The following is a 230,686-nucleotide window of genomic DNA, read 5'->3' as shown; positions in this document are numbered from 1 at the left end:
TATACTTGTCCTAAGCTATAAGTCGCCAAGCCATAAGGGCTCGGTGCCTATGAAGTAGGACGTATAAAGAGACTCCCTATGCTTACCAATCGGATCGCCGCTTACTTTTCCGGCTTATTGGTCATTGGCCTTCTTTCCACAAGTGCTCTGGCAGAACCAGAGCGACTGGCTCCCGAGGAGGGTCAGGGCAGTACCGCACAGGAAATAGTCAGCAAGTTGGAAATGCTGCACTACAACAAAATTAAGATCGGCGATGAAATGTCCGAGGACTTGTGGAGCGAGTATATCGATGCACTCGACCCCACCAAAAGTTACTTCCTCGCCTCTGACATCAACGAATTCCGCGAGTGGCAGGCGACGATGGATGATCAGCTTCGCGCTGGTGACGTCACCGCAGGATTCAGTATCTATAACCGCTTCCGCCTGCGGATGGGGGATCGCCTCGACAGTATTCTGTCCCATCTGGAAAAAGGCCTTCCCGCTTTTGACTTCTCTCGGGATGAAACCCTAGAGCTGGACCGGGAAGAGAGTCAGTGGCCCACCTCTATCAGTGCTGCCGATGAGTTGTGGCGCAAGCGCCTAAAAAGCAGCATCCTCAATCTTCGCCTTACCGGTAAATCTGATGAGGAGATCCAAGACCTACTTGTACGCCGCTACAAAGGCCAGAAGAAGCGCCTTGAACAGCAAAAGAGTGACGATGTGTTCGAACTCTATATGAACTCATTGACTCGCCTCTACGATCCACACAGTAACTACCTGTCACCGCGCTCATTGGAAAACTTTAATATGAGCATGTCCCTCTCGCTGGAGGGGATCGGTGCAGTGCTGCAAGCGGATGAGGAGTACACCAAAGTTGCACGCTTGGTCCATGGCGGCCCTGCCGATCGCACTGGCAAGATCAAACCCAACGACAAAATTGTGGGTGTTGGCCAGGATAAGGAAGGCGAAATGGTCGACGTTGTAGGCTGGCGCCTGGATGACGTCGTAGACCTGATTCGCGGCAAGGCGGGCACCTATGTGCGCCTCGAAACCATTCCCACAGGCGGTGACGGCACCCACAAGACCATCCTGATCAAACGCAGCAAAGTGAAGCTGGAAGATCAGGCGGCGAAGAAAGCGGTATTTGAATTCTCCGACGGTAGCAAGAGCTACAAGATCGGGGTAATTAACTTGCCGACCTTCTATATCGATTTCGATGCCTACCGCCGTCGCGACCCCAACTACAAAAGCACCACCCGGGACGTAGCCCGCCTGCTGAGTGAGCTAAAAGAGGAAAATGTCGATGGCATTATCCTGGATCTGCGCAACAATGGCGGCGGTTCGCTGCAAGAAGCCACGATGCTTACCGATCTGTTTATCGATCAGGGTCCGGTAGTACAGATTCGCCACGCTAACGAGCAAATTTCTCGCCACAATCGCTCGCGCTCCCGCGCCATGTACCGTGGGCCGCTGATGGTGCTGATCAACCGCCTATCGGCCTCTGCGTCTGAGATCTTTGCCGGCGCAATCCAGGATTACAATCGTGGCCTGGTGGTAGGCAACCAGTCTTTCGGTAAGGGTACCGTGCAAACGATGGCACCACTGAAGGAAGGTCAGCTGAAAATCACCCAATCCAAGTTCTACCGGGTTTCCGGTGACAGCACCCAGCACGCAGGGGTGAAGCCGGATATCGATATGCCACAGCTGATCGATGCCGAGAACGTAGGTGAGAGCGCCTACGATACCGCCCTACCCTGGGATCGTATCCACGCAGTACCTCACGCGAAGTACTTCAACCTGAAAATGCTGATTCCAAGCTTGATCAACAAGCATGCCAAGCGCACAGAAGTAGACCCGGATTTCGTCTTCCTGCGCGACCAGTTCAAGTTTGATTCTGAGCGAGCAGACAAAAAGTTTGTTTCCCTAAATGAATCAACTCGCGAGCAAGAGCGTAAATCTGTTAATCAGCGTCTGCTGGATATGGAGAATCGTCGCCGTAAGGCTAAAGGTCTGGAAGTTTACGAAAACTTTGAGGCATACGAGGAGAGCGAATCTGAGGAAGTCGCCAGCGTTGGTGGCCCTGTAGAGATCAAGTTGGAAAAAGATCCTATTTTGAATGAAGCGGGCTATATAATGGCGGACTTTATCGGCCTGGCCACTAAGGCCAGCAAGGCCCCGCCCCAAGTTGCCAATTTCTAAATATTGATAGGTACTGGGTGCGCGGCATGCACCCAGTCCGCGAACTAATTTTTAGGCCGGGCTAGCCCGGCCTTTTTTATTTGGGGGAAGAAATGAAAGTAGTTTCCTTTAACGTCAACAGTATCCGCACCCGTCTGCACCAGATGCAGGCCTTGGTGGACAGCCACCAACCCGACATTATCGGCTTACAGGAAACCAAGGTTACCGACGAGGATTTCCCAGTAGATGCGATTAAAGATCTGGGCTATGAGCTGATTTATTTTGGCCAAAAAACACACTACGGTGTTGCCCTGCTCTCACGCCTGCCATTTATTGACCGTGAATACGGCTTTCCCGGTGAGACCAGCGATGCCCAGCGCCGCATGGTTGCTGGCAAGTTTGATATCGGCGGCCCCGAACCCCTCACGGTTATCAACGGCTATTTCCCCCAGGGTGAAAGTCGTGAGCACCCGGTGAAGTTCCCCGCCAAGCAGAAATACTACGCCGATCTGGATAGCTATCTGCAAACCACCTGCAAACCGGAAGCCCCGGTACTGGTGATCGGCGATATGAATATCTCCCCCAGCGACCAGGATATCGGTATTGGCGAACCCAATCGCAAGCGCTGGTTGCGCGACGGCAAATGCAGCTTTCTCCCAGAAGAGCGCGAATGGCTGCAAAAAATTGAAAGCTGGGGGCTCACCGACACCTTCCGCGCACAAAACCCGGAAGCAGATGACGTATTCAGCTGGTTTGACTACCGCAGCCGTGGATTTGATCGCGAGCCCAGACGCGGCCTGCGCATCGACCTGATCCTCGCCACCAACCCGCTATTGGAAAAGTGCGTGGCCACCGGTGTGGATTATGATATCCGCGCTATGGAGCGACCCTCTGACCACGCCCCGGTTTGGGCCGAATTCAAGCTCTAAACAGGCGTTAAAGCCCACTACTCCAGTGGGCTTTTTTAGGGATGTGAATATATGTTTTTCCATATATAATTGCGGAGAAAGTGGATACTCCGCCTAACTCGGGCAGGGAGTTGTCCACGGTGGATAGACGTAGAAGAGCGGTATGAACCCAGTACAGTTTTACAAATGCCTAGCCGATGATACGCGCCTGCGCACCTTGCTGCTTATCGCTCATGAGGAGGAGCTCTGCGTGTGTGAATTAACGACAGCCCTCGAGTTAAGCCAACCCAAGATTTCCCGGCACCTTGCGCTGCTAAGGAGTTCTGATCTACTTCAGGATCGCCGCCAGGGGCAGTGGGTATTTTACCGAATTAACCCAGACCTGAGTGCCTGGGCAAAATCTGTACTGTTCGACACCTTGCAGGCCAACCAGCATTTTATTACCGAAGATCTTAACAACCTAATTCAAATGGGAGACCGGCCTGAGCGCACAAGTCTGTGCTGCTGAGATTTACCGCCGATCACAGATTCAATTTAACTCAATATATATGATTTTTCATATATACCGAAAGGGAAACGGAGTACAGTAACAATGACGATCAAAATTGGGATTAACGGCTTTGGCCGTATCGGCCGCCTGGTATTGCGAGCGGCCTGGGACTGGCCGGAAGTGGAGTTTATCCAGATCAATGACCCCGCCGGCGATGCCGCCACACTCGCCCACCTACTCAACTTCGACTCTGTCCACGGGCGCTGGCATAGAGAGGCCAAAGCCGTTGACGATACAATCCAAATTGATGGCAAAACGATGGCCTATAGCCGTAATACTGCCATTGCAGATACGGATTGGCGCAACTGTGACCTGGTGGTAGAAGCTTCGGGGAAAATGAAAACTACCGAACTGCTCCAGCCCTATCTCGATCAAGGCGTAAAGAAAGTACTGGTCTCTGCACCGGTTAAGGAAGCCGGTGTACCCAATATTGTCCTTGGGGTAAACCAGCATATTTACCAGCCGGATCAGCACCGGATTATTACCGCCGCTTCCTGTACCACCAACTGCCTTGCCCCAGTAGTTAAGGTGATTCACGAAAACCTGGGTATTCGCCATGGCTCAATCACTACAATTCACGATATCACCAACACCCAGACTATCCTTGATGCACCCCACGCAGACCTGCGCAGAGCCCGTGCCTGCGGAGCCAGTCTGATCCCAACAACAACGGGGTCGGCTACGGCGATTGCCACTATCTTTCCCGAGCTTTCCGGTCGCCTCAACGGCCACGCGGTTCGTGTCCCGCTCGCCAATGCGTCACTGACAGACTGCGTCTTTGAAGTGGAAACAGCCACCTCCGCTGAGGCCGTAAATCAGCTATTCAAAGAAGCGGCAGAGGGCGAACTAAAAAATATCCTCGGCTACGAAGAGAGGCCCCTCGTTTCTGTAGATTACAAAACCGACCCCAGGTCCAGTGTTATTGATGCCCTCTCCACGATGGTCGTCAACGGCACCCAGGTCAAAGTTTATGCCTGGTATGACAATGAGTGGGGCTACGCCAACCGCACGGCAGAATTAGCCCGAATGATTGGCGCCATGGGCTAAGCAGCCCAAGTGAGTAGCAGTATACAGAACACGATCATGCAGTTTCTTCACAACTTATCGTCGCCGGTGCGCCAATACCTATTGGTAACGGGTAATTACTGGGCGTTTACCCTGACTGACGGCGCCCTGCGCATGCTGGTGCTGCTGCACTTTCACGAGCTCGGCTACAGTCCTTTACAAATTGCCCTACTCTTCCTTTTCTACGAATTCTTTGGTGTCGTCACCAATCTTATCGGCGGTTGGCTCGGGGCCCGATTTGGACTCAATCGGACCATGAATCTGGGATTGGCCTTACAGGTCGCGGCCCTTTCCATGCTGCTGGTACCCAGTCAGTATCTTAGCGTCCCACTGGTCATGGCCGCCCAAGCCCTATCCGGTATCGCCAAAGATTTAAATAAAATGAGTGCAAAAAGCTCAATCAAGTTGCTGGTGCCCGACGGGGCCAGTGGTAGCTTGTATCGATGGGTCGCACTACTTACCGGCTCGAAAAACGCCTTAAAGGGTTTGGGCTTTTTCCTTGGTGGAGCCCTACTCGCTTTACTGGATTTTCATGGCGCAATTGCCACAATGGCCGCCGCTCTTGGGGGTGTTTGGCTATTGAGCCTCAAATACCTCAAGCAGGACTTGGGCAAGGCTAAAGCAAAGAGCCGCTTTAGGGATATTTTTTCCAAGAGCCCTGCGGTCAATATCCTATCGGCCGCACGCCTACTCCTGTTTGCTTCCCGGGATGTCTGGTTTGTTATCGCCCTGCCCATTTTCCTGGCCAGCCAATTCGGCTGGAGTCACTGGCAAGTAGGTGCCTTCTTGGCATTATGGGTGATCGGTTACGGTATTGTGCAAACTCAGGCCCCCAAAATCACCTCAATAGGCTCAGCCCTACCACCAGACGGCCGAGCTGCATTCCTCTGGGCAGCTGTACTTGCTATTGCGCCCGCCGCGATAGCAGTCGCGCTACACAAAGGGATGGACGCGCAGATTGCGGTCTTGGGGGGGCTTTTGCTCTTTGCCGTACTCTTCGCTGTAAACTCCTCCCTGCATAGCTATTTGATTGTCGCTTATGCACGGGAAGACGGTGTCTCTATGGATGTCGGCTTCTACTATATGGCAAATGCGGCTGGACGCTTGCTGGGGACACTGCTTTCAGGATGGGTATTTCAAACAATGGGATTGGTGGCTTGCCTGCTGATTTCCAGCGGATTTCTCCTGCTAACTGCCCTTATTTCTCTGGCCCTACCCAGGCATAAGACCAGGGATCGGAAGGCCATCCGCTTAAGTCGCAGCTAGGGAGCCTCTGAATAATTCTGTAGCAATTTGCAGCTCGTCTGCCAGCAACTGCTGGCAGACGAGCTGCAATGTCATCTCAACTTGTGCGATTCGATAAAATTTGGAGTCGGGTATACACCCCATTAGAAATAGCGGCAAAGCAAGGGCCAAATACCTCATATAACTCTCACCTCTAACTCTCACCTCAAGTCCAACTGCTGCTGGTAGCCTGCAAAACTGGAGAGTAAAAGGTCTGGATTTGGCACTCAATGACTATTTGCCAACAATTTCTGCCAAAATTTATTCTCTATTTTTTGACTTTGAAGTCACTGTCATCTTAAGTAAAGTTCGATCTTTTTTCACGTAGTGATGGTAGAGGGCGGCCATGGCATGCCCCAAAACCAAGATCCACACCACCCACTCTCCCAGAACCTTTTTATGAATAAAGTCGACTGGCTTCTCAAACTCTTCAAACGTTAGCCCCATCTGCTCCTGCACTATTGCAACAAAAGCTTGGGTACTCTCAAACTTGGGAATCTCGAACAGAAAAAAATAGTCCGTATCCGCACCGGTGCCGATATAGCCGGTCAGTGGGGCAATGATCATAATGAGGTAGAGAAGGAAATGACCAGCGTGAGCCGCAAAGTGTTCCAGAGGCGTCCCGGGCTCTGGTCGTGGTATTGGGTTGGTCAGGCGCCAAACAATCCTAAGAATGACAAGCACTCCGATAGTGATGCCGATGGAAAGATGTAGCTGCAAGGCAGTCCAGTTCGCCGGTGTCTCTTCCTGAGTAAACCAATGCCGATAGTATACTGAAACATAGGCGCCTAAGAATAACAGGGCCGTTAACCAATGCAGCCATTTGGCTATAGAACCATAACTATCCGGCTGGTTCCTAAGACTCATTCCAATACCCCCTGTCAGGCAAATTATTCTATGATCTGCATTTTAGTTCGCCGCCCATCTGCCAGCAATACCAGGCTAAAGAACAAAATTGGCACAGTGTCCGCTCTCTAAAAATAAAAGCAGGCTCTCACTAAGCGCTTCCTCAGCATCCAGAAAAGGCAGGTGATGACTATCTTCAAGTATTGAGAGGCACTTATGTCCGCTATACCGCTCAAAATCTGCCTTTACTTGAGAAGAGGTAGTGATTGTGTCTTTATTGCCGACAACAAATAGCGCGGGAACTTGAATACTATCAATTCCCCCATTAACACTGAAAGCCTGAAGCTCCTCCTCCATCTTTCCCGCTAGAACTCCCCGCCGCTCTTCCCACCCTGGAAACTCATTATTAATATTCTGGTCCACAATAAATCTGTGGATATCAACCCCATTAGCTATACTGCCATTTGCCCGGCTTGCCCATTTAGAAAGGAAAAAATAGTTATCTTCAGGATTATCTTGGTATTGCTTTAATTCATCTATTGCCAGCTCATTGCCCTCCCCTTTAAACCATTGCAGAGTTGCATCAAAACTGGTTTTAGCTTGCGCTTGTGCATCCTGAAAAGAAGAGATGAATACAATGTTGTCCAGTTCTTCAGGGTGTTTGCTCGCATAGAGGGCAGCCAAAGCTCCACCCCATGAATGCCCAATCAAAGTAATCTTATCTTTTTTATAAAAGTTCTTGAGGAAATTAACAATACTGCGTACATCCCCAAGGTGATTATCAATTGTTAGGGTCGCATCTTTAACCTCAGGAGACTTCCCGGCTCCCCTTTGATGCAAGTACGCGACCAAATATTTTTCTTCCAACTTCCGCCCAGTTGTTGCTTGAAAGGGAACTAAGCCAAGTTCCACATCGCCAGGCCCGCCATGTAAAAAGAGTATCAGTGGATTTTCTTTATCAACGCCTGCGATCTCCACAAATAAGCTGGCATCCTTACTCCCAACATATTGCGTGTCTTGCACCGACTCAGCAAAGGTCATATTCGACAATAGGAGAACAACTGGAAAAATAAAGCGGGTATACCCGGCTATCGACGTAATCATCATACCTACTATACCCTTAGCTAAATGGAAAAACCTATCATGAAATCGCATCTACTTTTTACAAAGGGTCCCATACTTTTGGAGTTTAGATACAAAGAAATAGTTGAGTTGACTTAATCTAGAGGCAGATAGTGCCTTTAAGTCGATTCTTGATCCAATACTCCGTATTGAACGAAGGATTATGACGACTTTACTCAAAACACAACTACAGGATAAGGAGTTCAGAATTGCAGTTAGCTGCATAAAGGCCAGGGGCATTCGCCCGTATAAAGACAAATATCCCCGGAGAGGCCTGCTCCCCGGGGATACTTATTTGCGCTGTTCAGCTATTGCCAGCTCCCAGCGTATAGAACACCCTGACTACTGCCCCATCTCTCGAACCAGATAGCCAGCACCATCAACATTCTCCATTACCCAGAGAATATAAGCGATGTCCACATGGATAGCCCGAGTATTATCGGTGAAGTCCCAATCAGCATTGATACTATCGTAGGTACCATCAAATACAACACCCACCAATTCACCGCGACCATTCATTGTCGGAGAACCGGAGTTGCCGCCGGTGATGTCTACAGTACTCAAGAAATTAACCGGCACTGAGTCCAGCTGCTTATCGTAGTAGCGGCCAGAATTTTTCTTGTCGATAGCCTCCATCAATCCTTTAGGGGCATCAAATGGAGCCTCACCGGTATACTTCGCCTTAATACCACGCAAAGTTGTAAAAGGTACAAATCTGTTCTTACCGTCATTGCCATCGGCAGCCTCTTTAATCGTACCAGCTGGTGGCTGGTAGCCTTTAACCAGCCCATAGGTCACACGAAGAGAACTATTCGCATCGGGATAGACCGGCTTGCCCAGTGAATGGTAATAGTCGATCAGCAACTCCATATACTGTGGGCGGAGCTGAGCAAAGCGTCCTTTCATGGACTCCTCGTGCTCTTCTCGCGCAAGCATGTCGTCGTACATAGCCACTGCCAACTGGATAAACGGATCTTTGCTCTCTTTGAAATCTTCGGGCTTTTTACCGATCCACGCTTCACGCACCTCGACATCGGAAAGCTCTGTTTCCTTATACATCTTGTCGAGCATTGCCGCTAAATCAGTATTGCCTTTATCGAGATTTAAGAAACGGTCAAAGCTGGCTACACGCTGTGCCTTCGGAAGTGCCTGGTAGCGCTCCAGGAAGTAGAGCCAAATCTGCTTATCTACCGATGGGTCGTAACTGCGTTCAATACGACGCATACCCTCGGAAAACCGAGTCATATCGCGCTCCTGATAACCCGGCTTGCGCTCGGTATCAGGTTTTTCGTTCTCTTTTGCTAGGCGATACAACTTGCGTGCAGCGCCCAACATGGCAGAACGATCCATGTAATTGATAGCTAGGTCCTGTTCACGAGTTGACTCTTGCTCAACAACCAGCGCTTCAAGGTCATCGATCGTCGATTGGTATTTTTTCTGGCGGGTCTTGTCTGAATTCACCCACACCTGCAAATCTTTTTCCAGCTTTTGCTTACGCTGCAACAGGTCGCTGCGGCGGTATCCTTCCATCATGCCGGTAAAGTTTTTAGAGTAATTATTCAAGCCTGCCACAAGACTGGCATACTTCAACTCTGCATCTTTATTATCTGCGGTAGCGCTACCAATCGTTTCGGACCATTCTCGCAATACCCGCTGCATATTTGGGTAGTACCAATTGAAATTGCTTTCCACTTCTTGTGCCGTGCGATAACGGTTTGTGCGGCCCGGATAACCGGCAACCATCACAAAATCACCGTCCTCTGGGCCTTTTGCCGCTACGGGCAGATAGTATTTAGGCTCGTAGGGAACATTATCTTTGGAGTAATCAGCCGGTTTGCCATCTTTGCCAACATAGGCTCGATAGAAAGCATAGTCGCCGGTATGGCGAGGCCACATCCAGTTATCAATATCACCACCGAACTTTCCGATCGAGGACGCCGGCGCATGGACTAAACGTACATCGCGAATTTCCAGCTGCTTAACCAGGTAGTAGTTCAAGCCGCCGTAGTAGCTATAGACTTCACAGCGGTGCCCTGGATCTTTCTCACACTCGGAAACCAGTGCCTTCTCCGCGTCTTCGATAGCGGCAAAACGTGCAGCACCATCCATATCATCAGTCAAACGGCCGTTGATCTTATCCGTTACTTCATTCATTGCCACGGTGACATAGACACGGGAGCCCGGTGCAGCGGGCAACTCTTCAGATAAGTCCCCGGCCAGGAAACCTTCAGCCAGTAAATCCTTGGATTCTGTCGAGTTATAAGAAATTGAGCCATAGGCGCAGTGGTGATTGGTAATCACCAGCCCTTTGGGAGAGACAAAGGAGGCCGAACAGCCCCCCAAACTGATCACTGCATTCATTGGGAATTCAGTGAGCTTGGTCATACTGGCTGGATCTAGCTCAAGACCATATCCGCGAAGCTCCTGGGCTAGCTCAGGCAACTGGTGCGGCTGCCACATTCCCTCGGTCGAAATACTCTCTTTCCCAGTAGCAAGGCTGGAGTAACTGACTCCTGCAAGTAATGCAGTGGTTGCGAACCTGTAAACAATAGATTTTTTTATTTTCATATTTACTCAACAGTATTTTCCTAACAACGGCTCAGTATTGGATGCATCTCGGCACTGAGCCTGTCTTTTTACAGCATATTCACCGAAAATTTATCTGTAAACACGGCAAACCAACAGGGTAACACACCAATCCTGGCTTTAAACTGACACGAATCTACGGCCCCACTTCAAGTCCGCTAATCATTGGCAATATTTCCCTGTCTCTTCCACCTAAATGGGGTAAGCCATCAAAACCCAATTGTTATACTGTATCATTTTTAGTCGAACAAATTTGAGCAAAGATAAATTATGTCGACGGCAAGAAAGAAATCTGCGATAAGCTGTTTTGCATCCCATCAAAGTAGTACCGACTAACTTAGTGTCGGTGGGCACTGGCCCTCCACCCCCATTTTGCTATCCAAATTACCCTGGCGATTCTGCTTTCAAGCTCACTCTTACCCTTCAGTGCCAGGAGATTGCCTAGTTTCAGCAGGCTAAATATGATATGTTGCATCATATCTCAAAAGGAAAGAGAACCGGCCAATGAGGGGTAGCGCTACCGCTCTACCCGGAAAATTGAAAGCAATACAGGTAAAACCCCCAAGAAGAAGGCTGAACTAGCCGAAATTACCTAAAAGGAGAGTGTTTTGAGTTTTAATTACTCTACCGAAAGAAGCTATAAGCCACTTGCTGCACAAGTAAACAATGCTGAGCTGATTCGCACAGACAAAGGCGTATCCGCGCTAAACCAACCAAATACCCGCCGGGCCATATCAGCGGATAGCGGAGAAGTTTTCGCCGATATTTTCCAGGCCGATATCAATATGGCTATCTGGCAAAGAGAGCTATCCGCTGATATAGCTAATGACTGTCAGTCTCTCTTGAGCAGTCGTATACCCCCCAATCGCCGAATTCTATTACCCACTACCAGGATAAATCATCTCGCTGAAGCCTTACCAGAGCTTGAGCCCTATCCATATCTACGTGCTGATATTCAGTTACTGGCAGATATGTTCAGTTTCCTGTTTGAGTTAAGTGGAATCGGTATTCGGTTAACAACCCTAAGCGGTGCAATGTGCCCCAAATTTCATGTAGACCGAGTGCCCTGCCGTCTGATTACTACTTATTTGGGTGCTGGGACCGAGTGGTTGGCACCAGGCTCTATTGACCCTGACAACCTCGATTTAAAGACCCAGCAGGAATTCCCCGCAACTTCCATCAATCGCCTGGCGTACGGCTCAGTTGCTCTACTCAAGGGCGAACTTTGGGAAGGCAATGAAGGGGGTGGCTTAATCCATCGTTCGCCCAGTGTCGAGTCCGGCCAACTGCGACTATTGCTCACGTTTGATTTTGGATCAGCCGAAGGCTAACCGGCTCCCCGGATTTGACATTCTCCCCGCCCTAAAGGACGGGGGGTTACGCGCTTTCGATAAATTTCCAATTTATAAACTGAACTCGACCCTACTCTCTCCTGGCTTTAAGGTATAGCTTTGGGTTTCCCTGCCATTATTGACATTGACAGTGTTCACTTGGTCCCGCTCAACCTCCATCAACATTGACTGCTTAACCGTCAAATTCTTACTGACAATAGCAGCCAAAGGCACTTCCTGATATATCCAGATATCGTGAACATCAGCCTCCATGCCCACCCAATTGGGCTTCAGCACACTATCGCCTTCCTGACTGAGCTGGAACCTTGAATTGACATAGTGTTCCATCTGCTTTTGAGCCTCACTCAATTCTTTACTGGCACTTAGTGACAGAGCCTTCTCAATATCGGCAACAAAAAAACGATGGGAAATTTCCAATCTTTGGGTGCGTTCGTTTACGGAAAGGTCTGTCAAACCAAAATGATAGCGATGTGCATTTGCCTGTAAGGCAAATACCAGGGTCGTTACTGTCAGTAACAAAGAAAATAAAACTTTCATCAACTACTACCAATACACTATGAGTGTTTCAGGTGAATATTTGGGAGGGGCAAAAGCACAAAGTGCAGCCCCCCACGCTAATTGTCAGCGAGCTGCACTCTTCTTCAAGACTTAATCTGCCTCTTTAAGCTCTACATCCCAGTCCTTCATCAAGTTGCGCTGCTTCTCGTTCTTAAACAGCTCCAGGCGCGATTTGATAATACGACGTGGGTAGAAGTTATTCTCCACATTGACATCCGCTGTCTCCCAGTGGGGGTCGAGTACTACGGATTTGAGCACTTTACTCTTATCCCTTACCAGCATCTTGGAAGTCTTTTTGGCATTGCGAGTCCAGATTTCAGCGGGGATGCGCAGATCCTCAACACTGCCATCTTCATACTCAAGTCGCAAAAACAGGGGCATTACCAGACCGCCAATATTGCTAAAATCTAGCACGTAGACATTACTCTCAACTTTAAGTAAGTCTTTTTCCCAATCATCCAGTGCCGCCAGCTTAACCTGGTAGCTATTGCGATCCTCATTGGAGACATCGAACATATCGTGCTGGTTATAGAAATCTTCCAGCTCAGGTTTACCATCGACGATGCGGGTTAACTTTTTCGCGCGATTTTCAATAACAGTAATAGTCTCGGGTTCCTGCTCATGCTGGGCACGCTTCCAGGGTCCTTCCACATCAGGGTTTTGTGTACCGACTGTATAGTGGTGTACGGCATCAAGGCTGATATCAACGTTATCCGTGGTGTAGAACCAGCCGCGCCAGAACCAATCCAGATCCATACCCGACGCGTCTTCCATAGTGCGGAAAAAATCTGCTGGCATAGGGCGCTTGAACTTCCAGCGCTGAGCGTATTCCCGGAAAGCGAAATCAAACAGTTCACGTCCCATAATAGACTCGCGCAGGATATTCAGCGCAGCTGCCGGTTTGCCGTAGGCATTGTTACCAAGTTGAAGCACTGATTCCGAGTTCGTCATAATCGGAACTTGGTTCTCACTCTTCATGTATTCGACAATTTTTCGTGCATCACCACGGCGAGATGGATACTTTTCCTCCCACTCCTGTTCGGCCAGGAACTGTACAAAGGTGTTTAGGCCTTCATCCATCCAGGTCCACTGACGTTCATCAGAATTGATAATCATCGGATAGTAGTTGTGCCCCACCTCATGGATGATAACCGAGATAAGTCCATACTTGGTGCGACGGGAGTAAGTGCGCTTGCTGCGGTCCGCCTCATCGATTTCCGGTCGCGGGCCATTAAAGGTGATCATGGGGTATTCCATCCCCCCTACAGGGCCGTTGACTGAAATGGATACCGGGTAGGGGTAGTCAAAACTGTAACGGTTGTAGACATCAATTGTATGGATAATGGACTCTGTCGAGTACTTATCCCATAGCGGAGTGCCCTCTTCCGGGTAAAAGGACATCGCCATGGTGTCAGTTCCGCCCTTCTTGTAACCCTGCGCATCCCACAAGAACTTACGCGAAGATGCCCAGGAGAAGTCACGGACATTTTCCGCTTCAAAAACCCAGGTTTTGCGTTTAGAGGAACGGCTTTTTTCGTTTTCCAGGGCCTCATCCTTAGTAACAATCATCACTGGCCTACTCGCAGTGCGGGCCTTTTTCAAACGCTCACGCTGCTTGGAGGACAACACATCCTTCGGATTCTGAAGCACCCCGGTAGCGGCAACGATATGGTCCGCCGGCACCTCGATAGCAACGCGGTAGTTTCCGAATTCCAACGCAAATTCGCCGCGCCCCAGAAACTGCTTGTTTTGCCAGCCGCTAACATCGTTATAGACAGCCATACGGGGGAACCATTGAGCGATCTCGTATAAATAGTTATCGTCGCGCTCAAAATACTCATAGCCTGAACGACCGCCCAGTGCTTTCTGTTCAATCACCTTGTAAGCCCAGTCAATCCGAAAGCTCACACTGGAGCCTGAGGCCAGTGGCTGGGGCAAGTCAATTCGCATACCGGTATCGACAATAGTATGGCGAAGCTCCCTTCCCTGAGAGTCGGCGACTTTGGTGATCTGGTATCCACCGGGAAATTCACTGGAGGCGACAGCACGGCGAAAGCTCTTAAATGGAATCGTGTCTGGAGCAATAGCCTCCAGATCAACCGGTATCGCCAGATTGCCTGAGGAGTCCGGCTTGAAGCGGTTTTGATCCAGCTGCACCCACAAATAACGCAGAGTATCCGGCGAGTTATTGGTATAAGTAATGGTCTCTGAAGCAGTTATCCGTTGCTTGCTATCATCCAGTGAAACCTTGATATCGTAATCCGCCTGCTGCTGCCAGTAGGCATGACCCGGAGCACCCGAAGCCGTACGATAACTATTAGGCGTCGGCAACAACTCCTCCAGCTGGCGGAACTTATCTCCGGTAACATTGAGGGGGTCTGCGGCAAAGGTATCCGAAATGCCGGATACAGCAAGAAACGCCACTGCTAAGCGGCCAAGTAGTTTCATAGTCATTGGGTTACTTCAGGGTTACAACTTTAAGGCTTTTTTGTCTGAGAGTTCCTAAAGGAGCTCGGTCGCAAGAAGAGCGATCAGGGTCTCTACCAGTGTTTGTGATAAGTTTTAGGCCTAACCGCTATTTAGGGTTCATAAAAAGCTTTCGTTTCGGCATCTGGATTATCTGCCAGGGCATGGAGCCAGGACCTTTCCATCTCCTCCCAGTGTAAAGGTGCCGGGTTAATCACCTCCACACGGCTTTCCAGTGTGTCATCCAGCTCCAGTACGGTGAGCACTTGATCGGCCTTGTTAAATCCGAAAACACCTTGCTCGGTAATAAATACCCCCTTGATTCGCTCAGCTTCAACGCCGCTGAACAGTGAAAAGAGCGCATCATAGTCAAATACAAATTCAGGGCTAAAACGCCAACCACAGCTGTAGTAACCCTCTCCGCTATTCTCCGAACGGAGATAACCACACTCCGGCAACAGCTCAACTTCATCCACCGCCTTAGTAGCTGAGTGGTGGTGCTCACTTCCTGAAGAAACTTGGAAGCTACAGGGGAGCTGGAGCCAATCCAACTCTATACGCCCCTGCTCCACCACTTGCAGCGGTTTTTCTGTATCTTCACCTAAGAATGCGAGAAAACGCTGAAGGTTTTGCAAGTCCTCAGGGCCATAGAGGTCAGACTTATTAGCCACCACCAAGTCAGCAACCTCTAATTGCTGCCGAAAAGTCTCACTGCGCAAGTAGCGGTCGTCCTCAATGCAGCGGGCATCGACCAAAGTAAGCGTACCGCGAAGGTCCAAAACACCACTGCGCACAGCATCAGACAGCGCTGCCAATACCTCTCTGGGGTGCCCCAGGCCTGTGGGCTCGATCAATAATCGATGGGGCCTGGCTTTAACCAGTAACTGGTTTAAAGCAACCTGCATTGGTAAGCCGGCCGCACAACACATACAACCGCCGGGTACCTCTCGGATATATACGCTACCCTCCTGATCCGGTTCAAAAAGTGCGCCGTCAACGCCCACTTCTCCAAACTCATTTACCAGTACTGCCCAGCGCTCATTCTCAGGCTTAGCCTCCAGAAGGTGGCGGATCGCTGTCGTCTTGCCAACGCCCAGAAAACCGGTAATAACGTTGGCGGCCACCCCGCGTATCAACTGATGCTCTGCCACTAAGCTGCATCCCGGCTGCATTCATCACAGACACAATCCAACTCCAACTGAGATGTCTGGAGATGGTATCCGGCACTCTCAACCGTATCGCGCAGCGCGGTGATAACTTCCGGCTTGATACCGATTTCCCGCACTTTGCTACAGCGGTTGCAAATTAAAAACTGCGGTGTTTGGTGACTGTGGTCACAGGCAATATGCGCACAGGCCAGGTACTTGTTTTCTGAATTGAGTTTGTGAACCAAGTTCTCTGCGGCCAGAAAGTCCAACATTCGGTAGACTGACATGGCGGGAATTGAGTCACCAAAAGCACTATTGTAGTGCTCCGCTATTTCGTAGGCAGAGAGCGGGGTGTTTGAGCGCAGCAAAACGGTAAGAACATTCTTGCGCTTTTCCGTGAGGCGAGCCCCTGAGCTGCGACAGGTTTGTTCTGCCACACTCAGTGTCTGTTTGATTTGGGATGCTTTCATAGCCTATTTCATTTGCAATTCGTTATCTTTAACAGTAGGCAACTCAACTCCAATCGCCGGAGCTGATCCACTGCATTGCCGCCCCATAAATACCGGGAAGCCTCTCAAACAGGGTAACAATGACGCTGTTGAAGCGTGCCAGATTATCACATTTGAAGTCATAACCAGGGAGTCTCTGGGTAATTAGGCAGCCTCTCTGCGGACCTTGAGAGCTACAGGTATTAGGCCTGGCCAACTGTGCATGGCCTCACCGCAAGCATGACTCACCATACCTCTAGTGACTAGACCGCCAAACGCAACCAGTAGGGTTCCGCTGAACGGCATTACCCCACCTAGTCGATAAGAGCGATCCGACATATCAAACGCTGGTTTACCCAGTGGGCAACAATTAATAGACCAGCACCAAGAATGCTAGCAATCAGCTCCCAAATTCCCTCCACGTAAAGCGCGCCAACCAATAGCAATGCCCCAGAGAATCCCACAATCATTACCGCATAGCGCTGGTGGCGTAGGCAGGAGGCCGGGAAGCTGGTCAAGGCCAAGATCACCACTGGTATAAGCAGAAGTAGATGCAGAAACTGGTCCTCCTGCAACGCGCCCAATATCCCCACGCCACCCAAAACCGGCAGCAAAGGCGTTAGAAGACAGTGCAGCAGGCAAAGTCCAGAAGCCAAAATTCCTAAAGTATCTCTCACAATAACCCTTTTAACCTTCGAGTATTCAAGGTGGCCAAGCAGGCTCCAATCAATTTTAAGATATGTTATATCATAAACAGAGGAATTCAAGTCAGTTTAATTGAAATGACTAAAGGTTCACGAAATGCTGCGGAACAATAAGCAGGAGCTGCGGGGAGTGCCCACCGCAGGCTAAGTGGGTAGTTACGGTTATTACGAGATCAGCGGTGACCCTATCGGTCTGCGGCACCCGCGACTAGGACCCACCGCAGAACTCTCCTTTGATCCGAAGGGCCGCCGGGAAATACTAGAGTGCAATTGCAGCAAGCGAAGACAAGGGCCCCTCTTCCAACCCTCCTCACTTCACTTAGCCGGCCAACTAAGCATTGTACCAAGGTGGGACCAGTCTCTGCCCAAAGGGCCAATCGCGGGGTACAAGAGCGCTATACCCCTGCCCAAGGCGATCGGGCTTGTTATGGGTGGGGGGCATTGCCCAGCCCTCAGCCAAAGTGACTTTGACGCCATGTATGGTACACATTGCGATAAGTTCTCTAAAAGCCTGCAAATTTTGGATGATTATTTCACTGCGTGCCGGAGTAAATGCAATAAGAGGCAGGTCCACATCATTCACAAAGGGACGCGCGGCTTCATCGCTGTGCCACAGTACGTTTCTTCTGGGGAATGGCCCCCACTGGCCCGCCCCGCCCCCTGGACTGCGCACATTGCCAATAATGGCGTTGAGTGTCTGGCTTACTTCATAAATACGGTTAGTGATATTGCCTAACTTGGTACCTTGCCTCCGAGTGGTAAAATTTCTCTCCAGTTGGGTTTCGATACGCTGTCGCTGTGACCAAGCTTGTGCAGTACCAAGAACACGGCGATCATCACCATATCTATCAAATTTGTTTGCCCCCTGCTTAAATGCCCAAATAGCAAATAAGTCATAGTCTCCAGTAATCGCATTAAGCGGATGCTCATTGCGAAAATGGCGATGCTCCACAGGATTGGTCATCGCCAGTAGAGGTTCGTACATATCCTTGTATTTGGTGTCATACTGCACAACGATATTGCCGCGCTCCTGGACAAAACCCGCCTGCCGACTCTTTTCCTTATCGATATAAACACCCCACATATCTCCTAAACATGTATTCACTCTGATAAGCGAATAATGAAAAGTAATACCGCTAAGATGGCTGGCTACACCTTCGTAGCGATCTGGAGTTTTTCTTGTAACATTGATCGTTCCACTCTGAATAAGCCAGTCAACCCTTTCTTGATGCAAGCAAAGAGGTGTTGTCGATGCAGTCCAGCCTGCGCCAGAGTTTACATCGCTAAAAGCCTCACTGTGCTGCCCTCGGTTATAGGCGGCTTTTCTCATCCCGTGCTTATTTAAACGAGGGTCCCGCAAAACAAAGCCCGCCATCGGTCCCCAGTCGCAGGATTTCCCGTGAATTCTAAAGCCTTTTGTATCATATCCCTGCTCAAGCAATTGAGTACAGGTTGGTCCTGTGGCACGAACAATAATAACGCAACGGTGAGATGCAGCAGTCTCTTTGAAGGCGTCAGCATGGCTGGCAGGGCAACCTATAAGGTTTTGGCGTAATACGGCATTGTTAAATACCAGCTCCATATATCAACTTCCTGTTTTGACGTTCTTTATATGTAGATGAAAACGTAAGTAATCAGAAAAATTTATCTTTAGTTAAACTATTAAACCAAGAGGTTACGGCGACTATAAATAAGCGATTTAAAATCGCAGGATCGACAACTCTCTGATTTCACACGCAACAAAAAATCATATAAGTAGACTGCGCCAGCTAAAATACCGCGCAGACCCCAAACTCGCCCACCCTCTAAAGCTGTAACTTATATGGAATTTAAATCTCAATCTTTAGTTTCTGGTCGAACCTTTTTAGATTTTGGTCATTTGAGGGGCCTTTGAATAATTACATAATGCCCTGATTTTCAGAGCGGCTCTCAATCAAGGCGCAGCTTCGCAGGAATATCCAGGTCTCCCAAAAATTCACAATGCGGTTCTACAAGTTCCATAGGGCGGACCTTGAAGGCTACAATGCCGTATTGCAGCTCTTACAAAGGGCTAAAGACCATGCGCTCCACCTACGCGCCTTCCAGGTCCGCAGAAGTATTACGGAATTACTCAGGGCCTCCCAATCCGGAATATTTAATTGATTGAGGCAACTACTAGAGATCGAAGACCTCTATAACACACGCTCTGCATTGCCCCCATCGTGAATCACAAACACCTAGCTACTACACCTTCTCCTGTATAAAAACGCCATAAGTAACATTAAAAGTTGCATGACCGCACACACTCATGTAACTTCTAATGTTGCCAGATATTGAGTTTTCAACAGTAGTCTTTGACGCTTTATGTCAATAAAGGTGATGGAAATGACAGACAATTTAGAAATATATAACTTTTCCTGGGCGCTCTATCCACGCAGGATACATATCTACCTTGCAGAGAAAGGGTTGAATATCAAGTCCAGAGAGTATGATCCCAAAGTCGAGAAGAAGTGGCCGCCGCCAGAGGTATTAGAACTCAACCCTTATGGCAAACTTCCAATTCTTAAAATCGATGAAGAAAACGCAATTACTGAATCTCTCGCGATCATTCACTACCTGGAGAAAGTATTCCCAAACCCAAGCACTAAGTTTTATACACAAGTGAACCAGTGAAAATTACTACTCTGATAAGCTCTACAAGAGTATTGAGAGCTTCAACTCTATCTACTACAGGCAAGATCAGATACCTAAGTAGAGAGGGATACTGGTGATTGTTTAATCAATATGCGCTCTACTCCAGGGAAAGCGCTAGATTTAGCGTAAAACTCAAGCGCTTTTGGTCTTATAGACGGTTAAATTTCATTCATTCCAGTCGGGAAATTAGGCTATTTCTCTGTATGAGACTTTGAATAGGATTCAAATATGTGTATAAAACACAGCCCAAGCATGATAGGGGAAACTGCTATCGACTATGCCAAAGTTATTAGATTAACCACAATGGCAGATGAAGCAAATACGATTCTGGCAATATGGAACCATAATATTAGCCCGATTTTTCAAGAGAGAGAGCTACAGTTTAAAGACGCCGGATACAGTGGAGCCTACTATTTCATCAAACGGCTAGATGTTTTAGAGACCGCAATCAATGGCAGTCACGAATTTATTTACGGAAACTCTCCCACTATTGCCGACTGTGTCACATTTCCATTGATCATGTTTCTGGATGAATTTTATGATGTCAGGCTACCCCGTCGCTTCAAGAAGCTAAACGCCTGGTATGAAAGATTTAAGCAAAGAGATAGCATTACCCAGCAAAACTATATTGCGCAATATCCGGATTCATTATTGAAGCTTTCACGAGGACTTGAGCAACAAGGTGGATTTCACCTGGAAGAAATATGCGAAAGAATAGAGGAGAATTTATTAAACTAAATCCCAACCAAGGAATAATTCAGGTTATTGCAAAAGAAAAGCACCCTTTAGTTTGCAGATATTTTTCCGCCCATTATTCCATTTTAGCAATTTTCCCCATAAAGGTCGTAAAAACTGCGAAAATACTGTCTGGGTGCTTACTAAAAAATTCTAACTCATTGAGTTTCAGGGGCAAAGGCCTTTATGAATCCGCTGTATGTTCGCATTTTCCAGCTTAAAGGAAACCAGAAGCTGATCGTACAAGCGGGTTATTTAGTGCAAAAGATTACATAAGATTAATTTGATATACCATAGCCACTGTGGCCACGGCGAGGCCAGACTCCAACATAAGAGGAATGGAATTATGATTATGTACTTGATCCCTGCCAGCCCTAAATTCTATTCAAGAAGTATTTTACTTCTTTTTCTATTGGTAATTTCGACAATTCCTGAGCTATCAACAGCTGCCGAAAATATTGCGCTTGAAAAGCAAACCTATGCGAGCAGCCAAATAAGTTCCGCAGCTTTTGCCGTTGATGGCGTTCACGCAACACGCTGGGAATCTGCACACAACATAGAGCCCAGCTGGATAGTGGTTGACTTAGGGGCAGTGAGTACTATTGAACAGCTACTCATTGACTGGGAGTCGGCCAACCCCGCGATCTATGAGGTTCACGGGTCGAATGATAACCTTCAGTGGGACCTTCTCTCCCAGCACTCTGCGGGTGTTTTTGGTGAACGCCGCGACACAATTAATATCGCGGTAAGTTATCGCTACTTAAAAGTAATGGCGATAAAGCGAAGCGAGGGTAATCACTGGGGGTTCTCCATTCGAGAGATTCAAGTACTCGGAGAGATCGGAACACCAAATCCGGGACTGCCCGGTGAACAAAACCTCGCGATAGGAAAATACACTTTCGCCAGCAGCGAATTGCACAGCGCTAGCGGTGCCACTGATGGAGAAATGGGCACTCGGTGGGAATCTCAGCATCAGATATCTCCCAGCTGGATCACGGTAGATTTAGAATCCCAAAGTACACTAAAAAAAATGGTAATTCACTGGGAAGCTGCTAACGCAAAGAATTATACCGTCCAGGGGTCGAATGATAACCAGAATTGGACAAGCCTCACACAGTATACCGATGGCGTTTTTGGCAGCAGAACGGACATGCTGGATATCAGCGGGGATTATCGTTATGTACGTATTTTAGGCACAGAGTTAAGCGACAATAATGGTTACGGCTACTCAATTTTTGAAATTGAAATTTGGGGTTCGAGCTCTGAGCCTGATCCCGAGCCAGAAACACCTACAGATCCGCAGGACCCTGTGACGGATAAGCCTATTGATCCCGACTACCCTATTCCCGATTACACACCGCTGTTTGCCATCGATACAGAGGTGATCGAACAGACCCAATATACGGAGCCCGATGGAACCCTCGTAACACTGATGGGGGCCAGGCCTACCGAGCGCCACGCCCGAGAAAGAGGCGAAGCTTGGGATGAGCCTGATAGCGGACCCGGCCGCTATCTAACCTTCCCTCCTTTTTACTTCCAGAACCGTACCTTTGGACTGGAGATACGGGATAACATTCCCGCTGGTGGGGACAAAGTAGAGTTTTGGCTGCACGTAAATCAGGGGAGTTTCTACGGGACAACCTTTAGCCTTTTCCGAAATATCCTCGATCCGAATGTCAGAGACTTTGGCTGGTCACTGAACTATGGCTTTAACAATGCATTTGAGGGAGACCAACCGCTTTGTCATTCTGTGAGGCGCGAGTGCATGATGAATATTACTGCGAACTGGAGAACAGCCCCCCACAGTCCCCTAAAGATCGGCGACAAAATTGAACTGGCACCGGCACCGCGTTTATTGGCTCCGGTTACCGATGGCGGTGGAGAGCGTTACTACTCTTTCGAACAACTATATGTAGTTGGTGAAGGACTGAGCCCTTGGTATGGTATAGAGCCAAACCTTGACTCCGAACCCTTACCGGAACACACGCTACTCGGTGGTGACACTAGTATTTCTTACAATTACTCGGAAGAGCCCCACCGAATGTTCCAGCAAATGGCTAACAATATCGGTATTGAAAACACCCAGAGGTTTGTTGAAGGGCGCCGCCTTTTCCACACATCCTTTATTTCAGGTATTCACTCAGAGTTTCCCGACCAAAATCCAGTTTTTGCAGCCCACACAGGCCAGATTGATGGGCGTTATAACGAGGAGCGCTGCATTGGCTGCCACATCCAGAATGGACGTAGTAAGACAGCAGTGATTGGAGAACCTCTTAACACTTATGCGATTTTGACCCGCCAAGCTGACGGCAATCCCGATCCGGTTTATGGCTTGAATATTCAACAACTATCCACAGACGCTGTTGAGTCACAAACTGTCGTTGTTTCCGGCTATCAAACCCGTATTCACCAATTTCCTGATGGAGAGCAAGTCCAATTGCACACTCCGGTTTATCAATTCAGCGGGAATACTCCAGCGGCTTACTCAGTTCGCCAAGCACCCCAGGTAATTGGTATGGGATTATTGGAAGCGGTTCCAGAATCCACCATTCTTGCCCGGCAAGACCCTAACGATGTCAACGGAGATGGCATTCGCGGTGTAGCCCACTGGATCAACGACCCGGAAACAGGAGAAACCAGACTGGGACGCTTTGGCTGGAAAGCCAGCAAGAGTAGTATGAGGCACCAAGTAAGTGAAGCTTTGCTGCTGGATATGGGAATCACCTCTCCTGTCTTCCAATCTATCGACTGTCAAAAATCACCCGCTCCCTGTAATACGACCAGCTCTGAAATAGATGTATCGGAAACTGAACTGGAAAGACTTACGCAATATCTATCGCTACTGGGTGTACCGGCCCAACGGAGCCTAACCAGCGGCTACCCAGAAGGTATTCGTGTATCCCCGGAGCACAGCGTAGATACCAGTTTAATTGAGCAAGGCAGAGCAATTTTTGAACAAATGGAATGCTCAGCATGCCACCTACCAACGCTGCAAACCGGTGAAAACCACCCTTTGGCCGAGCTGAGAAGTCAAACAATTCACCCCTATACCGACCTCCTACTCCACGATATGGGCCCCGGACTTGCTGACAGCATTGAGGAGGGAGCAATCACCTCCTCAATGTGGCGAACCCCTCCCCTATGGGGCCTAGGAAGCTTAACTTATGTACAGGGTGAAGATGGAAACCCCGGAAAGGTTAGCTATCTTCACGATGGCAGAGCGAAAAGCCTGGACGAAGCTATCCTATGGCACGGCGGGGAGGCCAATAGTAGTAAAAATCACTATGAATCTCTGACTCCTGAAGAAAGAAGCACAGTCAAAGCATTCCTCAACTCTTTATAAAATTGAAAACAGCCGGGGCTGGCACCTCGGCTGTTTATCGGGCCATCAGACAAATTCAGTTCTCCAACAGCAATACCAATAATCAGGTAAGCTCTGGGCATTTCATCGGGAAGACATTTGTAAAAAGAGAGTCGATTTCTCTTGGTATCCCTGTACCTCAACCGACCTACCGCTCCCAAACCGGAGGACTTCCAATTTTTTCAATCAGATAGTCAATAAACACTCGTACTTTTGCAGTCAATACATTGGACTTGGGGTATACGAGCCAAATGGCCGATTGATCCTCTATATGGTATTCAGGTAACACCCTGACTAATGAACCCTGTACAATTTCTGGCTGAATATTCCAAATAGAACTCATACAGATACCGACTCCCGCCTTTGCAGCTATCCGCATACTGGCACCATCATCACAAATCACTCGGGACTGACTATTTGGAGGGGGAAATGCGTAAACACTCTGATCACTTGCAGAGATCAGTTTTCTGGGTTTTGAGTTGATAAAAGCCAAAAGCTGATGCCCAGCAAGATCCTCGGGCTTTTCTGGAACACCATATTTATCTAAGTAAGCGGGAGCCGCACACAGAACTCTCTTGTCATCCGCTAGCTTTCTCCCGATTAAACTGCTGTCTTCAACGGCATAATTACGCAGCGCCAAATCAAAGCCCCCCTCAATTAGGCCGACTTGTACGTCCGACAACTTCAACTCTACATTGACGTCTGGATACCTTTCTAGAAATTCAGGCAGGATTGGCGCTATAAAGCGTTGGACGAAAGAGCTTGAGGCCGCAAACCTTAATGTTCCGCTCACAGCGGAATTCCCACGGCCCAGAGCAGCCAGGGCGGCATCCTCTTGGGCGATGATCTCTCTGGCAAAAGGGAGAAACTCCTCACCCTCAATGGATAATGCAACCTTCCGGGTAGATCGATGGAAAAGGTCTGCCCCAAGCTGGACTTCGAGTTTGGACAAGCGGGCGCTGGCTACAGAGGGGGCTAGTCCAAGCCTTCGCCCCGCAGCGCTTATATTGAGCATTTCAGCGGCTAGTACGAATAGCCTGACTCCATCTGTATCCATCCATTATCTCCAAAATCCGAATTCCTTTTATACGTCATTTATATGCAATTTCCAATGCATTAGGCTTCAGTCGCATAAAGAGCCAGGGTCAGTCAGTGACTAACCTAGACTTTGCCGGAGATTAAAGATGAGTGTAAGACTATTGCTAAACGGCGGTGCAAACAGATATCCGTCACAGTGCCTTAACAGCGATTTTGACAACCCATTACCCTCTACCAGTGCTGTATAGGGGGTATCGCCTTGCACTCCAGCTACAGAGATCGATACAGCGGCTTCCCTCGTCTCAATAACGGTTACAACGCCATATTCAAAGCGGACCAACTTTCCATTGGTCTTGTGGCTCCCATTGAAAACTACAGCATGAACACGGCCCCAACATTGCTCAATCATATTGAGCGGGTTCAACTCGCAGAGAGGCTGGGGTTTGGCGCGATTTGGCTAAGGGACGTTCCATTCAATGTGCCTTCATTTGGCGATGCCGGCCAAATCTTTGATCCATTCGTTTATCTCGGGCTCCTTGCAGGTAAGACAACAAAAATCGCCCTCGGCGTAGCCAGTATTATTCTGCCCTTGCGCCACCCAGCCCACACAGCAAAAGCGGCAGCTTCTGTTGACCAACTCTGTGGCGGGCGTCTAATTCTTGGGATCGCCAGCGGGGATCGTCCAGAAGAGTACCCCGCAATGAATATTTCATACTCCGAGAGAGGACAACGATTTCGAGAGAGTTATCAATACATTCGCCATTTAGCAGAGAGCCACCCTCAGTTTCAAAACGCCTTTGGAGCAGTTTGCGGCGACCTGGATATGTTGCCCAAGCCGACAGAGGCACATCTACCACTACTGATAACCGGTTCCTCTCAGCAGTCACCTGATTGGTTAGCCAATAACGGAGATGGTTGGATTACCTTCCCCCAGCCAGCTGCCATACAAGAGCACTTTATTAGCCACTTGAGGAATAACGCTAGTGAGAGTAAGCCGGTTATGGAGCCTCTCTATATTGATATAACCCATGATCCAGATGCCCTACCGCAACCCATACACCTGGGATATCGACTCGGTATTAATCAATTATACGAATATCTAAAGTCGCGAGAAGAGATTGGGGTTAACCATATTGCTCTGAATCTCCGATTTAATAAGGAAAATATCGAGGAAACCCTGAGAAAAATTTCAGACATAATTCTCCCACATTTTCATGGAAAGGACTAACAAATGCCAAAAACCATTTTATTGACCGGCGGTACTGACGGTATCGGCCTAGAAACCGCAAAGCTACTTGCCGCAAAAGGTCATAGTTTACTCTTGCATGGCCGCAGCGATACGAAACTTGAGAATGCAAGAGAGGTCATAAAGAAAAACTTTGCCGAAGCACATATAGAGATATTTCGAGCAGATTTATCCGATTTATCTGAAGTAATAGCGCTCGCCTCCCAAATAAGCGAGCGCCATTCCAATATTGATATCCTTATTAATAATGCCGGTGTATTTAAACTGCAAAATTCAACAACCGATAGCGGTTACGACGTCCGATTTATCGTAAACGTCATTGCTCCCTATTTGTTAACGAAACAGTTGTTGCCACTATTTAATAGCGAAGGCCGCATCATCAACCTATCCTCTGCGGCGCAAGCAGCTGTAAATCTTGAGGCATTCAAAGGTCACCAATCATTATCTGACAGCGACGCCTATGCGCAAAGTAAGCTGGCTCTCACTATGTGGACTTTTCAACTCGCACAGATACTTGGGGACAAAGCTCCGTCATTTATTGCAATCAACCCGGCATCATTTCTGGGTAGCAAGATGGTGAAAGATGCTTACGGCACACAGGGAAAAGACCTCAGTATCGGTGCCAATATATTGGTTCGAGCGGCACTCGATGATGAATTTTCAAACGCTAGCAGCAAATATTTTGACAACGATTTAGGCAACTGGTCTCAACCACACCCAGATGCACTAGACGAGAAAAAGAGAAAAGCACTCACCGTTGAGATTGAAAACATTCTCAACAAATTCGGTATTGAGAATAACGCTTAAAACCAGTCTTAGCCTACCAATAGGCTAGCGCGGTTAACTTCACTCAACTAAAAGGAAGTCACCATGAAATACGAAGGTTTTACCACCTTTACGACTAAACAGGGCAATGGAATCCTAACTGTAACCTTTGACTTTGGTCCGGTGAACGTTCAAGGGCAGGAAATGTTAGCCGACTTAAACAGCCTGGCGATGCGGCTGGAGCGAGATCGGGAAACCAAAGTGGTGGTATTTCAGTCAGCCAATCCAGAAATCTGGGTGTGCCATTACGATACTGAGCTATTAAAAGATATGTCCGATGAAGCTGTATCTCGCGAAGAAGCACAGCTTCTGGATTTGCAGGCTATCTGTGAGCGTATGAGCAAGGTGCCCCAGGCAACCATCGCCAAATTAGAGGGCTTCGCCCGGGGCGGTGGCCATGAACTGGCTCTCGCGCTCGATATGCGCTTCGCCGCCCGTGGCAAATTTAAATTTATGCAAATGGAAGTGGGGATGGGCATCCTACCCTGTGGTGGTGGAGCGTCAAGGATGGCTCGCCAGACAGGACTGGGCAAAGCACTGGAAATTATTCTCAGCGCCCGTGACTTCGATGCGGACGAAGCAGAACGGCTCGGCACCATCAACAAGGCTCTCGACCCAGATGAAATTGGCGAGTATGTCGATAATCTGGCAAAGAGAATTGCCCAGTTCCCGGCAGAATCCATCAATGCCTGCAAGCAAGCGGTCTATGAATCTATCGATAAACCTATTGATGAAGCGCTAAAAGCAGAAGCCTATTGGTTGTATCAGGCAACCAGTAAAACACCTGCCCTGAAGCGCTTTTCTATCGCAGATGAACAGGGCTTGGAGCACGATATTAAAAACCAGCGGAACTGGAGTGAACTGGTGATGGATGTACAAAAAATAAACTAAACGTCCCGGCGGGTATCGCTCAATTTATAGACGGCGACGTCCGGCCTACCTTCAACAGTTCGGCCAAGCCGAGTAAGAAATATACTTTTGCGAGAATCACAATGAGAGCAATGATCGTAAATACCTTTGGTGATCCAGACGTATTCGAAGCCGTTGAGTTACCCAAGCCGACCATTAAAACCGGGCATCTGCTGGTAAAAATTTCTGCAACCAGCGTCAATATCGTAGATACCATGATTCGGCAAATGGGAGCTAAGCTCCCCCTTTCACCCCAAGCACCGGCATTATTGGGTATGGATTTCGCCGGCGTTGTCGAAGAGGTTGGTGAAGATGTGACCGGTTATCAAGTCGGCGATGAAGTCTACGGCTGCGCAGGCGGGCTGGCTGATTTACCGGGAACACTGACCGAGTATATTGTTGCAGATGCCAACCTGGTTGCCCTGAAACCCAAGAATCTGACTATGCGTGAAGCGGCAGCTTTGCCATTAGTAGGTATTACAGCCTACGAAGGTCTCCAGCGTGCAGGGGTTAAGCCTGGACAAAATGTTCTTGTCCATGGTGGCTCAGGCGGTGTCGGCCATGTGGCGATACAACTGGCACGCCACTTTGGTGCGAAGGTCTATTCAACGGGTTCTGGCGATCCGCAAATGGCTTTAATTGAACGGCTGGGGGCAACGCCTATTAACTACCGGACTGAATCCGTCGAATCCTATGTGCAAAAACACACCAACGGAGCGGGCTTCGATATAGTATTCGACTCAGTCGGTGGTGCAAATATGGCAAACTCTTTTGAGGCTGCACGGCTCAATGGCCAAGTCGCTACGACGGTCTCTATGATAGAGCTTGACCTAACACCCGCTCACTTCAAAGGCTTATCTCTACATGTCATATTTATGCTAATCCCAATGCTGCACAACTATCACCGAGAGGAACATGGGCGTATTTTGACCGCACTAAAAACCATTGCTGAAGCTGGGGATCTCAAGCCTGTACTTGACGAAACCTTATATGATTTGGCTGATATCGGCAAAGCGCATGAACGGCTGGCAAGCGGGAAAGCCATGGGAAAAATAGTTGTGAGTGTTTAACTGTAGTAACTCAAGTTTGAATTAACAGCTACCAGTTTTCAGGAATATTTATGTAAGACTAAGTTTCGTTTACACTGAATTATTTATGCCCTTTCTGATATTTTACCCTCTTTAAGGGTTGCCATTGGTGCTCGGCCACAATATTTCTTGCCTTGGTGGGTACGATCTATTGTGGTCAAATCCAAAGAAGAATTACCGTAGCCATTCAAGCTTAAACTTAAAAACCTAATGAAGGGGATAGTGTATTTCCTTGGCAACCACCCACATTTTATAGTTCGGCGGCATTTCAGATAAGTAATTGAGTGTTCGATAAATAAGGTGCTTCTCCATTTCATCGGCCCCGGAGGACTTACTCCAGCCCTCTGCTGCCAGGCGATACATAAATGCCACCAAAAGAAATTTCTGTTTGCTCGACAGGCCATGTCCATGTCCATTAATCATCATATGCATAGACACCAGATCATAATCCAAATCAAAAATTGACTCGTCAACTTGAATTGATACCTGAGCCGAGCGACCCGATACAGAACTACCCCTAGCAACCACATGCATTTCATCAAGAAAAAAGGAAACATGGGCACTGTTGGCTACGGAGTCGTTTTGATAGCGACCTTGTAGTGCCAAATCTCTTATCTGTAGCTTGGAGATATCACCTTTCAGCCAGAGTTCTGTCATCTGGGTAAAGGGGTCATAGTCCTCGCTCTGAATAATGTATTCATCCGCCACAAGGGATAAAGAATAGAAGAGCGCGACAAGCCAACAACAAATCCTTGTTACAGTCATTGCACCCACCATTTAAAGTGAAGACCATGCCACGCGGTCGATTATGACGATAAATACCTTAATATAAGTATAATAAAGAATTATTGTAGGCACATTGATCGGAAGGATAGCTACATTTATTTACAGCTGAATCAACCCGGGAGTTAAGGAGCCGTCCTATTGCTGTTTCCGCAAAGGCTCCCCCACCCATGCTTTAATTGCCCGTCTCAGATTGTAACTATCGCACCCTATCGCTGTAGAAGCTTTGAATAAACCATATCTCAGTAAAGCTTCCTAATCATCACTAACGAATAGACTGAAAAGACCTATCGTCCAATCAGTTTCCACTATATGGGTAAGCATATCTGTACTATTTCTAAACCGGGTATAGATAATGGAGACATCTTAACTACTCTGCAAAATCCTACTTACTCAGTCACTTTCTTCTTTTTGTAGAAAATCCAGCTTTGGGCCTTAGCCACCCCCATACCAGGTTCATAAAACCCAACCCACAACTTTACCAATAGGCGACAGAATGGGTACCTAAGCAGATTAAGTGACGCCCTTCTCTCAGGGTGATTCCCCAGATGAATTTCACACCAAGAGGACTTTTGTTACTCAAGCTTGACGTGAACAGATGCCGTAATTGCGACCAAAGAAAGCCCCAGCTCGATGGCTCATATAGCAAAAGCAATCTTTGTCGGACAAGCGGCCTCTGGTGTATGATTTAATCGTGATGAAAAGCTACTCCTCTACATTTCGCGCCAAGCTGATAGCCATGGCGGCCCTGCTCCTGCTGATATTGCAGGTGCAGACCGTGCTCGCCTGCGAAATGATGGAGGCCCCTGAGCCAGCAGCGGAGTGTTGCTGCGATGATATGGCTAAGGGGACGGACCCTGAAGATGAAAACTGCTGTAGCTATGATGCCCAGGTCTCCCTGAAGACCTCCCTTGATGACCATCAAGTTGCCCTCACCGCAGCACACCTGAACCTGGAACTTCTTCAGTTGGCGCCGCCACCCACTTACCAGTGGCCACAAATTCTGGCTCCACCTGCCAATACCCGCGAACTTCCCCTCACTACAACGGATTTCCACCCCGGCAACCGAACCTGGCTGGCCACCCTGCGCCTGCGTATTTGATCACTCCCCATCTCTCTGATTAGCGAAATATGCCCCCTGCCCAACGTTGCTGGCGGGCTTCAGAAAGATTGTTCTAGGAGTGAACCTTTTGACTACCCAACAAGTTACAGCTGCTATTGGTAGCCAGCTCGTAAATCATGCGTATTGCGTGCAAGCGCCCCTTACCTTCTATCGGGAGCCCGCGCTATGACCCAGCCAAAAACATTGATCCTCATCGCTATTACCCTGTTGTTGACGACTGCCGGGGCGGCCTTTTACTGGAAAAAAACCACCGCGCAAGCAGAGGTCGATTTTGTGCAGACGGGCCCCTTCCAAATCGCCGTCTCCGTCGACCCTCAGCAACCACAAGTCGGCGTAAACCAGATTCGGATTGAGGTTCGCAATACTGAGAATAAGCCGGTAACTGGAGCTGAAGTTCGCGCAGTCGCCGAGATGCCCGCCATGGGAGCCATGCCAGCTATGCGTGCTGTAGCGGATATCAGCGAATCCAGCCCCGGTATTTTTATCGGTGAAATAGAGCTTTCAATGGTGGGCTCCTGGCCCATGGTGGTAGACGTAGCGACAGGCCACGATAAACATGTTGATTTGGCCTTTGATATGAGCACCAATCGCAAAGGCCTGCGCCTGAAGTCCGCCCCCGAGGCTTCTGAAACCGCCTACTACACCTGCTCGATGCACCCCTCGGTCAGAGCTGCCGAGGCCGGTAGTTGCCCTATTTGCGGTATGAATCTGCAACCGGTGAGCCACGATGAGCTGCAAAGTGGCAGCATCGTCGTGGATAGCAGCCGGCGCCAGGCCATTGGTATCAAAACCGGTATCGTCGAGCGGCAACCTTTCGCTCTACCCATTCACCTACACGGCCAGGTCACCTACGACGAAACCCGCTTGCGGGATATCAGCCTGCGCTTCGACGGCTGGATTGGTGAGCTGGATGCAGACTTTGAAGGCAAGCAAGTTGAACGCGGCGAAGTCCTGTTCTCCGTATACAGCCCTGAACTGCTCGCAGTTCAAGATGAGTATCTAAAAGCGCGCCGCCGTGGCGATACCCTGGAGAAGGCGGCACGAAGACGCCTGCTCTTGTGGGGCCTATCTGAAGAGCAAATCGATTGGCTGGTTGAACAGCAAAAAGCGCAGGACTATATCCCGATTTTTGCCCCCGCCAGCGGTGTGATTATTGAGAAAAATATCGTTGCGGGCTCAGCATTCGAAAAGGGCGACAACCTCCTGCGTATTGCCGACCTCAGCCAGGTGTGGATTGAAGCCCACGCCTACGAAGATCAGCTGCCGCTAATAGAGAAAGGTATGCCGGCCAAGGTGCGCTTAACCAACGTCTATCACGAGGAAATCCCGGCCACCCTCAGCCAGATTGACCCCTTTCTTAACCACAGCAACCGCAGTGCACGGCTGCGGGTGACTCTCCCCAATACCGATGGTGAACTGCGCCCGGGGCTGTTTGCGGACATTATGTTAAGAGCCAAACTCGGGAACCTTTTGGTAGTGCCAAGGGATTCAGTACTGATTTCCGGCAAGAAGCGTATCGTCTTCCGCGACCTGGGCCAGGGCCGTCTGGAGCCAGTACAGGTACGCACCGGCTACGGTGACAGCGAGCGAATTGTTATTCGTTCTGGCCTCCAGGCCGGCGATAAGATTGTCATCTCTGGAGTATTCCTGATCGCGGCAGAGAGCCGCCTAAAATCGGGGGTGCAGCAGTGGTAAATTCCGAACCCAAAGGGCTGATTGCCCGAATTATTGCGGCCTGTGCCGGTAAGCCGGGGATCACTTTGATCCTTGTGGCGATCGCCGCCCTGGCGGGATACCGGGCGCTAACCAGTGTCCCCCTGGATGCTATTCCGGACCTGTCTGACGCCCAGGTGATTGTGATGACAGACTGGCCGGGGCGAAGCCCTGACCTGGTCGAAGATCAAATCACCTACCCGCTTTCCACCGCAATGTTAGGGCTGCCCAAAGTCAAATATGTGCGGGGCCAGAGCTTTTTTGGTCTCAGCTTTGTCTACGCCATCTTTGAAGACGGCACGGATATTTACTGGGCCCGCTCACGGGTTCTGGAGTACCTCAACCAGGTAGCCGACCAGCTCCCGGAAGGCGTTCAACCAAAGCTTGGCCCAGATGCCACCGGAGTCGGCTGGGTATTCCAGTACGCACTTATTGATCGAAGCGGTAACAACGACCTGCAAGAACTGCGCGCGTTACAGGATTTCAAGTTGCGCTATTGGCTCACTTCTGTCGAGGGCGTTGCCGAAGTCGCCTCCATTGGCGGCTACGAAAAGGAGTACCAGGTCCAAATCGACCCCCATCGCTTGCAGATGTTTAAGGTTCCGCTGGGCAAAGTGGTCGAGGCTATCCGGCGCAGTAACAACGACACCGGAGGGCGGGTACTGGAAATCGCAGGCCACGAACATATGGTGCGGGGTCGCGGCTATATCCGCAGCATTGACGATCTCGAAGAGGTGGTGATCGGGGTCAATGCGGCAAAGATCCCGGTAACTTTGGATCAGGTTGCCGATATTACCCTGGGGCCCGCGATGCAGCGCGGCATTGCCGAACTGGACGGTGAGGGCCAGACCGTAGGTGGCATTGTGGTGATGCGCTACGGTGAAAATGCCCTCAAAGTGATTGAGAGAGTCAAGGAGCGTATCGAGCAAATCCGCGCGGGCTTACCGGAAGGCGTCGAACTGGTAGTAACCTACGATCGCTCACAATTAATTAATAGCGCGATCGACAATCTCAAAAATACCCTGATTGAAGAGATGCTAGTGGTCGCCGCTGTGATCGCTATTTTTCTGCTCCACGCCCGCTCTGCACTGGTGGCAGTAATCACGCTACCGGTCGCCGTCTTATTGGCCTTTATTCCACTGTCCCTACAAGGCCTCACTGCCAATATTATGTCTCTGGGCGGTATTGCCGTAGCCATTGGCGCTATGGTGGATGCGGCTGTGGTGATGGTGGATAACATCCACAAAAAGCTGGCAGCCAGTGGCGATAAAGCGCTGCCTCCAAGCGAGAGAAGAACACTAATCGTTCGGGCGATGCAGGAAGTGGGGCCGAGTATTTTCTTCTCCCTGATTATTATTACGGTTTCCTTCCTGCCGGTATTCGCATTGGAAGCTACCGAGGGCCGCCTATTTAAACCCCTCGCCTACACCAAAACCTACAGCATGGCCTTTGCCGCCCTGCTGGCAATCACCCTGATACCCGCACTCGCTGTGCTATTGATGCGCAGCAAAATTCGCAGCGGGGAAAACCCGATATCCCGCACCTTAATCTATACGTTGCAACCGGTGATTCATTTCTGCGTGCGTCAACGTAAAGTTGTAGCCGCGCTCGCGATAATGGCCCTGGTGTCCGCAGCCTACCCCATCAGCAAATTGGGCGGTGAATTTATGCCGCCGCTCAACGAGGGCAGTATCCTGTATATGCCCACCGCCCTACCCGGCATGTCAGTTACCGAAGCGGGTAAGGTTCTGCAACAAATGGATACGGAGCTAAAGAGCTTTCCCGAAGTGGAACGGGTATTTGGCAAGATTGGCCGCTCCAATAGCGCCACCGATCCGGCACCGCTCTCAATGGTAGAAACAGTCATCACTCTAAAGCCGAAAAGTGAGTGGCGCCCCGGTATGACTTGGGATGAGCTACTGGCGGAAATGGATGAACAACTGCGCTATCCCGGTATGCCCAATATTTGGTGGATGCCCATCCAAACCCGCACCGAGATGCTCGCTACCGGCATTCGCAGCCAACTCGGCATTAAAGTGTTTGGAGATAACCTGGCAGAAATCGAACAGACGGCTTTGGCTATCGAAGAAGCACTGCGCAGTGACCAACGCACCGCAGGGCACACCCGAAGCGTCTTTGCCGAACGCCTAACCGGAGGCTACTTCCTGGACTTTGATATCGATCGCGCGCGGGCCTCCCGCCACGGCTTAAATGTACAGGATATCGAGGATGTGATTGCCGCAGCAGCCGGAGGCCTGGCGGCCACCCAAACCATCGAAGGGCGCGAACGTTACGACGTACTGGTACGCTATGCCCGCGACTACCGGGACACCCCCGAACAGCTGGAGCAAATCCTGGTCCCCGCCTCTGATGGCTCCCAGGTGCCCCTAAACCAGCTGGCCGATTTGGATTTTCGCACCGGCCCCCCGATGATTCGCAATGAAGATGGGCAGTTAGTGGGCTTGGTATTTGTCGACTTGAAGGGCGACGTCGGCGTTGCCGATTATGTTAGCCGCGCAAAACAGGTTGTCGCCGACCAGGTTAATCTGGTTCCAGGCCAGCGAATCGCCTGGGCCGGCCAATACCAATATCTGGAGCGCGCCAAGTCCCGCCTGCAATGGTTAGTACCTCTAACCTTGCTGGCTGTGTGCTTCCTGCTGTATCTGCATCGAGGTAGGCTATCCGACACCCTGTTTGTACTCACCGCCATGCCAATGGCACTGATCGGCGCCTTCTGGCTGTTGTACCTGCTCGACTACAAACTGAGCGTCGCTGTCTGGGTCGGCATGATTGCCATGGCTGGCCTCGCCGCAGAGATGGGCCTACTGATGCTGCACTACTTATCCGCCGCCGGAGGTAAATCGGAGCACCGCAATACTGTAACCGTTGCCCAAGCGGCAGCTGGCCGTATTCGCCCAATGCTAATGACCAGCCTGACACTATTAATTTCATTGATACCCGTGATGGTTTCCGACGGCAGCGGCGCAGACGTGATGAAACGGATTGCAGCCCCGATGGTGGGCGGCACCATAACCACACTATTATTTGTGTTGTTCGTAATGCCCGGAGTGTTTTATCAGTGGAAGGCTCGCGAAGGTAACCAGAGCTGAGATCAGAAAGTGAGGGCACTGGGTATATTTTGCCCGGTGCCTCTTATTAAACAGCACTCCAGGTAAGAGCACCTAGGGCTGGGAAAGCGGATTCATAGGCTTCTCAAGGGTTAACTGTTAAAATTCCAGCCGAAATTTGTATTACCCAGATTGCAAAATTGCAGTGATAACAACGGCTACGAAGGTGAAATCCATTTTGCTAGTCAGTTGTGTGATACGTGTATTTGACATTTAACGACTCCAGGATTCACCTTGACCACACCTTTTACCGATCTGCCCCTAAACCCCGCCCTGCTGAAAAACCTGGCGTCACTCAACTACAAATCCATGACCGAGGTCCAGGCCAAGACGCTCCCGATTATCCTTGAAGGTAAGGACGTTATCGCCCAGGCCAAGACCGGCTCCGGCAAAACCGCAGCCTTCGGTTTGGGGGTGCTGCACCGGCTCAATGTCAGCCGATTTCGAATTCAATCGCTAATTTTGTGTCCGACCCGGGAACTGGCCGATCAGGTTGCCCAGGAGCTGCGCCGACTGGCACGAGCAATTCACAACATAAAGATTTTGACTCTCTGCGGCGGTATGCCCTTTGGCCCACAGATCGGTTCCCTCGCACATGGGGCCCATATCATCGTTGGCACCCCCGGGCGCATAGAGGAACACTTGCGCAAAGGAACCCTGTCCCTTGAGCATGTCGATACGCTGGTCTTTGACGAAGCCGACCGGATGCTCGATATGGGGTTTCAGGACGTTATCGACACCATTCTGGCGCAGGTGCCAGCCGGGCGACAGTCGCTACTATTTAGCGCCACCTATCCCGATGAAATCGAGCAGCTCAGTGCCCGAGTGATGCAAAAACCGGTGATGGTTAAAGTGGATTCCGCCCACAGCGACGAGGTGATCGAACAGCGCTTCTACCGAACCGAGAGTTTCGATGATCGCCTGGAGATGACACGGCGTATTCTTCTAAATGATAAGCCCGTCAACACCCTGATTTTCTGTAACACCAAACGCGAAACCGACGAGGTCGCCGATGACCTGAAGCAGGCAGGTTTCAATGTTCTTGCCCTGCATGGGGATATGGAGCAGCGCCAGCGCAACGAAACGCTGATTCGCTTCGCCAATGGCAGCGCCTCTATTCTGGTGGCCACTGATGTAGCGGCACGCGGGCTGGATATCGACAAGCTGGATGCGGTTATCAACTTTCATATCGCCAAAGACCCCGAGGTTCACACCCACCGTATCGGACGCACTGGCCGTGCCGGTGAGCGCGGTTGTGCTTACTCCTTCTTTGCCGAAAAGGAAGGCCACAAACTGCTGCGTATGGACCTGACTCAGGACCCCCTGTCCGATCCAGACACACCCCCACCGGCCAGCATATTGAGCGAACCCCCGTTCCAGGCACCGATGGCCACCCTTCAGATCGACGGCGGCAAGAAACAGAAAGTCCGCCCCGGCGATATCCTCGGCGCGCTGACCGGCGGCGAGCGCCCGATTAACGGGAAAGATGTTGGCAAGATCAACGTACTGGATATGACCGCCTATGTCGCGATTAAGCGTAATATGGCATCACAAGCACTGAAGAAAATTGAGAACGGGAAGTTGAAAGGACGCAAATTCCGGGTGCGGCGTATTCGAGGATAAGCTGAGTGAGTATCCCCTGGCAACGCCAGGGGATCATCCTTTTTGCGCTATCTTCAGGTTTTATGTTCACCCTGACCGTTATTTTGAGAGCCGACCAGAAATATAAAAAATCGGTTGCGAGTCAGAGGGTTACAGGGTGATATAAGAAATGGGATAGTAGTCAAAGTGATCTTTTCTGCGGTTTGCACGGTCGAAACAAATAAGTTAAACCCAGTAATTTTAAAATAATATTTTGATTTTTTTGGAAAAGTTGATTCTGAGATAGCAATCAGGATAATTGCGGTTAGAATCATTACTGTATAAATGTTATGAATACTCGGCGCCACATGAAACACACTGAATACAATGACAAGTTAAAGGATATAGTTGAGTTCTCAGCTGCTCTTTATAATGATATTCACCTAGAGTTAAAAGATGCTCCTTATGCAACGTTAAATGAGTGCGGCTAGGATTTAAATATGAAGCTAGAGCCATATCAATTTTATGAACATACATTAGCGGGAGTGGAAACCAAGCTAGCCTCTGACAGTAAAGATGGGTCAGTAATCATAGTGAGATTCGAAGATAGATATACCGGGAAGCGCAAGGAAGTAAAATTTTCGGAATGTTCTAATATAATCTTTGAAATGGACTTTGATATATTGCTGGACAATGCTCCAAGTAATACAGCTGGTTCTGGATCAACTGACAATCCAGAGGACCTTATAGCCTTTGTGAAAGAAAATGAAAATAACTGGAGTGTGGTGGATCTTGATGATCCTCATTCTTCAATAAACATGAAAATAGAAAAAGTTAAAAATAAAACTCTCCATCAGATCAGTTTTTTTGGTGGTCGTTTGAGGGTTGTGTGTAGTTTTTATGAGATTAGTGAGTCAAGCATATAAATCGGGTAGCCGGTAGCTTCTAACTACCGGCCCCACACCACCTGTAGTGGTCAAGTATTTTTGGCCACCCTCTTTTGAGTATCGGGTCAGCTTCTTATCAGAACCAGTCGTTTTCGGTGCAAGGTGTGCAGGCTGAATGGGATAAATGTAATAGTTTTTTACTCAAAGAGTGGGGTGAAGAGCCTGGTAGCCATTCACTCCGTAGAATGATCGAGGAAAACCATGCTTAACAAATACAAGCAGGTTACTACGGGCCTTTGGTCCCTTGCGGGACGGCTCATCTTGTACACTTTTTACAAAAAGTGCGCACAAGGTAAGCTGGCACTGTTATGAATCCGTTGAAATTACGAGTACTTAAACGAACTTGCTCAGAGTGTAAGAGAAGGGCTCTGGAAATTCCATTGTTCTCGACAACTTTTATCTGCCGGAACTGTGTATCTATCTTTAAGGTTCGTGGCTAGTTCAAATTTGTGCATATTATTGGAGCGGGCTTCCTATATTTTTTGATACTTCAAGCGGCTCTGACGCTTCTAGAAGATGCAAGATTTAATCTAATTGGCTTTGTAGTGGTGACATTTTTAGTCACTTCAGTTATATTAAAAACCTCGAAAATGTATCTCGCACCCTTGGAGCTAACTGGAGTAAAAAGCAAGGTGCGCGGTAATTCATAACAAGTCAATTCACTTCGCGCCTTCGGCGTCCGACAGCTTACACCGGAGAGCATCATGCAAGGAATTCTTTCAGAAAAGTTGATTCTTACTGAAGCGGCCATACTCGAAAGAGTCAGGCGTAACAAAGATATAAGCCTTTGCTGTCATGTCGATCATGCTAAATTAATCTATAGCAAAACTGGTGCTGAAAGCCTTAAACGAATCTACAGTGAATACATAAACCTTGCAATTGATGCAAAACTCCCTCTTTTGCTTGCAACTCCCACATGGAGGGCCAGCTCAGAGAGAGTTTCTCTAGCCAAGGCGCCTACGTCTATCAATGAAGACGCTGTTAATTTTCTTTCGAATATCTTGCCAAAAGAGGGAAATGTATATGTAGGAGGCCTAGTCGGCTGTAAAAATGACTGCTACAAACCAGAACAAGGCCTAACTTACAAAGAATCTATTTCTTATCATCGTTGGCAAATTGATAAGCTCGGAGCCTCTAATGCTGACTACCTCATGGGAGTAACCCTACCAGCTGTACCAGAGGCACTTGGCATTGCATCTCTAATGTCAAAGCACTCTAAGCCATATTTTATTAGCTTTGTCATTGGCTCAGATGGTCGCCTTTTAGATGGCCATACCATTCAAGAAGCAATTTCACATATTGATCATCAGATTTCGCCTAAACCTTCTGGGTACTTTATTAATTGTTCTCATCCTTCTTTTCTAAACGCTTCAAGTCAATTACCTGGCAGACTAATCGGCATACAAGCCAATGCTTCATCACTAACGCACAATGAACTAGAAAACAGCAAAACAACGCACTCCGACAGCATATCGGAATGGGGTAATCTTATGCTTCACTTAAATCAGAATAGCGGGTTCAATATATTGGGCGGCTGCTGCGGCACTGATGCAAGGCACCTAGAATACATCATAAATAATCACAACTAACAAATTTAGCCTGCGTCTTTCCGCCTACGACTACCCTGGGCAGCCACTCTCTTGGATTGGCTATCATTGCAAACGGCATTAGCTGGGCTGCTGGAATTATGAATAGGGGAAAGGGAGCAACACTGAGACTCACAATTGCCTGATCGCCTCAATTCTAGTGGCCACCGATGTGACAGTTCGCGGTCTGGATATCGCCAAAGGTCCGGAAGTACATACCAACCGGACCGGCCGTGCTATTAAGTGCGGTTGCGCTGCTGAGCAAGCGGCTTCGTGTGAATCTGCCCCACTATCCGCTCCAGATACAACGCCACCGACCAGCAAATTAAGCATCCCCTTTCCAGACACCGATTGCCACCCTACAAATCGATGGTGATAAGAAGCAAAAGGTCCACCCTGAGGATATCGTGGGTGCCCTAAAGGTGGCGATCGTCCGTTAAACGGCACTACTTGGGATCTGATAGCCCTCCCTGGCGGAAAGGAAGGTGCCGAGCGCATGCATAACTCAGCCTCTCTAATAAAGCTCATCCGAGAGCAACTTGAATCGGGCCGCTGGTTAGGAGCGATCTGTACCGCTCCAGTGATAGTTCTTGGCCGGAAAGGGTTAATAACCAATTTTACAGCTACTTACTATAAGACATTTCGTGGCGAACTTGGTCAATATGTAAAGGAAATCAGTGATCAGGGAGTGGTGACCGACCGGAACTTAGTTGCCAGCCAATCACCAGGTACCGCTATAGAGTTTGCTTCTGAACTCGTCACATGCTTATTTGGGAAAGAAAGTTCGCAGACAATTGCGGATACGGTTAATGCTTGCCTTCCCCCCAAATAGTCTCGTTCAATACCTATTTGAATCCTATTCATGAACAGCGGACACACTGCTAAGCGGTGATGTGCTTGTAGCTGGATTTAGCCTGACTTACGCTGAACCTTCAGTCTTCTTTAAAGTCACTAGCATTACACTTACCAAGATTACTGTAGCCCCCCCCCACTGCAACAACGTCAACTCTTCTCCCAACCAAACAACTGCAAACAAAGCGCCAAATAATGGCTCACTTCCCATTAACAGAGAGACCTTAGATGGAGCTAATCTTCTAACTGCATAGTTCTGCACAAAAAAAGCAAATAGCGTACAAAACATTACCAGATAACAAATGATCAACCAAAAATTGACTGAAGCTGGTAGCAAGCTTGTCAAGTTCATTTTATACCTAGCCAACACAACAAATAATGCGCCAAGCCCGACCACTAATGACTGTAATGCAGTTAAACTCAGGGTTGTTATTTTCTTTCCCTCTGTGAAATACTTGGTTGCTGTTACCATTAAAGCCCGCAATAGAGCTGCTGCCAGAATGAGTAGATCACCAAAATTTGAAAACACTGAAAAGGACCCTTCAAGTGTTAATAGCGCAACACCCACAACACTTACTAAAGCAAACCCCAAATAAACAGCACTGACCCTCTTCTTATTAACCCAAGCTTCCACAAAAACAGTGAAGATCGCGGACAAGCTGATAAGCACAGCAGCGTTAGTTGCAGTTGTTTGTGAAACACCAAACACCTCACAACAGAAAATCAATAACAGTATAGTGCCTGTTGGAAGCGCAGCTTTCCAATCACGATTTCGTCCGCTCTTGAAATCTTGTAAAGTTGGCATCAACAGAACCAAAAAAGTCAGCAGAAACCGGATTGCCAAGAACATAAATACACTGGTGAACACGAGTGCACTCTTTGTAAGGCCATAGCTTGTCCCCCAAAACACAGCCACCAACAATAGTGACAGCTCTGTCCAAGGAAAACCTACACGGGCAATCCAAGTTAATCGTGTTGTATTCATAGTTGACTGTCCAGCAAAGTAAATGCGATGACTAATACGTCCCGGTAACCTGAGCCAGAGGTACTAGCCGGCATAACTGAACTTACGTCATGCAATGTTTCAGCATCATTTGCAAGAACAATATCGAAACGGTTTTTAAGCTCAATTGATGCCAACCTCTTGCGTTTATTGTCAGTTAATGTAGTCACTCCCCCTATAGCATTGATACGCTGCAGCATCATTGACGCTATGAATGTAACGCCATCTCTATGCAACCCTTCGGGAGCAGGCAGTCCAAGTTGATTTGGGGTAGTTCGAACGCGGTAAGGATGCAAACGTATATTCCAGTCATTTTTACAGCCTAAGGTTTTATCATAAAGATCGGCCAATAGTAGTAGCGTTCGCTCTAATACTGGTGATTGGACAAAGAATTCTGTAAGTGGATCAAATATTCTTTCTATACCGCCATTTAAGTAATTAATCTCCTTACTCTGCACATATGGCTCATGGGGTAACAACTGTAGGAAACTTGATTTCGCAGCCTTCACAAATTGTCCATATCGACGAAATCGATATTTCCCACCATCTCCCATATACTTATCTACAGTAAGCTCATCCCATTGTTCCGCGAATTTATGCTCCTCTTCTATAGAGCAACCCAACATTGAGCGCATGTAGCCTCCCTCAATCATTGTAAAATGATTATGTTTCAGGGACCTTATATCCTCTTCAAAAATAGAAGCTAACTTTCTTTTTGTAGATTCACTCATTCTTTTATCCTTACGCACTAACGGCGACGTCTACTCTTTGCTCATCAAGCACTAAAGAACGCTGGCTGCGCTCATGCGCAATTTGAGTCTCCCATGCGTCACGATCTTTAAGGTATCGAGGATTATCTGCATAAATCCCGCTCATTAACATTTGACCTTTCGACAAAGAGAAAACTACTGTTCCAGTTATCGCTTCTGCTGTATGGCAAATAAATGCCCGGGCTGCCTGTTGAAGCATACTACCCCACCTACCCTCTACAGCCTCGTTGGTCCAAGCGAGACTCTGGGCCGATTTAGCTCTTAAAACTTCTGTTTCTAAAATAGCAACTTCAAGGTGGCGATAAGCTGCCATTAAAGCGTGTGCAGCTGGAGCCTCGCGAACTTCCAACACTTTTTCGTCATATTCAAGGTGATCAAAGCCTATGTAGCGTCCAATCTGGTAGCTTCCAACATGCTGATTTAAGAACATTATCATTTTCAGTAGGCTCATAGTTTCACCATTTACTTTTATCGGCACTCCTCGACGAAAAGTTATTGATAACCGATGATTTTGATCAGTCAGCTGTTGCTCCGGGTTCCACAGTGACCAATGGAATAGTGATTCACACAAATTAAAATCTTCAGGGTTATCTAAAATACCGGATTCAAATTCGCGACACCACAAATTCGAATCGCCACTTACATTTCTACCTTTAAATTCAAACAGCCCGGAAATGGATAATCCGGCAATTTTTTTATCGCGGGAAATGGCCGAATATTCATATGGAGACCCGTAGTAACCATTAAACCCACTTCGCTCTAACGCCCCATTAAGTCGCCGTAAACTATTCTGTGATTGGTTTGCTGTATGCACGATAGCGTCACACTGAAGGCGCTCGGCTACCAAAACAGCATGCTTCACTATAACTGGACGTGATAATGAAGAGCTTACAGGGTAATCACCCATATAGAGGGCTTGCGCTTGTACTGCTGTAAAAATGGAATGGTCAATAAATGACTGACGTCCATCTTCAATAATCAAATCAATACCGTAATGATCAGCAATATGGTTTAGAAATGAGACATCAATGCCATCCCCCATATCAATTGCCAACGCAGTGACCTTAACATCCATATCTTTGAGAATTTCTAAAATGTACGTGCTATCCAGACCACCACTAAACAGTGTTAAGATGTGGCCTACTTCTCCCGATAGCTGCTTGACATCCTCAATACTTCTAATTTTCTTCACGTGTAAATTCCCTGTACACAAATGATTACTGACAACAAATTGACATGGCGCATCATAGCTTGTATTTTCCCCGGCACAATCCACTCCAAACGCAAAGGATTGTTGCGTTATGAACAATAATGATCTAATACCACTATTGCCGGAAATGGCTGTATTCGTCACGGTGGCAGATGAAGAGAGCTTCTCTCAAGCCGGAATAAAGCTAGGAATGGCTGCATCATCGGTTAGTCGATCCATAAATCGACTAGAAAGGAGGCTGCAAACAAAGCTGCTTGAACGAACCACCAGGAAGGTAAAACTAAGTACCGTTGGGGCAGATGTGTACGTGCAGTGCAAGGAAATGCTTGATTCTGCACGGACAGCCGTACATGCTGCTCAAAGCATGTTAAATACTGCAACAGGTGTGATTCGGATTGCCGCACCTAAAGCATTTTCAAAGCAAGTGCTCTCCCCAATTATCCTGGAGTTTTTAGACTCCTATCCAGGAATATCCGTAAAGCTCCGAATTGCAGACCATTTTATCGACCCAATCGGAGAAGAAATTGATGTGATATTTAGGTTGACCGATCAACCACTGGAGGGACTAATATCAAAAACGCTAACGCGCGCTAATTTGATCATATGTGCAAGCCAGAAATATCTGGAAGACCACGGCCATCCAACTCATCCAAAAGAATTAATCTCCCATCAATGCATATCACTCGGAGAGCAAGTTGATGACGCTAAATGGCGATTCACAAAATCCAACCAGAAAATCTTAGTAAATACTCAAAGCCGTTTTGCAGTAAATCATACAGAAATTCGAAAAGCTGCGGTTTTACGAGACATGGGCATCAGCACTTTCCCAGATTTTACCGTTCAATCTGAAATAGAGTCAGGCGAGTTAATCCAGATACTGCCAGATTGGCATATTTCTGGAAATTATCAGGGGAACGTGATTCTACAGTACGCTCAGACAAGCTTTATGCCAGTTCCAATTCGAAAGTTTATTGACTTTGTGCAATTACATTTTCAGCAGCGCGAGAATTCCAGTACCACGGCTTAACTTCTATTTCGACCCAAAAAAGGCGAGCAGAACCATCAAGATAGTGTATAACTTGATACAGTCGGCGCAATACTCTGAATACAACCCAGATAATTTGATAGAGCCACGAGACTTTTAGTTGGCTAAAATTTGAAATCTCTCCTACATCAAATAGAACCTTGTGAAAGTTTATCTCACCAAACGTGATGAAGTTTTAGAAAGATTTTCCACCATTTAGCAGCAGATTAACTAAAATAAATTCCCCCAAAAGCTCCGCACCCTAAAAACCTTTACATTAATAACTTGTGGCATTTCTGCCTAAACTGGCTCGGACTCATACCAACATGAAATTTAAATACTCGCCGGAAAACCGCATCATCCGTATAGCCTAATATTTGGGCAACGCCGGAAATTTTTTGCCCCGACTGTAATAACAGGCTCTTTGCATACTCCATTCGTACACTATCGATAAACTGTTTAGGAGCATAACCCGTCAACTGCTTTAGGCGCCGGTGTAATGTTCGCTCTGAAACCGACAGCTCTGCCGCCAATTGTTGACTATTTAACTGTTGGCCAAAATACTGCCGAACCACATTTTCAGCATCGACTAAAAACTGTTCTTTGGATACCTGATAGCCTTTTGGTACATGTAAAGTTTGCGAGCGCGGGTGGGAGTCCACAACGGCGAGATCAGCAACTTTGGTTGCAACTTCATCACCGGCTAGCATCTTGATCACTTGCAGAGTCACATCTACCCAAGATAAAGGGCCTCCCGCTGTTACAATTTTATGATCCACCAGTAATCCACTGGCCCATAGCGGGCAGGCATTGCTAAAGCGAGATTTCAGCTCATTGTGCAACCACCATGTCGTCGTGCATTGCCGTCCATTTAACAAACCCGCCTCACCTAGTGCCAAGACACCACTACAAGAACCTGCGATGATCGCTCCCTGCCTATACTGTGTTCGCAACCATTCGTGTGTCGATTTATCCAGCAACTGTTCAGGGGGTACACCAAATTGATTGGGCATAAACCCGGGGATTATCACTGCTTCACAACTGGGTAACTGAGATAGCCCATGGTTTACCACAAAGCGCCTGCCCTGCCCATCTGTGATGTCAGAGCCATCAGCGCTGGCAACTACGATTTCAGGGGACCAGGGTTGCTTATAGGCGGGGGCCAGGGAGTGTTGGCTTTCAGATAAGCGAAGGCTGCCCAGGGCAAACATATCCTGAACGCCAGCCAAAGCCGATGGCAAAACCCCAGGCATAGACAAGATAACGATTTGAGCCATAAATCCTCAAAGTGGCGAATTCTGTCTGATCATTGTCTTTTTGGACACTGATGGTCAAGCCTATGCTTCCCCCAGGATACCCTTCATCAAACAACGTGAGAGAAAACAATGACTGAAGCTAAGCTGGCCATCGTGGCTCTGATTGATGCCAAAGCGGACAAAGCCGATGAGGTAAAAGCACTACTTACCTCAGCCCTTCCATTAGCTGTAGAGGAGCAAGGAACCCTCAGCTGGTATGCCGTACAAATCAACGCTACGCGCTTCGCGATTTTTGACACGTTTGGCGATGAAGACGGCCTGACTGCGCATTTAAACGGCAAGATCGCGGCAGCACTGCTTGGCAAAGCCGATGAGCTGCTCGCCTCAGAACCCCAGATTATGACTGCGGACATCCTCGCATCCAAGGTCTAACGAAGCCTTAAAAACCAGGAGCCGGCTTTGAATACCCCTATCGTCTTTATTCAGGGGACCAACGCCAGCCCCTAGGCAATGGAAAAACTTCACCGGCACCTAAAAGAGTGATTGCCGTTGCCACAGCCCTAGCCATCTTCACCGCAAACCTATTTGAACCGACTACCCCTTAGATAGTGTTATTGCGCAGAAACGGGCAGCCGTACAACTCCCGCCTCTTACCCTGGAGTTCGCACCACCATCAGCCGCTCCTCGGTCATATCTGCAATCGCCCAGCGCACCCCCTCCCGACCAAGGCCGGAGTCCTTAACACCGCCATAGGGCATATTATCCACCCGCCAGCTGGGAACATCGCCAATAACCACGCCGCCGACCTCCAAGGTATCCCAAGCTTGCTGGGCTCTGTAAAGATCGCGGGTAAATATGCCTGCCTGGAGACCAAAAGCGCTATCATTCACCTTTTCCAAAACATCATCAAAACTGTCGAAAGACTCTAAGATAGCAACAGGACCAAAGGCTTCCTGTTGCACAATGGCGCAATCGTGAGGCACATTTTCCAATAGCGTTGGATCGAGCATGGCGCCATCCCGCGAGCCTCCACACAGCAGGGTTCCTCCAGCCTGAATCCCCTCCTCCACCCAATTGTGCAAACGGGTGGCCTCTCCCTCGGAAATCATCGGACCGATAAAAGTATCTTCCAGGCGGGGATCACCCTTCTTCAACTTTTTGGTCCGCGCCACTAAGCGGCACTTTAAATCCTCATATAGGCTACAGTGGCCATAGATTCTCTGCACACCGATACAGCTCTGACCAGACTGGTAGAAGGCGCCAAAAATCAGGCGCTCTACGGCATCATCGAGATCGGTATCTCGGTCAATAATACAGGCCGCATTCCCGCCCAATTCCAAAATGACTTTTTTACGCCCTGCCCTAGCTTTTAGATCCCAACCGACAGAGGGAGAACCGGTAAAACTGAGTAGCTTGAATCGATCGTCCAGTGTAAACAGATCTGCCCCCACACGATGACATGGCAACACCGAAAATGCCCCTTTGGGCAACCGCGTTTCCGCCAGTACTTCGGCAATGATCAATGCTCCTATCGGTGTCCGGCTTGCCGGCTTAAGCACAAAGGGGCATCCAGCGGCGATAGCCGGTGCCACCTTGTGAGCGGCGAGGTTCAAAGGAAAGTTAAACGGCGATATAAATGAGCAGGCTCCAACCGGTACCCGCCGGATATAGCCGCGATAGCCCCGGGAGCGCTTGGAGATTTCAAGGTTGATAATTTCACCATTGATACGCACGGCCTCTTCAGCGGCCACTTGGAATGTGTCGATTAAGCGCAGCACTTCACCCCGTGAGTCGTGAATGGGTTTGCCCGCTTCAATACACAGCGCCTCAGCCAACTCTTCAAACCTTTCACGAAAGCGTACTACGCAGTGCTGTAACACTTCCTGACGAACATAAGCTGGCAAATTTGCCATAGGTTTCTCAGCCAGTAGCGCCCAATCAATCGCGCTATCGATAACTGTTGCATCAGCCATTGCGACCCGGGCAGCCACCCTGCCCGAGTACTTGTCGGTGACTTCCAAATCAGTATTGGCATGTACAGCTTCATTAGCCAGGTAGTAAGGGTAAGTTTCTTGCAGCACAGAAATATCCTTTTATTTGATGGCTGGGACTAGCGAGAATGCCCTGACGCCAGATACTGCTTTGCATCTATCATCGGGTATAGATAACTCGCAGACATATATCAACTGTGCATTCACTGGCGTATTAGGAACGCCTGTGAGTAATACCGAAAGATCTCTACAAGCCTTGAAGGCTACAGGTGTCGCGACTGGCCTTAGCCCTATCGACAGAGGATGACTCCCCTGGCCGCAGTAGTCAGGGAAAACGAAGAAGGGGGAGGTTTAGGGAGCTTTGTGAAGCCGGGGGCTAGAGCCCCGCGACTTCTTATACCGAGCGAAACTGATTACTTCTCAGTCAACCACATGCCGACGGGCTCATAGTTAAACGTCTTATAAACGGTCTTTTCAGTATCTGGGTTATCACTTTTCTTATCGATGTTGTATACGGTCCAGTTCAATTCATCGACATTGAACTCAATCACAGCATACCCATAGATATTGCTAACAAAATCTTTGATATGCGGGTTGTTGACCTGAACCCCACCGTTTAGCAATGACGTAAAGACACTGCCAACATCAATACCTTTCTCAATCGTATCGTTCATATTGGGAGAAGATATAGATGGTGTCATCAGCTCAACACCAACCAGGTTATCGTAGTTCCAGTTGCTAATTTTGCTGAAATCCACCTTCAGGTACGAGGCGATACTGGAGTGCAGGTCCCCTGTCAGCACCACAAAGTTATCGACATTGCTGTCTTTAACCGATGATAGGATTTTTTCCCGCTCCCACTGATAGCCATCCCAGGCATCGTAGTTGGCGTACACAAGTGAGCGCCCCAAAATAGTCCCAGCCAGTTGCGCCAGCAGAGTTTGGTTGCCCCACACTTTCCAGCGGGCATTAGAGTTTACAATCCCATCGATCAACCAATCGCGCTGGGTCGTGCCCAACATCGTCTGGCTACTTTTTTCGTAATCGGTGCACCAGTAATTTTCCCAGCTAGTTCCGTCTGTACACGGCTCCTGGGTTCTATAGGTACGGCTGTCAGTCATATAGAGATCGACCAAGTCCCCGAACTGGAATGACCGGTATATCTGCAAGTAGTCAAAAGCGTGGCTTGCAGATTCATCAACTTTTACCCGCGCAGGCACGTATTCAATCCAGGCTTGCTGAGCATCGCGACGCAACTGGCGCAACTGGTCAGGGTCATTATCGCCAGTCTGATAGGGGTGTGACGGCACACCCAGGGTATCCCGGTCATAATCCCAATAGGCATTGTCAGCAGTTTCATGATCATCCCAGGTGATGATAAATGAGTGCATCTCCATTGCCCGTTGCAGGTTCTTATCCTTGCGATACTCCTTATAGATATGGCGATAATCTTCAAGATCCATCGCAACCGAGCCACCAGAAGGCAAGGATAATGGATGTACTACAGAGCTTTCAAAACCTTCATACTCGGCATATTCATAAATGAAATCCCCCAAGTGCAGTACACAATGTACATCTTCATCCGCTATATGGTTGTAGGCGTTGTAGTAACCTGTGGTGTAATCCTGACAGGTAACCACCGCCATCTTGATATTCTCCAAGCTACCGCTGGGAAGTGTATGGCAGCGGCCAGTACGACTGCTCAAACTACCGTATTTGAATCGATAGTAGTAACGCTGATCAGAAGATAGATAACCCTCTAGATCAATATTAACGGTGTAATCCCGGTCTGCCGTGATATCACTGGCATTGACCTCCGCACTGAGGATTGTCTGAGTGAATTCCTCATCCAACGCAACATCCACATACAGGGTCTGCCCGGCTACATAGGAATCGGGGTTGATATGCGTCCACAGAACCACGCCTGTTTGGCTGGGATCACCCGAGGCCACAGACAAATCAAAAACAGTACCATCATTATCGATTTGGTCGGCAGATATGCTACTCCCCAAGACAAACCGAGCATAGGTTTCACTATCCGTATTAGCGAGTGAGCGGACGGTAAAGGGGGTTAGAAGTGCAACACCCATAGCCTGGACAAACGTGCGGCGGGAGATGGTCATAAATCAACTTCCTATTATTGTACGTATGAAGAATCGGAAAGGAAGCGGATTCTATAGAAAAACGTACCAATAAAGAAGTTTGACTTTTATATTTGCAGCGATTTAGATGCTAAATAGCTTGAAAGGCATTAACAGATAAAATTAACCTAAAAATAAATTTATCACTTCGAGCCAGAGCTTGACTAATGGAAAGTTAGCTGAAATCTATAATCATTTCTGCATCCAGGCAAGTAAAACATGCTGAAAAAACCGTTTTCCGGGAGACCCTTTAATTATCAGTATCACTTCACAATGCGTTCAATCAAAATTTCATTTCTTACCTTCCCTTAAAGCGACACATCCAGAATAACCCTCGACTTGAAAACGGACAACTGATAACTGATAACTGATAACTGATCCTACCCAGCAGAAGCAGGCCTTCCATTTTTAATGCAGGCACAATAGTGCTAATTAATCAAGAGGGTGTCGAAACACCCTCAATGAATAGTAAGCTGCAAGATATGCCCTGAAATTATATGCAGACCTATCAACTACTACTCACCAAGCCTGGGTTACGTGACCCTCATACGAAAATAGTGTAAAATTCCATCCGCACGATTACTTAAGGAAGAGTAAAATTGAAGTATTCTCTTCACCCCAAACTAGTTGTTTCACTTTTAGCTATCACACTATTCATTTTAATCCTTAGATTATATTTAGCCCTAGAGCTTTGGAGCGAAGGAAACAGCTCTGGTTTAGAATCATATCCTTTCATGGTTATATTCCCCTCGACACTAATCCTTGCTTTAGCATTAATGAGCAAAGCCAAAACCAAAGAAGGTTTGCTCATGCGTCTTGGCTGTATGATTCAACTGCTACTTATTATCTCTATCCCTCCCCTATCTCTACACTTACTTCTCGGATTTCCAGTTGTTTTCCTGGTTGTAGAGCTATTCAAAACTAAAGTACCCACCAATATTTCCGCCTCCATCGAAAAAGCGCTCATAAAATGATCGATATAGAAGTTCACGGTGATTTACTCATTTTACTTAGGGCGAACCTATTTTTGCTACCGCTACTATGTACATTCTACTTTTTCTGGAGGCGTAAAAGTGAAAACCGCATACTCGTAGGCAGTTTATTTTCATTTCTATACAGCCTTGCCTTACTGCTACCCGCGCACACGCTAGCGATTAGATTGGGGATGTGGAGTTACGGAAGCGAAACTCTAAAACTACTGGGAATGCCTGCCGACCTATGGTTTGCCGGATCTTTTCTATTTGGACCAGCAACCTTTTTAGCATTCCCCAAAGTAAACCCCTGGTTTTTTACCGCTATTTTTATATCGCTGCAAGTACTGCTACTCAAATCCCTCAATCCTTTAGTTATTGCCGGCGACTATTGGATACTAGGCGTAATATTGGTTTTCCTCTTCGTACACACCCCGGCAATGTACCTGGCAAGGTGGACCAGTTCCGATATCAACCTAGCACAAAGAGCTATATTGTTGGCTTTTGCATACGGTTCCTTAGCCTTTTTTATAGTACCGACACTAATTATGCATGCAATGGGTGGAAGCTGGGGGCTGGATTACTGGCCAACAGCAAAAATAATAGCTATGGCTTCCTTGCTTCTTCCATGTATCATTTTGGGATTAAGTGCCGTGCATATGTTTGTTGTTTATGGTGAGGGAACACCAATTCCACTGGATAGAACAAAGCACCTTGTCACTAGCGGCCTGTACTCATATATTACAAACCCGATGCAACTCTGCACGGCGGCATCCTGGGTAGTTATTGGAATTTTTCTACAGAATGTTTTTATAGCATTAGCGGCAGGCATGGCTGTAGTTTTTGTAATGGGTTTAGTACGATGGCACCACAGGAATGACCTACTAGTTCGCTTCCCTGATGGGTGGCCAGAATACAAGAGCAATGTTCCAGAGTGGCTACCGAGGTGGAAACCCTGGTTTAAGGGTAAGTCAAAACTATACTGGGATACTGAATGCCCTTGGCACTCTACATATATAGGGTGGCTCAAAAAGAGAAAGCCTATAGGGATCAGCCTTATTGAACATAGACATGCAGGCGCCCTATACCAGGATTCAAGAAGTGGATTAAGTTTCAACTCAGCAGAAGCATTTATATATCCATTATTCCATATAAATTTTATATATGCGCTACTAGCCTCGGGCTTGTTACTTCTTTTACTGCCACTCAACGCCCTATATCAATCCCCAAGCAATACTGAGAGTTATGCAGAAAATGACCCCTCTTGATATACGAAACACGCACCCCAGCTCTCTTTTTCTTGGCATTGACACCCTTTACCATATCAAAAACAATGCTCTTACCTATTATCAGAACCTGCAACTCAGCTACGGTGATGCCGTAAGGATTCGGCTAGGCCCATATCGCTGCTGGTTTATATTTCATCCCAGCCACATAGAGAGTGTATTAGCCACAAAAGCAAACTCATTTATTCGTTTTGAAAAAATCATGAATATCCTAAAACAATGGAATGGCAATAGTCTATTGATTGCCGAAGGGAAATCATGGAAGAACCGAAGGCGAAAAGTACTACCCTCATTTGCCCAGCAAAGAATCCCTAACTATGCCGAAGTTGTTTGTAATCTTGCTCAGGAATTCACCCAAAGCCTAATCTCTAAAGTCGATACAGAAGGAAGCCATAAGTGCCTTATTGATAATGAAATGGCCAATTTTTCCTTGGCTATTGCTTGCAAGACACTTTTTGGTAAAAGTTTAGGCGCAACCTCCCAGCCCATCAGTGAAGCCGTAAACTGCTTATCCGAAATCGCCTACAGAGAGACAACCTCTCCCTTCACAATACCCAATTTCATTCCCACTCCGGCAAATCGCCGAAAGAAAAAAGTGATTGAAATTATGGCGAACTTTATTCAAAAAATTGTTTCAGACCGGATAGAGCAAAGGTCCAGTGAAGAACCAGACTTACTATCAACCCTGATAAGACATCACGACAACAACTCAACGGCTATTGAGGAAGATGTTATTTCTTTATTAATTGCAGGACATGAAACAAGCGGAGCGACACTCTCATGGCTTTTCATACTGCTAGCCAAGCATCCAGAAATACAGCATAAAGTTCACAATGAACTGGACCGTGCAGTGGGAAGCTCTCAAGTCAGCTATCAGGATCTGAAAAACCTGCCCTATTTAAATGCTGCAATTAAAGAGACTCTACGCCTCCACCCTGCGGCCTATGCCTTGTTTTGCAGACAGGCGACAGAAGATGTCGATATTGGTGAAGCTTTGATCAAAAAGGGGGACTTAGTACAAATCTTACCCTATGTAACCCAAAGAGATAGCCGCTGATTTAAAGATGCCAACCAATTTTGTCCAGAGAGATTCCTTGGCGGCGAATCATGGCCAAAGTATGCCTATTTCCCTTTTGGGGCCGGGCCGCGCATATGTATTGGGCAATCATTTGGCATGATGGAAGTTGCACTGACAGCTGCAATGGTATTACAAAAACTATCCCTATCGACAACAGCGGGGTCATTTGAGGAAACTGCTCGATTTTCACTAAGGCCCCACCAAGATATTAGCCTTCTATTCTCTAATCGTATTTAAACAAAGCCCGCAGGGAAGCAGACTTCTCTGACAGGGGTTCTCCAAAGGTGGGGGCTGAGAGCCGCTTATATTTATTGCGAGCGCTCCCTTTCCTTCAATGATCCGTCCAGCGTTATAGAGTACTCCGTATACTTCTCTGTAACCCGGTCAAAAATTTGCAACCAGGAGAAAAACTCAGATTCTCTCGATTTCTTAGCAATATCTATCGCTAACTCTATCGCCTCTTCCTGGGTTTCAGCACTACCTCTATAACTCTCTACACCACCATTCATTAAGTGGACTCGATTAGCAAAAATCGCAAAACGATTCACTGCCTGGACTTTAATAGCTGACTCCATAGTATTTCTCCTAATTGGTTTTAGTCTGGCGCATTCCCCGATAAAGTTCTGTTTTCCCCTATTAGTTCACCTCTATAGTTGTTCTTGCTAGTGATGACTTCACGCTTTCGAAGTGAAGCCCCACTCCGCTGCATTTTCAGACATTATCATCGATATTCAGGCACAAGAACTCCAGGACCACAGAGTACGGAGCCTACGGCAATATGGAAAACAGGGTGAGGTGTATACGGCTCTTGCCCAGTTCATCCTGTCTAGCGGGACACTTTCAAAAAAGTAGAGGGGCGTTTCCGCATGGAAGTGCTGAGATGTCATACGATGACTTTAGTTAGACCGATCAATATGAATCGCGCTAGCACTCTCAATATCTTAGCTACCAAAAGTAGGGAAATTAGGGACACATCTCAGCAAAACTGTAGCTATATACGCCATGCGTATTGACACAACTAAGAGTCTGCAGCTAAATACTGTATAAAAATACACACAGCAACAGATTAATGCCCCTACCTCGTAGCACCCAGATTTCCCTAGATGCCACACCCTACTACCATTGTGTGTCCCGCTGTGTACGCAGAGCTTTTCTCTGTGGTAGAGATAGAGAGTCTGGCATTGACTATGAATATCGCCGCGAGTGGATTGAATCACGGATGCATAAGCTGAGTGAAATCTTTGCCCTTGATATCGCTGCTTATGCTGTAATGAGCAATCACTACCATGTCGTACTCTATATCGACAGAGAGACCGCTCTCAGCTGGCCTAACACTGAAGTCATTCTCCGCTGGCAAAAGCTCTTCAAAGTTTCCACTCTCGCGCTACGCTACTTGCGAGGTGATACACTCGATTACAGTGAGACGAACAAGCTCAATGAAGTCGTCACATTATGGCGGGAGCGCCTTATGGATATCAGCTGGTTTATGCGCTGCCTGAATGAGGCTGTCGCTCGCCAGGCCAATGCCGAAGACCATTGCACCGGCCGCTTCTGGGAGGGGCGCTTCAAATCCCAAGCTTTACTAGATGAAAGAGCCCTCGCCGCCTGCATGGTCTACATCGACCTCAACCCCATCCCTGCCAATATTGCCAAGACTCTTGAAGATTCTGACGGTATTTTTCAAGATAGTTGTCGCCTTTCATTGTTATGCAGCAGTCTTAGTTTCCGGCTCCGCTCCCTGTGGATTTAGCGCTACAGATCCTATCGGTCTCCAGTTCCTTGTATCTCCTGACCAACGCAGTGGATTTCTCTCACGCGCTAACTGATAGACCTTATTGCGATTCGACAACAGAACTGTATCCTTACCAGCATGCCTGTCTGCCGGAGTGACATAGCGGATGCCACTGTGCAGATGCTCATGGTTGTACCAGCGCATAAATTCCTCCACCCATTCTCTCGCTGCATTTAAGGAGTTAAATCCTTGTGATGGCCAGCTAGGACAGTATTTTACTGTACGGAACAGTGACTCTGAGTAGGGATTATCATTGCTAACCCGTGGGCGACTATGTGAAGTTTGAACCCCCAGGTCGTACAGCTTGGTTCGTAACGTTTGCGACTTCATCGGGGCACCATTGTCAGAGTGCAGCACTGGGGGGCTAGTAAAGCATTGCTCTCGGAGTATGGCCCTTTGCATCAGCGTGGCTGCATGCTCACCAGATTCACACTCATGCACCTCCCAGACCACGCCCTTACGACTATAAATATCCTCCACCAGATACAAGTAGTAATACTGCCCTTTAACTCTCGATGGTAGATAGGTTATATCCCACGACCAGACTTGATTGGGTGCTTCTGCCACATGAGTGGTAGGCGGCTTATACTTTTTCCTCGGCCGTGATCGCCCACGATGTTGTAGTTGTCCCGCAGCCTTCAATATCCGATAAAAGCTTGATTCTGAGGCTATATACTCACCGCAATCTGCTAGTGCAGGCACTATTTGCCCCGGCGGCTTACTGGCAAACTCTGGGCTATTGCACACGGCTAAAACAGTTTTTCGCTCTTCTTCCGTTAGCCTGTTTTTCGGTATTGGGCGTTGTGCATTGGGACGAAGATCCTCCTTTGCCCCCTCTTCACCTCTCCAGCGCTGCAAGGTGCGCAGACTGATGCCGGCCTCATCACAAGCCGGGGCTTTACGGGCACCGGCTGCCACGGCTTCTTCTATCCAGCCAATGAGTTGATGCCGCTCTGGGGCCGGAGTCAATCGTCCCCGCTGTCTACCTCTCCCCTGAGGGCATTCAACTTTTTTCTAAGCACCAGCAGCGCCGCTGTCTCAGCTAGCGCTTTCTCCTTGCGTCTGAGATCCCTCTCCAGCTCCTTGATACGCCGCTTAGCTTGCCGAGCCTCTTCACGCTCCCGTTTGCGTCGCTCAGCATCCGACAGCGTCCCTTCGATAAAGGCTGTCTTCCAGGCCTGCACCTGCTCGGGGTACAGCCCCTTACTACGGCAGTATTCACTGAGTTCAGCCTCGCTGAGCCTTGCTGTTTCAACGACGACAGCAAACTTAGCTTCTGCTGACCAATTTTCACTCTGCTTACCACTACCCGGCACAGGGACCCCCTTTTCTTTGGCTTCTTGGCGCCAATTGTACAAGGTAGCTTCACTAATGCCTTCCTCCACAGCAACCTCTGGGATAGGCCGATTATCCGGTGGCAGCAGCTTCTTAAGTACTGAGGCTTTGCGTTCTATTGAGTAACGGGGCATTTGCTCCTCTTACCGTCCCCTGTCTTACTTTTTCATTTTAAAGAGGCGACAACTATCCTGACACAGGGGGCTGATTACACATCAATCCAACAGCGTATTCGTGCGGCAATCTCCGGTGAACAACCCAAAAGCTTGCTGCCCCTGGTAGGTGGTGAGCGTCTAAACATGCCTAAAGGCCTACCTTTTCAGCTAGATCACTATTTGGAACTGGTAGACTGGAGCGGTCGACATTTGGACCCCAGAAAACGGGGCCTGATTGCCAAAGAAACGCCACCCATTCTGAAACGATTAGGTATCGCTCCCAAACACTGGCTTTGCCTCAACCGAAACTTTGAAAGTCGCTTTAAGGGCTTGGTAGGTTCAGTAGAGACTGTTCGACTGGCCTGTATCCGGCTCAACAAGCGCTGGGTACACGGTATAGGTGACTGTCAACACTTCCTCTCTTCAGCTTCCTGCTAATTCCTATCCAATCTCTCGATACCGCTACTCCCACTTTCTATCTACAAGCACCACTTTCGAGCTTCAACCTCAACTCTTCAAGGTTTCATCGCCCCCACTCCCTCAAGCAGAAAGAACAAGCCGTCAGAGATGGGCGCTAGCTCTATCACCAGCAGCCCTCTCTAATCTGTGGGTGTCCTAGATTGTTAGGTATGCAGGAAGCGCTACCCGACTGCAACCATACCCACAAGCACAAAGATAAATAGCACTATAATTAAAGGCCACCACATAAGAGCATACCCACGTGACATACACTCCTCCGCCAATTGGTTTAGCTTCTTATTTTTTTTAGCCCCATCTTTTAACCTTCTCTGACTCCCCTCCCTGAATAAATATATCTCAAAAAACCAAATACAAAACCAAACACCAAGAGGAAAGTAATGCTTATCCATGCCGAGCGAATCAAAATCTATACCAACAATAAAAAATAAAAGAAAATGTAAAAAAAGATAAACTATTGAAAAATAGACAAGTGCAACAGGAACGAGAGCTTTAAAGAGCATCCCACCTTGATGCTCGGCCATCCTAAACATAGGACCATGAGTAACCCACAGCAATCTCAATAGAAAAAACTTCACTTTTTAGCTAACCTTAAAAATATTTTTGAAATAAAAAAACAATCCTTTAAGCCCCTACCTCAAGGGGCCTAAAAGATCACATAAATATCATTTATGGGCCATTACTTAAATCCCATAAAATCATATTTGGCCTCAACTTCCTCACGTAATCGTAAATCTTCTTTAGAGAACTTATTTTTGGGTTCCATATCTATGACTTCATTAATAAGCCGCTGGCTGGCATCATCTAACCCATCATTTGAGAAAGAGTCATATGCTCGATATGTAAAATAGGCCGCTCCTCCTATCCAGCCTATAGGGCCCAATGCTAACATTGCCGTTCCAACCGCGGCATCAGCACCTGCCCAAAGGGCGGTATTTATTGCTCTTGCCTGATATTTTGTATTTCCAGTTTCGTAATATGCATGACTATCGGACATAATTGATGCAGTAGCAAGACTGAAAGATATAGGTTGAATTACTCTTTTACCAACTGTCTCCAGGGTACTCGTAACTTTTTTTGCCCCCGTCACAATTCCAGAAACTTCAGTAAAATCAAATGTCACTCTAGGAACGTTCTTTAAGGTAGCGTCATAGCTTGAGCTTATTGTTGGCATCTCAAATAAAGTAGGAATACTTGGCATTCGATATACATTCCCCTTCAAACTTAGGGTCGTTCTATCAGGGATACCTCCGATGATTCTAGCAACGAATTCTGTAGATTTCACAGAACTATCTAGCGCTGTCTGAACTGAAGCTGCGCTATAAATTGCATCAGCTACCCCTTCAGAATGCGCAGGGGGAGCAGTGATATAACCATCCCGCCACGGACCATATAAACTAGTTCCATCTAAGCGCTTCCCTTCACGTGCGAGCGCGACTGAGCGATAAAATATCGCATTATCATGCTCAGACTGCATCTCCGAAATCATATTCAGAGCCATCTGCCCATATTTACCTGGCTTGTATTCTCCTGCGATCAATCCATTAGCCAAGTTCTGCTGTTGAGCAGCTTTTGCAGCGGCAACCTTGCTTTTGCTAATCTGTGGGTGTCCTAGATAGCTAATCAATCAGATAGCCCTCTGCTAATCTGTGGGTGTCCTAGATTGCGAATCTATGGATGTCCTAGTTTGTGCCCTCTTACCGGGTAGAGGGCTTTCACCTCCAATCTTTTGCCGATTTATCTCGGCGCACTGGATGTCCTAGATTGCACTGGGTGTCCTAGGTGATTGCTAGATTCTGTTGCTTGGATAATATCAAGCTTGATCAAACATGCATCAAAACCTTGCAAGTCTTTAAAGGGGCCCCCTCTCTTTCGTTCAACATACCAAGCTTTATAAATAATTTTATCGCTCAACAAGACAGAGGGTTGCCTTCTAGGTTGAAGCCTATTATTTATACAAGGAGACGACCACCTGTATACAGAAAAAAACACTCCATCAAGGCTAGCAACAACCATCTGAGGCCCGTCAGGAGACTTTCTAGAAAATGGAATTGTACTGTAATGCGGAATACCCTCTGTGTATCGAACTTCACTTGCTCTCAGTTTGAGTAACTCCCTGTAATGACTTACCGAAGAGTAATCAACGATCAGCATCACAAAAAACAGCACAGTTAAAGCCCCAAGAACACCTATTAAAAACTTTACTGCCCCAAGCTCCCAGAGTCTATCCGACTTAACCTTAATAAAAAACAGGTACAGAAAAAAAGATAGAGTAATAGCTGCAGCTGCAGCCATTACTACCACCCATATACTATAACTAACCAAGTAACTTTCGTAACCACCTACTTCCACACCCATTCTCCACCATCAATTCCCATCATATTTTTAGGCGTTTGTACAGCCAATGCGTAGACTGCCTTACCAATCAATGTATTATCAGTATTTTCTGACCATGGTACATACTGCTTAGTTATATCAATATCTGAAACTAGATCGCCGAATCTATTTTTTAACTCATCATTACTTTTTGAATCATCTTCAAAAGTGAATCCTCCGGATACTCCAACCGTTATTGCATCAGCACGCCTCATAGCTTTCAGAGGGCCGCCCTCATAATCCCTCCCCTGCAGAATACTATTCTCATACCCCACCACCGCATCTAATCTTTTTCCTTTAAGCAGCTCCCCAATTTTCCCCTAAGATTTTTTTGACCAACCCATCTTTAACACCCAATTCGGCACTAGTGATCAATGCCTCTCCACCTTCTGCTGCATAACCTTCGAATTCCAAATCAGCTAGGGCGATATTAGTCTCTGCACCAGCGGCAAAACCAATAGTATTTAATGCCACACCAAATTCAAAGCCCGAAGAAACAAAGAATTTTCCATTTGAGTCCAATCCAAACATTCCTCCAGCATTCGAAGCAATTTTCAAAAATTGAAAATCAGCTGATCCACCGATTTCCCTAGATGCCACACCCTGCTACCATTGTGTGTCCCGCTGTGTACGCAGAGCTTTTCTCTGTGGTAGAGATAGAGAGTCTGGCATTGACTATGAATATCGCCGCGAGTGGATTGAATCACGGATGCATAAGCTGAGTGAAATCTTTGCCCTTGATATCGCTGCTTATGCTGTAATGAGCAATCACTACCATGTCGTACTCTATATCGACAGAGAGACCGCTCTCAGCTGGCCTAACACTGAAGTCATTCTCCGCTGGCAAAAGCTCTTCAAAGTTTCCACTCTCGCGCTACGCTACTTGCGAGGTGATACACTCGATCACAGTGAGACGAACAAGCTCAATGAAGTCGTCACATTATGGCGGGAGCGCCTTATGAATATCAGCTGGTTTATGCGCTGCCTGAATGAGGCTATCGCTCGCCAGACCAATGCCGAAGACCATTGCACCGGCCGCTTCTGGGAGGGGCGCTTCAAATCCCAAACTTTACTAGATGAAAGAGCCCTCGCCGCCCGGAGCCTACGGCAATATGGAAACAGGGTGAGGTGTATACGGCTCTTGCCCAGTTCATCCTGTCTAGCGGGACACTTTCAAAAAAGTAGAAGGGCGTTTCCGCATGGGAGTGCTGAGATGTCATACGATGACTTTAGTTAGACCGATCAATATGAATCGCGCTAGCACTCTCAATATCTTAGCTGCCAAAAGGCTTACTTTATCAAAGGTCTAAGGTGGCCCAGAGCTGCCGATAACTGACCTGTATGGCTATAAGCCGCAGGGTTACTGGGCTAAAACTGTCCGAAGTGTTGTTATTAGTTAGCACTTTGTTCACCGGGTTCTTCACTACTATGGATCTATCTGACTTCCTGAAGGCATAAATGTCCGGCCTTTGCCTAACTGGCCTCGCCGGACCCAACCCGTGCGGGACACGCACGAATCGCCTACAGGACCTCCCGAGTTCCACACAAAAGACATCAGTACATGCACCAGGTCTACTGACTCCGGAGATCGGGAAAGATACTCGCAAAAGCGTATCTTTCACCTATTGCCTTCCTCATCACCCAACAAAGTCGGCGATCTCCAGTTATGTTTTCGGAGCTCAATACTGAGCCTGTACCTTCCCCTGTCAACGCTTAACGCTGGCCGTTACCGAACAACGCTCATGACTCGGGGCCCCAGCGGTTTGCTAAACCTTACCGGGTAGAGGGCTTTCACCCCCAATCTTTTGCCGATTTATCTCGGCGCACTGGATGTCCAGAGTTATCTAAAGCCATGACTCTATAAATCCAAGTAAGGTCTCCCAGAGCTTTGCTGCGTTTGGGGGTCCGAGAAATCACTCTATCTACAATCATACTAAATCTTGACTACAACTATGAGCACACAAACAAATAGCACTATAATTGAAGACCACCACAAAAAAGCATACAAGCTCGACATACACTCCTCGGCCAGCCTGGCCATTTGCTTGTTTGTTTTAGTCTCTTCTTTTATTTTTTTTATATTTTCCTCTCTAAATATATACACTTCAAGAAACCAAAAACAACACCAAGAACCAACAAGCAAATAAAATCGCCCCATACCTGACAGCCTATATTCCACACCAAAAATAAAAAATGTTAGCACATGAAAAAAAATATGGATTATCGCAAAATAAACTAATGCAACTGGAAACAGAATCCTCAAGAGCATCGCCCCTTGATTTTCAGCCATTCTGAATATTGGACCATGAGAGATCCACAGCAATCTCAGCAAGAATAATTTCAATTATATATCCACCCTCAAAGAAATTATGTCATTATAACAAATCAATACTTCGGACAGTTTTAGAAAGCTGGCACTTTTAACTTATGAGGTTACAGCTTACCGAGACCTACCTTATTAAGCTGGCCCAAAGCTGCCGATAACTGACCTGTATGGCTGTAAGCCGCAGGGTTACCGAACTAAAACCACCCAAAGTGTTGACAAATAATAAAACCTCCCCTCCCCCGACTTAAGGGCTCGCAAAATCACCTGGATATTATTGACCACCCATCACTTAAACTCCATAAAACCTGCATTCAACTCTGAAACGCATCGCACTGGCGCTCTCAATATCTTAGCTGCCAAAAGTGGGGAATTTAGGAACACATCTCAGCAAAACGGGCGCTACATCAAGGTAACAGACCGCGATTGCACTTAGGGACTGAGTTAAAGGTCTATCAATCTGACAGGCGTAAAAATAGGACACCTGCCTCCGCCCCTGCAAGCGCTCTCATCTAATCTAATGTAAACACATCCCCTACCCGACCCTGTGAGCTACACCCATGAGAGATGTCGCCATTATTGCCTATTGTAGAACCGCCATCGCCAAAGCCCGACGGGGCGCCTTAAATGAAACCCACGGCATATCTATGGCTGCCCACGTGTTGAGAGAGGTGGTCTATAAAGCGGGTTTAACGCCACCAGAAGTGGAGGATATTGTATTGGGGTGCGGTTTACCCGAGGGGGCTACCGGGCACAATATCGCCCGCAATGCGGCACTATTTGCCGGATTTGGCTCTCAAATACCGGGCTTTACCATTAATCGGTATTGCGGGTCTGGGCTTAATGCCGCTTCCATTGTGGCCAATCGTATCGCCGCCGGTGAAATGCAAATCGGGATCGCAGGGGGAGTGGAGAGTATCAGCCTGGTACAGTTCAATTTGAACCTGAACCACTTTGTGTATGAGCCGCTACAAAAGAAAATACCGGCAGTTTGGTGGACCATGATTCAAACGGCAGACTATGTCGCCGATCAATACAATATCAGCCGGGAGGATCAAGACCGCTATGTTGTTGAATCGCAAAAACGTGTGGCGGAAGCTCGCAAGGCCGGTAAGTTTGCCGAGGAGATCACACCGTTTGATACCGTGATGGCGGTGAAAGATAGAGAGCGCGGCGAAATCAATCGTCTGAAAGTCACCCTGGCAGAGGATGAAGGTCCCCGCCCCAGTACCACAATGGAAGCTCTATCTGCCCTAGAGCCAGTAAACACAGGAGGAACGGTGACCGCCGGCAATGCATCACAGCTATCCGATGGCGCCGCCGCTGTAGTAATGATGGATGCAGAATTGGCCGCACAGAGAAACCTGCCTATTCTGGGGCTATTTCGCGGTATGCAACTTGCGGCTATAGCGCCGAAAGAGATGAGTATTGCGATAGCGCCAGCGGTCAATCGGCTGATGAAACACCACCAGCTGAGCCATGACATGATCGACCTTTGGGAGCTACATGAGGCATTTGCCGTAACCACCCTCTACAACCAAGCAGAACTAAATACCCCCTGGGAGATTACCAATGTCAACGGTGGCGCCATAGCACTGGGACACCCCTACGGCATGTCGGGTATCCGCTATTTAGGCTCAACCCTACTGGAATTGGGCCGGCGCGACGCCCACAGGGCGATCATTGGGGTCTGCACTGCCGGTGGCATGGCGACAGCCGCCTACCTAGAGCGTTGACTGACAACAAGACGACAACTTTTAGCAAAGCCGAGGTAGTGACAATCCTTTTCAGCCTAAAGGCTTTAGCGGCACTAGCAGCTAGGGAACGCCTTTGGAGACCGTCAGTATCGTCACTTCTGGTGGCACCAGAAAGCGCACCGGTAAAATACTGGTTCCCACCCCAGGGCTAACATAGAGGTGCTTTCCCTCCTCCACTTTATGCCCGATGGCAAAACGCTCTCCGTAGTGAGAGGGAACAATTGGGCGCCCAATCAGTGGCAAGTAAACCTGTCCACCATGGGTATGCCCCGCAACGGTTAGAGCAACACGGGCGGGAATCAGGGGGAATATGTCCGGGTTGTGGGTAAAAGCCAACACAGACTCCCCCTCCTGTACATCGCTCATTGCCTTAGCAATATCGTGGGGCCCTTCCCAGAAATCACTGATACCTACAAGGCGGAGCTTGCAATTACCCTCTGCGATCAGCCTGGAGCGATCCTCCAGTACGGGAATACCGCGCTGTGAAAATGCTGAGGCCACACGCGCGGCATCCAGCCACCAGTCGTGATTGCCTAATACCGCATACACCCCCATCGGCGCCCTGAGTGTTTTGAGGATTTGTGCTGCATCTTCCGGTGTCACAAAGGAGCCCCCAACAACTCCCTGAATAACAAAGTCTCCAGGTAGTAAAATAAGGTTGGGCTTACTTTTGTTAACGGCGATAACTAATTCACGCAAACTCTTGCGGCCTTTATAAGGCGCCCCTACATGCAGATCAGCAAGCACGGCTATCCTGAGCCCGTTACATGCCTCGGGCCAAGTCTCCACCAAAACTCTATCTTCTTTAATTCTTAAGCTTGCCGGCTCGATAAAAAATGCCCAAGCGGCCAGCAACAGGCCGATACAACATAAGACGATAAAAGTTATACGTAGTTTTGTTAACGCTACCACAGCCACCTCTGCTAGGAAGGCCCCGAATAATTACAGAATTACTCAGGGCGTTTCTAGTAATTTTCATCTGTTTGCGCGGCAATTATGACAGTAGAAAACCATAAGTGCTCACGAAATATCGCAGGCTTTGTCGCAATGACTTGAGAGGTTCCAACTACGTATCTATCCGCTTGATCTACTTATCAAGTCTTCAACTGATATCTGTGTGGTTTTCGAGGAGCTCCTTTGATTACAGCAGGCAAGAATATCACGGGCAAATAGCATGGAACTGCTCTAGAGGTGTACCGGAATAAAATCGAAAATTGTTCTTAGGGCAGATAGGCTTGAGAGGGAGCCCCACCTATTCTTATAGGCGAGCATCCCGGCAATTTCATCAGTTTTGCAAGCCATACTCTCCTTGCCGCGCAGAGTGTGAACCCCGCTCCAAAGTGAGCCTCAATAAAGACACAGCTCTCACATTGAGGCTACTTGACTCTATAGTTACTATAGGTAGGGACTGTAATACTGGCTCACCGACTGATCTATCCGAGAATGAATCATGGTCAAGCGCGATTCCAGTTGCGGCTGCGGCGGAGCTACCCAAACCGCAGCCACAACACCGGTTCACAATATCAATAATAACAGCGACAAAGGGGATCTATCCCTGTTCTCCATCAGCAAGATGGACTGCCCCACCGAAGAGGGCTTGATACGCGCCAAGCTCTCCGGCATGCAGGGCATTTACCAGCTGGACTTTAATCTGGTCCAGAGAATCTTACAGGTACGCCACGCCCCCGGTCTGGAAAGCAAAATCCTAAACACCCTTGGTCCCCTAGATCTAGATGCGCGCCTGGCCACCGAGAAAGATATAGATTCTGCCCCTCCCAGCACCCAGGCGAACTGGTGGCTACTGGGCGGCGCTGGCTTGGCAGCGATTGCTTCAGAGATCACATCCTGGCTGTTGGGGAGCCACAACTGGCTAGTGATGGTTCTGGCCTTGGCCGCTATCGCAGGCGGCGGACTCACGACTTATAAAAAAGGCTGGATTGCACTCAGCAATCGCAACCTAAATATGAATGCGCTGATGTCCATCGCGGTTACCGGCGCCCTCCTCATCGGCCACTGGCCCGAAGCGGCAATGGTGATGGTGCTATTCACTTTGGCGGAGTTAATTGAAGCCAAATCCCTGGATCGCGCCCGCAATGCCATTCGTGAACTGATGAACCTGGCCCCTGAGACTGCCACAGTGCAGGGGCCAGATGGCGAGTGGGTTTCCATGTCCGCCAAGTCCGTTCCCCTCGGTGCAATGATCCGAGTGCGCCCCGGGGAGCGAATCGCCTTGGATGGGAGGGTCACTCGCGGGAATTCAGCCGTCAATCAAGCTCCAATTACCGGGGAGAGCCTCCCCGTCGACAAAGGCCCCGGGGATGAACTCTTCGCTGGCAGTATCAACGAGTCCGGAGCACTTGAGTACCAATCTACCGCCGCAGCCAACGATGCCCTACTCGCCCGAATTATTCACGCTGTAGAGGCCGCACAGGGCAGCCGCGCACCCACCCAGCGCTTTGTCGATCAGTTCGCCCGCTGGTATACGCCTCTGGTATTTGCTGTTGCCCTGGCAACGGCGCTAATACCACCACTGTTTTTCGCCGGCAGTTGGATGGAGTGGGTCTATCGCGCGCTCGTACTACTGGTTATCGCCTGCCCCTGCGCACTGGTGATCGCAACACCTGTCACCATTGTCAGCGGCTTGGCCTCCGCAACCCGCCACGGTATCTTGATAAAAGGCGGAGCCTATCTCGAGCAGGGACGCCACCTTCGCTGGCTGGCACTAGATAAAACCGGCACCCTCACTCAGGGCCGGCCTACCGTTACAGACTTCAAAATGATAGCGCCGATGCCTGCGGAGGAGGTGCAAATATTAGCCGCCAGCCTCGCCGAGCGCTCAGATCACCCGGTATCCAAGGCCGTGCTGGAGTTCGCCCAGATCCCCCACGACCGCTTAGCGGAGATAGAGGCTTTTGAAGCCCTGGCCGGGCGCGGCGTTAGGGGTCGGATTCACGGGGAGCCCTGCTACCTGGGCAATCACCGCCTTGTTGAAGAGCTGGGCGCCTGCTCCGCTGATCTGGAACAGCAGCTGCGAGCCCTCGAAGCAGAGGGAAAAACGGTCGTAATGCTGATCCAAGGGCACACCGTACTGGCAATGTTTGCCGTTGCAGATACCGTAAAGGACTCGAGCCGGCAGGCCATCGATAGCCTACACAGACTGGGCGTAAAAACACTGATGCTCACCGGAGACAACCAGCACACCGCAGACGCTATTGCCGGGCAAGTCGGCATCGACCGTGCCCAAGGCAACCTACTACCGGAGGATAAACTGCGTGAAATCGAAGCTCTGGCAGGGAGGGGCCGGGTTGGAATGGTGGGTGATGGTATTAACGATGCCCCCGCCCTAGCCCGCGCCGATATCGGTTTTGCCATGGGCGCGACAGGAACCGATACGGCAATAGAAACCGCCGATGTCGCCTTGATGGATGACAATCTGGGCAAGATTGCCACCTTTATTCAGCTATCCCGCTCCACCGCTCATATCCTATGGCAAAACATTATCCTGGCACTGGGGATTAAAGCCGCCTTTCTCGCACTTGCCTTTGCCGGGGAGGCAACTATGTGGATGGCTGTTTTTGCCGATATGGGCACCAGTTTATTAGTCGTCTTTAATGGGCTCCGGGTGATGAGAAAATAATTAACCCCAACGTATTAATTAGTGCTGCTGAGCGGTGTCGCCAAGCTATCCTCAGCATCATTCACAGCACCAATAAATTCTGCCGGTTGATTATCTCCGATATAAATCGTTCTTACCTGCCCACCTTGCCCGTTTAGCTCGATAAGAACATTTGGGTTATAAAATGGATGTGGCCCAGGGGCACAACCCTCTAATTAGAATGTAAACTGCATTCCTTGCTTCAAATAGACCGCTTATCCCGAACAACTTCTTTCTTAATGTAAATTCCCAACCTTTTGGCGAGACGCACCAGGTTCCCCCGGTCCGCTGACAATAATTTTGCCGCTCTACTCCAGTTGCCATCGGTCTCAGCCAGGGCTTGCCCAATAAGCTCACGCTGATAGTTGTCAGTTTCCGCCCTGAGATCAATAGCCTCAGACAGCAGTGCTACCGGTTTTTTCGCCGCCACTTGAACAACTTGATCATCCGGAATTTCAATTTGCGTTGCGGTAATTGCAACGATAGCTTCTGGGGAACTCCCTTTTCGGGCCCGAAGAGCTGCGCGGCTGATAATATGCTCCAGCTCGCGAACATTACCCGGCCAAGCGTACCGCTTTAGCTTGTTGGTGGCCTCTGTACTGAGGCGCAACTGGCGAAAGCCCAGTTTTCTGCGCGAGCGCTCCAAAAAGTAATCGGCCAGCAGCAGAACATCATTGTCCCTGCGACACAGGGGCGGAACCTCTAAAGGATATACGGAGAGCCGGTGGTAAAGATCAGCGCGGAAAGTCCCCCCTTCAATCCCCTTGCGCAGGTCCCGATTGGTCGCTGCTACAATACGTACATCCACATGTTGCACCGTATCCTTACCCACCGGCTGAATTTCACCACTTTGCAATACCCGCAACAATTTACTCTGTACGACAAGCGGCAGCTCACCAACCTCATCCAGGAAAATAGTGCCCCCATTCGCCAGTAAAAATTTACCGGGCCTTTCGCGATCGGCACCGGTGAAGGCGCCTTTTGAATGGCCAAAGAGCTCCGCCTCCGCCAGGGTTTCAGTGAGGGAGGCGCAATTTAAATAGACTAACGGCTTCTCCTTACGAGCCGATAAACGGTGAACCGTGCGGGCCACCAACTCCTTTCCCACCCCCGTCTCGCCGAGAATCAGCACGTTATAATCCGACCCCGCGACCAGTTCTATTTCACTGCGCAGCGCCTGCATTTCCGTGCTCTCCCCAATCAACTCACCCCCATCGCGCTCCAGCGCCTGCTGGGTTAGGTCTCTCACCAATTGTTCAGCATGCTCAGCGGAGTGCGACAGCGCTTTGAGTTCGAGGGCAGTACGCAAAGTGGCCGCAGACAATGCAGCTATTAACTCCAGGGTTCGATCACTGATTCGGGCATAGGCATCTGCTGACATACTGTCCACTGTTACCAGTCCAATCAGGTGATTGTCCGAATAGAGCGGCAGCCCCATGCAGGAGTGCACAGGAAGATCGCCCTCCCGATCTAAAAGCAGGCCGTCAAAGGGGTCTGGCAGCTGGCAGTCTGAAGGGAAGCGTACCGGGTGTTCCGAGGCACAAATCTGCGCAAGTCGCGGGTGCTCCTCAATCACAAACCGCCGCCCCAGTGTTCGCCGGGCAAGCCCCTGTACCGCAAGGGGGCTAAGTGTATCGCCGTTGAGGCCGAGCAGGGCAACCGCATCACATTTGATCGCCTTGCGGATAGTAGATAGCAAACGCTCAAAGCGATCGCTGTTGTTAAGGCTGTTGGCCAAATCCAGGGCCACTTCAAGTAAAAGAGTTGCGTTAGTATCGACCATAGCTATGTAAGTCAAAAGGACCTTTACGTGTCATTATGACACGAATAAAAAATAGGTCAATTTGACACACAAGTCTTACAAACAGCTTATAACTCTTTGTTTTTATTGACTTTTTATGGTTGGCATAACAGTTGCTCTAGTTAGTTTGACGCCGTTTGCTACTAGAGACCGATATGCTGAATACAGAAAATCCCCTCCTGCATAAGCGCTTCAAATTATTGCTAAAAGCCGGAAACTTTACCCTGCTGCTGTCAGTCCCGCTGTTGATTCTAACGATCGTAATTTGCTACCCACTATCACATCTGTTTTCCATTCCCATACAGGTCGCAGGTCATATCTTTATGGTAATTAGTGCGACATTTTTAAAGCTGGGCTATATAGGCCGTGTGGTCGCGCAATACAATCTCAATTTAGAGGTTCGCTGACCAACCGCCTCTCCTTCTGGCTAACCGTGTGAATTGTGGGCCTTGCAGTCTCAATTCACACCTTTAAAGCTTGCTCGACAACTCGCGGATTTCATGATTCAGAATACGGTCGTTTTGACTGTAATCCATAGGGATATCGACCAGGTGGACACCCCCCGTCCGGCAACACATTTCAATCACCGGTTTTAATTCGTCGGTGGCCGCGATCCTATGGCCATGGGCACCATAGGATTTTGCATAATCGACAAAATCGGGATTACCAAAATCCAGGCCAAAATCATTAAACTCCATCATCGCCTGCTTCCATTTGATCATTCCATAGGCATCATCGCGCAAAATAAGTACGATAAGATCGAGCTGTAGACGAACCGCCGTCTCAATCTCCTGGGAATTCATCATAAAGCCCCCATCCCCGCAAATAGCGACAACGCGCCGATCTGGATACACCAGCTTAGCGGCCATCGCCGAGGGCAAACCCGCCCCCATAGTTGCCAGAGCATTGTCGAGCAGTACGGTATTCGGTGCCAACGCGGGATAATTGCGGGCAAACCATATTTTGAACATGCCATTATCCAAGGCAATAATCCCCTTCTCCGGCATTACCTCGCGCAAGTCCTTCACCAGTCGCTGCGGGCAAATCGGGAAAGTGGCGTCCTTTGAACTCTCCTGGATATGGTTTTGAAGTGCCGTGCGGATGCGACGTGCGTCGGTAAAGCTCCAATGTTCCTGGGGCTCCAGATGCTGGTCGAGCTGCCATAAGCTGTTGGCGATATCCCCCACGACCTCAATCTGTGGAAAATAGACCGGGTCTACCTGCGCGGAATTAAAGTTGATATGTACAACCTCCGGACCACCAGGGCGCATAAAGAAAGGGGGCTTTTCAACAACATCGTGGCCCACATTAATAATCAGATCGGCCTGTTCAATCGCCCGATGTACAAAGTCCCCATCGGAAAGTGCGGTATTGCCGATAAAGTGCGAGCCTGATTCATCAATCACCCCCTTCCCCATCTGAGTTGTCACTACTGGAATAGCGAGCTTATCGACAAACTTGCGCAACATCGTAGCGGTCAGTTTACGATTTGCACCGGCTCCCACCAACAGCAGCGGCTTGCGCGCAGCGGCGATGGCCCCTGCGGCTTTGCGCACCGCCTTTTCCTCTGCGACCGGTCGGCGTATATAGCTGGGCTCCAATACCGGCATACTGGATTGTTCGCGGGCAATATCCTCGGGGAACTCCAAGTGGGTAGCTCCCGGCCGCTCCTCTTCCGATTGTCGGAAGGCCTCGCGAACCTGAGCTGGCACATAATCACCGCCCACGATCGTCTTGGTAAATTTGGTCAGCGGTCGCATCATATCGACGATATCAATAATCTGAAACTGCCCCTGCTTGGAACTCTTAATCGGTTTTTGACCGGTAATCATCACCATCGGCATGCCGCCGAGCTGGGCATAGGCCGCAGCGGTCACCAGGTTCGTGGCACCGGGACCCAGTGTCGACATACATACACCCGGCTTGCCGGTAAGACGGCCATAGGTTGCAGCCATAAAGCCTGCACCCTGTTCATGGCGCGTGACTATCAACTGAATTTTTGAACCACGTAAAGACTCCAACAGATCCAGGTTTTCCTCCCCCGGAATTGCGAAGATATACTCCACTCCCTCTCTCTCAAGGGCGCGAATAAAAAGGTCTGATGCTTTCATGGGGAAAGGCTCCTGTAGTTCCGCGCCTCTGGCGTGCAGATTAGCGCTAAAAGCGCAGCTCTAGTAACGACTTTGCGCTATAAGCTCAATTACCCGGACACCTCTATCGCACAACCCAGCTTATAGGCCTGCCAGTTTGCACCCTGGAGCGCCGCTCACAGGGTGGCTTGGCTATGGATTGCTAAGATCAGCCTCAGGGAAATTCAATCGCTTGCGCACCGCTACCCCCTATTCACTTCGTGACAGCGAGCGCCCTTATAAGCCGTGAATCACTGCCTCTGTTGTATGACACCGGATGATAAGAGTTGCAAATGAAATCTCGCTCAGAAGGCGCTGAAAAACACTGGGTTCTTTCACTTGCGGCTCTCGGAGTTGTTTTTGGTGATATCGGCACCAGTCCACTCTATGCCTTCAAGCTGATCTTCCACCCCAGATATGGAATCCCCCATAACAGCGAGACCATTATCGGTGGAGTATCTGCGGTGTTCTGGGCACTTACCCTTATCGTCACTATTAAGTACGTGATATTGGTAATGCGACTGGACAACCGGGGGGAAGGCGGAATCATGGCGCTGATGACGCTAGCCCTCGAAGCAACAGAGGGGCGGAAATCACTGAGAAAGCTCATTATCGGTAGCGGAATCTGTGGTGCCGCACTTTTTTTTGGCGATGCGGTTATTACCCCGGCCATCTCCGTTCTCTCCGCAATTGAAGGCCTGGAAATCGTCAACGGGACACTTAAACCGTTCATCCTTCCTATCTCTATCGGCGTACTCTTTGGATTGTTTTTTGTACAGCACTTTGGCACCGAAACCGTGGGAAAACTATTTGGCCCCATCACCGCCATTTGGTTTTTAATTTTACTGATCACAGGGCTTTTTTGGGTGATACAGAATCCCATTATCCTCCTCTCGATCAATCCCCTACATGCCGTGAGGTTCCTCAGTGACCACGGCATGGCCTCATTCTGGATTCTGGGTGCCGTATTGCTCGTATTTACCGGGGGCGAGGCCCTGTATACCGACATGGGCCACTTCGGCCGCACACCTATACGCATAGTCTGGATAGGGCTAGTATTCCCCGCCCTGGTACTGAACTACATGGGACAGGGCGCACTGCTGATAAGCGATACTTCAGCGGTAGATAACCCCTTCTATCGGATGTACCCAGAGTGGGCCCTCTACCCGATGATTGTTCTCGCAACCGCAGCCACCTGCATCGCCTCCCAGGCGTGCATCTCGGGGACTTTCTCTCTGGTAAAACAGGGCACTCAGCTTGGCATGATGCCCCGCTTCGCAGTTCGCCACACCTCATCATCGCTAGCGGGGCAAGTTTATATGCCTGGCGTCAACTACCTGTTAATGTCAGCGGTCATTCTCGTAGCGGTTCTCTTCGGCAGCTCCACACACTTGGCCGGTGCCTATGGCGTCTCAGTCAGTGGTACCATGCTCATCACCTCCTGCATGGCAGCGGTTGTGTATCGCCATCACCTCAAATACAACCTGGCCATTTGCCTTGTCGCGGGATCTTGCTTCGCCCTTATTGACTTTGCTTTTGTACTCTCTAATTTGGCCAAGATAGGCCATGGCGGTTGGTTTTCTATTAGCCTTGCCGGGTTTATTACCTTGCTGATCGTAACCTGGCGCGACGGCAAAAAAGCCATTGGCCGCTATATGGAAAGCAAAAACTACAAATTAGAACCCTACCTACACTCACTACTTGAAAACCCTCCCCTGCGAGTACCGGGAACAGCGATTTTTGTCAGTTCCAATCAGCTATATGTTCCCCACGCCTTGATTTATAACTTAAGGCACAACAGTGTTCTACATGAAAACAACCTTTTTCTTACCGTTACAGCAGCCAACACACCAAAAGTCATGCTAAAAAATCGTGTGATTATTAGTGACCTGGGAGGCGGGTGCCTCAGGTTGATATTGCGATATGGCTATATGGAAAACCCAAATATTGAAAAAACGCTAAACAAACTTAAAAAGATGCACTTGTTAGATATAGACCCCAATAAAGCCTCCTTTTTCACTTGCCGCTACAATATATTCCCCGTTAAACGTGGCTATAGTGAGATGGCAAATTGGCGAGAGCGCATTTTTGCCGCTATGGTGCGAAATGCAAGCAGTACAATTAATTATTATCGCATCCCAGCTCATCGGACGGTCGAGGTGCAGGAGAACATAGAAATTTAACGCCACGCGCCACCTTGGTTTTTGAAAATCCTCTGAAAAAATTTGCACCCCATCCCTTTACATCTCCACCACTTTCACCCCTGCGCGCCCTATAAGCTACACCCTCGCTAAACCGGGGGAGATTTTTCATGATGATTATACTCAGGAGTTTTTGCTTTCATTGCCTGCGATCACTGAAGGGAAGGCTGTTTTTACTTTCACGATCCGCTCAAAATCATATTGATTTCACGAGTTTTATAAACCTCAGGTAGTCTAATAACTTTGCATATATCAACGGAGAACCGGTAGAAAATGTCAATAGCAGACTTAAAAGAAAAGCTGCAAACCAATTGCTTGGTGGCACTGGCAGACACCCATACTCAAGCTAATGCTCGCGAAGATGCCCGGGAACTCATTAATAGTGGGCTAGTGAAAATATTCTTTATTGAATACCAGTTCAGCGCCGACTCAAATAATGGAGCCATTGCCAATGAGTACGGAGCAAAGCTAAATGCAGCAATCTCTGAAATGCTCGACCTTAAAGTTTCCTATGAAAAAGCATTAGAGATTTTAAACACAGGTGGCTACTTTAGACTATTAAACTCGACAGATTCAGAACCTTCCCTAAAGGAATTGACCGCTAGAGCAATAGGAATGGGGGTACAAGTCTTGGCCTGCGACAAAGACTACCAGGACACTCAGGAGGAGTTAAACAAAAAGAATTGTGGCGCCTTATCCCTTGCCTCACCTACCGCTATAGAAATAAGAGATGAATTTGCATCTGACACCATATCCAATTACTTGAAAGTTGGCACCAACGTTGAGACAGGCCGCTTGATGCTATGGGGAGCCGGACACTTCACAGAGAATGCCCCAACTGAGAAGTTCCCGGATGCTCGCCTACAGACTCTTTTGGCGAACAAGGGTGTAGATCCTATACATATAGAAGAATAAAAAAACGGATAGGTCGCCGTAATCGCGACCTATCCAACGATATAATTCCCTGCCCTTCCAGCTGAAAGCATCCCTCTTTATAAGGGCGGCATAAAAGGAGCTTCATCTCCTACCTTTTGTCAATTTACCCCGACACACTGAGTGCCTTAAATTACCTTTTACCAAAGACGAGTACGCCCCCCGCACCCCTCCACTCCACAGGAGCGAGTTTCATCTAACGTACTCGTTTTACCTGCAAGAGCGGCTCCATGCTGAGGGCAATAGATAGCTCCGCATCGAGTACACTGATGCCACTTATTGATGACACTTGGTGTCCACCCGTGGATATCTCCACAAGTACGGCAAGGCGCTTTAGGCACTTGATTCAGAACATCAACATGCGCCTGTAGAAGCCCGGTAACCCCGACAGTAACATCTGGCAAGTCTTCATCCCACACTACATTACAGTTATGGGCCACTGGCACATTGGGAACAGTCTGAATATATATGCGGCGATTATTCGGCGGTACATTAACACCAATAGCCCAGTGATCCGTGTTCCACCAATCTGAACTTTTCATGACCACGATATAAGGTCCATCGTCCACTGCCGACGGGGTGATACCGTTAGTACGCAGCATTACTCGGACCAAAGCACTGGCGAACGTACTCTGAGCGGGAGTGAATGGCACATTGGGCCCGCCGCGTACAGTTTGTGCAGCCCCAAGTCCATCCCTCATAATGGTTAAATCAGGATCAGAGCCCGGATAATTACCGGCAGGTGCACCATTAACACCACGAGCATAAATGCCCTGATTATTCTGCCAATCAAAGACAATCAAATCATCAACGATAGATGGAGCACTCTTCGGGTCATTGACCGCCAGCACTCCTCCACTCAAGGTCCAATTCCAGCAGGCATATTCGTAAATTGTTCCTGTATTTGTCGCAGCTATATCATACCCATCGCGTGTAGGGGTATATCCCGCTAATGTCAGGAGAACATCATCACTAAGAATAGGCATACTCAATTCCTCCAGCGTTATGATAAAAACATATTGGCAACTACCAGCAAGGGCAGCTATAACGCTTAGCCTGTAACACACCTCTTAAAAATAAGAAGCTCTACCCAGCCGACTTTTCCAAACCCTATCTGATGAACCCCCTCCTCCATTTGCACAACTTATTCACAACCCTTATACATCAATTATTCTGACCACGATCACCCTGATCACTTTCACCCTGATTATCATTTGTGTCATCCCCATTTCCTCTACCTTACCCCTAGAGCGGACCCTGAAGGCCACAATTGCTGTATTGCAGCCCTAGATGCAAGCGCAGGCTTATACGTATGTTTCTGTTTCTACTTTACGTTACACTGTGATCAAATAACGATTTCTAGCGGAAAAACTTATGAGCTTAAATCGCAAGCTTCCTCTAGCACTACAAACTGCAATCGAGAATGCATACGACACTTTTGCGCGATATTCTCAGTTGGCACATATTGAGGGATGCCCCTGTTGCGTCTCAGAGGCAGACAATAAAATTCTTACTAGCGTGCCTCTACATGAGATTTCCAGTGAAAAACTAGAAAAGTATTCCAGAAAAGCGATGACCACCTGGGGAGGAGTCGAAGACTTCAAGCACTTTCTCCCCAGAATGCTTGAACTAATTGCCACCAATGCTAAAGCTATGGATTGTGAAACTATCGCGGGCAAGCTTGTTTATGCCGATTGGCAGTTATGGCCAGAACCTGAACGCAATGCTGTCAATTTATTCTTGAACCAGTGGTGGCAATCCGAGCGTCGGAAAGATGCTCATAGTGCTATGAGCTGCCTTTCCTCTCTTTTTTGTGCCGAGCTCGATGTCTCCAGGTATCTTGACGAATGGTGGAATGATGATACCCCGCTCTCTCGACGATGCATCGTAGACTTCCTAGCAAGCTATTCATATGAGCTAACACAAGGGGGATCGTCACTCGCATTCTGGCCCAATGGTTTTGAAACTATAGGGATATGGCTTCGCAAAGAGGTAGAGATTTCATCTCTTCTTTCACTCGCCCTAAAGCAGCCTATTGGAACTGATGTATATGGACTATATGAAATTGCCTCTATGCTTCTTGGGAGGGATGCCGCAGATTCCTGGTTCCAGAAATACCAAGAGCGCCATCAAGAACAATCTTAACGTAATAGCCGGGGCTGCTGTCTAATACAAAGAAAAACTTACATAAGCTAATTAGGCAAGCAGTTCTTACACCCCATTAAGAGCGTTTGGCCCTCACAGCTCACATAACCGGTACCGCCGGCCCTTATCCCCCATTCACACACCGCCCCCATCCACTCGCCGCTACCGTATACATAGCAGGGAAGCACATCGTATTCATCATGAATTTCTCTTACAGATACAATTTGTGCCCGAGAAAAATACTGCTGCGCCTGACTCTTGGTAAGCTTGAAATCGGAACAGAATTGTATCGCTTCGCCCCCACTTGCAGTACCACTCATCTCAGTTATTCTCACATAATCACTTCTCGCCATACTGCACGAAACCAGAACAAATAAAACAACAGTAAAAGTGACCCTTTTTATCATCTTACAGCCATCAATACCTTCTATCCAAACCCCCTAAACATCGACAAACATCCACCTCAACGATACAGAAAACAGAAAACAGAAAACAGAAAACAGAAAATCGCCGAGCTTATTATGGCAAAGTCAATCACTCAACCTTGTACCTGCCATTTGAATTGATATAGAGAATCATCTCCGTATCAACCGCAAGATTATGCTCACCCTTTACTTCAGAACTAAAAAAGCTACCCGGAGACAATACAGTTTTAGCTTTATCATCCTCCCACTGATAAGTTGCTTTACCCTTAACCACCACAGCCTTCAATTCATTGCCACTTTCAATCGCCCCCTTAAAACCGGGCAACAACTTAACAAAACTACCATGAGCAAGACTTGGATTGCCCCATAGGTACGCTATTTGTGCTTTGCTGTGGCCTAACCAACTCGCATCTTTGGCATCGAGCCAAACCAGATTGCTCTCATCCACGTTGATTGGACGCTCTCCACTATCGAAAGACTTTTTGGCGGGAAGAACAAGGTAGGGACCACTATCAATCTCCAAGTAAATGAGACTTTCCTTGCCTTTTGCTGCGGTGATATGAATCTCACCGGCTGGTTGAGTCCAAAACGAGCCGACTGGCAACCACATATTTTTCGCTGTAGGATCATCATTATGTATTAACCCTTTGATCACTACACCCCGGTAAGCAATATTGTGAATATGTGGTGGTGAAGAGAATCCTTTATGAAATTTCACCAACATGCCAGCAGCCATATCTTTTGTGCGATCGCCCCATAGATCTGCCGCTCTAGGACTGGCATCTCCTCTGAGAGGGTTAAGCAACCCCCACTGAATTTTATCCGTACTTATCACTGAGTGCTCCACCGCCAGCAATGGCAGTGGCAAAATACCAACCACCAAAGCAAACGCCACCAACTTAGTGATCGAAATATATCTGACCGTTTTACTAGGCATGATAATTCATTGTAAATCCACACTCCTCAAGTGTTTGCTTTATATGCTCTTCAGAAGTCTCTGAAATCTGAACAAAAGCCACTCTTGCCCTCTTTAAGGCATTGCGCTTAGTCAAGTCCCTTTTCTGATAATTTCCCTGAAAGTGCCCGGCACCCTGATATTCAATTACCGCTAACGGTTGGAATTGTTTATTCGTTATAACAAAATCACTGCGCTTGCTATTGATCGCCCTATAACCAAATTTATTCTCACAAGTAAGTATTTCGCCTAGTGATGCTTGTGGGTTTATACAGTAATTCTTACTCAAAAACTTAACTAAAACCCAGTAAATATTTTTTTCTGAGTTATTCAACAGGTTTTGCTTGCTATACAGACATCTTTGTGATGCCTCTAAGAATTGATCATCCAGTGGCTTCGGTTTAGGCTTTTCATATGTTTGTGCCGGCTGAGGTTGCTGCACTGGTTTTTTCGGTACAGGTTTTTTCGGTTTCTTTGCACCCGCTACAACAATACCCGCTATAAAAGCAATTATCGCAGTTATCAGAATATCCATCTTTTATATTACCGAGTAGTTTTGCTGTTTTTACACTCAATCTTTAAGTTTATTCAAGCCACACCACTAAAAGTGAGGCCGATAAAACACATAAAACATACAAATTATACCACTCAAAAGCCACTATCTATAATGCCCGATTACAATCAGGCGCTCAGCCGCTACTCTTACCCTAGGGAACCTCTGGCATGCAGAGCAGTTCACAATCAAGGCGCGACTTCACAGGAACGTCTAGACCTTTCAAGAAGTCGCAACACGGAATGTAATTCGCTCTGCAAGCCCCGAAGGGCGGGCCTTGAGGTCACAGCTGCTGTGTTGCAGTTCTTGCAAAAGCTATGGCCATTCACGGCGAGCTGCACCTAACTCTACAGCCTTCAAAACCCATAGAGGCATTACGGAGTTATTCAGAGGCTCCCTAGCTATTGATAGAACCAAAGCGCAGCCATTAAGTTTAGTAGCATCATGATAAAGTCAGTAACAAAGATAAAACGCATTACGCCCTTCACCCGCCACGGCCCTTCACCACTGCGATTCTTCAAGGCCACAGGGAGATTATAGATAAACTGTGTTCCGTGAGTAACGGCAAAAGCTAATAGCAGTGTAGCTCGCTGTAAATTTGTAGCAAAAACCGAGGGACTGATCAGTATTAAAACATTAAGGAAGGCCAGTGAGAGATTAAAACCGCCCAGAAATTTTCCCGATTCTGCCAAAATCGCAAACACCGGGGTATCTCTCTGCTCTCTCGGCACCAGCAATTTAGCAAAAATATGATTTCGCAAAGAGAAGACATTAAACCCCATCAGAAACCAAATTGTGTTTAACACCAAAACTATTTCAAAAATCATCGATATCTCCTAGCGTTATTATTCGCCGGCCACAAAGGCTGACATATTATTTAGTCGATGCTGCAACTGCCCCAGGGCACCGAGTTATCACGTGTTAGCCAATACCGGCCATAGGTCCACAATCTCCCCCTTGCTATAAACAGCGATATCACCAAATTGCAGGAACACCGACTCGCTCTGTGTGGGCCTGAGGAAGACCCAGTCATCTTCATTCAAAGTCACCTTGCTGGAGCCGTTCAGCATTTCCTGGTTGCTGGAGCGGCCATAAATGGGGTTAATCGACAGTCCCGCTGGTGATTCAGGTTCCGCTTTCCAGTAACCACCGGAGATAAAGAAGCTTTGTTCACGATTTGGGTTTAACCAACTAAAGGGAGCGGTGAGCCCTTCGATGCCCGGTATCTGTGTTTGCGATAGCTTCTTCAGTACCGGGCTCGCGATGTAGGCAGCTGGTCTATGATCGGATAAGGTGGGGATATCAAAGCCTGCTGGCTTAACCAGGCAGGAGCCCGCTGCAATTTCACTACAGGGTGCACTCCCAGCGTGGGGCTTATACAGCTGGTAGGTAGGACTTCCCGCTGCGTTCATCGTCACGACTTTAGGGTATGCCTCTCCCAACTGAGCTTTGGCTTGTTCCACCCTGCTCCGATAAATATCCAGCCCCCGGGTGATCGCCTTTTCAGGTCCGCCGAGAATACCCGGCATCTTTGCGGCGTGGGCGTCGTAGCCCATAAAGCCGGCAAACTCTAGCTGGGGCTGCCGCTGGATAAGATTGAGTATTGCCGCAAGGTCTTCCGCATTCGCAACCCCACCCCGGTGCAGGCCCACATCTATCTCAATATTGATACGCAGAGTTTGTGTCAGAGACTGCGCCAAGCTGGCATATTGGGTGAGGCGGCGGGGGCTGTCGACCAACCACTGCAACTGCTGCGAGGGGTCGAAGTGCCCCATCCGTGGAGCGGCATAGAAAGCTTTAGCCGCAGCAATAGGCAGGGGTTTGCCCAGTAAAATATCGCTAGCGGGATAAGAATTGACCAGTTGCTGGAGAAATGGTAACTGGAACACCATGATGCGGTTAGTGTTTGTACGCTTAGATATAACGTCCAGTAAATTGAGTGAGGGCAATGATTTAGCCACTACCCGGTAGTCGTAGTGGCCGCTGAGATGGCCAGTTAAGATATCGGCGTTTTTTTGCAGATTTTCCCGGTCGATGACTAGGGTCGGACCGGAAAAGCCAGCACTATCCAGGGCTTTTGCAACACTGGCAAAGTAATCACTGTGCCCGCCCTGCCCCTGCGCTTTGGGACGCAGTGCAGTGACACCGGCCACTGCTCCCAGCGCTAGCCCGCCCAGTATTAACTTGCGGCGCTTGATATCCATTGTGCCTTCCTCTCTGAGGGTCCACCGTGGAGCAATACCAACCTGCTCAAGTAAAAAGCGTTTTTAGATAGGGGTTTAAAAACTTCCCATTGGGGTCCAACTCCCGGCGAACAGCCAGGAACTCCTGCCATTGTGGGTATAGTTCAGCAAAGTCTTGCCCTTGCAGCCTGTTTAATTTACCCCAATGCGGGCGACCACCATGCTTTCTCATAATGGGTTCAATGGCCTGAAACAGCGGCTGGTGGTCTTCTTCAAAGTAGCGGTGTATAGCGATGGATACTGAGTCCTGCTGGAAGAAAGGGCTCAGCCAGATATTGTCCCCCTTGACGAAGCGCACTTCGATGGGGAAGAACACATCCAGATTATTGTCCTCTATCGTGCGGCGTATTTCCGCAAAAGCTTTTAAGCCGGCCTCACGGGGCAAGTGGTATTCCATTTCATTGAAGCGCACATTTCGCTCACTGGCGTAGTTCCGCCAGGAAGATTCAACCACGACTTCCCGCTCGATATCTTCCATCGCGCTTTGCAGGGCAAATTGGCGGAGCTTTGGCGACCAGCCCAGCCAATCCCGCACAGATTTCAGGGTCATCACCGCTTCATTGGTATCTTCCCGCGCTGTAGAGAAGATTGCCTCAGTGGTTGGCTGGTGGGAATCCGCCATGCACATCCCGGAAAATGGAATGTAGTAGAACTCAAAATTGCGGTTGGCCTCTGCCAGGGCCGGCGCCTGATCCAGTACCTCTTCGAGAGGCGCCACCCAGGACTCACGGCGCAGGCGATAGCTGGGCTGATTCTGCATGCGCACTTTAGTCACCAGTCCCAGACTGCCAAGGGATACCTGCGCTGCGGCAAACACTTCAGGGTTTTGCTCACTATCACACCAGAGTGTATCGCCACTTGCGGTCACCAACTCCATGCCCGTTGCATAGCTGGACATACACCCCAATCCGGCACCCGTACCGTGGGTCGCGGTTGCCAGACAGCCACCTAAAGTCTGCTCATCGATATCCGGTTGGTTTATCAGCGCCTGGCCGATATCCTCAAGCGGCTGGCCGATATCTGCGACCCGGGTGCCGGCGTAGATTGTTGCCTGTACCTTATCGGTATCGTAGTCGGCGACGCCGGCAATACGTCCCAGAGAGATTATCGTGTCATCAGTGGGGACCAGCGCGGTAAAGGAATGGCCTGCACCTACGGCTCTGACAGAGCCTTGCGCTTCTGCAATCGCCGCCTGCAAGGCGGGAATATCCTTGGGGGCCAAACGGTGGTCAGGTGAGCACTCCTGCGAACCAGACCAATTGCGCCAGCGCAGCCCCTTCTTCTTGGCTGGCGGTGCTGCCGTCTGCAACAACGTGCGGGCCACTGATGAGATAGGCGCAGCGGCCAGCGATGCGGAGCCTGCTGCGATGGCATTAATAAACTGGCGGCGATTGCATCCCATAGCCCCTACTCCGCAGTAGCCATAAAGACGATTAACTGCTCGAACTGCTCGGGAGAGCATTCAAAGCAAAGGCCCAGGGGCGGCATTCCCTGGAAACCATTGATCGCATTCTCCACCAGCACCTCCACCCCCTTATTCATACGGGGTTTCCAACTGGCCAAATCCCCGGTGAGAGGCGCGGTGGTGGCACCAGTACTGTGGCAACTGCGGCAACTGCGAGTATATATTTCAGCGATTTCCGGGTCAGCGGGTGATAGGGTAAGCGCCCTTTCGATCAACAGTGCCCGCTTCTTTTCCATCTCCTGCGGAGACTCGGAGCACCCTTGAATGACATTTAATACCAAAAACAGAGACAAGAGCTTAATGCTCCGGCGCAAGGCAAGCAGTTCCATATGCGTACACCTACTACATTATTGTTGTTTATATCTTTTTGGCTTTTGCCAATATTCAGCTTGTGTACATATCGCTGGCACTATTGTTAATCATGCTGGCCTCTAAAACAACTATCGGAACTGTTTTGCCTGAATAAAATTTTTAGCGCAATTTATTTGCGTACCATTTCCACAGCGGCAGCCCAACAATTTCCCGCTGCAACCACCAGCCTTTACTTCAGCGGGAATAGAGTCGATATAAAAACGGGTTTGGCTTTTTCAGCTTTAATGTAAACCGGTTACACCTTGCAAGCTGCAACCCAAGCTATAAAACGCCACGTGCTTTCGCTAAAAACTTTAAAATATATTAAAAGAATCAGGGCTATATCCCTGCCAGGGAGCCGCCAAATAAAGACAATCGCTGACACCTGAAAACAATTTACCCTACAGCGGGCTTTAAACATTGAGAATCAATAAGAACAGGCATACCCTAGCACTTTTCGATCAGGTAGGTCGTTAATGGTTGAGAGAGTATTAGTATCCCCCGGTGGGCCGGAGTTGTCAGAGTTAATTCAAGGCTATTGGCGTGTGAGCGAGTGGGATTTAACCCCTCAGCAGCGCCTGACACTGCTAAAACAACATTTAGAAAGGGGGATTAGCACTGTTGATCATGCGGATATCTACGGCGACTACAGCTGCGAACAGCTGTTCGGTGAGGCATTAAAGCTGGATAAATCTATCCGCAACCGCATTGAAGTTGTCACCAAATGCAATATCAAATTACTTTCTGAAAAGTATCCAAACAGAAGCGTCAAGCACTATGATTCCAGTGCGCAGCATATTCGGCATTCTGTCGATAACTCTCTAGCCCGTCTGGGTATTGAGCATATAGAGGTCTTGCTTCTCCACCGGCCTGATGCCTTAATGGATGCGGATGAAGTCGCCAGTGTATTCCTAGAACTACAAAAAGCCGGCAAGGTAAAACACCTTGGCGTCTCCAATTTTACTCCCCGGCAATTTGAACTTCTACAATCCCGCTTAAGCTCCTCACTGGTGACAAATCAGGTAGAAATCAATCCTATAAATTTTAATGTGGCCGAAGACGGGACCCTGGACCAATTGCAACAATATAGAATCCGCCCTATGGCTTGGTCTTGCTTGGCTGGCGGAAAAATTTTCAGTGGTTCAGACGCTCAAATCCTGCGCCTGCGCACTACTTTGGAAATGGTCAAAGAGGAAATTGGCGCAAACAGTATTGATCAAGTTATCTATGCATGGGTAAGGCGTTTTCCCTCCAAGCCACTGGCAATTGTGGGCTCGGGAAATATTAAACGGATTGAATCGGCCATTGAAAGCCTGAAGTTTAATTTGAACAACGAACAGTGGTATAAAATTTGGACGGCCTCTAGAGGCCGTGAGGTGCCATAGGCTCAGCTGAACCCTATCAGCGCAGCTGTTTGTAGCGGGGTTTCAGCTGGCGTAATACCATCAAACCCCGCACCGCTCACCTATTGAATCAGTCCCTAATTCTGCTGTTCCATTTGGCTCAACCAACGCATCAAACGCCCCTGGGACAGATTTCTATTTTTTTCATCCCCCGCATTGATAAAGGATGCCATTTCAGTGACCAAATTTTTCTGATCCCATTCATAGAGGAAACTCGCAAATACATGAAATGCAGCATCGGCACAATTCGATATAATCTTTAAGTCTCCACCTTTGGCCTTACCTTCCAGAGAACTTTCGCTCGCCATCCACTTTCCAGGGGCAAATGCATAGCGAAAAGAGACTCCGCTATTAGCGAGATGACTACCGAAACCCTGGGTCCCGCGAAGCTCTTCGCGCAGGAACCTTCTGAAACGGGTGTATTCAGCCTGATCGATTTGTAGGCCATAATATTGCGTAGTAGGATCGGCATTCATTCCTGTATCATCACGCCAGCAGCCAGTGATAGGTGCCATTTGATAGTGGCGCCCAAAGGCGGAACCTTTAAACGCATCCCAGGAACTATTGGGGTCCCAGCCGACGATGGTATCGACAACACCATTCTTGCCGGCCATTAGTGCAGTGTGCCCATTCCAGGTTCTGCCCATTGAGCTCTCCACGCCACCGTTACTCTGCCACTGCGAGTAAAACCGGGAAAAAAATGAACCATAGGATCGCAAACTGGATACAAAACAAATGCCCGCAAAGTGCCCCTGGCACGCCCTGGGGTTAAAACCTTTTCCGCTCATCGCCACATCCTCTATAACAACTACGAGTAAACTACGTCAGTGTTTATGTTTATTTTTGACAATTTAAGAACCTCCCCAATTCGCCTCAGCCCCTGCATCATTATTTTTTTCACAGGCTCAGGGATAAATGGGTAGACTCTCTGTACAACTCGAAAATATTTGATATCAAATTGAAACTATCGTGTCAACGAGAAAGGCGACTTAAGTCGAATAGGCTTAGGCAAAAGCCCCAAAGAAGTACTGACGAGTAACGCAGAGGTTCACATCAATCTAGCGAGAGTTATTCAGCTGTTAATAACAGCCATGGCCTCCGGGCTAAGGCCACCCCTAAAAAGACAATAATTGCAAATTTTACCGGTTTTTTTCCTAAAAAGCTTAAGATAGCCACCATTCAAGACAATTAGGCAGACCACAACCAAGTTACTGGCAATCACAGTAAAGATATAAAAATAGGAGCTGTGCCTGGAGCTACTCATTTATAAAGCTCACCACAGCAAGAATATTGCCTAACAAAGCCCCCAAAAGTTACTTGTTTGCGATATCAATCGCTGGACTCGCCAGAGCGCGATTCAATACGGCAGCCAAGCGAACCCCACCCTGCCGCAAACGCATTTCAACCGATTCCTGGCAGCGCAGAAAATATTCTTCCCCCAATTGGGTTTCTGTGGTGTAAGCCAGAGTGTGAGCCAGCTTATGAGATTCCTGAGCCCAAACTACAGCCGATGTGGATTGCCAGAGCTGCCTTTCAGCCACGCTGATTTTTTCAGCTTGTTTCCGGGCATAGTCTTGCCAATCTAAAACCAGCCGGGAGACCAGATGAATATCCCAAAGTGCGTGCAGGTTCGTTTCAACCCCATAAAACTGCACCTGTACATCGTTGCCACCCCTATCCGAAAAAAGTCCAGTATGTAGCGGCTGGTGAAGATCACCAACAAAGTGGGCAATAAACATCAGTGCTTCTGCACGCTCCATTTTACTACGAGTGCGATCCGCCAATACTTCCCGATAAGTTTGAATCGCCTTTAATATACACCCGGCCTCTGGACAATCCCGGGGTTCAATATAGGTGCGCCAATCGCGGGATAGATTTATATAGTGTAACGGTGCCGCCCAACTATAAGTTTCATCTGCTCTTATCCGATCAGCCCAAGTTGTAGATTCCGCGAGATGCCGCTCGCCAGCCTCTTCGAGTAACAGCTCAATTTCGTCCGCCGCTTCAGGGCTCAGATAATGCCAGGCAATCTCCCCCACTACCCGGTGGCCATCGTCACCCCAAGCGTGCGCTTGTGCCATAGCTGTGAATCCTAATAGTGCAACGGCTATACGGGTAAGGATCAATCGTACACTCATCAGGTCAGTCCCTCAGGATAAATTTTCCGCCTACTTTAACGCCACTATGTGACAAGTTCGCGGTTGTAATAATTCATTTACACACGCACGACATAATCGCCTCCGCTCTTATCCAGCACCCCCATAAAAATAAAAAACCACATTAATGGGAACCGGGGAGCCCCTGAATAGCCCTGTGATGCCTTCGGCTTGCAGAGCAACCCTCAATCGGGGCGCGGCTTCCTTGGAACCTAATTTGCAAGAACAGAACTCGATAAGAGCAGAACTCGGCAATGATTTGGGCCATGTGAGTTGACAATTTTTTTGACCAGGAAAAAGCTATGAAACCTTCTCTGTTCCCGCGCGCATTACTGTCTGCGGCGATTATTTCTGTTGCCAGTATGGTACCGATATCCCAGGCTCAGGAAACGGCAGCTGGCATTCGCGGTTCTATTTCGGGCAGCAATGGCCAGGCCATTGACAGTGCGACTGTAACAGTGGTTCACACCCCCTCCAATAGCCGTCGCACCGTAGACGTTAGCAATGCTGGCCAATTTAATCTGAGTGGCCTGCGAGTGGGTGGCCCCTACACTATTACAATAGAGTCCGACGAAGGTCAGCGTGTAATTGAGGATATCTACCTCTCCGTGGGTGATACTCTCCCCTTAAACCTAACCCTCGGCGCCAGCAATCTGGAAGAAGTGACCGTTCTCGGGCAGGCACTCAGCACATCCCGACTGGCGCTAGGTCCATCTTCCCACTTTAACAGCGACGACCTCAGCAGCGCGCCCTCCGTAAACCGGGATATCAAAGACGTACTGCGTCTCGACCCGCGCGTGTATGTCGATGAAGCCAATGTTGATGCTATCCAGTGTGCCGGTGCCAACCCGCGCTTCAACAGCCTCACAGTTGACGGCGTGCGTATGAATGACAACTTCGGCCTCAACAGTAATGGCTACCCCACTGAGAGAATGCCATTCTCATACGATGCCATCGATCACGTCGCCGTAGAGCTGGCCCCCTTCGATGTTCAGTATGGGGGTTTCAGTGCCTGCAATATCAATGCCGTTACCAAGTCCGGCACCAATGAGTGGCACGGTTCATTTTTCTACGATTATACCGATGATGGTTTCCGTGGCGATTCCCTGGAGGGCGATGATATCGATGTAGCCAGCTTTGAAGAGAAGCGTTACAACGCCACTTTGGGCGGAGCTATTATTGAAGACAAGCTGTTCTTCTTTGCCGCCTATGAAAAACTGGAGGGTGTTGCCACTTTCGATCGAGGCCCCGCAGGGAGCAGCTCTGCCACCCAGGTCCAGGGGGTTTCCCAGGAGCAACTCGCGGAGATCATCCGCATCTCCAACGAGGTCTATGACTACAATCCGGGCGGTCTACCCAGCAGCCTGCCAGAAGAAGACGAAAAGTTGCTGGTAAAACTCGATTGGAATATCTCCGACAATCACCGCGCCGCCTTCACTTACAACTATAACGATGGTTTCTCTATCGCCGAGGCCGATGGCGATCCCGATGAACTGGAACTCTCCAATCACTACTACGAGCGCGGTGCCGAGTTAAACGCTTACGTCGCACAGCTTTTCTCCGACTGGAGTGACATATTCTCTACAGAGATAAAAATTGGCTACTCCGAGCTGGACAACCGCCAGAATTCTCTGGGTGGAACCGATTTTGGTGAAGTGCAAATCACCACATATCACGATCACGACGGCGATGGCAGCGATTCCCGTGCAACCGTCTACCTGGGCGCAGACGACTCCCGCCACGCCAATAAACTGAGCTACGACAACCTGACGCTAAAGCTCGCCGGTAAATTATTGCTGGGTGAACACAATATCACTGCGGGCTATGAACACGAGAATTTTGAAGTCTACAACCTGTTTATTCAGGAAGCTGCCGGCGAATACCGCTTTGATAGCATTGAGGATTTTGAAGCGGGCATTAGCAACCGAATCACTTACGAAAATGCGGCGGGCAGCAACAATATTTTGGATGCTGCCACGGAATTCAGCTACAGCATCGACACGCTCTACGCCCAGGACGAATATACCTTCGCCAACCTGGACCTGACTGTGGTTGCCGGACTGCGCTACGACCGCTACAACAGTGATGACAAGCCGGTAGCCAATGCAGACTTTTTGTCTACCTACGGTTTCTCTAACCAGCACAATATGGACGGCCTGGACCTCTTGCAGCCGCGCCTGGGACTCAGCTGGAATCTTAGCGATAACCTGGAGCTACACGGTGGTATTGGCCTCTACTCCGGTGGCAATCCCAATGTGTGGATATCCAACAACTACTCCAATAATGGCGTCTTACAAATCGAAGCCCAGGATAGAAGCGGTACCTCTCTCTTCGATATGAGTTGGACCGATAGCGGCAATCCCATCTATGCAGTCCCCCAGGACCTCTACGATAGGGTTGCCAATAGTGATGGCTCTGTGGGTGGGGTCAATCTGATGGACCCAGACTTTGAGCTGCCATCTATCTGGAAGTATGCCCTCGGTGGCAGCTATGAGTTTGAATCCGGCTACTTGGCCTCCATAGACTATCTATACAGCGACTATCGGGATGCGGCAATTATTCAGGATATCGCCCTTGAGCAAATGGGCACCACTGCCGATGGCCGTTCAATTTACGGCAGTAGCAATGGTCGCAGTGAAGACTTTATGTTGACCAATGTAAATGGCGATTCCGGTTACTCCAGTGTGCTCTCTCTCGGCCTCAGTAAATCTTTTGATTTTGGCCTGAGTGTTGCCGTTGGTTACGCCTTTACTGAAGCTGAAGATGTCAATCCCATGACCAGCTCAGTGGCCTACTCCAATTACACCACCATCGCTACCGCTGATGCACAGGACCCGGGCACTGCGCCATCAAACTATGTGGTTCCCCACCGCTTCACATTGAAATTAGATTACGCCCAGGAATTCTTTGCCGGTTACGAGACCCGCTTCACGCTGTTTGGCGCAGCCAACGAGGGTGTCCCCTACAGCTACACATTTGCCAACCAGATCTTCGGCGATGCCGGTTGGGGGCGCGGCCTACTCTATGTCCCCACAGGCAGCGACGATACCAAGGTTGTCTTTGCCGATGATTTTGACACCGATGCCTTCTTTGCCTGGGTCAACTCTGAGGACCTGGACAGTGGCACTATGGAGCGCAATTCCCTCAACAGTGATTGGTGGGCCAAGTTCGATTTGCGTATTGACCAGCAGCTGCCCGGCTGGCGGACAGAAGACCGGGTTAATGCCTATTTTGTGATCGAAAACCTGGGCAACCTGCTCAATGACGAGTGGGGGGTTATGTACGAAGGTGGATTCCCTCGCTACCAGTCTGCGGTAACCGCCAGTATCGATGACCAGGGGCGCTATGTGTTCGAGGAGTTCCTCGATCCGGCGGGACAAACCCGGGTTGCCGATGCCTCCCTGTGGAGTGCCCGCATGGGGATTCGCTACGAGTTCTAAAATTCCCCTGATCAAGAAACAAAAAAGCCGCAATTTCTTGCGGCTTTTTTCGGCTCAATTTTTAAGTGCTTCCCAACCAGCGCGCGAGTGTTTCTCGCAACAGGTCTTTACTCAGCGGCTTTGTCAGATAGTCATCCATGCCCGCCGCCAGACAGCGTCCCTCAAACTGCTCTTCTGTGGTACTCGTTACAGCAACAATGGGCAGGCGATCATCCGGTCGGTGCTCGGCCTCCCAGCGGCGCAGCATCTCGATAATCTGTGCGCTGTGATCCGTATTTTGCTGGCAGTCCACCAGTACCAGATCGTAGTGACCTTCAGACAAGCGAACCTGCGCATCATCTGCATCCACTGCAATATCCACCTGATAGCCAAGCGCCTGAAGCATCTCCTCAGTCACCCACTGGTGGGGCCTCGACTCCTCCACTAACAGCAGTGAGTAGTGACGCGGCTGATCCGCGCTACCGGTAATCACCCTGCGGCAGCTTCTTTTCACGCAGCCAAACAGCAAACCCACCAGTGAGTCATGCAGCTCTTTATGCGTTACCGGGCGGCCCAAATATTGGGCCGATGGCAGAAGCTGCTGTAAGCGGTCGAACTCACTTTTTTGTCCAAAACCACCGAGACAGACCAGGCGACTCTCTTTATCGCTCACTCCTTGGAACGCTTCAAAGAAAGAGGTCATGGAGTCGAAAAGCGTTGAGTCCCCCATGGCCGGCGCCATCATTACCAGCTGCTTGCGCTCTATCGCTTGGCCCAGCAACTGCTGGACTTCGCTCTCACAGCCCTCGCACCAGCGGATCGATTTAACTTCCATCCCAAAAGAGCGCAGTACCTGTACCAACCCGGAAATAAACAGACCTTTTTGGTGGATCAGCAGAACTTCTGAATCCTGTAGTCTGCGGTCCGGGGTGAGGTAGGTTCTCTGATTTGGCTCGGTAGAACACTTGATCACTACCTGGTAGCGATTGCCATCCGGTGTGGAGTGCAGCTGTAAATAGCCGCCCATCGCTTCGGCCAAGCCCTTGGCAATCGACAGGCCCAGGCCTGTAGTGACCTGGTTGGTGTCCATACGGGAGAAAGCGCCGAACAGCTCGCTTTCATCCGGCAATATTTCACCGCAACCATCATCCATCAGGGTAATGGACAGTTGCCCCTCTACCGTCGTGATCGGGTTGTATGACACCTCACCCCAGAGTTCGCCGCGCTGGGCAATACCGGTAGCGGAGTCCACCAGATTGCGGATTAACTGGGCCGTCTTGCGGTTATCTCCCGTTACCATCACCGGGAGGTTGTCATCAATCTGGAAGTTGAACTCCAGCTCCTGGCCGTGCGCCGCTCGCGCTGCGAACTTAAAGGATTTTTCCACCGTTTTAACCAGGTTGAAGGGCCCCTGGCGCAAACGGATATCCTTGCGTGCCACACGGGTAAACAGGCCGACATTATCAACCAGCTTGAGCTGTTGGCTGCTGGCAACCTTGGCCAGTTCCACCCACTCGCGCTGGCGATCACTCAGGGGCTCCGCTTCCAGCAGTGCCAGGGCACCGAGGGAGTCGGACAGTTGGCTGCGGAACTCCTGGCCGATATTGGCAATAAAATCATTGGTCAACTCGACAGCCGCTTCCGAATGTTTGCGCGCGGCTGCCAGACTGCTAGCCCGCTGTTGCAACTCCTGCATCGCCGACAGGCGCTCCCAATAATTTTCCGACTCGCGGCGCCCCTGGTGTGCCGTCAACCAGATAAAGGCGAGGGTTAAGGTCCCGTAGATGGTCCCCAAAATCACGCCGGAAAACAGTGCCATTAGCGCTGCGGGCAGTAGCGAGGTGGCGGTGAACCAGGTCAGAAAGCGGTGGTAGGGAGAGAATACGGTGGTAACACTGGAGCAAAAGATAACGGAGTAGATCCACAGGAAGTGGGTCTCAGGCGCAAACCCCATTAAGTAGACAAAATAAAATAAAGTGCCCCCCCACCAGACTGAACCGATAATCGAGAACAGAAAGTAGCGGTTGCGCCAGCGGTTCGGCCCGGAGCTATACAAGTGGTCGAAGCGAAAAACGTAGTAACCCCGAATCAGGGTCAACACCACCAAACCGATGCCCATTGTCAATAATAGGCGCGGGGCTTCGAGGCGCATGTCCCCGATGGAGGCGGCGATCAAAAACGCAAAAAGGGAGAGCATCATGCCGCGCCGGGTATACTTGGCGATGCGCATATCCGTTGTGCGGCAAATACGTCTGTCTTTTTGTACCTTAAGCTCAGGGCGATCAAATATGGACATTGTGACCTTCCCTGGGAGACTGGGTATCCGGTGCCATTGAAGCCCCCTAGCCTATCCCTAGTACTTCAACCATAACGGTCTTTATAAGAAACCCCAGTAGCCCGAGACCCAGGGCAAGGAACAAGATAAAGGTTCCAAATCGTCCGGCCTCGGAGTCCTTTGCCAGATTCCAAACAATAAACACCATAAATAGAATTAGTGCACCGATTCCCAACCACAGGGAATATTCTTCAAACTGCTGAAATGTCATGCGTGCATTCGCTCAAAAAACTGGCGCGCATTGTACAGTGCTTGTGGACAGCTGGTAAGTCATTGGCAGAATCTAGTCGGCCACCGTACTATTTGGTGTGACTATAGATTCAGGCTCCCTGATAGTAATCGCCATCTTCTGCGGCGTGAGTACCGCAGCGGAGCCTGCGGACCTCTTTCTCCCGGTAGCGGCTATCATGCCAGCACCTGGGTAGCTGTTCACCCGATAAAAAGCATAAGTCCGTTTTATCGAAGACCTCGGGGTCCTGTATCTCCTCTCCCCAAAGGTATCGACCGACCACGGTAAGCTCATAAGGATTGGAAAGTGTGACGATATCAGCCACTTCGACCAAATGCTTGGTGGATATATCTTTGAAAAGCATAGTGGCACCTTTTTCCTCGCTGCTAATCCAGTATAGGGCTAAAGATGACACTTACGCCTAAAACCTTCCCTTTTCTCCGGGGCGGTACACAGGGGGCGGTGAGTATATTCGGATTGATGGGACTGCGGTGATGGAGCGGTGATGGAATGGCGGGCTGACCCAAAATCTGTATTCGGGCCAGCCAGGGAGAGAACTTACTAGCCCTCAATCGTCAAACGGGCGGAGACCATGCCCTCTTCAGCCAGGGCATCCAGGTTGATCGTGCGCACCGCCAATTTATCTCCCATTAAGCGGTTCAGCCAGGGCTGTAAGTCTTGATAGCGGACTTCCTCAATCCACAGGCGAATGCGATTGTCACCTTCGGGCTCAAAACGCTTAATCACAATCTGATTTTGTTTGGCAACACTGGTGACGCGTTGCAACAAAGTACCTGAGGCAGCACTAGAACCGCCACTGGCGGGTTTAATTCGCTCCAGAGTTGGACGCTGGCTCTCCATCCAGTTCACCAGCTCACGGTTTTCTTCCGCGCGCAGGCGGGCCTCATCAAAAAAGCCTTTTGCCGGGGCGTACAAACCATAAATAATAAAAATCACCGCCCCGAAGATGCCCAGCAAGCCCAGGGCTCTCTGATCACTGGGCGGAAGTGCCTGCCACTTTTGGCGCCATTGCTCGATCTGTTCTTTCATTATGTTGCTACCACCAATCTCTTCTCACGCTTGGCTGCTTTATGTAAACCGCTGGCTTTAACGTAAGCGGATACGGCCTGAAACGCCCTTTTTCAATTCATTCGCACCCAATAGGTCCGCTTTAATTCCACCGCCGGACAGCTTGCTGACAAATGCATCGAGATCAGACAGGTTTTCCGCCTGAAGCTGCAATACCATCTCCCCACGCTGGCCATCAAAACGCAGGGACTGCAATTTTAGTGCGCCCCCTTTGTGAGCTATCCAAATCTTACTCAACTGCTGCATCTGGGTAGAAAAAGCACCGCCCTGACTTCCCGCACCTTTCAGAAAACCCTCAAGCTGCCGGCGCATCTGCGCAGATGGCCGCGTATTGGGGAACAGCTCAGAAAACATCGCCCGAGCCTGCTCTTCCGCCTGATTGCCCTGCCACTGGTAAAAGGCTCCAGCCCCTACGAAAAACAGTAATTGGGCAACAAAACACGCGGCGGCCACCTTGGCCGGGCGCATCCACCACACCGCCGCACTCTTGCTACCGGATAACTGGTAATTTCCGCTTAACAGATTTGTCAGGGCCCCGGACTTAAACCGCTCGATAAATACGCTCTCGGCCCGCTGCGGGTTCAGCTGTAAACCTTCGCCAAACTGGGACTCCAGTTCAGCGACAATCAGCCCATCCCGCTCATCGGCTCCCAGTAACACTACCTGCTTACTATCGGTCGATTCGTCACTTTCGGTATCTTCTTCCGTGTCATTATCACCGCTGTCCACCAGCAGTGAGCCCAATAACGGCTGTAGGAAGTCGCGGTTCACGGTCAGGCCCTGCCCCACACCTTTCCAGATATGGGCCTGGGCACCATCCAGCCACAGACGGATATCACCCTCAACCAAGTCGAGCAGTTCGTATTCCGGCACCACAGCGGCCAGGGGCCACTGGAGGCGTTCAAGCTGGGAGTGAAGCGCCTCTATTTTTTCTAGATCAATGGCGTAAACGCTACAGAGATCGCCGGAGCGGGGCCGACATACAAAGTGCAGATCCTCGACGTCCTGAGCCAGGTGCTCCTCAACCATATAGCCAATGGCACTGGCCTGGCGGCGAGCGGCCTTGGGTATGGTTTCGAGGCCGCTCCACACCCAATTACCCGGGACGATCAGCAGCGCCCTGGCGCCGTCAGGGAGATGGGGTTGCGGGTATTCCGGCTCCTCTTCGGGAGCGACAAATTCCGGATTAAATGCCCGAGCAAACTCTACATCCAGGGCCACCTGTTGCCAGTTACCCTCTTGCCACTGATGCAGGTGCAGAGTCAGGTCGGAGGTTTCGCTCAACCGCAACAACTGCAAAGACGACTGTGGCGGTGCAGCAGGGGCTTCAATCTCGTTAATGCTTTTCTTTTTAAACATACAATTTCTAACTATTCGCTCTATTCAGTGCTTTCGTAGTCGAGTAGCTCCTGCATCATTTGACCAGAAAATGCCCGGCGCTGGCGCTGGCGCACCCGAACCTGGCCATCTGTGCTATCCCGAACCAGGGCGGACTCCCAGTACTGTCGGTATTCACCGCCATCTCCGAGTTGGACCGCAATACGCGCCAGAAAGTGCTGGCTTTGGAAAGTAAAAGGTCCCGTATTGACGATGTCGTAATCCGCGTATTCACTCGAGTCACTGATATAGCCGCCGGACTCACGAAACTGTACCAGCTTGGAAACGCTCGCCGCCGGCTCGATCGCTTCGATCAGCTCCTCCGGAGCCGTATTGATATTTACCAGGGTGCCCGTCTCCGGCAGAGCGCAGAGAAAAGGCACCAGTTTCTGCCAGTCCTCAGTCTCCATATCTATCACCGATGCCAATTCAGAGATATCGGTGATCATAATATCCGGCGTTCTGTGGGCGAGCTCCCTACCCAGGTAGCCGTCGTCCTCGGTACCCGATGTTCGCGGGGTATCGCCGTCATCCACCCAATCTGCGACTGAATTTGCCAGGTCAGACTTGCCGGTAACATTACTTACCAGGCGCTGAAAGATTGTAAATTGATCGGTAGCGCTGCTATCAGACAGATTATTGACGTTAAAGCATGAATGTAAGTCTTTGATATTCATGCGAATCTTGCCGTTATCAGGGTTGAATTGCAGCACCGGGAAGGCCCAGTTCTCCAGGGCGTGATCCGCAGCTTCTTCCTCTTCCTGGTCTTCCTCAAAATCCTCTAATAGAGATACCCGCGTCCAGGCCTCCGCAGCTTCGACAAACTCGGCGAGCTGTGTATTGGCCAGCAGTGCACCGCTGCGGGAAATCGCAATTTGATCGCGCAATATAGCGTGGGATACCGCCGCAATGGCGATCACCATCACCAGCAGTACAACAATTAAAGCCACCCCTCTTTGACGCCCCGGCAACGCTGGCATATTTCTACTCTTCATTGCTTAGGTATCGTCATCGTCGTCGCCGTTATCGTCAGAAGAGCTGCCTTCCTCTACCGGTAACTGGAAGACGCGGCGAATCTCCCCGTACTGCCGGGTGACAAGCACAAGTTCTATGGCTTCAGGGAGACGGGTGTCAGCACTGGTTGTGGAAGTGGTGGAGCTGACTGGCGGCCACTGGGCAACCCAGGCATCGCTGTCCGGGTCCAGGTATTGAAAACTCAGGCTTTCGACCCCCGTAAGTAGGGGCTCAGCGATAGATTCTGAATCTGGAGAGCGGTCCAGGATCTGCCAGCGACTGCGCAACAGCAAGCCGCCGATATCCTCATCCTCTCCAGTATTGCTGACAAGGGAGTCACTCTCCAGATCCTCGGTATAACCGATCGCGTAACTCAGGCGCAATAATTCCCCCCTGGGTTCACCGGTCAGGTTTGCCGCGCCGAGGCGGGTGAATTCCAGTTCATCCTCATCACCGCGCAGTGCCGGTTCATAGCCGCTGTAAGCATTTTTGATGGCGCGGGCCGTAACTTGGCGAAAATCGTTATCGATGCGGTACATCGCCATGGAAAAGCGGCGCAGTTGCTCCGCACGCTGATCGACCATCTCTTCGGTGTCAAAAAAGAGCCCCAGCAGAGAAAAGGAGCCGACACTGATAATGGCGACCAGAACTAAAACAATAAGAACTTCAACGAGGGTAAAACCCGACTGAGTGGGAAGGCGCGTCGACATATTCATCACTCCTCCGCAGCCCAGGCATCCAGGGTGAGGGTTGGAAACTCTGCATCCAAGTGACTGACCTCAATAATGATATGGCGCAGCCGCTCATTAGTGGTGGCCTCCACACGCGCGCTGACTTCCCACTCCCGCTGCCCCAGTGATACTTGGTCTTTTTGTTCGCCCACAGGGGGCCAAGGGTTTTGTACCCGCACTTGGGAAAGCACTTGTTGAGCCACCCAGTTTGCGGCGAGGCGATCTTCCATCACCCGCTGCTGGCGCACACTGCGCTGCATTGCCTGTAGGACACTGGCGGCAATAACCCCAAAAATAACCAGAGCGATCAGCACCTCAACCAAGGTAAAACCGCGCTGAGTCCCCTTAAAATTCATCGGTCTGCCACTCTAGCTGCAATCCATTTAGGCTGGTATAGGAAATAGTCGCACCTCGAACGTCATCGCCATTCTCAACGAGGTACATGGCAACTTCCACTGGCAGCACCTCGCCACTGGAGAGAGCGACAAATTGCGGAACCAGCCGATCTTCATCGTTCTCTTCGCCAAACTCGGTGGACTCAGCGGCGGGCAACTCCGCCTCTGTAATAACCTCAAGGCGGATAATTTCCGGTAACTCATGGTTGGCAAAGCGCGCAGCGCGCCTGCCGGACATCACGGTATCCAGCGGCAGCCAACTCATGGTTTCCTGTTCAAAATGCACCACGCTATAGGCGCCCTGCTTAAAAACAACGCCGTAGTGCATCTTGTCGATCAGGGCTCGGTCCGCCACCAACTGCATCAGGGCCGACAGGCGCTGGGCCTCTTTTTGCCACATGCGCCCAGCGGAATTCCCCATCGACAGCGTCGCCATCCCCGCCAGCGAGGCGATGATGACGATCACTACCAAGAGCTCAATCAGTGTAAAACCACGGCTTCGACCGATGCTGTACATTGAATACAAGGTTCAGGTGTTACAGGTCAGTAACGTAGATATCAGCGGCTTCGCCTTCACCACCTGCTTTGCCGTCGGCACCTAAGCTGAACAGGTCGTAGTCACCGGCACTGCCCGGGCTGATGTATTGATACTCGTAGCCCCAGGGATCTTTCGGCGCTTTCTTCAGGTAGGGTTCGGTCCAGTTTTTAGCTTCGGGGAAGCCGGAGGGACGGGAGACCAGCGCCATCAGACCCTGATCGGAGCTGGGAAAAACAAAGTTATCCATGCGGTAGAGATCCAGTGCGGTCTCAATGGCTTTCAGGTCAACCCTGGCCGCTTTCATCCGCGCTTCACCAGTCCTACCCATTACACTGGGCACAACCAGCGCACCGAGAACCCCAAGAATTACGATTACCACCATAATTTCAATCAGGGTAAAGCCGCCACTTTTACGCAGGGTTTTCATTTTTCTCTCCTAATTCACTCTAACTCTGGGAACCCCAAGGGTCGCGATACCCTTCGTGACCCCAATTATTTAAAAGTCACCAAAACACTAAATTACACGATTCCCCAGCCTAAAGCAGTAATATGCCCAGCAAAATTACAGCCCCCAGCCCAACGAGAATCTTTAACACCTCAAGCAGTGTAAAGCCGGCACTGTTGTATAAAGGTTTCATATCGACCACCTAAAACAGCGACACAATCGCTCTTCGACTGACACCTCTTTGAGCGTTAAACAACCAATTCGTTCATGCTGAGAATCGGCATCATAATAGCCATTACGATGAAGAGTACGATAGCCGCCATAATCAGTAGCATCAGGGGCTCAAAGATACTGACAAAGGCCGTGACCGCACCCTGTAGATCCTGCTCTTGCGAATCCGCCGCGCGCTGTAGCATTTCATCGAGCGTGCCCGAGGACTCGCCACTGGCGATCATATAGAGCATCATCGGCGGGAAATAACCCACATCTTCCAGTGCTTTGCGCAGACTGCCGCCCTCGCGCACGCTTTTTTGCGCGGCATCGAGGCGATCTTTAAGGAAAGTATTGGTCATCACCCCGCCGGCGATACCCATGGCCTGAACCAGTGGCACACTACTGCCGGTGAGAATCGCCAGGGTACCCACATAGCGGGCACTCTGGGTACCGCGCATCATCCAGCCAATAAGTGGCAGCTCCAGCAAACGGTGGTGGAAACGATATCGAATTGCCGGGCGCCGCAGCATCATTACAATGCCAAAAATAAGCGCTCCGATTGCCGGTGGCACCAGCCAGCCCCAGGCAGCGATAAAGTCACTCATGGATACCAGAATTCGGGTGGCCAGCGGCAGGACCTGCCCGGTGCCGGTGAATACCTCGATCACATCGGGCACCACGTACACCATCAAACCGGTTACCACCAGCACACAGATAAATACCAAAACGACAGGGTAGATCAGTGCGAGCTGGACCTTCTGTCGAAACTGTTGCTGCCCTTCGGTGTAGTCACCGAGGCGGTCCAGAACCGCATCCAGGTGGCCGGAGTGCTCCCCCGCTTCCACCGTGGCGCGGTAGAGTTTGGGGAATGCCCGGGGGAAGCTGCCCAGGGCCAGCGCAAAGCTGTGCCCTTCCAGAATCTTGCCCCGTACCGCCAATACCACCCGTTTGATTTTTTGGTTGCGAGTTTGGTTGGCAATGGCCCCCAGAGTTTCCTCCAGGGGAATACCCGCTCGCAGCAAGGTGGACATCTGCCGGGTTAACAGGGCCAGGTTTTTAACACTGAGCCCCGGGCTTCCTGACAGAAAACTGGCCCCGCCCTTCTCTTCTTTTTCAGTGGCCGCACTGACTTCCAGCGGTACCATGCCCTTGGCGCGCAGTTGCTGCCTGGCAGAGCGAGCGCTATCCGCCTCGAGCGTACCGCGACTCTTGCGCCCGGATGCCGCCAGCGCTGTATACTCAAAAGCTGCCACAATCAGGACTCCTGCGTAACTCGTAGTACTTCCTCGAGGGAGGTCCTACCCGCGAGTACTTTTTCAAGACCATCGTCGCGGATACTGGGGCCGAGTTTTCGGGCTTCGGCAACCAGCTTACTTTCTGAAGCGCGATCGTGGATCAATTGGCGCATTACCTCATTGAGCGGCACCAACTCATAGATACCGATACGGCCGACATAGCCGCTGTGATTGCATTCCTTACAGCCAGCGGGTCGATAGATAACGGTCTCTTCATCGGGCCCGACGCCGAGCACTTCACGCTCGCCGCTATCGGCGACGTGGGGTTGCTTACACTCGGGGCACAGAACCCGCACCAGGCGCTGGGCCAGAACCCCAATCAAGCTGGATGACAGCAGGAAGGGCTCAATGCCCATATCCACCAAACGGGTTACCGAACCCAAAGCGGTATTGGTGTGCAGCGTCGAGAGCACCAAGTGCCCGGTCAAACTCGCCTGGATCGCAATCTGCATGGTTTCCAGGTCGCGAATCTCACCGACCATCACCACATCCGGGTCCTGGCGCAGAATCGCACGGAGACCTCGGGCGAAAGTCATATCGGCCTTGGTATTTACCTGGGTCTGCCCCACACCTTCCAAGTTATATTCCACCGGGTCCTCTACCGTCAGAATGTTCTTCTCACGGTTATTGATACTGCCGAGGCCCGCATACAAAGTGGTGGTTTTACCAGAACCGGTTGGTCCGGTTACCAGAATAATGCCGTGGGGGTGTGCCAACAGGTCTGTCATCACGCGCAAGTCGCGATCCGCCATACCCAGCTTGCTCAGGTCCATTTTGCCCGCCTGCTTATCCAGCAGACGCATCACAACCCGCTCCCCCGCCGATGACGGCATAGTGGAAACACGGACGTCCACCTCGCGACCAGCCATCAACAGGGAGATCCGGCCGTCCTGGGGAACGCGTTTCTCAGCGATATCCAGCTTGGCCATTACCTTGATACGGGATACCAGCAGTGGCGCTAAAGCGCGCCGGGGTTGCAGCACTTCGCGGAGCACGCCGTCCACCCGGAAGCGCACAACCAGGCGCTTCTCAAAGGTTTCAATATGAATATCCGAGGCGCCCTGCTTGAGGGACTCCGCGAAAATTGCGTTGATCAACTTGACGATGGGGGCATCGTCTTCCTGCTCCAGCAAGTCTTCAGTCTCGGGCAGCGAGTCGGCGACCGCTGCCAGATCCAGATCTTCACCGAGTCCCTCAACCTCAGAGAGGTTACCCCCCTCTCTGTTTTCATACAGGCGCTGCAAGGCGCCCTGAAAAACACCTTCCTCTACGGCCTCCAAAGAGATGGCACCGCCACTGATGCGCTGCACTTCGGCCACCGCTGAAGGGCTCAGCGGCGCCACATATTGGCAGAGAGGTTTGCCTTCCTGTTCCGTTAGCAGAACCTTATGACGCTTTGCAAAAGCGTAGGGAAGGCGGCGAATGGTTGGAGTCCCTATTCCTGTATCAGCCGTCATTTAGCTTCTTCAACCTCCAGCACCTCGACATCCATTTCCTCTTCCAGGGATTCAACTACAGCGTCATCTACAGAGGTGGGGCTCTCGTTATAGCTGCCAGTTGGCGGCACCATATCGGGCAGTACATCTCCGCTGTGCCAATCCCAGATCAGGCTGGTGCGATCTTTCAGGAACATTTGCTTCTGTTGCATATCCATGTAGCGCTTGCGCGTCTCCTCGTAACCGGCCACTTGGGAGCTGAGGATTTTCGGGCGCAGGAACACCATCAGGTTGGTCTTGCTAACACTCTTTTCAGTATTTCTGAACAGGCGGCCAATACCGGGGATATCGCCAAGCAGGGGCACTTTGGATACAGTTTCACTCACCTGATCCTCCATCAAACCGCCCAGCACCAGAATCGCACCATCATCAATCAACACTTTCGTGCGGATTTCGCGCTTACTGGTCACAATGTCAGATGCACCTTCCGCCAATGCCGTAGCCGAAGAGAGGACATTCTCAACTGTCTGTTCAATTTCCAGTGTCACCGAGTTGTTGTTGTTAACACGGGGAGTCACTTTAAGGGTGGTACCCACATCCTCACGCTGAATTGTGGTGAAGGGGTCATCATTACTACCAGATAGTAATTGCTCACCGGTGATAAAGGGCACGTTCTGGCCAACCAGAATCTCAGCCTCTTCATTATCCAGCGCCATAATGGTCGGTGTAGACAGGATATTGGTGTTGCTCTCAGACGCTACCGCATTAATAGCCGCGCGAATATCATCGCCACTGAGATAGCCTAGGTTCAGGGAGCCCGCACCGAGCAGATCGGTTACTGGCAGGGAGAACGGGTTGAACTCATCGTCGTCATCGTAAGAGCCAGAATTGTTCCAACCGGCAACCGCATTACCACCGGCACCAGCGATCCAGCTGATACCCAGCTCACTGCCCGTACCCTCTGTTACCTCTACGATAATTGCCTCAATCAGAACCTGCGCTCTGCGCACATCCAAGCGGGCAATCACTCCCTTCATAGTCTCCAGGAGTGCGGGAGGTGCAGTCAGAACCAGAGCGTTGAGGGACTCGTTAACCTGAATGCTGACTTCAACATTTGCAGCCTGCTGGTCTTTCTCGGTGTTCTGGATGCTACCGCTCATGCCTTCGAGGATCGGCTTGAGATCTGCGGCATCGGAGTACTGAATATATACAACAGCGGTGTTGCCATCCCCATCCAGCGGCGCATCAAGGCGGCCGATAACGGTCTTGATCTGTTGGCGGGTGACCGGGTCTCCGGTTAGAAGAATACTATTGGAGCGCTCATCGACAGAGATACGCAGAGGCTGAACTTCTTTGCCCGCTTTGTTGCCGCTGGTTTGCAGCAGATCGTTGAGCACCTGTTGAACTTCCTTGGCGGAAGCAAACATCAGTGGTACCACTTCAATATCGATAGCGCCAGCTCGGTCGAGCTGCTTAACCAGGCGAATAATCTGATCAATATTGGCCGCGCGATCGGCAATAATCAGGGTATTGGTATCCGCATAGGCAGCCAAATGCCCAGTTTGCGGAATCAGCGGGCGCAGCATGGCAATCAGCTGCGAAGCGGAAATATTTTCAACCCTGACCGTGCGTACAACCAGGGATTCTGCCGGGGCGCGAGTGCTCTCATCGGCAACAGGTATCGCCTGCTGCTTGGCCAGTGCATCCGGAACCACCTTCCAGGTGCCGCCCTGCTCCACCAGGCTAAACCCGTTAACCTGGAGTACAGACATAAACACGTCGAAGGCTTCATTGTGTGTCATGGGGTCACCTGCTACGACGGTGACCTTACCTTTAACATTTGGGTGGACAATAATGTTTTTGCCAGTGAAATCAGCGGCCCAATTAATCAGATCCCGAATATCTGCATTGTCGAGGGAGAGAGTTACCCGCTCCGGGCCCTGAGCCAGCGCTGCAGTACAAATTAAAAAACTCAACCCGACCGCAAGCAACCGTCGATAAAACATCTTCATCATTATTTATCTGGCTCTAGTAAGTGTTCAAAAAATCAAAACAATCTAGGTAGATAGTTTTATTTAGGCTGACGCTGAGCACGGCGCTCGCGAGCCAATTCACGCAGCTGCTCCATTCTCTCGCGAATGTCCTGCTGCTGTTCACCTCGTTGAGCAGTTCTTCTGGAGGAGCTGGAACTCGTGGTTCTCTGCCTGGAACTACTGACACCTTTCAAGGGTACGTTTGGTCTTCCATCCACTTCTGGGTATGTGAGCTTTTCCATCTTGCCATTGCGGCGAAGGACCACATGGTCCACCTCAACAGCGTAGAGCTCAGCACCACCGGGTAGCTGATCGCCTACGTATAAACGCTTGGAAGGTTTACCTTTCTCAGACACCAGGGCACTGGCTTTGGTTTTATTGGAGCTGTCAAAAACCCCAGATAAAACAATATTCAACTGAGTCAGAGGAATGTTTTCGAGGTCGACATCAGGCACTGATGCAGCCTTTTTCGGTTCAGCGCGACCAAAAAATGGGGTGCTGGGAAGACTGGCAGCTTGCGGAGAGGGAGCCCCTCGGGGGTTTTTACGCTCTGCCAACAGGGATTCCTGTGGATCACTGGGGATTAGCAAAGAGCCATAAGCAAATAAATTACCGGACGCCCACAACAGACCAACAGCCAGTGCTGCCATAGTGCCACGGGAAAGGCCTTTACTGGACTCTCCTTCGGCAAACTTACTGCCGAGAGAGCCGACGGCTCGTGCTAGAGGGGACATGTACATACCCACATACAAGTTCAGTTTTTGAGGTTATTGGTTTTTGACGCCTATTCTCTTGCCTCAGCTCAGGAAAGGCAACGCTCTTTCGAGTTAAACACTGTAAACCTCCTTTTCGTCCCTGAAACTGTACACTAGTTCCGCAAGCCGTCATCAAAAAACAAGAAAAGGCGACATTACGCCGCCTTTTCTAATACTAACCAGTACTGTAATCAGCGATTACAGCTTGGTTTCAAGCTCGGGAACCGCTTCAAACAGGTCAGCTACCAGGCCGTAATCAGCAACAGAGAAGATCGGAGCTTCTTCGTCTTTGTTGATGGCTACGATCACTTTGGAGTCCTTCATACCCGCCAAGTGCTGGATGGCACCGGAGATACCCACAGCGATGTACAGGTCGGGAGCAACGATCTTACCAGTTTGACCAACCTGCATGTCGTTGGGTACGAAACCTGCGTCCACTGCGGCGCGGGAAGCACCAACGGCAGCACCCAGCTTATCGGCCAGCTTGTACAGCATTTCGAAGTTGTCGCCGTTCTGCATACCGCGACCACCGGAGATCACGACGCTTGCCGCAGTCAGTTCGGGACGGTCGGATACAGCCAGCTCTTCGCCAACAAAAGAGGAAACACCAGCGTCATCTGCGATATCTACAGACTCAACTGCGGCACTTCCACCTTCAGCGGCCACTGCGTCGAAGGCAGTAGTACGCACAGAGATCACCTTGATGGCGTCGGAGCTCTGTACGGTGGCAATTACGTTACCGGCATAGATCGGACGCTTGAAGGTGTCTGCACTTTCAACCGCAACGATGTCGGAGATAGGCTGGACATCCAGCAGCGCAGCGGCGCGCGGCAGCATGTTCTTACCGGTGGTGGTGGCCGGGGCCAGGATGTGACCGTAGTCTTTGCCCAGGTCCGCTACCAATTTGGCAACGTTCTCAGCCAACTGGTGCTCGTAAGCAGCGTTGTCTGCCAGCAGTACTTTGGAAACGCCCTCTACCTTAGCGGCAGCTTCCGCTACAGAAGCGCAACCAGATCCGGCTACCAGTACGGCAACATCGCCACCGATAGCTTTAGCCGCAGCGATAGTGTTGAGCGTAGCGCCCTTCAGTTCGGCGTTGTCGTGTTCAGCAATAACCAGAATGCTCATCAGATTACCTTCGCCTCGTTTTTCAGTTTCTCTACCAGTTCCGCAACGTCGGCAACCTTGATGCCCGCTTGGCGCTCAGCCGGCGGCTCAACTTTCAAGGTCTTGGTGCGGGGAGTGATATCTACACCCAGCTCGTCCGGGGTAGTGGTATCCAGAGGCTTTCTCTTAGCCTTCATGATGTTGGGCAGAGACGCGTAGCGCGGCTCATTCAAACGCAGGTCAGTGGTAACGATAGCCGGCAGTTTCAGCTCAACAGTCTGCAAGCCGCCGTCGATCTCACGAGTCACCTTAACAGCGTCGTCCTCTACAGCAACCTCAGAAGCAAAGGTGCCCTGCCCCATGCCGGTCAATGCGCCCAGCATCTGGCCAGTCTGGTTGTTGTCGCCATCGATGGACTGCTTGCCCAGAATGACCATTTTTGGCTCTTCTTTATCAACAATCGCTTTCAAGCACTTAGCTACTGCCAGAGGCTGAAGCTCAGCATCGGTTTCAACCAGGATGCCGCGATCGGCACCCAGAGCCAGCGCAGTGCGGATTTGCTCTTGGCATTGCTTGGAGCCCATGGAAACGGCGACTATCTCGCTGACAACGCCTTTTTCCTTCAAGCGCACCGCCTCTTCTACTGCGATTTCGCAGAAGGGGTTGATAGACATTTTGACGTTGGCTGTATCAACGTCAGAGCCGTCCGCCTTGGGGCGAACCTTGACGTTGTAGTCAACAACGCGTTTCACAGCTACAAGAACTTTCATGGAAATCCCGTCTCAAATATGCTTTTTAACAGCCGCGACTGATAATTCACGTCGCGAACGGATACGGTGTTCTGGTCAAACAAGTGTTTGAACGGCGTGTATGGTGGCGGTTCTATAACGCAAAATCAATAGCCAAATGGAAGACCCTTCTGCCATTCACAAAATCTATTTCCGGGAATAAGAACCACCGATCCACCCCCATTAAGCCATTGAAATACAGCGTATTTGCCATAGCAAATGAATAGTCATGCAATTGGTAGGGTTGATTAAACGCCTATATAATCCGCCGGCAATATAAATGATAAGGCCGGATTGGCCGCGAAAAGTTGAATACAACTGCTGAGGAGAGTGCCGTGGAACGCGAATCAATGGAATACGATGTAGTGATCGTGGGTGCCGGCCCCGCTGGACTGGCAGCAGCCTGCCGTATTCGTCAGCTCAATGAAGACGTCTCTGTGTGTGTCGTAGAGAAGGGCTCTGAAGTGGGAGCTCATATCCTGTCCGGCGCTGTATTTGAGCCCACCGCCCTAAATGAACTCTTCCCCGACTGGAAAGAGCGCGGCGCCCCGCTCAACACCGAGGTTAAAGGCGACGACATCTACGTCCTGCGCAGCGAAGAGAACTCAATCAAAGTTCCCAATATGCTTGTGCCCAGCACCATGCACAACGAGGGCAACTACATTATCAGTCTCGGCAACCTGTGCCGCTGGCTGGCGGAACAAGCGGAAAACCTGGGGGTGGAAATCTTCCCGGGCTTCGCCGCTGCTGAAGTTCTGTACAACGAAGACGGCTCCGTAAAAGGCATCGCTACCGGCGATATGGGTATCGGCATGAATGGGGAGCAAAAAGACTCCTATATGCCGGGTATGGAGCTGCACGCCAAGTACACCCTGTTCGCCGAGGGCTGTCGCGGCCATCTGGGCAAGCAGCTGATCGAGCGCTTCAAGCTGGATGAAGATGCCGACCCACAGCACTACGGCATCGGTATTAAAGAGATCTGGAAGGTCCCCGCTGACAAACACCAGCAGGGCCTGGTTGTTCACACTGCCGGCTGGCCTTTGGAGCAAAGCTCCACCCACGGCGGTGGCTTCCTTTACCACCTGGAGGACAACCAAGTGGTTGTCGGCCTAATTACCGATCTGGCCTACAGCAACCCGCACGTGAGCCCCTTCGATGAGTTCCAGCGCTACAAGCACCACCCGGTGATCAAGCAATACCTGGAAGGTGGCGAGCGCGTTGCCTACGGCGCCCGCGCCATTATTAAGGGCGGCCTGCAATCCCAGCCGAAGATGACCTTCCCCGGCGGCCTGCTGATCGGCGACAACGCCGGTACCCTGAACTTCGCCAAAATCAAAGGCAACCACACTGCAATGAAGTCCGGCATGATCGCCGCTGAATCCGTAGTTGAGGCCCTTGCCGCCGAGCGCAACAGTGAAGAGCTGACCGACTACACCACCAAGTACCGCGACAGCTGGGCCTGGAAAGAGCTCCACATGCAGCGTAACTTCGGTCCCGCGCAACACAAGTGGGGCAATATCCTCGGTTCCGCTTATGCCTTCGTGGATATCAATATCTTCAAAGGCAAGCTGCCCTGGACCCTGCGCGATACCAAAGCGGACCACGCCCAGCTCAAACCTGCGGCAGACTGCGCAAAAATTGACTATCCGAAGCCCGACGGTGTTCTCAGCTTTGACAAGCTGTCTTCTGTGTTTATTTCCAACACGAACCACGAAGAAGATCAGCCTTGCCACCTGACCCTGAAGGACCCGGAGGTTCCGCTGAATCACAACCTGCCGATTTACGATGAGCCCGCACAGCGCTACTGCCCTGCCGGTGTTTATGAGGTAATTGAAGACACCAACGGCAAGCGCTTCCAGATCAACGCACAGAACTGCGTACACTGTAAGACCTGTGATATTAAGGACCCAACCCAAAATATTGTCTGGGTAACCCCCGAAGGTGCCGGCGGCCCCAACTATCCAAATATGTAATTTGGTTGATCTAAAAAATGGCGCCTCAGGCGCCATTTTTTATTGATCGAGAAGCCCCCTTGCTCGAATTTGACATAGAGCGCAGCCGGGCAATCACGCTAGAACTTGTACTGGGCACTCAGTGCAAAGGTCTGCCCAACTTCCTCCTCAAAAACAGTAACGCCCTGCTGCTTAATTTCAACCGCCCCATCCAGTAGGTTTTGCACCTTGGCTTTCACCGTTACCTCATCTGTTGGGTACCAGGCATAAGTCAAATCCAGAGAGTGGAATGGCTGCTCAAAGGAATCCGGATGCGGATCGCGCCCCGCCTTGTACAGGCGCTCACCAAATACGTTGTAAACCAGGCTGGCAGAATGATTTCCGTCAGGGCTATCAAACCCTAACAGCATATTGACAACATAATCGGATGCCCCTGTCATCTCGCGGATCGCATTTGTAGGGGCATCCGCCTCATTACCGGCAACAATCTCCGAGTCTTGCAGCGTAACATTGCCCTGCAAAAAGAAACTGTTCATCGGCTCCGCAATAAAACCGAGGCTCTTCATCCCCTCCAGCTCAACACCGATAATCTCACCGGACTCAGCATTAATAATCTCTCGCGCAATATTGTCATCACTTGAGGCGGCCTCGAAGAACTCAATCGGCTTGATAATATCCTTGTAGAAAACCGAAATAGTCAAACTATCGCCGCTATCAAAAAACCACTCTGCACGCAGATCGTAGTTATCGATCTCCGATGGTCGAACACTGGAATTTCCCCTAATCTGATCGCCGGTGTGCGGGTCAATATAAATAGCATCGGTAATTTCACGCAGGTCCGGCCGCACGGCGGTCTTAGATGCACCGAATCTCAGCTGGAAGGTTTCCGCCCAGAGCGCCCCCATATAGGTGAGGGATAGTGAGGGATAAATGTCGTCATCCGCATATACCGCCTCGGCCAGCGCTTCGGGGTCATTGGTAATCTGCGGCTCGCTCTGCGAGAAGCTATAGGGGTTCCACTCTAAAGCAGCCTGACTGTAGTCCTCCCAGCGGGCCCCGGCGGAAATACGCCAGGTTTCCTCAAGCGTCCAATCGAACTTACCGTAGACCGCATCGGTCGAAGTGGCAGCCAAATAACTTTGCTTGTTACTGCCCGACTTGGCAAAAACAAAATTATTGTCATCATTAGTAATATTGCTATCACTAAATACCTCGCTCAGAGGGCCATCAAGAATGGCACTATCAGCCACACTAAAAATATCCAGCCCGAATTCAGTTTGCTTGTAGGAGCGCCCCTTTTCGATCCGTGCAAATCCAGCGCTCAGCTCCAGCGAAGAGGAGGAAAATTCAATCGGCAGCGTTGCGGACCAACCGTAGTTGCGCACCTCATCTTCCAATTCGGTAAAGCGGAAGCTGGCGCTCCGCGAGGCAATATCCACCGTTGAACTGATAACCTCACCGGTTTCAGGGTCCGTTTCCGTGCTGGCAATCACCTCGACCTGATTGGGAATATCCGTAATTGCTGTCGCATCGGAATAGAACCAATCAAGCACCAACGCCTCAGGCACCCAACTTAGAAAGCGGATGGGAAGCAGCCCTTTTGTTTCCGGACCAAGAGCGTGACTCCCCTTTATCTGATGAAGCTCCAGCTCCCGCTCTTCGTACTTCAGCTCATAATTTCTCGATCCGGCCCCATCAGATAACAGGCGATTTGAGTCAAAGTAGTCCCGGATTGAGGTCTCATCGTCCGTATTTCTCAGGTACAAACTGGTACTCTCAACCGCATGCTCATCCGCGAAGCGAATACCGAGATTTAAGTTTCCACTGATATCTACAGAGTAAGTAGACCCGTTTCGGCGATCGATCTGCTCTTGTGGATTACCGTAATCACGGATAGTGCGCTCACTCTCCCGCCACTGACTCTTGTAGGAGCCCCCAGCCAGGAAACCCAACGCCCAATCATCGCCAAAATAGAAGCGATTCCCCACGCCGGCCTTGTAGTCTTGATCGGGATCAGTAGACGCCTCGGTGATTGAAATATCGCGATTCAAACCCAAGGCCAACTGCCTATTTAACACTTGGGCCACCTCTAGCGCCTCTTGTTCACTGGAATACACATTGCCCTCAGCAACCAGGGTATCCCGTATACCCGCAACCGTAAGGTTGCCCTTGAAGCGTTGCAGGGCCGCAGCTATCTCACCGGGCATCGCCCTGGTGCCATCATCGGTACCCCAAATGTCATCATCACCGCCGCTATAGCTGAGCACATCACCGCTGACCTCGCTATTGGTGCCCGTACCAATCTCAATAGAGTAAGTCAGCTCATCGGGTATTCCCTTGGTGCGAATATCGACATTGCCACCACCAAACGAAGCTGACTGATCGACGGAGTAACTCTTTTGTACAGCCAGGGAGTCCACAACGGAAGTGGGAAACAAATCCAGTGGAATAACATTTCTAGTGAGATCCGGGGATGGCACAGTCGCGCCATTAAGGGTTGTACTTGAATAGCGCTCCCCCAAGCCCCTCACATAAATAAATTTATCGCCCACCAGAGATAGCCCGGACACCCGCCGCAGCGCTGCAGCAACTGTAGAGTCCCCCACCCGACCGATCATCTCAGCCCCCAGGATATCGGTAATTACCTCTTCCTCCAGGCGCTCACGGATTAGGACTTCAGCAGAGCCTTGCAGCCGCCCCAGGACAATAACCTCTTCAACCTCAGGTGTAGCCTGTTCAATGAATTCCGCATCTTGTGCAGACACCACAGGTGAAAATATAGAGCCCGCAACTATCGCCAAAACCAGCGGCGCCCTTTGAAACCTTGCGTATTTAGCCATCATTCAGGCCTCTTTTTATTCCAAAAAATCGCGGTCTAAAATCAAATAGGGCGCCGACTCCATCAGCGAAGGCGGCGCCCTATTTGACTGGGAGCAATATCCCCAACCGCTACCTCAACCTATTACTCAAACCAGAGCGGCTGAGCGCGATCACCCTGGTGGAGGCCATAGGTCCAACCCTGAGTCCAGTCGGTGCCGCCCTGCTCAAGCGCGCCCAGATAGGCGCGCCCCAGCTCGGCAGAAACGGTAGGTGCAGCGCCGTCAACCACTTGGGCTGCGGCATCAACGGTAAAGATGGCAGGAGAACCCCCCAGCAAAACAAAGTCAGTATCGGCATTGGAGGTTGGGTTGACCTCACCGGAAATGCTGGCAAATTGGTTGCCGCTATCGACGGCCCAAGTCTCTACGTCGAAACTGCCATCGTCTGTTTTGGTGCGATCTTCACAGGCAAAAATATTGGAAGTCAGGGCCACCTCTGTACCCGAGGATGCCTCGCTACGGGTTTGAGAACTCTCCATGCGCAGGCAGTAATTATCAGCGGCTACCCCAGTTTCATCGGCAAAGAAAGAGGCTACGATTATGGAGTTGGTGATCATCGGGTAAATCCCCTCACGCAGACGCCAGCCAGCGCCGGGATCATGTGTCCCCTCTTCCTGAGCGGAAATAATACAAGTCAGACCGTCAATTACCGGGCGACTGTTTAGCCCCTGGCTAATCAGGGAAGCGTAGTCAGCCCCATCACTGTAAGAGCCGATACCATCGGCCTCAATACAGTGATTGCCATCGGTCTCACTTTGAATTACCAGGGCATTGGTAATACTTCCCCGATAACCTTCATCAATATCAATAGAGTCATCGCGAACGTATAGCGCAACATAGTTTTCTACATCAACCGCACCACCGAAGAACTCGATACCGTCATCATAGGTGGAGTAAGTTTGAAGATTGCGAATTGTTGTTCCACTGCCTACGGCATCAAAAGCGATCCCATTCAACTCATCGCCACTGGCAACTTCTGCACCGGTATGTTTAACCACAACATACAAAAGTTCCCCGGAACTATCCGCATTATTGTCACCGCCGTAGTAGGAGGTATTATCATCGGTGGAACCTTCAGCAGCTACGTGACACTCACCGGCAAGGGCCAAATCTGCACCATCAATAGAGCCTGTGTATTGGCATTTATTGGTTACACCAAAACCATTAATTACCATACCTCCCCACTGCGAAACATCCTCAGGACCTACAGTGCCGAGAACATCGGTTTCAGAGGTAAAGGTGATTGGCGATGTTTCTGTACCGCGCGCAAAGACCTGCGACCCACGATTTACAACCATAAATGCCGAGTTATCTTTAAAAGCGATAGTGGCACCGGCTTGAATCTCCAACTTAACGCCGTCACCGCCCTCAGTAATACCTGCGGCGGCCAGATCGGAATCACTGGAATAACTTTCGCCAACAAACAGACTCCCACTGAAGATATGCGCCCCGTCATTATCCAGCGCAGTTAGATACAAATCTTCAGTTAATGGATTTGCCGCAGATACAAAATCGGTCGTGTAGTAGCAGTTACCACCGCTGTATTCACCCTGCACGTTAGAGTTTTCTATAATGGCGCACGGGTTTTCATCAGAGCCACCTCCACCCGTGTTAGTTACTGAATTATCTGTAGAATTATCGACCGAGTTATCGACGGTTTCCGGCTCGATACTCACACCACCCCCTTCGCAGCCTGCCAGCAATACTGCAATGGTAGCTGCCAGTAAAAGCCTATCCTGCACTCGCTTCATATTTCCCCCTATAGGAATCCCAAGCCAAAATTTAACGACCTCAATCGCACCACCCTTACTTTTGAAAACACAAATAAAAGTGAATACGATCCAGAAAATAGAAAGATGAAATTGCTTTTTCTTCATGAAGATTTGGACGAAAGGGAGTTTAGAAATGCAGTATTGCGGTTTCGTTACCTATTTAAATATTTCCGCAAATTATCAAATTAATATTTGATTTTTTTCAGGGAAAATACACTTATATTTCCAGGTTGTTTCAAATGCCATTTTTTTAACAATAGTGAAATGCAAAAATAAGAATTGAAAGGCAAGTGGTAGTGATAGATAGGGATACAAATAAGTACTCAACCCTACCGGCAGGCACGATTAACCCCAAGAGACGATTTAATCAATTTAGCTTGGATGAGTTGAAAGCGGTGTGCTCGGCGCAAACTCAAAACTGAGGAATAGTTAGCTACCTCCAGAAAAACAATAGCGGATTTAGCCATAAAAGCCCCAGCTCATTCTAAAATGGCCGGGACCGAAGGGTTCTAGCAGCAGGAAAGGGATATTAGTTACAAGAGCCCAGCAAGAAGTCTTGACCTTCGCTTTGAACAAAAAGCTTATCCGTATAGCTCCCCTCTTCCAGCGCCCAATCTACCAACTGGTAAAAGACATCCCGAGAGACGCGCGCCTGCAATCCAGCGCGAACCTCAAGGTAAGGGATTGGCTGTGGCGGAGCGCCAAAGTCTCTCAACAGCCACTGCCTGTCCTCCTTCAGCTCGACAACATCCCCCACACTTGTGGTGAATAGCAGTTGCTGATGGGACTCCTTGGGAGCACGGGCTACCTGAGTCACCACAAATGGGACATCCTCCACGGTGATGCGGAGTTTTTCTGCCGGGGTAACCAGGAAATACTCATCCCCCTCGCGCTTCAGAATACTGGCAAACAGCTTTACCAAGGGTTGGCGACGGATTTCTGTTCCCTCGTGGAGCCAACGGCCATCGGACTTGATGACCATATCCATATCCCCGCAAAGTTCTGGGTTCCACCGCTCAACCGGTGGAACTCCAGGAAACTCGGCCTGTAACTTTTGCAGCTGCTGAAACAGGGGCTCAGCCAAGGGCGGGCCCTGCCGAGTCGCTGTGGTGGCTGGTTTGGCTTCCCTCTGGCGCTTTGCGAGAAGACATATCCCCGATATGCACCCCCACATCCATAATAAACTCCATCAACCCCTCGCGGTCCTCGATTACATTGGCGAAGGACTTGGAGTGGTAGAGCTCTACTGCACCCTGCACCAGGGCCCAATAAGTTGAGTAATAGAAATAAGCGGGAACATTCTTCAACATCCCCTCTTCCATACGGCGCTCAAAAACCCGATTGAGAGAGGTCGCATTGGAATTGCGAATATTATGCAACTCCGCAATCATTTCAGGAGCCAGGTTCAATGCGATAATCTTCTCCTCCAGACGCTGGAAGAGTCTGTCTTTACCCGGATCGGCCATGCGGGACTCAAAGTAAGCTCGGGCCGGCGCAGTAATATCGCCCTTCTCTGCTGAGGCTACGGCAACCTTAAGGCGCTCGGCGAGGGACTTTTCATAGTCCATGAGTAAGCGCATGTAGATTTCTGTTTTGGAAATGAAGTGCTTGTAGATGGTGCCCTTGCCGATATCGACACGCTCGGCGATCTGCTCCACCGTGACCTTCTCTTCACCATGCTCCAACAGAAGCTCCAGAGCCGCATCCAGGATACGCTGCTCCCGCGCGCGGAACCGCTGAACCTTCTCTTTTGCCTTATCCATACTTCCGACCTTCTTTGCCCTTAAAAATGGGGACTGAAATTGACTATTCATTCATGAATGATAGGCAATTAAAGTCGGTTGGAAAAGTGAATCGGGAAATTAGACCGCCTAATATTGAAAATTTTAGTCTATTTTGCTTATTTTTTATTTAAAATGAGCATAATTTGGGCAGAAAAATAACCCCAGAGTTTAGCATGTGATGACGTTTGGCGAGCCTAAACTACAGGAGAAGGCGGGTACTCCATTACCCCTTACCTTGAAATGACCTTTATTGAGAGTTACAGCGGAAAAAGCGGGTGCCGATCACACAGATTTGAGCTTCAACTCCAGTAGCGGGGCTACGACATCGTTATCCTGAGTGCGAATCCAGAGCATCTCCTCTTGCGAATAGAGTTCAGCAACAATCGCATTGGCCAGTTCGCAATCATGAGAGATTAAGTGCTGCGCCAACCACTCCGCAGCGAAGGTGCGCTTCTCACCCAGAGTTCCCTGCGAGCGCTTGTACAGATTCTTCACCGCCTTGCGCATATATTCGGCAGTGGAGACGCCCGGTGTGGCCTCGACCACCTTGCGATGCAGTTTTTTGCTTTTCTGCTCAATAATATAGGGGAGTATTTGACCAGAAACATAGTCGTGCGTTATTGAACTCTTGCAAGTGCAGTCATACGACTTTCGATTCTCATAGATTTTTTTCAAAGCTTTCAGGTGGTGGTGGGTCTTATAGGCAGATCGAGCCGCCAAACCCGCATAACCGACGGAAAGTGCCGTTCCCGCAACCACCAGACCAACGCCCGTCGCTGAAGTGGCCGCTGCGGCGCCGGTGGCCAGCCCGGTTAAAGTCGCTCCAGTCGCAGTCTGTGCCCCCCACACTCCATAATAAGCAGCGGAACCCACGCCCCCTGCCACCGCTTTTGCGGTGCGATGCCTACTGACGACCTTGCCAAAACTGAGCGGCGGACGAATATCAATATTACTTTGCGGCACCGGTGCCATCTCCTATTTTTCTTATTCAATTTTTGTGAGATAGCTCAACGCACTAGCTCAACCATCTCAAGTTCGGTTGGCGCTTTATACCACATTAGTAGAACAAAGTTCGACACCCGGAAATAGTCAATGACCCAGAAACTCAAGTTAACTGTGAAAAATGGTAGGTTTTACAGGTTAGATAGGCGGAAACCGGGAAAAACTGACGCCTGTGACCAAAATGGCTCTATCGTTCAAAATATAAATGGGGTCACAGAGTTTTACTGTTATTATTCTTTCGATTAAGGGCGTAAAGTTCTTTCTCTGTAAATCGAGTTAAGTGGAATAGGTAACGGGCAAACCCCTCTATGTTGGAAAAATTAGGTAAGTTATTGGATGTCGAAGAGCTGGATAAAAACCTCTTCCGCAGCCGTCATCATGTTGAAAACTATCGAAAGGTACTTTTTGGAGGGCAAGTTTTGGGCCAGGCCCTGATGGCTGCAACTCGCACCGTTGAGCACCGCCTACCCCACTCTTTGCACTCCTACTTCCTCCGCCCCGGCTCCAGCGAGCTGCCCGTGATCTACGAAGTAGACCCTATCCGCGACGGCGGCAGCTTCACTACTCGCCGCGTCGTTGCCAAGCAGCGTGGCCGCGCCATATTTACGATGTCCGCCTCCTTCCAGATAAAGGAACCCGGATTTGACCACCAAGTTGACATGTCCGTCGCCGAAATCCCCAAACCCGAGACCCTGAAAAATACTCAGGAGCTGGCACTGGAAGCCGGGCTGGTGAGCCCGCAGTACGACCAGCGGCGCTATATGATCGATTTTCGCCCAGTCGATCCGCAGAGCTACTTTGGCGCCGAAACCCGTGAAGCCCAATGCATGTTCTGGCTGCGGGCAGAGGGCGAAATGTCCGACGACCCGATGGAGCACCGCGCCGCACTTTGCTACGCATCGGATATGGGGCTGTTAGGCACCTCTCTACAGCCTCACGATATCTCTCTGTTTGATCCCAAGTTGATGCCCGCAAGTGTTGATCACGCCATGTGGTTCCACCGGGATTTCCGCCTGGATCAGTGGCTTTTATATGTGACCGACAGCCCGTCGGCTATGGGTGCCAGAGGTTTTACCCGCGGTCAAATTTTCACCCGTGACGGGGTTTTGGTTGCCTCCACCTGCCAAGAGGGGCTGATTCGGCAAATTAAAAGTTAAATCAAGGGTTTACAGCAGAAAAAACGCTGCTATAGTGCCGCCCTCTTCGCGGTGAAGCGAAGCAAAAATCGGTGAGTAGCGCAGCCTGGTAGCGCACTTCGTTCGGGACGAAGGGGTCGGAGGTTCGAATCCTCTCTCACCGACCAAATTTAAGAAACCCGCTTACAGCGGGTTTTTTTATGCCTGAATACCAGCTTTGACTACCTTAAGTTAGCACCCTCAAGAATCGGTTCGGATGGAGTCTGGTATGGGGCGCCTTGAATTTGGCCTAACCGCCTGATTAAGCCTCAACAAAATTGGCACCTATCCCCTCCGCCCTACTGTGAGATACCCCTAGCCGTTCGATTCAGGCTTCAGTTGACACCCCGCTGGAATCTTATCGATCGAAGCTTTTAAAACCCCAACCCTACCCAACCCCCAAGCTTTAATCATGCAGACTTCTTAAGCCTCAGCATCAATATAAAGAAGCCCATGTTCACTATGGGCAACAGGGTGGGCGGCGCTGGAATTCTTTTATTCAAAATGATCTGCGGATGGGAGCAAAAGCATCGGGTTCAGCAATGAAGATGCCGCGTCAAAATTAATCTTCAAGACCCAATTTGGCCGCTACACCAACCTTTATTGCGGCGAACAGCTCAAGGGGTTCGCCGAAGAGTTGGAGCTGAAAGGGCTGAATGTCCTGGAAAACCTGGGAGTCAGATCTGCCGACTGAGCGCCTAAACCCCAAAGGGACAGCCATCCCAGCCACTAGTGAAAAGTGAAATTTCAGACACAAAAAAGCCCGCTTTTGCGGGCTTTTTCTATATATGGTCGGTGAGAGAGGATTCGAACCTCCGACCCCTTCGTCCCGAACGAAGTGCGCTACCAGGCTGCGCTACTCACCGAGGACGCGAATAGTACGCATCCGTTTTTCAAAGATCAAGTATTTTTTGGCGCGAATATCTTCACTGTATCTTTTCCAACCACAATGCACACAAAAACTCCCACAACCCTATTACCCCTAGGGTTTCAGCCTGTAGAAGTGGGTCGAAACTCGGAAGAAGTGCAAGCCACCTTTACGCCCGGCTCTTGAAGTAAAAGAGCATTTAGGAGCAGCGGGAAATGCGCTGTAAGAAATCACGGGAAAATAATATCGAGGAGCCGATAGACCTTGCTCAGATGTTTTTGACAAGCCAGAACTCGAAAAGCACAGCAGGGAGACTGCTCTGGCTGCCCCACCTCTCAAAGGGCTATTAAAAATATCTGTTACATATCAATTCGCTATTGGCGCACTAGTTACTGAAACTCTGATTTTTACTAGGTGGGCCCAGGAGAATCCACAAGCCGTTTGTAGCTTTTAGTGACTGCACGCGTGCTTCTATTAACCTTTTATTGCCCGCTCTAAAAACGGCCAGACTTTCCCTGTCCCCCTGAAAAGCTTCTCTATACTCAGAGCAACCGGCCGAATGTCCGCCACAAGATGCAACCATCCGAAAGTCCATTACCGATTTACTCTCAGCAGGCTGTTCCTAAATGCGGAGCCCTACCAGGCTTCAATATTCTTATCTGGAAATCATGAAATGGCCTAAACAGTAGCTATCCCTACCGTTAAAGGCCCACTCTAGGAGTACCTTTATGTACCTACCCTATACATATGCCCAAGGGATCTTTGGACAACCACAAAACTATGCTGCGCCCACAGTCAATCCGGTCTTCGGGCTCGCACCGCCCCAACCTCACTTGCCGCTGCAGCAGTTGGCACCGCAAGGGGTGGTGGGGGATTTTGTCAGTCGCGCAGCGCCGCTTGTTGGCGGCATTGTAGGTGGCCCTCAAGGGGAACTAATCAATGCACTCGGTGGCTTAGGGCAGTTGCTGCCTTTCCAGGCAACACAGCAACTCCCACAACAGTTTGTCCCCCATATGCCCCAGCAGCTCGCCCCGCAAATGCCGCCGCAACTCGCACATCAATTTACCCCCCAGGGTTACCTCACTGAACTGATAAATCGCGCAGCTCCGATGCTCGCCAACTACCTCAACACCCCTCAAACCCAGTGGATCAATGCGGCCACCCAGCTGGGGCAACTCCTCCCCTTACAGGCAGCACCTCAACTGGCACCGCAAGGTCTCCTCGGTGAGCTGGTAAGCCGCGCCGCACCGGTTATTGGCAACTATATTGGCGGCCCCCAGGGACAACTTCTCAACAATGCGGCACGTATGGCCACTCACTTACTCCCCTTCCAAGCCGCACCACAATTCGCACCTCATCTCGTCCCCCAGGGATATTTCGGTCAGCCAGCCAATCCGGTGGCTCCGGTTGTACCTGAGCAGTTGGGGATGGCTCCCCCTCAGGGATTCGCACCTTTGAACCCGGTAATGCCGCTCCAAGCCATGCCACAGACCACCCAGCTTCCCTTCCAGAATATGAGCGCTATTGGGCAGCCGCTGCCCTACCAGGCAATGCCACAACCCAATTCCGCTTTACAGCAGCAGGCCTACTTACACTAAAAGGTTCTCGGCAAGGGGCCTCGCCCCCTTGCCTGGGGGTGCTTTCGTCCCTGCGCAAACAGCGCAGCTACAGTGAGAAACAATGAAAAAGTTTGAACAATATGTCGCAGTCCCCAATCGGAAAGCAGCGGCGAGCACCCTGGAGTTAGAGGAGTTAGTGAAAGAGGCCTCCAATTGCCCTGATGTCAAAGACATCACTTTGCGCAAAAGCAACGTCACGCTAGTGGCCACGCCCGATGCGGTCAACGACCTGAGAAAAAAGTTGGGGGGCAAGGTAATTATCGACCCAGACCAACCTATTCACCCACTCAATTAAGGTTGGAGACCGCTCATTCACCTCTTTCAGGCATTTTGCACGGGCGCCAAACCAGTACCGCTCTGACAGCGAAGGATTATGAATATGACTAAATCCCGTCAAGAAAAGACCGCAGGAGAAGCTTCAGTTGAGGTTGCAGAGAAAGTCGAGTTACTGATTTCGCCTCGTCGCAGCCTGATGGCTAAATCCATGGGCGTACAGCCAATGAGTGCCAGCTCAATGCACTCTGTAATCTCTACAATTGCGAGACAGGCAGGCTGCGAAGTACTTCGGGAAATACACCCCAGTAGAAAACTAAAAACCCTCTCCTCGGCGGATGAGGCAACCAATATCTACAAAGTCCGCATGGATGTGGATGCTGCTGCCGCTCTCTACCAGACTGCCCCTCCGAATGTCGCCGTCGAATTGGACTCCTTGCTCTCCTACGGACAGGCAGGCTACTCCCCGACCTTTTCCGCTGTATTTGCCCAACAACCGGGGCTACTGCGCGAGTATCATATCCAAGCCCAGCAGGTCTACTTTCGCATTATTGGCGCAAAAGGTGAACCCATACGCGACGCACAGATAATTGTTGAAAGCGCCGGTTTTCCCCAGGAGGGCGTCACCAATAATAAAGGAGAGGTCGCACTCAATATTTTTGCGCAAAGTGGCAGCGCCCAAGTGAGATCACTGCTGATCCGTCCATCCAAAGATTTTTGGAACAAATATATTCGCTGCCCTTCACTCTCCCTTTCCGGTGTTAACCTGGTGAAGCTCCAACCCCTCAGCGAGGCGATCCCCAACTTCCCCAACGATACTTCCTACGGCTGGGGACAGCGATATATGGGACTGGATCAACTGCCCGATGAATATACCGGCAAGGGCATCAAAATTGCGATCATTGATTCGGGCGCAGACAACCAGCACCCGATACTGGACCACCTGAAAAATGGCATTGATGTTACCAACAACTACGACACCAAGAGTTGGGCAGAAGATATCGTCGGCCATGGCACCCACTGTGCAGGTATTATCACCGGTCAGCCTTCAGGCTCAGAGGCTATTCGCGGTTTCGCTCCCGAAGCCGAGATTTACGTATTCAAAGTTTTTCCCGGTGGACAATTTAGCAGCTTGATCGACGCCCTCACCCACTGTATTGAGCTCGGCGTCGATGTGGTAAATATGAGCCTCGGCAGTTCAGATTCCTCTGAAGCGGTTGAGCAACAAATCGAGGAAGCCACTCAGCACGGTATCGCCTGTATCGTCGCTGCGGGTAATAACGGGGGCGCGGTTCAATATCCAGCCAGATCCCCCAATGCCATGGCGGTGAGCGCGCTCGGGATGCTCAACGAATTTCCCAAAGACTCCTGGGAGGCTCAAACTGTCATCCCCTCTACCGCCTCAACTGATGGCCTGTTTATGCCAACATTCAGTGCTTTTGGGCCGGAAATTTCCGTTGCCGCCCCCGGTGTCGGCATAGTCTCATCAGTTCCAGATAAAGGCTTTGATGTGCAATCGGGCACATCGATGGCCGCCCCACATATCACTGGTATGGCCGCCTTACTGCTTGCCCACCACCCGCTGTTTAAATCTACTTTTCAGCAGAAAGATATATCGCGAGTTACAGGCCTATTCCAACTTATCCGCTCACTGGCCGCCCCCATGCCTCTCGGTGCAGACAAGGTAGGGGCTGGTGTGCCCAAACTGTTTGGCATCGGCTCGGCCTTTGAGTCCGCTAAAGAGCAGGCGAGAACCGGAGGCACCCATACGGCAACGGCACAGGGCCCAATGAACGCCTTGCAGGGCTTTTCTCCTTATGCCACCCCACACTGGCAAGGACAATTCGTGCCCGGAGGCTATTACCCTGCAGATTTAGCGGCCGCCAACCTACAGCAACCGGTGGCCGGTAATTTCCCAGATGGGTTTGCGGCGAGGACTTACGGCATGCAATTCGTTGATCCTCGCACTATGGGATACTGGTAACTATTTCCTGCCCTTAACCTCTAAAAATACTCATAAACGCCGCAGCAGCGCTGCGGCACTCCTTAAAAAGCAACCCCCCAAGCCACCCCGCACAAAGGCTCAAAAGTGAAGGGCTTTTTCATTTCCCTGTCTTGGTTACCTATACGGGGGGTGCCAATATGGGTAACTTCATTTGATAACGACTTTATAAGTGTATTCTTTTTATTGGGGAAAAATAGCCCACTACGCGCCTAATGGTACTGGCTGAGCAGCTCCAACGGCGGGATGCGCAGCTTGTGACCGGTTTGCTTGAAGGCGACACAAGGGCACCTGTAGGCTTAGGTCTTGTCAAAGTGACTGATCCTTAGAACTCCTGCCGAATAAATGATGCTCAAAAGATTACTGATCCTATCCCTATTGCTCACCCTTCTATCTCCCGCCGTTCGAGCCTATGAGATCCTTTACACCGCAGAAATCTCTCCAGATTCACAACTAGCTCAGGTAGAAATAGCCCTCAGCGGTGAAGATATGCCAAGTAAATTGGTGCTAAATCTGAGCTCTGGCCGCTATCGGGATCTGGAAAGCAGCTCCCCTCTGGAGATAGAGGGAGATAAGGCGAACTGGCGGCCGGAGGGGAAAAACCCCACCCTCAAATACCACTTTGTCATCAACCACCAACGCAGCAATGGCGGCTTTGACTCACGCATCACTAAAGATTGGGCCATTCTCCGCAGTGATAAACTGATTGCGCCAGTATCGGCAACCAGTCGCGGCCGCTCTACCGCGCAACTTAAGCTGCTACTGCCCGATGAATGGTATGCGGCCCTCCCCTACCCCAAAACCGAAGACAACCTATACCAGCTATCTGACCCCAAGCGTAAATTTGTAAGGCCTAAAGGCTGGATGATTGTAGGTAAAATAGGCAGCCGACAGGATTTGATCGCCGGCACCGAAACCCGTGTCGCCGGCCCTAAAGATGAAAATCTTCGCCGGCAGGACACCCTGGCCTTTCTCAACTGGAACTTGCCGGAACTAAAACAAATCTTCCCGCTCTTTCCCGATCACTTACTGATCGTGACCGCCGATGACCCCATGTGGCGCGGCGGCCTGTCTGGAACTCGCTCCCTGTATATGCACGCCGATCGACCGCTGATCAGCGGCAACCGCACCAGCAGCATGATCCATGAGTTGGTTCACGTGGGCACAGGGATTCACGGCGACGACGAGAGCGATTGGATTGTGGAGGGCCTGGCTGAATTCTACTCATTGGAGATTCTTAGGCGGACGGGTGGCATCAGTGAAACCCGCTATCAGGAAGCCATGGATAAACTGGTGAATTGGGGCAAAAAGGCCCCGTCTCTGCTAGTAAAACGCTCATCCGGCCCCATTACTGCGCGCGCCGCCGGTGTAATGCAACAGCTAGACAGAGAAATTCGCGAGGCTAGTAACGGCAAAGCCAGCATAGATGATGTCGCTCGGGAGCTGGCTCGTACACGGGGGGAGGTCACACTGAAACGCTTTAGATTGCTCTCTGAAAAAGCAGCGGGCAGGCCTGTAGCTGCATTAGCAATTGAAAACCTGACCGATCAACCGCAAGCCCCCAGTAAATAGCAGGCAAAAAAAAGCCCTGACGACGGGGGGGGAGAGCGTCAGGGCCAAGACCATTAGGAGTGAAACTTAGAGGATTTCATCCTTACTTTCAGGTGGCCGCCATGTAAGCCACCCTACCAGCATTACTAAACACATTTTTTGGGGGGGAGAGATGTGTTAGCCAGATAAGGACAGTATCGAACACAGATCACAGATTGCCAGCACACCTGAAAATTAATTTAGAACAAATAGGAATAGGCTCTCTAGTGACAGAGCCAAAAGTTATTACAGTTCTCCCCCACCCTCAAAAGGTAACTTTTCCTACTTTTTTTCAATTGTTTGCAACTTTAATGAAAACAATGCTTGACTAATCCTCAGGAGCCCCTAAAATGGCGCCCACTTACACAGCAAAGCGCACGTAAGTATAAGAAAACGCTAGGATTTTTCAGATTTATCCGATAGAATTCGCAGCGTTAATTGCCCGCCCAAGGCGGACAAAAAAGGCTAGGTGGCAGAGTGGTCATGCAGCGGACTGCAACTCCGTGTACGCCGGTTCGATTCCGACCCTAGCCTCCATTTTCCTTTTCATTGCAATATCCTGTTAAAGGCAATGAAAGTGAGAATGAAGGGCAGATATTCAATACCGCCCCTCTCTCGCAAAGGATCTGCCCGGGTGGTGGAATTGGTAGACACAGGAGACTTAAAATCTCCCGGCTTCACGGCCGTGCCGGTTCAAGTCCGGCCCCGGGCACCACACGATCCTTTGAAATCAAAAAATACACACCTTATTGTGCAGCCTTCATGCACAAACCACTCCCAAAAAAAATATAAATCTCATTAGCAAATATTTTTCTTAACCGAAGAAAATAGCCCCTTCAAGCACATGCAACTAGCGTCACCATGATGCCGTAGCACCACTACTGACGGCAGACTAATATTTTTTTCAGGCCAACATCCAAGTTGTACGGCTTACTTTCAAAGGGCTGGCCACCCAATGCCGGCTGCTGTCTTTAGCCCCGCTCACCCGAGCCGAGCCCCCAACCCCACCACCCCTTCTTATTTTTACAGCGCAGAGACAGCCCATCAAAATACTATATGGACATACAGTCCTTTGCTGTATGATGAAATTGGCGTCCACATTATACTGGGCAGCGGTTGCGCCACCAGGTGATGCAACTACCAGAGACAGTTCACTGAATGCAGCTGGAGTGGCCTCAAAAGCTAGCACTGATATGGCTTTAGTTTTATCCGTAGGTAAAGCAATCGACAATGGATATAGTTGAAATCCGACGCACCGACCCCGAGTATCCCGCAGGCCTGGAAGACTGCCCCAACCCACCGGCCATACTGTACGCCCGAGGTAATACGGATCTGCTTAGCCGGGCAGGTATAGCTATTGTCGGCTCACGTGACGCCTCTAAAAACGGCCTGGAAATTGCGCAAAGAATCGCAGGGTATGTTGCTTCACGTGGGCATGTCATAGTCAGCGGGCTCGCCCTGGGAATTGATACGGCAGCTCATGAGGGTGCCTTGGCGGCCGGCGGCGACACTATCGCCGTACTTGCCCACGGCCTACACACCGCCAACCCTCCAAGCAACTATAAGCTGGCCATGCGAATACTTGAGGCGGGCGGCCTCTGGGTATCCGAACACCCCGAAGGTGTTCCCCCTCAGAAATACTTCTTTATCGCCAGAAACCGAATACAGGTAGGACTTTCTCAATCCTCAATCATTGTAGAATCGACCACATCAAGCGGAGCGATGAAACATGCTGATTTTTGCCTACAGGCGCGCCATAAGCTATTTGCCGTTGCTCCTCATACCCCTAAAAACTCGCTAGCATTAAATTGCCAGGGCCCGCTCGACCTTATCAGTAATGATAAAGCCACACCCCTGAGGACCAAGGCCGACTACAGCCTCTTAGGGCTATAACGTCTTACTGCCAGAGGGAGGCAGAGGAACGCTACAATGAGTAAATTATGGGCAAAACCCTTGCGGCTCGCTCGCAGCAAAAGCTTTTGCTCAACTGGCACCTTGTAGCAGGTTATACTCCTTAAAAGAAAACTGCGGCTTGAGAGCTATAGCTAAAACCGCTTTCTAGAGGCCAGCAACACCTAAAAGCGCGCCCGATTAGAACAAAAAATCAGCCGGACAGGAACCTATCAAGTACGGCTTAATTTACCACCACTTTACAACCGTATACTTCCATGATGATAAAAATGCCACGCAGTAAAGCAGCTCTCCCCGCCCTCTTTGCTCTTTGCCTTGCCAATACTGGCCACGCCGAGGAGCCTCAGCGCATTGAGTTTTTGAATCCAGCAGGTACAACTTCAAAACTGCCATTTTCAGAGGCTGTAAAAATTGGAAACCAATTGATTCTGTCAGGACAAATAGGCATTTCACCGAAGACGAACAAGTTAGTTCAAGGCGGATTCTCCGCAGAGACAAAACAAACTCTAGAGAATATAAAGCAGACTTTAGCGCGTTACGACTACCAAATGAAAGACGTTGTTAAGTGCACGGTCATTTTAACAGACATCAAAAACTTCCCGGAATTCAACAGCATCTATCGTGAGGCTTTCGCCTACCCCTACCCTGCGAGAACTACTTTTGCTGCGGAATCCCTAGCGCTAAATGCTCAAATTGAGATTGAGTGTATCGCATTCCAATAGATAGGAGTTGCATAGCAGGGCGTCTGCGGCGCCCCTAGATAAAATCCACCTCACTCCACACAACATTAATATTGACATGCTGAGGGAAAACCAAAAGCTACAAGGAAATCAAATTGAGACTTCACAAGTAGCCGACATTAGGAAGCTAATCGCTGCAGACGTAACCGCACGGACCGCAACACCCTACCCAGCCTTACCCCCTAAGCCCCCGCAGAAATACAACTTCACTGAGGCAACTGGACAAGAAAAAAATCTCTCAAGTTCTCACCCATCACTTTGCGAATCTCCTCTTCAGTAAACCCCTGGCGAAGCATTTCAGCGGTAAGTGTGCCCAACCCGCTCACATCGAATGCGACTTTGACACTGCCATCATAGTCCGAACCCAGGGCAACATGATCCACTCCCAGCGTATCAATGGCATAGCGAATACTCTTAACAATACTCTCGGGGCTTGTATCACAGACAGCGCCAGGCCAAAACCCAATGCCAACCAGGCCACCTTTGCCTGCTACCTCCTTCATAACCTCATCGCTGATGTTCCTAGGTGAGTTACAGGCCCCTTTAAGCCCTGTATGAGAAACAATCAACGGCCGTTTGACCAGCTGCAACACCTCACGGACCACCCGCTCGGAGGAGTGGGCAACATCAATCACAATGGAGCGCTCCTCCATCTCCAACACTACTTTTCGCCCAAACTCACTCAAGCCCTGCCCGCTTTCCCCATGTAGCGAACCACCCAGCTTATTGTCGAAAAAGTGTTGTAATCCCATCACTCGAAAACCGGCATCGTAAAGGCGGCCAATATTTTCAATGTTTCCCTCTAGGGCGTGGGACCCTTCGGTTCCAAGCAGTGCGGCCAACACCTCTTCACCACGCTCTCTCGCTGCGAGCACTTGTTGCAAATCTGTAGCGCTTTCAACAATACGGATTTCGTCTGGTGCGGATGCCTGTAGGGTTTTAACACGTTCAGCGTGATAGAGCGCCCGCTCATACAGGCTATCCCAGGTACTCACTGGCCACGCCTGAGTTACGGCAAGCAGCGTTATATTGTCAGCCGCTTCACTGGAGTTTTTCCGGTAATTTTGCCCCCGTGGAGACTTGGTAACCGATGTAAAAACCTGAATACCCAAATTACCCTCGCGGGCACGGGGAAGGTCCAAATGGCCATAGTCAGCTCGGTTTTTCAGGTTTCGAGCCCAGAGAAAGCTATCCGCGTGAAGATCCCCGACCAACAAGGTGTTGTGCAGGGCTTCAGCTTCGAGTGACAACGCTACAGTATGGTCTGACTCAACCTTATTCATCGACTTTTCAACGGCCGGGAGCAAAAGCCATTTCCAGCCGGCGAACAATATCACTAGCACCGCTGTCAAAAGAGTAAGCCACTTTTTCATACACCATCTCCATTACTGAAAGGCCGCTGAGGAAGCTGCGCGGTGGCAAGGGTCTGTTTTGATCCATCAAGGTTATAGAATGAAGTAAATGGAGCAGTCGCTCAACGACTAAGCAGAAGAAAAGACGTTATGGTGGCAATCCCAATGTGAGCCACCAACCCAAGCCCCAGCAAAGAGAGATATCAAGGATAACCAGTGATCCAGTTTTTACGATTAAGCTTACTCACGCTATGCGCTTTACTTATAGGCGGCTGCGCCGCTTTATCGCCTAACTTTGAGCAACCTGAAGTTGAGATTATCGGCCTGGAACCGCTTCCCCCCGTCAGCGGCAGCGACCTGCGCTTTAGAATCCACTTGCGTATTTTCAACCCCAACAATCAGGAGCTCGCTCTTTCTGGTCTCTACTATAAACTCAATCTCGCCGGGCATAAGGTGTTAACGGGAACCTCAAATCGCCTATCACCAATCGCGCCTTTTGGTCAGGAGGATATCTCAGTGGACGCCACGGCCAGCTGGATGGGGTCGCTATTTGCTATAGCTAAGTTGATCAACGGGGGGCAGCAATCTGTGCCCTATGAGCTGCAGGCAAAAATCGGCCTGGATAGGTCAATAGCGCCCGCTATCACGGTGCGCCGCAGTGGTGAGATCCAGCTGAACCAGTATCAGCCTTCCTATCATTAAGCAGAGGCACCGGCAGCTTTGCCGGTACCGGGGAAGACGGGATGGGGGCGCCCCCGTTTCGTTGCCCCCTTATTTATCCTGGCTGTCGGCTATCAGCGCCGGCCAAGCGGCACGCAAATACATCACCATGGTCCATAGGGTGAGGCCTGCGGCAATATAGAGCAGCAGATAACCTATAGTTTCCATTACTGGAAACTCTCTAACATCAAAGGCCAGCAGAACCAGAATTGCAGCCATTTGTGCGGTGGTTTTCACTTTCCCGACGTAGGATACGGCAACACTGCTGCGCTGCCCCAGCTCTGCCATCCACTCCCGCAATCCGGAAACAGCTATTTCGCGGCAAATAATCACCGCCGCTGCAATCGCAAATAGCGCACTGTCATGCAGCCCCACCAGCAAGACCAGTGCAGTGGCCACCATTAGCTTATCGGCCACTGGATCAAGGAAGGCACCCAGGGCGGTACTCTGGTTTAATTTTCTGGCGAGATACCCATCCAGCCAATCGGTTATTGCGGCAACGGCAAAAATTGCAGCAGAGGCAATGTAACTCCACTTGTAGGGTAAATAGAAAACCAAAACAAAAAATGGGATCAATGCAACCCGTAACAGTGTTAGTTGATTGGCGATTGTCATACTTTTCTCTATTCTTGCGGAGGGCGTACGTTATCAAGCCATCGCGCAAAATGAAACGCTTTGAAAAAAACTGGTCATTTATTCACCAGTCGCTACTTGTCCTACTCGTGATGTAGTGCCGAGTATATATCTTGAGCCAGCTTGCGGCTGATACCATCCACGCTGGCCATTTCCGTTACTGTTGCACGCTTTATCTCTTGCAAACCCCCGAAGTGTCGCAGCAACGCTCTTCTGCGAGCCGGCCCCACTCCAGCAATACCTTCCAGCGGGGATTCCCTTCGCTTCTTATCCCGCTTTGCCCGGTGCCCAGCAATAGCGAAGCGGTGCGCTTCATCTCGCACCTGTTGAATTAAGTGCAAGGCGGATGAGTCGGCGGAGAGTACAAGCTCTTTGTTACTGGAAACCACATGTAAGGTTTCAAAACCGGCCTTGCGAGTAGTCCCTTTGGCAACGCCGATAATTTGCACACCGACAACACCCAGCTCATTCAGCGCTTCCACCGCCTGTGTTACCTGGCCCTTCCCCCCATCGATCAGTAGGATGTTGGGAAACTTACCCTCTCCACCTGAAAGGCGGGTGTAGCGCCGTTTGAGTGCCTGCCCCATAGCAGCGTAATCATCGCCCGCTTGGATGCCTTCGATATTGAATCGACGATAGTCCGACTTCACCGGGCCACCGGTGTCAAATACGACACAGGATGCAACCGTCGCCTCGCCGGAGGAGTGGCTAATGTCAAAGCACTCCAACCTCTCGGGAAGCTGTTCCAGTTCGAGCACTTCCTGAAGCTTTTCAAAGCGGCTGTACAGCTTTTGTTGAGCCGCTGTGCGACTACTCAAATTTTGTTGTGCAGCTTGCTGCGCCATCTCAACCCAGGTTGCCCGTTTACCTCGCAACTTATGGGTGATGGCCACTTCGCGGCCACACTGCTCACTGAGCGCCTGTTGCAGCGGCTCGATATCCTGCAAGGCCTCAGAGAGCAATATCTCCCGGGGGATTTCTCGCGGGCTGCCCAGGTAAAACTGCGGGACAAATGCGGAAAGTAATTCCGCCGACGCCAGTCCTAAGCGCTCACTGGGGAAGTAGCTGCGACTACCCAGGATTCGCCCCTGCCTGACAAACAGCACATGCACACAGCAATTACCGCCTTCGCTGGCAATTCCCAATACATCGACATCCCCACTCGCGCCCTCCACCACTTGATCTGCCTGCAAACGGCGCAGCGCAGAAATTTGATCCCGCAGCCTCGCCGCTTTTTCAAACTCCAACGCCCGGGATGCATTATCCATTTGATCGGCCAATTCCCGGATAATCTTATCGCTCTTGCCGGTGAGAAACATTTCTGCGTGGCGTACATCCTGGCGATAGTCTTCCGGGGAAATAAAGTCGACACAGGGGGCGGTGCAGCGCTCTATCTGGTACTGGAGACAGGGCCTTGAGCGGTTGCGGAAAACACTGTCTTCACAAGAGCGGATTCGAAATATTTTTTGTAGAAAATTCAGGCTGTCGCGAACCGAGGATGCATTCGGAAAGGGGCCAAAGTAACGGCCCTTCTTGCGCTTGGCACCGCGATGAAGTGCTATGCGGGGAAAAGTGTCACTGCTGGAAAGAAAGATATAGGGGTACCCTTTATCATCCTTTAACATCACGTTGTAAGGGGGGCGCTGAGACTTGATCAGGCTTTGCTCAAGTACCAAAGCTTCGGTTTCACTGCGCGTTACCGTGACTTCAATATTGTCTATACGCTGTACCAGCGCCATTGTTTTTGTGGTGAGCCCAGAGCTGCGAAAATAACTCGACAGTCGATTGCGGAGGTTCTTAGCCTTCCCTACGTAGAGAATTTTATTTTCGGCATCAAACATTTGGTAGACGCCGGGCTTGCGAGTTACCGTCGCGAGGAAACGCTTGCTGTCAAACATCTGGCAACCGGTCTCAATACTTTGGAAAGATCAGCCACTTTTCAATTAAAGCGCAGCTTCTGGATCAAGAATCTGATGCTTAACGGCGAGAATTGTCAACTCTACATCGCTGTTAATATCCAGTTTCTCAAAAATTCTATAGCGGTAACTGTTTACCGTTTTAGGGCTGACCGAAAGGGATTTTGCGATCTCTGCAACCTTGGCACCATTGACGATCATGTCCGCAGTCTGTAGCTCCCTTTTAGAAAGCTTTTCAAACGGAGACTGCTGTTCATCTTGGCCGCTGACGCTGCGCATAGCCATTTTGGTCGCCATGGAATTGCTGATAAACACACCACCTGAAACAACGGTGCGTATCGCGCGGAGCATTTCTTCCAAGTCCGCCCCTTTGGTGACATACCCCATGGCCCCAGCCTGCATCAAGCGACCCGGAAACAGATCATCATCGAGAGCACTAACGGCAATCACCTTTGCCTGTTGGCACCGCTGGAGTAGTTTTCTTGTCGCCTCCAGGCCGCCCATACCCGGCATTTTTACATCCATCAGAATAACATCGACATGAGACCGGCGAACAAACTCCAAGGCCTCTTCACCGCAATTTGCCTCTCCAGCGACCTCTATATCATCAACATCACCCAGCATGCGCGAAATACCCATTCGCACAAGATCGTGATCATCCACCACTAAGACTTTGATCAAGCTATCCCCAACTACGGATAAGTGCAGTGGCTGCGCCGCGTATACATCCCCAACGCGCGAGCTCTGTAAAACTGCGTTCCTCTTTTAGCTCACGGTGAAACTACCCCGTGTAGGTCCCCCCGGAACCCAGCCGCAACATACCAGACAAAAACGCTAGTGCAAAGCACAAGAACCGTTTCAAATTCTACCAATCAGACATTTGACCACAGAATTTTTCTGCCTTTATAGCATTTAATTATAGCGTAATAACGTAGAACTTGTTTTTTCTTTGCCCAAGATGAGCAGTTCCGCAAAATTTGCGACAGAAGAATCGTTTTATCGCAGAAAATCTTTATGGAAGAAATCAAAATATAAAAATAAATAAAAATTAAATTTGTTATAACAAAGTAATCCTCAATATCTGACGAACCTTTGCATAACTCCACAATACCTATAAGGGCCTTCAGGGGCCAACCTGCGGGATTCTCAGGGCCCCTGACCGACTCTATCACGCTTCTAAGCAGCCCTTATTTGGCACTCCGTACAAAAACAGCAAAACCTTGTGTTGGCGCCCATTTAAACCCGGCACACAATAATTCACGGGTAATAGCGTGGTTCAGGCTCCAAAGTAACGCCAAACTTATCCTGCACATCTGAGGCTATGGCTCGGGCCAGTCCTGTCACCGCATCACCACTGCCGCGACCGGGGTTGACCAGGACCAGCGCTTGTTGGTGATGAACACCCACGGCCTCATGCCGCCTGCCGCGCCAACCGGCACGATCAATCAGCCAGCCCGCCGCCAGTTTCCAGCTTGCACCGCTGGCATAGGCCACCAAATCCGGGTGTTGCGCTTTAAGACTTTGGTAAATATCTGCATTTACAACAGGATTTTTAAAGAAGCTCCCGGCATTGGGGATTTGATCGGGCAGCGGCAGTTTACTATTGCGAACATCGGTTACCGCACCGGCAATTTGTGCCGGCGTCAGGGAGTTACAGTCCCAGCCCTGCTGCTCAATAAATTGCTGCAGCGCGGGATAGGAAACTTTGGGCTGCCAATCTTCTGCGAGGCGGAGATTAACCTGGGTGATAATATATTGGTCTTGCAAGCGCCCTTTAAACACACTATCCCGGTAAGCAAATTCGCAATCCGATGCGGAAAACTGATGTAGTTCGCCGGTGGAAATTTCCATAGCCTGCAAGCTGCAAAAACGGTCACACAGCTCTACACCGTAGGCTCCGATATTTTGGATCGGGGCAGCCCCCACGTTACCGGGGATAAGTGCGAGGTTTTCCAGGCCTCCCATGCCCCGCTCAACTGAGGACATTACCAAGCGGTGCCACCCCTCCCCGGCCGCCGCTTCGATAGTGCCGCCACGGCCACTGGGAGCAATGGTCAATCCGCGCAATCCAACTTGAATAGCGAGCCCGGGGAAATCCCCTGTCAGCACGATATTACTGCCTCCACCCAGCGGCAGAATAGGCAGGCGTTTCTGCTGCGCAAAGCTCAGGGCCTCGCGCAATTCATCCAGCGTTTCTACTCGGGCAAAAAATGCGGTATTTGCCGGAATCGCCAGGGTATTGTGGGGCTGTAAATCGATATTCGCTTCAATCATGGGGCTTTACATCAGGCCAGTGTCTCGCGCATACGCTGAAGGTCTTGCTCAGTATCCACACCTCCAGGTACTACTGCGCAGGCATCCGCTACATGAATTTCCTGATCGTGATACAGAAAACGCAGCTGCTCCAAAGCTTCGAATTGCTCCAGTGGGGCCATAGGCCAGGAGACAAACTGGCGCAGCAGTGCAACGCGATAAGCATAGATACCAATATGGCGACGGGGCTCCAGCCCCTTGGGGAGTTCACTGCTATCCAGCGCGAAGGCATCTCGAGGCCAGGGAATTGGCGCCCGGGAAAAATACCGGGCCAAGCCGGATTCAGTTGTCACCACCTTAACGATATTGGGGTTCTGAAAATCCTCCACGGAGTGAATCGGCTCCGCCAGCGTTGCCACTCCGGCGCGCTCGCTCGCGGCCAGGTTTTCGGCTACCTGGTTGATCACCTCAGCGGGTATCAAGGGCTCGTCACCCTGCACATTCACCAGGATACGGTCGTCTGCAAGGCCTAGATTTTGGGCCACTTCCTGCAAGCGATCGGTACCTGATGCATGCTCCGCCGATGTCATACATACTTCAGCGCCAAAGCCGTGCGCCACTTCTGCGACTCGCATATCATCAGTGGCGATAACCACCCTTTCAGCAGCACTTTCACGAGCGCGCAAATAAACATGCTGCACCATTGGCTTGCCCGCGATATCCGCCAAGGGTTTACCTGGCAGCCGGCTGGAACCGAAGCGCGCGGGGATAATGACATCAAAAGAAGAATTACTGTTCATTTTCACAAAACTGTTGCAGGTGCTTATGCACTTTTTGGTAAAAAAGATCCGGCAGTTTGGCCCGCACTTCGAGGGCCCACCAATGACTCTGCCAAAATTCGCGGCACTTCACCGCATCTTTCATCGTCATAATCACCGGGGTTTCCCCATCGAAATGCAACTCTTGGGAGCTGAATTGATGGTGGTCATCAAAGGGTTGCTCTGTCACCTCGAAGCCCAGCGCTTTTAGCGAGTGGAAAAACCGCTTGGGGTTGCCGATCGCCGCAACCCCGTGGCAAGGCCCCACTTCGGGCCCAGAGGGAAGACGTAATGTGGATGTTTGATCGAGACTAAACTGGTGCCAGCAGGAGGGCTCCAGTGTCATTTCGAACTCTAACAGCCCGTGGCACTGATCCTTGACCCGCGCCTCAGGCTCTCCATTGCTCACCAGCATATCGACACTGTGCAGGCGAGTCGCCGGCTCCCTCAGCGGTCCCCTGGGCAACATGTGGCCGTTGCCCAAACCGCGATGGCCATCGACTACACAAATTTCATAGCTGCGCCAGAGACTGTAATGCTGTAAACCATCGTCCGATAAAATGACATCGCATTGGTGGTAATCAATCAGCGCCTGTGCGGCTTCGGTGCGATTGGGCGAGACCATCACCGGCACGCCGGTAATCAGGTGGAGCATCAGCGGCTCGTCACCGGACTCCAGCGGGTGGGATTGAGCGGTCACCTGATAGGGGTATTTTTCCGCGCGACCACCGTAGCCACGACTGATAATACCCGGATTGCGGCCGCGCTCTTTCAACCAGCGGGCCAATTCCGCCACCACGGGTGTCTTGCCTGCACCGCCGACGGTAATATTGCCAACCACAATAACCGGTACAGAGAGGGGTTCCGGTGGTGTGCGCGAATTCATAACCCGGCGTCGCTTGCTGACCCCACCGTAGAGTAGTTCCAGCGGGGTGAGCAGGGAGAGCGAGCGGCTTTTACCGGTTTCCGGGTACCAGCGCTTGTTAAACCAGTCTTCCAGTGACATTCAACTGCCCTATCCCATTGTTTGCTGCTGTAACAGAGATGCGTAGCGCCCACCTTGGGCAAGCAGCTCTGCGTGATTTCCACTCTCTACAATTCGGCCTTTCTCCATCACCAAAATGCGATCGGCCTTCTCAATCGTACTCAGGCGATGGGCAATGACAAACGTAGTGCGGTTTTTCATGACTTCTGTCAGCGCAGCCTGAATGTGGCGCTCCGACTCATTATCCAGTGCGGAGGTGGCCTCATCCAAGATCAGTATGGGGGCATCCTTCAGCAGGGCGCGAGCAATAGATAAACGCTGCCGCTGACCCCCGGAGAGCATCTGCGCATTATCCCCCAGTATCGTATCCTGCCCCTGGGGCAACTCCTGGATAAACTGGGCCGCATGGGCCTGCTCTATAGCGCGCAGAACATTTTCCCGTGGCGCGTTTTCCAACTCACCGTAGGCAATATTGCGATACACGCTGTCGTTAAACAGTACGATATTTTGCGAGACCATACTGATATGGCGGCGCAACTCTTTTAGTGGGACTTTGGCAATATCCTCGCCATCAATCAGGATACGCCCCCCCGTCGGCTCGTAAAATCGCGCGAGCAGACTAACCAGGGTACTCTTACCGGAGCCCGATGCCCCCACCAGGGCCACCGTTTCACCCGGGCTGACAGAGAAACTGATATCGGAAAGCACTTTTGGCGCGGCCGGGTCGTAACTAAACTCAAGCGCCTCAAACGCGACGGTGCCTTTCACCGGCTTGGGCAACTCCGCTTTACCGCCCTGGGGCTCTCTCGGCGCATCCATAACCTCAAAGATACTCTCGGCAGCGGCAATACCTTTCTGGATATCGGCAAATATTTCGGAGAGGCTGCGCACCGGCTTAGCCAGGGATGCAGCCGCGCCAATATAAGCAGCAAAAACACCCGCAGTCATGGACTCAACCATGCCCGGTGCCAGCGCCAGCCAAACGATGGTTGCGGTAGATAGCCCCACGAGAATTTGAATAACCGAAACGCTGGCATTATTTGCCACTACCAACTTCATAAACTGCCGGCGGTTATTATCGCTGGCAGAGAGGAAACGGGACTTCTCGTAATCCTGCCCCCCGTACATACGCACCACCTGATAGCCGTTAATCGCCTCCTGGGTGACATGGGTAACATCCCCCATGGAGTTTTGGATGCGGTGGCTCAATTTGCGGAAACGCTTGCCCACAATGCGCACAATAAACGCGATCAAGGGAGCAAACAGGAAGAAGGTTAGAGTCAGCTTCCAATTGACCAATAACAGATAGGTCAAGAGACCGATAACCGTAAATGACTCACGGAAGAGTACCTTCACCGCCTTGGTGATGGAGTTGGTGACCTGCTCAACGTTGTAGGAGACTTTGGAGATCAGGTAAGCGCCGGTAAAGCGGTCAAAATAGGAGCTGGGAAGCTGGCCAATTCTCTCAAATAGCTGGGTTCGCAACTCGTGAATCACTGCGCGGCCCACATAGGCCAAACCATAACCACCGACAAAGTTACCGATTGCCCTGAAAACAATAATCAGCAACATCGCAAGCGGCACCAGCCAGCGAGCGGTATCCTGGGGCATAACTCCATCTGGGTAGTGGGATGCCACAAACCTTGAGAGGAACCCGCGACTCTCCTGGATACCGGCCCCCACTGCATCGAGCAACAACTCGGTCACAGCAATCAGGCTGACACCCATTATCGAGAACAGGAAGAAACCCAATACCGCAACCCCGAAAATTGCCAGGTGCGGGCGGGCATAAGTGAGCAAACGACGGTAAGTTTCCGCCCCATTTTGCGGTTTGCTGGGGGGCGCTTTTACTTTCTTCATACAGACCAATGAATGGACTCGCCCCAACTGGGGCGAGTGCGCACAGAAACCGAAGGCAAGTCAGCTCCCCCGAAGGGTTCCGCGCTAGTTTTCTTCCGGCTGCCGTGTAGTAATGCTTAGGTTGACAAAGCCCAGCTGTCCAGCGGCATCCATTGCCCGAACCACGGCTTGGTGATGAGCGGTGGCGTCGGCGGTTATCACAAGCGGGCGATTGTACTCGCCTGCGGAAACTTCCGACAGCGCAGATTTGAGGGTGTTGATTTTCTTGTTGATCAAGGCTTGACCATCTACGGAGTAAGAGCCATCGGCGCTGATCAAAATCTCTACAGACTTGGGCTGATCTACGGCCTGGGGGCCTGCGGCTTCAGGCAAATTCAGCTTCAGATGACTTTCCTTGGTGAAGGTTGTAGACACCATAAAGAAAATCAACAGCAGAAATACCACATCAATCAGCGGTGTTAGGTTGATCCCTTCCTGCTCTTTGGCTTGGCGGCGGAATTGCATCGCTTGCTACCCCACTCAGGCCGCATCTTCGATTTTGCGATCGCTATGCAGAGCATCTACGAGCTTGACGGCTTCCTGCTCCATTGCCACAACAATCGTATCAACGCGACGCTGGAAGTATCTGTGCGCCATCAGTGCCGGTATCGCAACGGTCAAGCCTGCGGCAGTGGTAATCAATGCCTGACTGATACCGCCGGCCAGAACACCCGCGTTGCCGGTACCCTCCAGCATGATTGCGGTAAACACCTGAATCATACCGATCACGGTACCCAGCAGACCAATAAGCGGTGCTACGGCGGCAATGGTACCGAGTGCTCCCAGGAAACGCTCCAACTCGTGAACCACCTGGCTGGCGGTCTCCTCAATGCTGTCTTTCATAACCTCGCGGCCGTGGCGGGAGTTGGATAAACCCGCAGCAAAAATTCTTCCCAGCGGGCTGGAGTCGCGCAACTCCTTCAATTTTTCCGCATTGGCCTGGTTTTTCTTCAGCCAGCCCCATACATCCCCCAACAGGGTGCGCGGTGCGATACGCTGAGGGTTCAAAGTCCAGAAACGCTCAATGCAAATTGCAATAACCGCTACAGAACAAAGCAGGATTGGCAGCATCAACCAGCCACCGGATTTTATTATCTCTAACACTTTCTTAGCCCCAGAAAACCAGAGGGAATTTTTGGAAAATTATTACTGCACCCAGAGTGCAGAGCAGCACTTTATCACAGCTGGTCCCGGCGGCTAAGTCCTCCGGCACTTCTATAGCCCCTGTTGTGACTCGTATACCAAAACCGTGGTACCAGGCGGGCCTGTGAAATTCGCGGCTCCCGATCACCAAATCGCCAGAAAAACTCGATCGCCCCACTATCCGCAGTGTTAAAGACACTAACCCCCGAATACCGGTACCGTTTGACCACATCCGGGTGCGGATGACCAAAGTGATGGCGAAAACCGGAACTGAACACAACCCGCTTTGGTTTGGCCCACGCCAGTAGTGCGGGGGATGATGAGGAGCGGGAACCGTGATGAGGTGCCACCAGGACATCAACCGCAGGAAACTGCGGATACAATTTAGACAAGCGCTGCTCAACTGCCCGGCCAATATCCCCTGTGAGCAATAAACGCACGCCCTGCCACTCCACCAAAATGACGCAGCTGTGATCGTTCTCCTCTCCATCCAGTATCGCTTCACCACTAAGCGGTATTGGCGGCCACAGCCCACGGAGAGTGATATCGCCCAATTGATCTACCTTGCCGGCTCGACACTGCTCACTGATAGTAGCAAGCGATTTCGGCAAGCGACCAGCTAAGGCACCCGGTACATAGAGTTTCTTAGCCGCGATCATTTTGAGTAAACCTTCCACACCGCCCGCGTGATCCCTATCGCCATGGCTGACAATTAGTGCATCGATCTCGCGCCCTCCAGTCGCCAGCAAATAAGGGGCAACAATCGAACTCCCTGCACTCCACCCTTGGGGAATAGAGGGCCCGCTATCGTACACAATGCGCGCCCTCCCGCTATCGATAACCAGCGATAAGCCCTGCCCCACATCCAGGACTGAAAAATTCAAGCGCTCCTCGGCAGGCGATAATTCGGCCAGCCAGGGCTGGGCAAGGGGAAGCAGGAACAACCAGCCCAATTGGCGCCCAGGCAGTCCCCTGGGCAGCAGAAGCAAGACCGCACCGAGCCCGGCAATCGCAATAACCAGTGCACTGGTGGGAACCGCGAAGTGCTGAAAAGCGGGCAGAAATTGATCGACCGCATTGAGTGTCGCCATTAGCAGTTCCAGTTGCCAACCGGCAAATTGCAACAGGCAAACACCCAACTGGGTATCACTAAATACCGCACCCAGCATAATTGACGGCAAAATAGACAGGCCCACCCAGGGAATTGCAATCAGATTGACTAATACACCAGAAAAACTAAAGCCTGAAAAATATAAGATCGACGGGACAAATAAACCGACCCCAACCAGCCACTGACTGCGCAGCAGCTGCCAAAATGGCGCTAGAGAAAAGCGGCGCAGTCTGGGGGGCGTTTCATCGGGAGATTCAGCCTGCTGCTCCCACAGCGGCGCTCTAGACAGGGCTGTCCGCCCACTAAACCCCAGCAGTAAGCTTCCAACCGCGACAAAGGACAACCAAAAACCGGCACTATAAAAAGCCAGAGGCTGCAAGGTGAGCACTATCGCCAAGGCCAAAGCATAGGCAAAACCCGCCCCCAGCCTTCGCCGCCAGTGCCACGCCAGCAATAATACCCAAGTCATTGCAACCGCCCGTTGCGCCGATAGTGGAGCACCCGCTATCAGGGCATATCCCAAGCTGCCCAGCAGCGCGAGTGCGACCGCAATATCAAAGCGACTGACACCTGAGAAGAGCCCAATCCCTTTTGCCAGCAAGGTAGCAAACAGCATAATAGCGCCGGCCACCATGCCCACATGTAGCCCGGAAATAGCGATTAAATGGCCTGTACCGGTCCGCCGGAAGAGATCCGTATCGGCATCATTCAACTGACTGCGATCCCCCAGCAGAAGAGCAATAATCAGCTCCGGCCGCTGTAGCGGTAACTGACCGATGCGAAAGCGCAATTCATCCCGCAACCCGACAATACCACTCCCCTGCCCCAGCCATTGGGGGGAATAATCCCCGGGGCGAATATAGCCAGTGGCGCTGATTCCCTCACGCAGGAGCCAACCCTCATAGTCAAAGGTATGCGGATTAACACTCCCCCTGGGGCTTTTCAATCGCACTGGCAGTATCCACCGGGAGCCGCCCCGCAAGCGCGCCAAAGTCTCATCATCTACTCGATACCAGGTTAGATTGAGAAGACTGCCGGAAACTAATCCTCCCGCCTCAGCCCCATCTTGAGGGGCCCCCGCAGGCAAAAAGCTGGAGACAATATCTATAACCCGAGCCCGAAAGCGCACCGTTTGGGAGTTAGAATCCGCGCCAAACCCGCCCCCTTCAGTGATCTCTGGCAGCGAAACCAAATCCAACCGCAGTACAAAATCTGCGCCATGTGCGTGAAGAGGCAGGCGACGCTCCAAGGCGGCTTCATTGACATAAAGGGCCCAGGCCGCCCCGGCAAAAGACGTCAAAACCAGAAACAAGAGGCGTCGATAAGGCCTACCCCAGCAAACCAGCACTATCAGAGAGAAGTAGAGCAGCCCCAGCGCACCCCAAGCAGGTAAGTGGGCCAGACAACCCACCGCAATAATAGAGAGCGAGTAGACCCAGAGATATACGCTGGGCCCGAGAGAACCGACAGTGCAAACCCGCTTACACCGTCGTCGAAAAAGCGAGCAAATCCACACCCCCATCGACAGCGCCGCTCCCTGCACTCGTTTTTGATCGATTATCAAGCAAAACCAAAGGCTTAGGCCCGATGGAAAACAACTGCTTTAGGCAGCCAAAGTCCCACTGCAACTAGCTAACCTGCCATTCCTAGCACTGGCTAGTCACATATTTTTAAGAAAAATGCCATTTTTAACATGTTTGTAATATTCAAAAAGCAAAATCCGCACCAAATCGAAAGGGCGCCAACGAGGATGATACGGAAGGCACCTTTCAACCCAAAACCAAAACTGTGCGAGACGATTATGAATAAGACCGCTCTCTCTCTGGCCATCGTTGCCATGGTACCCGCTCTGGCCAACGCCCAAGATGAAGGCGAAGTACTCGACTTTTACGGCAAAGCCAACGTCACTTTCCAGTCTGCGGATGAAGGTGACGATTCCGTCACTGACGTTCAGAGCAACGCTTCCCGCCTGGGCGTAAAGGGTGAAATCGCCCTGACTGACGGCATCAAAGGTATCTACCGTATGGAATACGAAGTAGATATGGATGGCGACGCTGACGACACTTTCTCCCAGCGCAACATCTACGCAGGCCTGGAAGGCGGCTTCGGCCAAGTCATCGCGGGTAAATTCGACACCCCTCTGAAAGTTGCCCAGAAGAAAGTTGACCTGTTCAACGATTTAGAAGGCGATATCAAGAGCCTGATCACCAACAGCGATAACCGCGAAGAAGACGCGCTTCAGTACACTACCCCCTCTTTCAATGGCTTCAAAGCTTCCGCTGCTTATATCAGCAACAAAGAAGAAGTTATTAACGAGGAAACCGGTGAAGAACGCAATAACGGCGTATCTATGTCTGTCGCCTATGACAACAACGGCGTTTACCTGGCCTACGCTATGGACCAGGACGTTGAAGGTCAGGACGTTGACGTTCACCGCTTTGTTGCCCAGTACAATATCGGTGCTGTGCAGGTGGGCGCTCTGTTTGAAGAGCAAGACGCCGACGGTAGTGATTCCGTAGACGGCTGGGTGGGTTCTGTTGCCTACAAGCTGGACCAGTGGACCCTGAAAGCCCAGTACGGCCAGTCTGACATCAAGGCAGAAGGCGGTGAGACTTACAGCCTGGGCGCTGATTACAAATTCAACAGCGCCGCTAAAGTATTCGGCTTCTACACCGACGAAACTGCTGACGACGGCTACGATCGCAGCTACGCCGGTATCGGTGCTGAATACAAGTTCTAATAATTCCTGATAGGCGGCGGTTCAAATTGGGAAATGCGATTTCGTCGTATGGGGATGACTGAGCTTGGGAAAGGGCGGCCACTGGCCGCCTTTTTTATTGCGACACCCTAAATTATCAGCAAATCCATTAAATGGTTTACCGGCATTTCCTCCAGCTTCTGTTGCTCCCGAAAGATATTGAAGAGCGCCTCTACACGATCGGGTGGAAAACGCGAGTACAGGTTTGCTCTAAATTTCTCTAGCAACAGCGGTATCCCCTCACTGCGGCGACGCCTGTGTCCAAGTGGGTATTTGATTTCCACCTTATTTGTCGCGCTGCCGTCTTTAAAAAAGACCTGAACCGCATTGGCGATCGAGCGCTTCTCTGGGTCCAGGTATTCGGCGGAATAGTATTTATCCTCTATCACTTCAATTTTTTCACGCAACCGATCTATTTCCGGGTGGTTCCGATGAAAATCATTTTCATAAAATTCAACCGCTAAGCCTTCATACAGAAGAGCCACCGCAACAATATACTGAAGGCAGTGATCCCGATCTGCGGCATTCTCCAGATGGCCCGTTTTGGCAATGATGCGAATCGCAGACTCATGGGTAGTTACAACAACCCTATCAATTTCCGCACAGCGCCCTTGCACTTGGGGACTTAAGAGAATTGCTGCCTCACAGGCGGTCTGGCTATGAAATTCCGCAGGAAAGGATATTTTGAAAAGAATATTCTCAATAACATAAGAACCGTAATCGCGAGGGAAGTGAAATTTCTGATCCTGCTTTCCCTTTACCCTCTGGTCTGCACAGGTCTGGCTAAATAAAACATCATAGAAACCCCACTGCTTCGCGGTAAGCACAGTGGGCACCCCCATCTCACCGCGCAATGCCATATCTGCAAGCTGTACCCCTCTGGCGCTGGCATCACCGGCAGCCCAGGATTTACGCGACCCCGTATTGGGCGCATGCCGGTACGCCCTCAATGCACCGCCGTCAGCCCAAGCCAATGAGACAGCCGCCATCACCCTATCCCGGTTACCCCCTTGCAACCAAGTGGCGACGGCCGCAGAAGCCACCCGGACCAATAACACATGGTCGAGCCCTACCCTGTTGAAGCTATTTTGCAGCGCCAAGACCCCTTGAATCTCATAAGCTTTAACCATCGCGTCCAATACCATCCGCACAGTTAGCGGCTTGTCACCCAGTGCCAATTTCCTCTGAGATAGGTGATCGCATACCGCCAAAATAGCTCCCAGGTTGTCAGATGGATGCCCCCACTCCGCAGCGAGCCAAGTATCGTTGTAATCAAGCCAGCGAATGGTTGCGCCGATATCCCAAGCCGCTTTTACCGGTTCCACACAAAACTGAGTCCCCGGCACACGCGCTCCACAGGGAACCTGAGTTCCAAGAACCCAGGGGCCCAGCAGCTTGCTACACGCGGGGAAGCCCAGAGCCAAAACCGCACACCCCAGAGAGTCCATCAAACAATAGCGCGCCGTCTCCAGAGCACCTTCAGAATGGACCTGATAATGAAGAACATAATCAGCAATATCCTGTATTACCTGGTCATACTTTGAGGAGTCTTTCTGCGGTGAAAGGATGGGCATAATCGAAACGCCAGGCAGCTATTTACAAGGTTAGATACTAAGGAGCCTAGCCTCTCTCCCTAAATCATCTGAAAAAGGCGGATAAATAGGTATTGCGACCAAACAAGAGCAATAATTCACAGAATAATAAAGCGGGGCATACTGAAACCGTATATCTGCCGCCCAATGCGCAACTATCGATTCAATCTATCACTGAGAGCGCCTAAAATTCACAGGCAACGATTATAGAAAATTAAAGTAAGCCAGCCACCGGAAATGCAAAGATCCTCGCCCTCGATAGATTACCAGCACCCCACCAGCACCAATTGATATACATCAATAGTTACCCAACTAAACACCCTGAAATCATTAAAAAAACAGAAAAAATAAATACCCTTTTAAACTGCCTCTCTACACCATTGGCAGGTGTTTTCTATGCCGGTAATATGCGGCCGCGACAGTCCACACCACTATGAGTTTTTCCGTGTTTAAACCTGAGTTACTGTCCCCCGCAGGGACCCTAAAAAATATGCGCTACGCTTTTGCCTATGGTGCCGATGCCGTTTATGCCGGTCAGCCCCGTTACAGTCTGCGCGTGCGCAATAATGAATTCAAAAATATTGAAACCCTGCGCCAAGGTATAGAAGAGGCGCACCGGCAGGGAAAGCAGTTTTACATCGCCTCCAATATCGCCGCCCACAACGATAAAGTGCGCAGCTACCTGCGGGATCTGGAAGAAATTGTTGAAATGGGCCCTGACGCCCTGATTATGTCCGACCCGGGCCTGATTATGATGGTCAGGGAACGCTGGCCGGAACTGCCTGTTCACCTGTCCGTGCAAGCTAATGCCGTCAACTACGCAACCGTCAAGTTCTGGCACCGCCAGGGATTATCTCGGGTGATACTGTCGCGGGAGCTGTCCCTGGATGAAATTGAAGAAATTCGCCAGAAAGTCCCCGAGATGGAACTGGAGGTCTTTGTCCACGGAGCACTCTGTATCGCCTACTCTGGACGCTGCTTACTATCTGGTTATATGACCCATAGAGATGCCAATCAGGGAGCCTGCACTAACTCCTGCCGCTGGCAGTACCAAGCCCACGAAGCCAAAGAGAATGAAGTGGGTGAATTGATCCATGTGCAAACTCAGGAGCCCACCGTTGCCAGCGATAATACATCCCAGGCCTTTTTGCTACAGGAGGAGGGTCGCCCGGGTGAGTACATGCCGGCCTACGAAGATGAGCACGGCACCTATATCATGAACTCCAAAGATTTGCGGGCCGTACAACATGTCAAACGCCTGACTGAGATGGGCGTTCACTCCTTAAAAATCGAGGGCCGCACCAAGTCTCACTACTATGTAGCTCGCACAGCCCAGATCTATCGTCGCGCCATAGACGATGCCGCAGCAGGCAGAGATTTTGATATGAAGATGATGGATGAACTGGAAACCCTCTCAAACAGGGGCTACACAGAAGGTTTTTACCGTCGTCATCCACCGGCAGAATACCAGCAATACGAAAAGGGATTGGTTTCAACACCGGGCCAGCAATTTGTGGGTGAGCTTATCGACGGCAATCCTCAGTATTTGACCATTGATGTTAAAAATCGCTTTGAACGCGGTGATCAATTGGAGTTGATGACTCCAAGCGGCAGCTTGTTTTTCCCCCTGGAACAGATGCAAAACACAGAAGGCAAAGCTGTCGACGTAGCACCGGGCTCTGGGCACATTGTGCAGATACCCCGACCAGAGGGCGTTGATGACGATCAACTGCAACAGGCGCTATTAGTCAAAGCCCTGGGGTAATCAGCGGCCTGCATTGAGCCTATCAAGCCCTTTTTTTTGCAAATGCAATCGGCAACAGGGGTATTGGTTTAGAAGCCTGCCGGCTTAACCAATACCCCCTTATCTATACAATTTAACCGGTGAGGCGCTACCCTAAAATTATCGACCAATCGCTTGGTTCCACCGCTAACTAGCTTTCTTACAAACTTCAAACCGTCCTGTATTCCCCCACCATTCATCGCAAGCAACTGGCTCTTGCGCCTATTTTGCTGCATTTTCAGCCTCTCCTAAACAGCATATACAACCTTTGGTATTTGATCACAAAAATAAAAATATGTTCGACGGTACTAGTTACAAAATCAAAACCCACTGCCCTAAAAATGCCAATCGGGATACACCTCATTTTGATATTTTTAATTTCCCCCCACTAACAAACACCTATACCAAAGTTTCACCATAAGAAAATCGTGTAGCTTTTGTCTCATCAAGGAAATGCCTCAATATGGATATTATTAAAACCAGGAAACGCCCCCTGATTAAGCATCCCTTAATACTAGGCGGTGCTGCTCTTGCTATTGTGGCATTCACCAGCGCCCTCCTCCTGCCCCCTAGCAGCGCCTATAAAGTTGAGCGGGAACAGCTGCTGCTGGGCACCGTCCAACGGGGAGATCTACAGGTGGTAGTGGATGGCTACGGTATGCTGCGCTCAGACAAGCAGACTCTGATTACCGCCCTAACCGCTGCAAATGTTGAAAAAATCCTCTTGCGTCCCGGGGCGGAAGTGCGAAGTGACAGCGTCATTATGCAGCTGAGTAATCCAGAGTTAATGCGAGAACTGGATGCAGCTGAGACGTCCCTGGAGCAAGAGGAGGCCAATCTGCGCCGGCTTATTCTCAACAACCAGCGGGATGTTCTCGCTGAGGAGGCCATACTCGCCGAACTGAACTCCAACTACCAAGTTATCAAACTGCGTCGCGAAGCCGAAGACGAACTGGTAAAAAGTGGCGTGGTTTCCCAGCTCACTTACCAGACCACCGTTCTACGCCAAGAGCAGATGAAAAAGCGCGTGGATCTGCAAAAACAGCGCATCAACCACCTGCACAAGGTCGCGGTAGAATCAGAGTTAATCCAGCGCGAGCAAATCAATCAAGCTCAAACCCAGCTGCAAAGCATCCGACAGCGGGCCGATCGCCTGACTGTACGCGCCGGCCTGGACGGCATACTACAGCGGCTACCGGTAGAGCTGGGGCAAGGTGTCGATCCCGGACAGGAGCTGGCGCTGATCGGCAGCGAGACAGATCTACTCGCCCTAGTTCAAGTGCCACAATCCAAAGCCGAGCAACTGGAAGTCGGCCAACCCGCTGAAATTGACACCCGCCGGGAGCAAGTCGCAGGCGTGGTCACCCGTATTACCCCCGAAGTGCGAGATGGCAATATCGAAGTGGAAATTGCTTTCAGCACTGGCGCCCCGGAGTCTGCAAGGCCACAGCTCAATATCGATGCCCGCATCTTCACCGCCACCATGAAGGACACACTGTTCGTAGAACGGCCCATCAACGTGCAAAGACACAGCGAGACCACCCTCTTCCTGATCAATGAAAATGGGGAGGAAGCGGCACTCCAACCGATCAGCTTCGGCGAGGAATCCGGCCGATATATTCAAATTACCCAGGGCGTCAGTGAAGCGGACCGCATTGTCCTCTCCGATATGGCCACATTTAATGAAGCCGAGCATATCCAGATTATCGACTAAAGCCTGAAAGCGAGAACAGGGAGTTCGCTATGTCCAAGCCAATTCTTCATATGGCCGGGATCACTAAGGTGTTCAGCACCGCAGAAATGGAAACTTACGCTCTGCGGGGCGTTGACCTGAGTATTTACCAGGGCGAATTCGTTTCTATTTGCGGCCCCTCGGGTTGCGGTAAATCCACACTTCTCTCCATTCTCGGCCTGCTAGACCTCCCCACCAGCGGCAGCTATCAGATTGAGGGCATTGAAGTCGCTCAATTGTCGCTGAGTGAGGCAGCGACTATTCGCAACGAAAAAGTAGGCTTTATCTTCCAGTCCTTTAATCTGATTGATGAGCTCTCTGTCTACGACAATATCGCCCTGCCCCTGCGATACCGCCGCAATCCAATTCCCAGTCCTGAAGCCGACAAAAAAGTAAAACACTGCCTGGAAAAGGTAGGAATGAGTCACAGGGCCTCTCACAAACCTAACCAGTTATCCGGTGGCCAACAGCAGCGAATTGCCATAGCTCGGGCGCTAGTTGGCAATCCATCCCTACTGCTGGTGGACGAGCCCACCGGCAACCTGGATTCTCACAATGGCGATGCAGTAATGGATATGTTGCAACAGCTCAACGGTGAAGGGACCACCCTGTGCATGGTGACCCATGACCCCCGCTATGCAGATATGGCCAGCCGCCAATTGCACCTACTGGATGGCAAAATCTCAACATCGCAGCCGCTAAAAGCGCCATATGAGATGGCCCCATGATCACCGCAAAGGACCTATCCATTGCCCTTCAGTCCCTCAACCGGGCACGGAGCTACGCCACCACAACTATTCTGACCCTGGGTATTACCCTCGGCGCCCTGGTTACTCTATTTAACCTCAACTACCAGCTGCTGGCTGCGCCCCTACCCTACCCGGATGAAGACCGGCTATATGTTGTGAATGGTAACCTCTACCAGAACAAGCAGCTGCGACTGGAAAATAACAGCCAATACCCGGCTCTGGTAGAAACTTATAAAAACGACAGTTTCTTCGAGTCCAGCGCTCTGGTTTACTTCTGGGAAGATGTGATCCGCAACCTGGCGGGATCACCACGGGTTAATGTTTCCTATGTCTCTCCAGAATATCTCCAGCTGGCTGGAGCACCCCTGGCCTTGGGCAGACAATTCAATACCGATGAAGGGCTCGACAGCCGGGTTCCCGTGGCACTGATCAGCTATCAAACCTGGGAACAGATATTCCAGCGCAACCCCAATGTCTTAGAGCAAAGCCTACAATTTGGCGAAGTGGAGTTTCGCATTGTCGGCGTCACCGCCAAGAACTTTATCGAACCCCAAATCTATAAACAGGGCCGACACACCGCTGTCTGGCTTCCCTGGGATTTTAACGATACTCAGGCCGAGCGTAGAAATAATTGGAGAGGCTTCCTGCCTTTCCGCATGCTTATAGGCAAGCTGAAGCCCGGCATTGACCCCGCCAGTGCCGGGCGCGAGTTGAGTAGCTTAATGGATAGCCAGTATCAAGCTGCCCTAGCGGGCAGATCCTCTTCGGTCGAAAGATCCGTTGAATACCGGCTCACCCCTTTCGCCAGCAAAATTCTTGGCGACAGTACTACGCGAACCCTAATGGTAATGGGCGGCACACTAGTGCTCCTGCTGATCGCCTGCGTAAATGTCACCAACCTGATCCTATCTCGCGCAGCCAAACAACAGCGCAATATGGCGATACAGGTCGCACTGGGCGCACACAAGAAACATATCTTTTTAGCGCTGCTGTGTGAGATCGGCCTACTAATGCTGGGGGCTGCATTAGTTTCCATACTGTTGGCTCTGATATCGACAGAAGTATTAAAAGTGATAGCGACGGAACAAATTCCCCGAATTCAAGAGCTCACCTTGAACTGGCAGACGCTGATTTTTGCACTGCTGTGTGCCTTACTACTCGCCGTATTCCTATCAACCATCGTCAGCCACCAGATTAATTACCGTGCACTGAACCAAATGTTGCAGAGTAGCGGCAAGGGCGCTGGTGTACAAATTTCACCACTGATCCGCAAAGCCCTTATCAGCAGCCAAGTAACGATGACCAGCCTGCTTATCGTCGCCAGCTTACAAATATTTCTGCAAGCCAACCGTCTGATTAACCAACCGTTTGGTTTTCCTCTGGACAATGTTCAGGTGATGACTCTGAATATTGGCAATCTGAGGAGCGCCCCTACTGCCGAGCAGGAGAGTTATCTGAAGGCCATCAGGCAGAGATTGCTGGAGCACCCCAAGGTACAAAATGCCAGTTTAAGCTTAAACACCCCTATCTCTATCAGTCGACCTCTCTGGACCACGTCCCTCAGCCACGACGCCAGCCGACAAAACCCGGTGATGGCCAAGACCACTGTGGTCGATGAAAACTATCTTGCCATTCTGCGTATGCCACTGGTGGCCGGCCGCCATATCAGTGCGGCTGAATTTTCCGATAATAATCGCATGATGCTCGTCAACGAAACCCTGGCCCAGCAGCTAGAGCCCAATGGCGAAGTATTAGACAAACGCTACTACTGGCGCGGTAATATGCCCTACCAAGTGGTCGGCGTAGTGCGCAACGCAAGCCTGCCCGGCAAGCAGGAGCCCGCCCGCCTATTTGTACGCGGCATTAATGTGAGCTATCCCCTATTACTGCTCAGGCACAAACCTTATCAGCCACTCAGCACTATAGAATTGAACCGGGAGTTCGCCCAGGTAAACAGGCAGTACAAAGTATCCGAGCTATTCACCCTGGAGCAGGCGCGGGACTTACTTCTCAGTAACGACCGGGTTTCAGTTTGGGTAACCAGCGCCCTCACGCTACTCGCACTCAGTCTTGCTGCCATCGGCATCTTTGGGGTACTCAGTTACAGCGTGCAACTGCGACGCACTGAGCTTGGCGTGCGCATGGCAATCGGTGCCCGCCCGGTGACGATTTTCTATCACACTTTAATCGATAGTCTGGCACCCGTTGTTATCGGTATCGCCATAGCTACTTTGATAGTAGTTCCCCTTACATTATGGCTAGAGCAAAGCGCATTCAGTATTGAAACCAGTCTCTTGGGCTGGCTACTGCCACCGCTGCTTATTATTGGCCTAACCGCTTCGGTCACCCTGCTGTCTGTATGGAAAATTATTAACAAGCCTGCAATTTACGCCCTGCGCGGCACAGGGTAGGCACACTCCACCTGACAACCACTACTTGAGGTTCAACACACATCGTGCGATCTTTACTGTAAATACAACAAGAAGAAATGGAAGAGCCAATGCGGCCTGAGCAGTGGTTAACAAAGGGAGATATTTTTGAATATCAAGGCCACCAACTTTTTTATGTCGACAGCGACCCAAACTGTCGACAAAAACCGACTTTATTTTTGATTCACGGTTTTCCAACAAGTAGTTATGACTGGCAAAAGATATGGCCCCTGCTAACAGAACACTTTCGCTGTATCGCCATGGACATGCTGGGCTTTGGCTATTCCGACAAGCCTAAACATCACAGCTACAGTATCCATGGGCAAGCTGATTTACACGAAGCTCTCCTGCGACATCTCAATATCAACAGAGTACACCTTTTAGCCCACGACTATGGCGATACCGTTGCTCAAGAATTAATCGCCAGAGGTAATACCAGTAGCGCGACAGGGTATCTCTCCGTATGCCTACTAAATGGTGGCTTATTTCCAGAAACTCACCAAGCACGCCTCATACAAAAGCTCCTGCTCTCTCCCATTGGTTTTTTGATCAATAAATTCATAAGCTATCGACAATTCTGCCGCAACTTTATTGCCATTTTCGGGCCAGAGACACAGCCCTCCAAGAGAGATCTGCGAGACCTATGGCAGGTACTCCAGTACAAAGATGGCAACCAACTGCTTTACAAGCTGATTACCTATATGCGAGATAGGCGCCAGCACCGTCGGCGCTGGATAGAAGCCCTAAAGCAATATCCCGGTCCCTTACAGCTAATCAATGGTTCATTAGACCCAGTTTCAGGAAAGCATATGGTAGATCGATTTCGCCAGCTGGTAGACAGGCCGGCAAATATTGTTGAATTGGAAAAAATTGGGCACTATCCGCAATGGGAGGCGCCGGGCTGTGTGGTGAGTGCATACCTGAAATTCAGTAAGGTACAACAGAATAATCCCCTCCCTCTTGCTTCCATTTCGCTATAGCGATTATATCACTCAAGGCAACTAACAAACCTATCAAGGACAGCATCCCGAACTGAACATGAAATATATCCCGATTACACATCTAGTTTTTCTTCTTAGCTTTTCCGCTCACCAGTCTCTCGCCACTGATACAATCAGGGCTCGCCAATCCCACAGCAATATAGATTCACAGGAAAACCGCCAATTGGCAGAGCTGTTCAGCCAAGACCAAAGCGCGCGCAATATACCCCATAGTGAAATCGACTGGAGCTCTCTTGATCAGCAAGACAAGGATCGACGCGAAGAGGCCTTAAAAATGCTAGCGAACGGCCGAATTAGGTCTGCAAAGGATTACTATCATTCAGCACTTATCTTCCAGCATGGCAACAACTCTGAAGATATAAGGCTCGCTCATGCTCTTGCCACTATTGCAGCAATCCTCGCCAAAGATAAAAGTGAAGCTAACTGGCTTAAAGCCGCCAGCTGGGATCGACTAATGATGAACCTCGATCAGCCACAGTGGTACGGCACTCAGTTTGTTAAAGACAAATCGGGAAACTGGAATCTGTATAAGGTTGACCCCGATATAGTTTCTGATCAACAGCGAATAGACTGGTCAGTTCGCACACTGGCAGAATCGAAAGCCATGGAGAAATCTCTCAACAAAGCCCCGGAAGGTAAGAATTAAGAGCCGCCTAAAGACTATTATTAGATATAAAGATTACATATTCAGCATAGATCAAATAACAGGGGCTCCGCCTACCGACACTCAGCCCCTTCTTATTTAAAGCCCGCCAAAATCTCAACCCAAACAACGAGGAAATATTTCATATTTATTAGCCCTTCCCCCCTCTTAATTACCCTCACACCTCTACAGCGGCCCCATAAAAAATAGACGCGCAATATATCTTCACCATGAAATGATTGACGATTAAACAGGCAAATTTACAAGCTATGCTGCCCTTTCCCCCTTAATAGTACAGGTGTACATTATGAATAAGGTAAGCGATCTCACAGACTCAGATAAGATACAGGCCGTTTTAACTGCATTCAAAACTTATCGGACGGCAGTTAATAACGATGCATTAAGCCAGGTGTCTGATGATGCCAAATTACCCGATGCTCAGGTTTTCTACCACAACAGCAGCGGTGGAATTATTATCATCCTTCCTGAAAGGCATGACAGCACTGAGGACCCCGTACAGGGCGGTGCCGCGTCTGTGGCAAAATATGTGATGGAAATACCCAGAGTAAAAATCGCAGTGGAGGAACCCATCAACTATTACGGCACCCTGCTTTCAAATGTGGGCTGGGCAAAAGATGTAAGCACAAAACCACAAAGTACTAAACTTTTTGATTTTGAAGCCTCTGCACAGGGTTCTATTTCTCACCAGATCTACACAAGGCAGGTTTATGGCATGGTATTGGGTACTTCACGCTATGCCGCAGAAAAAATGCCTAGAGATCCAAATCGCTATAACAATCCGGAAATTAATACGACGATGGTGAGAAATCTAGACCAAAATACTGGAGCCGGAGATATCTCCGTCTTCCCGGTAGGACCAGATCACCTATCTGTAGCCTATGACCGAGATACACTAGGTGTGCATCTTCAAGCGGCAAACTGGAAGCTTCTTTCCAATGAATAAAACAGTGGAGGTCGTTTAACGATAAATTGTATGATTCACAGAGTAGCCACCAAACTCTAAGCAGCTGCCTACCATACAATTATCTTGACCATTACGCCCCGCCCCAAGATGGGCTGGGCGTATAATAGCAATATATCGTCATCCTGATCCGCAGTCCCTTTAAAACCAATCAGTAACCCTCCATATAAAACCACTAGAGGGATGGTTAACAATGCGCCTCCAAAAACAGAGAAGATTACTTAGGCTCCTAGAGACAACAGCTCAATAACATGTAGAATATTATAAAAAATGACACTCAAGGAAGCCATATGATCTATTCAACCACGGAAACTGTACCTGGCGGAGAAATATCAGAAGTATTGGATATTGTTACTGGAAATATAGTGCAGTCCAAGCATATCGGCCGTGATGTAATGGCAGGAATCAAAAGTATTGTCGGTGGAGAGATCCGTGGCTACACAGAAATTCTGACCGAAGCAAGAAATAAAGCCTTTCAACGGCTGGGGGAGAGCGCTCAGCAAAAAGGAGCAGACGCTGTGGTGGGCATTCGCTTTACCACCAGTGCAATTATGGAAGGATCTTCTGAAATACTGGTTTTTGGTACCGCTGTAAAGTTAAAAAAGTAAGCTTTAAATTCCCCCCCCCCTTTAGCTGGCTCGACTCTATTGGCCTTATTGAATCTAGCAATTACCATCGACTTTACGACTTCTAAAGCTCCACCGCAAACTGCCCCAACTTTCTCCGTACCGCCGGAATTGAGTTGGCGGCAGCTATCAGCGCCCTGAATTCAAACCTCGCCTTAAGGGATTGCCCTGTGATTATTTTTCGGCCACTCTCAGTTACCTCAATAACCTTTTTATCTTCTCGATAGCGCAATTCAGAATATCCAGGGAGTCGCCCCTCTACAATTCGCTGTGCCAGCTCAGCGGCATCGGCAATTCCCAGGTTCATACCGCGCCCGCCAACCGGCGAGTGGCAATGGGCCGCATCTCCAGCTAGATATACCCTGCCCTTCGAGTAAGTCTCCGCCTGGCGCACCGAAATCTTAAAGGTTCCCTTCCGGCGTACTCTCTTAATATCCAGCGCCATAGGAAATGCACTAATGGCATTATCACAGCTGGCCACCAGGCGGTGGCGTCCCTCACCCAAGGGCACCGCAACAGCAATCACTCCAGAATCCATTTTGACCAGCGTGAATTTTCTTTTAGGGGGCCAATCCCCAGTATCTACATCCGCTATAGACCAGACTTCGTCTAAATCAAATCCAGGATAATTAATGCCTGCCGCCTCACGAACAGTACTGCGAATACCATCGGCACCAATAATAAGATCGAAACGGTTCTCCTCTCCATCATCAAACTGAGCCACTACCCCACTCTCATCCTCTGTGAGGGATTTAAGCTCTTTTTGATACTCAACTTCGCCCCCCATCCCAAACAGCACCTCAGCCATAAGTGCCTCAGTTCTATCCTGGGGTAAGCCAAGAACAGTGGGAAAGTAGCTCCGATCAGAGTGCAGGGGGAATTCGAGCGCCAAATGCGTGTTTAGGTAAATACACGCCCCCTCCACAGCAATACCCTCGGCGATTAGCTTTTCCGAAACACCAGAGTGTGAAAGCAGCTCAAGGCTACGGGAAGTAACCCCCACGGCCCGGCTCAGGGTAGAAGCCCGATCCCGGCGATCCACAATTCTGGGCAATAGGCCTCGTCGAGCTAGCTCAACCGCTGCCGTAAGGCCCGTAGGCCCAGCCCCAACAATCAGCACCTTCACAAGCCACCCCGCCTAACTGCCCTTGCCTTTACAATAGTACAAGTGGAAGTCTCAGGGTGACCAATCAGTCAAAACAATTGATAGAGGCGTAGACAGCAAAACCTCATTCAAGGGTGTAGGAGAGCCCTTTATGCTTCTACAGTCGCTTCCTGATATCACTCAAAATTAGGTGGCCTAAAAGAGTTAACCACTACAATCCTACCCCTCCCGCGACAAAATAATCCGATACCTAGCCTTACCGGACCTCAAGTGCTCAAATGCCGCCTCAATCTGGCTCATGGGGAAAATCTCAACTTCGGGACGAATCTGGTGGTGTGCGACAAACTCTAACATTGTCTCCATAGTACCTGGACTACCGGCAGGTGATGCTGAGATTGAACGCTGGAAAAAAATCAAAGGAAAAAGAGTAAATTGTATCGGATTGGGTACAGTTCCAACAAAGTGAAGGCGCCCCCTGGGCTTTAGGGTCTGAATATATAAATCCCAATCAAGGTTGGCATTTACCGTGGATAAAATAAAATCAAAATTCGTTGTAGCCGCTTCGATATCAAGCGGATCGCGGGAGTTGAGTGTCTTGTGGGCCCCCAGGGATAAGGCCTCTTTGCGCTTTTCTTCACTGGAGGTAAATGCGGTAACTTCACATCCCCAAGCATTGAAAAACTTCAATGCCAGATGACCCAGCCCACCGATGCCGATCACCGCCACTTTGTCAGTGGGTTTTACATCAAATTGAACTAGTGGATTGAATACGGTAATACCGGCACATAAGAGGGGGCCCGCTGATACCGGGTCTACGCCATCGGGGATAACCACCAAGCTACTTACATCCGCTCTAACTTTATCGGCAAAACCACCATTAGTCAGTATGGTAAACTTTGCCTCTTTACAAAGGTTGAAGTCGCCGGTCCGGCAAGTATGGCAAGTCTTACAGTAACCGGAGTTCCACCCCAACCCGACAACCGTTTCTTTTTTAAGGTGAGTGACCTGTTCCCCCACCGCAGTGATTCGGCCGATAATTTCGTGACCGGCAATCATTGGGTATTGCCCATTACCCCATTCATTTTCGATCATGCTCAAGTCACTGTGGCAAATACCACAGTACATGATTTCCAGCTCAACCTCAGTAGCACCGAGCTCGCCCAACTCCAGTTGATAGCTCTTAAAAGGACCACCAGCCTCTAATACAGCATAGGCATTGATAGTTGAAACAATGGACATGGCATGCTCCCAAAAAGAAAATTAAAGCTGGCTTGAAAAGTTTAGACGCCATTTAGCTAGGAGTTAATCGCATCCATATAATTTTGGTTGTCAACTGCTCAAAAACCCTACTACCTAGCACAACAATTTAATGGGTTCACCACTAATATAGAAAAATATCACTATTGAAATTCAAATATAAAAAAAAGCCGGGGGATATCCCCGGCCAATACCAAGTCCTGTGAGGTTGTCAAATAGCAATGGACTAATGGAAAGTTGGACCACAGTTTTTTAAAGAAGGTCAATTTAACACTCGATATCCGCGACCACTCAGGCAGTTTTTGATAATGTAGGTCGCCTCTGCACTTGCGCTACTCCCACCCGATAGACCTCCGACCAGAGCACCGGCACCAGCGCCTGCTAATGCGGCTCGGCTACTATCACCAACGATCGCTCCCAGTGCGCCGCCAATCACAGCTCCGCCTGCGGCACCGGCCGCACCTCGCCGCCCTTGATCACTATAAGTGGAATAAGCAATGCCCTTGCATTCCGCAAGATCAACTTGATACTGATTCATATTCACACCCCAGGTGTCGATAACAATTCCACCGGCACCGGGGACCTGCTCTGGCTGAGCAGCGCAGCCAGAGAGCAACACCACTACCATTCCAGCAGTTGCAAAAATAACCGTTTTCATCAGACACCCCATATCACTTTCACCACAAGCTGGTAAGCTTGTCATGTTTTTCTTCTTTAGGTTTAGCTGCTAGTGGTCTTTTGCGCCAGTTCGGCGTCTAAAAAACATGACTTTCCAGGCAGGAATTAATAGGGTTGTAGCGGCTAGTGAAACACCTGTAGTCGGGACAAGGGCTGTGAATGTACGCTGGGATCAAAGAGGTTCTCTATGCTTTTAAAAATTTTTAACCATCGGCTTTCTATTCGCTAAGTGAGGTTTAACTCTTTAGCGAATAAGTGGCTCAGCCACATCCACAACAGTGCGGGTAACGAGTCCGCACACTTTCGCTTTGCGCTTGGTTTGGGTGATCTCAAGTAAGGCACAATTAATGAGGATATTGCTACTCCGCTCAAAGGAGCCTCTCTGCAATCAAGCCAATTTCTGGTTGTAGTCGAAAGCAGCTACTTTGCAACCTCCTACTAAAGGTAATATTGGCAATAGACGATATCGCCATAGATTCAAGTATCGTTCACCTCTTTGCGCAAACCCTCCTGGCCAAATAGGCAAATAATGGCAGGATGCAAGCCCAAATTACGCTCAGCACTCCGAGAGACTGCCACAGGGGTTTGTGTAACTCCACGCTGCCATTGAGAAACGTCCCAGTAAAGTAGCTAAATGGCCCGAAAAACCCTCCCAGGATTGCCGCCAACCACAGTTGTTTTTGCAACAAGACCAAGCTGTAGCGTAGAGTCATCGCGAAATTTAACCAGAGACAGATCAACCAAAATGGAGGCCACAGGGAGCCACTCTTATTTTCCATCACCCCCAAATTAAACAATACAGAATCTATAGATACACCAAAGACAAAAACCCCAGCTAACCAAATAGGCTCTCTGGGCAAATTGGCGATATAGCGTAAATGTATAAATAAGTTCAATAGGGTAAAGGGGACAACCAGCCATACCTTGGCCACGATAACACATATTGGCCAGGCAATATCGAAAAGTAAGGCGTTAGCCACAAGGCGCCACATATCAAAATCTGCCGAGATACCGTGGTTTGGCGAATACAAATTGGGCGCTACCGATCACTCGCTGTAAAAATCCCCCCTCGCAATAGCACAAATAAAACTCCCACATTCGAATAAAACACTCATCGAACCCCAACTCCCGCACCTTGATAATTTGCGCAAGAAATTTGCTTCTCCAGTCATTTAAGGTTCGAGCGTAATGAGCTGTAATATCTTCCAGCCCCACAATCTGCATATCTGTTGAATCGGCGATATGCTCTGCAATCACTTGGTTAGATGGCAGGCAACCGCCGGGAAAAATATATTGCTGAATAAAATCGACCTCTTTGCGATACTCGTGGTAGCGCTGATCGCGAATAGTGATGGCCTGCATCACCATCAGACCATCCTCTTTGAGCAGTCCACTGCAAGCGGCAAAGAAGATCTTGTGGAATTCGTGTCCCACGGCCTCTACCATCTCAATCGATACAATTTTGTCGTACTCGCCTTGCAGGTCGCGGTAATCCTGTAATAGTAGGGTTATTCGTTCCTCCAGACCCTCACGCTGTACCCACTGCCGGGCGTAGTCGTATTGCTTCCGGGAAATAGTGGTAGTGGTTACCCTACAGCCATAGTATTTAGCCGCATAAATGGCCATCCCCCCCCAGCCGGTGCCAATCTCAAGGAGGTGGTCTGAGGACTTTAATTGAAGCTTGCGGCATATCAACTCCAATTTATGATTTGAAGCTTCAAACAAGGTTGCATCTTCAGAGGGGTAGACCGCAGAGGAATACAACATGGTCCTATCCAAAAACAGCCGGAAAAATTCATTGCCCAGGTCATAGTGGGCAGCGATATTCCTGCGCGAGCCCTTGCGGCTGTTCCCATGCAATTGGTGTAACCAGCGCAAACCCAGGCGGGGCAAATAGCTCCAACGACTATCGATTCCTTCAACCAGTGCCATGTTATCCACCATCAGGCGGATCAGATCTACAGTATTGGGGGAGGTCCAGGCCCCCTGCATAAAGGCTTCTCCAGAGCCAATAGTGCCGTTTACCAGCACCTGTAAATAACTCGACGGATCATGTACACAAATATGCGCAGAAATCTCAGCTTCCGCCACTGGCTGGCCAAAACGAAACAACTGCTCGCCCTCCTCTATTAGGAGATGGCCACGTTCAATCCCTTTGAGCTTTGCCAAGACCAGCTTGCGGGCCAGGCGAACGAGCCAGGAGTGCGCCGATCCCTCAAATTTTGACGACGAAGCCTGTCCAGCGCCCTGAACTCCTTTCATAGTTATTTATCTCCTGCCTCAGTGTTGTCGCGCGGGTGTGCAAATACCGGGATACCCTTGAGCCATAATTTCAGCGCCTGCCAATAAATGGCAGTGATCACTTTTACGGTCATCACCGGATATTGAATCAATATAGTATTGAGCGATCGGCCGCTGATTTCACTGCGCCGCAAGCTCAGAGTTGCGTCGAATATTGGACGAATGTCACCACTATCGACCATATTCGAGTCAAAATTTTGCAGATAAGCGGTCAGTTTTTCCCCGGGTTTTGTCCCTCGCCAGCGGTACCCTTGGGCCATCGGCATAAAGGGCGAGACGTGAAGTGTCTTCACAAAAGTTGCTTTTTGCAGTTTGGAATTACTGCGACAGTCCAAAACATAGCCGTGGCGTTCTTTCCAGGGGGTGTTGTGCACATCCAGCAATAACCACTCCACATCCTGGCCTTCAGTATCAAAACAGTAGTAAATACTGATGGGGTTCATGCTATAGCCAAAGTAGCGCCAATTGGCCAGCAAACGAATAGGTCCCGCAGGCCGCTCACCCGCCACCGCCTCCACCCGCTGGCGAACCGCCCTATCGAGGCTGAGCGATTGATCACCAAAAAAATCACTGCGGCAAAATCGTGCGAGCGCCCATCGCCGGCAAGACCAAGCCGGCGAGAGCTGACAAATGGCTTCCACCTCGGCCAGGTCGACATACATCATAAAAACCTGATAGCGAAACTGATGCGGCCTGGGCGCAAAGCGCCGGTGCTCCAACCAACCGGTATAGATCGCACTTTCCATGACGCCTTCCTACCAATCAACCCCCAGTCCCTGAGCCACCCGCAGCGCGCTCGTTACACCGTCTTCATGAAAGCCATTGGCCCAATAGGCACCACAAAACCAGGTGCGGTTAACCCCATTAATACGCTCCCACTGCTGCTGCGCACAGGTCCCCGCCACAGAGAACTGTGGGTGGGCGTATTCAAAGCGGCCGAGCACCAACTTGGGGTCGATACGCTCTTCGGCGTTCAAAGTGACACAGTAGGTTTTCTCGGTATCCAGCCCCTGTAGTATATTCATGTTGTAGGTCAACACCGGCAGTGCATCCCGCCCACCGCACAATTGATAATTCCAACTCGACCAACTGCGACGGTAGCGAGGTAGCAAAGCGGTATCGGTATGCAGCACAACCGAATTGGTCGCATAGGGGATGGCTTCCAACAGCTGCCGTTCTCTATCGCTCGGATCTATCAAACACTGGAGGGCCTGGTCTGAGTGGCAGGCAAATACGATAGCATCAAACGTCAAATCCTCCCCGGTTGCGGTGCGAACTATCACTCCCATCCGGCAACGCCGCACCGCGTCAATCGGAGTGGACAGGCGTATTTTGTCGGTAAAAGATCGCGTTAAAGGGGCAATATATTCACAGGATCCCCCTTTAATCACTCGCCACTGTGGACGGCGCACAAGATTGAGCAGACCGTGATTAAAAAAGAAGCGGACAAAAAAACTCACGGAAAAGTCCAGCATTTGCGCCACGCTGGCAGACCAGATGGCAGACCCCATAGGCACCAAATAGCGATCGGCAAATTCTGCCGAATAGCCGTTTGCGGGTAAATATTCACCAAGAGTCAATGTCTCACTCAAGCGCCCCTCCCGCCAGTCGCGAAGAGCATTGCGGTTAAAGCGCACGATATCCCACAGCATACGCCAGTGCCCCGTACTGACAATATTGGCGCGCTGCGCAAATAAACTGTTGAGGTTATTGCCCGCGTACTCAAACCCCTCCCTATCACAGCGCACGCTAAAACCCATGGCGGTGGGCTGAGACTGAACACCAAGCTCCTTGAGCAAACGAATAAAATTTGGATAGGTCCAGTCATTGTAAACAATAAAGCCGGTATCCACGGCTAATCGACGCCCGTCATTTTCGATATCAACGGTAGCCGTATGCCCTCCCAGGCGTGCCTGTGCTTCAAACAGGGTGATATCGTATTTTCGGTTTAAAAGATAAGCGGCGGTAAGACCGGCAATGCCGCTACCCACAATAGCGATTCGCATTAATCCTTCCTTAGCGAGCGGACTCTTGTCATTTTTGGGGCGCAGAAACGGAACCAGATAGAGCGAAACAGCCCCAGAAACCGCAGAGGCCAGCTGAGACGCCTGGGAAAATCAATTGTATGCCCTGATCCACAGAGTCCATTTTCAATACACTCGGCAGCCTGATCGGGGGTCATCAAAAAAGGCATCGCAAAATCATTGCGCTGGGTGAGGCGCGTATCGACAAATCCCGGGCGAATATTTACAACCCGCAGTGGCGTAAGGCTGCTATCTGCACGCACCGATTCCAAAAAATAAGCCAGCGCCGCTTTGGAACTACCATAGGCCTCAGCGCGGGGAAAAGGTACCACAGCGGAGAGACTGCCAAGAGCCGCAAACACGGGTGAACGACTCTCAGCCAATAGCGGCAGCGCACAATGTAAGGTGTTGATCAAGGCAAAAAAGTTGCCATCGAAAACCCGCCGATACATGGCCACATCCAGTTGAAGCTCATCGTCATACTCACAAGTACCCGCACAGGCGATGACCATATCCAGGTGATCGGTGAAATTCGCTAATTGCCGGGCCACCCCCGGCATTACCGCATCATCACTGAGGTCACAATTGAGGGTTCTGAGGCGATGGGGAGCTATTTTTTGTAACTCTACCAGTGCATCCAGTCTGCGACCGCTGACAATTACAAAATTATTCTGCTGTACTAAGCGCAATACCAGTGCCCGCCCAATGCCTGAACTGGCGCCAGTAATCCAGAGTGTTTTGTCGCGAATCCCCTGCGTCACTTAGTTGCGCTCCATCCTCGATTTAATAAACCCGATACAGGACCCCAGTAGCGGCACCTGTTCGTAAACCATGGCACCCATGTCGTAAAAGTCCTCGTGATAATGGATCTTATCGGTATAGCGCAACAGGCTACAGCCACGGAGTTGTAAAGAGCGCCCGCCTTTGAGTGACTGGTGTCGGTAGTGCATAATCCACGATAAGCAGGCACTGCCCTCGCCTATGACCGATTGATCGTCAAATTGAAAACGACACTGGGTGAGCCCCTTATTCATAGAGGCAAAGTAGCTTTTTAAAGCCGGCAGTCCCTCTATCCGATGCAGGGGGTCACAAAAAATAATATTTTCGCGGTAAAGTGCGCCAAGGCTGCCCGTTTCCTGCATTAGGAAGTCTTTATAATATTCCTTAAGCTCATCGATCAACGCGCTCATCTCCGGGTCCCTTTTTATTAATATTGCAGACATATACGCCACCGCCCATTGAGTGGATCACCGCCCACCAAAGGTAGGCCAGAGAGATCCAGTTATGTCCGGCCTGCGTAAGTAATTAACAGACAACTGGGAAGTCTCAGCCCAACAGCCTGTTGCAGGGTGCGGTACAAGGATGTGCCGCAACAGGCTTTATAGCGATAGCATGATTGATTGAGTATCGACAGCGACAGAAAGATCGCTACCATAGCCCCTAACCCAATAGCGAAATAGGCCCGGTGAAATTGCCACAGCAAGAGGACCAGGATTGGACCGCCCTGCTGACACGAGTCGGCAAACAGCGCGATCGCCAAGCCTTCGAGCAACTCTTTCGCCATTTTGCACCGCTGATTAAGGGGTTCCACAACAATCATTCCACCCAGGCAATTAATGCTGAAACCGCCGATGAACTGGTACAGGAAACCCTGTTCAAGGTCTGGCGTAAAGCACCCAGTTTTGACGCCAGCAAGGCCTCTGCCAGTACCTGGATATTCACCATTATGCGCAACACTCGCATCGATATGTTGCGTCGCAATGGACGTCAGCAGAATACAGATATCATTGAAGCCATGGATATTTGGGATGAAACCCCCGAACACCAGCCCATGATATTTTTACAGAGAAGACGCAACGAAAAGGAGGTCGCGGAATGCCTGCACAGCCTGCCGGCAGAACAGAGCCACGTTCTGGAAAAGGCGTACATGGAAGGAAAGTTCCACAGCGAGATATCCAGGGAACTGAATTTGCCACTGGGCACAGTAAAATCTCGCGTACGCTTAGCGCTCAAGAAATTACAAGCGAAGTTGGCCAAGTAGGTTTCGTATGATTCACCATCACCCGGATAAGCATTTACTCCTTGAGTACACCGCCGGTAACCTGCCCAAAGGCGCCAGCCTAATCGTTTCTGCCCATATACAAATGTGCGCCGAGTGCCGCGTTCAATATCGCGCCCTAAACACCCTCGGCGGCTCCATTCTAGAATCCTGTGCACCACAAGCGGTAAACGATGAAGTTTTTCACCAGCTGATCGGGCGTATCAATCAGACAGCGGCAATAGCTCCCATACAAGAAGTGATCCTTGAAAGTTCCAGAGCCACAGACCCCCTGCTGACCGATGTACCGCCGATCGTAAATAAACTGATAGAAAAGAACCCCCCGATCAAGTGGAAGAGCATCACCCCGGCGCTAAAAGTGTGCCGGCTTAAAACCGGGCAGGACCAATATGAGGTGAGCTTTCACCGCCTCAGTTGCGGAGGAAAAGTCGCAGAGCACGATCACCGAGGCTATGAACTCACCCTGGTTTTGCAGGGCAGCTTCTCCGATAACGATGGTATCTATCGTCGCGGTGACTTTTTGCTGCGAGAGCCCGGCGACGTACACCGCCCGACAGTCACCGAGGATCAGGAATGCCTGTGCTTCTCAGCGGTGCAGGCACCGGTGGCAATCACCGGTGTCAGCGGCTGGCTGCTAAACCGCCTTATCCCGTTTCAACCGGGCTGACACCGATTAGAGAGAATTGCGCTGCCTAAGACGCCGCCAGAGAAGTCGGCTCCTGCTCCCCATCCACAAATAGTGCGGACAACTCGCCCCAACGATCATTGACCGCCGCAAACTTCTCTTCGCGCACATGGCCATAGCCGCGAACCCGAAGGGGGATTTCGAGTAGCTCTTGGGCCGCAGACAGGTTTTCACCCGACAGATGCGCGGCCACCCCATCGATAGCCTTAGCTACCTGTTGGGCCCAGCGCCGCTCGGCACGGCGCTCCTGGGTATAGCCAAAAATATCCAGAGCGGTACCGCGCAATACCTTACCCCGGGCCAACAGCGGCATCAGCTTACCTATCCAGGGGCCAAACTGTATCTTGCGCACTCGCCCACTGCTATCGGGCCTAGCCAGGAGCGGCGGCGCCATATGGAATTTAAGGGTGTAGTCACCGCTGAATGTTTCACTCAGCTGCCGCTGGAAATCTTCACCGCTATAGAGGCGTGCCACTTCATATTCATCTTTATAGGCCATCGCCTTATAAAGACTGCGCGCGGCCACTCGGCTGAGTTCACCGCGACTACCGGGCAGCGAGGCCTCTGCGGTGCGCAGCGCCTCTATATGGCGGGTAAACTCCGCAGCATAGGCCGAGCTTTGATAATCGCGAAGCTCTGCCGCCAGTCGCTCTATCAATTGCTCAAGCGATTCCTCGGGCTCCACCAATTTCACCGGTTTGGCCGGCACTGCCAGTTGCTCGATCGCTTTAGGGTTTTCCGCCAGTAAACGGCCCGCGCGGAAAGCGCGCAAGTTGTTCTCTACCGCCACGCCATTGAGTTCGATAGCCCGCTCCAGAGCCGCTTCACCAATGGGCAACAGCCCTTTCTGGCAGGCGAATCCCATAACCATCAAATTACTGGCTACGGTATCGCCAAACAGTGCCTGGGCATATTTGTTCGCATCAAAGGCAAAATACTCTGCACACAGGGACTCAATACTCTGCTCGGTTGCGTCGGCGGGGAATGCCAGCTCGTTATCGCGAACAAAGGCCGCCACCGGAACTTCAGCGGTATTTACCAAGGCACGCATTTCACCGCTGGCAAACTTGGTCCGCTGGCTAGCAGCCGTGACCATATCGCAGCCCAGCAACAACTGTGCCGCACCATCGCGAATACGCGCGGTGGTAATCGCCTCGGGGTTTCCCCCCACTTTCACATGAGCAACTACGGCGCCATTTTTCTGTGAGAGACCGGTAAAGTACAAAGTGGTACTGCCCTTCTCCTCCAAGTGTGCCGCCATACCCAGCAGTGCCGCCACAGTAAGTACGCCACTGCCACCAATACCTGCCACCAAGATGCTGAGAGGCTCGGCCAGAGGTGCTAGCAGCGCTGCGGGCAAGCCGGCAATCGCCACATCCAGAGCATCTGCCAGAGAGTGTACCGGCGGTTTTTTCAGCTCTCCCCCCTCCACAGTCACAAAGCTCGGACAGAAGCCATCGGCACAGCGCATATCTTTGTTACAGCTGGACTGGTTGACTTGGCGCTTGCGCCCGAATGGCGTTTCCAGTGGTTCTACGGCTATACAGCTGGACTGCACACTACAGTCACCACAACCTTCGCAGACCCGGTGATTAATCAGCAGCCGCTGAGACGGATCGACCATCTGCTTTTTCTTGCGGCGACGGCGCTTTTCGGCTGCACAGACCTGCTCGTAGATAATTGCAGTAACGCCGGCAGTTTCCCGCAAACGGCGCTGTACAGCGTCCAGCTCAGAGCGAGGTAAAACTTCTATCGCAGCGGGTAATTGGTTGCGATGTTCACGCCAGTGATCCGGGTTTTCAGTCAAAAGAACGACGGTGCCAACGCCCTCGGCCAATAATTGTGCGGCCAGCGAGGGGGCATTGACTTCACCATCGGCGGGCTGACCACCGGTCATGGCCACCGCATCGTTCAAAAGAATCTTGTAAGTGATATTGACCTGGCTCGCCACAGCTTGACGAATGGCCAGCAGACCCGAGTGATTGTAGGTTCCATCACCCATATTCTGGAAAATATGCTCTGCGCTGGAGAAGCGATGCAATCCCACCCACTGGGCGCCCTCGCCTCCCATATGGGAATAGGTATCGGTGCGCAGGCCCTTGCCCAGAGCCATAATATGGCAGCCGATACCGGCACTGCCCAAACTGCCTTCAGGCAGTTTGGTAGAGCTATTGTGGGGACAGCCCGCACAGAAAATTGGTTCGCGAGCCAGTAAGCCTTGAGCCTTTGCAGCAACATTGCCCCCCAGTTTTTCTGCCAAGGGGATCAGCTGTACCGCCAGTTCAGTATCCGCCAGCCAGCGGGCAATGGCTTTGGCCACCTGATCCGGGCCAAAGCCCCAAATTGCCGGCAGCAAGTCGTTGCCATCCAGATCTTTCTTGCCTACTACCTTCGGCCGATAGCTGTCCGCCCAGCCGTAGAGCAGGTTCTTCAACTGATCCTCTACCAGGGGCCGCTTTTCCTCTACAACCAGCAGACGCTCCATACCTTTAGCGAACTCACTGATGCCCCGGGGCTCCAGCGGCCAGGACATCGCCACTTTGTAAATAGAGATACCCGCCGAATTGAGATCCGCCTCCGACAAATTGAGCAGCTTTAGGGCTTCCAGCAGATCACCGTGGGCCTTGCCGACCGTCACAATACCGAAGCGTTTTTGCTCCGCACTATGGGTGGTTTTATCCAGGCGATTGGCATAGGCGAATGCCCTGGCTGCGGGCAAGCGCTCCTCGAGCATACGGCGCTCATACTCAAGGCGCTCGGCAGGCCAGTTCAGGTGGGGATCGTAGTTCAACCCGTGGGGCGGAATTGGAAAATCAGCGGGAATCGTAAATTGGGGCAGCTCCGGCACAATCAGGGAGGCACCGGCCTCTACGGTTTCGGTAATCGCCTTGAAACCAACCCAAAGGCCGGAAAAGCGGGACAACGCGATGCCGGCGAGCCCCAGAGTTAGGTACTCGTCAATAGAGGCCGGGAAAATAAGCGGCATCATCACCGACTCAAAGATCTGGTCGGTATTGTGGGAAAACATGGAGGACTCTGCGGTGTGGTCGTCGCCACACAGCGCCAAAACACCACCCAGTTTTGCGGTGCCCTGGATATTGGCTTGACGGAATACATCTGCGGTGCGATCTACACCGTGGCCCTTGCCGTACCAGATAGCAAAGACACCGTCTTTAGTCGCCTGCTGGCGGTAGTGATCCAGCAACTGGGTGCCCCAAATATTGGTCGCCCCCAAGTCCTCGTTAATACCCGGCTCGAAATGAATGTCCCGCTCAGCCAACAGCTTCTTGTGCCGCCACAGGACTTGATCATATCCCCCCAGAGGGGAACCGCGATAACCGGAGATAAAACCCGCTGTATTGAGGCCCGCCAATTCATCCATGCGCTTTTGCATTATGGGTAAACGAACCAGGGCATCAATTCCGGTCAGGAATACACGACCGGATTCACGGGTAAAAGCCGCTTTCAGTGAATACTCGCTATCAAAGCCCAATTCCTGATCGCCTTCGACCATTGCCATGGGTACCACCTATTTATCTTTATTAGTTTATTGCTTTTATCACTCGAGCTCCCTCGCCAGTAACATGTCGCGAAAAGCTTCACGGCATCTCCCTAGTTACAGCGAAACACAGCAGAGTTGTTTAGTAGCGCTAAAATTAACACTGCCCAGCAGAGCAGGTCATACCAAAATTGGGCTGACTCAGGCATAATGCCGCCATAACTCGCTAAAGATGACCTGCTACTGGCAACAAATCACTCAAAATGAAGTATTTTGGGGGATACAACAGAAAGGGTATGCCCTCTTATAGTGCTAACGCCTGGGCTTCGCAGTCAGTGTGACTAAATTTGCGCCAAGGGTTCAGTCACTTAGAGGAAAGACCAGAAATTGATCAGGGGATATCAGTTTCTGGCCGGCATCAGCAGGTTGGGCAAAGTACCCACTAGCGGGAAGTTAATAAAAACGGAGAAGGTCTCACAAAAGATGTGCAGTATAGGAAATGGCTGCCATAACAAACCAAAAAAAACCATGTACACAATGCGCACAACTGACCGGGAAACGCTGGGAAGCTTAGTTTCACCGGCAAGTTGATGTTTAGCAGCCGGTGATCCCGGCGTACGTTCAGAGAGATGAGATACGGAATATAACTATGGCCTATTTACTGGATGCCATCGACAAAAAAATTCTGGAAATCCTGCAACGGGATGCCACCATTCCCAATATTGAGCTCGCAGAAAAAGTCTGCCTCTCCCCCTCACCCTGCTCACGACGGGTTAAAAACCTAAATGAACAAGGCTTTATCAAACGCGCCGTCACCCTGTTGGAGCCGGAAAAAGTTGGCTTGCCGGTAAGTGTATTTATTCAGGTTACCCTGAACCATCAGGTAAAGAAGGAATTACAGGATTTCGAGTCGGTGATCGGCCAATGGCCGGAGGTGATGGAATGCTACCTGATGACCGGTGATTTTGACTATCTGCTGCGGGTTGTCGTACCTAATTTGCAGGCCTATCAGGAATTCCTGGACAAGAAGCTGACCGAACTTCCCGGCATCGATCATATTAAAAGCAGCTTCTCTTTGAAGCAGGTGCGTTACCGTACAGAATTGCCGCTGGATCAGTTATTGGAGAGCCAAGGCTAGCTCCTTTTAACGCCTGCGCTAATGCGGGCGTATACTTATTTGACTTTCAATAACTGCAAAAAGTGCGGGCTACTGCGGCCTTTCCGTTGGCCCTGTTTAAGTAACCCGCACTCTTTTTACCGATTAAACATTATTTCTCGGATAGTGTTGAGATATCAACTTCAAGCCCCTCCAAGTGCTTGACAAACTTCTCCGACACCCCGGGACCAACTTCACCGCCTAAATGCTCAGCGAAGAAAGCTTCCATTTTTATTAAAAAAGCCATTCTGTTGATATTTTTTGAAAATCCATGCCCCCTCATCTTTAGCCAAGATATATTCGACATCCAGCCCTTTTTGATACATTGCTCGGGCAACCTGATCCGACTCAAATAGACCATTTAAACAATGACCGAGCAACTAGAGAGATACCGCTGCTGTAAAAGTTCTGCTACCTGACAGTGGGGAAACACTTGCAATGGTCACGGAATAGATTCGATGAAAAGAAGTAAACTTCTCAGAGAGAGGGTTTGGGGCACCACATAGCAATCTACTTTTGATAATATTTCCTGCATCATGCAAAAGTAAGCCGTTGAACTCAGCCGAGTGCGAAGCAATTTTATCCAGAACACCTTTCCATCAATACTTTAGACAGATCAGGATAAATCACCGATAAAAAAGCACGCACCCAGCTTGAATCATTAGATACAACAGAAAAATTACTAAAGCTCCAAAACCATCAAGCTAAACTGCCTGACTTCTACACGCTACTCTGTCGACTTAAAAACTTCTGGATCAATTTTACGAGTATTGAAGTTAGGAAAATCTCTTATAGACGCCATAGTGTTAGGGTCACCAGTAACCATACGCAACAATTGATTGGTGCCCGAAGCAAAATAGTACGTTGCTGGCCCCTTACCTTCTGGCCGCTCAAAGGTCCATGCTTCAGCATCTTGCCCCAACACCTCCTGCCTACCCACAAAGCGGGCGTCACATTCTTCAAGGACATCCTGCATTAAAATAAGGTTATGACAAGGATCAACCTCGTTATCCAGTACTACTGCTTCGAATTGGCTTGTCCTATCCATATGCTCACGAGCATAGGCAATTTTAGCTTTAAAAGACTCGCAACTGTTGGGCTGCATAACCTCAGACATCCACAGCCTATGTCCCGTTTCAGTTTCTGACCACGGATTAAAAAGCCCATCAATACGGCACACATTGCGCTCGTAGTCAAACCAGCAATATCCAGATGTAATATGATCTGTAGCCTGCATTGGTTGCCAGTACGAAATGTAACTACTACTCCACTGTGCTGGCAGCTTTGGGGGCTTCTTCTGATCTTTCTTTAGTGTCATTAATTTACACCACGATCAAGAGCGCGACCTAGCACTTGAGCCAATGCCGCTGGCAGTGGGGGAAGATGGCCTCTACGCTCAGAAAAACTGTGTGCGATTTCTTCAACAGATAAGTCCATCTTGTTTTCAACAGTCTCAAACCAATCCTGACTAGCAGTGGCATGCTTATCAAACAATTGCATGACTGGCATCACATTATTGTTAAATTCCTCCATAGCCAGAGCAACATTCTCACTGTGGTCATGTACGGCTTTTACCAAAATCTGTGCGCCTACCACGGCCATCGTCGTACCATGGCCAATAGAAAAGTGTCCAGACTGTAGCGCATCACCGACCAAAGCTATATTTCCATCATAGGATTTTTCATGGCTTATTTTCATGAAATTACGCCACTTCAATCCGCTCTGAGTTTGCACCGAATGTCCTTCAAGCTCCTCTTTAAATAGAGTCGCGACAAAATCTTCTGCCTCCCCCTCTGAAAGCTTGTCTAGCCCCACCTTTTGATAAGTTTCCTCGCTGCACTCTACGACAAAAGTACTCATATCATTTGAATACTTGTACGAATGAGCTACGAAAACACCTTTATCGTGCTTCTTAAAGATTAAATTCATAGCATCAAATACTTGGGATGTTCCATACCACATATAGCGGTTACTACCGTATTTTACCTTGGGCTTCAAGGCCTCTCTATAGTAGGCTGAGGTATGACTAATCCCTGTAGACATAACAACCAAGTCATAGGCAGCTGTATCCAGATCAGACTCTTCCTCAATCGACTTTTCATATTCAATTGGAATGTCCAAACCAGCACATAATTGACGCAACTCTCGCACTAAAGCCTTACGTTCAGCGCCACACAAAGTCACATTTGTATCTTTACGCACACTCTTATTATTATGAGTGAGCTTAAATTCATTAAGATACTGCTCCCCCACGGTTTTATCCGCTGGAGTATATGTTAAAGGGTTTGCAGGATGTTTTTGAGCATGCCCGGGAAGCACTACCCCCCACCCTACAACATTATCATCCACATGGTTTTTTTCTACTATACGTAAATCCCACTCAGGGTGTAGCTTCTTAATCTGGCTTGCAAACATCAGACCCGCTGGACCTGCACCGATTACCAAAATTTTCATTAATTGACCCGCCCTATTTTGTACCAAACATTTTGTTTTTCCTGAACATCTCTAAGCTCACTATAAGACATAGAAGTGAAGTAGAGCTTTTCCGCCATATCCGGCGGGTACACTGAAGGAAACTTTTGCCCCATATATCGTGTATAACGTGCGCGCATAAAAAATATCGGATTAGAGCAACTTAATACATCATAATTGGTGATGGCCATGTCCTGCATTGCATCAGCTTCAGCTTTACGCTTATCAGTAAACATTGATAAAACCTTACCAAAATCACTGCCATGCTCTTCAAGCAAGCACGAAAGAATATAAACATCCTCTAATGCCATATTCATTCCCTGACCAAGAAAGGGCGCTGTAGCATGGGCTGAATCGCCTATTAGTAATGCCTTATCTTTATAGTGGAACGTCGATGAGCGTACATTAATAAGGTCATTACTTGGTTTTACCATAAACTGTTCGAGCATATCCTCGCGTACACTAGCAGGTATCATAGGATAATAATGATCAAAGAAGCTTTTCATTGCCGCTTTATCATCACTATGCAAACTGATTTGTCCCGAGTAAGGGAGGCAGACCGCGATACTGATACTGCCATCTGGAATAGTCGCAGCGCGACTCGCAAACACGCCACCCGAATCCATGCCAAAGAAATACAATATATCTGGGGCAAGACCTACTGTTTTCCCATCAGGGATCACAAGTGTTTTATATCCATGCCTAAAGAATGATTGGTTAAACTCAAATCGTCGCGAACGGGACATCATTGCATCACGAATACATGAGCGTGCGCCATCCGCACCAATTAGAAGATCCCCTTTATGATGAGAAAATTGATCTTGCTCATCCTTAGCCACTAAACTGCAATTGTCCAGATCGACATCTACACACTGTTGGTTGTAGTGGTATGTAACCCCCGCACGCTCCGCATATTTATTCAGCAACACTTGAAATGCACTACGGCTAAGTGACAAAGGTTTAAGTTTATCTTGAGTAGACAGGTCTCTTAGCTTGGGCTTGCCTTTTACATAAAAGGTCATCCCGGAAATTTCCACACCGCAAGCCTTCAGTTCTTCAAAGGGTATCCCAGCTGAGAGGACAGCTTTAATCCCCCTTACTGTCATACTGACTCCAATCGCTCTAGAACTCACCTGGTCGATGTAATCATCTGTACTTAATAGTGGGTTGCTCCGCTTCTCAATAATATGGACATCATACCCCTGCTTTGCCAGATAAATAGCCAATAAGCTACCTGCTAGACCACCACCAACAACTATTATCTTCTTCACTTTCAACCTTCCCTTGAAACTTTCCCTTCAGCAATATGTTGCATTTGCTCCTGAAAGAATTGCAATAATTCAATTTGTGTTTGCAGAGAAATCCCTGTAGTAATATCCCTGGCCATTTCATGCAGTTTTTTACACTCTTCAGATATCGCGATACACCCCTCAGCAATGTCAATGGACGCTTCAGTTACAGCTGGCTTTGGAATAGGTGGACCCGCAGTACGTCCAGGAATTCCTGAAGGCAGGCTCATCAGCTGAACAGAAAGTGGTCGCAATACTCCAGTCATGATATCTATCGCGGCATTCATCAATCTGGACCGGCGTAGACTTCCTAGCGGCGTAATAGAAAAATGTTGCGCAATCATCTGAAACATCAATGCATAGCAGCCCTCATAAAACTGCATTATCGAGCGCGCTTCAATATCACAAACCAAATTACAACCTTCACGTGGATCAAGCACAGGATTTTTTAGTGAAGTGTAAGATGGCTCAAAAGGCATTTCACTATTCACCATATCTTTCAAAATGGATCTTAGTCTATTGAAATGACTTACCTCGAAATGAGGTGACTCAGTACTAACCCCCTCTCCCTGCTCAGTAACAAAATTAATAGCGAATAATGCCGTTTCACGATCGTACACTTCAAATTGGTATGCGGGATAAGCGCGATTTATAATTTCATTTAAAAATAGGTGATGTTCACCACCAAGATTAACCTTATCTCTGGGGAAAAGATCCGGCAATTCCTCAATCGCCTGTCGGATTTCCGCATAAAAACCAGCAATTGTTTTCCCTACCGCCGGCAGATAAGCCGGCCATTCAAAACGTACAAACTTGGCAACGACATGCTCTGAGAATGGCTCGAAAGAGAAGTCAACCTCCAGCCCAAACTTGGCTTTTGCCTCCTCGCCAACCAGGACCTTCCCAGGATAAAACTTCTCTCCAAGTGACATGAGCAGGTTGTTTACTACCAAATAATGGATCATTTCTTCATGTGCCACTTCCAGCAAACACCCTCGCCAACCGGAATTATGGCGACGATCCTTAGAACCATTAGTTAAATGTAGCTGCTCATTTGTCCAGCGGCCCAACTTTACATATTCATCTCCCACAGCATAATTTGGCAAAGAATATGCGCTATATAAGTACTGCTGCATTATGGATAATTCAAGGTCAACAGCATCGCGAAGCGCTGCTATTAACTGTTCTTTATTTTTAATTTTATTCTCAGGTTCCTTTTCAGCCTTTACGGGTTCGGAACTATTTGGTAATGCCAACTTTTCAACATTACATAAATACTTTAAAAATAGATGAGACTGTGCTTCTGACATTTCTCGCGTACTAGGCATGTAGTAGCTTTTATCACGATTCTTTGGATCACACATTTGCCACATTAAGCGCGCATAGGTTTCACATTTGCACTTATCCGCCATACTAAAAACGGCCTCACCCATAAATGGATAAAACAATTCATAGTAAGCCATTACATTTTTGTATAAAAACTCATAATCCACTTCCTCTGTAGGAACATCAAGCAGCGCCCAATCATCACCTAAAACCCTTACCTGTACTGAGCCATAGCGCTCACCCAGAAAAACCTCGCCACTCCCCGGTGCCAAACTTTCAACTTTTAGTGCGCCCCAGCCAGTTACGTCAGTCTGAATATAGGCTTTACATATAAGCTTATCTGGCGTTTGAATATGAGTAGCAAGAGAGTCTATTTGCTTGGGCTCCCCTCTATAATAGCTTCGTATATCAATTAATTTACTACTGCTATCACCTGCGTACCGGTGAGGGGACTCTATCGCTGCGATATGCTGCTCAGCCTGAACATACCAGTCATTTTCATACCAGTCATGATCTTGCGTACAAAGCCTAAGTGGTTCAGATAAGTATTTACTCTCACTCTCTAACAGAGGAACATCTATCAATCCAGAATTTTTAGTGTTGGCTTGATAGATACTCGATTTTACGATAGCTATCACCCGGCCACTCAGAGATTTTAAGTAGAGGTCGCCCAAGTCAACTTTATCACTCAACTTGGGTGGCATCCCACCAGCTACAGGCAAGCCCTCTAAGTATCTTTCATGGGGAAAACTAATCGCCGTATTCAGGCTCACCCAGCCGGGCCGGAAACTTATGGCAATAGGAGAAAATCGATGTTTATCATCAGGATAAAACACTCTACCCGTGGGACAGGTGGCCATATCCTCTCGGTACCACAAACCAATAGTACCATGCAAGTCACAAAATACTGGGATATTTGGTCGGGCTGGAGGTGACAAATTAGACACGCAATACTGGATACTCAGTCCCAGTACATTTGGAAGTTGTAACTTTTGCTTTAACAGCTCTAAAAACTCTGAATCCAGCCCAAATTGGTTAAAAACAAACTCACTGCTGTCTTTTTTTACTGAGAACTGAAACAGCCTCGCCTCACTCATTTCTGAATTCAGGAAATGCTGGGGCGGGGTATCTATATAGCCCCTATTCATCCATCTTACCCCGTGGGGGCAATTTATATCTGCTGATAAGATATGTTCTGTATTAGCTGTCTCTACTGGATCAGAAATAGTTAGCTGGCCAGCATAAATCATTGCTGAATCACGACGTGTCGGATCGTTATCAACCCATCTGGCACGATTAAAAGTTGTTCTTAGGTACTCATTATAATGCCCCCAAAGGTCTACCTTTTTACCAATGAGAGAATCATCTGTAATATATCTTCCCGGCCCATCTTGAACAGCGGTAATAAAAGTGTTTTCCCAGCTAAAATGGTTATTCCCCCTCATATTATAACCGGCAGCCAGATTGAAAATACCATTTTGATCTCGCTCACCCTCAGTATTAAATCGGGGCTCTAAGCCCCTTAAATACTCATGGTAAACACTAGGCGGCAAATCCAAATCAAAAGGGCTGCCATCTTTAAATGCAGTGTTGGAGGCAATATCTAGTGTATTGTTTACATTGCGATTCGCTGTTGGAACGTTTACACGCGCAATCCCCTTGAAATGGATTCTGGGAAAATCTAGAACGCTCACCTATAAACCTCCACTCACAAGAAATTGCATACACCCTTCCAAACTATCCATGCCCAAACATTAAAATTTTTAACTTATAAATTGCTGCATACTTGAGACCATCCGAGCCAGTAAAGCAAAAAATTAAACTAATGGATTATAAGGCGTTAGCTAACGGAAATTTCTCGACTTAAGTGTTAACCCGAGGAACCCCAACGCAGACTTTCATCCATAAATGCCACCAGTATCAAAATGAATACTTGGCCTTCCCTATTTCTGCATATGGTACAAGAATGCTATCTTGTCGACCTCATTTATACCACCAACTCACAAAAGTTTCGACATTTTATATTTTCATACAGATTTTAAGCCTGACATGCAACTTTCTCGTCACTCTCTTGCTGCTTCAGGGCAACCCTGGATAGAATGATTTCTGCTGCATTCCTTCCAGCCATTATTCCACCCTCCATCCAGCCACAGTGAGGCGTATAGGCATCAGAGGTAGATATAATTCTGGAGCATTTAGAGACTAGGCTAAGTGGGTGCTGAGGGCCATACTCATTTGCAAATTCAACGCCATGCTGCCAATATTTACAAGTATGATCCACTGGATCTGGCAGCTCATTTAAAGGTGAAGGGAGCGCATCTAAAATCAATTCTTTAACCGTTTTCAGATAATACTCCGATCCTCTTTCTGAGGAATCTTTCCAGAAATTTGCACAATCGCCATCAGTATAGAAAAATATATACTTATCACCCTTAAAATAGAGTTTTCGCAACTGATTGCTTGTAATCATTACATGATCGGTCAGACCGAGTTCTTCCCACCATGGTGAATCGTAAAATAAAAAACCTTTAAATAAAGGAATTGCCCCATACGTACAATCACTCCAGTCTTGCGGGAAGCCACAATCCAATCTACTCATTACTGTAGGAGGCAAAGCCAAGACATTGTAATCCCCACTAACCCGCACTTTCTTCTCACCATCTTTTAGAAAGGTAAATGATGGACTTGTTGAATCGAGGTCAACTGACATCAGTCTATGATTAAAATAGAATTCAACCCCGTATTCTATCGCCTGCTTATAAAGTGCTTCAGTTAGAGACGAAAAGCCCTCTTCCAAGTTATACCACGCATCGCCAGAATTGTCCGAGAAACCCTGGGTTTCAGGGTGCTTTTCAATTATGTCGAAAGCTATCCGAGGTGTAATGTTAGGCAGTGAAAGCGAATCATAGCCGAGTGCATCAATCATTTTTTCTGCACGTTCGCCGCCAATATAAAAGGTCAAAAAATCTAAAAAAGAATCATTCTCATGCTCAACAAGGAGTGGCTTAAGCTCCCTTAGAACACCTTTCAAGCTCTTGTGAAATTCATGGGACTGCCATAATTTTGTAAATGGGAAAGGCTCGTAGGATAAGCCAAAGTTCATTATTTCTTTCTTGACATTATGGTGAAGATTATAGGAAAAACGTCCAGCCCCAAGATCCACAAATGAGTTTTGAACCTTAACTGCATGCGCTCTGCCACCCGGGCGATCCGTATTTTCAAACACCTTAATTGAAAAATTTTTCCCTATTTTTGACTTAGCAAGCGTTAGAGCACAAACGATGCCAGATATACCGGCCCCTACAATTTTCACACTCTCATATCTAGCCAACATTTTTTGCCTTTCCTTAGCGTAATTACAATTATTGATACCAATTAACCAATTAACAATCAAGATAATCTTGAGCAAAACACAAAAAAATCTTTGTTTTTGACCAAATAAATTAAATTTTATTAAGCCAAAAATGCCCCTTTCCTGAGCAAGCCGCACAATAAAACACCTTGCGGCACAGAAGCATATTCTTCTGCCCTATCACAAAAATAACAAAAAACAACTTGAAAGCCATACCCCGCATAGGGAGTACCTGCAACCTCTCACCGACTTAAATCAACCCAACCCAAGCACCTACATTTAACTTAAAATGTAAGCTGACCGGCTGTAAGACATAGCGATAAAATCATAAGGACTGCTACGAAATTTATTTTTATAAAATACCCACAATCACTAAAAACCAGAAAAATCTCAAGATATGCAGGAGCTGCACACAAAGCCGCCATAAGGGTCCAGACTTATTAAAAAGTGCCTGCAGGAAGCATAAGCGTCAGACATCAGGAATACACCCCTAACCTTAATATCCAACTAATAGTAATTTAGTATTAAAAAATCCGAGCTACCAATCCATGGCTCACATCTCCAAACAATCACTTTGCACCAAATAAACTTAACGCACCAATTCCGCCCTTCAATTACGAGTATTTTTCCGATCTACCTGCACTACTGGAAAAAGACAACGGGGCGAAGTATACCCCAACGAAAACTGCCAACACCACCAGCAAACCTAACATCGGGCGGATAATTCCTAACAGCCCCATTACTTGGCATTACAACAATATCCCCCTCTCCGCTGCGCAGCCAAACCTAAAGCGCCTTACTCACCAGCAAGTAATTTTACCTGTCAAACAGCAATCTTTTTAATCATGATTTTTGATAAAGGATGATTTTGACTCAATTTTTTACGCGCCCTATTTCGGGTCAACTCTAAGCCTAAAAGTACCAAGTGCAATCAATAAGCCCGGGCAGAAATCACCACAACCACCTAGAAGGAGTGGAGTGACAATTTCACGCAATCTCCCCCACCCACACTCAACATCAAAAATAAAACACTGAAAAAGACAAGTTTTCTATACTTAATATTGCTTCTGGAGGGGTTGCAATGGCACCCGCTCAACCACCTAAAATGCTTCCTGGATCGATAGCTATTAATTGCAAAACCCCACTATCCACCCAGAAATATAGAGAGGCACGGAAAACTAAGATCTCACAAACGAGCTTGGTGCGAACTTAGCGATCAAGGATTGGGCGGTGAGCGGTGAGCGGTGAGCGGTGAGCGGTGAGCGGTGAGCGGTGAGCGGTGAGCGGTGAGCGGTGAGCAAAGCATCCTAAATTAACTCCCGCATCTAAAATCAAAACACCAGAGGGGTATTTAAAGTTAGCGAACGGAAGTAAAAATGACTCCTCCTCATACTAATTGACGATAAACTTAGACATAACATCATTATTTTCAATGACCTTGAGCAATAACCGGTTATTCATAAATAAAAGTAGACAGGTCACATTTTAGAAACTCACTTCCATCTTAGCTAAAAACCGCCAGCCGATTGGTGTGCTCACTAAGCCTCCCCTATCTGCAATTAGAGGGAAAAGCTCCGGACTTCTAGTGGCACACTAAATTGATCAACGCGGCTTAAACGCCTGCATTCTTCTCCTATCACCTCAAATCAGTAGGGAATAAAAGGAGGGAAGCACCGGGATGAAATTCGCTGGCAGCCTTATACAGCTGCCACCTTGAGGGGCGTCAGTATTGCCTCTGGAATCATTGCAAAATGAAAAAATTATCACTAAGCAATAATTTAACATTATTTTACATTAATAAAGCATCACTATATAATGTCAAAAGATTTAATAGGAACAGGCCCGTGAAGCCAAAGATTCAAGTGTTGAGTGCCAGCCTACGCTGGGGCGTCCTAGCAATTAGCTTATTCACCATAAGCAGCTTAATGATCCACTTTATTCTCTTTGATCAGAACCTCTTTAGCAGTAGCAACCACCTATTTATCGGGATATGGAGTCAGGGTGACCAATACAGATCCATGCTACTTCTTGGGCAAGCGCCTATTTTTATCGTTTTTGGGTTATTTGCCTATTTGCTGTGGCGTCTTTTTGGTGAGTATGCAAAAGGAAACTACTTTGGCGAGGGTAGTGACCGCTGCTATCTATGGTTAATGTGGCTTTATGCTGCGCTTATTCCACTACGCATGATGGAATCCACGTATCCTACCTACAAAGTAACGAGCTGACCTTGTTTATTGGGCTGGACGTAGGCAGAATCTTTACTCTTTTTATATTGGTGAGCATATTTTATATTTTGCGCACTGCGAGAAAGATTGAGCAAGAAAATAAAGAGTTTATTTAGCATGGCTATCATTGTTACTTTAGATGTAATGCTGGCTAAGCGTAAAGTCAGCTCCAAATCGCTAGCGGCACAAATAGGAATCACTGAGGCCAACTTGTCACTGCTAAAACGCGGCAAGGTAAAAGGAGTCAGGTTTGACACCCTATCAGCAATATGTGAGGCACTTGAGTGTCAACCTGGTGATATCCTAGAGTTTAAGCAGGAGGAATAAGTCTGTCGCGGAGTCAATACCCCTTCTGACCTACAGCCAGTTCAAAGCATAGGACGGCCAAAATTCGTACTATTTGGCGCCATCAGCTCTAAGACTCACACTCCAGATTTGTCAACCCATGGCGGAAAATCACAAAATGCTAACCCTCTCATCACACTTGGTTCATCAGTAGGGCCTAGGGCGCTCAACTCACTAGCTTCTTATTCCTGCCCCAGAAACACCAAGCCGGCAGCCAATATATATTGTTTAGGGCTGCAGAGACAGTCACTTTAGCCGCTATTTCCTTTTTAAAAACTGGGGGGAGGTGCTGATTCCCCATTCACCTACGGACAGGCTTTTCCTGTCCCCCCGATTTTTAGAACTATACTCCCAGTAGTTTACAGAAGAGTCCGTCAAAGTTCGAAATGTCCAACTTAGGCCTCTCTTCTATCGTGTTAGCCTTTTTTCTATCCAGATTTGAGTGAATCCAGTCACCTAGCTTGTCATCAACAGCTATCAAATCCCCCTCCTCTAGGCTTTTCTTTTTCTCAATTAAATTAGAAAGGACTTCCAGAAGCCACTCATTCTCTGAGGCGGGCAATAACTCACTGTACATGCGGCTAAAGTCCACTGGGGGAATTTGCATAAACTCCTTAATGTACAGCGCATTGAGAAGTGAGCGCAGAACGTAAAGCAGCTTCTTAAGCTTGATCTCTTTATGGCCGCTATCACCCTCCTGAATAAATCTGGAATAATTATTAAACCCCATACTGACATAGTGATGTGCCAATGCTCGCGGCTGCCAACACTCTAAAGCCAAATTTTGCAATGAGGTTAAAACTTCTTCATTGACCAAATAGACTTTCGGCGAAAACAACCATTCAATTAACGTTGGGTTGCTGGCTCTCATTAGGATTAAAGTTTTTTTAATATCCCAGCCAACTAAGTCCAGTTCATCCCCCAGTTTTTTATCAAACGGGACCTCCACTACATCTCTGGGAGAGCCTATAGTAAGGTATCGTTGAATATTACACTTATAGATAAATCTGACATCCCAATCACTATCAGGAGATTCAAATCCCCAGGCGCGACTACCAGATTCACAGGCATAGATAATTTCTATCTTTCGCTCAGCGGCAAGTGTCTTTAAGCGGTCTTTTATCAGTGATTCCATATACATCTATCCGAAGAATTTCGCAACAACCCCACTATACCCCAAGTAACCTCTAAATACTCAAATTATGCCTGCAAGTGGAATAGTCGTTGAATACAGGCTATCTCCTCTTTCTTGAAAAGGGAATCACCTAATTGTTAACAAAGCCAGCGGGTAACAACTCGGGAACTTGACCGCCAAAGGTCCTAATAGACGGCAATCTCAATTAAATATAGAGCGTCAGTCCGCTATGATAAGAGCTGAAAAAGGCATAGATAAGGCCGGTTATATGAGCGGAAATAAAAAAGCTTCAATTACCATAAATGATCACTCTATACACTTTTACCAGGAAGGCCTGGGCGACCCCATTCTATTTGTGCATGGCGCGCTGGCCGACGCTCGCATGTGGGAAGATCACTGCAAAATACTCTCAAGGGAATTTAAAGTCACCGCTTTCACCCAAAGACATTTTGGCAACCCGGGGTATTCATCAAAAGACCCTTTTGGGATTGATACCCATGCACATGATTTAGTAGGACTGATAGAGGGGCTGGCCATAGATCCTGTCCATCTTGTAGGATGGTCCTATGGTGCCGATGTGAGCTTAAGTGCGGCGATAAAAGCTCCTCACTTGTTCAAAAGTCTATACCTCTATGAACCGGAAGATCCAGGATACTTAAACAGCGAAGTTCGAGAAAAATATCACAGCAAAGCTAAAGTAATATTTACTGACGTTTATAAAGCTGTCGCTGACAATCAGCTAGATATCGCAGTAAAAAAATTGATCGATAGCTTAGGAAAACGGGCCGACTACTTTTCTCAGCAATCACTCAAATATCGTATACAGCAATTGGATAATGCACACACGCTTTCCCCTCAGCTAAATCAAACTGAACAACCAGCCATTAACGCTAATAAACTATCAAAAATTTTGATTCCCACTTCCGTGGTCTGTGGTAGTGAGACTCACCAAATGTTTAAGATTGTAGCTTACTCAGCCGCCACACTGATTCCAAATTCTCACTTGCTGGAAGTAGACTCAGCAAACCATATGCTACCAAGAGAAGAGCCCGCACGCTTTTGTCAGTTAGTGAAAGAAAGCATACATCAAAAATTCTGTATCAACTCTGAATGAATACATACTAATCAGCTGGAAAAAGCGGCAACTGAAAGTAACAGTTGCCGCTTTTTCTCCGCCGGAAATTCCAGTGATAGCAAATCGGTTTACAATAAATAGCTAAGCTGCATTTAAGGTAAAAGGAAAGACTCTCACTACTAATCCCCCTTTATGAGGGTATGGTTGCAGCCGGGGAGCCTGCAGGGGGCTTAATCCCAACGATTAAAAATAACGTGCATACCGTGGTTATCATCACTTACGAATACAAAGTAACCAGCGCCAGTGCTCCCTGAAGCACATACTTGGGTACCCTGAGAGGTCTCTGAACACTGCATTTTGTAAGCTTCAATACCCGAAGTGTCATATTCACATTGACTGTTTTGGCTCTCTAGGGTCTGCACCAAGTCGCGACTGCTTTTGGCCAATACATAGCGATAATCACCAAAATAGCGATAATTATACGCATCTAAATAGTATGCCTGAGAATCACCACCGCCTTCCAGTAGCTCGCTATAGCACAACTCAGGTCTGGCCATCCAAAGGGTCTCTTGGTCTTTTGAGGCGTATACTTCTGGCCAGGTCTGCTGATCATGCTGGGAGAGCACTACGTTGGTTGAATCAACATAGTCTTTCACAATAACATAATCACCCTCATCACTTTCTACTCTGCAAATCGCCGCGCCGGGAATAAAAGTGTCGCACTGAACCATATCCAGGCTGATCTGAGTCGTCTCATCCATGCAGTCTTCTGCATAGCTTGTAGCCCAGTTTTGTACTGCGGTAATGGCATATTCTCTCGGATCTTCTATCTCATAGTAGAAGTCTGAGAAGATACGATAAACTTCGCGATCGTTGGTATTACTTGCTGAAGCAGCTGCGGAACACTGACTGAACTTAGGTAGTTCAAAAGTCTGCTCTGCTTGAGCTGGAACTATGCTAGTAATCGCAATTGCTGCGGTTAAAGTAGCAAAAGTTTTCATTATATGTTCTCCGTGAACGATCATCCTAAAAGGGACGCGGATTCTAGCAGAAGAAATAAAATGATTAAAAGTAATGTAACAACATGAAAGTATTGGTACTATATTACCAATTTGCAGCTATTTAATTCACTCGACGTACTCTATGAATCAAAATTTATCGACACAGCACTGTTAGCTCAGCAACTCGCTCACACCAACAAGGATATCTATATTTCCCTTATGCGCAGCGCAAGAGAGTCGCCGACTATTCATCCCTGGAACCTTTAACCAAATCGCCCTCCCCCTGTGAGTCACTGATCCGGGGCTCGATAGGCTGCGAGCTGGTGGACTAATTTCTGTCTGAGCCCCTGTAAGTGGTGAAAGTACTGATTACTGCCGATAAAATTGGCCACGGTTAATTGAGTAGGTATATTCAGCTCAAGACTGTCGATAAAACGGTAATACTTGTATTGTTTTTGGTATCTTCCTGGTGGACGCGAACCTGCACTCAGTGCCTTGGAGATTGAGCGGGCCCTTAAAACATGGTGAGCTAATCACTACTGGCTTGGTCGTTACCGCCAGTGCGGTGCGAACCGCAGCCATTGGTCACTACCAACTCATTTGCAGAGAAGTGAAAATCATAACGGAAAAAATGTGCACTCAAGGCATTCCGTAGTGCCAACTCGCCCAAGGGCGCTGGATAGCTGTGTGCATGAGCTCCAGTATCCCAAATCGCCCGTCGCGCACTTCTTTCCAGAGCCTCCTGTGGCAGTAACTGCTGGCCTAAAGAGGCGATTTCCAATGGGCCCCTATCCGGCAACAATGGCCAACAGCGAGGATTTTCCGGCTCTATTGTTCTGCAAGTAAAAACTGGCATCACCGGGGGCTGGTTGCTTTTCGGCGAGATAGTGGCAAAGAACCCAGACTTCGGCTGCACCTTGATCCAACCAAGCTCCTCGAGCAAATAATAGGCGTTTTGCGCTGCTGTAAGACTGACTTTATTTTGTACAGCAAACCGCCTTAAAGAAAGTGGCTTATGACCAGTCGGTATTCACTTCAGCTGGATACCTCTTATACAGCCTTCCACAAGTTTCTTATAACGCACCTTTAGCCCGCCCTGTGACCCCAGTCACAACCGTATACTTTTTTATGCCAAAAATTGCACCTGTATTCTTTCCTACATTCAACTCTAAAGTGCACCACCTTTTAGGCTGCTACAGAAGCCCTATCTTCCCGCGCTACCTATCTAGGAATTTTATAAAGCAGTATTTTTTTCGAGTTATTATTTAAATTCTCAACTGTCGCCTCGACATCCGCTTGACTTACAAGCTTGAGGTTAGCTCCAGAAAGTACTGACTTAGCAGGCCAAGTGCGCCACTACAGGATAGGCGTTTTATAATTTTTGAGAAAAATTGGCTTTATCGCTGCCCTACAAGCCAATAAAAAGTATTCCATCCACTAATTAACTTACTCTCATTGTCAAATTACCCATAGCCTAAATACTCTATCAGCTACTCCCAATAGAGCACTGAGTCTACCTTGCTCGATTGAAGACTACTCCACTATTTGATCTGATAGCTTCAAGAAGAGCTATAGCCGATCATTGACCCAACTGCCTTAGTGCAAACTCGCCCCTCTCCGCGACAGAGCTCGATTTATCCGCAGCAAAGTATTCGGCCAATTCTCGAGCTTCTTCACCGAGCGTGCCAAGGTTTCGGATCAAGAATTCAGCTGATACCCGCCTAACAATAGGCGAGCGATCTTTAGCTGTTTTTTTAATCAAAGCAAAGCTCGGCACTGATAGATCCAGTTTTCTTTCGGCAACCACCGCCTGTACACGCCCCTCGCAATAGCGAATGTCAGTCCAAACCCACTCCCTACCTTTCAGCCAAACCATCCGCTCCTCAAATAGGCAGCGATAGGCCTTAGCTCTGACTGAAGGCTGGATAGCACTTTCTGCGATTTCCTCAAGCGATCCATCTAGTGCTGGCGTCCTACCAAGTTGTGAGAGCAACGATGACATTGGGCCTGCGGTAGAAGCTATTAATTTTTGTTTAAAGGCTTTAGCAACCCCCGCTAAAGAGATAATTTTTAAAATGACCTGCCTGTCAGCATCTTCAATACGTCCCCAGGAATTCCAGTTCGATAGGGCAACACATAAAGACTCAACTACAGAGGTGGGGTCTGTTGCTTCAGCAATTTTTGGCAATGCTTCCCTGGCAGCCTCTCTAACCCTGGGAACCCAATCATTCAGCCTACGAATAGCTAAGGAGAAGAAGAATGCATTTGGGGCCGGACCAGAGATAGATCGCAAGGTTTTTTCTCGCTTATAACCATCCCAGCTGATTAAGTCTAACCAAGTTAATAAAAGTGGATTTTCTGCCCCCTTCCAGAACCATCTCTGCGTCTGATCGGTTCGATTTAAAGCCCTTGAAAATTCATCTCGAATTAATCGCTCCCAGTGATCAAAGTGTGCTAAAGGCAAAGAGGATGTAGCATCAATAACCGATGACATATCGGCATAGATTCTGTCACCTGCAGCTATAGATTTAGCAAAATCTCTAACAGCCGATAGAATTACTTCTTGCATATCTTGTGACTGCATCACCACCTCTTACCCAAACTACCCATTCTATTTTCCCACACCAAGAATTTATCCATATAGTTTTATTTCACAGTAACAATCAACGTCTTAACACCAATAGGCATATATTTAACTGAAGATAAATTTGCCCCATAAATAAATGTGGATCTCAGTATCATGGACCTCTACCTTCTCCAGAGCCGCACTGGCGACAAAACAAGGAGGTTTCTTAAAGCTACAATATTGCGCAGAATAAAAATACCACCGAGCTTCCTCAGCCACGCAACGAAACCCAGGAAATAAGTTATGGCAAGCTCCGCCTTATTCCCCCCGGCGGAGCTCTCCAAGGAACCTTAAGCTTACTCCGCAACATCTCTGCGGACCGTGAAGACGACAAAGGTTAGACGTAACTGGTCGCGGCTCTTTATATGGACCAACAAACCCTACTCCACTCGGAGCAAAAACAAACAACCTATTAATCGTTAAAATTTAACCAACACAGCCGGGGAAGCCATCTTTTGACCCACCTTTTTCAAATAAATTCAATTATTAAATAAAACTAACGTACCTATTGATTTTCGTGCCGCCTACTAGTTATCATCGGACAACAAAAACAAAAAACTGTTTTCTTGACGGCTTGCAGTATATTCATTTGAGACCTTTTGGTCCGGCAAGCTTTAGTGTCGCTCGATTTTTATAGAAGTTTATAGAGGTAGATATGTTCAACCTAATCACACACTTCCCAAGTCAAAAATCAACTTACCCCCTAATTGACGGCTAACAGGGGAAGCTCGAACAGCTCAGCCGCTACACGAATAATTTCTACCATTTAGTGCTTTCAGAGTTGAATGCAGAGTATATAAGTATGCCATATCAGTTGAATAACTAAGACTCACTGAACAATTACACTTCAAGCAGCAGAGAGGCTGTTTTGTGTACCCGTGAACCTAAAATAACAAACACTTTAGATCCAAAATATTATTTGGCAGGCCCACCCGTGCCCAAGCGATTAGCCAATTTAAAAGTAAAAAAATAAAAATATATTAATAAAAGGCAAGAGAGGAAAGTACTATGCCTAATTTATCGAGAGCAAGAACCACCGCAACCAGCTGCAATGATATGATAGCAGACTTAAGTGCTGCCCTTAGCACCAGCGCAGACAATTTACGCTGTGTCGGAGTAATGATACAAGCAGGGAAAACCCTCACCAACCCCCAAAATATGTACAAAACCATGGGTGGAGGCCATGTCTCTCCCTTTGTCGTTAATGCAGCAGGCTTGCAAAGCTGGGATGAGATCTGTGATAAAAGCTGGCAAACTTGGGCTAAAAATTCAGCTACTGGTCAGACATTAGGAAAAATTAATGATGTCATGTTCTACCCCAGTAAGGCTAACGATATTACCATCTATGCTCACCCAGCTTCCGATACCGAAATAGCAACGGTGATTAATCGGGCACAGCAGCTATTGAAAGCAAAGAACCTCGTTTACAACCACAAGCCAACTCGCACATCACAATTTCCCACCTCTGGGGACTGTGTTACCAAAAGTGCTTGGGTAATGAATGCGTTTTCTTACTCCAAACCCATGCAAGGCGCAGTAACCCCTTGGGGCCAAGCAATAATCTACGAGGCCTATACTTCTCCTGTAAACCTGTTAAGTAAGTGGGTCAAAATTAAAAATAAAGGCGCTAAGCTTGGGGTTATGGCCTAACCTTTTAGCATTTGGACTGGCAATGAAGTTAACCTCTCACCAACTTCATTGCCTCCCTTTAGATTTGGGAATCCCTTCAATAGAGTCTATTGCCAAATTGGAGATTTTTTGAACAGCGGGAAGGACTCAGTGAAGCAAAAGCTTCACAAGTAGACAAGCTCGTCACTCTGCATCAAGCGTGTAATCAAAGTCATAGTAGTGGAGCCCATCCTCTTGGTGGATAGACATTTTTCCAGACAGCCCCGTTAGTTCGCCTGTAGCAGAATCAGGCACAACTTCTAACATAAGGTGATCTTTTCCCTTTTCCATGGTGCCAAAGTGCTGTAATACAAAGGAGCCTCTCTTGCCGTCCAAAGCACCTACTACCTGCTCTATTGCCACATATCCCGCAGACCCTTTTACTGGAGTCATAACGGTTAGCATTTCACCTTTGCTGTCTGCTGAAAGATCGCCATGGAAAATTTTATTGATCGACATCCGCCCTAAATTTGTTCCCTCACTTCCTTTAGCGTAGGTATCCATAGGCTTTACAGTAACATCAAACTTTCCTGAAACTTTCATTCCAACTCCGTGTAGACAAGGTTAAGGCATTGACAATTTTGCGGTCTCATATTGCTGCCAGTGGTAGCAATACCTTGGTTGGTGACCGCTTTGTGTAAATTAACCGATTCCACTGTATATAGAAACAGTATGAGAAGGAAATTGAGAAGTAGGCAGACACTTGCCCAAAGTGCAGGCACCAACTGATCAATTGGCAGTCGAAAAGTTCATTTTTCATCCTATCAAGTCAAATAACTTCCACCCGAAGAGTTCTTATCACTACTAGAACTCTAGGGTGCCTCTGAATAATATTGTCGGGGAAATTACAAACAAGAAAGCCGCAGAGTGTCTTATACGGCTTTCTTTCAATCAGGCGCGGAAACGATTCTGGCTAACTACCCTGCTACAACTACCCTTTGCAGGGACATCCCAGTCTTATCCTCCTCCTGGGGCTCGGTAAAGCCAAAGTCCTCCAGTATTCCGTAGAGTGCCGGCAAGACCAGAAGAATCAGTACGGTTGAACTGATGATGCCAAATACAATACTGGTCACTAGTGGTACTAGCACCTGTGCCTGTAGGCTGGTTTCAAATAGCAGGGGCAATAGACCGGCAACGGTGGTCAGCGAGGTCAGAAAAATTGCGCGGAAGCGATCACGGCTGGCTTGGCTTGCCGCACTGTGAACATCCATCCCTTCACGTACCCGCCGCTTCACAAACTCCACCAGTAAAATAGAGTCATTCACCACAATTCCCGCGAGGGAGACAAAGCCCATCATACTGGGCATAGACATGCTCTGCCCCATCACCAAGTGCCCCCAAATCACGCCGATCAGTGCCAGGGGTATAGCCACCAGTACAATCAGCGGCTCTACATAGCTGCGAAACTGCAGGGATAAAAGCAGGTAGATACCAATAGCCCCGATCAATAGAGCCCCCCCAAGGGATTTACCGGTAACTTCACTGTTCTTCATCTCACCTTGCATATCTACACGCAAGCCAGGGAATTCATCGATCAGTTCAGGTAGGAATTTTTCCTGGGTGTCACCGAGCACCTGGCCAGCGTTCGCTTTCTCGGTGAAAACATCCGCATACACACTGACGACCCGCTCGCCATCAATACGCTGGATACGGGCGTACTCTCGATTCATTGCGATATCCGCAACAGCAATCAGCGGAACGCGCTGTTTGGTGCTCGGGTGGATAATAACCAGCTCATCGAAACGGCTGAGCGCGCTGCGGGAGTCTGCATCCATGCGCACCTGAATCTCATAGGTTTCACCCAGATATTGAATTTCATCTATCTCCACACCCTGGTAAGCCGCTCGCAACTGATTGGCGACACTGCGGGCATCCAACCCGGAGGCATAGGCACCTTCACGCATTCTGACAGTAAGCTGCGGCTTGCCAGGACGCAGGTCGTCCACCACATTCACAACACCATCGTATCCGCGCAACCAATTCTGCAGGCGGATAGACGCCGTCTTTAATTGGCTTAGCTCCATCCCGGTAAGACGCAGGTGAATAGCACGGCCAGCAGGGCCTAGAGTCGGCTCTTTGTAAAGAATGGCGATTGCCCCAGGGGTATCGCCGGCGGCTTCGCGCCAGGCATGGCGCAATTTATCCATGCTGGTATTGCGGCCTTCGGCTGCGAGCAGGTCGACATTGATGGTTGCCACATGAGGACCCGTTTCAAAAGCGTCCCCATTGACTCCAAAGGTAACATTGGTGTGATTCACCAGGGGAGCGCTTTCATTTTCAGAAAGCGCTAAAGCCACCCGGTCTAGGGCTGCCAGTTGCCCATCGACTAACTTTTCCATATCCCCCAGAGAGGTTCCCTGGGGCATCAAGATCCGGGCTTGTAATAAGTCACCCTCCAAGGTGGGAAACCCTTGAAACTTGACAATCCCCGCAGTCATCAGACTTACAGTGACAAGAAATAGGCCAAATACTCCGCCGACAAAGGCATAGCGATATTTCACCGCCCAATCTGCTGCGCACCCCATATTTTCTCGCCAGCCCTCAAAGCGCTTGGCAAAAGCCTGCTTCCAGGCAGGTATGCGATTTTTGTGCTCAAGGGCATGGCGCAAGTGTGCCGGCAGAATTAGAAAGGCCTCCACCAGGCTAATAATCAACACCGAGATTAAAACAACTGGCAGTACCTTAAGAATCTGCCCCATGTCCCCCTTAATAAAGATCAGCCCTCCGAACACCATTACCGTCGTTGCGAAAGAGGACAACACACCACGGGCCACCCGCTTGGTGCCATTAATCACCGCTTCCAGTGGCGAACTGCCCGCGCGGTATTCACTGGCGATACTTTCCGACAGTACAATGGCATCATCCATCAAGATGCCAATGGCAATCAGCAAGCCCACCAGACTGATCATATTAATCGACACCCCCATAGCTGTGATCAGCGCGAATGAACCCAGAAATGAAACTGGTAAGCCCATTACCACCCAAAAGACATAGCGGCCGCTGAAAAACAGGTAGAGAGCCAGGGCGACCAAAACCAGTCCCTGCCAAGCATTGGCGATGATCATTTGCAGGCGATCGGCAACTATAGAGGCTCTGTCCTGGGTTAAAATCAGCTTCATGCCCTCAGGCAAGTTTGCATTTTTACGATCGACAAATACGCGCACAGCTTCGAGCACACGCAAGCTATCATCTACGCTATTTTTCTCAACATTGAGAAGCGCTGCGCGATGTCCATCAAAAATAATCTTGTCTTCAGCCAGCTCGAAATCATCATAAACTTTTGCGATATCTCCCAGTCGAACTTCGGCACCATCAGCGCCTTTAATCACGACAAGATTTTCCAGCTCCGCCACCGTGCGGCGCTCTTCGGCGAAGCGCACCTGGTATTCCCGATCCGGGGTGGAAACCTTGCCGGCGGGCATATCGATCGCCTGCTGGTCAATGATATTGGCCAGATCCATCACGCTGAGCCCGTACTGACGCAGGTTGTAATCGGAGATTTCAATTTGGAGTTGGTGGTCAGAAAAACCGGATATGCGCACGATGGGGATAGCGGGGTCGCGAAGCAATTCACGGCGGTAATGCTCGGCCAACTGATTCAACTGGGGCAAAGGCAGATCGGCACTGATGGCGATACTAACCACGCTCTGAGTGCGGCCCAGCTCTTCGATCACCGGGTGCTCACTTTCGGCTGGCAGCGAGTCAATACCGTCTACCGCAGACTCCACATCGGCAACAAACTGGTCCATATCACCGGCTTCTTGCATTTTTAGGGTCATCAGGCCCAGGTTATCTTGCGCCTCGCACAATCGCTCATCGATAAAGCTGATTCCATCGGTGGCCTCTTCCAAGGGAAGGCAAATACTGTCCTCTACTTCCGCTGCGGCAGCGCCGGCATAGGGGACCGATACCTGAACCTCGAACTTGTCGACTTCCGGCATAGTTTCACGCTTCATACCCGGCAGAACAAAAAGTCCACTTAGCATCAGCGCGACCATCAATAAATTGGCCGCCGTTGGGTGAGCGGCAAAATAACGAATCACTGCTGGGTACCTCTAGTACTCGCTGTAACAGCTTGCTCACCAGCGACCACGGTGACCGGCATGCCGTCAATCGCCGGTATAACGTCCGTCACAATCACCTGCTCACCGGGATTCAGCCCCCCACGAATCACCGTGGTATCCCCCTGGTGGTAATCGATGTCTACCGGGCGTACGCGCAATCGACCATTTTCAACCAGATAGACTCTACCTTCGTGCAGAGCGCGGCGGGGAATGGCGAGCACCGGTGCGGCGGGAGCCAACAACTCTACGCGGGCATACATACCGCGAAATAGCGGTGGTTTTTCCCCGCTCAGCACTTCGCCATAGGGATCATCTACCGCGACAACAACGGAGAGCGTTCGACTGGTACTATCCAGGGTCCCCCCTAGGCGCACTACCCGCCCCCGCCACTTATTGTCTCCCGGGCCGCCCACCAGAGTGATCTGAGCTTCCAGGCCCAGCAGCATTTTGGGTAGGTCATCGGGGCTTGGAGTGGAAGCAATACCCGGCCTGAGATTGCGCAATAGTGGAGCCACATGCACCATGGGCAGTTCTGCGGCAATTTCTACTTGGGCGAGGCCACTGGCATCAAACAAGCGGGCATTACCGGCAACATATTGGTTTTCCTCTACATGGACCTGGCCAATGCGAGCATCAAATGGCAGGGTTACCCGGGTGCGCTCCAGGTTATATTTGCTGTCCCGCACCTGAGCCTCAGAGCGAGCAATCTGGGCCTCAATCACTTTGCGGCGAGTTGGGAAAAGGGACAGTTGACTGCTCTGGTTCTGCACTTCCTGGCGCAAGCGCAGCATATTCTGCTCTTCGGTATCTACGGTAGAGCGGGAAACAGTCCCCTTGACGACCAACTTTTGCTTGCGAGCGAGTTCTTTCTCACCCAATTTAAGGGTGCTCTCCGCAATTTCCAGAGAGCGTTTGCTGTTGGCCTCCTCCACATCCAACTCTTGCAGGTTGGCACGGTTCACCGCCAAATCACTTTCCGCCTGAGCCAGGGCAAGCTGGTAGCTGGTGTCATCAATTTTCAGGACCCGTGTGCCGGCAGAGATGATATTGCCCCGCTCCAATTCGGGTGCCATATACACCACCCTACCGCTGACCTCTGCATTAGCCTCAAGAAAGGTGCTGGGCTTTACCTCCCCATAAGCAATGGCCTGGGCTCGCAATGGCAGCTCCTGTACTTCTATCGTATTCACCGCAGTTATTGGGGCTGCGATAGCATCGTGTTTTGGCGCGCGCTTAGTGACGACCAACACCGTGGACACAACAATCCCCACCGCGATCAGTAGCGGTAGTGCCAGCCGGCGACTCATCAGTGTCTTTATATGGGGCTTAATCACCACGGCTCACCTCCCCGCCTTTAGTCGCAGATATATTGGCAACGCCGCTGAGTAAGAGCTGAACGGTATGGTTGACCCATCTCTCGCCGTTTTCCTCCCCCAAGACAAAGCCAAATCCCTCTTTCAAAGGATCTCCCGCAATAAAGGGGAAGGCGATCAAACTGATAAATGAGACTGGCATCAGGTCGATATCCAGGTCTTCTCGCAACTGCCCCGCAGACTGGAGAGCGCTCAGCAACTCGCGGAGCTTGGGGCCCAGTTGCGAGGCCAGCCTATCGGCAAAGAGTTCGCGCATTCGACCGGGTTTAGAGGCCACTTCACCAACGATCAAACGTGGAATCCAGGGCTCTCGCATGTAGAGGCGTATTAATCTACTCATCGCTTCTTTGAGTAACTCGATAGAGGGCTCCTGCTCCTCCAGCCCGACACTGATAAAAGCGGGGCCGTATTGCATAAACTGGTGCCGAATTACCTCGATAATCAGTCCTTCCTTACCACCGAAGTGATAGCTGATCATCGCAGAATTCACTCCGGCTCCCTGGGCGATCTCACGGATAGAGATATCGCGGAAAGCCTTACCACGAAGCAGTGCGTAGGCTGACTGCATCAGCGCCTCACGTACCTGTGATTCACGCTCAGGGTCTTTTGGGCGCCCGCGCCCACGGGCAGATGGCCTATCAGTCACAGGTTTCACCTTTTAATTAATCACTCGATTAATTAAATAGAAAGCACACCCGGATCACAAGAAAAAACATCGACTGAATAGTCGAAATTAGAGAGCGAGAGGGTTTTGATAAAAATGGGATAAATGCTATTCAATAGGTGGTGGGATCAAAATTCTGCGCCAGCCAGAATTGGCTGCGATGCACTCTGAAAGCACTCTGGTAAAATGCCTGGCGCCTGCCGATATAGACCCTTCGAATTTCCGCGAGGTTGTGCTGATATCGCTCAAAGGCCTCTCCCCTGCTGCCTTCACACAACACTTTGCTCAGCATATTGGCTGTGGCCACAGCGTTGTAAATACCTTGAGAGGATATAGGGTCAAAACTTATAGCCGCATCACCACAAGCGGCCCAACTCTCACCTGAGGGCACCTCCAAATAACTGGTTCGCGCGTCGCTTACCGACAACTCAGCGCATTGAGGCGCTTTCTCGGGCAGGTGCTGCGATATTAGCTGGGTACTCGCCAATTGCCGCTGCCACAATTCTGGAGCCATACGAAAATCTCGCGCCCGCACAGCCGAGGTATGGAAGATTGCAAGCCAGCGGCCATCCGGCAGCTTGGCTGCATACCACCAGCCATTATCTTGAGATTCAATATAGGTATGACTTGAACTCGCTCGCTGTGCTTGAGGCTCTCCAGGCAGCAGCGACCAAATAGCGACCAGTGGCGGTGCTTTCACCCGCCTTGCCCCTACCCTGCGGGCCAATATATTAGTCCGGCCACTGCAATCAATGGCAAAGTCGGCAAAGACTTGTTCACCATTATCCAGCGATAACTGCCATATATCGCTGCCTCTATGTGCCCGGTGAAGCAGTGCATCAAAATGAATAGCGCCGACTTCAAGCGCCTGTACCATCAACATCTTTTCAAACACCACGCGATCAAGCCGCCAGCCGGCACCACCGGCTTGCACCATGCAATCTTCGATCAAATGCTCTCCGGCCCAATAGGATTCCGTACCCAATATTGGCATATGTGCAGGGCTTTCCAGCAAGGGGATAGAGATATTGCACAGCAAGCGCTGTAGCGCGGAAGGAACCGATTCCCCAACTTTATGGCGGTGCCAATCCAGGCTGTCGATCACCCCAATATGTAAACCTGTGCGTGCCAGCTGCAAGGCGCATGTCCATCCAGCTGGCCCGCCACCGATAATGGCTATATCGAGCTGCATTCGATGTTAATCAGATGTTGGCTTGCGCTGGCGTAAGCGCAGTGCATTCTGCCACTGCTCTTCGTCTTCCCAGCCGGCCTCTTTGAGCTTGGCATCAAAGTCTGACAGCCCTTCCTCCGCTATAGCGGCACCTCTCAGCAGGAATACATCCCTCAACTTTTTCAGAGTATCCGCATAGGCACTATTTTCAACGTAGATCACTTCAGGGAAATCGGGGTCATTTCTAACACCGGGTCTTGCCTCGACAATCCCTTGCAGGCCAAAGTCTGCGACCATGCGCTTCATGACTTCCGCTACTTGCGGGTTTGAGCCATCGCTATTTTTATGGTCAATAAATCGATACCAGCTGGCTCGGTGGGAGTAAGCCGCGATACGAATCTCCCGGGGTTGCGATTCATCAATGACTATCTTATAGGCATCCTCCGTGATGATGGTATTCGGCACTCGAGCAGGCCAAAAGGTCGGCAAGAACAAATCGAATTCCGGGTTGTAACCGGAGCGACAGTAGGCGGTATCACCTTGCCAGGGAAGCCCCATCCACCGTGTAATGGCGCCTGGCACCTGTGCAAATAGGGGGCCATTGGGGGCGAGAGCCTGCTGCTGATTCAGTTTGGGCCCCCACTGATCCGGGCTCTCCGGTACTGTACTCTCGCGGATTCTAAAGGGGGCTCGGTACAGGCTGGTATGACGCATTGGCCACGTCATTTCACAGCCGGGGTGGAAGGCATCCGCCAGACAAAAATGCATCGCTGCCTTATCCAGCATGGCGGGCTGTTCTGCCAGCGGTACTTGATCAAGCGATGACGGCGCTTGGTAATCTGGGTGCCAGTCATTCACAAAATTACCGGCGGCCCAGCGCTGCAAATGCAACTGCTGAAGAGAGGGCAAGGCCAGCATCGTATTCGGCGATTCAGCAAATACCACACCATCAAAAGTATCCCCGTATAACCACGGCCAAATACGCGGATCATTTACCCGTGGCTGATACGGCCGGAAGGAGTTCAGCATTTGGTTGCGCAACTGACCATAGGGATCAACGGTAATCATTCCGCCTGTTACGGGATCAGGTATGATCGTTGGTGTTTGTGCCAGTTGGGCAACAAAGTCCGGATCATTAAAGTCCATTGGCCGGCCTTTACCGAACATTGACGCATAGCCTTTGTTTACCCACTGCAAATTGGAAAGCCGCTGAAGCTGCGGCAATACATCCTGGGTAAAGCGGGTTTTATCAGGGACCGGTAGCCAACCGGCTTGGGTGTAGATATCCACCTGTAGATCATACATGGTGCGCCAGCCGATTATTTCTGGAGCGTAGTTAGGTGGCGCGGTGATAACCCAGGCACCCTCTACCGGGATATCTTGACCGTTAATCGCTACACTGGCATTCACTGGGCCATCAGACATATCGTCGTACCAGTCTGCCGCATTATTAAAGGAGTCCGGCTCCGCTGGAATATACGGCGGCGCGCCGGAAGGTGACGCCGAAACACCGTGTCCGCCCAAGAAGAGCAAACGCCCTTGATCATCTGTTTGCAACTCCCCCAGATATACGAACTGCTCCTTAAACTTGCCGGATGCAAAGCGGTAGGCTGTGCCCGATTGTGAAGTTCCTGTAATTTTACGTTCGCCCGGGTCAATAATTAGGCTGCTGCGTTTATTGCCCGTCACATCTTTATTGCGGCGATCGACAACAAGATCCTTGGTTTCAGGAATATCCATCGCGGTAATAAAGTGAAACCAGTTGGCTTTGCGGTTGGCGATATGGACCTTCCATTCAATATCGGCATTGCTACTGGTCAGCTCCCGTACCACCTCGCCGGCAGTGTTGTAACCATATAGACGGAACCTTGCAGCCTGGCGTTTCAGGGTGCTTTCCGGCGTGCGATAGAAACCATTGGGCTGCGCCGGCGGGTCGGTGACTTCAGGGCCAATGAAAAAGTCAGTTTCCGCATTGCCAACCCGTGCAACCCCGATACCAGGGTGAATAGCCGCTCGAACGATAACCTCATCCTTGCATGGGGCCTTTAAATCATCGGGCTTAGCGGTGATCGGCTCGCCATCAGGCACTCCATTGGCGTTGCGTCTCGTATCAGCCGATGCCGCATAGACCACTTTACGCACATCTGCGATTGAGCCCTGTGGCTTGTGCTCTTTGGTAACCCGCCAGATATTCATACTCAGGTTTTCACCATAAGCTGCCTGCCCGCGCCTATTGATATCCTGTTTGGGAAATACAATATCGGCGACGGGTACAAATGGGCTTTCACTCACCGGCCACTCAACCGTGGCTTCATCCAGCGGCATAGTCTCAGGATTGGTACGCAGCTGGATACAAAACTCAAAAGTCATCGCCTCATTGGCTAGGCGAGCTGCCATTTCTTGCGCAAGATAAGTGGGATTGGCGGGTGCAGTATGCGGCGGTTGATCTTGGGTTGTCGGCTTCAGCATGTATTTAACGTACTGCTTGTCACCGAGTGCAAAGGGCAGGATACCCCAGTAGGGGATAGACAAAACCGACCCCACCGGCTGAGCCATATCGTTAAGAATCCTTGCCGTTTTGGGGTGCTCCTTAAGGTACGGATCGTAATCCCCATCAATAACCCCCGCCTTGGTGAATTCGCACATATCTTTTGCCGTATCGACAAAAAATACCGGGTAATTCTGCATAATAAAGTCAAAGGTTGTTTCATCCGGCAGGCCAAATATTTTCGGCGTTGGGGTATCAAACAGCTTGAGGCCGATACCACAAGTCGTTTTAAAATCGCTAACAGTCGGCAGTGTATCTGATGAAAATCGTGCCCAGAGCTCATATTCATCGCCGGCAAACAATCCGATTTGGAAGTTTTCAGGAATATCCCTGCGAACCCGAAAAGTGCCTTTCGCCACGCCGTGCGGCTTGAGGAATACCGGGCGTAAGGCCGGGCACTGGCCTTTGGAAATGCGACCTTTTTGAACAATATCAACAAACATCTCAACCAGCGACTCGGTAGGGTTGATCGAACAATTTTCACTATAAGTCGCAGCAATATTATTTTTATCTAAGTGTGTAACCACAACAGTTCCCTCTGTTAGGTTTCAAAGTAGGCAACTGACTAAAGCCTTGATATTTTCTTTTAGAATAAGTAGCAACTGATTAAGTCTTTCCACCCGAAAAAGTGCAGCAGATACTAGAAATCATATCGAGACACATGAAAGAAAAAACTGACTTGCAATTCTTTGTCAGCTTTAGTCTTAACCGGCAATCTCCATCGTAACTAACAGGTATTTCCCTGAAAAATAGAAGATCGCTATAGACAATAGAAGCTCATCGCTGCTAAAGGCTATAACAGGAATACGGGCAGGCACCCGCTCCATTTATAACGACAAACTCAGATAAACGTATTAACTCTATGGACAGCAACTAATGGAGTATTCGTACACCTATTACCCCCCCAGAAAGTTTACAAAACTACCCAACTGATAAAAAATTCTGAACAGCCCTCCTATTTAGACTAGATGTTTTGATGCGAGCACTTCCGAACAACAAATCAACGAAAACTTCTATAAAAGCTATATTACAAGGTGTTAATATTAGCTTGATTACTTGTTCAGAATCTCAACAAACCAGACAAAACAAGCCTGCCCGATTCAACAGAATACACCCTTTAATGGATACAAAAGCTATGGCCCGGTATTTCTCTTTCTTTGCTGTACTCCTTATGTCAACTTTTGTCTACGCGATAGATATTGAGAAGTCCCCCTTGATAGTTGGAGATTCCATTAGTTTTGCATCCAAAATCCTGGATGAGCAGCGTACCTTAAATATTTACCTACCCGACAGCTATCATCGCGAAATCGGTAAAAGCTATCCCGTAATCTATCTTTTAGATGGCTCTTTATCCGAAGATTTCATCCATATCGCAGGCATACTACAATTCGGGGCGTTTTCCTGGATCAACATGATTCCTGAATCCATTCTGGTTGGCGTGGCAAATGTTGACAGAAAGCGGGACTTTACATTTCCCTCAACCCAAACTTTGGATCAACAGGAGTTTCCATCGTCAAGCGGGTCGAAAAAGTTTATTGAATTCCTTGACAGGGAAGCCCAACCTTTAATCAAAAAAACTATCGCACAGAAGACAGTACCACTTTGATCGGTCAGTCATTGGGTGGACTTGTAGCCACAGAGATCCTATGGAAGCGCCCAAACCTTTTCGACAACTATATTATTATCAGCCCGAGCCTATGGTGGAGCGGAGAATCTCTTTTGACTGATATTCCGAAAAACTGCTGTGATAACAAGCTGATTTATATCGGTGTAGGAAAAGAAGGAAAAACCATGGAGCGCCTGGCCAGAGTACTTTTCAATAAACTAAATAATGAGAAGAGCAAAGCGAAGGTACACTTTGGTTACTTTGAGCAGTTAGATCATGGCGACACTCTACACCTTGCAGTTTACGATGCATTTGAGAAGCTTTTTGCCAATAAAGCCTCTCAATAACAGTAAATATCCCCCGGCAAAGCCGGGGGCTTTAATAGGAAGCACTTATAATTTAGAGAGCACATTAGCTCTTGATGAGCAAGTAAAATCGATTTTTATTAAGTGGAGGCTAATCAACCTGTGCATTAACCTCCACCTTAACCCCCACAGGATCAAAAAATACCAATTGCCGCAGATTGCGACCGGGTACATCCATTTGCCGGCTGGCAATACCAAGAGCGTCCAATCTCTGCTTAATCGGCTCAAGAGCATCTGTACGAAAGGCAATATGATCCAGGTAGGGTTTCTCCACCTGCTCGCCACTCACCTCACCATCAATCAAATGTAAAACGGCCCTGCCATTGCCATAGAGCCAAAAACCATCGCGTTTGAAGTTGGGTCTCTCGCCTTCAGTCAGGCCGAGCACCTGTGTATAGAAGTCCCGCACCCGTTTGAGGGTTTCCATAGGGGCGGTAATATTGACGTGATCAAGTTCCATCACTTTTCCCTAAATTGCACAGCACATCCTTGTGCCGGGTTAATTGTGAGCTACAACTTACACAATCTTATTTTTCCGTAACTGCTCTATTTGTTCATCACTTTTGCCGAGTAACTCACGCAACACTGCACAAGTGTGCTCCCCCAGCACTGGTGGAGCTTGGGTGTAGTCGAGAGCCGATTCAGAAAAAATTACCGGATTACGTACAGTCTTCACTTTTCCAGCCTCCGGATGCTCCTGCTCTACCACCATGCCCCGCGCCTGCACCTGGGGATCGGCAAAGACCTCTTCCAGCGTGTTGATCGGTCCACAGGGAACGTGTGCTTCGCTGAGGTGGTGGAGCCACCAAGCGGAGTCTTGCCGACGTGTTGCCGCTTCAATCTGTGGTACCAGCTCTTCACGCGCCATAACCCGCGCGGAGTTGGTCCCATAGGCGGGGTTTTCCGCCAATTGCTCAACACCTGCAATCACACAGAAGCGCTTGAACTGATCATCATTCCCCACTGCCAACATAAAGTAGCCATCTTTTGATGGAACTGCTTGATAGGGCACAATATTGGGGTGGCCAGTCCCCTGTCGCTCCGGGCTATTGCCGGAAGTAAGGTAGTTCTGCGCCTGATTGGCGAGCCATGACACCTGAGTATCCAACAACGCAAGGTCGATATGCTGGCCGACCCCCGTATGCTGCCGGTGGACCACAGCGGCCAGAACAGAGGAAACCGCATACATTCCGGTCATTAGGTCGGCAACGGCCACCCCCACCTTTTGCGGACCCGCACCCGGCTGCCCTTCCGGCACACCGGTAATACTCATCAGCCCCCCCATTCCCTGGATCATGGCGTCGTAGCCCGCACGATTTTTATACGGCCCGGTTTGTCCAAACCCTGTGATTGAGCAATAGATGACACCGGGGTTGATCGCCTTGATAGACTCATAATCCAGGCCGTACTTTTTCAATCCATCTACTTTGTAATTCTCCAGAAGAATATCGCAGCGCGCCGCCAGCTCCTTGATCAAGGCCTGACCCTCTGCTGTAGTGATATCGACCGTCACTGATTTTTTTCCGCGATTAGCACTGAGGTAGTACGCAGCATCAGCAGTATCGCTCCCCTGCTCATCTTTTAGGTAGGGAGGCCCCCAGTGGCGGGTGTCATCCCCTCGTTCCGGCCGCTCTACCTTGATAACTTCTGCACCAAAATCAGCAAATACCTGCCCAGCCCAGGGACCGGCAAGAATACGACTTAAATCGAGTACCTTTAAGTGTGCGAGTGGACCTGCCATAACTTCCTCATGTCGCTTACTTGCGGGATAACCGCATATTTTTGCGGCAGCCTAACAGATAATTTACGCCGGCGCCCTGATTGGCGGGTTTAGATATTCGTCTTACACTTGATTGTGCAATAAAAATAAGGAGGCACAGCATGGCCGCTATAGAAGCGCAAAAATTTGAATCTTTTCACGAATTTTATCCATTCTATTTACAGGAACACAGCAATCTCATCTGCCGCCGTCTGCACTTTTTGGGAACCAGTCTGGTATTTGCGACAATATTAGCGGCTCTGGTGACTTCCAATATGCTGTGGCTGGCAGTTACACCCGTTGCAGGTTATGGCCTGGCATGGATCGGGCACTTCTTCTTTGAAAACAATCGCCCAGCCACTTTTAAATACCCCGTCTACAGCTTTATCGGGGACTTTGTTATGTTCAAAGATATATTACTCGGGCGGATTGAGCGCTAACCCCGGTTACTCTTTATTCATCGAGAGACCATATTTACGCAGCTTGTTAGCAACTGCCGTATGGGAAATCCCCAGTTCCTTGGCCAGCTCCCTGGTTGAGGAGCGGCCTTCGATCATATCGGTCAGCAGGGCCCTCTCCAGCTGCGCCATCATTTCTTTATAAGAGAGCCCGCGCGCCCAATCTCGCCAGGGCAGCTCAGACTTAACCATTAAATCCGGTACATCTGTACAAGCGATCGCCCCCCCTTCTCTGATCAAACATTGACTCGATGCGACCTTCAAGTAATCACTCAGTCCATTAAAATTATCCGGCCAGTCGTGCAGCTTTATCAGCTCCATCACCTGGTTATCAAAGTCGAGCTCACTTGCCTCGGAAGACTCCTGTCGCATTAAAGCACGGGCAAAACGCGGTAATGCCGGGCGCATATTTCGCAGCGGCGGCAAGGATATGGCCAAAGAAGAAAAGAGCTGTGCCAGCGGCGCTGCAATAGCCCCTCTATCACTCGATGTCGCCACTAGACGCAGCGATGTCGGCAGATCGCGGATCTCCCTGAGTAACTCTATTTGAGCCTCCGCCGTCAGCGTATGCAGATCCTCAAGTATTAACGTGCCCGTTTGGCGTAGGTGAGCCGGCAGCTGTAGCGCTCCACAGCGCGGAGTTAGCCGATAACAATCCGCTTTTGAAGCGGATGGTGAAAGATAGTGCACCGCACAAGCAAAGGTCGTTTTTCCGCTGCCGCGCTCACCCAGTATCAACATAGGTGCACTGAGTTCAGATAAGTCTTGCAACTGTAGGCAGCTTTGGCGGCGCAAGTCGAAATCCCACAGTACCATTGGTCTGGGCAACTCAGTAATGAGTTCACTACTATCCCAGGGCTGTAGGCGCAAAACTGCACCGGCAAGTGAATCCACCGCTCCGGGGCTCCCCTCCAGAGTTATCGGAGACCAGTCCACCCGAAAACTCTGCCCGCGAACCACCAGTGGCAGGCCATAGCGGGGCACGGCGAAATCCCGCAGCAATTCAGCGACTTGCATCAAAGGTAGGAAGCGCTGCAATTGCAATCCTGGCACCTTATCCAGGCTCACGCCGAAGGTTCTGGCAGCCGCCAAATTCGCGGCAACAACTCTCCCGCCCCTATCCACACTGAGCACAGGGTCTGTCACATGCCTCAGCAGGGTGTCCAGCTCGAAGTGCCGCCGCTCCAGGGGCAGAAGGGATATACGCCGCACTCGCTGGACGCCGGGAACCCGGTGCAGGGACTTCTCGATTGTCTGGTATTGGGTAGCAAGCATTCCCGGGGCAGAGAGGTAGACCTTATCACCACTGTCTCCCCCGAGCTCACCAGAGGTTACATTTATCCGATATTCACCAAAAATTTGCATGATTTCATGCAATATACCGACACGATTAGCGCAGGTTATTTCGACCCTCACAGCTCCACCTGTAAAGAAATGTTTACAGAAAGTGTAATTTGAACTCCCCAGAAGACGCAATAGCCCACTCCAAGCCCTCCCCTCCCCGGGCACCCCTGGCTAAAAATAGAGGTCGAAGATAACAACAACAGGTTCAGCAGCCTGATCTCAGCAGAGGGAAATAGCTCAGATCAGCGAGCTACCGGAGAGACACTCATGAAAAAAGAAGCAAAGAAGGCGAGTAAATACGTTGCCCGCGAGCCCAATGAAGAGGGCTTTATCGAGTATTCCGATATTGAACACCAAACCTGGCAGCGCCTAATTGAGCGCCAACTGGATGTCTTACCTGGGCGCGCCTGCGACGAATATATGCACGGCCTTGAACTGCTGGATCTACCTACCGATCGCATTCCGCAACTGGAGGAGGTCTCCAGCGTGCTGCGCAGGGAAACTGGCTGGGAAGTTGCCCGCGTTCCTGCACTGATCGGCTTCGAGACCTTTTTTGGTCTTCTCGCAGACCGTAAATTCCCCGTTGCAACTTTTATCCGCACTCCTGAAGAATTTGATTACCTGCAAGAACCTGATATTTTCCACGAGATTTTTGGCCACTGCGCCATGCTTACCAACCCGGCATTTGCCAACTTTACGCACAAATACGGGCAGCTCGGCCTCAAAGCCTCCCCCAAAGAGCGGGCCTACTTAGCCCGCTTATACTGGTTTACCGTCGAGTTTGGCCTGCTGAATACTGCCGACGGTTTGCGTATCTACGGTGGTGGTATTCTCTCCTCCCCGAAGGAAACCCTATACGCACTCAGCAATCAGCCAGAGCGCTTTGACTTTGACCCAGTTACCGCCCTGCGCACCCCCTATCGCATTGATATTGTGCAGCCCATCTACTATGTACTGAACAGCTTGCAGCAATTACAGGAACTGACTGAAATTGACCTAATGGCCAAAGTTCAAGAGGCTATTGATATGGGGCTGTTTGAGCCGCGCTTCCCACCTAAAGATGCAGCCTGATATCCTCCAGGGACTTGGGCGGTCAATTTCCACCCAAGTCCCCGCAGTAAAAATAAAAAGCTCCCCCAGAAGATTTGCACATTAGGGAAAATTCCACTACCAACACCCTTGCTATGAGCCTATCGTATCTGCAATGGGTGCAATGGGAAACCGAAGATTTAACCCGGAACCCCTAGCACCTCCCCCGTCAAAATACGTTACAAGGGGCAGTATGCCAGGGTGGCAAACCCATTTATACAAGGACACAGCCCCCCCGACTTATAGGGAGTGCGTAGCACTATGTCCTCACTTGACGCGATTGATAGAAAACTTCTCGCGATTCTGCAATCCGACGTCAGCCTTTCAATTGAGGAGCTGGCGGAGCGTGTGGGCCTGACAAAGACCCCCTGCTGGCGCAGAGTACAAAAGCTGGAAAAAAGCGGGATCATTCGGCGTAAAGTTGCGTTGCTCAATGCTGAAATCCTGGGATTACCAGTCTCGGTTTTTGCCCAGGTGAAAACTGACCAGCACACACCGGAATGGGCCGACAATTTCGCCGAACACATGGCACAGTTGCCAGAGGTAGTCGCCTGCTACCGTATGGCCGGCGAATACGATTACCTACTACGAGTCGTGGTTAGCGATATCACCGCTTATGATCGCTTCTACAAAGAGCTTATCCGGCATGTTGGCATCAGTGACATTGTATCTAACTTCGCCCTGGAGCAGATCAAAAGTACTACCGAACTCCCCATACCGCCGGGGGAGTAGCGCTTGTGCTTACAAGCCCATTAGACAAGTAACACTTTCAGCTGCTCGCACATCTATGGATAATAGTTAAGGAGCCTCCAATCAATTCCGTAATACCTTTGCGGGCCTTGAGATCTGTAAATTTTAGGCCCTATTCTCTGCAACAGACATCTCGGTATTAATTAGGGGTTTGTTAAAATTTCGCTCACAACAAGGATAGCCTGTGGCGGACAGCTCTCTTTTCCAGTCGTTTTTTCTAATCTTCAGTGGCGCAGCAATTTTCGCCACCCTCGCCCTTTTTGGCCGACAGCCCCTACTCGTCGCCTATATCGCTCTCGGCGTACTGCTCGGCCCATCAGGATTTGCAGTTATCGATAATCTGCGCCTGCTCTCCGATATGTCTAGCGTAGGGATCATCTTTCTCTTGTTCCTACTCGGTCTGGATATGCAACCGCAGGCACTGGTGGCTGTATTGCGCAAGGCGACATTTGTGGGACTCGTGAGCTGTACAATTTTTCTCGGTCTGGGTTTTGGGCTTGGTAAACTTTTTGCTTTTACTACGATTGAGTCCTGGGTTATTGGGATGGCCCTGATGTTCTCCAGTACTATTATTGGCATCAAGCTACTCCCCACAACGGTGCTTCACCATAAACACCTGGGCGAATTAATGGTGGGACTGCTGCTCTTCCAAGATTTTGTAGCCATCGTCTGTCTAATGGTACTACTTAGTGATAACACAGGGGATACACAAATTTGGCAGCTGGCTCTCTCTTTTGGCTCACTGCCGCTACTAATTCTATTTGCCTGGCTAATCGTTAAATATATTTTGCTACCTATATTTTCCCGGTTTGACCGTTTCCATGAATACGTGTTCCTAATGGCATTAGGCTGGTGTATGGGAATGGCGGAGCTGGCCGAAATCGTCGGCCTCTCCAGGGAAATTGGTGCATTTATCGGAGGTATTACCTTAGCCGCCAGTAGAATCTCACAATACATCGCTTTAAGCCTTAAACCTCTGCGAGACTTTTTCCTTATCCTGTTTTTCTTCAGCCTCGGGGCTCAATTCAAGCTATCAATGGTGCCAGAGATCTTCCTCCCGGCACTGGTAACTGCAGCGGCAGTATTGATCATAAAACCCGCTGTATTTCACTACTTATTGGGAAATCGAAGCGAACACAAAGTGCTGTCCTGGGACATCGGCTTCCGGCTTGGGCAAATTAGTGAGTTCTCTCTACTAATCGCCCTACTCGCTTACTCACAAAACTTAATTGGCAGCGCCGCTTCACATCTAATCCAGGCAACGGCTATCCTGACATTCCTAGTCTCATCTTACATTGTGGTGATGAACTTCCCCAATCCCATTGCGATTAAGGATGAACTGCGCAGGGATTAAAGACCTTAACAAAGATTAACACTTAGAGAATATTCAACCCTTAACATCAGCTACAATTTAAAAACTTTTTTACATTTTTGAATAAGAATAGGGCGGATGCTTCCTTAATCAGGATTCAGGCTAAGTAAGCGCACATCCCTCAGACACACTTCCGGCGCGAGCATAGAGTAACTTGCTCCAAATATTACTTTATTCTTACTGTGAGCTTTTATAAATGAAACCAACTCCTGAGGATGGTGCTTAGGTTTGTATGCGGAGGGGCGATATAAATATTGGGGAATTTTGTGGCAAAGGCAATTATTTCATTGTGCCAGGGATAACCAATATGATCGAAAACGATTTTCAAATCTGGGGAATCAAGTGCAACTCCCTCAATATGAGCTGGTCGCCCCAACTCAGAGCTACGCAAGGGACCCTTTAGACCTGCCTGCAAATAAACTGGTACATCAAAAGGGTTTCACTGAGGCAGCTTAGATTCAAAATAAGCTGCCCCTGCCCGCAGCCCCTCACCATTACATTTTTTAGGCTTTAGTATGAAATATCCAAAAAAATTAATTCAGATTCCTTTGAATTACAACCGTCTGACTCTTCAAATTCAACTGTTACTGGCTTACCTGATGTGGCAGCAGTGAGAGCAGTTGTATACATAGCTTTTTCATATTCTGTGTCAAAATATATTTTACTATATGTGTTACACCCTTCTAGCTTTATATATGTGACCGCCGACCTGACTCTAACATTTACTATATCAGCCGTCATTACAGGCCCGGCAAAGCAATCCACCGACAATACAAGTACAGAAATCCCCAACAACAAAGCTCTCATTATTTACCCCCTTTCCAATATTAATACTTAAGTAGCCTCTGACAAACTAGCTTATGGCAGGTTTTGCAAAGTTAGCAATCCACCACCAGAGCCCACTTAAGCTCGATAAAAATTATGGCTCGATCTGAAATCCAAAAATAGCCTACACTATGGAAGTCATAAAAATCAATATCACACCAACACAAATGACAAAGTAACCCTTGCTTTTAAGAGATAATCACTTAGTCACTCATAAAAATAGGCGCTGTAGTGGTCAACTATTTTTGATCACCCAATCTTGAACACTCCAACATTTCCTTTCCGCCACACCTGGTGGCAGCCCATCATTTTTTTGTGTGTGTGGCCGTATTTGGCTGTAGTAGCCAATAATAGAATTAGTGACCCCCTGCTTAGCTGAGGAGAAGAATTTATATCCGGTACCCGACACCCATTCTATTTTCAAACTTAGGAAGAAACCTTCAGCCGGTATATTATCCCAACAGTTTCCACGGTGGCTTAGGCTCCGTGTCATACCGTAGCGCCATAGTAACTGTGAAGGCAAGGCCCGTGTACGAGCATCCCTGGTCCGAGTGAAACAAGACTCCCTTCGGCTTTCCTCGTGATTCATAGGGCAGCGTAAGTACCTTTTTCACCAGTATTGTGTCTGGGGGTAACGATAGTACCCACCCAATAGGTTTACGTGCAAATAGGTCAACAATAATTGCAAGATACGCCCATCGACCCCCTGTCCAGATATGCGTAATATCACCAGCCAAGCCTTATTGGTATCCGCCACATCAAACTTCCGATCTAAGTGATTCAGCACATCAATATGTGGCTGCTCAGCTGTCCGGTACTGATGCTTCGGTAGTTGAGTACTTTTCAGGGCGAGTAGCTTCATTCGTCGTGTTGCACGGTATCGGCTAAGCTACATACCCCCTGCATTACGATTTTTGATATTGTCCTTGCTCCGGCTGAACCATTACTAAATTTATGGACAGCTTTAGTTCGGGCCTGTAATTGTACTTCCCTCGGTTTTGTTCACGCGGCCTACCCCGCCAACTCCGGTGTACGTCAAATACGTCACACAATCGCTGAGTGTAGCTCTCCTGCCATCGATCAATTATCTTAAATTGCTCAACGAGCCCAACATCAAGAGAGTCGCAGATTTTTTAGAATTTCTTTTCCCTCTTCAACCCGTATAAGCTTCCAGTCAAACTCTTGGATACGTAACCACACGGGCGTGATGACAATACCTACAGGTGCTTTCCCACCTCGCTCTGCACGCAGCTTTCAAATTTATGATTCCATAATAGATTTACCGACCCCCATGTCTTCACAAGCATCTTCTACCGTATAGCTCTGGTCGACTACCAGCTACTCAGCTTCTAAGTAAAATTCTAAGGAAAAATGTTTCTTCCTGACTTGGTCATAATTTTATCTGATCTTATTGAGTGTGATAATAACACTCAATGTCAGGCGGCCAAATTTAGCACACCACTACATCTAGCTAATTTTTTAGCGCTAAGCCACCCAGGGCATGTAAAAAACACCCTAGACACGGAGCAGCCCAAAGCTCAAGAAAAAAATACTCAGCGCACACACCTACCATCAGGTGGATTTCCTAACCAAAAGAGAACCTATTGACTTAGAAACGGCATGCTTAGAGTCCGAAATACAGCCCCAAAGAAACTAAGGCGGAGATAAAAACGCATAAAATCTTACCCCCAATCAAAACGTAACCCTTCCATGTATGAAGTTTTTTATAGAGCCACAAACCTACTTACCCCCTTATGTACAATCACTAACCCGGCAGATTTACAGCTCCTTTTACAGCGGAGTATCTTACCTCAAACACCACTCACTTAAACATACAACCTAGAGAGACCATCTATCTGCCGGATTAATATATCACTCCTCTAGATAAACCCTATATGCAGAACTACAATTTTCTGCATCTATAAAGTCGATTCTAACCCCTTTGCCAGATGCTTTAGCTGCAAGAAGAACTGTTAGCGCCATATTCGCATCTGTGTTCGACTCAGTGAATCTTGCATGATCGCAAGAGCATTCATTTGAGAGAGAGGTGACATCTGCATAAACGGTCTTATTAGGGCTATCAAGCCCTACCCATCCAGTAAGAAGATTGGCATGCTGTGTGCACATCGCAAATACTGCCTGTGATCCAAATGCCAGCGGCAGTATCAATAATTTAATTATACCTTTCATACTTTTTTCCCTTTTTAATAGAAATGATTAAACCTAAAGTTGCCAACAGGGGATAGCTGAGACGTTCGAACATAAAGAGCTCTACATAGACTGCCTACACCTTATGGTGAACAAGCCCACCAAGCTTAGTTATAGCTTGCACACACAAAACTGCCTACCTGACCTTTAGCGACCATCTCTGACTGATCACCACCCAGTAAAAGCATAGAAAAAATAACATATTTTTCCTATAAGGCCGTTGAAATAAAATCCAAAATTTATTTCAACCAAAAAATAAAATTACTTACAGCCCATTACAAGCAAGCACAACATCAAAAACCATTTCAAGGAAACTCGCTATCGAAATTAACTCGACTAACCTTATTGGAGCCTCAAAAAGTGCACCATAACTGCACTCAAAGCACCTCACATATAAGCCAGCAGATTTATAATTCACAATAAAGCAGCACCCCTTTTCAAATACTACTCGTTTGAGTGTCCAATATAGAGAAGCCATACGAAAACCAAGCCAAAAGTCGAGACGTGACCTCATGGGAATATATAAATACTTCAAAATATTGAAACGTTTCCCTGCACACAGGGCGAGCCACAATCTCTATTGACACCGACTAGAATATTGATGCAACAACAGATCCTGTACTAAACAGGTGAAAAAAGTGCCAAACCAGTAAAGACCACCCATAACCAGCAGAGAACGACAGTCAGAGAGGAATACAGGAAACAAAAATTAGCATCTTAAAACTATAAAATAAAAGAAGCCCAAAAGGCTAACAAAGCGCCCCGTAGTGACCTAACACCTCTAAACACTTTATTTAGAGGGCAAAACTACCGAGCAAGGTGAAGCATGACAACAAAGGGACACTCCAGTATTTCAAATCGGGAATCACGATATTCAAGCCCCTACAACCTCTAAGCTCGCAGAGTCTGTAGAAACCACTACAAATAGCCTACCGCGCCAGTAAAGAAATGAGGGGAGGGGGCAGAAAGAGAGCGGGGTAAGGTCAAATGTAAAAACTAGATTTGATGTAAAGAGTAAAAAATGACTTACACTGATGGCAGGCAGAAACTGCCAACCACAGAGGGGCTTCTGGGTAAGAATTTCTCATCAAATTCCACAAATCAAGCTTAAGCTACTAATATTACACACACCTGGGCTTTACAGGGCTGACACCTAATTCATCAAATGGATACAATTTTTGTAAGCTTCGTATTAGTAATGACTATCACTTTCATCCCCCTCCAAAAGATCTTATGTAGCTCCCTGATTGAGGCGGCCAGCATGCCCCCCCCCTTCCAAGCGCTATTAAGGCAGCATAAATGGTGCACCCAATGAGCCACAATATAAATTATTTAAGCAACGCATCGGAAGAAGATTTTTATTAGCCTGAAACGAGAGCGGTTAATAGAAGAACCCTATACAGCAAGGGAGGGTGTACGACCAATCTGGAAGCTCATATTGTTTACCGCAACTCACGCAGAACAAATACAATCCAGAGAGATTTACCCCTTATCAAATTGGAGAATCACGCTTAAGGAGGTGCCCGATTCAAATTGAACACAATAGCGAGATTTACCGGAAAAATATAATTTCATATAAAATTATCCCTCAGGCGTAAAATAATTAGCCACTTTAAAATTAACGGCAACAATCTCACTTAGCTACGGCCTATATCGGATAAATCCTTGAACTACCCCATGGCACTTATAAGAGTACAAAAATTACTAAATTATCTATACATATCTTAGCAGCTACTCCCATTCTAACCCCATAAACCATCCTCCACTTTATTGATAGTTCCAGTGCTTTGTATCACCCCCTTCATAAATTCGTATACTCCCCTTCAGATCAAAGAGTAAAAACTGTATACTTATCAATAAGCAAGGAGAGCTTGATTCTATGGTTTCACTAAGTGACCGCCCCAGAAAGAAAGATGCCGAACCAGACCGAAAATTCATTGAGGCCTTAGCCCGTGGACTGGATGTGCTTCGGGCTTTTCAACCTGGTGACGGCTTTCTGGGTAACTTAGAGATCGCCCAACGTACCGGACTCCCACGCTCCAGCGTTTCCAGATTAACCTACACTCTAACCCAGTTAGGCTATTTAACTTATTCAGAACGAATGGAAAAGTATCAGTTAGGGAGCGGCGTCCTAGCTCTCGGCTATGCTTTCGTTTCCAATCTCACGGTCAGGCAGGTAGCCAAACCATTGATGCAGGACCTGGCCAATTCTACCGGCACGGCTGTCGGGCTTTCTGATCGTGACCGGCTCGATATGATCTTTGTTGAGTTTTGCGCTCCAGCAAATGTCACCACTTTTCGCCATGAAATTGGCAATCGAGTTTCCATAGCCTCCAGTGGTTCAGGACGCGCCTTTTTAGCGGCACTCCCCCAGGAAGAACGGGAATATTTTTATGGCTACCTAGAGAAAAAAACCGGCAATCAATGGCCAGCGATCAGAGCCGGTTTTGAAGAAGCTGTCACCAGCTACCAACAGCGTGGCTTCTGCTGCTCCTTTGGTGATTGGAACCGCGATGTCAATGGTATCGCTGTGCCCCTACCTTTAAGCCAGGGGCACATTTATACCTTTAACGCTGGCGGACCTGCCTATCGACTCAACCCAGATTTTTTGGAGAATGAGGTAGCCCCCCTATTGAAAAACTTAGTCAGAAATGTTGAAGCTATGTTAATTCGCTACTAGCAGAGCCTTTTTATACTCTCCCACTCCACCTCCCGCTTAGCCCGGTAGAATCACAACTTAAAACGCAATAAAAATCTAAAGATTTTATCAAATCTCTGCCCATATGGTGGCTGTAACGCCCCTGCGGCCGACTTCTTGGCCTGTTTAAAGATTGGCCATAATTTTGAAAACTCCAAAAACCCCTCATAGGCATGATACTGCCCCATACCACTCGCACCAATGCCACCAAAAGGTAAATCTGCTTGCGACACGTGCATTGCACAGTCGTTGATGCAAACTCCTCCAGACATTGTATTTTTGACAATATTATCCTGAAGATCCTCGCTATTACTAAAAATATATAACGCAAGAGGCCTATCTCTATGATTGATATACCCCATCGCATCAGATAACTTCTTATATGTGAGAACAGGCAGAATAGGACCAAATATTTCCTCTCGTAGAAGATTCATATCCTCCGTTGGGTTTAATACTAGAGTCGGGACTATTTTCTTCAATCGCCTGTTATTTTTAACCTCTAACAGCGGCTGAACTTTAGCCCCCTTTTCTCGAGCATCTTGCAAGTATGCCTCTAAGCGGTTAAACGCCTCCTCATTAATTATCGATGTATAATCTTTGGAATGTAAAGACGGATACCATTTAGATACCAATCTCTTAGCCGACTCCCAAAAACTAACCAGCCTATCCTCCGGAATCAACAAATAATCTGGAGCCACACAAGTTTGCCCTGCATTGAAAAACTTTGAGCTTAAAATGCGTTTTGCAGCGATATTGATATCAAAATCTTCACACACTATAACTGGTGATTTTCCACCCAACTCTAGAGTCACAGGAGTTAGGTGATCCGCAGCTCTGCGCATCACTACTTGCCCAACTCTACTCGACCCAGTAAATAGCAGGTGATCATATGGCTGCGCTGTAAACTCCACAGCAGTCACTTCCGGTAGAATAGAGACTAAATCCTCTGGAAAATATTGTCTAAATAAGTAATGCAGCAGCGTACTTAGTGACCGCGAACTAGCTGCCATTTTAATCATACAGCGATTACCCGCAGATAGCGCACTAACCAAGGGGCCAACGGAGAGAAGCAACGGGTAGTTCCACGGGACAATAATAGCGATCACCCCTTTCGGTTGGGGCAGCACACGATTCTTTGCCCCTCTAAGCAGTAGGGATATATGGCGTTTTTGGGGTTTCATCCATCCTTTTAAACGCTTGCAGGCATGCCGGATTTCCTCAATGCAGCCATAAATCTCTGCTATCTTGGTTTCCTGGATGGCGCGGTTACCAAAGTCCTCACTAATGGCCTGCGCAATTGATTCTTGATTTTCTAAAATCAACTGCTCCAGCTTGTGCAGACTCTCTAAACGCTGCCGAAGATCCGGATAGGGATTGTTGTGGAATGCCTCTTTTTGAAGTTTGAAGACACTCTCTACTTTACCTACGCTTACAGGTTTAATGTGTTCAACAACCTTTTCCATATATATACCCTCGAAAAATGAAAAGTAGAGAGTGAGCCTTCCTTATACTTAATATTTCTAAAATTCAGGATTTAGAAAATCGTAACGTGTGGTAATCGGTGCTACCAAACAAATACTGTATTGTCGTCAGGCGCTTAAAGAAATGGCTTACATCTAATTCCTCAGTTACCCCGATACCACCATGCAGCTGTATCGCTTCCTGACCAATAAACCTTGCAGCCTTGCCGATACGGCTTTTTGCAGCGGATACTGCCTTGGGCGCAACTCCGTTATTAATATCGAGGTGCAGTGCCGCCATTAACAGAATTGAGTGCGCCTGCTCGTACTCTGTAAACATATCCACCATTCGGTGCTGTAATACCTGGAACTTTCCAATAGGAGTGCCAAACTGCTCCCGTGTTTTAGTGTATTCAACCGTCTTCTTATAGATCCTTTCCATAGCTCCAACAGCTTCAGCACATAGCGCCAATGTAGCCCTATCAATAGCTTTTTCAATAATGGAAAAAGCTGCTCCCTCCACGCCAATCCGGTTGGCTATAGGCACTTTTACGTTATTAAACTTGATTTCGGCAGCCCGATGCGCGTCCACAGTAGTATAGCCATGCCGCAGAAGCCCTTCCGTATTGGGATCGACAAGTAATAAGGTGATTCCCTCATGATCTCGCTGATCCCCACTGGTACGTACAGCGATCAATAACTTATCCGCTGCTTCACCATTTAGGACAACCGCTTTATGGCCATTCAGAACATAACTGTCTTCATCCCGTACTGCGGTCATAGCGATATCAGAAAGGTTATAACGGCTATGTGGTTCAGTAAATGCGAATGCCAATTGTAGCTGCCCATCCATTAACATTCCCAAGAGTTCGCGCTTCTGTACTTCACTAGCACTATCTGCTATTAGGCCGCCACTTAGGACTGCACTGGCCAAAAAGGGTTCGACTACTAAACCGCGACCAAACTCTTCCATCACCACCATTAGGTCGACGGCAGAACCACCCAGACCTCCATCGTCTTTACCAAATGGCACCATTAGCCAGCCGAGTTCGGCAAATAGCTTCCAATTTTCCTTGCTGAAGCCTGTATCACTGCTTATTATTTTACAGCGGCGGTCAAAATCATAATCCTGTTGGATAAACTTGCTAACACTGCTTTGCAGCATCCGCTGCTCTTCACTATAGGAGAAATCCATTGCTCAAGTCCTCTTTAGGTGCTGCACTTACAAGCCAAGTACCCACTTACTGATAATATTCTTCTGAATTTCATTACTTCCACCATAAATCGAGGATTTACGGTTGTTTAGATAGCGAGGCACACTACTTGCAATAACACCGGGCCCCACCCACTCACCATCAAATCCGCTCAGAAATTGCTCTCTGACAAATGGCATCCCATAGTAGCCCGCTGTTTCCATATATAGCTCATCGATAAGTTGAGCGATTTCGGTTCCTTTAATTTTCAAAATAGAAGATTCGGCGCCTGGTGCACCGCCTGTACTCACCGCTGCAAGGGCGCGCAACTCAGTAAATTCTAGAGCCAAAAGATCAATTTCAACCTCGGCCAGCTTTTGCGCAAAAGCCGGGTTCTCAAGCAGGCTACTTTCTCCATCGCGAGTTTCTTTAGCCAAATCGCTTAAAATCTGTAGGCGTTTTTTAGATTTGGCCACTCGTGCAATGCCTGTGCGCTCATGGGTTAACAAAACCTTGGCGTAGGTCCAGCCCTGCCCCTCCTCACCAATACGATTTTCTACAGGCACCCTCACGTTATCGAAGTGAACTTCATTGACTTCATGGTGCCCACCTAAAGTCATAATTGGCGATACGGTAATACCTGGGTGCTTCATATCAATTAACAGGAAACTGATAGCAGCCTGATTCTTAACTTGCGGTCCTCCCGTACGGACCAGGCAGAAGATCCAATCCGCGAAGTGTCCCAGAGTATTCCAGGTCTTAGTGCCATTGACGATGTATTCATCACCATCGCGAACAGCTGTAGTTTTTAAGGAGGCCAAATCTGAGCCGGCATTGGGTTCCGAATATCCCTGACACCACCAAACATTGCTTGCCAAAATATCTGGGAGAAATCGCTGCTTTTGCTCTTCACTGCCATAGGTGAAGATCACTGGCGCGACCATTTTCAAGCCAAATGGAATCACCTCCGGTGCGCCGAAGCTGGCACATTCATTGGCCCAAATATGCTTCTGCGTGGGAGACCATCCAGTACCACCGTATTCAACCGGCCAATTCGTAGCGGCCCAGCCCTGCTCATAAAGTATCTTTTGCCAGCGAATAAAATCCTCCTTATCCAGAGGGATTTCCTTCAAGGTTTTCTCTCTTATATCTTCAGGTAGCTTCTCTTGGAGAAACCGTTGAACCCCCTGCTGAAAGACTAACTCTTCGGGAGAAAAATCTATATTCATTCGCCTGCTCCTTTATTAATCGGCGCATTGAACAGCAACTGTTATAAACGACCCCTATCACCATTTTACACAACACAGATATACAAATTATTGCGAGCCCCAGCATCTGCCGGAGCAATACTTACCAACCCCACCAAGCAACCCCATCAAACAATTCTCGCAACTAGCGCTAAACACTCATCACTGATGGCACACAAAACCTTTTATTAGCCATCAAAAATCCTAATACCAGCAACATCCACTCACACCCAACAGGCGCGAAAGGCAACAGCTCAGCAAACTTGAAAATCAGACCCCAAGAAAAATGGCGTACTTTTTATTTTTTTGGAGTTTATCGCGTCATTTTCTATTGAAAAACATATTAAACGCCTGTCAATACGCAAAACATTAACACCTTATTCCGCAGAGTGGAATGCCGTGTTCATTTTTGTTATGGTCATCGTCATAATAACTAAAGTGAGAGAACCCCCATGTCGATCACATCTACGCCATCCTCCAATCTAATACTACAGTCACTCGCCGAAATTCAGGCCTACGAAAAAGTCCCTCTTTCACAACGATACCCTTGGGAAAACACTTTTGATTTAATTCGCCAAGCTGCGCGCCTCTACCAACATGATCCAGCTATTGAGTTCCTGCCGACAGCTGCACCCAATGAAGAGACGCTAAAAGTAAGCTTTTCTGAGCTGTCACAGCGAGTCCATCAGACGGCCAACCTTTTCCACTCTCTCGGCATTGGGCCAACCGAGACAGTTACTTTATTGCTACCTAACTTGCCCGAAACCCATTTCGCACTCTGGGGAGGACAGGCCGCAGGTATTGCCAGCCCCATCAATCCGCTATTGGAGCCCCAGCATATTATCGAAATAATGAATGCCACCAAAGCCAAGGTTTTGGTCACCCTTGCTCAAGATCTCAGTGAAGAAATATGGAAAAAGGTAACCCGGGTTATTAATCAGGTTCCCACTTTAAAGGCTCTACTACTAATCAGTAAAAAGCCAATTAATAAGTTACCCATCCCCGCCGGCATTCATGTGGACAATTTTATTTCAGCTATATCCCAGCAGCCGTATGATTACCTCAAGAGCGGACGTCATATACAAGGGGATGATACAGCTAGTTATTTTCATACTGGAGGCACTACTGGACGGCCGAAGATTGCTCGTTTAACTCACAGCAATATCGCTTTCGTCGCCCAATTGAATACGGATGTAACATCGAGTAAGGGACGCTTCACTACTCTGAGCGGACTTCCGCTGTTTCATATCTTCGGCACGGTCGTTGCCGGCATTGGTACCCTGCTGGCCGGACGCACCATTGTTATTATGACTCCCTCCGGGTTTCGCTCCCCCAATGTCCTACCCAACTGGTGGCACCATGTTGCTCGCTTTAAGGCGCAGGGCTTTGCCGCTGTGCCCACCATTCTCGGGATACTGCTACAAATTCCTGTGGGTGATAATGATATCAGCTGCCTGACTGATATCGGCTGTGGCGCCTCCCCACTACCGACAGGGCTAAAAAATGCTTTCGAGGAAAAATTTAATGTCCTTGTCAGTAACGGCTATGGCATGACAGAGTCCAGTTCTCTTTTAGCTCGCCCTCCCAACGATATGCAAGCACCTGAGGGTAGTGTCGGCCGACGGCTACCTTATATGGAAATGAAAATTGCCGAAGTAGACGGCACTCGACTGATAAGAAGCTGCAAAACTGGCGAAATAGGCATTGTCCTCGCACGGGGGCCACATATATTTTCTGGCTACCTCTCAGAAGAGGACAATAGCAAAGCCTGGATCGACAACACTTGGTTTAACACCGGCGATATGGGGTACCTCGATGGAGATGGCAATCTATTCTTAACCGGGCGGGCTAAAGATCTCATTATTCGGGGCGGCCACAACATTGACCCCGCTCTCATAGAAGAACCATTATGCCGCCACCCTGCCGTTGCTATGGCCGTTGCGGTGGGGCAACCCGATGCCTACGCTGGAGAAGTTCCGGTGGCTTACGTTACTTTGTATCCATCCAACAATCCGCCGACAGAAGAACAGCTTATTGACTATTGCCGCAGCAAAATTTCTGAACGTGCCGCCATCCCCAAACGTGTGGAAATTATTAATGAGATTCCGTTAACCGCAGTAGCCAAAGTATTTAAACCCGCCCTGCGCAATCGCGCTACTGAATATGCCGTAGGCCAAGCATTAAAGGCAAAGCGTATCGCGGCTAACTTTTCTGCTCATTTCGATGGTTCCCTTGGCCAAGTGGCAAAAGTACAACTTGAACAATCCGCTAGTAAAGCCGCTGTAGAGGAGGCTTTAGAAAACTTACCAGTGACACTGGAATTTGAATAACAGAACAGATTACCGTATGACTCACTACAAATAAAAATTCATCATTGGAAATTTCATTATGCCACACGCCTATATTTATGATGGCGGCCGCAGTGTTTTTGGCCGCCACGGGGGCAACCTTTCCAGTATCAGGCCCGACAACTTGCTCGCCTACGTTATTAGAGCTCTGATTGAACGCAATCCGTTTAACATTCAACATTTTGAGGATGTTATCGCAGGCAATACTAACCAGGCGGGGGAGGACAGCCGCAACGTTGCCCGATTTTCTGGCCTGCTTGCCGGTTTGCCGGTATCCACTGGTGGCATAACAGTAAATCGTCTATGTGGCTCCGGCTTATCCGCTATAGCGGATGCTTCCCGCTGTATTCGCGCCTCTGAAGGAGACTTATTTATTGCAGGGGGCGTCGAGTCGATGAGCCGCGCCCCCCTGGTTCTCTCCAAGGCAAATAGCGCATTTGATCGCACTCAGGAGTTGGTAGATACAACCCTTGGCCCCCGCTTTACCAATCCCAATATTGTTGCCAAGTATGGCAGCCATACCATGCCACAAACCGCAGACAACATTGCATCAGAGCTGAATATCCTTCGAGAAGAGTGCGATATATTTGCACTGGCATCGCAAGTTAAATATGAATCGGCACGAACGGATGGTTTCTTTGTCGACGAAATTATTCCTATCGAAGTACCCCAAGGTCGCAAACAACCTGCACGGCTGATCGACTCCGACGAACACCCCCGTCCCAATGCGACCTTGGAGCGCCTTCAAACCCTGCCTGCGCTCTTTGAAGGTGGCGTGGTTACTGCTGGCAATGCCTCCGGTATCAATGATGGCGCAGCAGCGCTAATTATTGGCAGTGCCGAAGCTGGCCAAGCAGCAGATCTCAAGCCCAGGGCGCGCATTCTCACTAGCGCCATTGCAGGTATAGAGCCACGAATAATGGGCTTGGGGCCAGTTCCGGCGACCCGTAAAGCCCTGGCCCGAGCGGGTTTAAGGCTTGCAGATATGGATGTAATGGAGTTCAACGAGGCTTTTGCCGTGCAGGCTATGGGCTGCCTGAAAATGCTCGAAATCGACTACCAGGACCCACGAGTAAATCCCAATGGTGGCGCTATTGCTATTGGCCACCCGCTGGGCGCCAGCGGCGCCCGTATTCTACTCACCGCATTGCGTCAACTTGAACGTACCGGCGGCCGCTACGCACTGGCCACCATGTGCATCGGGATTGGCCAGGGAATCGCAGTCATTATCGAGCGGGTATAAACCTTAGAACCAAGTAATTATCACTTAAGATCTGGAGATAGCAATGTCTAGTGTAAGTTATGAGCTTATTGGCGATATCGGTGTCATTAAATTGAATAATCCTCCTGTCAATGCCCTTTCACACAGTTTGCGTGAAGGTATCTGGGGAGCCATTAAGAGCGCGCAAGAAGATGCATCCAAAACGCTGATATTACTGTGTGAAGGCCGAACGTTTATCGCCGGTGCAGACATTACAGAGTTCGGCAAGCCACCACAGGCACCCGCACTATCTGAAGTGATTACAGAAATAGAGAGCTCCTGTAAACCAGTGATTGCCGCCATTCACGGCACTGCACTCGGTGGTGGATTCGAAATCGCCCTAGCCTGTCATTATCGCTGCGCCGCAGCCTCTGCCAAAGTTGGCCTGCCAGAAGTTAAATTAGGGCTACTGCCGGGGGCCGGCGGCACCCAGCGCGTTCCACGCCTAGCTGGCGTTGCTGCTGCACTAGAGTTTATCACCAAGGGTAATCCAATATCGGCTGAAAAAGCCGCAAGTATGCAACTGATAGATCGGATTATTGATGACGATTTATTGGCGGGAGCACTCGCTTTTGCCCGTGAGTTGATCGATAACAAAGCCCCATTGCGCCGAGTCAGAGACATGGCCATAGATGCCGCCAATATCCCTGATGGCTTGTTCGCTGACTTCCGCAAAGGCCTGGAAAAAAAATCTCGTGGCCAGCTCGCACCGCAACATATCGTCACCTGTATAGAAGCTGCAGCTCAACAACCTTTTGAGAAAGGGCTCGCGAAAGAACTCGATTTATTTGTTGAGTGCCTGCTTTCCAGCCAATCAGCCGCTCTCAGGCATCTGTTTTTTGCCGAGCGCAGCGCAAATAAAGTTAAGGGACTACCTAAAGATATAACGATCCGTGAAATCAGAAGTATCGGCATTATCGGTGGCGGCACTATGGGTGGCGGCATCGCCATGAACTTCGCCAATGCCGGCATTCCAGTTAAGCTGGTAGAAATTGATCAAACTGCGATACAACGTGGGCTAGCAGTGATCGACAAGAATTACACGATCAGTATGCAGAAAGGGAAACTCACTGAGGAGCAAAAAGCACATTGCCTCTCGCTGATATCCGGCACAATTGACTACTCAGACTTGGCTGACGTAGATTTGGTAATCGAGGCGGTATTTGAAAATATAGCGCTCAAACAGGAAATCTTTACCAAACTGGACCACTCTTGCAAGCCCGGCACCATCCTCGCAACTAACACCTCCTATCAGGATATTGATCAAATTGCAGCGGCAACCAATAGGCCAGAAGATGTTATAGGAATGCATTTTTTCAGCCCTGCCAACGTTATGAAACTACTCGAAGTAGTTCGTGGCTCCCAAAGTGCTGATGATGTTGTCGCTACCGCCATGCAGCTCGCCAAAACGATCAAGAAAGTGCCAGTATTAGCTGGAAACTGCTACGGCTTTATTGGCAATCGTATGTTGCGGCCCTACGGCCGGGAATCACAGCTCTGTCTGATAGAGGGTGCGACTCCAGAGCAAATTGATACTGTGATGCAATCCTGGGGGATGGCTATGGGCCCTATGGCCGTTGGGGATCTAGCCGGCCTGGATATCGGCTACAAGGCGCGTCAGAACCTGTGCGAATCCGATCGGGGAGATCCCAAAACCTACTGTATTGCCGATGCCTTAGTAGGAATGGGGCGACTGGGACAGAAAAGTGGAGCCGGCTACTATCGCTATGATCCCGAAACCCGCGCTCGCCACAGCGATCCAGCAGTACAGAAAGTTATCGAAGCCCAAGCTAAAAGTCAGGGGATAAAACGGCGGGAAATCTCCGACGAGGAAATCCTCAATCGCCTCACTTGCGCCCTGATTAATGAAGGGGCCAAAATCCTAGAAGATGGCATAGCCCAACGCCCCAGCGATATAGACGTTGTATACGTTTATGGCTACGGCTTCCCCCCTCATCGCGGTGGCCCCATGCACTATGCCGATAGTATCGGGTTAAAAAAAGTCTACGAAATAATTTGTAGATTCCGCGAGCAGCACGGCGATATTTATTGGACGCCAGCCCCGTTACTCATCGAACTCGCGCAAGAGGACAAAACATTTACGCAGTGGGCTGAGAGCCAGAGTTAAGCTTACAAATCATAGGGGGCTCAGCCGGACCGGCCGGAGCCCCAACCTCTGCACCTGAAACCGGAATACCTATTTTGCTTTATACCCAGCAGCCCCACCTTCTACTCTTTTGCTATGTATTTATTTTATTTATCTGCGGTCTGTCCCGAGATACCAATTACTGGCAGTACATTAAAGCACGCCGTTATACCAAATTGAACACGGTGCTTCCAGCAGTTACTTAGGGGGTAGCTTTTATTTGTCTGTTATATTTGTTTATTTGGCAGAATTTAGCCGGCGCCACTGCATGGATAGAAATACTGATTGCTATTTCCCCAGGGTGACTCGCAATATATCAATCCTCTCAGTGAGCCGCCTGTGCCGGCTCACTATATTTTTATGGTAAAATCAGATGAATTGGCAGTATAAAAAACAACCCCCTTTTAATGACCACCTGGGTGTAAAGATAAATGACTGGCAAGAAGGCCGCGTTGTCATCAGCGTTACCGTACAAGCGGAGCATCTAAACACTCACGGTGTGCCCCACGGGGGCTTTATTACAAGTTTAATCGATATAGCCGGCTCCTACTGTGGCCTCTACTGCCCCCACCCTCACCGCCGGCGCAGGTCCCTCACCCTATCCTTAAATGCAAATTTCACCGGCCAAGCAAAAACCAACCAGCTCACCGCGATAGGTCAACTAACAAGTACTGGACGGAAAATATTTTATTCGCATACAGAGGTGTATGACAGTCTGGGGACTCTAATTGCAACGGGCCAGATGACAATGCGCTACCGTAGCGGCAGTGAAACTTCACAGGGTGAGGCCATTGAAGAAAGCCCTACTGAAATCGCAAAAGAGATAGAGTTTGAGCCTTAACCACGCCCTAGAAAAAGGCTGATACCTGTATATTCACAGGCTGGCAAGCATTTATCGTTACGACCACTCTAAAGCGGGATCGTGCCCAGACATGCACCCTTATGAAGATTAGAGGTATCGCGAAATTATTCAGAGACTCCTAAGATAAATTTTTACTGATCAATGTATCGAGGCTCAACAAATCTAGCCACCCCCATTTCTAGCACGAACGAACCAGCAAGACTTTTTCCTTCAGGAAATTCAATTAATACTCCCCGAAAATGTACGCCGGGAAATATTAAAGCTTGAGACAATTTTAAAGACCTATTAAATTGTCCGCCGCTTCAAACGACCAATAAGGAAATACCTATGTCTCCACACCGCTTACCGCGCTGGATTACGGTCATTTTTCTCTGCCTCTTTGCTGTAGCGTGCACGCAAGAGCCATCGGGAAAGCCGGATACTCGAGACTCAGTGCGCGACACCAGTGAGGCGCCAGCAACAGAGCCTCATAAAAGTGGTGATCACAAGCAAGCAGTTGAAACACCGCCATTGGTCCTCACGCCTAAGGCAAGAACTAAGTGGGCTGCTGGAGACACAGGAACCGCTGAAGCGAACACGCCTAACACTCAGTCCGCGAGCACCTCTACTCAGCCCCTTCTACCCAATGACATCGACAAAGCTGAAACGGTGAAAACGGTCGATAAGAGCCTTAAGGTGTCACATGTTGGAGAAAGGACCTATAAAGACGCACGCGCTATAGCCGTGATCTTTTCTGAGCCACTACAAAGTAATATCCATTTTGGTTCCTATCTGCATTTATCTCGCAGCGACGGTAAGGCTGTTGATGGTGGCTGGGTATTATCTGATAACCAAAAAATCCTCTACTTTCCCCACACGGAGCCGAATACTCGCTATAAACTCGAGTTGCTCCCCGGCTTAGCCAGTGAAAGTGGCCTGGCGCTACAGAAAAAGCAACAGCATACCATTCGCACCCGCCGGATAGAGCCCAGTATCAGTTTTTCCAGCAATGGAAGTATTTTCCCGGCAACCGTGACCCCGGGTTTACCTATTACTGCGGTCAGTGTTGAAGCAGTACGAATTGAGTTTCACAGGGTGAATCCAGAGCACTACTCCGACTTCCTTGAGTTGACCAGAAATCAGTCACTAAAGTATTACTACCAGTTAAAGGCGCTCAACAAACTCACCGAATTTGTCTATACGGCTCAATTCGATCTAACCGAGGAAAAATATGTTCAGCGGGACTTTGATCTCTCTATTGGGCATATAGACCCTCTGCAGCAACCGGGTATCTATGTCGCAGTGATGTTCCCAGCGGGCAACTATGACACAGACCTGTACGACATCACTCACTTCTCTATCTCCAATCTAGGCTTACATGCACGCTATTATCCAGATAGTGTGGACCTCTATGTTTCATCTCTGGACGAAGGCGAGGCCCTAGAGGGTGTCGATATTGAACTGCTTAACCACAAAGGAGAGCAGATCCAGCAGCACACCACGAACAAAGATGGACATGTTCGTTTTGCCCTGACACAAGAGCAAGAACATGCACAACGCTTTTTTGTCGCACGAGACCTGGATAGCGGTCATTTCTCCATGCTCGACCTGCGCGAGCCCGCACTAGATCTATCGGATTTTCAGCTGGGCCAACGCCCTTCACGGCCGATAGAGTTCTTTATGTATGGCCCGCGAGACCTGTATCGCCCCACCGAATCAATACAGATCAGCGGTCTGCTGCGAAATTATGACGGGCGCTATATCAAAGACCTACCGATCAAGGCAGCACTGATAAAACCTGACAATACCAGCGCACGCACATTTACCTGGCATGCCAGCGCGCCGGGGTATTACGAAAAGCTGATTCCTCTACCCCAAAGTGCCCCTACCGGTGACTGGCGTCTAGAAGTTGAGTTAGCCGATGGGCACAAGGTGAACTACCCATTTAAGGTAGAAGAATTCTTACCGGAACGTATGAAGCTGGTTCTACAGAATGGTGAAGAGCGCAGTTTAGTCCAGGGACATGGTGAAGCTTTCAAGCTCAAAATAGAAGGAAGCTATCTGTATGGCGCACCAGCGGCAGAGAACCGCCTGGAAACCCTGGTACAGGTTAGCCACTACCGAGAACCCTTCCCCCAGTGGAAGGGCTTCCTTTTTGGAGACATCAATGAATCATTGCCCACCCGACAGTTCTACGCTCCAACTATCGAGCTCGACAGTGAGGGGTTGGGCAGCCTACCCCTAAACTCCCGCTGGAAGCGGGTAAAAAACCCTCTAAAGGTCAACTTGGTTTCCAGTCTGTTCGAGTCCGGCGGCCGACCGGTGATCCGACAACACCCAGTGCTAGTGTGGCCCAAGCATCCAGTAGTCGGCATTCGCCCTAATTTTGGCGAGGAAAACCCCTCTGCTAACAGTAGGCCAGAATTCGATATTGTTGTTGCCGATGCACAGGGTAATCCCGTTAGCGGGCGAAATCTCACAGCAGTACTTATCTCCGAAGATCGTCAATATTTTTGGGAGTACTCCACACACGAGGGTTGGCATTACGAATACAACAGCGCAGAATTTGAAACCTTCAATCGCCAGTTGCAGTTCACCGAGGGGCAACCTCTAAAGCTGATTGTACCGGTTGAATATGGCCACTACCGACTGGAAGTCACCGATATTAATACCGGAGCAACCAGCAGTCTGCGCTTTCATGCCGGCCGCGACTGGTATTACTGGTGGCGCAAAGATCAGGTCACCAAAGGTCAGGCAGCGCGCCCGGATACTGTGGCTTTGTCACTAGATAAACCCGAGTATTCAGCCGGCGATCTGGCGCAACTCACCATAGTAGCGCCCGCCGATGGGGAGGCGCTGGTTTTAGTGGAAAGCGATCAATTGCTGTGGTCCAAACGCATATCCGTACAGAAGTCAGGCACCACAGTCGATATTCCAATCTCCCCCGAGTGGGACCACCACGATACCTATATTTCTGTCACTGCACTGCGCCCCACTGATAAGAGTGAACGTATCGCGCCCAATCGCGCCTTTGGCCTCACCCACCTACCATTGGATCGCGAGCCCCGCCGCCTCGCCCTTTCACTTGAAGCACCCGCAACCGCCCTACCCGGCACAGAAGTGGAAGTTACTATTACTGCCGATGCAGAGGCTATAAAGCAAAATGGCGGCAAGGCCTGGGCCACTCTAGCTGCTGTCGATGTCGGTGTACTCAATATCACCCGCTTCGAAACTCCAGACCCGTTTGAAGCCTTTTTCGGCCAGCGCCGCTATGGTGTGGATGTAAGGGATATTTATCACCGCATTATTGAGTCCAACAGCGGCAAACTGGTGGAACAGCGTTTTGGCGGCGATGCGGAGGAACTGACCCGAGGGGGCAGCGAGCCCAATTCTGACATACAAATCGTATCTTTATTCTCTGGAGCAGTTGAATTCGATGCGCAGGGGCAGGCACAGGTCGCACTACAGCTACCTGAATTCAATGGCCGCCTGCGTCTAATGGCGGTATCTTTCAGCAAAGACCGCTTCGGCAGTACCGACACAGAAATGACGATCGCCTCACCGATTGTCACCCAGGCTGCGCTACCTCGCTTTATGGCTCCCCGCGATAGCAGTACCCTGGCGCTGGACCTCAATAATTTGAGCGGCCGCCCCCAGCAGCTTACAGTGAAGATGCAAGCCGTGGGCGCTGTAAATCTAGCAATGGGTGAACGACTACTGGAATTAGCTGATGGTGAGCGCAAAACTTTGCGCTTCCCAATCAGCGCCAAAGGGGCTAGCGGAGACGCGGAGTTCCAACTGGTCGTACATGGCGCCGTTGATAAAGACGGAAATGATGTCGCCATCGAACAACAGTGGCACCTTGGCGTCCGCCCCGCCTGGCCTGCCACCACCCACAACCAGCGCCGACTGCTGGCTCAGGGTGAGAAGTTTGGTGCCGACAGAAATCTGCTCGACACCCTAATGCCGGCAACCATACAAACCCTGGTATCTCTGGATAGCCGCCCACAGCTCCAATTGCAGGAGCATCTGTCCAACCTGCTGCAATACCCATACGGATGCCTGGAACAAACCTCTAGCCGCGTTTATCCGCTGATTATGGCAACGCCACAGCGGCAACACCAATTAGGGATTGAGTCCCTAGAGGAAAGTGTGCGCGCCAAACGCATTGATGCGGGTATTGAGCGCATTTTCAGCATGCAAAAAAGAAATGGTAGTTTTGGCCTTTGGAGTTCCGAATCTCCAGAAAACCAATGGCTCACGGCCTATGCCGCTGATCTATTACTGCGAGCAAGGGATCAGGGGATCGTATTTGACGATACTCGCCTGGAGTCGACTCTCAAGCGCCTGCAAGACTACACTCGTGAACACGGCACTTTTTATCAGCAGCGCTATAGCAATAACCCCGACTTCTATGCCTATGCCGCGCGGGCCTATGCTGCCTATGTACTTTCCCGGGTACAAAAAGTGTCTCTGGGCCAACTGCGCAGCCTCTATGAAAGCGGCGCAGGCCTCAGCAATTCTCCTCTACCCAATCTGCATATGGCCATTGCCCTGCACACTATGGGTGATGCCAGTCTGGCCCAAGAAGCCGTGCAAAAGGCTCTTAAAATTAAACGCAACCGTCACGGCTACTATGGCGACTACGGCTCAGAACTGCGCGATACCGCACTGATGATTGCCCTTTTATTAGAGCACAACCTGGGTAAAGCCGAGGCTGAGGCTTTACTGTTTGAATTGGCTGATATTCTCCGCAATCGCAAGTACCTAAGCACTCAAGAGCGCAACAGTGTATTTATGGCCGGGGCACAATTGCAGCTCAATAATAGTGAACGTTGGTCCGCAACCCTGGCCAGTATCAATGACTTACGCGAGCTCGATAGCGACACCCCACACAGCGCCTTATTCCGAGGGCGCGAAGCAGCCGATGCACTTGAGATAACCGCGCAGACAGAAAAACTCTATGCCGCGATTAGCATCAATGGCTACAGCAAACAGCCCCCTAAAGTGGCAATGGATAAAGGAATCAAAATCTGGCGCAGCTATCACAACCTCGACGGCACTAAGGTCACCCCCAGCCAGGTTCGCGAGGGCGAGCTTTACCTGACTCGCCTACGAATTGATACAGACCAGCGCCTGCCCGATCTACTTGTTGTCGATTTATTGCCGGCGGGTTTCGAACTGGAAAATCAAAATCTGGCTGACAGTGTCAAAGTGGATGATCTCAAGTTCGATAACAAAAGTATCTCCCAGTGGCAGGATGAGCAGGATCATATCCAGCACACAGAATACCGCGATGACCGCTTTGTAGCAGCACTGGACCAGCCTAGATGGAAGACCACTAATCTCTTCTATATTGTCCGCGCGGTAACCCCCGGTACCTATCAGGTGCCCCCACCCTATGCAGAGGATATGTATAAGCCAGAGCGCTTCGCCATCGGTAAAAACCCTATGACACAAATGCAGGTAATCGGTAAACAGTGAAGCTGTTAGCCACTGTCTTAAAAGTCTGGCAAAGCAGCAGCCGCAAAATTCGCGCGCTGCTGCTTATGCCGGCCGCCCTCGCCGGCATACTGCTGTTGCTGGATTCAGTCTTCCCTCCACCACTGCCGCAAGCGCAGGATTTTGCCCGGGTCGTTGCCGATCGCCACGGCAAACCGCTGCGCTTTTTTGCCGATAGTCGCGGGATCTGGCGCTACCCGGTCACCCAGGAAAAAGTGTCGCCACGCTTTATCGAGGCTCTGCTCACCTCCGAAGACCGCCACTTTTATCAACACCCCGGAGTCAATCCCCTGGCCCTATTGCGGGCCTCAGCCCAATATCTGCGCAATGGGCGAATCGTCTCTGGCGGTTCCACCCTCACTATGCAGGTAGCGCGATTATTGGACCCACACCGCAGGACTCTGCCCGGCAAAGCCAAGCAGATATTGCGCGCGCTACAACTGGAGTGGCATTTCAGCAAAAAGGAAATTCTCAATCTCTACCTAAACATGGCACCCTACGGCGGCAATATTGAAGGCGTGGAGGCCGCCAGCCGCCTCTACCTGAGAAAATCGGCCGCCGATCTCACCCACGCGGAAGCGGCGCTCTTAGCGGTACTCCCCCAGGCACCGAGTCGCCTGCGGCCAGATCGGCACCCGCAACGTGCGCAGAAGGCCCGGGACAAGGTATTGGATAGACTGCAAGCGTTCGGTATATGGCGCGCGGAAGATGTCGACCACGCCCAATTGGAAAACGTCTATGCCGAGCGCCTCGAATTTCCACAAAACGCCCCCCACCTGGCGCGCAGGTTAGTGGACAACATTAGCGGCCGGGAAGTGATTCACACCACAATCGACGGCAACATCCAGCGGGGACTGGAGGATTTCCTGCGCGATCATATGGACAACTACCCAGCAAAGACGTCCGCCGCTGTGGTAATTTTGGAGAATTCCGACCTGTCTGTACGCGCTTATGTGGGCGCCTCGCATTTTGGGGACACTCGCCGCTACGGTTATGTGGATATGGCCAGGGCCGTGCGCTCACCCGGCTCTACACTCAAGCCATTTTTGTACGGACTGGCTATCGACGAAGATTTAATCCACAGCGCCGCTCTACTCAGCGATACGCCGCGCATCTATGGCGAGTACCGCCCCGAGAATTTCCATCGCGGCTTCTCCGGTCCAGTCACCGCCACCGCCGCCTTGCAGAGATCCCTCAATGTTCCCGCCGTACAGCTGCTGGAACACTACGGCCCCGGCCGCCTGGCAGCAACTCTGGAAAATGCCGGCCTATCACTGCAACTTCCCAGTGGCGGCAAGCCCAATTTGGCCATGATACTAGGCGGTGTCGGTGCGCGCTTGGATCAACTGACCGGTATTTATGCCGCCCTGGCCCGTGGAGGCCAAGCTGCAACCCCTCGCTATTTAGCCGAGGAACCGCTACAGGAAAGATATCTGATGTCTCCAGAGGCCGCTTGGATTACCTTCGAAATGCTCGCCTCCAACCGTAAAGGCTCTCGTCGCTGGCGCAATTTAGTGCGACAAAGCAAAGCGGATATCGCCTGGAAAACAGGCACCAGCTACGGTTATCGAGATGCCTGGGCTATTGGAGTAACTCCCGCCTACACTGTCGGTATCTGGATGGGCCGCCCAGACGGCACTCCCCTACCCGGTTACTACGGTTCCATTAGTGCCACTCCGCTGCTGCGCGCGGTTATCGCAGCATTACCGGGCAATAAAAAATTGCACCTAAAAAGACCAGAGTTGATCACTCAGGAAATCATTTGCTGGCCCCTGGGCGGGCAAAAAGCGCTGACACCAACCAGCCACTGCCACCAACAGCACAGCGCCTGGCTAATCCAAGGCCGCGCCCCTAGAACACTGTCGCCCAAAAATGAACCCCTGCGGGCGGCACAAACGTTCCGTTTCTTTGCCAACCAGCAAGGTCTACGGGTAAAGCCCAGCTGCATGGATCACAGTGCAGTAAAACAAAGCCTCGCCCTATGGCCCAAAGAGCTGGAGGCCTGGTTACCCGCGAACCAAACCCGGAGTCAGCAAATCCCACCCACAGCCCCCGGCTGTCACGCCCCTGCGGCAAATAACGGCACGCCGTTAAAGATTGTCGGCACCAGTGATGGCAACCAGTACCGCCCCACCGGCAGCATGGCGCCCCTGCCCCACCTCAATCTCAGTGCTATTGGCGGCCAGGGAAAGCGCTATTGGTTCCTGAATGGAGAACCGCAAGGCGAAACCCTTGGCAACGAAAACCTGGTGCTAATACCCCAAAGTGGCAAACAGCAGATTACTGTACTCGATACCAGTGGCAATGTAGAGCGGATTGAAATCTTCGTGGGGGATACTCACTAAATATCTTGATGTAAGAATTCTTGAGGTCTATTTTTAAACCACTATCTGAAAATTGGAGCCTGGCAGGTAAAACTCACAACGCCTACCCACTCTATTTACGTTTTCCCCCTGGTAGCCAGCATAAGTGCCTCACGATGGTTAACGCGGTAATTGCCAGTGACTTAGATCGTTTGCAAATACCGCTACAAATATTGGGGCAGCTGCAATAGCCTCCATAAGCTGCTATTTCCCTTTTCGCAACAGTAAATAGCTATAATGATGAATTATCAGCCTAGCAGAAACGACTTACACTTACCTCTCGCTGATAGAGGAAATAGGCATGAGTGAACTGACCAAGGAAATAAACCCAACTGCAAGTGCCAGCTCTTCACTCTGGTGGGTTCACGGCTTGATGCTAATGTGTACATTATTAGTCGCCGGCTCATTTCCGGTTGGCGAACTTATCGCCGATTCACTACCGGCGGACTCCATGATGATGATTCGGTTTTTAATCGCAGCAGGACTGTTTGCACCTTTCATTCTCTTAAAACACGGCGCCCGACTACCCCCCCAAAAAAAACTACTAGGCTATGCATTACTCAGCATTCCCCTGGTTATTTTTTTCTGGTGCATGTTTGAAGCCCTCAAGTACACCAGTGCAGTCAATACCGGCGCTCTTTTCACGGCGGTACCGGCAATGACGGCCATCTTTGCCTTGATCATTAATGGTGAGCACAGCAGCCCCCGCAAAGTTATCGGCCTAAGCCTTGGCACACTGGGAGCCGCCTGGATTGTATTCAGGGGCAACATAACTACCGCAATAGCGCTGGATTTAAATAAAGGAGATTGGATATTCACCCTGGGAGCCGTATCGCTGAGCCTCTACAACCCTCTGATCAAGAGGGTTCATTCGGGGGAACCCACCGAGATTATGACATTTTGGGTAATTCTATTCGCTGCCCTCTGGATGCTACTATTAGCATTTCCCAGCTTGAACCAGATAGAATGGTGGCATATACCTGCTGAAACTTACGGTGGACTATTCTATTTGGCCCTGTTCACTACCTTAATCAGCTTTTTTCTACTACAGTTCAGCACATTAAGAATCGGACCAACCAAAGTTGCAGCCTATAGCTTCTTAAACCCAATATTCGTATTAATATTAACCCTGCTACTGGGGATGGCGGAGTTCAATATTCGATTTATACCTGGAATAATTTTAGTCTTTGCAGCCATGCTGATTATTCAGGCAGAAAACCCCAAAAAACAACCCCTGCCCAAACGGTAAACAAAAAATCCATGTAGCCCTTTGATTGAGACCAGACTCAACAAGGGCAACATCTTCAGTTAACAGGCTTTTCTATTTCATAAATAGCATCAGAAATATCCTCTATTTTAGAGGATATAACCACCTGGGCATCATGCAGCCCTTGATTATAGAACCCCGCCCCCATTTCCTTTGCAAGAAAATCAATAAAGAACTCCGCTTCAAAGCTACCAACCTCCAGATCAAACTCCTCAGAGAGATACCCCCTAACTTTCTCTACCAGCTCCAGCTTCCGCCTTTCTTCTAGCTCTATTTCTGCCATCATTGCCCCAAAACAAAAAAATTAGAATAAAACAAATACCAAGGAACACAAAAAAAACATCCCATTATGCACCCTTAAGATGCTAGGCATTAACCCTCAAGAGAAAGCACCCACACCGACAATAGTCTTTATTGAAGAATTGTACAATGTTAGATTCCAACCCATTTGAATAACTTACAAGGTAAATGGGAATTAAATGAGACTCTTTAACTATCTACTTCTTATCCTTATATTAGGCGGCTGTTCAGAGTCGAGGGAAAGAGACGCGGTATCCGTATACAGCCCCAACGCTCAAAACCTCAGTAAAGCAACAGCAGATACCTCATCAGCAAGCACCAATGGGAATGAGAGAAGCCAGTATATTGCCTATGAACATTTCCTGACGGCAGAGCTACCAGCCACAGAAGTTGAGCCTGTATTTCACAAACTCCAGTCACTTTGTCAGCAAGATATAGAGAACGGATGTACCATACTGGACTCCAGTCTCACAAACAATGAAAGCCCTCACGGAAGCATTCAATTTAGAACTCATCCTGACGGCGTTGATAAAATTATTGGCCTAGCATCAAAGCAAGGCACAGTGATACACCGAGAAACCCAAGCTGAAGATCTGCAAACGTATATTGTCGACAATCAAAAACGACTTGAAATGCTACTCCGCTACCAGTCAAGACTGGTAGAACTCGAACAGAAATCTGAAAATGACATCGACACCTTGATAAAGATCGCTGAAAAATTAGCGTCGGTACAATCTGATATTGAGTATTCACAGGGCAAAAAAGCCAAACTATTCCAGCGCACACAGATGGATTTAGTGCAAATCCAGCTGCATGCCAAGTCCTACGTATCCTTCTGGAACCCTATATCAAGCTCCCTTTCTCACTTTGGTGAGAATTTATCTGACGGGCTATCTGAGGCAATCACTGCAATCGCATACCTTTTACCCTGGTCTATTATTATCCTATTTTCAATCTATCTTATTCGTATAATTTGGCATAAAAGTAGAAAATAATCATTTGCACATAAGGCTTGCACCTCTTTCAGGCATAAAAAAAGCCGGACCGCTTTGCGCAGCCCGGCTTTTTGTCACAGCGAAGCAGTAACTAATTAGAAATTATAGTTAAAGCGTA

The 230,686-nt window shown here is 49.5% G+C and carries 180 protein-coding genes, 4 tRNA genes and 4 pseudogenes (1 of these 188 cut by a window edge); 78 read left to right on the top strand and 110 right to left on the bottom strand.

Going from position 1 to position 230,686, the window contains the following annotated elements:
• The first annotated feature begins 78 nt into the window (after nucleotides 1-78).
• From ACJJIK_RS03880 to arsJ, 5 genes are all read left to right on the top strand, one after another.
• Complete coding sequence (locus tag ACJJIK_RS03880; protein WP_444944270.1) at nucleotides 79-2,178, top strand: carboxy terminal-processing peptidase; 2,100 nt, start codon at nucleotides 79-81, stop codon at nucleotides 2,176-2,178.
• 92 nt (nucleotides 2,179-2,270) lie between these two features.
• A complete protein-coding gene (xthA, locus tag ACJJIK_RS03875) occupies nucleotides 2,271-3,086 on the top strand; it encodes an exodeoxyribonuclease III (RefSeq protein ID WP_444944269.1) in 816 nt (271 codons plus the stop codon).
• Between the two features lie 142 nt (nucleotides 3,087-3,228).
• Complete coding sequence (locus tag ACJJIK_RS03870; RefSeq protein WP_444931077.1) at nucleotides 3,229-3,573, top strand: metalloregulator ArsR/SmtB family transcription factor; 345 nt, start codon at nucleotides 3,229-3,231, stop codon at nucleotides 3,571-3,573.
• Between the two features lie 84 nt (nucleotides 3,574-3,657).
• On the top strand, nucleotides 3,658-4,662 hold the full coding sequence (locus ACJJIK_RS03865; RefSeq protein WP_444944268.1) for an ArsJ-associated glyceraldehyde-3-phosphate dehydrogenase: 1,005 nt from the start codon (nucleotides 3,658-3,660) through the stop codon (nucleotides 4,660-4,662).
• Between the two features lie 36 nt (nucleotides 4,663-4,698).
• The gene (arsJ, locus tag ACJJIK_RS03860) at nucleotides 4,699-5,946 is read left to right on the top strand and encodes an organoarsenical effux MFS transporter ArsJ (RefSeq protein WP_444944267.1); all 1,248 of its coding nucleotides are present in this window, start codon (nucleotides 4,699-4,701) and stop codon (nucleotides 5,944-5,946) included.
• Nucleotides 5,947-6,225: 279 nt separating this feature from the next.
• On the opposite strand, the gene ACJJIK_RS03855 is transcribed toward arsJ, so the two are convergent.
• From ACJJIK_RS03855 to ACJJIK_RS03845, 3 genes are all read right to left on the bottom strand, one after another.
• Nucleotides 6,226-6,831 carry a cytochrome b gene (locus ACJJIK_RS03855; protein WP_444944266.1) on the bottom strand — a complete coding sequence of 202 codons (606 nt, stop codon included), beginning with the start codon at nucleotides 6,829-6,831 and terminating at the stop codon, nucleotides 6,226-6,228.
• Nucleotides 6,832-6,906: 75 nt separating this feature from the next.
• A complete protein-coding gene (locus ACJJIK_RS03850) occupies nucleotides 6,907-7,965 on the bottom strand; it encodes an alpha/beta fold hydrolase (protein ID WP_444944265.1) in 1,059 nt (352 codons plus the stop codon).
• A 309-nt stretch (nucleotides 7,966-8,274) separates the two neighbouring features.
• Nucleotides 8,275-10,500 carry a S46 family peptidase gene (locus ACJJIK_RS03845; protein ID WP_444944264.1) on the bottom strand — a complete coding sequence of 742 codons (2,226 nt, stop codon included), beginning with the start codon at nucleotides 10,498-10,500 and terminating at the stop codon, nucleotides 8,275-8,277.
• Nucleotides 10,501-11,126: 626 nt separating this feature from the next.
• On the opposite strand from ACJJIK_RS03845, the gene ACJJIK_RS03840 reads away from it, so the two are divergent.
• Complete coding sequence (locus ACJJIK_RS03840) at nucleotides 11,127-11,849, top strand: DUF1826 domain-containing protein (protein ID WP_444944263.1); 723 nt, start codon at nucleotides 11,127-11,129, stop codon at nucleotides 11,847-11,849.
• 72 nt (nucleotides 11,850-11,921) lie between these two features.
• Here the strand turns inward: ACJJIK_RS03840 and ACJJIK_RS03835 are convergent, their stop codons facing one another.
• The 6 genes from ACJJIK_RS03835 to ACJJIK_RS03810 all read right to left on the bottom strand — a co-directional run bounded on the left by ACJJIK_RS03835 (nucleotide 11,922) and on the right by ACJJIK_RS03810 (nucleotide 18,816).
• A complete protein-coding gene (locus tag ACJJIK_RS03835) occupies nucleotides 11,922-12,407 on the bottom strand; it encodes a DUF6702 family protein (RefSeq protein ID WP_444931083.1) in 486 nt (161 codons plus the stop codon).
• 111 nt (nucleotides 12,408-12,518) lie between these two features.
• Nucleotides 12,519-14,882, bottom strand: coding sequence for a M1 family metallopeptidase (locus ACJJIK_RS03830; RefSeq protein ID WP_444944262.1), 2,364 nt, complete (start codon nucleotides 14,880-14,882; stop codon nucleotides 12,519-12,521).
• A 125-nt stretch (nucleotides 14,883-15,007) separates the two neighbouring features.
• Nucleotides 15,008-16,045: a CobW family GTP-binding protein gene (locus tag ACJJIK_RS03825; RefSeq protein WP_444931085.1), complete on the bottom strand. Its 1,038-nt coding sequence runs from the start codon at nucleotides 16,043-16,045 to the stop codon at nucleotides 15,008-15,010.
• A complete protein-coding gene (locus ACJJIK_RS03820) occupies nucleotides 16,045-16,512 on the bottom strand; it encodes a Fur family transcriptional regulator (RefSeq protein WP_444931086.1) in 468 nt (155 codons plus the stop codon). The genes ACJJIK_RS03825 and ACJJIK_RS03820 overlap by 1 nt, the downstream gene beginning before the upstream one ends.
• Before the next feature lie 332 nt (nucleotides 16,513-16,844).
• Nucleotides 16,845-17,207: a MerC family mercury resistance protein gene (locus ACJJIK_RS03815; RefSeq protein WP_444944261.1), complete on the bottom strand. Its 363-nt coding sequence runs from the start codon at nucleotides 17,205-17,207 to the stop codon at nucleotides 16,845-16,847.
• Nucleotides 17,208-17,565: 358 nt separating this feature from the next.
• A complete protein-coding gene (locus tag ACJJIK_RS03810; RefSeq protein ID WP_444931088.1) occupies nucleotides 17,566-18,816 on the bottom strand; it encodes an anthrax toxin-like adenylyl cyclase domain-containing protein in 1,251 nt (416 codons plus the stop codon).
• Nucleotides 18,817-19,598: 782 nt separating this feature from the next.
• On the opposite strand from ACJJIK_RS03810, the gene ACJJIK_RS03805 reads away from it, so the two are divergent.
• The 3 genes from ACJJIK_RS03805 (at nucleotide 19,599) to ACJJIK_RS03795 (ending at nucleotide 23,985) form a co-directional block, all read left to right on the top strand.
• On the top strand, nucleotides 19,599-19,886 hold the full coding sequence (locus ACJJIK_RS03805; protein ID WP_444944260.1) for a glutathione S-transferase N-terminal domain-containing protein: 288 nt from the start codon (nucleotides 19,599-19,601) through the stop codon (nucleotides 19,884-19,886).
• 249 nt (nucleotides 19,887-20,135) lie between these two features.
• Complete coding sequence (locus ACJJIK_RS03800) at nucleotides 20,136-20,645, top strand: glutathione S-transferase family protein (RefSeq protein WP_444944259.1); 510 nt, start codon at nucleotides 20,136-20,138, stop codon at nucleotides 20,643-20,645.
• A gap of 343 nt (nucleotides 20,646-20,988) precedes the next feature.
• Nucleotides 20,989-23,985: a di-heme oxidoredictase family protein gene (locus ACJJIK_RS03795; RefSeq protein ID WP_444944258.1), complete on the top strand. Its 2,997-nt coding sequence runs from the start codon at nucleotides 20,989-20,991 to the stop codon at nucleotides 23,983-23,985.
• Nucleotides 23,986-24,151: 166 nt separating this feature from the next.
• Here the strand turns inward: ACJJIK_RS03795 and ACJJIK_RS03790 are convergent, their stop codons facing one another.
• Entirely contained in the window at nucleotides 24,152-25,060 is a 909-nt protein-coding gene (locus ACJJIK_RS03790) for a LysR family transcriptional regulator (protein ID WP_444931091.1), read from the bottom strand.
• A 240-nt stretch (nucleotides 25,061-25,300) separates the two neighbouring features.
• On the opposite strand from ACJJIK_RS03790, the gene ACJJIK_RS03785 reads away from it, so the two are divergent.
• The 4 genes from ACJJIK_RS03785 (at nucleotide 25,301) to ACJJIK_RS03770 (ending at nucleotide 29,091) form a co-directional block, all read left to right on the top strand.
• Entirely contained in the window at nucleotides 25,301-26,269 is a 969-nt protein-coding gene (locus ACJJIK_RS03785; protein WP_444944257.1) for an LLM class oxidoreductase, read from the top strand.
• 3 nt (nucleotides 26,270-26,272) lie between these two features.
• The gene (locus ACJJIK_RS03780; protein ID WP_444944256.1) at nucleotides 26,273-27,094 is read left to right on the top strand and encodes an SDR family NAD(P)-dependent oxidoreductase; all 822 of its coding nucleotides are present in this window, start codon (nucleotides 26,273-26,275) and stop codon (nucleotides 27,092-27,094) included.
• Between the two features lie 63 nt (nucleotides 27,095-27,157).
• Complete coding sequence (locus ACJJIK_RS03775; RefSeq protein WP_444931094.1) at nucleotides 27,158-28,003, top strand: enoyl-CoA hydratase/isomerase family protein; 846 nt, start codon at nucleotides 27,158-27,160, stop codon at nucleotides 28,001-28,003.
• Nucleotides 28,004-28,104: 101 nt separating this feature from the next.
• Nucleotides 28,105-29,091 (top strand): zinc-dependent alcohol dehydrogenase family protein, encoded by a 987-nt coding sequence (locus ACJJIK_RS03770; RefSeq protein ID WP_444944255.1) that lies wholly within the window; start codon nucleotides 28,105-28,107, stop codon nucleotides 29,089-29,091.
• 225 nt (nucleotides 29,092-29,316) lie between these two features.
• On the opposite strand, the gene ACJJIK_RS03765 is transcribed toward ACJJIK_RS03770, so the two are convergent.
• Nucleotides 29,317-29,874, bottom strand: a complete 558-nt coding sequence (locus tag ACJJIK_RS03765) for a hypothetical protein (RefSeq protein WP_444931096.1) — start codon at nucleotides 29,872-29,874, stop codon at nucleotides 29,317-29,319.
• Between the two features lie 697 nt (nucleotides 29,875-30,571).
• Between ACJJIK_RS03765 and ACJJIK_RS03760 the strand changes: the two genes are divergently transcribed.
• The 7 genes from ACJJIK_RS03760 to ACJJIK_RS03730 all read left to right on the top strand — a co-directional run bounded on the left by ACJJIK_RS03760 (nucleotide 30,572) and on the right by ACJJIK_RS03730 (nucleotide 40,802).
• Entirely contained in the window at nucleotides 30,572-30,994 is a 423-nt protein-coding gene (locus tag ACJJIK_RS03760) for a hypothetical protein (protein WP_444944254.1), read from the top strand.
• 186 nt (nucleotides 30,995-31,180) lie between these two features.
• Nucleotides 31,181-32,710 carry an efflux RND transporter periplasmic adaptor subunit gene (locus ACJJIK_RS03755; protein ID WP_444944253.1) on the top strand — a complete coding sequence of 510 codons (1,530 nt, stop codon included), beginning with the start codon at nucleotides 31,181-31,183 and terminating at the stop codon, nucleotides 32,708-32,710.
• A complete protein-coding gene (locus tag ACJJIK_RS03750; protein WP_444944252.1) occupies nucleotides 32,704-35,838 on the top strand; it encodes an efflux RND transporter permease subunit in 3,135 nt (1,044 codons plus the stop codon). The genes ACJJIK_RS03755 and ACJJIK_RS03750 overlap by 7 nt, the downstream gene beginning before the upstream one ends.
• A gap of 252 nt (nucleotides 35,839-36,090) precedes the next feature.
• On the top strand, nucleotides 36,091-37,479 hold the full coding sequence (gene dbpA / locus ACJJIK_RS03745) for an ATP-dependent RNA helicase DbpA (protein WP_444931100.1): 1,389 nt from the start codon (nucleotides 36,091-36,093) through the stop codon (nucleotides 37,477-37,479).
• A gap of 458 nt (nucleotides 37,480-37,937) precedes the next feature.
• Entirely contained in the window at nucleotides 37,938-38,363 is a 426-nt protein-coding gene (locus tag ACJJIK_RS03740; RefSeq protein ID WP_444931101.1) for a hypothetical protein, read from the top strand.
• Nucleotides 38,364-39,088: 725 nt separating this feature from the next.
• The gene (locus tag ACJJIK_RS03735; RefSeq protein ID WP_444944251.1) at nucleotides 39,089-39,973 is read left to right on the top strand and encodes a homocysteine S-methyltransferase family protein; all 885 of its coding nucleotides are present in this window, start codon (nucleotides 39,089-39,091) and stop codon (nucleotides 39,971-39,973) included.
• 454 nt (nucleotides 39,974-40,427) lie between these two features.
• A complete protein-coding gene (locus tag ACJJIK_RS03730; protein ID WP_444945034.1) occupies nucleotides 40,428-40,802 on the top strand; it encodes a DJ-1/PfpI family protein in 375 nt (124 codons plus the stop codon).
• A gap of 87 nt (nucleotides 40,803-40,889) precedes the next feature.
• Here ACJJIK_RS03730 and ACJJIK_RS03725 read toward each other — a convergent pair whose 3' ends face one another.
• The 3 genes from ACJJIK_RS03725 to ACJJIK_RS03715 are packed head-to-tail and all read right to left on the bottom strand — an operon-like array spanning nucleotide 40,890 to nucleotide 43,787.
• The gene (locus tag ACJJIK_RS03725) at nucleotides 40,890-41,807 is read right to left on the bottom strand and encodes a DMT family transporter (protein WP_444944250.1); all 918 of its coding nucleotides are present in this window, start codon (nucleotides 41,805-41,807) and stop codon (nucleotides 40,890-40,892) included.
• Nucleotides 41,804-42,556, bottom strand: a complete 753-nt coding sequence (locus ACJJIK_RS03720; protein WP_444944249.1) for a 2OG-Fe dioxygenase family protein — start codon at nucleotides 42,554-42,556, stop codon at nucleotides 41,804-41,806. The genes ACJJIK_RS03725 and ACJJIK_RS03720 overlap by 4 nt, the downstream gene beginning before the upstream one ends.
• 10 nt (nucleotides 42,557-42,566) lie before the next feature.
• Nucleotides 42,567-43,787, bottom strand: a complete 1,221-nt coding sequence (locus ACJJIK_RS03715) for an argininosuccinate synthase-related protein (RefSeq protein ID WP_444944248.1) — start codon at nucleotides 43,785-43,787, stop codon at nucleotides 42,567-42,569.
• Nucleotides 43,788-43,896: 109 nt separating this feature from the next.
• Here ACJJIK_RS03715 and ACJJIK_RS03710 point away from each other — a divergent pair, with 109 nt between their 5' ends.
• Nucleotides 43,897-44,832 (top strand): LysR family transcriptional regulator, encoded by a 936-nt coding sequence (locus ACJJIK_RS03710; protein ID WP_444944247.1) that lies wholly within the window; start codon nucleotides 43,897-43,899, stop codon nucleotides 44,830-44,832.
• Nucleotides 44,833-45,101: 269 nt separating this feature from the next.
• Here the strand turns inward: ACJJIK_RS03710 and ACJJIK_RS03705 are convergent, their stop codons facing one another.
• Nucleotides 45,102-46,106, bottom strand: a complete 1,005-nt coding sequence (locus ACJJIK_RS03705) for a GlxA family transcriptional regulator (RefSeq protein ID WP_444944246.1) — start codon at nucleotides 46,104-46,106, stop codon at nucleotides 45,102-45,104.
• Between the two features lie 108 nt (nucleotides 46,107-46,214).
• Here ACJJIK_RS03705 and ACJJIK_RS03700 point away from each other — a divergent pair, with 108 nt between their 5' ends.
• On the top strand, nucleotides 46,215-46,517 hold the full coding sequence (locus ACJJIK_RS03700) for a putative quinol monooxygenase (protein WP_444931108.1): 303 nt from the start codon (nucleotides 46,215-46,217) through the stop codon (nucleotides 46,515-46,517).
• A 218-nt stretch (nucleotides 46,518-46,735) separates the two neighbouring features.
• On the opposite strand, the gene ACJJIK_RS03695 is transcribed toward ACJJIK_RS03700, so the two are convergent.
• Together ACJJIK_RS03695 and ACJJIK_RS03690 are read right to left on the bottom strand one after the other, a co-directional pair.
• Complete coding sequence (locus ACJJIK_RS03695) at nucleotides 46,736-48,166, bottom strand: aldehyde dehydrogenase family protein (protein ID WP_444944245.1); 1,431 nt, start codon at nucleotides 48,164-48,166, stop codon at nucleotides 46,736-46,738.
• A 323-nt stretch (nucleotides 48,167-48,489) separates the two neighbouring features.
• Nucleotides 48,490-50,199 carry an alkaline phosphatase D family protein gene (locus ACJJIK_RS03690; protein WP_444944244.1) on the bottom strand — a complete coding sequence of 570 codons (1,710 nt, stop codon included), beginning with the start codon at nucleotides 50,197-50,199 and terminating at the stop codon, nucleotides 48,490-48,492.
• 617 nt (nucleotides 50,200-50,816) lie between these two features.
• Here ACJJIK_RS03690 and ACJJIK_RS03685 point away from each other — a divergent pair.
• The 3 genes and pseudogenes from ACJJIK_RS03685 (at nucleotide 50,817) to ACJJIK_RS03675 (ending at nucleotide 53,789) form a co-directional block, all read left to right on the top strand.
• A complete protein-coding gene (locus ACJJIK_RS03685) occupies nucleotides 50,817-51,191 on the top strand; it encodes a hypothetical protein (protein ID WP_444944243.1) in 375 nt (124 codons plus the stop codon).
• Nucleotides 51,188-52,456, top strand: coding sequence for a methyltransferase family protein (locus ACJJIK_RS03680; protein WP_444944242.1), 1,269 nt, complete (start codon nucleotides 51,188-51,190; stop codon nucleotides 52,454-52,456). Before ACJJIK_RS03685 ends, ACJJIK_RS03680 begins: the two co-directional genes overlap by 4 nt.
• Nucleotides 52,434-53,789, top strand: a pseudogene (locus tag ACJJIK_RS03675) (cytochrome P450). Before ACJJIK_RS03680 ends, ACJJIK_RS03675 begins: the two are co-directional and overlap by 23 nt.
• 71 nt (nucleotides 53,790-53,860) lie before the next feature.
• Here ACJJIK_RS03675 and ACJJIK_RS03670 read toward each other — a convergent pair.
• Complete coding sequence (locus ACJJIK_RS03670) at nucleotides 53,861-54,127, bottom strand: hypothetical protein (RefSeq protein WP_444944241.1); 267 nt, start codon at nucleotides 54,125-54,127, stop codon at nucleotides 53,861-53,863.
• 494 nt (nucleotides 54,128-54,621) lie between these two features.
• Here ACJJIK_RS03670 and ACJJIK_RS03665 point away from each other — a divergent pair, with 494 nt between their 5' ends.
• A complete protein-coding gene (locus ACJJIK_RS03665; RefSeq protein WP_444944240.1) occupies nucleotides 54,622-55,302 on the top strand; it encodes a transposase in 681 nt (226 codons plus the stop codon).
• Here the strand turns inward: ACJJIK_RS03665 and ACJJIK_RS03660 are convergent.
• Nucleotides 55,258-56,813 (bottom strand): IS3 family transposase gene (locus ACJJIK_RS03660; protein WP_444944239.1). Its coding sequence is split into 2 segments (ribosomal slippage): nucleotides 55,258-56,328 and nucleotides 56,331-56,813, totalling 1,554 coding nucleotides; the frame shifts between segments, so codons are not numbered across the junction. The genes ACJJIK_RS03665 and ACJJIK_RS03660 overlap by 45 nt on opposite strands.
• Here ACJJIK_RS03660 and ACJJIK_RS03655 point away from each other — a divergent pair.
• A complete protein-coding gene (locus ACJJIK_RS03655) occupies nucleotides 56,814-57,272 on the top strand; it encodes a hypothetical protein (protein ID WP_444944238.1) in 459 nt (152 codons plus the stop codon).
• A 203-nt stretch (nucleotides 57,273-57,475) separates the two neighbouring features.
• Here ACJJIK_RS03655 and ACJJIK_RS03650 read toward each other — a convergent pair whose 3' ends face one another.
• The 5 genes from ACJJIK_RS03650 to ACJJIK_RS03630 all read right to left on the bottom strand — a co-directional run bounded on the left by ACJJIK_RS03650 (nucleotide 57,476) and on the right by ACJJIK_RS03630 (nucleotide 60,287).
• Nucleotides 57,476-57,889: a hypothetical protein gene (locus tag ACJJIK_RS03650; protein ID WP_444944237.1), complete on the bottom strand. Its 414-nt coding sequence runs from the start codon at nucleotides 57,887-57,889 to the stop codon at nucleotides 57,476-57,478.
• A 101-nt stretch (nucleotides 57,890-57,990) separates the two neighbouring features.
• Nucleotides 57,991-58,938: a hypothetical protein gene (locus ACJJIK_RS03645; protein ID WP_444944236.1), complete on the bottom strand. Its 948-nt coding sequence runs from the start codon at nucleotides 58,936-58,938 to the stop codon at nucleotides 57,991-57,993.
• A gap of 110 nt (nucleotides 58,939-59,048) precedes the next feature.
• Entirely contained in the window at nucleotides 59,049-59,663 is a 615-nt protein-coding gene (locus ACJJIK_RS03640; RefSeq protein WP_444944235.1) for a hypothetical protein, read from the bottom strand.
• Nucleotides 59,654-59,962, bottom strand: a complete 309-nt coding sequence (locus ACJJIK_RS03635; RefSeq protein ID WP_444944234.1) for a hypothetical protein — start codon at nucleotides 59,960-59,962, stop codon at nucleotides 59,654-59,656. Before ACJJIK_RS03635 ends, ACJJIK_RS03640 begins: the two co-directional genes overlap by 10 nt.
• A gap of 22 nt (nucleotides 59,963-59,984) precedes the next feature.
• Complete coding sequence (locus tag ACJJIK_RS03630; protein ID WP_444944233.1) at nucleotides 59,985-60,287, bottom strand: hypothetical protein; 303 nt, start codon at nucleotides 60,285-60,287, stop codon at nucleotides 59,985-59,987.
• Nucleotides 60,288-60,303: 16 nt separating this feature from the next.
• Between ACJJIK_RS03630 and ACJJIK_RS03625 the strand changes: the two genes are divergently transcribed.
• Nucleotides 60,304-60,924 (top strand): nitrogen fixation protein NifB, encoded by a 621-nt coding sequence (locus ACJJIK_RS03625; protein WP_444944232.1) that lies wholly within the window; start codon nucleotides 60,304-60,306, stop codon nucleotides 60,922-60,924.
• Between the two features lie 696 nt (nucleotides 60,925-61,620).
• On the opposite strand, the gene ACJJIK_RS03620 is transcribed toward ACJJIK_RS03625, so the two are convergent.
• The gene (locus ACJJIK_RS03620) at nucleotides 61,621-62,031 is read right to left on the bottom strand and encodes a hypothetical protein (protein ID WP_444944231.1); all 411 of its coding nucleotides are present in this window, start codon (nucleotides 62,029-62,031) and stop codon (nucleotides 61,621-61,623) included.
• A gap of 539 nt (nucleotides 62,032-62,570) precedes the next feature.
• On the opposite strand from ACJJIK_RS03620, the gene ACJJIK_RS03615 reads away from it, so the two are divergent.
• Entirely contained in the window at nucleotides 62,571-63,746 is a 1,176-nt protein-coding gene (locus tag ACJJIK_RS03615) for a thiolase family protein (protein WP_444931123.1), read from the top strand.
• Nucleotides 63,747-63,827: 81 nt separating this feature from the next.
• Here ACJJIK_RS03615 and ACJJIK_RS03610 read toward each other — a convergent pair whose 3' ends face one another.
• Nucleotides 63,828-64,514, bottom strand: a complete 687-nt coding sequence (locus tag ACJJIK_RS03610) for a metallophosphoesterase (RefSeq protein ID WP_444944230.1) — start codon at nucleotides 64,512-64,514, stop codon at nucleotides 63,828-63,830.
• A gap of 703 nt (nucleotides 64,515-65,217) precedes the next feature.
• Here ACJJIK_RS03610 and ACJJIK_RS03605 point away from each other — a divergent pair.
• Complete coding sequence (locus tag ACJJIK_RS03605) at nucleotides 65,218-67,404, top strand: heavy metal translocating P-type ATPase (protein ID WP_444944229.1); 2,187 nt, start codon at nucleotides 65,218-65,220, stop codon at nucleotides 67,402-67,404.
• A 220-nt stretch (nucleotides 67,405-67,624) separates the two neighbouring features.
• Here ACJJIK_RS03605 and norR read toward each other — a convergent pair whose 3' ends face one another.
• A complete protein-coding gene (norR, locus tag ACJJIK_RS03600) occupies nucleotides 67,625-69,220 on the bottom strand; it encodes a nitric oxide reductase transcriptional regulator NorR (RefSeq protein WP_444944228.1) in 1,596 nt (531 codons plus the stop codon).
• A 158-nt stretch (nucleotides 69,221-69,378) separates the two neighbouring features.
• On the opposite strand from norR, the gene ACJJIK_RS03595 reads away from it, so the two are divergent.
• On the top strand, nucleotides 69,379-69,630 hold the full coding sequence (locus ACJJIK_RS03595) for a hypothetical protein (protein ID WP_444931127.1): 252 nt from the start codon (nucleotides 69,379-69,381) through the stop codon (nucleotides 69,628-69,630).
• A 63-nt stretch (nucleotides 69,631-69,693) separates the two neighbouring features.
• Here ACJJIK_RS03595 and ACJJIK_RS03590 read toward each other — a convergent pair whose 3' ends face one another.
• A complete protein-coding gene (locus ACJJIK_RS03590) occupies nucleotides 69,694-71,334 on the bottom strand; it encodes an acetolactate synthase large subunit (RefSeq protein WP_444931128.1) in 1,641 nt (546 codons plus the stop codon).
• 311 nt (nucleotides 71,335-71,645) lie between these two features.
• On the opposite strand from ACJJIK_RS03590, the gene ACJJIK_RS03585 reads away from it, so the two are divergent.
• Both ACJJIK_RS03585 and ACJJIK_RS03580 read left to right on the top strand, forming a co-directional pair.
• Nucleotides 71,646-73,535: a potassium transporter Kup gene (locus tag ACJJIK_RS03585; protein ID WP_444944227.1), complete on the top strand. Its 1,890-nt coding sequence runs from the start codon at nucleotides 71,646-71,648 to the stop codon at nucleotides 73,533-73,535.
• Nucleotides 73,536-73,826: 291 nt separating this feature from the next.
• Complete coding sequence (locus ACJJIK_RS03580) at nucleotides 73,827-74,468, top strand: hypothetical protein (protein WP_444931130.1); 642 nt, start codon at nucleotides 73,827-73,829, stop codon at nucleotides 74,466-74,468.
• Between the two features lie 158 nt (nucleotides 74,469-74,626).
• Here the strand turns inward: ACJJIK_RS03580 and ACJJIK_RS03575 are convergent, their stop codons facing one another.
• Complete coding sequence (locus tag ACJJIK_RS03575; protein WP_444931131.1) at nucleotides 74,627-75,472, bottom strand: hypothetical protein; 846 nt, start codon at nucleotides 75,470-75,472, stop codon at nucleotides 74,627-74,629.
• Between the two features lie 388 nt (nucleotides 75,473-75,860).
• On the opposite strand from ACJJIK_RS03575, the gene ACJJIK_RS03570 reads away from it, so the two are divergent.
• The gene (locus ACJJIK_RS03570) at nucleotides 75,861-76,631 is read left to right on the top strand and encodes a hypothetical protein (protein WP_444944226.1); all 771 of its coding nucleotides are present in this window, start codon (nucleotides 75,861-75,863) and stop codon (nucleotides 76,629-76,631) included.
• A gap of 534 nt (nucleotides 76,632-77,165) precedes the next feature.
• Here ACJJIK_RS03570 and ACJJIK_RS03565 read toward each other — a convergent pair.
• The 6 genes from ACJJIK_RS03565 to ACJJIK_RS03540 all read right to left on the bottom strand — a co-directional run bounded on the left by ACJJIK_RS03565 (nucleotide 77,166) and on the right by ACJJIK_RS03540 (nucleotide 82,601).
• Nucleotides 77,166-77,993 (bottom strand): DUF4437 domain-containing protein, encoded by an 828-nt coding sequence (locus tag ACJJIK_RS03565; protein WP_444931133.1) that lies wholly within the window; start codon nucleotides 77,991-77,993, stop codon nucleotides 77,166-77,168.
• Nucleotides 77,986-78,546: a DUF2726 domain-containing protein gene (locus tag ACJJIK_RS03560; protein WP_444944225.1), complete on the bottom strand. Its 561-nt coding sequence runs from the start codon at nucleotides 78,544-78,546 to the stop codon at nucleotides 77,986-77,988. Before ACJJIK_RS03560 ends, ACJJIK_RS03565 begins: the two co-directional genes overlap by 8 nt.
• Nucleotides 78,547-78,965: 419 nt before the next feature.
• The gene (locus ACJJIK_RS03555) at nucleotides 78,966-79,391 is read right to left on the bottom strand and encodes a hypothetical protein (RefSeq protein WP_444944224.1); all 426 of its coding nucleotides are present in this window, start codon (nucleotides 79,389-79,391) and stop codon (nucleotides 78,966-78,968) included.
• Nucleotides 79,392-79,478: 87 nt separating this feature from the next.
• A complete protein-coding gene (locus tag ACJJIK_RS03550; protein WP_444944223.1) occupies nucleotides 79,479-80,768 on the bottom strand; it encodes a DSD1 family PLP-dependent enzyme in 1,290 nt (429 codons plus the stop codon).
• Between the two features lie 46 nt (nucleotides 80,769-80,814).
• A complete protein-coding gene (locus ACJJIK_RS03545) occupies nucleotides 80,815-82,209 on the bottom strand; it encodes a D-arabinono-1,4-lactone oxidase (protein ID WP_444944222.1) in 1,395 nt (464 codons plus the stop codon).
• Between the two features lie 5 nt (nucleotides 82,210-82,214).
• Nucleotides 82,215-82,601: a c-type cytochrome gene (locus ACJJIK_RS03540; RefSeq protein WP_444931138.1), complete on the bottom strand. Its 387-nt coding sequence runs from the start codon at nucleotides 82,599-82,601 to the stop codon at nucleotides 82,215-82,217.
• A gap of 498 nt (nucleotides 82,602-83,099) precedes the next feature.
• Here ACJJIK_RS03540 and ACJJIK_RS03535 point away from each other — a divergent pair, with 498 nt between their 5' ends.
• Complete coding sequence (locus tag ACJJIK_RS03535; protein WP_444944221.1) at nucleotides 83,100-84,008, top strand: aldo/keto reductase; 909 nt, start codon at nucleotides 83,100-83,102, stop codon at nucleotides 84,006-84,008.
• Between the two features lie 95 nt (nucleotides 84,009-84,103).
• On the opposite strand, the gene ACJJIK_RS03530 is transcribed toward ACJJIK_RS03535, so the two are convergent.
• A complete protein-coding gene (locus tag ACJJIK_RS03530; RefSeq protein WP_444944220.1) occupies nucleotides 84,104-84,814 on the bottom strand; it encodes a hypothetical protein in 711 nt (236 codons plus the stop codon).
• A gap of 525 nt (nucleotides 84,815-85,339) precedes the next feature.
• A complete protein-coding gene (locus ACJJIK_RS03525; protein WP_444944219.1) occupies nucleotides 85,340-86,107 on the bottom strand; it encodes a S1/P1 nuclease in 768 nt (255 codons plus the stop codon).
• A 377-nt stretch (nucleotides 86,108-86,484) separates the two neighbouring features.
• Here ACJJIK_RS03525 and ACJJIK_RS03520 point away from each other — a divergent pair, with 377 nt between their 5' ends.
• Nucleotides 86,485-89,622, top strand: a complete 3,138-nt coding sequence (locus tag ACJJIK_RS03520; RefSeq protein WP_444944218.1) for a TonB-dependent receptor — start codon at nucleotides 86,485-86,487, stop codon at nucleotides 89,620-89,622.
• A gap of 61 nt (nucleotides 89,623-89,683) precedes the next feature.
• On the opposite strand, the gene ACJJIK_RS03515 is transcribed toward ACJJIK_RS03520, so the two are convergent.
• The 16 genes from ACJJIK_RS03515 to ACJJIK_RS03440 form a co-directional block, all read right to left on the bottom strand.
• The gene (locus ACJJIK_RS03515; RefSeq protein WP_444931143.1) at nucleotides 89,684-91,897 is read right to left on the bottom strand and encodes a hybrid sensor histidine kinase/response regulator; all 2,214 of its coding nucleotides are present in this window, start codon (nucleotides 91,895-91,897) and stop codon (nucleotides 89,684-89,686) included.
• Between the two features lie 46 nt (nucleotides 91,898-91,943).
• Nucleotides 91,944-92,147 carry a DUF2788 domain-containing protein gene (locus tag ACJJIK_RS03510; protein WP_444931144.1) on the bottom strand — a complete coding sequence of 68 codons (204 nt, stop codon included), beginning with the start codon at nucleotides 92,145-92,147 and terminating at the stop codon, nucleotides 91,944-91,946.
• A 109-nt stretch (nucleotides 92,148-92,256) separates the two neighbouring features.
• Complete coding sequence (locus ACJJIK_RS03505; RefSeq protein ID WP_444931145.1) at nucleotides 92,257-92,529, bottom strand: acetyltransferase; 273 nt, start codon at nucleotides 92,527-92,529, stop codon at nucleotides 92,257-92,259.
• A gap of 197 nt (nucleotides 92,530-92,726) precedes the next feature.
• Nucleotides 92,727-93,215 carry a type II secretion system protein GspM gene (gspM, locus tag ACJJIK_RS03500; RefSeq protein WP_444944217.1) on the bottom strand — a complete coding sequence of 163 codons (489 nt, stop codon included), beginning with the start codon at nucleotides 93,213-93,215 and terminating at the stop codon, nucleotides 92,727-92,729.
• Between the two features lie 57 nt (nucleotides 93,216-93,272).
• Complete coding sequence (gspL, locus tag ACJJIK_RS03495; RefSeq protein ID WP_444931147.1) at nucleotides 93,273-94,613, bottom strand: type II secretion system protein GspL; 1,341 nt, start codon at nucleotides 94,611-94,613, stop codon at nucleotides 93,273-93,275.
• A gap of 20 nt (nucleotides 94,614-94,633) precedes the next feature.
• Entirely contained in the window at nucleotides 94,634-95,611 is a 978-nt protein-coding gene (gene gspK, locus ACJJIK_RS03490) for a type II secretion system minor pseudopilin GspK (RefSeq protein WP_444944216.1), read from the bottom strand.
• Between the two features lie 18 nt (nucleotides 95,612-95,629).
• Nucleotides 95,630-96,355: a type II secretion system minor pseudopilin GspJ gene (gene gspJ, locus ACJJIK_RS03485; protein WP_444944215.1), complete on the bottom strand. Its 726-nt coding sequence runs from the start codon at nucleotides 96,353-96,355 to the stop codon at nucleotides 95,630-95,632.
• 5 nt (nucleotides 96,356-96,360) lie between these two features.
• On the bottom strand, nucleotides 96,361-96,732 hold the full coding sequence (gspI, locus tag ACJJIK_RS03480; RefSeq protein ID WP_444931150.1) for a type II secretion system minor pseudopilin GspI: 372 nt from the start codon (nucleotides 96,730-96,732) through the stop codon (nucleotides 96,361-96,363).
• Nucleotides 96,722-97,288, bottom strand: a complete 567-nt coding sequence (gspH, locus tag ACJJIK_RS03475; protein ID WP_444944214.1) for a type II secretion system minor pseudopilin GspH — start codon at nucleotides 97,286-97,288, stop codon at nucleotides 96,722-96,724. The genes gspI and gspH overlap by 11 nt, the downstream gene beginning before the upstream one ends.
• A gap of 19 nt (nucleotides 97,289-97,307) precedes the next feature.
• Nucleotides 97,308-97,736: a type II secretion system major pseudopilin GspG gene (gspG, locus tag ACJJIK_RS03470; RefSeq protein WP_444944213.1), complete on the bottom strand. Its 429-nt coding sequence runs from the start codon at nucleotides 97,734-97,736 to the stop codon at nucleotides 97,308-97,310.
• A 266-nt stretch (nucleotides 97,737-98,002) separates the two neighbouring features.
• Nucleotides 98,003-99,220 (bottom strand): type II secretion system inner membrane protein GspF, encoded by a 1,218-nt coding sequence (gene gspF / locus ACJJIK_RS03465; protein WP_444944212.1) that lies wholly within the window; start codon nucleotides 99,218-99,220, stop codon nucleotides 98,003-98,005.
• A 2-nt stretch (nucleotides 99,221-99,222) separates the two neighbouring features.
• Nucleotides 99,223-100,719 (bottom strand): type II secretion system ATPase GspE, encoded by a 1,497-nt coding sequence (gene gspE / locus ACJJIK_RS03460; protein ID WP_444931154.1) that lies wholly within the window; start codon nucleotides 100,717-100,719, stop codon nucleotides 99,223-99,225.
• Nucleotides 100,716-102,713, bottom strand: coding sequence for a type II secretion system secretin GspD (gspD, locus tag ACJJIK_RS03455; protein ID WP_444931155.1), 1,998 nt, complete (start codon nucleotides 102,711-102,713; stop codon nucleotides 100,716-100,718). Before gspD ends, gspE begins: the two co-directional genes overlap by 4 nt.
• A 56-nt stretch (nucleotides 102,714-102,769) precedes the next feature.
• Nucleotides 102,770-103,465, bottom strand: coding sequence for a type II secretion system protein N (locus ACJJIK_RS03450; protein WP_444931156.1), 696 nt, complete (start codon nucleotides 103,463-103,465; stop codon nucleotides 102,770-102,772).
• 219 nt (nucleotides 103,466-103,684) lie between these two features.
• Nucleotides 103,685-104,614 carry an electron transfer flavoprotein subunit alpha/FixB family protein gene (locus ACJJIK_RS03445; RefSeq protein WP_444931157.1) on the bottom strand — a complete coding sequence of 310 codons (930 nt, stop codon included), beginning with the start codon at nucleotides 104,612-104,614 and terminating at the stop codon, nucleotides 103,685-103,687.
• Nucleotides 104,614-105,363 carry an electron transfer flavoprotein subunit beta/FixA family protein gene (locus tag ACJJIK_RS03440; protein WP_444931158.1) on the bottom strand — a complete coding sequence of 250 codons (750 nt, stop codon included), beginning with the start codon at nucleotides 105,361-105,363 and terminating at the stop codon, nucleotides 104,614-104,616. Before ACJJIK_RS03440 ends, ACJJIK_RS03445 begins: the two co-directional genes overlap by 1 nt.
• A 353-nt stretch (nucleotides 105,364-105,716) precedes the next feature.
• Between ACJJIK_RS03440 and ACJJIK_RS03435 the strand changes: the two genes are divergently transcribed.
• Complete coding sequence (locus ACJJIK_RS03435) at nucleotides 105,717-107,354, top strand: electron transfer flavoprotein-ubiquinone oxidoreductase (protein WP_444931159.1); 1,638 nt, start codon at nucleotides 105,717-105,719, stop codon at nucleotides 107,352-107,354.
• A gap of 98 nt (nucleotides 107,355-107,452) precedes the next feature.
• Here ACJJIK_RS03435 and ACJJIK_RS03430 read toward each other — a convergent pair whose 3' ends face one another.
• From ACJJIK_RS03430 to ACJJIK_RS03410, 5 genes are all read right to left on the bottom strand, one after another.
• On the bottom strand, nucleotides 107,453-110,176 hold the full coding sequence (locus ACJJIK_RS03430) for a TonB-dependent receptor domain-containing protein (RefSeq protein WP_444944211.1): 2,724 nt from the start codon (nucleotides 110,174-110,176) through the stop codon (nucleotides 107,453-107,455).
• 119 nt (nucleotides 110,177-110,295) lie between these two features.
• Complete coding sequence (locus ACJJIK_RS03425) at nucleotides 110,296-111,963, bottom strand: serine/threonine protein kinase (protein ID WP_444944210.1); 1,668 nt, start codon at nucleotides 111,961-111,963, stop codon at nucleotides 110,296-110,298.
• Nucleotides 111,964-112,513: 550 nt separating this feature from the next.
• Nucleotides 112,514-113,068 carry a DUF1285 domain-containing protein gene (locus ACJJIK_RS03420; RefSeq protein WP_444944209.1) on the bottom strand — a complete coding sequence of 185 codons (555 nt, stop codon included), beginning with the start codon at nucleotides 113,066-113,068 and terminating at the stop codon, nucleotides 112,514-112,516.
• Nucleotides 113,061-113,747, bottom strand: a complete 687-nt coding sequence (locus ACJJIK_RS03415; RefSeq protein ID WP_444931163.1) for a TetR/AcrR family transcriptional regulator — start codon at nucleotides 113,745-113,747, stop codon at nucleotides 113,061-113,063. The genes ACJJIK_RS03420 and ACJJIK_RS03415 overlap by 8 nt, the downstream gene beginning before the upstream one ends.
• A gap of 303 nt (nucleotides 113,748-114,050) precedes the next feature.
• Nucleotides 114,051-114,740 (bottom strand): hypothetical protein, encoded by a 690-nt coding sequence (locus ACJJIK_RS03410; protein ID WP_444944208.1) that lies wholly within the window; start codon nucleotides 114,738-114,740, stop codon nucleotides 114,051-114,053.
• A 338-nt stretch (nucleotides 114,741-115,078) separates the two neighbouring features.
• Here ACJJIK_RS03410 and ACJJIK_RS03405 point away from each other — a divergent pair, with 338 nt between their 5' ends.
• Nucleotides 115,079-115,927 carry an acyl-CoA thioesterase gene (locus ACJJIK_RS03405; protein ID WP_444931165.1) on the top strand — a complete coding sequence of 283 codons (849 nt, stop codon included), beginning with the start codon at nucleotides 115,079-115,081 and terminating at the stop codon, nucleotides 115,925-115,927.
• 69 nt (nucleotides 115,928-115,996) lie between these two features.
• Nucleotides 115,997-116,073 (top strand) — tRNA-Pro (locus ACJJIK_RS03400).
• Nucleotides 116,074-116,734: 661 nt separating this feature from the next.
• Here the strand turns inward: ACJJIK_RS03400 and ACJJIK_RS03395 are convergent.
• A tRNA-Pro gene (locus ACJJIK_RS03395) sits at nucleotides 116,735-116,811 on the bottom strand.
• A 730-nt stretch (nucleotides 116,812-117,541) separates the two neighbouring features.
• Here ACJJIK_RS03395 and ACJJIK_RS03390 point away from each other — a divergent pair.
• The 8 genes from ACJJIK_RS03390 to ACJJIK_RS03355 all read left to right on the top strand — a co-directional run bounded on the left by ACJJIK_RS03390 (nucleotide 117,542) and on the right by ACJJIK_RS03355 (nucleotide 124,930).
• Nucleotides 117,542-118,411, top strand: coding sequence for a hypothetical protein (locus ACJJIK_RS03390; RefSeq protein WP_444944207.1), 870 nt, complete (start codon nucleotides 117,542-117,544; stop codon nucleotides 118,409-118,411).
• An 82-nt stretch (nucleotides 118,412-118,493) separates the two neighbouring features.
• Nucleotides 118,494-118,727: a hypothetical protein gene (locus ACJJIK_RS03385; protein WP_444944206.1), complete on the top strand. Its 234-nt coding sequence runs from the start codon at nucleotides 118,494-118,496 to the stop codon at nucleotides 118,725-118,727.
• An 84-nt stretch (nucleotides 118,728-118,811) separates the two neighbouring features.
• On the top strand, nucleotides 118,812-120,689 hold the full coding sequence (locus ACJJIK_RS03380) for a S8 family peptidase (protein WP_444944205.1): 1,878 nt from the start codon (nucleotides 118,812-118,814) through the stop codon (nucleotides 120,687-120,689).
• Between the two features lie 363 nt (nucleotides 120,690-121,052).
• On the top strand, nucleotides 121,053-122,279 hold the full coding sequence (locus ACJJIK_RS03375; protein ID WP_444944204.1) for a hypothetical protein: 1,227 nt from the start codon (nucleotides 121,053-121,055) through the stop codon (nucleotides 122,277-122,279).
• A 481-nt stretch (nucleotides 122,280-122,760) separates the two neighbouring features.
• Nucleotides 122,761-122,834: transfer RNA gene (locus tag ACJJIK_RS03370), tRNA-Cys, on the top strand.
• Nucleotides 122,835-122,925: 91 nt separating this feature from the next.
• Nucleotides 122,926-123,012 (top strand) — tRNA-Leu (locus ACJJIK_RS03365).
• Nucleotides 123,013-123,527: 515 nt separating this feature from the next.
• A complete protein-coding gene (locus tag ACJJIK_RS03360; RefSeq protein ID WP_444931170.1) occupies nucleotides 123,528-124,190 on the top strand; it encodes a DNA-processing protein DprA in 663 nt (220 codons plus the stop codon).
• 287 nt (nucleotides 124,191-124,477) lie between these two features.
• Nucleotides 124,478-124,930, top strand: coding sequence for a RidA family protein (locus ACJJIK_RS03355; RefSeq protein ID WP_444944203.1), 453 nt, complete (start codon nucleotides 124,478-124,480; stop codon nucleotides 124,928-124,930).
• A gap of 224 nt (nucleotides 124,931-125,154) precedes the next feature.
• On the opposite strand, the gene ACJJIK_RS03350 is transcribed toward ACJJIK_RS03355, so the two are convergent.
• Nucleotides 125,155-126,321, bottom strand: coding sequence for a dipeptidase (locus tag ACJJIK_RS03350; RefSeq protein WP_444944202.1), 1,167 nt, complete (start codon nucleotides 126,319-126,321; stop codon nucleotides 125,155-125,157).
• A 195-nt stretch (nucleotides 126,322-126,516) separates the two neighbouring features.
• Between ACJJIK_RS03350 and ACJJIK_RS03345 the strand changes: the two genes are divergently transcribed.
• The gene (locus ACJJIK_RS03345) at nucleotides 126,517-127,002 is read left to right on the top strand and encodes an LEA type 2 family protein (protein ID WP_444931174.1); all 486 of its coding nucleotides are present in this window, start codon (nucleotides 126,517-126,519) and stop codon (nucleotides 127,000-127,002) included.
• Nucleotides 127,003-127,071: 69 nt separating this feature from the next.
• Here ACJJIK_RS03345 and pgsA read toward each other — a convergent pair whose 3' ends face one another.
• The 10 genes from pgsA to ACJJIK_RS03295 form a co-directional block, all read right to left on the bottom strand.
• Nucleotides 127,072-127,635, bottom strand: a complete 564-nt coding sequence (gene pgsA, locus ACJJIK_RS03340) for a CDP-diacylglycerol--glycerol-3-phosphate 3-phosphatidyltransferase (protein WP_444931175.1) — start codon at nucleotides 127,633-127,635, stop codon at nucleotides 127,072-127,074.
• Nucleotides 127,636-127,736: 101 nt separating this feature from the next.
• Nucleotides 127,737-129,551: an excinuclease ABC subunit UvrC gene (uvrC, locus tag ACJJIK_RS03335; protein ID WP_444931176.1), complete on the bottom strand. Its 1,815-nt coding sequence runs from the start codon at nucleotides 129,549-129,551 to the stop codon at nucleotides 127,737-127,739.
• A 45-nt stretch (nucleotides 129,552-129,596) separates the two neighbouring features.
• Nucleotides 129,597-130,250, bottom strand: a complete 654-nt coding sequence (locus tag ACJJIK_RS03330; RefSeq protein WP_444931177.1) for a response regulator — start codon at nucleotides 130,248-130,250, stop codon at nucleotides 129,597-129,599.
• Nucleotides 130,251-130,826: 576 nt separating this feature from the next.
• Entirely contained in the window at nucleotides 130,827-131,843 is a 1,017-nt protein-coding gene (gene murB, locus ACJJIK_RS03325) for a UDP-N-acetylmuramate dehydrogenase (protein WP_444944201.1), read from the bottom strand.
• Between the two features lie 11 nt (nucleotides 131,844-131,854).
• Nucleotides 131,855-132,622: a 3-deoxy-manno-octulosonate cytidylyltransferase gene (gene kdsB / locus ACJJIK_RS03320; RefSeq protein WP_444931179.1), complete on the bottom strand. Its 768-nt coding sequence runs from the start codon at nucleotides 132,620-132,622 to the stop codon at nucleotides 131,855-131,857.
• On the bottom strand, nucleotides 132,612-133,646 hold the full coding sequence (gene lpxK / locus ACJJIK_RS03315) for a tetraacyldisaccharide 4'-kinase (RefSeq protein ID WP_444931180.1): 1,035 nt from the start codon (nucleotides 133,644-133,646) through the stop codon (nucleotides 132,612-132,614). The genes kdsB and lpxK overlap by 11 nt, the downstream gene beginning before the upstream one ends.
• A gap of 9 nt (nucleotides 133,647-133,655) precedes the next feature.
• Nucleotides 133,656-135,485, bottom strand: coding sequence for a lipid A export permease/ATP-binding protein MsbA (gene msbA / locus ACJJIK_RS03310; protein WP_444944200.1), 1,830 nt, complete (start codon nucleotides 135,483-135,485; stop codon nucleotides 133,656-133,658).
• A gap of 84 nt (nucleotides 135,486-135,569) precedes the next feature.
• Entirely contained in the window at nucleotides 135,570-135,989 is a 420-nt protein-coding gene (locus ACJJIK_RS03305) for an ExbD/TolR family protein (protein WP_444931182.1), read from the bottom strand.
• A gap of 15 nt (nucleotides 135,990-136,004) precedes the next feature.
• A complete protein-coding gene (locus tag ACJJIK_RS03300) occupies nucleotides 136,005-136,628 on the bottom strand; it encodes a MotA/TolQ/ExbB proton channel family protein (protein ID WP_444931183.1) in 624 nt (207 codons plus the stop codon).
• Nucleotides 136,629-136,702: 74 nt separating this feature from the next.
• Complete coding sequence (locus ACJJIK_RS03295; RefSeq protein ID WP_444945033.1) at nucleotides 136,703-139,300, bottom strand: DNA internalization-related competence protein ComEC/Rec2; 2,598 nt, start codon at nucleotides 139,298-139,300, stop codon at nucleotides 136,703-136,705.
• A gap of 279 nt (nucleotides 139,301-139,579) precedes the next feature.
• Here ACJJIK_RS03295 and ACJJIK_RS03290 point away from each other — a divergent pair, with 279 nt between their 5' ends.
• On the top strand, nucleotides 139,580-140,518 hold the full coding sequence (locus ACJJIK_RS03290) for a porin (RefSeq protein ID WP_444931185.1): 939 nt from the start codon (nucleotides 139,580-139,582) through the stop codon (nucleotides 140,516-140,518).
• 107 nt (nucleotides 140,519-140,625) lie between these two features.
• Here the strand turns inward: ACJJIK_RS03290 and ACJJIK_RS03285 are convergent, their stop codons facing one another.
• On the bottom strand, nucleotides 140,626-142,110 hold the full coding sequence (locus tag ACJJIK_RS03285) for a bifunctional 2-methylcitrate dehydratase/aconitate hydratase (protein WP_444944199.1): 1,485 nt from the start codon (nucleotides 142,108-142,110) through the stop codon (nucleotides 140,626-140,628).
• A 463-nt stretch (nucleotides 142,111-142,573) separates the two neighbouring features.
• Between ACJJIK_RS03285 and trhP the strand changes: the two genes are divergently transcribed.
• The 8 genes from trhP (at nucleotide 142,574) to ACJJIK_RS03245 (ending at nucleotide 152,055) form a co-directional block, all read left to right on the top strand.
• A complete protein-coding gene (gene trhP / locus ACJJIK_RS03280; protein WP_444944198.1) occupies nucleotides 142,574-143,893 on the top strand; it encodes a prephenate-dependent tRNA uridine(34) hydroxylase TrhP in 1,320 nt (439 codons plus the stop codon).
• 481 nt (nucleotides 143,894-144,374) lie between these two features.
• Entirely contained in the window at nucleotides 144,375-145,625 is a 1,251-nt protein-coding gene (locus ACJJIK_RS03275) for an efflux RND transporter periplasmic adaptor subunit (protein ID WP_444944197.1), read from the top strand.
• Between the two features lie 29 nt (nucleotides 145,626-145,654).
• Complete coding sequence (locus ACJJIK_RS03270) at nucleotides 145,655-146,371, top strand: ABC transporter ATP-binding protein (RefSeq protein ID WP_444944196.1); 717 nt, start codon at nucleotides 145,655-145,657, stop codon at nucleotides 146,369-146,371.
• Entirely contained in the window at nucleotides 146,368-148,803 is a 2,436-nt protein-coding gene (locus ACJJIK_RS03265; protein WP_444944195.1) for an ABC transporter permease, read from the top strand. Before ACJJIK_RS03270 ends, ACJJIK_RS03265 begins: the two co-directional genes overlap by 4 nt.
• A gap of 89 nt (nucleotides 148,804-148,892) precedes the next feature.
• Complete coding sequence (locus ACJJIK_RS03260; protein ID WP_444944194.1) at nucleotides 148,893-149,801, top strand: alpha/beta fold hydrolase; 909 nt, start codon at nucleotides 148,893-148,895, stop codon at nucleotides 149,799-149,801.
• A gap of 184 nt (nucleotides 149,802-149,985) precedes the next feature.
• Nucleotides 149,986-150,468, top strand: a complete 483-nt coding sequence (locus ACJJIK_RS03255; protein WP_444944193.1) for a hypothetical protein — start codon at nucleotides 149,986-149,988, stop codon at nucleotides 150,466-150,468.
• 304 nt (nucleotides 150,469-150,772) lie between these two features.
• A complete protein-coding gene (locus ACJJIK_RS03250; RefSeq protein ID WP_444944192.1) occupies nucleotides 150,773-151,429 on the top strand; it encodes a hypothetical protein in 657 nt (218 codons plus the stop codon).
• A gap of 308 nt (nucleotides 151,430-151,737) precedes the next feature.
• Nucleotides 151,738-152,055 (top strand): heavy metal-binding domain-containing protein, encoded by a 318-nt coding sequence (locus tag ACJJIK_RS03245; RefSeq protein WP_444944191.1) that lies wholly within the window; start codon nucleotides 151,738-151,740, stop codon nucleotides 152,053-152,055.
• A gap of 82 nt (nucleotides 152,056-152,137) precedes the next feature.
• Here the strand turns inward: ACJJIK_RS03245 and ACJJIK_RS03240 are convergent, their stop codons facing one another.
• From ACJJIK_RS03240 to ACJJIK_RS03200, 9 genes are all read right to left on the bottom strand, one after another.
• Nucleotides 152,138-153,199, bottom strand: a complete 1,062-nt coding sequence (locus ACJJIK_RS03240; RefSeq protein WP_444944190.1) for an FAD-dependent oxidoreductase — start codon at nucleotides 153,197-153,199, stop codon at nucleotides 152,138-152,140.
• A 198-nt stretch (nucleotides 153,200-153,397) separates the two neighbouring features.
• Complete coding sequence (gene ahr, locus ACJJIK_RS03235; RefSeq protein WP_444944189.1) at nucleotides 153,398-154,417, bottom strand: NADPH-dependent aldehyde reductase Ahr; 1,020 nt, start codon at nucleotides 154,415-154,417, stop codon at nucleotides 153,398-153,400.
• Between the two features lie 280 nt (nucleotides 154,418-154,697).
• A complete protein-coding gene (locus tag ACJJIK_RS03230; protein ID WP_444944188.1) occupies nucleotides 154,698-155,138 on the bottom strand; it encodes a glycine zipper family protein in 441 nt (146 codons plus the stop codon).
• A gap of 463 nt (nucleotides 155,139-155,601) precedes the next feature.
• Nucleotides 155,602-156,105: a DUF2878 domain-containing protein gene (locus ACJJIK_RS03225; protein WP_444944187.1), complete on the bottom strand. Its 504-nt coding sequence runs from the start codon at nucleotides 156,103-156,105 to the stop codon at nucleotides 155,602-155,604.
• A gap of 1 nt (nucleotide 156,106) precedes the next feature.
• Nucleotides 156,107-157,375 (bottom strand): class I SAM-dependent methyltransferase, encoded by a 1,269-nt coding sequence (locus ACJJIK_RS03220; RefSeq protein ID WP_444944186.1) that lies wholly within the window; start codon nucleotides 157,373-157,375, stop codon nucleotides 156,107-156,109.
• Nucleotides 157,376-157,377: 2 nt separating this feature from the next.
• Nucleotides 157,378-158,160: a DUF1365 domain-containing protein gene (locus ACJJIK_RS03215; RefSeq protein WP_444944185.1), complete on the bottom strand. Its 783-nt coding sequence runs from the start codon at nucleotides 158,158-158,160 to the stop codon at nucleotides 157,378-157,380.
• 9 nt (nucleotides 158,161-158,169) lie between these two features.
• Nucleotides 158,170-159,420, bottom strand: a complete 1,251-nt coding sequence (locus ACJJIK_RS03210; RefSeq protein WP_444944184.1) for an NAD(P)/FAD-dependent oxidoreductase — start codon at nucleotides 159,418-159,420, stop codon at nucleotides 158,170-158,172.
• Nucleotides 159,420-160,199 carry an SDR family NAD(P)-dependent oxidoreductase gene (locus tag ACJJIK_RS03205; RefSeq protein ID WP_444944183.1) on the bottom strand — a complete coding sequence of 260 codons (780 nt, stop codon included), beginning with the start codon at nucleotides 160,197-160,199 and terminating at the stop codon, nucleotides 159,420-159,422. The genes ACJJIK_RS03210 and ACJJIK_RS03205 overlap by 1 nt, the downstream gene beginning before the upstream one ends.
• Complete coding sequence (locus ACJJIK_RS03200) at nucleotides 160,200-160,661, bottom strand: nuclear transport factor 2 family protein (protein ID WP_444944182.1); 462 nt, start codon at nucleotides 160,659-160,661, stop codon at nucleotides 160,200-160,202.
• A 242-nt stretch (nucleotides 160,662-160,903) separates the two neighbouring features.
• On the opposite strand from ACJJIK_RS03200, the gene ACJJIK_RS03195 reads away from it, so the two are divergent.
• Nucleotides 160,904-161,479 (top strand): sigma-70 family RNA polymerase sigma factor, encoded by a 576-nt coding sequence (locus ACJJIK_RS03195; protein ID WP_444931204.1) that lies wholly within the window; start codon nucleotides 160,904-160,906, stop codon nucleotides 161,477-161,479.
• A 7-nt stretch (nucleotides 161,480-161,486) separates the two neighbouring features.
• Nucleotides 161,487-162,164, top strand: coding sequence for a ChrR family anti-sigma-E factor (locus ACJJIK_RS03190; protein ID WP_444931205.1), 678 nt, complete (start codon nucleotides 161,487-161,489; stop codon nucleotides 162,162-162,164).
• Nucleotides 162,165-162,189: 25 nt separating this feature from the next.
• On the opposite strand, the gene ACJJIK_RS03185 is transcribed toward ACJJIK_RS03190, so the two are convergent.
• Nucleotides 162,190-165,702 carry an indolepyruvate ferredoxin oxidoreductase family protein gene (locus ACJJIK_RS03185; protein ID WP_444944181.1) on the bottom strand — a complete coding sequence of 1,171 codons (3,513 nt, stop codon included), beginning with the start codon at nucleotides 165,700-165,702 and terminating at the stop codon, nucleotides 162,190-162,192.
• 628 nt (nucleotides 165,703-166,330) lie between these two features.
• On the opposite strand from ACJJIK_RS03185, the gene ACJJIK_RS03180 reads away from it, so the two are divergent.
• Nucleotides 166,331-166,819, top strand: a complete 489-nt coding sequence (locus ACJJIK_RS03180; protein WP_444944180.1) for an Lrp/AsnC family transcriptional regulator — start codon at nucleotides 166,331-166,333, stop codon at nucleotides 166,817-166,819.
• A 130-nt stretch (nucleotides 166,820-166,949) separates the two neighbouring features.
• Here the strand turns inward: ACJJIK_RS03180 and ACJJIK_RS03175 are convergent, their stop codons facing one another.
• From ACJJIK_RS03175 to ACJJIK_RS03150, 6 genes are all read right to left on the bottom strand, one after another.
• Entirely contained in the window at nucleotides 166,950-167,144 is a 195-nt protein-coding gene (locus ACJJIK_RS03175; RefSeq protein ID WP_444944179.1) for a hypothetical protein, read from the bottom strand.
• A 420-nt stretch (nucleotides 167,145-167,564) separates the two neighbouring features.
• Complete coding sequence (gene vioE, locus ACJJIK_RS03170) at nucleotides 167,565-168,155, bottom strand: violacein biosynthesis enzyme VioE (protein WP_444944178.1); 591 nt, start codon at nucleotides 168,153-168,155, stop codon at nucleotides 167,565-167,567.
• Nucleotides 168,155-169,291, bottom strand: coding sequence for a hypothetical protein (locus ACJJIK_RS03165; protein ID WP_444944177.1), 1,137 nt, complete (start codon nucleotides 169,289-169,291; stop codon nucleotides 168,155-168,157). Before ACJJIK_RS03165 ends, vioE begins: the two co-directional genes overlap by 1 nt.
• On the bottom strand, nucleotides 169,291-170,580 hold the full coding sequence (locus ACJJIK_RS03160; protein ID WP_444931210.1) for an FAD-dependent oxidoreductase: 1,290 nt from the start codon (nucleotides 170,578-170,580) through the stop codon (nucleotides 169,291-169,293). The genes ACJJIK_RS03165 and ACJJIK_RS03160 overlap by 1 nt, the downstream gene beginning before the upstream one ends.
• A gap of 2 nt (nucleotides 170,581-170,582) precedes the next feature.
• The gene (vioB, locus tag ACJJIK_RS03155) at nucleotides 170,583-173,618 is read right to left on the bottom strand and encodes an iminophenyl-pyruvate dimer synthase VioB (protein ID WP_444944176.1); all 3,036 of its coding nucleotides are present in this window, start codon (nucleotides 173,616-173,618) and stop codon (nucleotides 170,583-170,585) included.
• A gap of 344 nt (nucleotides 173,619-173,962) precedes the next feature.
• Nucleotides 173,963-175,414 carry a flavin monoamine oxidase family protein gene (locus tag ACJJIK_RS03150; protein ID WP_444944175.1) on the bottom strand — a complete coding sequence of 484 codons (1,452 nt, stop codon included), beginning with the start codon at nucleotides 175,412-175,414 and terminating at the stop codon, nucleotides 173,963-173,965.
• 1,706 nt (nucleotides 175,415-177,120) lie between these two features.
• Between ACJJIK_RS03150 and ACJJIK_RS03145 the strand changes: the two genes are divergently transcribed.
• Nucleotides 177,121-177,501: a hypothetical protein gene (locus ACJJIK_RS03145; protein WP_444944174.1), complete on the top strand. Its 381-nt coding sequence runs from the start codon at nucleotides 177,121-177,123 to the stop codon at nucleotides 177,499-177,501.
• Between the two features lie 117 nt (nucleotides 177,502-177,618).
• On the top strand, nucleotides 177,619-177,828 hold the full coding sequence (locus ACJJIK_RS03140; RefSeq protein ID WP_444931214.1) for a helix-turn-helix domain-containing protein: 210 nt from the start codon (nucleotides 177,619-177,621) through the stop codon (nucleotides 177,826-177,828).
• Nucleotides 177,829-178,189: 361 nt separating this feature from the next.
• Here the strand turns inward: ACJJIK_RS03140 and ACJJIK_RS03135 are convergent, their stop codons facing one another.
• Entirely contained in the window at nucleotides 178,190-178,981 is a 792-nt protein-coding gene (locus ACJJIK_RS03135; RefSeq protein WP_444944173.1) for a nucleotidyltransferase domain-containing protein, read from the bottom strand.
• 169 nt (nucleotides 178,982-179,150) lie between these two features.
• On the opposite strand from ACJJIK_RS03135, the gene ACJJIK_RS03130 reads away from it, so the two are divergent.
• Nucleotides 179,151-180,095 (top strand): alpha/beta fold hydrolase, encoded by a 945-nt coding sequence (locus ACJJIK_RS03130; RefSeq protein ID WP_444944172.1) that lies wholly within the window; start codon nucleotides 179,151-179,153, stop codon nucleotides 180,093-180,095.
• A 191-nt stretch (nucleotides 180,096-180,286) separates the two neighbouring features.
• Here ACJJIK_RS03130 and ACJJIK_RS03125 read toward each other — a convergent pair whose 3' ends face one another.
• The 4 genes from ACJJIK_RS03125 to ACJJIK_RS03110 all read right to left on the bottom strand — a co-directional run bounded on the left by ACJJIK_RS03125 (nucleotide 180,287) and on the right by ACJJIK_RS03110 (nucleotide 183,641).
• Nucleotides 180,287-181,057, bottom strand: a complete 771-nt coding sequence (locus ACJJIK_RS03125) for a hypothetical protein (RefSeq protein ID WP_444944171.1) — start codon at nucleotides 181,055-181,057, stop codon at nucleotides 180,287-180,289.
• Between the two features lie 529 nt (nucleotides 181,058-181,586).
• Nucleotides 181,587-181,838: a hypothetical protein gene (locus tag ACJJIK_RS03120; protein WP_444931218.1), complete on the bottom strand. Its 252-nt coding sequence runs from the start codon at nucleotides 181,836-181,838 to the stop codon at nucleotides 181,587-181,589.
• Between the two features lie 7 nt (nucleotides 181,839-181,845).
• Nucleotides 181,846-181,983, bottom strand: coding sequence for a hypothetical protein (locus ACJJIK_RS03115; protein WP_444931219.1), 138 nt, complete (start codon nucleotides 181,981-181,983; stop codon nucleotides 181,846-181,848).
• Between the two features lie 653 nt (nucleotides 181,984-182,636).
• Complete coding sequence (locus tag ACJJIK_RS03110; protein ID WP_444944170.1) at nucleotides 182,637-183,641, bottom strand: hypothetical protein; 1,005 nt, start codon at nucleotides 183,639-183,641, stop codon at nucleotides 182,637-182,639.
• Nucleotides 183,642-184,691: 1,050 nt separating this feature from the next.
• Here ACJJIK_RS03110 and ACJJIK_RS03105 point away from each other — a divergent pair.
• Nucleotides 184,692-185,333: a hypothetical protein gene (locus ACJJIK_RS03105; protein ID WP_444931221.1), complete on the top strand. Its 642-nt coding sequence runs from the start codon at nucleotides 184,692-184,694 to the stop codon at nucleotides 185,331-185,333.
• A 162-nt stretch (nucleotides 185,334-185,495) separates the two neighbouring features.
• On the opposite strand, the gene ACJJIK_RS03100 is transcribed toward ACJJIK_RS03105, so the two are convergent.
• From ACJJIK_RS03100 to ACJJIK_RS03075, 6 genes are all read right to left on the bottom strand, one after another.
• Nucleotides 185,496-185,894 carry a DUF3224 domain-containing protein gene (locus ACJJIK_RS03100; RefSeq protein ID WP_444931222.1) on the bottom strand — a complete coding sequence of 133 codons (399 nt, stop codon included), beginning with the start codon at nucleotides 185,892-185,894 and terminating at the stop codon, nucleotides 185,496-185,498.
• Between the two features lie 374 nt (nucleotides 185,895-186,268).
• The gene (locus ACJJIK_RS03095; protein WP_444944169.1) at nucleotides 186,269-189,394 is read right to left on the bottom strand and encodes an efflux RND transporter permease subunit; all 3,126 of its coding nucleotides are present in this window, start codon (nucleotides 189,392-189,394) and stop codon (nucleotides 186,269-186,271) included.
• Nucleotides 189,391-190,749 (bottom strand): efflux RND transporter periplasmic adaptor subunit, encoded by a 1,359-nt coding sequence (locus ACJJIK_RS03090; protein ID WP_444944168.1) that lies wholly within the window; start codon nucleotides 190,747-190,749, stop codon nucleotides 189,391-189,393. Before ACJJIK_RS03090 ends, ACJJIK_RS03095 begins: the two co-directional genes overlap by 4 nt.
• Nucleotides 190,742-191,434, bottom strand: coding sequence for a TetR/AcrR family transcriptional regulator (locus ACJJIK_RS03085; RefSeq protein WP_444944167.1), 693 nt, complete (start codon nucleotides 191,432-191,434; stop codon nucleotides 190,742-190,744). The genes ACJJIK_RS03090 and ACJJIK_RS03085 overlap by 8 nt, the downstream gene beginning before the upstream one ends.
• Before the next feature lie 130 nt (nucleotides 191,435-191,564).
• Nucleotides 191,565-192,644: an NAD(P)/FAD-dependent oxidoreductase gene (locus ACJJIK_RS03080; RefSeq protein WP_444944166.1), complete on the bottom strand. Its 1,080-nt coding sequence runs from the start codon at nucleotides 192,642-192,644 to the stop codon at nucleotides 191,565-191,567.
• 6 nt (nucleotides 192,645-192,650) lie between these two features.
• Nucleotides 192,651-195,698, bottom strand: a complete 3,048-nt coding sequence (locus ACJJIK_RS03075) for a LodA/GoxA family CTQ-dependent oxidase (RefSeq protein WP_444944165.1) — start codon at nucleotides 195,696-195,698, stop codon at nucleotides 192,651-192,653.
• A gap of 449 nt (nucleotides 195,699-196,147) precedes the next feature.
• Between ACJJIK_RS03075 and ACJJIK_RS03070 the strand changes: the two are divergent.
• Nucleotides 196,148-197,124, top strand: a pseudogene (locus ACJJIK_RS03070) (alpha/beta hydrolase).
• Between the two features lie 109 nt (nucleotides 197,125-197,233).
• Here ACJJIK_RS03070 and ACJJIK_RS03065 read toward each other — a convergent pair.
• Both ACJJIK_RS03065 and ACJJIK_RS03060 read right to left on the bottom strand, forming a co-directional pair.
• Nucleotides 197,234-197,602, bottom strand: coding sequence for a VOC family protein (locus tag ACJJIK_RS03065; RefSeq protein ID WP_444931229.1), 369 nt, complete (start codon nucleotides 197,600-197,602; stop codon nucleotides 197,234-197,236).
• Between the two features lie 57 nt (nucleotides 197,603-197,659).
• On the bottom strand, nucleotides 197,660-198,883 hold the full coding sequence (locus ACJJIK_RS03060; RefSeq protein WP_444944164.1) for a CaiB/BaiF CoA transferase family protein: 1,224 nt from the start codon (nucleotides 198,881-198,883) through the stop codon (nucleotides 197,660-197,662).
• A 140-nt stretch (nucleotides 198,884-199,023) separates the two neighbouring features.
• Here ACJJIK_RS03060 and ACJJIK_RS03055 point away from each other — a divergent pair, with 140 nt between their 5' ends.
• Nucleotides 199,024-199,341 carry an Mpo1-like protein gene (locus tag ACJJIK_RS03055; RefSeq protein ID WP_444944163.1) on the top strand — a complete coding sequence of 106 codons (318 nt, stop codon included), beginning with the start codon at nucleotides 199,024-199,026 and terminating at the stop codon, nucleotides 199,339-199,341.
• Nucleotides 199,342-199,347: 6 nt separating this feature from the next.
• On the opposite strand, the gene ACJJIK_RS03050 is transcribed toward ACJJIK_RS03055, so the two are convergent.
• Nucleotides 199,348-200,775, bottom strand: a complete 1,428-nt coding sequence (locus ACJJIK_RS03050; protein ID WP_444944162.1) for a TyrR/PhhR family helix-turn-helix DNA-binding protein — start codon at nucleotides 200,773-200,775, stop codon at nucleotides 199,348-199,350.
• Between the two features lie 195 nt (nucleotides 200,776-200,970).
• Between ACJJIK_RS03050 and phhA the strand changes: the two genes are divergently transcribed.
• From phhA to ACJJIK_RS03035, 3 genes are all read left to right on the top strand, one after another.
• A complete protein-coding gene (phhA, locus tag ACJJIK_RS03045; protein ID WP_444944161.1) occupies nucleotides 200,971-201,774 on the top strand; it encodes a phenylalanine 4-monooxygenase in 804 nt (267 codons plus the stop codon).
• Nucleotides 201,775-202,053: 279 nt separating this feature from the next.
• Nucleotides 202,054-202,524, top strand: a complete 471-nt coding sequence (locus tag ACJJIK_RS03040; protein WP_444931233.1) for an Lrp/AsnC family transcriptional regulator — start codon at nucleotides 202,054-202,056, stop codon at nucleotides 202,522-202,524.
• Between the two features lie 202 nt (nucleotides 202,525-202,726).
• Nucleotides 202,727-203,896 (top strand): cation:proton antiporter domain-containing protein, encoded by a 1,170-nt coding sequence (locus tag ACJJIK_RS03035; RefSeq protein ID WP_444944160.1) that lies wholly within the window; start codon nucleotides 202,727-202,729, stop codon nucleotides 203,894-203,896.
• Nucleotides 203,897-204,104: 208 nt separating this feature from the next.
• Here ACJJIK_RS03035 and ACJJIK_RS03030 read toward each other — a convergent pair.
• From ACJJIK_RS03030 to ACJJIK_RS03015, 4 genes and pseudogenes are all read right to left on the bottom strand, one after another.
• A pseudogene (locus ACJJIK_RS03030) lies at nucleotides 204,105-204,335 on the bottom strand (amidohydrolase family protein); the annotation flags it as partial.
• An 89-nt stretch (nucleotides 204,336-204,424) separates the two neighbouring features.
• The gene (locus tag ACJJIK_RS03025; protein WP_444944159.1) at nucleotides 204,425-204,721 is read right to left on the bottom strand and encodes a hypothetical protein; all 297 of its coding nucleotides are present in this window, start codon (nucleotides 204,719-204,721) and stop codon (nucleotides 204,425-204,427) included.
• Between the two features lie 253 nt (nucleotides 204,722-204,974).
• A pseudogene (locus ACJJIK_RS03020) lies at nucleotides 204,975-206,077 on the bottom strand (IS3 family transposase).
• A 534-nt stretch (nucleotides 206,078-206,611) separates the two neighbouring features.
• Entirely contained in the window at nucleotides 206,612-206,929 is a 318-nt protein-coding gene (locus ACJJIK_RS03015) for a hypothetical protein (RefSeq protein ID WP_444931237.1), read from the bottom strand.
• Nucleotides 206,930-208,826: 1,897 nt separating this feature from the next.
• Between ACJJIK_RS03015 and ACJJIK_RS03010 the strand changes: the two genes are divergently transcribed.
• Entirely contained in the window at nucleotides 208,827-209,627 is an 801-nt protein-coding gene (locus tag ACJJIK_RS03010) for an IclR family transcriptional regulator (RefSeq protein ID WP_444944158.1), read from the top strand.
• Nucleotides 209,628-209,677: 50 nt separating this feature from the next.
• On the opposite strand, the gene ACJJIK_RS03005 is transcribed toward ACJJIK_RS03010, so the two are convergent.
• The 3 genes from ACJJIK_RS03005 to ACJJIK_RS02995 form a co-directional block, all read right to left on the bottom strand.
• A complete protein-coding gene (locus ACJJIK_RS03005; protein WP_444944157.1) occupies nucleotides 209,678-211,108 on the bottom strand; it encodes a coniferyl aldehyde dehydrogenase in 1,431 nt (476 codons plus the stop codon).
• A 64-nt stretch (nucleotides 211,109-211,172) separates the two neighbouring features.
• Nucleotides 211,173-212,300 (bottom strand): acyl-CoA dehydrogenase family protein, encoded by a 1,128-nt coding sequence (locus ACJJIK_RS03000; RefSeq protein WP_444944156.1) that lies wholly within the window; start codon nucleotides 212,298-212,300, stop codon nucleotides 211,173-211,175.
• Between the two features lie 27 nt (nucleotides 212,301-212,327).
• Nucleotides 212,328-213,527 (bottom strand): acyl-CoA dehydrogenase family protein, encoded by a 1,200-nt coding sequence (locus ACJJIK_RS02995; protein ID WP_444931241.1) that lies wholly within the window; start codon nucleotides 213,525-213,527, stop codon nucleotides 212,328-212,330.
• A gap of 470 nt (nucleotides 213,528-213,997) precedes the next feature.
• Here ACJJIK_RS02995 and ACJJIK_RS02990 point away from each other — a divergent pair, with 470 nt between their 5' ends.
• The 7 genes from ACJJIK_RS02990 to ACJJIK_RS02960 all read left to right on the top strand — a co-directional run bounded on the left by ACJJIK_RS02990 (nucleotide 213,998) and on the right by ACJJIK_RS02960 (nucleotide 229,255).
• Nucleotides 213,998-215,875, top strand: a complete 1,878-nt coding sequence (locus tag ACJJIK_RS02990) for an acyl-CoA synthetase (protein ID WP_444944155.1) — start codon at nucleotides 213,998-214,000, stop codon at nucleotides 215,873-215,875.
• Nucleotides 215,876-215,933: 58 nt separating this feature from the next.
• Nucleotides 215,934-217,136, top strand: a complete 1,203-nt coding sequence (locus ACJJIK_RS02985; protein ID WP_444944154.1) for a 3-oxoadipyl-CoA thiolase — start codon at nucleotides 215,934-215,936, stop codon at nucleotides 217,134-217,136.
• 43 nt (nucleotides 217,137-217,179) lie between these two features.
• Entirely contained in the window at nucleotides 217,180-219,282 is a 2,103-nt protein-coding gene (locus tag ACJJIK_RS02980; protein WP_444944153.1) for a 3-hydroxyacyl-CoA dehydrogenase NAD-binding domain-containing protein, read from the top strand.
• Nucleotides 219,283-219,673: 391 nt separating this feature from the next.
• Complete coding sequence (locus ACJJIK_RS02975) at nucleotides 219,674-220,141, top strand: PaaI family thioesterase (RefSeq protein WP_444944152.1); 468 nt, start codon at nucleotides 219,674-219,676, stop codon at nucleotides 220,139-220,141.
• A gap of 348 nt (nucleotides 220,142-220,489) precedes the next feature.
• Nucleotides 220,490-225,625, top strand: coding sequence for an alpha-2-macroglobulin family protein (locus tag ACJJIK_RS02970; RefSeq protein ID WP_444944151.1), 5,136 nt, complete (start codon nucleotides 220,490-220,492; stop codon nucleotides 225,623-225,625).
• Nucleotides 225,622-227,988 (top strand): penicillin-binding protein 1C, encoded by a 2,367-nt coding sequence (gene pbpC / locus ACJJIK_RS02965; protein ID WP_444944150.1) that lies wholly within the window; start codon nucleotides 225,622-225,624, stop codon nucleotides 227,986-227,988. The genes ACJJIK_RS02970 and pbpC overlap by 4 nt, the downstream gene beginning before the upstream one ends.
• A 319-nt stretch (nucleotides 227,989-228,307) precedes the next feature.
• Nucleotides 228,308-229,255: a DMT family transporter gene (locus ACJJIK_RS02960; protein WP_444944149.1), complete on the top strand. Its 948-nt coding sequence runs from the start codon at nucleotides 228,308-228,310 to the stop codon at nucleotides 229,253-229,255.
• A 55-nt stretch (nucleotides 229,256-229,310) separates the two neighbouring features.
• Here ACJJIK_RS02960 and ACJJIK_RS02955 read toward each other — a convergent pair whose 3' ends face one another.
• A complete protein-coding gene (locus ACJJIK_RS02955; protein ID WP_444931249.1) occupies nucleotides 229,311-229,556 on the bottom strand; it encodes a DUF2164 domain-containing protein in 246 nt (81 codons plus the stop codon).
• A 196-nt stretch (nucleotides 229,557-229,752) separates the two neighbouring features.
• Between ACJJIK_RS02955 and ACJJIK_RS02950 the strand changes: the two genes are divergently transcribed.
• Entirely contained in the window at nucleotides 229,753-230,568 is an 816-nt protein-coding gene (locus ACJJIK_RS02950; RefSeq protein ID WP_444944148.1) for a DUF4349 domain-containing protein, read from the top strand.
• Between the two features lie 95 nt (nucleotides 230,569-230,663).
• On the opposite strand, the gene ACJJIK_RS02945 is transcribed toward ACJJIK_RS02950, so the two are convergent.
• Nucleotides 230,664-230,686: the final stretch of a TonB-dependent receptor gene (locus ACJJIK_RS02945; protein ID WP_444944147.1), read on the bottom strand. It continues 2,617 nt past the right edge of the window; the window shows 23 of its 2,640 coding nt (coding positions 2,618-2,640); its start codon lies beyond the right edge, outside the window — the gene reads right to left on this strand; the stop codon is at nucleotides 230,664-230,666.

This window comes from Microbulbifer regidiadema (SeqCode), assembly GCF_052466995.1.
Note: the sequence above shows the minus strand (reverse complement) of the source record. Positions and strands in the feature narration are given on the sequence as shown.

What these genes read in the sequence shown, in the direction of transcription:
- ACJJIK_RS03230 (WP_444944188.1), bottom strand. Translation starts at nt 155,138, where the DNA reads ATGACAAGCTTACCAGCTTGTGGTGAAAGTGATATGGGGTGTCTGATG.
- ACJJIK_RS02995 (WP_444931241.1), bottom strand. Translation starts at nt 213,527, where the DNA reads ATGAATATAGATTTTTCTCCCGAAGAGTTAGTCTTTCAGCAGGGGGTT.
- ACJJIK_RS03790 (WP_444931091.1), bottom strand. Translation starts at nt 25,060, where the DNA reads ATGGATACAGATGGAGTCAGGCTATTCGTACTAGCCGCTGAAATGCTC.
- ACJJIK_RS03405 (WP_444931165.1), top strand. Translation starts at nt 115,079, where the DNA reads ATGTTGGAAAAATTAGGTAAGTTATTGGATGTCGAAGAGCTGGATAAA.
- ACJJIK_RS03265 (WP_444944195.1), top strand. Translation starts at nt 146,368, where the DNA reads ATGATCACCGCAAAGGACCTATCCATTGCCCTTCAGTCCCTCAACCGG.
- ACJJIK_RS03185 (WP_444944181.1), bottom strand. Translation starts at nt 165,702, where the DNA reads ATGGCAATGGTCGAAGGCGATCAGGAATTGGGCTTTGATAGCGAGTAT.
- ACJJIK_RS03360 (WP_444931170.1), top strand. Translation starts at nt 123,528, where the DNA reads ATGGATATAGTTGAAATCCGACGCACCGACCCCGAGTATCCCGCAGGC.
- ACJJIK_RS03670 (WP_444944241.1), bottom strand. Translation starts at nt 54,127, where the DNA reads ATGGAGTCAGCTATTAAAGTCCAGGCAGTGAATCGTTTTGCGATTTTT.
- ACJJIK_RS03780 (WP_444944256.1), top strand. Translation starts at nt 26,273, where the DNA reads ATGCCAAAAACCATTTTATTGACCGGCGGTACTGACGGTATCGGCCTA.
- ACJJIK_RS03880 (WP_444944270.1), top strand. Translation starts at nt 79, where the DNA reads ATGCTTACCAATCGGATCGCCGCTTACTTTTCCGGCTTATTGGTCATT.
- ACJJIK_RS03450 (WP_444931156.1), bottom strand. Translation starts at nt 103,465, where the DNA reads ATGTCCCCTCTAGCACGAGCCGTCGGCTCTCTCGGCAGTAAGTTTGCC.
- ACJJIK_RS02990 (WP_444944155.1), top strand. Translation starts at nt 213,998, where the DNA reads ATGTCGATCACATCTACGCCATCCTCCAATCTAATACTACAGTCACTC.
- ACJJIK_RS03225 (WP_444944187.1), bottom strand. Translation starts at nt 156,105, where the DNA reads ATGTGGCGCCTTGTGGCTAACGCCTTACTTTTCGATATTGCCTGGCCA.
- ACJJIK_RS03835 (WP_444931083.1), bottom strand. Translation starts at nt 12,407, where the DNA reads ATGAAAGTTTTATTTTCTTTGTTACTGACAGTAACGACCCTGGTATTT.
- gspI (WP_444931150.1), bottom strand. Translation starts at nt 96,732, where the DNA reads ATGAATTTTAAGGGGACTCAGCGCGGTTTTACCTTGGTTGAGGTGCTG.
- ACJJIK_RS03430 (WP_444944211.1), bottom strand. Translation starts at nt 110,176, where the DNA reads ATGATGGCTAAATACGCAAGGTTTCAAAGGGCGCCGCTGGTTTTGGCG.
- ACJJIK_RS03305 (WP_444931182.1), bottom strand. Translation starts at nt 135,989, where the DNA reads ATGCAATTCCGCCGCCAAGCCAAAGAGCAGGAAGGGATCAACCTAACA.
- ACJJIK_RS03290 (WP_444931185.1), top strand. Translation starts at nt 139,580, where the DNA reads ATGAATAAGACCGCTCTCTCTCTGGCCATCGTTGCCATGGTACCCGCT.
- ACJJIK_RS03810 (WP_444931088.1), bottom strand. Translation starts at nt 18,816, where the DNA reads ATGGAGCTGGTATTTAACAATGCCGTATTACGCCAAAACCTTATAGGT.
- ACJJIK_RS03765 (WP_444931096.1), bottom strand. Translation starts at nt 29,874, where the DNA reads ATGACTGTAACAAGGATTTGTTGTTGGCTTGTCGCGCTCTTCTATTCT.
- kdsB (WP_444931179.1), bottom strand. Translation starts at nt 132,622, where the DNA reads ATGAACAGTAATTCTTCTTTTGATGTCATTATCCCCGCGCGCTTCGGT.
- ACJJIK_RS03015 (WP_444931237.1), bottom strand. Translation starts at nt 206,929, where the DNA reads ATGAAAGGTATAATTAAATTATTGATACTGCCGCTGGCATTTGGATCA.
- ACJJIK_RS03140 (WP_444931214.1), top strand. Translation starts at nt 177,619, where the DNA reads ATGGCTATCATTGTTACTTTAGATGTAATGCTGGCTAAGCGTAAAGTC.
- ACJJIK_RS03165 (WP_444944177.1), bottom strand. Translation starts at nt 169,291, where the DNA reads ATGAAAATTTTGGTAATCGGTGCAGGTCCAGCGGGTCTGATGTTTGCA.
- ACJJIK_RS03550 (WP_444944223.1), bottom strand. Translation starts at nt 80,768, where the DNA reads ATGGATATCAAGCGCCGCAAGTTAATACTGGGCGGGCTAGCGCTGGGA.
- ACJJIK_RS03055 (WP_444944163.1), top strand. Translation starts at nt 199,024, where the DNA reads ATGGCCGCTATAGAAGCGCAAAAATTTGAATCTTTTCACGAATTTTAT.
- ACJJIK_RS03570 (WP_444944226.1), top strand. Translation starts at nt 75,861, where the DNA reads ATGAGCTTAAATCGCAAGCTTCCTCTAGCACTACAAACTGCAATCGAG.
- ACJJIK_RS03375 (WP_444944204.1), top strand. Translation starts at nt 121,053, where the DNA reads ATGATGCTCAAAAGATTACTGATCCTATCCCTATTGCTCACCCTTCTA.
- ACJJIK_RS03515 (WP_444931143.1), bottom strand. Translation starts at nt 91,897, where the DNA reads ATGTCCATATTTGATCGCCCTGAGCTTAAGGTACAAAAAGACAGACGT.
- ACJJIK_RS03210 (WP_444944184.1), bottom strand. Translation starts at nt 159,420, where the DNA reads ATGCGAATCGCTATTGTGGGTAGCGGCATTGCCGGTCTTACCGCCGCT.
- ACJJIK_RS03190 (WP_444931205.1), top strand. Translation starts at nt 161,487, where the DNA reads ATGATTCACCATCACCCGGATAAGCATTTACTCCTTGAGTACACCGCC.
- ACJJIK_RS02975 (WP_444944152.1), top strand. Translation starts at nt 219,674, where the DNA reads ATGAATTGGCAGTATAAAAAACAACCCCCTTTTAATGACCACCTGGGT.
- ACJJIK_RS03800 (WP_444944259.1), top strand. Translation starts at nt 20,136, where the DNA reads ATGTGTATAAAACACAGCCCAAGCATGATAGGGGAAACTGCTATCGAC.
- ACJJIK_RS03180 (WP_444944180.1), top strand. Translation starts at nt 166,331, where the DNA reads ATGGCCTATTTACTGGATGCCATCGACAAAAAAATTCTGGAAATCCTG.
- gspH (WP_444944214.1), bottom strand. Translation starts at nt 97,288, where the DNA reads ATGTACAGCATCGGTCGAAGCCGTGGTTTTACACTGATTGAGCTCTTG.
- ACJJIK_RS03260 (WP_444944194.1), top strand. Translation starts at nt 148,893, where the DNA reads ATGCGGCCTGAGCAGTGGTTAACAAAGGGAGATATTTTTGAATATCAA.
- ACJJIK_RS03565 (WP_444931133.1), bottom strand. Translation starts at nt 77,993, where the DNA reads ATGCCTAGTAAAACGGTCAGATATATTTCGATCACTAAGTTGGTGGCG.
- ACJJIK_RS03755 (WP_444944253.1), top strand. Translation starts at nt 31,181, where the DNA reads ATGACCCAGCCAAAAACATTGATCCTCATCGCTATTACCCTGTTGTTG.
- gspG (WP_444944213.1), bottom strand. Translation starts at nt 97,736, where the DNA reads ATGAAAACCCTGCGTAAAAGTGGCGGCTTTACCCTGATTGAAATTATG.
- ACJJIK_RS03080 (WP_444944166.1), bottom strand. Translation starts at nt 192,644, where the DNA reads ATGCAGCTCGATATAGCCATTATCGGTGGCGGGCCAGCTGGATGGACA.
- ACJJIK_RS03005 (WP_444944157.1), bottom strand. Translation starts at nt 211,108, where the DNA reads ATGGAAAAGGTTGTTGAACACATTAAACCTGTAAGCGTAGGTAAAGTA.
- ACJJIK_RS03805 (WP_444944260.1), top strand. Translation starts at nt 19,599, where the DNA reads ATGACAGACAATTTAGAAATATATAACTTTTCCTGGGCGCTCTATCCA.
- ACJJIK_RS03380 (WP_444944205.1), top strand. Translation starts at nt 118,812, where the DNA reads ATGACTAAATCCCGTCAAGAAAAGACCGCAGGAGAAGCTTCAGTTGAG.
- ACJJIK_RS03350 (WP_444944202.1), bottom strand. Translation starts at nt 126,321, where the DNA reads ATGAAAAAGTGGCTTACTCTTTTGACAGCGGTGCTAGTGATATTGTTC.
- ACJJIK_RS03100 (WP_444931222.1), bottom strand. Translation starts at nt 185,894, where the DNA reads ATGAAAGTTTCAGGAAAGTTTGATGTTACTGTAAAGCCTATGGATACC.
- ACJJIK_RS03385 (WP_444944206.1), top strand. Translation starts at nt 118,494, where the DNA reads ATGAAAAAGTTTGAACAATATGTCGCAGTCCCCAATCGGAAAGCAGCG.
- ACJJIK_RS03445 (WP_444931157.1), bottom strand. Translation starts at nt 104,614, where the DNA reads ATGAGCATTCTGGTTATTGCTGAACACGACAACGCCGAACTGAAGGGC.
- ACJJIK_RS03285 (WP_444944199.1), bottom strand. Translation starts at nt 142,110, where the DNA reads ATGCCCATCCTTTCACCGCAGAAAGACTCCTCAAAGTATGACCAGGTA.
- lpxK (WP_444931180.1), bottom strand. Translation starts at nt 133,646, where the DNA reads ATGTCACTGGAAGACTGGTTTAACAAGCGCTGGTACCCGGAAACCGGT.
- ACJJIK_RS02985 (WP_444944154.1), top strand. Translation starts at nt 215,934, where the DNA reads ATGCCACACGCCTATATTTATGATGGCGGCCGCAGTGTTTTTGGCCGC.
- ACJJIK_RS03705 (WP_444944246.1), bottom strand. Translation starts at nt 46,106, where the DNA reads ATGGCTCAAATCGTTATCTTGTCTATGCCTGGGGTTTTGCCATCGGCT.
- ACJJIK_RS02980 (WP_444944153.1), top strand. Translation starts at nt 217,180, where the DNA reads ATGTCTAGTGTAAGTTATGAGCTTATTGGCGATATCGGTGTCATTAAA.
- ACJJIK_RS03415 (WP_444931163.1), bottom strand. Translation starts at nt 113,747, where the DNA reads ATGGATAAGGCAAAAGAGAAGGTTCAGCGGTTCCGCGCGCGGGAGCAG.
- ACJJIK_RS03710 (WP_444944247.1), top strand. Translation starts at nt 43,897, where the DNA reads ATGAACAATAATGATCTAATACCACTATTGCCGGAAATGGCTGTATTC.
- ACJJIK_RS03250 (WP_444944192.1), top strand. Translation starts at nt 150,773, where the DNA reads ATGAATAAGGTAAGCGATCTCACAGACTCAGATAAGATACAGGCCGTT.
- ACJJIK_RS03870 (WP_444931077.1), top strand. Translation starts at nt 3,229, where the DNA reads ATGAACCCAGTACAGTTTTACAAATGCCTAGCCGATGATACGCGCCTG.
- ahr (WP_444944189.1), bottom strand. Translation starts at nt 154,417, where the DNA reads ATGTCCATTGTTTCAACTATCAATGCCTATGCTGTATTAGAGGCTGGT.
- ACJJIK_RS02955 (WP_444931249.1), bottom strand. Translation starts at nt 229,556, where the DNA reads ATGGCAGAAATAGAGCTAGAAGAAAGGCGGAAGCTGGAGCTGGTAGAG.
- pgsA (WP_444931175.1), bottom strand. Translation starts at nt 127,635, where the DNA reads ATGACAATCGCCAATCAACTAACACTGTTACGGGTTGCATTGATCCCA.
- ACJJIK_RS03065 (WP_444931229.1), bottom strand. Translation starts at nt 197,602, where the DNA reads ATGGAACTTGATCACGTCAATATTACCGCCCCTATGGAAACCCTCAAA.
- gspK (WP_444944216.1), bottom strand. Translation starts at nt 95,611, where the DNA reads ATGCCAGCGTTGCCGGGGCGTCAAAGAGGGGTGGCTTTAATTGTTGTA.
- ACJJIK_RS03295 (WP_444945033.1), bottom strand. Translation starts at nt 139,300, where the DNA reads ATGGGGGTGTGGATTTGCTCGCTTTTTCGACGACGGTGTAAGCGGGTT.
- gspL (WP_444931147.1), bottom strand. Translation starts at nt 94,613, where the DNA reads ATGTTTAAAAAGAAAAGCATTAACGAGATTGAAGCCCCTGCTGCACCG.
- xthA (WP_444944269.1), top strand. Translation starts at nt 2,271, where the DNA reads ATGAAAGTAGTTTCCTTTAACGTCAACAGTATCCGCACCCGTCTGCAC.
- msbA (WP_444944200.1), bottom strand. Translation starts at nt 135,485, where the DNA reads ATGAAGAAAGTAAAAGCGCCCCCCAGCAAACCGCAAAATGGGGCGGAA.
- ACJJIK_RS03200 (WP_444944182.1), bottom strand. Translation starts at nt 160,661, where the DNA reads ATGTCTGCAATATTAATAAAAAGGGACCCGGAGATGAGCGCGTTGATC.
- ACJJIK_RS03530 (WP_444944220.1), bottom strand. Translation starts at nt 84,814, where the DNA reads ATGAGCGGAAAAGGTTTTAACCCCAGGGCGTGCCAGGGGCACTTTGCG.
- ACJJIK_RS03560 (WP_444944225.1), bottom strand. Translation starts at nt 78,546, where the DNA reads ATGGATATTCTGATAACTGCGATAATTGCTTTTATAGCGGGTATTGTT.
- arsJ (WP_444944267.1), top strand. Translation starts at nt 4,699, where the DNA reads ATGCAGTTTCTTCACAACTTATCGTCGCCGGTGCGCCAATACCTATTG.
- ACJJIK_RS03770 (WP_444944255.1), top strand. Translation starts at nt 28,105, where the DNA reads ATGAGAGCAATGATCGTAAATACCTTTGGTGATCCAGACGTATTCGAA.
- ACJJIK_RS03680 (WP_444944242.1), top strand. Translation starts at nt 51,188, where the DNA reads ATGATCGATATAGAAGTTCACGGTGATTTACTCATTTTACTTAGGGCG.
- ACJJIK_RS03040 (WP_444931233.1), top strand. Translation starts at nt 202,054, where the DNA reads ATGTCCTCACTTGACGCGATTGATAGAAAACTTCTCGCGATTCTGCAA.
- ACJJIK_RS03425 (WP_444944210.1), bottom strand. Translation starts at nt 111,963, where the DNA reads ATGAAGCGAGTGCAGGATAGGCTTTTACTGGCAGCTACCATTGCAGTA.
- ACJJIK_RS03220 (WP_444944186.1), bottom strand. Translation starts at nt 157,375, where the DNA reads ATGAAAGGAGTTCAGGGCGCTGGACAGGCTTCGTCGTCAAAATTTGAG.
- ACJJIK_RS03010 (WP_444944158.1), top strand. Translation starts at nt 208,827, where the DNA reads ATGGTTTCACTAAGTGACCGCCCCAGAAAGAAAGATGCCGAACCAGAC.
- ACJJIK_RS03175 (WP_444944179.1), bottom strand. Translation starts at nt 167,144, where the DNA reads ATGTCGAATATATCTTGGCTAAAGATGAGGGGGCATGGATTTTCAAAA.
- ACJJIK_RS02950 (WP_444944148.1), top strand. Translation starts at nt 229,753, where the DNA reads ATGAGACTCTTTAACTATCTACTTCTTATCCTTATATTAGGCGGCTGT.
- ACJJIK_RS03525 (WP_444944219.1), bottom strand. Translation starts at nt 86,107, where the DNA reads ATGGCACAAGCGCACGCTTGGGGTGACGATGGCCACCGGGTAGTGGGG.
- ACJJIK_RS03135 (WP_444944173.1), bottom strand. Translation starts at nt 178,981, where the DNA reads ATGGAATCACTGATAAAAGACCGCTTAAAGACACTTGCCGCTGAGCGA.
- gspD (WP_444931155.1), bottom strand. Translation starts at nt 102,713, where the DNA reads ATGATGAAGATGTTTTATCGACGGTTGCTTGCGGTCGGGTTGAGTTTT.
- ACJJIK_RS03355 (WP_444944203.1), top strand. Translation starts at nt 124,478, where the DNA reads ATGCCACGCAGTAAAGCAGCTCTCCCCGCCCTCTTTGCTCTTTGCCTT.
- ACJJIK_RS03440 (WP_444931158.1), bottom strand. Translation starts at nt 105,363, where the DNA reads ATGAAAGTTCTTGTAGCTGTGAAACGCGTTGTTGACTACAACGTCAAG.
- ACJJIK_RS03740 (WP_444931101.1), top strand. Translation starts at nt 37,938, where the DNA reads ATGAAGCTAGAGCCATATCAATTTTATGAACATACATTAGCGGGAGTG.
- ACJJIK_RS03595 (WP_444931127.1), top strand. Translation starts at nt 69,379, where the DNA reads ATGCTGAATACAGAAAATCCCCTCCTGCATAAGCGCTTCAAATTATTG.
- ACJJIK_RS03505 (WP_444931145.1), bottom strand. Translation starts at nt 92,529, where the DNA reads ATGCTTTTCAAAGATATATCCACCAAGCATTTGGTCGAAGTGGCTGAT.
- ACJJIK_RS03410 (WP_444944208.1), bottom strand. Translation starts at nt 114,740, where the DNA reads ATGGCACCGGTGCCGCAAAGTAATATTGATATTCGTCCGCCGCTCAGT.
- ACJJIK_RS03845 (WP_444944264.1), bottom strand. Translation starts at nt 10,500, where the DNA reads ATGAAAATAAAAAAATCTATTGTTTACAGGTTCGCAACCACTGCATTA.
- ACJJIK_RS02970 (WP_444944151.1), top strand. Translation starts at nt 220,490, where the DNA reads ATGTCTCCACACCGCTTACCGCGCTGGATTACGGTCATTTTTCTCTGC.
- ACJJIK_RS03830 (WP_444944262.1), bottom strand. Translation starts at nt 14,882, where the DNA reads ATGACTATGAAACTACTTGGCCGCTTAGCAGTGGCGTTTCTTGCTGTA.
- murB (WP_444944201.1), bottom strand. Translation starts at nt 131,843, where the DNA reads ATGATTGAAGCGAATATCGATTTACAGCCCCACAATACCCTGGCGATT.
- gspE (WP_444931154.1), bottom strand. Translation starts at nt 100,719, where the DNA reads ATGACGGCTGATACAGGAATAGGGACTCCAACCATTCGCCGCCTTCCC.
- ACJJIK_RS03390 (WP_444944207.1), top strand. Translation starts at nt 117,542, where the DNA reads ATGTACCTACCCTATACATATGCCCAAGGGATCTTTGGACAACCACAA.
- ACJJIK_RS03850 (WP_444944265.1), bottom strand. Translation starts at nt 7,965, where the DNA reads ATGCGATTTCATGATAGGTTTTTCCATTTAGCTAAGGGTATAGTAGGT.
- ACJJIK_RS03665 (WP_444944240.1), top strand. Translation starts at nt 54,622, where the DNA reads ATGCCCCTACCTCGTAGCACCCAGATTTCCCTAGATGCCACACCCTAC.
- uvrC (WP_444931176.1), bottom strand. Translation starts at nt 129,551, where the DNA reads ATGTTTGACAGCAAGCGTTTCCTCGCGACGGTAACTCGCAAGCCCGGC.
- ACJJIK_RS03775 (WP_444931094.1), top strand. Translation starts at nt 27,158, where the DNA reads ATGAAATACGAAGGTTTTACCACCTTTACGACTAAACAGGGCAATGGA.
- ACJJIK_RS03700 (WP_444931108.1), top strand. Translation starts at nt 46,215, where the DNA reads ATGACTGAAGCTAAGCTGGCCATCGTGGCTCTGATTGATGCCAAAGCG.
- ACJJIK_RS03585 (WP_444944227.1), top strand. Translation starts at nt 71,646, where the DNA reads ATGAAATCTCGCTCAGAAGGCGCTGAAAAACACTGGGTTCTTTCACTT.
- ACJJIK_RS03820 (WP_444931086.1), bottom strand. Translation starts at nt 16,512, where the DNA reads ATGAAAGCATCCCAAATCAAACAGACACTGAGTGTGGCAGAACAAACC.
- gspJ (WP_444944215.1), bottom strand. Translation starts at nt 96,355, where the DNA reads ATGTCGACGCGCCTTCCCACTCAGTCGGGTTTTACCCTCGTTGAAGTT.
- vioE (WP_444944178.1), bottom strand. Translation starts at nt 168,155, where the DNA reads ATGACACTAAAGAAAGATCAGAAGAAGCCCCCAAAGCTGCCAGCACAG.
- ACJJIK_RS03690 (WP_444944244.1), bottom strand. Translation starts at nt 50,199, where the DNA reads ATGACCATCTCCCGCCGCACGTTTGTCCAGGCTATGGGTGTTGCACTT.
- ACJJIK_RS03865 (WP_444944268.1), top strand. Translation starts at nt 3,658, where the DNA reads ATGACGATCAAAATTGGGATTAACGGCTTTGGCCGTATCGGCCGCCTG.
- ACJJIK_RS03735 (WP_444944251.1), top strand. Translation starts at nt 39,089, where the DNA reads ATGCAAGGAATTCTTTCAGAAAAGTTGATTCTTACTGAAGCGGCCATA.
- ACJJIK_RS03275 (WP_444944197.1), top strand. Translation starts at nt 144,375, where the DNA reads ATGGATATTATTAAAACCAGGAAACGCCCCCTGATTAAGCATCCCTTA.
- ACJJIK_RS03795 (WP_444944258.1), top strand. Translation starts at nt 20,989, where the DNA reads ATGATTATGTACTTGATCCCTGCCAGCCCTAAATTCTATTCAAGAAGT.
- ACJJIK_RS03510 (WP_444931144.1), bottom strand. Translation starts at nt 92,147, where the DNA reads ATGACATTTCAGCAGTTTGAAGAATATTCCCTGTGGTTGGGAATCGGT.
- ACJJIK_RS03025 (WP_444944159.1), bottom strand. Translation starts at nt 204,721, where the DNA reads ATGAGAGCTTTGTTGTTGGGGATTTCTGTACTTGTATTGTCGGTGGAT.
- ACJJIK_RS03245 (WP_444944191.1), top strand. Translation starts at nt 151,738, where the DNA reads ATGATCTATTCAACCACGGAAACTGTACCTGGCGGAGAAATATCAGAA.
- ACJJIK_RS03575 (WP_444931131.1), bottom strand. Translation starts at nt 75,472, where the DNA reads ATGCCTATTCTTAGTGATGATGTTCTCCTGACATTAGCGGGATATACC.
- phhA (WP_444944161.1), top strand. Translation starts at nt 200,971, where the DNA reads ATGAAAAAAGAAGCAAAGAAGGCGAGTAAATACGTTGCCCGCGAGCCC.
- ACJJIK_RS03605 (WP_444944229.1), top strand. Translation starts at nt 65,218, where the DNA reads ATGGTCAAGCGCGATTCCAGTTGCGGCTGCGGCGGAGCTACCCAAACC.
- ACJJIK_RS03545 (WP_444944222.1), bottom strand. Translation starts at nt 82,209, where the DNA reads ATGGGATGCAATCGCCGCCAGTTTATTAATGCCATCGCAGCAGGCTCC.
- ACJJIK_RS03060 (WP_444944164.1), bottom strand. Translation starts at nt 198,883, where the DNA reads ATGGCAGGTCCACTCGCACACTTAAAGGTACTCGATTTAAGTCGTATT.
- ACJJIK_RS03540 (WP_444931138.1), bottom strand. Translation starts at nt 82,601, where the DNA reads ATGGAACTGCTTGCCTTGCGCCGGAGCATTAAGCTCTTGTCTCTGTTT.
- ACJJIK_RS03555 (WP_444944224.1), bottom strand. Translation starts at nt 79,391, where the DNA reads ATGATTTTTGAAATAGTTTTGGTGTTAAACACAATTTGGTTTCTGATG.
- ACJJIK_RS03125 (WP_444944171.1), bottom strand. Translation starts at nt 181,057, where the DNA reads ATGAAAACTTTTGCTACTTTAACCGCAGCAATTGCGATTACTAGCATA.
- ACJJIK_RS02960 (WP_444944149.1), top strand. Translation starts at nt 228,308, where the DNA reads ATGAGTGAACTGACCAAGGAAATAAACCCAACTGCAAGTGCCAGCTCT.
- ACJJIK_RS03535 (WP_444944221.1), top strand. Translation starts at nt 83,100, where the DNA reads ATGGTTGAGAGAGTATTAGTATCCCCCGGTGGGCCGGAGTTGTCAGAG.
- ACJJIK_RS03725 (WP_444944250.1), bottom strand. Translation starts at nt 41,807, where the DNA reads ATGAATACAACACGATTAACTTGGATTGCCCGTGTAGGTTTTCCTTGG.
- ACJJIK_RS03615 (WP_444931123.1), top strand. Translation starts at nt 62,571, where the DNA reads ATGAGAGATGTCGCCATTATTGCCTATTGTAGAACCGCCATCGCCAAA.
- ACJJIK_RS03215 (WP_444944185.1), bottom strand. Translation starts at nt 158,160, where the DNA reads ATGGAAAGTGCGATCTATACCGGTTGGTTGGAGCACCGGCGCTTTGCG.
- ACJJIK_RS03270 (WP_444944196.1), top strand. Translation starts at nt 145,655, where the DNA reads ATGTCCAAGCCAATTCTTCATATGGCCGGGATCACTAAGGTGTTCAGC.
- ACJJIK_RS03590 (WP_444931128.1), bottom strand. Translation starts at nt 71,334, where the DNA reads ATGAAAGCATCAGACCTTTTTATTCGCGCCCTTGAGAGAGAGGGAGTG.
- gspM (WP_444944217.1), bottom strand. Translation starts at nt 93,215, where the DNA reads ATGAAAGAACAGATCGAGCAATGGCGCCAAAAGTGGCAGGCACTTCCG.
- ACJJIK_RS03855 (WP_444944266.1), bottom strand. Translation starts at nt 6,831, where the DNA reads ATGAGTCTTAGGAACCAGCCGGATAGTTATGGTTCTATAGCCAAATGG.
- ACJJIK_RS03000 (WP_444944156.1), bottom strand. Translation starts at nt 212,300, where the DNA reads ATGGATTTCTCCTATAGTGAAGAGCAGCGGATGCTGCAAAGCAGTGTT.
- ACJJIK_RS03580 (WP_444931130.1), top strand. Translation starts at nt 73,827, where the DNA reads ATGTCAATAGCAGACTTAAAAGAAAAGCTGCAAACCAATTGCTTGGTG.
- ACJJIK_RS03720 (WP_444944249.1), bottom strand. Translation starts at nt 42,556, where the DNA reads ATGAGTGAATCTACAAAAAGAAAGTTAGCTTCTATTTTTGAAGAGGAT.
- ACJJIK_RS03110 (WP_444944170.1), bottom strand. Translation starts at nt 183,641, where the DNA reads ATGCAGTCACAAGATATGCAAGAAGTAATTCTATCGGCTGTTAGAGAT.
- ACJJIK_RS03105 (WP_444931221.1), top strand. Translation starts at nt 184,692, where the DNA reads ATGCCTAATTTATCGAGAGCAAGAACCACCGCAACCAGCTGCAATGAT.
- ACJJIK_RS03520 (WP_444944218.1), top strand. Translation starts at nt 86,485, where the DNA reads ATGAAACCTTCTCTGTTCCCGCGCGCATTACTGTCTGCGGCGATTATT.